At 69.8% G+C, this 228823-nt stretch carries 218 protein-coding genes and 3 pseudogenes (2 of these 221 running past the window's edge); 59 read left to right on the top strand and 162 right to left on the bottom strand.

The window, feature by feature from the left end; genetic code table 11:
• Positions 1–95: the 3' portion of a hypothetical protein gene (locus tag BLU77_RS04800; protein ID WP_089771930.1), read on the top strand. Its footprint begins 571 nt before the window's first position; 95 of the gene's 666 nt are visible here — the last part of the coding sequence; the start codon falls outside the window, past its left edge; its stop codon occupies positions 93–95.
• Positions 96–173: 78 nt separating this feature from the next.
• On the opposite strand, the gene rplT is transcribed toward BLU77_RS04800, so the two are convergent.
• From rplT to hisD, 11 genes are all read right to left on the bottom strand, one after another.
• Complete coding sequence (gene rplT / locus BLU77_RS04795) at positions 174–563, bottom strand: 50S ribosomal protein L20 (RefSeq protein WP_089771929.1); 390 nt, start codon at positions 561–563, stop codon at positions 174–176.
• A gap of 29 nt (positions 564–592) precedes the next feature.
• Entirely contained in the window at positions 593–787 is a 195-nt protein-coding gene (gene rpmI, locus BLU77_RS04790; protein ID WP_089771928.1) for a 50S ribosomal protein L35, read from the bottom strand.
• Between the two features lie 31 nt (positions 788–818).
• On the bottom strand, positions 819–1361 hold the full coding sequence (infC, locus tag BLU77_RS04785) for a translation initiation factor IF-3 (RefSeq protein WP_245708668.1): 543 nt from the start codon (positions 1359–1361) through the stop codon (positions 819–821).
• A 362-nt stretch (positions 1362–1723) separates the two neighbouring features.
• A complete protein-coding gene (locus BLU77_RS04780) occupies positions 1724–2473 on the bottom strand; it encodes an SseB family protein (protein WP_245708667.1) in 750 nt (249 codons plus the stop codon).
• Positions 2470–3201 (bottom strand): bifunctional 1-(5-phosphoribosyl)-5-((5-phosphoribosylamino)methylideneamino)imidazole-4-carboxamide isomerase/phosphoribosylanthranilate isomerase PriA, encoded by a 732-nt coding sequence (gene priA, locus BLU77_RS04775; RefSeq protein ID WP_089771926.1) that lies wholly within the window; start codon positions 3199–3201, stop codon positions 2470–2472. Before priA ends, BLU77_RS04780 begins: the two co-directional genes overlap by 4 nt.
• 59 nt (positions 3202–3260) lie before the next feature.
• Positions 3261–3884 (bottom strand): imidazole glycerol phosphate synthase subunit HisH, encoded by a 624-nt coding sequence (hisH, locus tag BLU77_RS04770; RefSeq protein WP_089771925.1) that lies wholly within the window; start codon positions 3882–3884, stop codon positions 3261–3263.
• Entirely contained in the window at positions 3881–4609 is a 729-nt protein-coding gene (locus tag BLU77_RS04765) for a hypothetical protein (protein WP_089771924.1), read from the bottom strand. The genes hisH and BLU77_RS04765 overlap by 4 nt, the downstream gene beginning before the upstream one ends.
• Positions 4606–5223, bottom strand: coding sequence for an imidazoleglycerol-phosphate dehydratase HisB (hisB, locus tag BLU77_RS04760; RefSeq protein ID WP_089771923.1), 618 nt, complete (start codon positions 5221–5223; stop codon positions 4606–4608). Before hisB ends, BLU77_RS04765 begins: the two co-directional genes overlap by 4 nt.
• A complete protein-coding gene (locus BLU77_RS04755; RefSeq protein WP_089771922.1) occupies positions 5220–6344 on the bottom strand; it encodes a histidinol-phosphate transaminase in 1125 nt (374 codons plus the stop codon). Before BLU77_RS04755 ends, hisB begins: the two co-directional genes overlap by 4 nt.
• Before the next feature lie 73 nt (positions 6345–6417).
• Complete coding sequence (locus BLU77_RS04750) at positions 6418–6678, bottom strand: PspC domain-containing protein (protein WP_089771921.1); 261 nt, start codon at positions 6676–6678, stop codon at positions 6418–6420.
• A gap of 102 nt (positions 6679–6780) precedes the next feature.
• Positions 6781–8106 carry a histidinol dehydrogenase gene (gene hisD, locus BLU77_RS04745; RefSeq protein ID WP_089771920.1) on the bottom strand — a complete coding sequence of 442 codons (1326 nt, stop codon included), beginning with the start codon at positions 8104–8106 and terminating at the stop codon, positions 6781–6783.
• A gap of 71 nt (positions 8107–8177) precedes the next feature.
• On the opposite strand from hisD, the gene BLU77_RS04740 reads away from it, so the two are divergent.
• Entirely contained in the window at positions 8178–8414 is a 237-nt protein-coding gene (locus BLU77_RS04740; protein WP_089771919.1) for an RNA-binding S4 domain-containing protein, read from the top strand.
• Positions 8415–8431: 17 nt separating this feature from the next.
• Here BLU77_RS04740 and dnaE read toward each other — a convergent pair whose 3' ends face one another.
• Complete coding sequence (gene dnaE, locus BLU77_RS04735; protein ID WP_089771918.1) at positions 8432–11983, bottom strand: DNA polymerase III subunit alpha; 3552 nt, start codon at positions 11981–11983, stop codon at positions 8432–8434.
• A gap of 64 nt (positions 11984–12047) precedes the next feature.
• Here dnaE and BLU77_RS04730 point away from each other — a divergent pair, with 64 nt between their 5' ends.
• A complete protein-coding gene (locus tag BLU77_RS04730) occupies positions 12048–13316 on the top strand; it encodes an aminotransferase class I/II-fold pyridoxal phosphate-dependent enzyme (protein ID WP_089771917.1) in 1269 nt (422 codons plus the stop codon).
• A 22-nt stretch (positions 13317–13338) separates the two neighbouring features.
• On the opposite strand, the gene BLU77_RS04725 is transcribed toward BLU77_RS04730, so the two are convergent.
• From BLU77_RS04725 to mraZ, 21 genes are all read right to left on the bottom strand, one after another.
• Entirely contained in the window at positions 13339–13812 is a 474-nt protein-coding gene (locus BLU77_RS04725; RefSeq protein WP_089771916.1) for a YqaA family protein, read from the bottom strand.
• Positions 13813–13815: 3 nt separating this feature from the next.
• Positions 13816–14322 carry a GNAT family N-acetyltransferase gene (locus tag BLU77_RS04720; RefSeq protein ID WP_089771915.1) on the bottom strand — a complete coding sequence of 169 codons (507 nt, stop codon included), beginning with the start codon at positions 14320–14322 and terminating at the stop codon, positions 13816–13818.
• Complete coding sequence (locus BLU77_RS04715; RefSeq protein ID WP_089771914.1) at positions 14315–15241, bottom strand: RluA family pseudouridine synthase; 927 nt, start codon at positions 15239–15241, stop codon at positions 14315–14317. The genes BLU77_RS04720 and BLU77_RS04715 overlap by 8 nt, the downstream gene beginning before the upstream one ends.
• Positions 15234–15884, bottom strand: coding sequence for a signal peptidase II (locus tag BLU77_RS04710; RefSeq protein WP_089771913.1), 651 nt, complete (start codon positions 15882–15884; stop codon positions 15234–15236). Before BLU77_RS04710 ends, BLU77_RS04715 begins: the two co-directional genes overlap by 8 nt.
• A 78-nt stretch (positions 15885–15962) precedes the next feature.
• Positions 15963–16712, bottom strand: coding sequence for a DivIVA domain-containing protein (locus BLU77_RS04705; RefSeq protein WP_175476936.1), 750 nt, complete (start codon positions 16710–16712; stop codon positions 15963–15965).
• A gap of 102 nt (positions 16713–16814) precedes the next feature.
• Entirely contained in the window at positions 16815–17108 is a 294-nt protein-coding gene (locus BLU77_RS04700; RefSeq protein ID WP_089771911.1) for a YggT family protein, read from the bottom strand.
• 1 nt (position 17109) lies between these two features.
• Positions 17110–17577 carry a cell division protein SepF gene (locus BLU77_RS04695; RefSeq protein WP_089771910.1) on the bottom strand — a complete coding sequence of 156 codons (468 nt, stop codon included), beginning with the start codon at positions 17575–17577 and terminating at the stop codon, positions 17110–17112.
• Positions 17578–17693: 116 nt separating this feature from the next.
• On the bottom strand, positions 17694–18413 hold the full coding sequence (locus BLU77_RS04690) for a purine nucleoside phosphorylase YfiH/LACC1 family protein (protein ID WP_217632360.1): 720 nt from the start codon (positions 18411–18413) through the stop codon (positions 17694–17696).
• A gap of 1 nt (position 18414) precedes the next feature.
• The gene (gene ftsZ, locus BLU77_RS04685) at positions 18415–19674 is read right to left on the bottom strand and encodes a cell division protein FtsZ (protein ID WP_089771909.1); all 1260 of its coding nucleotides are present in this window, start codon (positions 19672–19674) and stop codon (positions 18415–18417) included.
• A gap of 220 nt (positions 19675–19894) precedes the next feature.
• Positions 19895–20884: a cell division protein FtsQ/DivIB gene (locus BLU77_RS04680; protein ID WP_139177592.1), complete on the bottom strand. Its 990-nt coding sequence runs from the start codon at positions 20882–20884 to the stop codon at positions 19895–19897.
• Positions 20884–22242, bottom strand: a complete 1359-nt coding sequence (gene murC, locus BLU77_RS04675; RefSeq protein ID WP_089771907.1) for a UDP-N-acetylmuramate--L-alanine ligase — start codon at positions 22240–22242, stop codon at positions 20884–20886. Before murC ends, BLU77_RS04680 begins: the two co-directional genes overlap by 1 nt.
• Positions 22239–23363, bottom strand: coding sequence for an undecaprenyldiphospho-muramoylpentapeptide beta-N-acetylglucosaminyltransferase (murG, locus tag BLU77_RS04670; protein WP_089771906.1), 1125 nt, complete (start codon positions 23361–23363; stop codon positions 22239–22241). The genes murC and murG overlap by 4 nt, the downstream gene beginning before the upstream one ends.
• Entirely contained in the window at positions 23356–24525 is a 1170-nt protein-coding gene (locus tag BLU77_RS04665; protein ID WP_245708666.1) for an FtsW/RodA/SpoVE family cell cycle protein, read from the bottom strand. Before BLU77_RS04665 ends, murG begins: the two co-directional genes overlap by 8 nt.
• 182 nt (positions 24526–24707) lie before the next feature.
• A complete protein-coding gene (gene murD, locus BLU77_RS04660; RefSeq protein ID WP_089771904.1) occupies positions 24708–26180 on the bottom strand; it encodes a UDP-N-acetylmuramoyl-L-alanine--D-glutamate ligase in 1473 nt (490 codons plus the stop codon).
• Positions 26177–27259: a phospho-N-acetylmuramoyl-pentapeptide-transferase gene (gene mraY, locus BLU77_RS04655; RefSeq protein WP_089771903.1), complete on the bottom strand. Its 1083-nt coding sequence runs from the start codon at positions 27257–27259 to the stop codon at positions 26177–26179. The genes murD and mraY overlap by 4 nt, the downstream gene beginning before the upstream one ends.
• Positions 27256–28680 (bottom strand): UDP-N-acetylmuramoyl-tripeptide--D-alanyl-D-alanine ligase, encoded by a 1425-nt coding sequence (locus BLU77_RS04650; RefSeq protein ID WP_089771902.1) that lies wholly within the window; start codon positions 28678–28680, stop codon positions 27256–27258. Before BLU77_RS04650 ends, mraY begins: the two co-directional genes overlap by 4 nt.
• Positions 28677–30227, bottom strand: coding sequence for a UDP-N-acetylmuramoyl-L-alanyl-D-glutamate--2,6-diaminopimelate ligase (locus tag BLU77_RS04645; protein ID WP_089771901.1), 1551 nt, complete (start codon positions 30225–30227; stop codon positions 28677–28679). Before BLU77_RS04645 ends, BLU77_RS04650 begins: the two co-directional genes overlap by 4 nt.
• 31 nt (positions 30228–30258) lie before the next feature.
• A complete protein-coding gene (locus BLU77_RS04640) occupies positions 30259–32046 on the bottom strand; it encodes a peptidoglycan D,D-transpeptidase FtsI family protein (protein ID WP_089771900.1) in 1788 nt (595 codons plus the stop codon).
• Between the two features lie 11 nt (positions 32047–32057).
• The gene (gene ftsL, locus BLU77_RS04635; protein WP_139177590.1) at positions 32058–32465 is read right to left on the bottom strand and encodes a cell division protein FtsL; all 408 of its coding nucleotides are present in this window, start codon (positions 32463–32465) and stop codon (positions 32058–32060) included.
• On the bottom strand, positions 32462–33439 hold the full coding sequence (gene rsmH, locus BLU77_RS04630) for a 16S rRNA (cytosine(1402)-N(4))-methyltransferase RsmH (protein WP_089771898.1): 978 nt from the start codon (positions 33437–33439) through the stop codon (positions 32462–32464). The genes ftsL and rsmH overlap by 4 nt, the downstream gene beginning before the upstream one ends.
• A 231-nt stretch (positions 33440–33670) precedes the next feature.
• Positions 33671–34099: a division/cell wall cluster transcriptional repressor MraZ gene (gene mraZ / locus BLU77_RS04625; protein ID WP_089771897.1), complete on the bottom strand. Its 429-nt coding sequence runs from the start codon at positions 34097–34099 to the stop codon at positions 33671–33673.
• Positions 34100–34318: 219 nt separating this feature from the next.
• Here mraZ and BLU77_RS04620 point away from each other — a divergent pair, with 219 nt between their 5' ends.
• The 3 genes from BLU77_RS04620 to BLU77_RS04610 are packed head-to-tail and all read left to right on the top strand — an operon-like array spanning position 34319 to position 38595.
• Positions 34319–35272 (top strand): AAA family ATPase, encoded by a 954-nt coding sequence (locus tag BLU77_RS04620; protein ID WP_089771896.1) that lies wholly within the window; start codon positions 34319–34321, stop codon positions 35270–35272.
• Between the two features lie 6 nt (positions 35273–35278).
• The gene (locus tag BLU77_RS04615) at positions 35279–36427 is read left to right on the top strand and encodes a DUF58 domain-containing protein (RefSeq protein ID WP_089771895.1); all 1149 of its coding nucleotides are present in this window, start codon (positions 35279–35281) and stop codon (positions 36425–36427) included.
• Positions 36424–38595, top strand: coding sequence for a transglutaminase TgpA family protein (locus BLU77_RS04610; protein WP_175476935.1), 2172 nt, complete (start codon positions 36424–36426; stop codon positions 38593–38595). Before BLU77_RS04615 ends, BLU77_RS04610 begins: the two co-directional genes overlap by 4 nt.
• Before the next feature lie 3 nt (positions 38596–38598).
• Here BLU77_RS04610 and BLU77_RS04605 read toward each other — a convergent pair whose 3' ends face one another.
• The 4 genes from BLU77_RS04605 to BLU77_RS04595 are packed head-to-tail and all read right to left on the bottom strand — an operon-like array spanning position 38599 to position 40665.
• Positions 38599–38970 (bottom strand): DUF3040 domain-containing protein, encoded by a 372-nt coding sequence (locus tag BLU77_RS04605; protein ID WP_089771893.1) that lies wholly within the window; start codon positions 38968–38970, stop codon positions 38599–38601.
• Positions 38971–39020: 50 nt separating this feature from the next.
• Positions 39021–39548 (bottom strand): DNA polymerase Y family protein, encoded by a 528-nt coding sequence (locus tag BLU77_RS23050; RefSeq protein WP_342741449.1) that lies wholly within the window; start codon positions 39546–39548, stop codon positions 39021–39023.
• Positions 39548–40267: a Y-family DNA polymerase gene (locus tag BLU77_RS23045; protein ID WP_342741448.1), complete on the bottom strand. Its 720-nt coding sequence runs from the start codon at positions 40265–40267 to the stop codon at positions 39548–39550. The genes BLU77_RS23050 and BLU77_RS23045 overlap by 1 nt, the downstream gene beginning before the upstream one ends.
• Complete coding sequence (locus BLU77_RS04595) at positions 40264–40665, bottom strand: SAV_6107 family HEPN domain-containing protein (protein WP_139177586.1); 402 nt, start codon at positions 40663–40665, stop codon at positions 40264–40266. The genes BLU77_RS23045 and BLU77_RS04595 overlap by 4 nt, the downstream gene beginning before the upstream one ends.
• A 103-nt stretch (positions 40666–40768) precedes the next feature.
• Here BLU77_RS04595 and BLU77_RS04590 point away from each other — a divergent pair, with 103 nt between their 5' ends.
• On the top strand, positions 40769–41644 hold the full coding sequence (locus BLU77_RS04590; RefSeq protein ID WP_089771891.1) for a spermidine synthase: 876 nt from the start codon (positions 40769–40771) through the stop codon (positions 41642–41644).
• Positions 41645–41713: 69 nt separating this feature from the next.
• Here BLU77_RS04590 and BLU77_RS04585 read toward each other — a convergent pair whose 3' ends face one another.
• The gene (locus BLU77_RS04585) at positions 41714–41917 is read right to left on the bottom strand and encodes a cold-shock protein (RefSeq protein ID WP_089772977.1); all 204 of its coding nucleotides are present in this window, start codon (positions 41915–41917) and stop codon (positions 41714–41716) included.
• A gap of 278 nt (positions 41918–42195) precedes the next feature.
• A complete protein-coding gene (locus tag BLU77_RS04580) occupies positions 42196–43134 on the bottom strand; it encodes a proteasome assembly chaperone family protein (protein WP_089771890.1) in 939 nt (312 codons plus the stop codon).
• A gap of 289 nt (positions 43135–43423) precedes the next feature.
• Between BLU77_RS04580 and BLU77_RS04575 the strand changes: the two genes are divergently transcribed.
• Positions 43424–45556 (top strand): HelD family protein, encoded by a 2133-nt coding sequence (locus tag BLU77_RS04575; protein WP_342741447.1) that lies wholly within the window; start codon positions 43424–43426, stop codon positions 45554–45556.
• 42 nt (positions 45557–45598) lie between these two features.
• Positions 45599–46816 (top strand): phosphoglycerate dehydrogenase, encoded by a 1218-nt coding sequence (gene serA / locus BLU77_RS04570; protein ID WP_089771889.1) that lies wholly within the window; start codon positions 45599–45601, stop codon positions 46814–46816.
• Here the strand turns inward: serA and BLU77_RS04565 are convergent.
• A complete protein-coding gene (locus tag BLU77_RS04565; protein ID WP_089771888.1) occupies positions 46813–47016 on the bottom strand; it encodes a DUF5302 domain-containing protein in 204 nt (67 codons plus the stop codon). The two genes, serA and BLU77_RS04565, sit on opposite strands and share 4 nt — an antisense overlap.
• A gap of 152 nt (positions 47017–47168) precedes the next feature.
• On the opposite strand from BLU77_RS04565, the gene BLU77_RS04560 reads away from it, so the two are divergent.
• A complete protein-coding gene (locus BLU77_RS04560) occupies positions 47169–48221 on the top strand; it encodes an aldo/keto reductase (RefSeq protein ID WP_089771887.1) in 1053 nt (350 codons plus the stop codon).
• Between the two features lie 89 nt (positions 48222–48310).
• On the opposite strand, the gene nrdR is transcribed toward BLU77_RS04560, so the two are convergent.
• Complete coding sequence (nrdR, locus tag BLU77_RS04555) at positions 48311–48787, bottom strand: transcriptional regulator NrdR (RefSeq protein ID WP_089772975.1); 477 nt, start codon at positions 48785–48787, stop codon at positions 48311–48313.
• A gap of 186 nt (positions 48788–48973) precedes the next feature.
• Positions 48974–49429, bottom strand: coding sequence for a LysM peptidoglycan-binding domain-containing protein (locus BLU77_RS22530; RefSeq protein WP_245708665.1), 456 nt, complete (start codon positions 49427–49429; stop codon positions 48974–48976).
• Between the two features lie 297 nt (positions 49430–49726).
• Here BLU77_RS22530 and lexA point away from each other — a divergent pair, with 297 nt between their 5' ends.
• Positions 49727–50350, top strand: a complete 624-nt coding sequence (lexA, locus tag BLU77_RS04545) for a transcriptional repressor LexA (RefSeq protein WP_089772973.1) — start codon at positions 49727–49729, stop codon at positions 50348–50350.
• 25 nt (positions 50351–50375) lie between these two features.
• On the opposite strand, the gene BLU77_RS23040 is transcribed toward lexA, so the two are convergent.
• From BLU77_RS23040 to hflX, 3 genes and pseudogenes are all read right to left on the bottom strand, one after another.
• Positions 50376–50933, bottom strand: coding sequence for an ATP-dependent DNA helicase (locus BLU77_RS23040; protein WP_342741446.1), 558 nt, complete (start codon positions 50931–50933; stop codon positions 50376–50378).
• A 1226-nt stretch (positions 50934–52159) separates the two neighbouring features.
• A pseudogene (locus tag BLU77_RS23035) lies at positions 52160–52273 on the bottom strand (hypothetical protein); the annotation flags it as partial.
• A gap of 190 nt (positions 52274–52463) precedes the next feature.
• Positions 52464–53978, bottom strand: coding sequence for a GTPase HflX (gene hflX, locus BLU77_RS04535; RefSeq protein ID WP_089772972.1), 1515 nt, complete (start codon positions 53976–53978; stop codon positions 52464–52466).
• 186 nt (positions 53979–54164) lie between these two features.
• On the opposite strand from hflX, the gene BLU77_RS04530 reads away from it, so the two are divergent.
• On the top strand, positions 54165–54782 hold the full coding sequence (locus BLU77_RS04530) for a class I SAM-dependent methyltransferase (protein WP_089771886.1): 618 nt from the start codon (positions 54165–54167) through the stop codon (positions 54780–54782).
• Here BLU77_RS04530 and BLU77_RS04525 read toward each other — a convergent pair.
• The 3 genes from BLU77_RS04525 to miaB are packed head-to-tail and all read right to left on the bottom strand — an operon-like array spanning position 54764 to position 58212.
• A complete protein-coding gene (locus tag BLU77_RS04525; RefSeq protein WP_089771885.1) occupies positions 54764–55711 on the bottom strand; it encodes a diaminopimelate epimerase in 948 nt (315 codons plus the stop codon). The genes BLU77_RS04530 and BLU77_RS04525 overlap by 19 nt on opposite strands.
• Before the next feature lie 29 nt (positions 55712–55740).
• On the bottom strand, positions 55741–56676 hold the full coding sequence (gene miaA / locus BLU77_RS04520) for a tRNA (adenosine(37)-N6)-dimethylallyltransferase MiaA (RefSeq protein WP_245708664.1): 936 nt from the start codon (positions 56674–56676) through the stop codon (positions 55741–55743).
• 15 nt (positions 56677–56691) lie between these two features.
• On the bottom strand, positions 56692–58212 hold the full coding sequence (miaB, locus tag BLU77_RS04515) for a tRNA (N6-isopentenyl adenosine(37)-C2)-methylthiotransferase MiaB (protein ID WP_089772970.1): 1521 nt from the start codon (positions 58210–58212) through the stop codon (positions 56692–56694).
• Between the two features lie 194 nt (positions 58213–58406).
• Here miaB and BLU77_RS04510 point away from each other — a divergent pair, with 194 nt between their 5' ends.
• The 4 genes from BLU77_RS04510 to BLU77_RS04495 all read left to right on the top strand — a co-directional run bounded on the left by BLU77_RS04510 (position 58407) and on the right by BLU77_RS04495 (position 61850).
• Positions 58407–59201, top strand: coding sequence for an amino acid ABC transporter ATP-binding protein (locus tag BLU77_RS04510; RefSeq protein ID WP_175476934.1), 795 nt, complete (start codon positions 58407–58409; stop codon positions 59199–59201).
• Positions 59202–59265: 64 nt separating this feature from the next.
• Positions 59266–60168 carry a glutamate ABC transporter substrate-binding protein gene (locus BLU77_RS04505; protein WP_089771884.1) on the top strand — a complete coding sequence of 301 codons (903 nt, stop codon included), beginning with the start codon at positions 59266–59268 and terminating at the stop codon, positions 60166–60168.
• 105 nt (positions 60169–60273) lie between these two features.
• Positions 60274–60948: an amino acid ABC transporter permease gene (locus BLU77_RS04500; RefSeq protein ID WP_089772968.1), complete on the top strand. Its 675-nt coding sequence runs from the start codon at positions 60274–60276 to the stop codon at positions 60946–60948.
• The gene (locus BLU77_RS04495) at positions 60945–61850 is read left to right on the top strand and encodes an amino acid ABC transporter permease (protein ID WP_089771883.1); all 906 of its coding nucleotides are present in this window, start codon (positions 60945–60947) and stop codon (positions 61848–61850) included. Before BLU77_RS04500 ends, BLU77_RS04495 begins: the two co-directional genes overlap by 4 nt.
• A 35-nt stretch (positions 61851–61885) precedes the next feature.
• Here the strand turns inward: BLU77_RS04495 and BLU77_RS04490 are convergent, their stop codons facing one another.
• Both BLU77_RS04490 and recA read right to left on the bottom strand, forming a co-directional pair.
• Entirely contained in the window at positions 61886–62482 is a 597-nt protein-coding gene (locus BLU77_RS04490) for a regulatory protein RecX (protein WP_089771882.1), read from the bottom strand.
• A gap of 134 nt (positions 62483–62616) precedes the next feature.
• Entirely contained in the window at positions 62617–63669 is a 1053-nt protein-coding gene (gene recA / locus BLU77_RS04485) for a recombinase RecA (RefSeq protein ID WP_089771881.1), read from the bottom strand.
• Positions 63670–64006: 337 nt separating this feature from the next.
• Here recA and BLU77_RS04480 point away from each other — a divergent pair, with 337 nt between their 5' ends.
• Entirely contained in the window at positions 64007–64336 is a 330-nt protein-coding gene (locus tag BLU77_RS04480; protein ID WP_089771880.1) for a PadR family transcriptional regulator, read from the top strand.
• Complete coding sequence (locus tag BLU77_RS04475; RefSeq protein ID WP_089771879.1) at positions 64336–65541, top strand: hypothetical protein; 1206 nt, start codon at positions 64336–64338, stop codon at positions 65539–65541. The genes BLU77_RS04480 and BLU77_RS04475 overlap by 1 nt, the downstream gene beginning before the upstream one ends.
• A gap of 78 nt (positions 65542–65619) precedes the next feature.
• Here the strand turns inward: BLU77_RS04475 and BLU77_RS04470 are convergent, their stop codons facing one another.
• Complete coding sequence (locus BLU77_RS04470; protein WP_245708663.1) at positions 65620–66207, bottom strand: GNAT family N-acetyltransferase; 588 nt, start codon at positions 66205–66207, stop codon at positions 65620–65622.
• Between the two features lie 623 nt (positions 66208–66830).
• Between BLU77_RS04470 and BLU77_RS23165 the strand changes: the two genes are divergently transcribed.
• Positions 66831–67919, top strand: a complete 1089-nt coding sequence (locus BLU77_RS23165) for an HNH endonuclease signature motif containing protein (RefSeq protein WP_425441205.1) — start codon at positions 66831–66833, stop codon at positions 67917–67919.
• A 131-nt stretch (positions 67920–68050) separates the two neighbouring features.
• Here the strand turns inward: BLU77_RS23165 and BLU77_RS04455 are convergent, their stop codons facing one another.
• Positions 68051–68272 (bottom strand): DUF3046 domain-containing protein, encoded by a 222-nt coding sequence (locus BLU77_RS04455; protein WP_089772967.1) that lies wholly within the window; start codon positions 68270–68272, stop codon positions 68051–68053.
• 16 nt (positions 68273–68288) lie between these two features.
• Positions 68289–69017 carry a potassium channel family protein gene (locus tag BLU77_RS04450; protein ID WP_217632359.1) on the bottom strand — a complete coding sequence of 243 codons (729 nt, stop codon included), beginning with the start codon at positions 69015–69017 and terminating at the stop codon, positions 68289–68291.
• Between the two features lie 90 nt (positions 69018–69107).
• Between BLU77_RS04450 and BLU77_RS04445 the strand changes: the two genes are divergently transcribed.
• Positions 69108–73934 carry a DEAD/DEAH box helicase gene (locus BLU77_RS04445; protein WP_089771874.1) on the top strand — a complete coding sequence of 1609 codons (4827 nt, stop codon included), beginning with the start codon at positions 69108–69110 and terminating at the stop codon, positions 73932–73934.
• Positions 73935–73937: 3 nt separating this feature from the next.
• Complete coding sequence (locus BLU77_RS04440; RefSeq protein ID WP_089771873.1) at positions 73938–74717, top strand: DNA-formamidopyrimidine glycosylase family protein; 780 nt, start codon at positions 73938–73940, stop codon at positions 74715–74717.
• Between the two features lie 92 nt (positions 74718–74809).
• Here the strand turns inward: BLU77_RS04440 and BLU77_RS04435 are convergent, their stop codons facing one another.
• The 3 genes from BLU77_RS04435 to pgsA form a co-directional block, all read right to left on the bottom strand.
• Positions 74810–75118 carry a helix-turn-helix domain-containing protein gene (locus BLU77_RS04435; protein WP_089772966.1) on the bottom strand — a complete coding sequence of 103 codons (309 nt, stop codon included), beginning with the start codon at positions 75116–75118 and terminating at the stop codon, positions 74810–74812.
• Positions 75119–75282: 164 nt separating this feature from the next.
• Positions 75283–75777, bottom strand: coding sequence for a CinA family protein (locus BLU77_RS04430; RefSeq protein WP_089771872.1), 495 nt, complete (start codon positions 75775–75777; stop codon positions 75283–75285).
• A complete protein-coding gene (gene pgsA, locus BLU77_RS04425) occupies positions 75774–76379 on the bottom strand; it encodes a CDP-diacylglycerol--glycerol-3-phosphate 3-phosphatidyltransferase (protein ID WP_089771871.1) in 606 nt (201 codons plus the stop codon). Before pgsA ends, BLU77_RS04430 begins: the two co-directional genes overlap by 4 nt.
• 97 nt (positions 76380–76476) lie before the next feature.
• Here pgsA and BLU77_RS04420 point away from each other — a divergent pair, with 97 nt between their 5' ends.
• Complete coding sequence (locus tag BLU77_RS04420; RefSeq protein ID WP_245708661.1) at positions 76477–77781, top strand: CapA family protein; 1305 nt, start codon at positions 76477–76479, stop codon at positions 77779–77781.
• Between the two features lie 5 nt (positions 77782–77786).
• Positions 77787–79118, top strand: coding sequence for an NtaA/DmoA family FMN-dependent monooxygenase (locus tag BLU77_RS04415; RefSeq protein ID WP_089771870.1), 1332 nt, complete (start codon positions 77787–77789; stop codon positions 79116–79118).
• Here the strand turns inward: BLU77_RS04415 and BLU77_RS04410 are convergent.
• Both BLU77_RS04410 and BLU77_RS04405 read right to left on the bottom strand, forming a co-directional pair.
• A complete protein-coding gene (locus BLU77_RS04410; protein WP_089771869.1) occupies positions 79102–81834 on the bottom strand; it encodes an FtsK/SpoIIIE family DNA translocase in 2733 nt (910 codons plus the stop codon). The two genes, BLU77_RS04415 and BLU77_RS04410, sit on opposite strands and share 17 nt — an antisense overlap.
• A gap of 154 nt (positions 81835–81988) precedes the next feature.
• On the bottom strand, positions 81989–82396 hold the full coding sequence (locus BLU77_RS04405; RefSeq protein ID WP_089771868.1) for a hypothetical protein: 408 nt from the start codon (positions 82394–82396) through the stop codon (positions 81989–81991).
• An 88-nt stretch (positions 82397–82484) separates the two neighbouring features.
• Here BLU77_RS04405 and BLU77_RS04400 point away from each other — a divergent pair, with 88 nt between their 5' ends.
• The gene (locus tag BLU77_RS04400) at positions 82485–83072 is read left to right on the top strand and encodes a TetR/AcrR family transcriptional regulator (RefSeq protein ID WP_089771867.1); all 588 of its coding nucleotides are present in this window, start codon (positions 82485–82487) and stop codon (positions 83070–83072) included.
• Between the two features lie 8 nt (positions 83073–83080).
• On the opposite strand, the gene BLU77_RS04395 is transcribed toward BLU77_RS04400, so the two are convergent.
• Positions 83081–84766 carry a ribonuclease J gene (locus BLU77_RS04395; RefSeq protein ID WP_089771866.1) on the bottom strand — a complete coding sequence of 562 codons (1686 nt, stop codon included), beginning with the start codon at positions 84764–84766 and terminating at the stop codon, positions 83081–83083.
• Positions 84763–85680: a 4-hydroxy-tetrahydrodipicolinate synthase gene (gene dapA / locus BLU77_RS04390; protein WP_089771865.1), complete on the bottom strand. Its 918-nt coding sequence runs from the start codon at positions 85678–85680 to the stop codon at positions 84763–84765. Before dapA ends, BLU77_RS04395 begins: the two co-directional genes overlap by 4 nt.
• 38 nt (positions 85681–85718) lie before the next feature.
• Here dapA and BLU77_RS04385 point away from each other — a divergent pair, with 38 nt between their 5' ends.
• A complete protein-coding gene (locus BLU77_RS04385) occupies positions 85719–86252 on the top strand; it encodes a GNAT family N-acetyltransferase (RefSeq protein ID WP_089771864.1) in 534 nt (177 codons plus the stop codon).
• Positions 86253–86269: 17 nt separating this feature from the next.
• Here BLU77_RS04385 and BLU77_RS04380 read toward each other — a convergent pair whose 3' ends face one another.
• The 13 genes from BLU77_RS04380 to BLU77_RS04320 form a co-directional block, all read right to left on the bottom strand.
• Positions 86270–87247, bottom strand: a complete 978-nt coding sequence (locus tag BLU77_RS04380) for a sigma-70 family RNA polymerase sigma factor (protein WP_089771863.1) — start codon at positions 87245–87247, stop codon at positions 86270–86272.
• Between the two features lie 14 nt (positions 87248–87261).
• Positions 87262–88017, bottom strand: coding sequence for a 4-hydroxy-tetrahydrodipicolinate reductase (gene dapB / locus BLU77_RS04375; RefSeq protein ID WP_089771862.1), 756 nt, complete (start codon positions 88015–88017; stop codon positions 87262–87264).
• Positions 88010–89392: a M16 family metallopeptidase gene (locus BLU77_RS04370; protein ID WP_089771861.1), complete on the bottom strand. Its 1383-nt coding sequence runs from the start codon at positions 89390–89392 to the stop codon at positions 88010–88012. The genes dapB and BLU77_RS04370 overlap by 8 nt, the downstream gene beginning before the upstream one ends.
• Before the next feature lie 31 nt (positions 89393–89423).
• Positions 89424–91673, bottom strand: a complete 2250-nt coding sequence (locus tag BLU77_RS04365; RefSeq protein ID WP_089771860.1) for a polyribonucleotide nucleotidyltransferase — start codon at positions 91671–91673, stop codon at positions 89424–89426.
• A gap of 183 nt (positions 91674–91856) precedes the next feature.
• A complete protein-coding gene (gene rpsO / locus BLU77_RS04360) occupies positions 91857–92126 on the bottom strand; it encodes a 30S ribosomal protein S15 (protein WP_089771859.1) in 270 nt (89 codons plus the stop codon).
• 116 nt (positions 92127–92242) lie between these two features.
• Positions 92243–93229, bottom strand: a complete 987-nt coding sequence (locus BLU77_RS04355) for a bifunctional riboflavin kinase/FAD synthetase (protein WP_089771858.1) — start codon at positions 93227–93229, stop codon at positions 92243–92245.
• 87 nt (positions 93230–93316) lie between these two features.
• Positions 93317–94267, bottom strand: a complete 951-nt coding sequence (locus BLU77_RS04350) for an aldo/keto reductase (RefSeq protein ID WP_089771857.1) — start codon at positions 94265–94267, stop codon at positions 93317–93319.
• Positions 94268–94303: 36 nt separating this feature from the next.
• Positions 94304–95194, bottom strand: coding sequence for a tRNA pseudouridine(55) synthase TruB (gene truB, locus BLU77_RS04345; RefSeq protein ID WP_089771856.1), 891 nt, complete (start codon positions 95192–95194; stop codon positions 94304–94306).
• Complete coding sequence (gene rbfA, locus BLU77_RS04340; protein WP_089771855.1) at positions 95191–95679, bottom strand: 30S ribosome-binding factor RbfA; 489 nt, start codon at positions 95677–95679, stop codon at positions 95191–95193. The genes truB and rbfA overlap by 4 nt, the downstream gene beginning before the upstream one ends.
• Before the next feature lie 153 nt (positions 95680–95832).
• Complete coding sequence (gene infB, locus BLU77_RS04335; RefSeq protein ID WP_089771854.1) at positions 95833–98733, bottom strand: translation initiation factor IF-2; 2901 nt, start codon at positions 98731–98733, stop codon at positions 95833–95835.
• Positions 98734–98861: 128 nt separating this feature from the next.
• On the bottom strand, positions 98862–99149 hold the full coding sequence (locus BLU77_RS04330) for a YlxR family protein (RefSeq protein ID WP_089771853.1): 288 nt from the start codon (positions 99147–99149) through the stop codon (positions 98862–98864).
• A 92-nt stretch (positions 99150–99241) separates the two neighbouring features.
• Positions 99242–100378: a transcription termination factor NusA gene (gene nusA, locus BLU77_RS04325; protein WP_089771852.1), complete on the bottom strand. Its 1137-nt coding sequence runs from the start codon at positions 100376–100378 to the stop codon at positions 99242–99244.
• A gap of 12 nt (positions 100379–100390) precedes the next feature.
• Positions 100391–100885, bottom strand: a complete 495-nt coding sequence (locus BLU77_RS04320) for a ribosome maturation factor RimP (protein WP_089771851.1) — start codon at positions 100883–100885, stop codon at positions 100391–100393.
• A gap of 97 nt (positions 100886–100982) precedes the next feature.
• Between BLU77_RS04320 and BLU77_RS04315 the strand changes: the two genes are divergently transcribed.
• A complete protein-coding gene (locus BLU77_RS04315; RefSeq protein ID WP_089771850.1) occupies positions 100983–101918 on the top strand; it encodes a hypothetical protein in 936 nt (311 codons plus the stop codon).
• A 10-nt stretch (positions 101919–101928) separates the two neighbouring features.
• Here BLU77_RS04315 and BLU77_RS04310 read toward each other — a convergent pair whose 3' ends face one another.
• Positions 101929–103722 carry a proline--tRNA ligase gene (locus tag BLU77_RS04310; protein WP_089771849.1) on the bottom strand — a complete coding sequence of 598 codons (1794 nt, stop codon included), beginning with the start codon at positions 103720–103722 and terminating at the stop codon, positions 101929–101931.
• 74 nt (positions 103723–103796) lie between these two features.
• Here BLU77_RS04310 and BLU77_RS04305 point away from each other — a divergent pair, with 74 nt between their 5' ends.
• On the top strand, positions 103797–104690 hold the full coding sequence (locus tag BLU77_RS04305; protein WP_089771848.1) for a DNA-formamidopyrimidine glycosylase family protein: 894 nt from the start codon (positions 103797–103799) through the stop codon (positions 104688–104690).
• Between the two features lies 1 nt (position 104691).
• Here the strand turns inward: BLU77_RS04305 and BLU77_RS04300 are convergent, their stop codons facing one another.
• The 11 genes from BLU77_RS04300 to rpsB all read right to left on the bottom strand — a co-directional run bounded on the left by BLU77_RS04300 (position 104692) and on the right by rpsB (position 115643).
• A complete protein-coding gene (locus BLU77_RS04300) occupies positions 104692–105591 on the bottom strand; it encodes a GNAT family N-acetyltransferase (protein ID WP_089771847.1) in 900 nt (299 codons plus the stop codon).
• A 15-nt stretch (positions 105592–105606) separates the two neighbouring features.
• Complete coding sequence (gene ispG, locus BLU77_RS04295; RefSeq protein WP_089771846.1) at positions 105607–106746, bottom strand: flavodoxin-dependent (E)-4-hydroxy-3-methylbut-2-enyl-diphosphate synthase; 1140 nt, start codon at positions 106744–106746, stop codon at positions 105607–105609.
• A gap of 88 nt (positions 106747–106834) precedes the next feature.
• Positions 106835–108160 (bottom strand): M50 family metallopeptidase, encoded by a 1326-nt coding sequence (locus BLU77_RS04290; protein WP_089771845.1) that lies wholly within the window; start codon positions 108158–108160, stop codon positions 106835–106837.
• A 53-nt stretch (positions 108161–108213) separates the two neighbouring features.
• On the bottom strand, positions 108214–109401 hold the full coding sequence (gene dxr, locus BLU77_RS04285) for a 1-deoxy-D-xylulose-5-phosphate reductoisomerase (RefSeq protein ID WP_089771844.1): 1188 nt from the start codon (positions 109399–109401) through the stop codon (positions 108214–108216).
• A gap of 10 nt (positions 109402–109411) precedes the next feature.
• Positions 109412–109957, bottom strand: a complete 546-nt coding sequence (locus tag BLU77_RS04280; protein WP_089771843.1) for a DivIVA domain-containing protein — start codon at positions 109955–109957, stop codon at positions 109412–109414.
• Positions 109958–109985: 28 nt separating this feature from the next.
• A complete protein-coding gene (rlmN, locus tag BLU77_RS04275; RefSeq protein WP_089771842.1) occupies positions 109986–111137 on the bottom strand; it encodes a dual-specificity RNA methyltransferase RlmN in 1152 nt (383 codons plus the stop codon).
• Positions 111138–111168: 31 nt separating this feature from the next.
• Positions 111169–112224, bottom strand: a complete 1056-nt coding sequence (locus tag BLU77_RS04270) for a phosphatidate cytidylyltransferase (RefSeq protein ID WP_342741444.1) — start codon at positions 112222–112224, stop codon at positions 111169–111171.
• Between the two features lie 9 nt (positions 112225–112233).
• Entirely contained in the window at positions 112234–112791 is a 558-nt protein-coding gene (frr, locus tag BLU77_RS04265) for a ribosome recycling factor (protein ID WP_089771841.1), read from the bottom strand.
• Positions 112788–113561, bottom strand: a complete 774-nt coding sequence (gene pyrH / locus BLU77_RS04260) for a UMP kinase (RefSeq protein WP_089771840.1) — start codon at positions 113559–113561, stop codon at positions 112788–112790. Before pyrH ends, frr begins: the two co-directional genes overlap by 4 nt.
• A 182-nt stretch (positions 113562–113743) precedes the next feature.
• Positions 113744–114583, bottom strand: a complete 840-nt coding sequence (gene tsf, locus BLU77_RS04255) for a translation elongation factor Ts (protein WP_089771839.1) — start codon at positions 114581–114583, stop codon at positions 113744–113746.
• A 31-nt stretch (positions 114584–114614) separates the two neighbouring features.
• Positions 114615–115643 carry a 30S ribosomal protein S2 gene (gene rpsB / locus BLU77_RS04250; RefSeq protein ID WP_089771838.1) on the bottom strand — a complete coding sequence of 343 codons (1029 nt, stop codon included), beginning with the start codon at positions 115641–115643 and terminating at the stop codon, positions 114615–114617.
• A gap of 376 nt (positions 115644–116019) precedes the next feature.
• Between rpsB and BLU77_RS04245 the strand changes: the two genes are divergently transcribed.
• Positions 116020–116694, top strand: a complete 675-nt coding sequence (locus tag BLU77_RS04245; protein ID WP_089771837.1) for a M23 family metallopeptidase — start codon at positions 116020–116022, stop codon at positions 116692–116694.
• Here BLU77_RS04245 and BLU77_RS04240 read toward each other — a convergent pair.
• Positions 116669–117625 carry a tyrosine recombinase XerC gene (locus BLU77_RS04240; RefSeq protein ID WP_089771836.1) on the bottom strand — a complete coding sequence of 319 codons (957 nt, stop codon included), beginning with the start codon at positions 117623–117625 and terminating at the stop codon, positions 116669–116671. The two genes, BLU77_RS04245 and BLU77_RS04240, sit on opposite strands and share 26 nt — an antisense overlap.
• Before the next feature lie 222 nt (positions 117626–117847).
• Between BLU77_RS04240 and BLU77_RS04235 the strand changes: the two genes are divergently transcribed.
• Genes BLU77_RS04235 through BLU77_RS04225 form a run of 3 tightly spaced genes read left to right on the top strand, consistent with a single transcriptional unit; the run spans position 117848 to position 121048 of the window.
• Complete coding sequence (locus tag BLU77_RS04235) at positions 117848–119188, top strand: extracellular solute-binding protein (protein ID WP_089771835.1); 1341 nt, start codon at positions 117848–117850, stop codon at positions 119186–119188.
• A 13-nt stretch (positions 119189–119201) separates the two neighbouring features.
• Positions 119202–120149, top strand: coding sequence for a carbohydrate ABC transporter permease (locus BLU77_RS04230; protein WP_089771834.1), 948 nt, complete (start codon positions 119202–119204; stop codon positions 120147–120149).
• Complete coding sequence (locus BLU77_RS04225) at positions 120146–121048, top strand: carbohydrate ABC transporter permease (protein WP_089771833.1); 903 nt, start codon at positions 120146–120148, stop codon at positions 121046–121048. The genes BLU77_RS04230 and BLU77_RS04225 overlap by 4 nt, the downstream gene beginning before the upstream one ends.
• Before the next feature lie 39 nt (positions 121049–121087).
• On the opposite strand, the gene dprA is transcribed toward BLU77_RS04225, so the two are convergent.
• The 12 genes and pseudogenes from dprA to rpsP all read right to left on the bottom strand — a co-directional run bounded on the left by dprA (position 121088) and on the right by rpsP (position 129503).
• The gene (dprA, locus tag BLU77_RS04220) at positions 121088–122266 is read right to left on the bottom strand and encodes a DNA-processing protein DprA (RefSeq protein ID WP_089771832.1); all 1179 of its coding nucleotides are present in this window, start codon (positions 122264–122266) and stop codon (positions 121088–121090) included.
• A complete protein-coding gene (locus tag BLU77_RS04215; protein ID WP_089771831.1) occupies positions 122259–123824 on the bottom strand; it encodes a YifB family Mg chelatase-like AAA ATPase in 1566 nt (521 codons plus the stop codon). Before BLU77_RS04215 ends, dprA begins: the two co-directional genes overlap by 8 nt.
• Positions 123824–124189 carry a YraN family protein gene (locus tag BLU77_RS04210; RefSeq protein ID WP_217632358.1) on the bottom strand — a complete coding sequence of 122 codons (366 nt, stop codon included), beginning with the start codon at positions 124187–124189 and terminating at the stop codon, positions 123824–123826. Before BLU77_RS04210 ends, BLU77_RS04215 begins: the two co-directional genes overlap by 1 nt.
• 150 nt (positions 124190–124339) lie before the next feature.
• The gene (locus BLU77_RS04205) at positions 124340–124645 is read right to left on the bottom strand and encodes a DUF2469 domain-containing protein (protein ID WP_089771829.1); all 306 of its coding nucleotides are present in this window, start codon (positions 124643–124645) and stop codon (positions 124340–124342) included.
• On the bottom strand, positions 124642–125415 hold the full coding sequence (locus BLU77_RS04200) for a ribonuclease HII (RefSeq protein WP_342741443.1): 774 nt from the start codon (positions 125413–125415) through the stop codon (positions 124642–124644). The genes BLU77_RS04205 and BLU77_RS04200 overlap by 4 nt, the downstream gene beginning before the upstream one ends.
• Positions 125412–126185 (bottom strand): signal peptidase I, encoded by a 774-nt coding sequence (gene lepB, locus BLU77_RS04195; protein WP_089771827.1) that lies wholly within the window; start codon positions 126183–126185, stop codon positions 125412–125414. Before lepB ends, BLU77_RS04200 begins: the two co-directional genes overlap by 4 nt.
• Positions 126186–126261: 76 nt before the next feature.
• Entirely contained in the window at positions 126262–126618 is a 357-nt protein-coding gene (rplS, locus tag BLU77_RS04190) for a 50S ribosomal protein L19 (protein WP_089771826.1), read from the bottom strand.
• A gap of 139 nt (positions 126619–126757) precedes the next feature.
• The gene (locus tag BLU77_RS23310; protein WP_245708777.1) at positions 126758–127186 is read right to left on the bottom strand and encodes a GNAT family N-acetyltransferase; all 429 of its coding nucleotides are present in this window, start codon (positions 127184–127186) and stop codon (positions 126758–126760) included.
• Between the two features lie 147 nt (positions 127187–127333).
• A pseudogene (trmD, locus tag BLU77_RS23305) lies at positions 127334–128050 on the bottom strand (tRNA (guanosine(37)-N1)-methyltransferase TrmD); the annotation flags it as partial.
• A complete protein-coding gene (rimM, locus tag BLU77_RS04180) occupies positions 128047–128595 on the bottom strand; it encodes a ribosome maturation factor RimM (RefSeq protein ID WP_245708659.1) in 549 nt (182 codons plus the stop codon). The gene rimM and the pseudogene trmD, both read right to left, overlap by 4 nt.
• 156 nt (positions 128596–128751) lie before the next feature.
• Positions 128752–128991 (bottom strand): RNA-binding protein, encoded by a 240-nt coding sequence (locus BLU77_RS04175; RefSeq protein WP_089771823.1) that lies wholly within the window; start codon positions 128989–128991, stop codon positions 128752–128754.
• Positions 128992–128999: 8 nt separating this feature from the next.
• Positions 129000–129503, bottom strand: coding sequence for a 30S ribosomal protein S16 (gene rpsP, locus BLU77_RS04170; protein ID WP_089772963.1), 504 nt, complete (start codon positions 129501–129503; stop codon positions 129000–129002).
• A gap of 281 nt (positions 129504–129784) precedes the next feature.
• Here rpsP and BLU77_RS04165 point away from each other — a divergent pair, with 281 nt between their 5' ends.
• Positions 129785–130645: a siderophore-interacting protein gene (locus BLU77_RS04165; RefSeq protein ID WP_089771822.1), complete on the top strand. Its 861-nt coding sequence runs from the start codon at positions 129785–129787 to the stop codon at positions 130643–130645.
• A 3-nt stretch (positions 130646–130648) separates the two neighbouring features.
• Here BLU77_RS04165 and BLU77_RS04160 read toward each other — a convergent pair whose 3' ends face one another.
• The 13 genes and pseudogenes from BLU77_RS04160 to smc all read right to left on the bottom strand — a co-directional run bounded on the left by BLU77_RS04160 (position 130649) and on the right by smc (position 146176).
• Positions 130649–131440, bottom strand: a complete 792-nt coding sequence (locus BLU77_RS04160; RefSeq protein ID WP_089771821.1) for an ABC transporter permease — start codon at positions 131438–131440, stop codon at positions 130649–130651.
• The gene (locus tag BLU77_RS04155; protein WP_089771820.1) at positions 131441–132376 is read right to left on the bottom strand and encodes an ABC transporter ATP-binding protein; all 936 of its coding nucleotides are present in this window, start codon (positions 132374–132376) and stop codon (positions 131441–131443) included. It abuts the gene before it with no gap.
• Between the two features lies 1 nt (position 132377).
• Entirely contained in the window at positions 132378–133175 is a 798-nt protein-coding gene (locus BLU77_RS04150) for a hypothetical protein (protein ID WP_089771819.1), read from the bottom strand.
• A complete protein-coding gene (locus BLU77_RS04145; protein WP_089771818.1) occupies positions 133172–134092 on the bottom strand; it encodes an ATP-binding cassette domain-containing protein in 921 nt (306 codons plus the stop codon). Before BLU77_RS04145 ends, BLU77_RS04150 begins: the two co-directional genes overlap by 4 nt.
• Entirely contained in the window at positions 134089–134445 is a 357-nt protein-coding gene (locus BLU77_RS04140; RefSeq protein WP_089771817.1) for a GntR family transcriptional regulator, read from the bottom strand. Before BLU77_RS04140 ends, BLU77_RS04145 begins: the two co-directional genes overlap by 4 nt.
• Positions 134446–134568: 123 nt before the next feature.
• Positions 134569–135657 (bottom strand): amidohydrolase family protein, encoded by a 1089-nt coding sequence (locus tag BLU77_RS04135; RefSeq protein WP_089771816.1) that lies wholly within the window; start codon positions 135655–135657, stop codon positions 134569–134571.
• 5 nt (positions 135658–135662) lie between these two features.
• The gene (gene ffh, locus BLU77_RS04130) at positions 135663–137270 is read right to left on the bottom strand and encodes a signal recognition particle protein (protein ID WP_089771815.1); all 1608 of its coding nucleotides are present in this window, start codon (positions 137268–137270) and stop codon (positions 135663–135665) included.
• Positions 137271–137334: 64 nt separating this feature from the next.
• On the bottom strand, positions 137335–139089 hold the full coding sequence (locus BLU77_RS04125) for a [protein-PII] uridylyltransferase family protein (RefSeq protein WP_089771814.1): 1755 nt from the start codon (positions 139087–139089) through the stop codon (positions 137335–137337).
• A 6-nt stretch (positions 139090–139095) separates the two neighbouring features.
• Positions 139096–139434 (bottom strand): P-II family nitrogen regulator, encoded by a 339-nt coding sequence (locus BLU77_RS04120; RefSeq protein ID WP_089771813.1) that lies wholly within the window; start codon positions 139432–139434, stop codon positions 139096–139098.
• A complete protein-coding gene (locus BLU77_RS04115; RefSeq protein ID WP_089772962.1) occupies positions 139431–140684 on the bottom strand; it encodes an ammonium transporter in 1254 nt (417 codons plus the stop codon). The genes BLU77_RS04120 and BLU77_RS04115 overlap by 4 nt, the downstream gene beginning before the upstream one ends.
• Positions 140685–140871: 187 nt before the next feature.
• The gene (gene ftsY, locus BLU77_RS04110; protein ID WP_245708658.1) at positions 140872–142083 is read right to left on the bottom strand and encodes a signal recognition particle-docking protein FtsY; all 1212 of its coding nucleotides are present in this window, start codon (positions 142081–142083) and stop codon (positions 140872–140874) included.
• Between the two features lie 63 nt (positions 142084–142146).
• Positions 142147–142437, bottom strand: a complete 291-nt coding sequence (locus BLU77_RS04105) for a hypothetical protein (RefSeq protein WP_089771811.1) — start codon at positions 142435–142437, stop codon at positions 142147–142149.
• Positions 142438–142577: 140 nt separating this feature from the next.
• Positions 142578–146176 (bottom strand): annotated as a pseudogene (smc, locus tag BLU77_RS04100) (chromosome segregation protein SMC).
• Positions 146177–146358: 182 nt separating this feature from the next.
• Here smc and BLU77_RS04095 point away from each other — a divergent pair.
• From BLU77_RS04095 to BLU77_RS04080, 4 genes are read left to right on the top strand one after another with little or no spacing between them, the layout of a single operon-like run.
• Positions 146359–147771, top strand: a complete 1413-nt coding sequence (locus tag BLU77_RS04095; RefSeq protein ID WP_089771810.1) for an extracellular solute-binding protein — start codon at positions 146359–146361, stop codon at positions 147769–147771.
• On the top strand, positions 147764–148672 hold the full coding sequence (locus BLU77_RS04090; RefSeq protein ID WP_089771809.1) for a carbohydrate ABC transporter permease: 909 nt from the start codon (positions 147764–147766) through the stop codon (positions 148670–148672). Before BLU77_RS04095 ends, BLU77_RS04090 begins: the two co-directional genes overlap by 8 nt.
• On the top strand, positions 148669–149544 hold the full coding sequence (locus BLU77_RS04085) for a carbohydrate ABC transporter permease (protein ID WP_217632357.1): 876 nt from the start codon (positions 148669–148671) through the stop codon (positions 149542–149544). Before BLU77_RS04090 ends, BLU77_RS04085 begins: the two co-directional genes overlap by 4 nt.
• Positions 149544–150644 carry an ABC transporter ATP-binding protein gene (locus BLU77_RS04080; protein WP_089771808.1) on the top strand — a complete coding sequence of 367 codons (1101 nt, stop codon included), beginning with the start codon at positions 149544–149546 and terminating at the stop codon, positions 150642–150644. The genes BLU77_RS04085 and BLU77_RS04080 overlap by 1 nt, the downstream gene beginning before the upstream one ends.
• A gap of 6 nt (positions 150645–150650) precedes the next feature.
• Here BLU77_RS04080 and BLU77_RS04075 read toward each other — a convergent pair whose 3' ends face one another.
• The 13 genes from BLU77_RS04075 to BLU77_RS04015 form a co-directional block, all read right to left on the bottom strand.
• Positions 150651–150899 (bottom strand): hypothetical protein, encoded by a 249-nt coding sequence (locus BLU77_RS04075; protein ID WP_089771807.1) that lies wholly within the window; start codon positions 150897–150899, stop codon positions 150651–150653.
• A gap of 75 nt (positions 150900–150974) precedes the next feature.
• Entirely contained in the window at positions 150975–151838 is an 864-nt protein-coding gene (locus BLU77_RS04070) for a prephenate dehydratase (RefSeq protein ID WP_217632356.1), read from the bottom strand.
• 358 nt (positions 151839–152196) lie between these two features.
• Positions 152197–153330, bottom strand: a complete 1134-nt coding sequence (locus BLU77_RS04065; RefSeq protein WP_089771805.1) for a Gfo/Idh/MocA family protein — start codon at positions 153328–153330, stop codon at positions 152197–152199.
• On the bottom strand, positions 153327–154247 hold the full coding sequence (locus BLU77_RS04060) for a sugar phosphate isomerase/epimerase family protein (protein WP_175476933.1): 921 nt from the start codon (positions 154245–154247) through the stop codon (positions 153327–153329). The genes BLU77_RS04065 and BLU77_RS04060 overlap by 4 nt, the downstream gene beginning before the upstream one ends.
• Positions 154244–155755, bottom strand: a complete 1512-nt coding sequence (locus BLU77_RS04055; protein WP_089771803.1) for a CoA-acylating methylmalonate-semialdehyde dehydrogenase — start codon at positions 155753–155755, stop codon at positions 154244–154246. The genes BLU77_RS04060 and BLU77_RS04055 overlap by 4 nt, the downstream gene beginning before the upstream one ends.
• Before the next feature lie 153 nt (positions 155756–155908).
• Positions 155909–156337: a nucleoside-diphosphate kinase gene (gene ndk / locus BLU77_RS04050; protein WP_089771802.1), complete on the bottom strand. Its 429-nt coding sequence runs from the start codon at positions 156335–156337 to the stop codon at positions 155909–155911.
• 39 nt (positions 156338–156376) lie between these two features.
• On the bottom strand, positions 156377–156766 hold the full coding sequence (locus BLU77_RS04045) for a DUF4233 domain-containing protein (protein ID WP_089771801.1): 390 nt from the start codon (positions 156764–156766) through the stop codon (positions 156377–156379).
• Positions 156763–158526: an MDR family MFS transporter gene (locus BLU77_RS04040; RefSeq protein ID WP_089771800.1), complete on the bottom strand. Its 1764-nt coding sequence runs from the start codon at positions 158524–158526 to the stop codon at positions 156763–156765. Before BLU77_RS04040 ends, BLU77_RS04045 begins: the two co-directional genes overlap by 4 nt.
• A gap of 92 nt (positions 158527–158618) precedes the next feature.
• Positions 158619–159212, bottom strand: coding sequence for a TetR/AcrR family transcriptional regulator (locus BLU77_RS04035; protein WP_175476932.1), 594 nt, complete (start codon positions 159210–159212; stop codon positions 158619–158621).
• 151 nt (positions 159213–159363) lie between these two features.
• The gene (dhaM, locus tag BLU77_RS04030; protein WP_089771798.1) at positions 159364–160077 is read right to left on the bottom strand and encodes a dihydroxyacetone kinase phosphoryl donor subunit DhaM; all 714 of its coding nucleotides are present in this window, start codon (positions 160075–160077) and stop codon (positions 159364–159366) included.
• The gene (gene dhaL / locus BLU77_RS04025) at positions 160070–160705 is read right to left on the bottom strand and encodes a dihydroxyacetone kinase subunit DhaL (protein WP_089772960.1); all 636 of its coding nucleotides are present in this window, start codon (positions 160703–160705) and stop codon (positions 160070–160072) included. The genes dhaM and dhaL overlap by 8 nt, the downstream gene beginning before the upstream one ends.
• Positions 160706–160715: 10 nt before the next feature.
• Positions 160716–161723, bottom strand: a complete 1008-nt coding sequence (dhaK, locus tag BLU77_RS04020) for a dihydroxyacetone kinase subunit DhaK (RefSeq protein WP_089771797.1) — start codon at positions 161721–161723, stop codon at positions 160716–160718.
• A gap of 167 nt (positions 161724–161890) precedes the next feature.
• Entirely contained in the window at positions 161891–163309 is a 1419-nt protein-coding gene (locus BLU77_RS04015; protein ID WP_089771796.1) for a dihydrolipoyl dehydrogenase family protein, read from the bottom strand.
• 121 nt (positions 163310–163430) lie between these two features.
• On the opposite strand from BLU77_RS04015, the gene BLU77_RS04010 reads away from it, so the two are divergent.
• From BLU77_RS04010 to BLU77_RS03990, 5 genes are read left to right on the top strand one after another with little or no spacing between them, the layout of a single operon-like run.
• Positions 163431–164258, top strand: a complete 828-nt coding sequence (locus tag BLU77_RS04010) for an ABC transporter ATP-binding protein (RefSeq protein ID WP_089771795.1) — start codon at positions 163431–163433, stop codon at positions 164256–164258.
• Positions 164255–164926: an ABC transporter permease gene (locus tag BLU77_RS04005; protein WP_089771794.1), complete on the top strand. Its 672-nt coding sequence runs from the start codon at positions 164255–164257 to the stop codon at positions 164924–164926. The genes BLU77_RS04010 and BLU77_RS04005 overlap by 4 nt, the downstream gene beginning before the upstream one ends.
• On the top strand, positions 164923–165651 hold the full coding sequence (locus BLU77_RS04000; RefSeq protein WP_089771793.1) for an ABC transporter permease: 729 nt from the start codon (positions 164923–164925) through the stop codon (positions 165649–165651). The genes BLU77_RS04005 and BLU77_RS04000 overlap by 4 nt, the downstream gene beginning before the upstream one ends.
• Positions 165648–166580: an ABC transporter substrate-binding protein gene (locus tag BLU77_RS03995; protein WP_245708657.1), complete on the top strand. Its 933-nt coding sequence runs from the start codon at positions 165648–165650 to the stop codon at positions 166578–166580. The genes BLU77_RS04000 and BLU77_RS03995 overlap by 4 nt, the downstream gene beginning before the upstream one ends.
• 13 nt (positions 166581–166593) lie before the next feature.
• Positions 166594–167136, top strand: a complete 543-nt coding sequence (locus tag BLU77_RS03990) for a mycothiol transferase (RefSeq protein WP_089771792.1) — start codon at positions 166594–166596, stop codon at positions 167134–167136.
• Here BLU77_RS03990 and BLU77_RS03985 read toward each other — a convergent pair.
• The 17 genes from BLU77_RS03985 to BLU77_RS03910 all read right to left on the bottom strand — a co-directional run bounded on the left by BLU77_RS03985 (position 167130) and on the right by BLU77_RS03910 (position 186101).
• Positions 167130–167582, bottom strand: coding sequence for an SRPBCC family protein (locus BLU77_RS03985; RefSeq protein ID WP_089771791.1), 453 nt, complete (start codon positions 167580–167582; stop codon positions 167130–167132). The two genes, BLU77_RS03990 and BLU77_RS03985, sit on opposite strands and share 7 nt — an antisense overlap.
• Entirely contained in the window at positions 167579–168598 is a 1020-nt protein-coding gene (gene galE, locus BLU77_RS03980) for a UDP-glucose 4-epimerase GalE (RefSeq protein WP_089771790.1), read from the bottom strand. Before galE ends, BLU77_RS03985 begins: the two co-directional genes overlap by 4 nt.
• A 32-nt stretch (positions 168599–168630) precedes the next feature.
• Positions 168631–169035: an apolipoprotein A1/A4/E family protein gene (locus tag BLU77_RS22310; RefSeq protein WP_217632355.1), complete on the bottom strand. Its 405-nt coding sequence runs from the start codon at positions 169033–169035 to the stop codon at positions 168631–168633.
• Positions 169036–169152: 117 nt separating this feature from the next.
• The gene (locus BLU77_RS03970; RefSeq protein ID WP_245708656.1) at positions 169153–170649 is read right to left on the bottom strand and encodes a bifunctional folylpolyglutamate synthase/dihydrofolate synthase; all 1497 of its coding nucleotides are present in this window, start codon (positions 170647–170649) and stop codon (positions 169153–169155) included.
• Positions 170646–173924, bottom strand: a complete 3279-nt coding sequence (gene ileS / locus BLU77_RS03965) for an isoleucine--tRNA ligase (protein WP_089771789.1) — start codon at positions 173922–173924, stop codon at positions 170646–170648. Before ileS ends, BLU77_RS03970 begins: the two co-directional genes overlap by 4 nt.
• Before the next feature lie 269 nt (positions 173925–174193).
• A complete protein-coding gene (locus BLU77_RS03960; protein WP_089771788.1) occupies positions 174194–175150 on the bottom strand; it encodes a hypothetical protein in 957 nt (318 codons plus the stop codon).
• Positions 175144–176598 (bottom strand): class I adenylate-forming enzyme family protein, encoded by a 1455-nt coding sequence (locus BLU77_RS03955; protein ID WP_089771787.1) that lies wholly within the window; start codon positions 176596–176598, stop codon positions 175144–175146. The genes BLU77_RS03960 and BLU77_RS03955 overlap by 7 nt, the downstream gene beginning before the upstream one ends.
• Before the next feature lie 18 nt (positions 176599–176616).
• Entirely contained in the window at positions 176617–177501 is an 885-nt protein-coding gene (locus BLU77_RS03950; protein WP_089771786.1) for an SDR family NAD(P)-dependent oxidoreductase, read from the bottom strand.
• A complete protein-coding gene (locus BLU77_RS03945) occupies positions 177498–178622 on the bottom strand; it encodes a PIN domain-containing protein (protein ID WP_089771785.1) in 1125 nt (374 codons plus the stop codon). Before BLU77_RS03945 ends, BLU77_RS03950 begins: the two co-directional genes overlap by 4 nt.
• 29 nt (positions 178623–178651) lie before the next feature.
• On the bottom strand, positions 178652–179017 hold the full coding sequence (locus tag BLU77_RS03940) for a VOC family protein (RefSeq protein ID WP_217632354.1): 366 nt from the start codon (positions 179015–179017) through the stop codon (positions 178652–178654).
• Positions 179014–179847 carry an HpcH/HpaI aldolase/citrate lyase family protein gene (locus BLU77_RS03935; RefSeq protein WP_089771784.1) on the bottom strand — a complete coding sequence of 278 codons (834 nt, stop codon included), beginning with the start codon at positions 179845–179847 and terminating at the stop codon, positions 179014–179016. The genes BLU77_RS03940 and BLU77_RS03935 overlap by 4 nt, the downstream gene beginning before the upstream one ends.
• Entirely contained in the window at positions 179847–180392 is a 546-nt protein-coding gene (locus BLU77_RS03930; protein ID WP_089771783.1) for a MaoC family dehydratase, read from the bottom strand. The genes BLU77_RS03935 and BLU77_RS03930 overlap by 1 nt, the downstream gene beginning before the upstream one ends.
• 25 nt (positions 180393–180417) lie before the next feature.
• Positions 180418–181602, bottom strand: coding sequence for an acyl-CoA dehydrogenase family protein (locus tag BLU77_RS03925; protein ID WP_089771782.1), 1185 nt, complete (start codon positions 181600–181602; stop codon positions 180418–180420).
• A 16-nt stretch (positions 181603–181618) separates the two neighbouring features.
• A complete protein-coding gene (locus BLU77_RS22515; protein WP_245708655.1) occupies positions 181619–182455 on the bottom strand; it encodes a biotin/lipoyl-containing protein in 837 nt (278 codons plus the stop codon).
• On the bottom strand, positions 182428–183669 hold the full coding sequence (locus tag BLU77_RS22510) for an acetyl-CoA carboxylase biotin carboxylase subunit (protein WP_245708654.1): 1242 nt from the start codon (positions 183667–183669) through the stop codon (positions 182428–182430). Before BLU77_RS22510 ends, BLU77_RS22515 begins: the two co-directional genes overlap by 28 nt.
• A gap of 5 nt (positions 183670–183674) precedes the next feature.
• Positions 183675–185282 carry a carboxyl transferase domain-containing protein gene (locus BLU77_RS03915; RefSeq protein WP_089771781.1) on the bottom strand — a complete coding sequence of 536 codons (1608 nt, stop codon included), beginning with the start codon at positions 185280–185282 and terminating at the stop codon, positions 183675–183677.
• A 132-nt stretch (positions 185283–185414) separates the two neighbouring features.
• A complete protein-coding gene (locus BLU77_RS03910) occupies positions 185415–186101 on the bottom strand; it encodes a GNAT family N-acetyltransferase (RefSeq protein ID WP_089771780.1) in 687 nt (228 codons plus the stop codon).
• 161 nt (positions 186102–186262) lie between these two features.
• Between BLU77_RS03910 and BLU77_RS03905 the strand changes: the two genes are divergently transcribed.
• Entirely contained in the window at positions 186263–187036 is a 774-nt protein-coding gene (locus tag BLU77_RS03905; protein ID WP_175476931.1) for a glycerophosphodiester phosphodiesterase, read from the top strand.
• Between the two features lie 10 nt (positions 187037–187046).
• Here BLU77_RS03905 and BLU77_RS03900 read toward each other — a convergent pair whose 3' ends face one another.
• Complete coding sequence (locus BLU77_RS03900) at positions 187047–187802, bottom strand: SDR family oxidoreductase (RefSeq protein WP_089771778.1); 756 nt, start codon at positions 187800–187802, stop codon at positions 187047–187049.
• Positions 187803–187831: 29 nt separating this feature from the next.
• Positions 187832–188560: a hypothetical protein gene (locus BLU77_RS03895; protein ID WP_089771777.1), complete on the bottom strand. Its 729-nt coding sequence runs from the start codon at positions 188558–188560 to the stop codon at positions 187832–187834.
• A gap of 153 nt (positions 188561–188713) precedes the next feature.
• On the opposite strand from BLU77_RS03895, the gene BLU77_RS03890 reads away from it, so the two are divergent.
• The 6 genes from BLU77_RS03890 to BLU77_RS03865 all read left to right on the top strand — a co-directional run bounded on the left by BLU77_RS03890 (position 188714) and on the right by BLU77_RS03865 (position 194497).
• Positions 188714–189223: an RNA polymerase sigma factor gene (locus tag BLU77_RS03890; RefSeq protein ID WP_089771776.1), complete on the top strand. Its 510-nt coding sequence runs from the start codon at positions 188714–188716 to the stop codon at positions 189221–189223.
• Entirely contained in the window at positions 189216–190031 is an 816-nt protein-coding gene (locus BLU77_RS03885) for a hypothetical protein (protein WP_089771775.1), read from the top strand. Before BLU77_RS03890 ends, BLU77_RS03885 begins: the two co-directional genes overlap by 8 nt.
• A 129-nt stretch (positions 190032–190160) precedes the next feature.
• Positions 190161–191174 carry a putative F420-0 ABC transporter substrate-binding protein gene (locus tag BLU77_RS03880; protein ID WP_342741442.1) on the top strand — a complete coding sequence of 338 codons (1014 nt, stop codon included), beginning with the start codon at positions 190161–190163 and terminating at the stop codon, positions 191172–191174.
• On the top strand, positions 191171–192304 hold the full coding sequence (locus BLU77_RS03875) for a putative F420-0 ABC transporter permease subunit (protein WP_425441204.1): 1134 nt from the start codon (positions 191171–191173) through the stop codon (positions 192302–192304). The genes BLU77_RS03880 and BLU77_RS03875 overlap by 4 nt, the downstream gene beginning before the upstream one ends.
• Positions 192301–193098, top strand: a complete 798-nt coding sequence (locus BLU77_RS03870; RefSeq protein ID WP_089771774.1) for an ABC transporter ATP-binding protein — start codon at positions 192301–192303, stop codon at positions 193096–193098. Before BLU77_RS03875 ends, BLU77_RS03870 begins: the two co-directional genes overlap by 4 nt.
• 139 nt (positions 193099–193237) lie before the next feature.
• On the top strand, positions 193238–194497 hold the full coding sequence (locus tag BLU77_RS03865; protein ID WP_089771773.1) for a phospholipase D-like domain-containing protein: 1260 nt from the start codon (positions 193238–193240) through the stop codon (positions 194495–194497).
• 2 nt (positions 194498–194499) lie between these two features.
• Here BLU77_RS03865 and BLU77_RS03860 read toward each other — a convergent pair whose 3' ends face one another.
• Complete coding sequence (locus BLU77_RS03860) at positions 194500–195291, bottom strand: hypothetical protein (protein WP_139177582.1); 792 nt, start codon at positions 195289–195291, stop codon at positions 194500–194502.
• A 99-nt stretch (positions 195292–195390) separates the two neighbouring features.
• Here BLU77_RS03860 and BLU77_RS03855 point away from each other — a divergent pair, with 99 nt between their 5' ends.
• Together BLU77_RS03855 and BLU77_RS03850 are read left to right on the top strand one after the other, a co-directional pair.
• On the top strand, positions 195391–196032 hold the full coding sequence (locus BLU77_RS03855) for a TetR/AcrR family transcriptional regulator (RefSeq protein ID WP_089771771.1): 642 nt from the start codon (positions 195391–195393) through the stop codon (positions 196030–196032).
• A 61-nt stretch (positions 196033–196093) separates the two neighbouring features.
• Positions 196094–198418, top strand: a complete 2325-nt coding sequence (locus BLU77_RS03850) for an MMPL family transporter (protein WP_089771770.1) — start codon at positions 196094–196096, stop codon at positions 198416–198418.
• A gap of 22 nt (positions 198419–198440) precedes the next feature.
• Here the strand turns inward: BLU77_RS03850 and cofE are convergent, their stop codons facing one another.
• From cofE to BLU77_RS03830, 4 genes are read right to left on the bottom strand one after another with little or no spacing between them, the layout of a single operon-like run.
• Positions 198441–199175 (bottom strand): coenzyme F420-0:L-glutamate ligase, encoded by a 735-nt coding sequence (gene cofE, locus BLU77_RS03845; protein ID WP_089771769.1) that lies wholly within the window; start codon positions 199173–199175, stop codon positions 198441–198443.
• Positions 199175–200170 carry a TIGR03557 family F420-dependent LLM class oxidoreductase gene (locus BLU77_RS03840; RefSeq protein ID WP_089771768.1) on the bottom strand — a complete coding sequence of 332 codons (996 nt, stop codon included), beginning with the start codon at positions 200168–200170 and terminating at the stop codon, positions 199175–199177. The genes cofE and BLU77_RS03840 overlap by 1 nt, the downstream gene beginning before the upstream one ends.
• A 25-nt stretch (positions 200171–200195) precedes the next feature.
• Positions 200196–201557: a family 4 glycosyl hydrolase gene (locus tag BLU77_RS03835; RefSeq protein WP_089771767.1), complete on the bottom strand. Its 1362-nt coding sequence runs from the start codon at positions 201555–201557 to the stop codon at positions 200196–200198.
• Positions 201558–201609: 52 nt separating this feature from the next.
• Positions 201610–202104 (bottom strand): heme-binding beta-barrel domain-containing protein, encoded by a 495-nt coding sequence (locus tag BLU77_RS03830; RefSeq protein ID WP_089771766.1) that lies wholly within the window; start codon positions 202102–202104, stop codon positions 201610–201612.
• Between the two features lie 42 nt (positions 202105–202146).
• Between BLU77_RS03830 and BLU77_RS03825 the strand changes: the two genes are divergently transcribed.
• The 7 genes from BLU77_RS03825 to BLU77_RS03800 all read left to right on the top strand — a co-directional run bounded on the left by BLU77_RS03825 (position 202147) and on the right by BLU77_RS03800 (position 209978).
• The gene (locus BLU77_RS03825) at positions 202147–203283 is read left to right on the top strand and encodes a PfkB family carbohydrate kinase (RefSeq protein ID WP_089772954.1); all 1137 of its coding nucleotides are present in this window, start codon (positions 202147–202149) and stop codon (positions 203281–203283) included.
• Positions 203280–204323 (top strand): ABC transporter substrate-binding protein, encoded by a 1044-nt coding sequence (locus tag BLU77_RS03820; RefSeq protein ID WP_342741441.1) that lies wholly within the window; start codon positions 203280–203282, stop codon positions 204321–204323. Before BLU77_RS03825 ends, BLU77_RS03820 begins: the two co-directional genes overlap by 4 nt.
• On the top strand, positions 204320–204655 hold the full coding sequence (locus BLU77_RS23030) for a hypothetical protein (protein ID WP_342741440.1): 336 nt from the start codon (positions 204320–204322) through the stop codon (positions 204653–204655). Before BLU77_RS03820 ends, BLU77_RS23030 begins: the two co-directional genes overlap by 4 nt.
• 1 nt (position 204656) lies before the next feature.
• A complete protein-coding gene (locus BLU77_RS03815; protein WP_175476930.1) occupies positions 204657–205526 on the top strand; it encodes a carbohydrate ABC transporter permease in 870 nt (289 codons plus the stop codon).
• Complete coding sequence (locus BLU77_RS03810; RefSeq protein ID WP_089771764.1) at positions 205523–206326, top strand: carbohydrate ABC transporter permease; 804 nt, start codon at positions 205523–205525, stop codon at positions 206324–206326. Before BLU77_RS03815 ends, BLU77_RS03810 begins: the two co-directional genes overlap by 4 nt.
• Positions 206327–206390: 64 nt before the next feature.
• Positions 206391–209051, top strand: a complete 2661-nt coding sequence (gene valS / locus BLU77_RS03805) for a valine--tRNA ligase (protein WP_089771763.1) — start codon at positions 206391–206393, stop codon at positions 209049–209051.
• Between the two features lie 21 nt (positions 209052–209072).
• Complete coding sequence (locus BLU77_RS03800; protein ID WP_089771762.1) at positions 209073–209978, top strand: quinone oxidoreductase family protein; 906 nt, start codon at positions 209073–209075, stop codon at positions 209976–209978.
• Positions 209979–209981: 3 nt separating this feature from the next.
• Here the strand turns inward: BLU77_RS03800 and BLU77_RS03795 are convergent, their stop codons facing one another.
• The 4 genes from BLU77_RS03795 to BLU77_RS03780 all read right to left on the bottom strand — a co-directional run bounded on the left by BLU77_RS03795 (position 209982) and on the right by BLU77_RS03780 (position 212755).
• A complete protein-coding gene (locus tag BLU77_RS03795; protein WP_089771761.1) occupies positions 209982–210335 on the bottom strand; it encodes a hypothetical protein in 354 nt (117 codons plus the stop codon).
• A 35-nt stretch (positions 210336–210370) separates the two neighbouring features.
• Entirely contained in the window at positions 210371–211090 is a 720-nt protein-coding gene (locus BLU77_RS03790) for a sirohydrochlorin chelatase (protein ID WP_089771760.1), read from the bottom strand.
• A gap of 101 nt (positions 211091–211191) precedes the next feature.
• The gene (gene fgd, locus BLU77_RS03785; RefSeq protein ID WP_089771759.1) at positions 211192–212214 is read right to left on the bottom strand and encodes a glucose-6-phosphate dehydrogenase (coenzyme-F420); all 1023 of its coding nucleotides are present in this window, start codon (positions 212212–212214) and stop codon (positions 211192–211194) included.
• Between the two features lie 10 nt (positions 212215–212224).
• Positions 212225–212755, bottom strand: a complete 531-nt coding sequence (locus tag BLU77_RS03780) for a GNAT family N-acetyltransferase (protein WP_089772953.1) — start codon at positions 212753–212755, stop codon at positions 212225–212227.
• Between the two features lie 128 nt (positions 212756–212883).
• Here BLU77_RS03780 and BLU77_RS03775 point away from each other — a divergent pair, with 128 nt between their 5' ends.
• On the top strand, positions 212884–214491 hold the full coding sequence (locus tag BLU77_RS03775) for an HNH endonuclease signature motif containing protein (protein ID WP_089771758.1): 1608 nt from the start codon (positions 212884–212886) through the stop codon (positions 214489–214491).
• Between the two features lie 155 nt (positions 214492–214646).
• Positions 214647–215051: a hypothetical protein gene (locus tag BLU77_RS03770; protein WP_139177578.1), complete on the top strand. Its 405-nt coding sequence runs from the start codon at positions 214647–214649 to the stop codon at positions 215049–215051.
• Between the two features lie 137 nt (positions 215052–215188).
• On the opposite strand, the gene BLU77_RS03765 is transcribed toward BLU77_RS03770, so the two are convergent.
• From BLU77_RS03765 to clpX, 10 genes are all read right to left on the bottom strand, one after another.
• The gene (locus BLU77_RS03765) at positions 215189–216328 is read right to left on the bottom strand and encodes a uroporphyrinogen-III synthase (protein WP_245708653.1); all 1140 of its coding nucleotides are present in this window, start codon (positions 216326–216328) and stop codon (positions 215189–215191) included.
• The gene (cobA, locus tag BLU77_RS03760; RefSeq protein WP_089771756.1) at positions 216325–217545 is read right to left on the bottom strand and encodes a uroporphyrinogen-III C-methyltransferase; all 1221 of its coding nucleotides are present in this window, start codon (positions 217543–217545) and stop codon (positions 216325–216327) included. The genes BLU77_RS03765 and cobA overlap by 4 nt, the downstream gene beginning before the upstream one ends.
• On the bottom strand, positions 217542–217940 hold the full coding sequence (gene nirD, locus BLU77_RS03755; RefSeq protein WP_089771755.1) for a nitrite reductase small subunit NirD: 399 nt from the start codon (positions 217938–217940) through the stop codon (positions 217542–217544). The genes cobA and nirD overlap by 4 nt, the downstream gene beginning before the upstream one ends.
• Entirely contained in the window at positions 217937–220582 is a 2646-nt protein-coding gene (gene nirB / locus BLU77_RS03750; protein WP_089771754.1) for a nitrite reductase large subunit NirB, read from the bottom strand. Before nirB ends, nirD begins: the two co-directional genes overlap by 4 nt.
• A gap of 64 nt (positions 220583–220646) precedes the next feature.
• Positions 220647–222296, bottom strand: coding sequence for an FAD-dependent oxidoreductase (locus BLU77_RS03745; RefSeq protein WP_089771753.1), 1650 nt, complete (start codon positions 222294–222296; stop codon positions 220647–220649).
• Positions 222293–224455: a molybdopterin oxidoreductase family protein gene (locus BLU77_RS03740; RefSeq protein ID WP_089771752.1), complete on the bottom strand. Its 2163-nt coding sequence runs from the start codon at positions 224453–224455 to the stop codon at positions 222293–222295. Before BLU77_RS03740 ends, BLU77_RS03745 begins: the two co-directional genes overlap by 4 nt.
• 7 nt (positions 224456–224462) lie before the next feature.
• A complete protein-coding gene (locus BLU77_RS03735) occupies positions 224463–225842 on the bottom strand; it encodes an MFS transporter (protein ID WP_089771751.1) in 1380 nt (459 codons plus the stop codon).
• 128 nt (positions 225843–225970) lie between these two features.
• Positions 225971–226306 carry a chorismate mutase gene (locus BLU77_RS03730; protein ID WP_089771750.1) on the bottom strand — a complete coding sequence of 112 codons (336 nt, stop codon included), beginning with the start codon at positions 226304–226306 and terminating at the stop codon, positions 225971–225973.
• Between the two features lie 57 nt (positions 226307–226363).
• Positions 226364–227566, bottom strand: coding sequence for a baeRF2 domain-containing protein (locus BLU77_RS03725; protein WP_089771749.1), 1203 nt, complete (start codon positions 227564–227566; stop codon positions 226364–226366).
• 94 nt (positions 227567–227660) lie between these two features.
• A protein-coding gene (gene clpX / locus BLU77_RS03720) for an ATP-dependent Clp protease ATP-binding subunit ClpX (RefSeq protein WP_089771748.1) crosses the window boundary here: on the bottom strand, positions 227661–228823 show its 3' portion. 121 nt of this gene lie beyond the right edge of the window; 1163 of the gene's 1284 nt are visible here — the last part of the coding sequence; the start codon falls outside the window, past its right edge; the stop codon is at positions 227661–227663.

The raw sequence follows: 228823 nt of genomic DNA, 5'->3' as shown, positions 1-228823 counted from the left end.
ACGAGTCCGAGTGGGAAACCGTCGCCGCCGTCATCCGGCCCGTCATGCACGGGGTCGACGAGAACGACCCGTGGGCGGACGTAGCCACCGGCTGAGCCACCTGGGGGACACATGAGAAGGCGCCCCTCCCGAACGGATCGGGAGGGGCGCCGTCGTGGTCAGCGAGGCTAACGTCAGGCAGCCGAGTTCTTCGGAGCGTTGACGTCCTCAGGGAGCGCCTTCTTCGCGGTCTCGACGAGCGCCTTGAAGGCGGCGGCGTCGTTCACGGCGAGGTCGGCGAGCACCCGACGGTCCACCTCCACCTCAGCAGCCTTGAGGCCCTGGATCAGGCGGTTGTAGGTGAGGCCCTCGGCCCTCGCCGCAGCGTTGATCCGCTGGATCCACAGACGACGGAAGTCGCCCTTCTTCGCCTTGCGGTCGCGGTAGGAGTAGGTGAACGAGTGCGTCACCTGCTCCTTGGCCTTGCGGTACAGCCGGGAGCGCTGGCCGCGGTAACCGCTGGCGCGCTCGAGTACAGTCCTGCGCTTCTTGTGGGCGTTGACCGCCCGCTTGACGCGTGCCACGTCTTACTCCTTGCGTTCGGGGGCCGGCGTTACTTGCCGAGCAGCTTCTTGATCTTCTTCGCGTCGGCCGGGGCGACCTCCACGTCGTTCACGAGGCGGCGAGCCTGACGGCTGCTGCGCTCCTGGAACTTGTGGACGTGGCGGGCACGCTCGCGCATGACCTTCCCGGACCCGGTGAGCCGGAAGCGCTTCTTGGCACCGGAGTTCGTCTTGTTCTTCGGCATATCTGTGTCGTCCTTCTTCGTTAGGCCGTGCTCAGCCCGCGGTAGTCGCGTCCTCGGCGGAGTTCTTGCGACGGCGCTGCTCGTTGCGGGCTTCGGACTTCTTCTTGTTCGGGCCGAGCACCATGGTCATGTTGCGCCCGTCCTGGCGGGGCACACTCTCCACGTGGCCGAGCTCGGCCACATCGTCAGCGAGACGCTGAAGCAGCCGCATACCCATCTCCGGGCGGGACTGCTCCCGACCACGGAACATGATCATCACCTTGACCTTGTCGCCGCCCTTGAGGAACCGCTCGACGTGGCCCTTCTTGGTGCCATAGTCGTGCGGGTCGATCTTCAGCCGGAACCGAATCTCCTTGAGGACCGTGTTCGCCTGGTTACGCCGCGCGTCGCGTGCCTTCATGTCGGACTCGTACTTGAACTTTCCGAAGTCCATGAGCTTGCACACGGGTGGGCGGGCATCGGGTGCTACCTCGACGAGGTCGAGGTCGGCCTCCTGGGCCAGCCGGAGCGCATCCTCGACCCGCACGACACCGACTTGCTCGCCGCCTGGTCCGACCAGACGCACCTCGGCCACGCGGATCCGCTCATTGATACGGGGCTCGCTGATGTGGTGCTCCTCACCTGAGTTGAAGTCAATTTCACCGCTGCCACGGAAAAAGCCCCCGGGCGAGATGCGCGCGGAGGCTCAGGTGGTGCGCCACACAGGGTGCGACGGAGAAACACGGATGCTTCTCGACCTGGGACCCGGGCTCTGTCGTACCGGCGAACCGGTCCTGTCGAGCAAGGGTGGGAGAGTCTCCACTTGCATACCGGCCCGGCCCATCCTGTTCGGGCGAACCCGCACACAATGCTCCAGACCGATCGGTCAGTCTCCAGGTTAGCACGCCAGTGCGCTTCCATGCCGCGGGCCTCCAGGGCCGCCGGATGCGATGTGCATCACGAGGGCGGCGCCTCGACGTGTCGGACCTGGAACTCCAGCGAGTCCACCCGTTCGGCAACCAGCTCCTCCATCGCGAGCACCTGCCCGGCCCGGGTCACGATCTCCGAGACTTGCTCGCGAGCCAGTCCCGGTGCGAGCCCGAGCACGACGCGCAGTTCGGCTCGCTCCCCCGGTTCCACACGGACAGCCGCGACCTGCTCGAGCGCACCGACCGCGCGCTGCACCGCATCCCCCACGTCCGGGTCCTGCGCCGCGGGGACCCAGTCCCGCTGCTGCGCCAGCGCCCAGACAGCAGGGCGAGGCAGCAGCACGGTGACCGGTCCGCCGGGATCGAGAACCAGCAGCCCGTCCGCATCCGAGGCGGCGGCCAGCGCGGCGCGCGGCCCTTCGACGGGGATCGGCCGGGCGTCTGCCCGCCACCGGGTGAGAGTGTCCATGCCGCTGAACACCGGGATCGCCGCACGCCCGTCGGGTGCCTCCACGGTCACCATGGCTGCAGAGGCGGACTTCTCCCCCGCCACCCCGTGAACGCCCAGCTCGTCCCGCTCCTCGAGCTCGGCCACCACCGGGACCAGCACCCGGACACCGGCGAGCGCACCCACCACGGCACGCACCCGCTCGGCCGGCTCCCCCATGCTCAGTGCGAGCGCCAGCGCCTCGGGGGCTGCGCCGTCGTCACCGGCAAACGGTGAGGTGGGCGGGAGCGAGCGCCCACCCCCCTCGGAACCAGGGACGGGTCCGATCACGGCCTCCCGGCGACGTCCAGCGCCTCGGGCAGGGTGAACGCACCGGCGTAGAGCGCCTTGCCCACGATCGCTCCCTCGACCCCGACGTCGGTCAGGGTGCGCAGCGCCTCCAGGTCGGCCAGGCTGGATACCCCGCCCGAGGCCACCACTGGCGCTGCGGTGGTCTCGCACACCTGACGGAGCAGATCGAGGTTCGGGCCCTTGAGCGTGCCGTCCTTGGTGACGTCGGTGAGCACGTAGCGCGAGCACCCGTCCGCGTCCAGGCGAGCGAGCACCTCCCACAAGTCGCCGCCCTCACGGGTCCAGCCGCGTGCGGCCAGCGTGGTGCCGCGCACGTCCAGCCCGACGGCGATCCGGTCACCGTGGCGGGCGATCGCACCCGCCGTCCACTCCGGGTTCTCCAGGGCTGCGGTCCCGAGGTTCACCCGTCGGCAGCCGGTGGCCAGGGCTCGTTCGAGGGAGGCGTCGTCGCGGATCCCGCCGGAGAGCTCCACGTCGACGTCGAGCCGGCCGACGACCTCCGCCAGCAGCTCGGCGTTGGATCCGCGACCGAACGCCGCGTCCAGGTCCACCAGGTGGATCCACTCGGCCCCGTCGGTCTGCCACGCGAGCGCGGCGTCCATCGGGGCGCCGTAGATGGTCTCGGATCCGGCTTCGCCCTGGACGAGGCGGACGGCTTGGCCGTCTGCCACGTCGACGGCGGGGAGCAGCTGCAGGCGGGTGGTCACGCGGGTCCTCTCGGTGGGTGGTTCTCACACGGGCCGTCGGCCCGGACGGATGGGGGTGGTCAGCGCAGGGTGCCGAGCCAGTTGCGCAGCAGCTCGGCGCCGGCGTCGCCGGACTTCTCGGGGTGGAACTGGGTCGCCTGCAGTGGGCCGTTCTCGGCGGCGGCCACGAACCGGGTGTCCCCGTGCTGGGACCACGTCACCGCCACGAACTCCGGCGCGTTGCGGGCAGCGTAGGAGTGCACGAAGTAGAACCGCTCGTGCTCGATCCCCGCAAACAGGGCGCTACCGGCGGGCGGCTCCACGGTGGACCAGCCCATGTGCGGGACGACCGGCGCCTCCAGGCGCTCCACCACCCCCGACCACTCATCCAGTCCGGCGTTGCCGTCCTGACCATCGGCACGGTGCTCGTTGCTCGAGGTGAACAACACCTGCAACCCCACGCAGATGCCCAGTACCGGTCGTCCCCCGGCGAGCCGGCGGTCGATCATGCGTGGAGCGCCCACGCTGCGCAGTCCGTCCATCACGGAGGCGAACGCCCCCACGCCGGGGACGACGAGGCCGTCCGCCTCGGCGACCGCCGTCGGGTCCGCGGTCAGCTCGACCTGGGCGCCGACCCGCTCCAGGGCGCGCACCGCCGAGCGGACGTTGCCGGACCCGTAGTCGAGCACCACGACCGAGCTCACGGGCGCTTCCTCCGTGTCGCCTTGCCGAGCAGCCGGGCCGCCTGCCAACGTCCCAGTTCCTTGGGTGCTAATCGACCCGGAGCGTCCTGCGGCTGCGTCACGCCGAGCAGGATCTGCTCGACCACGTCGTCAGCGTGGGCCAGGATCAGCCCGGCAGCCACCTCCTCGCCCGACGCACCGGCGGTGAACTGGCGGCCACTGATCCTGCCGGTGAGCCCTTCATCCCCCTGCCCGAGGCGTGCGGTGAGCAGGACCACACCCGCCTTGGCCGTCCGGGAAAGGACAGTGGCCAGCTCGGTCGCCTCGGCCGGCTCTCCGCCGAGGAGCTCGCTCGGGTCATCCGCCGCCGTCTCGATCACGCGCACCGCCAGGGCACCGGACCGAGTGGGCACAATGTCAGCGTCCAGCTTGGCGATCGCGCACAACCCCGCCAGCGCCGGGGCGGAGGCGATCGGGGTGAGCACCACGGCCACCACCCGACGCGGGGCGGGCTCGTCCGTCGGGGACTCGGGCCCAGCACCTGCGGGGGCCGGCTCGGGTTCTGCAGCAGAGTCGCCGGTAGCGCGGAAGGTCCGCTCCGGCTCCACCGCCTCCCCGAACGCCTCGGCGAAGGCAGCGTCGAAGGCCTGCGGATCGAAGTCGTGGGACTCCGACGCGTTGTCCTCGGGCGCGGTGCCCTCCTCGGACGAGCCTGCGCCGTCGGGCTCGTCCTCGCGACCGGTCACAACAGTCCCTTCGTGGACGGGACCCCCGACACCCGGGGGTCGGGGGCCACGGCGGCCCGCAGCGCCCGAGCGAGTGCCTTGAACTGCGCCTCGACGATGTGGTGCGGGTCGCGGCCGGCCAGCACGCGCACGTGCAGGCAGATCCCGGCGTGGAAGGCGAGCGCTTCAAACACGTGCCGGGTGAGCGCACCGGTGAAGTGGCCGCCGATCAGGTGGTACTCCTGCCCGGCGGGTTCGCCGGAGTGCACCAGGTACGGACGCCCGGAGACGTCCACGACCGCCTGCGCGAGCGCCTCGTCCAGCGGCACCAGGGCGTCACCGAACCGGGAGATCCCGGCCTTGTCGCCGAGCGCCTCACGCAGCGCCTGGCCGAGGCAGATCGCGGTGTCTTCCACGGTGTGGTGGGCGTCGATGTCAGTGTCACCGGAGGCGCGGACCGTCAGATCGATCAGGGAGTGCTTGCCCAGGGCGGTGAGCATGTGGTCGTAGAACGGCACGGTGGTGGACACGTCCACGGCTCCGGTGCCGTCGAGGTCGAGCTCGACAACCACGCTGGACTCGGACGTGCTGCGCTCGATCCGGGCGCTGCGGCGTCGCTGTTCGGACTGGCTCATCGGCCGGTCACCTCCTTCAGTGCGCCGCGGAACGCGGCCATGTCCTCGGCGGTCCCGATCGAGACCCGCAGATACCCTTCCGGTCCAGTCTCCCGGATCAGCACACCCTTCTGGAGCAGACCCTGCCAGACGGCGTGGCGATCGTCGAACGTGCCGAACAGCGCAAAGTTGGCGTCCGTGTCCGCCACGGTGAATCCCTGCTCGCGCAACCAGGTCACGCAGGCGTCACGTTCCTCGCGCAGTTGCGCCACCTGGGCTTGCAGGGCGCCGGTGTGCCGCAGCGCCGCCCGCGCCACCGTCTGGGTGACGGCGGACAGGTGGTAGGGCAACCGCACGATGCGCAGGCAGTCGATCAGCTCCGGCGCGGCGGCCAGGTAGCCCACCCGGGCTCCCGCGAGCGCGAACGCCTTGGACATGGTGCGCGCCACCGCCAGATGCGGGTACTCGCCCAGCACGGTCAGCGCGGAGGGAGTGCCGTCGCGGCGGAACTCCGCGTACGCCTCATCGATCACCAGCACCGTGGCGGCACCACCGGGCCCGGTGCTCGCGCACGCCTGCGCGATCGCCCGGGTGTCCGCCAGCGGAAGGGCGGTGCCGGTGGGGTTGTTCGGGCTGGCGAGGAGCACGACGGCGGGACGCACCTTCTCGATCTGTGCGATCACCTCGCCCGTATCGAGGGTGTGGTCGGCTCGACGCGTACCGGCCACCCACTCGGTGAGACTGTCCCGGGCGTACTCGGGATACATCGAGTAGGTCGGGGCAAAGGACATCACCGTGCGCCCAGGGCCGCCGAAGGCCTGCAACAGGTGCAGCATCACCTCGTTGGACCCGTTCGCGGCCCAGATGTGGTGCGCCGTCAGCCCCTCAGCAGCGGACTCGCCGGCGAGATAGCCGGCCAGATCGGCGCGCAGATCCAGAAACTCCCGGTCCGGGTACCGGTTCAACGTGGTGGCGGCTGCGGCGACGGAGTCGGCAATGTCGCGCACCACCGCCTCCGGTGGCGCGTACGGGTTCTCGTTGACATTCAGCAGATGCGCGACGTCCAGCTGGGGTGCGCCGTAGGGCTGCTCGTCGACGAGGTCGGCGCGCAGAGGTAAGCGGAGATCGACGCGTTCAGGCACAGGGCTCAGTTTAGGCGCGTCGCTGGTGGTGCTGTGGCCGTGCCCGGTGGGCGGACGTGCTTCCCGGTGGCGCTCAGAGGGTGTCGCGGCCGCTCAGGCGATCGATGAACCGCTCCAGCGGGATGCTGCCGTTCTGCCAGGGGGTGAGGATCCACGCCACCAGGTAGGCGCCCAGGCCCACGACCGGCAGCAGGAAGGAGAGCAGCACCAGGACGCGGACGAGGGTGACGCTGATCCCGGCCTTGTCAGCAAGGCCGCCGCAGATCCCGCCAACGATGCGGCTGGGCCCACGGCGGAAGCCGACCTGACGGATGGAGTCGAAGAAGCGTGTCATGACTCTCACGGTAGGGCCTGGCCCCAGGGCGGGGCATCAGGGAGGGCCCTGAGTCGCACCCTGGTTCGGTGGGCAGAACCGGCGAGGGCGCCGACGCCCCGGTCAGCGGGTGCGGCGCAGCCGTGCCGCCACACCGTGCGCCGGTAGGTCCTCGGCGTGGGCCAGCGTGATGAGCTGGTCGGTGACCTCCTCGAGGCCAGTGCGGTCGTACTCGATCACCTGGACCGACTTCAGGTAGGCCTGCACACCCAGCCCGCTGGCGAAGCGGGCCGTGCCGCCGGTGGGAAGCACGTGGTTCGACCCGGCGATGTAATCCCCCAGCGGGACCGGGGAATACGGGCCGACGAAGATCGCCCCGGCATTCTGGATCCGGTCTGCCACGGACGCGGCCTCGGCGGTGTGGATCTCCAGGTGCTCGGCCGCGTAGGCGTCCACGACGGCGATCCCGTGCTCCAGGTCGTCGACCAGCACCACACCGGACTGCGGACCGGAGAGCGCCGTCCGGATGCGCTGGTGGTGCTTGGCGACGTCCGTCTGTTCACCGATCGCTTCGTCGACGGACGCGGCGAGCGCCGGTGAGTCGGTCACCAGCACCGAGCCGGCCGCCGGGTCGTGCTCAGCCTGGGAGATCAGGTCGGCGGCGACGAAAGCCGGCTCCGCCGTCTCGTCGGCGAGGACGGCGATCTCAGTGGTACCCGCCTCGGAGTCGATCCCGACCACCCCGAGCACCGCACGCTTGGCCGCGGCGACGTAGATGTTGCCGGGGCCGGTCACCACGTCCACCGGGGCACACGAGTTCGCCTCGTCGGACTCGCCGTCACCCACGCCGTAGGCAAACATCCCGATCGCCTGAGCACCACCGGCCGCGTACACCTCGTCCACACCCAGCAACGCGCACGCCGCCAGGATCGTCGTCTCCGGCCAGCCGTCGTTGTCCTTCTGCGGCGGACTCGCCACGGCGATCGAACCCACGCCCGCGGCCTGTGCGGGGACCACGTTCATCACCACGGAGGAGACCAGTGCGGCCAGGCCCCCCGGGACGTACAGCCCGACGCGCTGCACGGGCACCCACTTCTGGCGCACCTGTGCCCCCGGGCCAAGGGACGTCGTCGCCGGTTTCGGCACCTGCGCCTCGTGGCCGAGGCGCGCACGACGAATCGCCTCCTCCAGTGCGGACCGGACGTCCGCCGGAAGCTCCTGGAGGGCGGTCTCGAGCACGGGCGCGGGCACGCGCAACGAGTGCGGCCGGACGCCGTCGAACCGCTCGGACAGGTCAGACAGGGCCGCAGCACCTTCGGACCGCACGCGGCCCAGAATCGGTCGTACCCGCTGCGACGCAACCTCGATGTTCACCTCGGCGCGCGGGAGCACGGCACGCAGCTCGGACGGGGTCAGGCGGCGGCCACGGAGATCGATCGTGCGCATCACAGGAACGAGTGTAGAGCGCTGCCTGGCACCGATCCGAGGCGACCACGATCCGGAAGGGCGATAATGGCCCGATGAGCCAGACCTACGACGACGTCCCCATCACCGATGAGATGATCCGGCTCGGGCAGTTCCTCAAGCTCGCTGGTGCCGCCGACGACGGCGCCATGGCGCGGATGCTCCTCGAGGAGGAGTTCGTGCGCGTGAACGGCGAGCCGGAGACCCGTCGTGGACGCCAACTCAGCATCGGCGACGAGGTGGACGTGCTGCTCCCCGGCGGCGCACGTCAATTGCGCGTCAGCGCCGGCTGACCGACCGCCGCGCCGGCTCAGACGAGGCAGTTCGGCCCAAGCAACGCCTTCAGGTCGCCGAAGAGTGCGGGGGTGCGCTCCACCCGCAACGCGTCCTCCAGGCGCATCACCGTGGCACGGCCGGGCGAGTCGAGTCGCACATGCACCTCGGTGACCCCCGGATGGGTGGACAGGACGCTCTTGAGCTGCAGCAGCACCGGTTCGCTGCACCGTGACTCCGGGATCCGCACCGTCACCGGAGCGGACTCCCCCACGGTGACGTCCGGCAACGAGACCTCCATCGCCTGCAACGAGAGCGTCTCGTCCCGGCGCCGGATCCGGCCCTTGACGACGACCACCTGGTCCTGGGCAAGCACGGTCGAGTAGGCCAGGTAGGTCTCGCCGAAGAACATCACCTCGACCGAGCCCTCCATGTCCTCGATGGTCACGGCCGCCCACGGGTTGCCCTGCTTGGACATCTTGCGCTGCAAGGAGGTAATCAGTCCCGCGATGGTGACCGTGGACCCGTCCGAACGCGTCTCATCGGTGCTGAGGGTGGCGAGCGAGACGTCCGCCGCCTGGGTAAGAACGTGCTCGATCCCGGAGAGCGGGTGATCGGAGACGTACAACCCGAGCATCTCCCGCTCGAACGCCAACTTCTGCTTCTTGTCCCACTCGGGAAGGTCCGGGACCTCGACCGAGAACCCCGCGCCGGCCCCGTCCTCATCGTCCCCGCCGAGGCCGGCGAACAGGTCGAACTGTCCTTCGGCTTCCTTGCGCTTGACCCCGATGACGGCGTCGACGGCCTGCTCGTGGATCATCAGCAGCGAGCGGCGGGTGTGTCCCAGCGAGTCGAACGCACCGGCCTTGATCAGGGACTCGATGGTGCGCTTGTTGCAGACGACGGCGGGCACCTTCTCCAGGAAGTCGGTGAAGGAGGTGAAGTCCCCCTTCTCCTCCCGGGCTTGCGCGATCGCCGCCACCACGTTCTGCCCGACGTTGCGCACCGCGGCCAGACCGAACCGGATGTCGGTCCCCACCGGGGTGAACGTCGCCGCTGAGGCGTTCACATCCGGCGGCAGCACGGTGATGCGCATCCGGCGGCACTCACCGAGGTACAGCGCGGACTTGTCCTTGTCGTCCCGGGTCGAGGTGAGCAGCGCGGCCATGTACTCGGCCGGATAGTGGGCCTTGAGGTACGCGGTCCAGTACGAGACCACACCATAGGCCGCCGAGTGCGCCTTGTTGAACGCGTAGTCGGAGAACGGCAGCAGGATCTCCCAGAGGGTCTTCACCGCGTTCGCGGAGTACCCGTTCGCCTTCATCCCGGCCTCGAAGGTGGAGTACTCCGCATCGAGCACCGACTTCTTCTTCTTCCCCATCGCGCGGCGGAGCAGGTCGGCTTGTCCGAGCGAGTACCCGGCCAGCTTCTGCGCGATCTCCATCACCTGCTCCTGATACACGATCAGGCCGTAGGTGGTTCCGAGGACGGGGTCCAGCGGTTCGGCGAGCTCCGGGTGGATCGGGGTGATCGGCTGCTGGCCGTTCTTGCGCAGTGCGTAGTTGGTGTGCGAGTTCGCGCCCATCGGGCCTGGGCGGTACAGCGCACCGACGGCGGAGATGTCCTCGAAGTTGTCCGGCTTCATCATCCGCAGCAGGGACCGCATCCCCCCGCCGTCGAGCTGGAACAAGCCGAGAGTCTCCCCGCGGCCGAGCAGTTCGTAGGTGGCCCGATCGTCCAGGGTGAGGTCCTCCACCCGCACCGGGTCCTTGCCGTTGACGACGATGTTGTCGAGAGCGTCGTCGAGGATAGTGAGGTTGCGCAGTCCGAGGAAGTCCATCTTCACCAGACCGAGGTCCTCCCCCGCCGGGAAGTCCACCTGGGTGATCACGGCACCGTCCTGCTCGCGGCGCATGATCGGGATGATGTCCAGCAGCGGCTCGCTGGCGATGACGACACCCGCCGCGTGCACACCCCACTGACGCTTCAGGTTCTCCAGTCCGCGCGCGGTCTCGAGCACTCGCTTGGCGTCCGGGTCGGCGTTGACCACCGACCGGAACTCGTCCGCCTCGGCGTAGCGCTTGTCGTCCGGGTCGAACATCCCCGCGAGGGAGACGTCCTTACCCATCGCGGCCGCCGGCATCACCTTGGTGAGTTTCTCTCCCATCGCGAACGGGTAGCCGAGCACGCGGGCGGAATCCTTGAGGGCCTGCTTCGCCTTGATGGTGCCGTAGGTGACGATGTAGGTGACCTTGTCTTCGCCGTACTTGTCGCTGACGTACCGGATCACCTCGCTGCGACGGCGCTCGTCGAAGTCGATGTCGAAGTCCGGCATCGACTCGCGCTCAGGATTGAGGAACCGCTCGAAGATGAGTCCGTGCTCGAGCGGGTCGAGCTCGGTGATGCTCATCGCGTACGCCGCGATCGAGCCCGCACCCGAGCCACGGCCCGGGCCGACCCGGATGCCGTTCTCCTTAGCCCAGTTGATGAAGTCGGCGACGACGAGGTAGTACCCGGCGTACCCCTTGCCGGTGATCACCCCGATCTCGTACTCGGCCTGCTTGCGGGACGCCTCCGGTACCGCGCCGTTGTACCGCTCCTGCAGTCCGGTCTCGACTGCCTTGACGAAGGTGGAGACCTCGTCCTCTCCCTCGGGCACCGGGTAGTGCGGCATGTACTTGCCGACCTCCTCGGTGAAGGTCACCTCGCACTGCTCGGCCACCCGGAGAGTGTTGTCACACGCTTCGGGGAACTCGGCGAAAAGCTCGCGCATCTCCGCCCCGGACTTCAGGTAGTAGCCACTGCCTCCGAAGGCGAACCGCTTCCCACCCTGATCGTAAGTGGGCTCTTCGAGCGTGGACCCGGACTGCACGCACAACAGGGCCTCATGCGCGTGCGCATCCTCATGCTTGGTGTAGTGCAGGTCGTTCGTGGCCAGCAAGGGGGCGTTGATCTCCTTGGCGAGCCGCAGCAGGTCCTTGGTGACCCGGCGTTCGATGTCGAGCCCGTGGTCCATCAGCTCGATGTAGTAGTTCTCCTTGCCGAAGATGTCCTGCAGCTCCCCGGCAGCACGGACTGCTTCCTCGTACTGCCCCAGGCGCAGGCGGACCTGAACCTCACCAGAGGGGCACCCACTGGTGGCGATCAGGCCCTTGGAGTAGGTCTGCAACAGTTCGCGGTCCATCCGGGGCCACTTACCCAGCTGGCCTTCCAGGGACGCCAGTGAGCTCATCCGGAACAGGTTGTGCATCCCGGGGGTGTCCTTGGCCAGGATCGTCATGTGCGTGTACGCACCACGGGCGGAGACGTCGTCCCTGGCCTGGTCGGCCTCGCCCCATCGCACGCGTGTCTTGTCGAACCTGCTGGTGCCCGGGGTGACATAGGCCTCGACCCCGATGATCGGCTTGATCCCGTACTTGCGCGCCTTGGACCAGAAGTCGTAGGCCCCGAAGAGGTAGCCGTGGTCGGTGGTGGCCAGCGCAGTCTGCCCCAGGCGCTGGGCCTCGGCGAAGAGATCGTCCAACCTGGCCGCTCCGTCGAGCATCGAGTACTCGGTGTGCACGTGCAGGTGGACGAAATCATCAGCCATACGATGAGTCTAAGCGCCCCCACCGACACCGGGTCGTCCGCCCCGTCCGCGATCGTGAGGACCTATGAGCACATCGTCACCCGCACCGCAGCTGCCCTGGCAGGGGGTCGCCCGGGCGGCCGGGCTGCTGACCCCGAACGGCACCACCCGCCCGACGATCTTCGCGGAGATGACAGGTCTGGCCACCCGGACCGGGGCAGTGAACCTCGGGCAAGGATTCCCGGACGAGCAGGGCCCGCGCGCCGTGACGGACGCCGCTGCGCGCGCCATCACCGACGGGATCAACCAGTACCCGCCGGGGCCGGGCATCCCCGCGCTACGCGAGGAGATCGCCGCACACCAGCTGCGGCACTACGGCCTCAGGCTCGACCCCGACCATCAGGTGCTGGTGACCACTGGCGCCACCGAGGCGATCGCCGCGGCAATCCTGGCACTGGCCGGGCCCGGGGACGAGGTACTGACGCTGGAGCCGTACTACGACTCCTACGCGGCGGTGATCGCGCTCGCCGGTGCCCGGCACACCCGGACCGCACTGGTGCCCGGCACGCACGGATTCAGCCTGGATCTCGACGGCCTGCGCGCCGCCGTCACCGATCGCACCCGGGTGATCTTGCTGAACAGCCCGCACAACCCCACCGGCGCTGTCCTCACCCCTGCCGAACTGGCCGAGGTGGCCCGCCTCGCGCAGGCGCATGACGCCGTCGTGGTCACCGACGAGGTGTACGAGCACCTCACCTATGACGGTGTGGCGCACGTCCCGATCGCGACCTTGCCCGGGGCCGCCGAACGCACCCTGACGATCTCCTCGGCCGGGAAGTCCTTCTCGGTGACCGGGTGGAAGATCGGCTGGGTGAGCGGGCCGGCCGATCTTGTCGAGGCGGTCCGTACCGTCAAGCAGTTCCTCACCTATACCAGCGGGGCGCCGTTCCAACCGGCTGTTGCGGTGGCGCTCGGGCTGGAGACGTCCGACTCCCCCGAGGCCGACTGGCTCGTCCGCCTACGCGAGTCGCTGGCGCGGCGTCGCGACCAGCTCACCAGCGGCCTGCGCGAGGCGGGCTTCGCCCCGGTGGCTGCCGCCGGCACCTACTTCGTGATGGCCGACGCGCGGCCACTGCTGGAGGGGCCGCTGGCCGGCACCGGTGTGCGCACCGGCGCGCACCTGTGCCGGCGGCTGCCCGAGCTCGCCGGTGTCGTCGCTGTTCCGGCGACGGCGTTCACCACGGCCGGCTCCGCCGTCACCGACAACCTCGCCACCTGGGTGCGGTTCACGTTCGTGAAATCCGAGGCCACGATCACCGAGGCGATGCGACGCCTGTTGGCACTAGCCGGATGACGGCTGTGCGGACCTGCGCTCCTCAGATGCCGAACAACGTTCCCGGCAGCAGCTCCGGTACAGCGACCACGGCCCAGAATCGCAGGAACCGCCCGATCAGGGACAGCCCGGCGAACAGCCACCACCGCATGCGCAGCGTCCCCGCCAGCACGGCGACCAGCGCATACGGCGGTAGACCGGCGAACGCACTCACCAGCGTGACGGCGGACGGACCCCACGTGTGGGCCGCGCACCACTGCTCGACGGTACGGATCCGATCGGCCCACCGCGCGTTCGGCTTGGCACGCCAGCGCGCCACGTCCAGAACACCGCGGCCGACCAGGTAGGAGAGCATCTTTCCGGCCACCTGCCCCGTCGCACCCGCTGCCGCCAGCCACACCGGAGGGACATCGGCGACCAAGGCAGCGCCGAGCAGATAGACCTCAGCGGGCAGCACCATGACCACTGCCGAGAGCGCACAGTAGCCGAGCGCCGCGGCAAGGGCCCACAGGTCCATTCCTCAGCTGCCGTCGACGTGCAGCAGCTTCACCGCGTCGCGGTGCCAGATACCGGCTTCGGTATAGCGCTCGCTGCCCACCTCGTACCCGAGTGCCGCGTAGAAAGCGATCGCCGTCTCCTGAGCGGAGAGCTCGACCCGCACCACCCCATCGGGTGCGCGGGCGGCGTGCGCGGCAAGCGCCTCTCGTTCGAGCGCCTCCATCAGCGCTCGTCCCACACCGAGCCCGCGGGCGGCGGAGCGGACAGCGACCCGGGAGACGTGCGCCACACCACCGTCGTCCAACAGGCGAGCGGTACCCAGGTCCTCGGTCGCCTCGAAGCCCCCAGGCGAGCGGACGCCGTCGCCCGTGCTGACCGCCAGCAGGTGCACCGTGCCTGGTTCACCGTCCCGGTCGTCCAACTCGTCGCTCTCGGCCACGCCCTGCTCGGTGACGAACACCTCGAACCTGATCGCGTGCACCCGGGCCAGATCCTCCGGCCCGGCACGCACCACCTGCACCTCAGCCATCGCGCAGCCCGTCCAGAGCGTGCTGCAGGTCGGCCGGATAGGTGCTGCTCACCTCGACCCACGAGTCCGTGCCGGGATGAGTGAACCCGAGTCGCATGGCGTGCAACCACTGGCGCTGCAGCCCGAGACGACCAGCCAGGACCGGGTCCGCTCCGTAGGTGAGGTCACCGGCGCAGGGGTGCCTCAGCGCCGCCATGTGCACCCGGATCTGGTGTGTGCGGCCGGTCTCCAGGTGGATCTCCAGCAGGGTCGCGCTGCGCATCGCCTCGAGGGTCTCGTAGTGCGTCACGCTCGGACGTCCCTCGGCGACCACCGCCCACTTGTAGTCGTGCTGCGGGTGCCGGCCGATCGGGGCGTCCACGGTTCCGGTCGTCGGGTCCGGGTGGCCCTGCACGACAGCGTGGTACACCTTCTCCACGGTGCGCTCCTTGAACGCGCGCTTGAGCCGGGTGTAGGCACGCTCGCTCTTGGCCACCACCATCAGGCCCGAGGTGCCGACGTCGAGCCGGTGCACCACGCCCTGACGCTCGGCAGCGCCGGAGGTCGAGATCCGGTAACCCGCGGCGGCCAGTCCACCGATCACGGTCGGTCCGGTCCATCCCGGGCTCGGGTGCGCGGCCACCCCGACGGGCTTGTCCACCACCACCACGTCGTCGTCATCCAGGCGGATCGCCATCCCAGGCACCGGCTCCGGTGGCGCGGGAGGTGCGGCGGTGAGGTCGGGCAGGGTGACCTCGAGCCACCCGCCGGCCACGAGACGGTCGGACTTGCCCAGTTCGCGTCCGTCCAGGAGTACCTGCCCGTCGGCAGCCAGCTCAGCGGCCTTGGTCCGGCTGAGCCCCAGCATCCGGGCCAGTGCGGCGTCCACACGTTCACCGGCGAGCCCGTCCGGGACCGGCAAGGAACGCACGTCAGCCATCGGATCGGCCCTCCGTCACGTGCTCGTCGCCCGGTTCGTCGTCGCCGGACCCGGCGGGCTCACCATCGTCGGTGTCGGCGGGTGTGGCCGACGCCCCGGACCGGGCACCGCTGAGACCGATGCCGCGGAAGCTGAGTACCGCGATCGCACCCGCGGAGAGCACGATGGCGATGTCTGCCACATTGCCCACGAAGTAGCCGCCGTAGTTGATGAAGTCCACCACGTGCCCGACGGCGAAGCCCGGGTCTCGGAACAGCCGGTCACCCAGGTTGCCGAGATTGCCGCCCAGCAGCGCACCCAGTGCGATCGCCCAGGAGAGCGAGCCGAGGCGGCGCGCGACCTTCACGATGACCACAGCGACGACCACGGCGGCGATCGTGAACAGCCAGGTGGCGCCTTCCGCGAGGGAGAACGCAGCCCCGGAGTTGAACACGAGGCTCACCCCGAGCAGATCCCCGAGGAGTGGGTGGTACTCACCCTCGGCGATGGTGGCCAGGGCCCACTGTTTGGTGGCCTGGTCCAGCACCAGCACACCGAGGGTCAGCAGCAGCACCACCCGCAGCAGACGCCGATGGCGGTGCTCACGCGTGCCGTCATCGGTACCGGTCTGCGCGCCGTCCCGCTTCTCGTGTGCGCCTGCCATGGGCGGCCCTCTCAGTCATGACGACGGCGGGCCCCCGAATGCGGGGACCCGCCGAACGCCTGCGGTGGTGTGCGCGCCTTACGGGCGGCGCGAGTCGCTCTGCTCGCCGGAGGCGTACTGGGAGGCGATGCTCCCGCGGCCCTCGACGTCGCTGAGCAGACCCTCGAGGTAGCTCTTCAAGCGGGTGCGGTAGTCACGCTCGAAGACCCGCAGCTCGTCGATCTTGCGCTCCAGCAGCGAGCGCTCCCCCTCGAGCTGGCTGAGGGTGCGGGTGCGCTGCTCGTCGGCCTCGCGGGTGACCCGCTCGCCCTCGACACGCGCCTCGGAGACCAACCGGTCGGCCTCCGCCTTTCCGTTGTTGACGTACTCGTCGTGCAGCCGCTGGGCCAGCTGGAGCATTCCGGTCGCGGACTCGGGCTCGGTCCCGGAGGCTGCAGCAGCCGTGGTGGTGGTCTCCGCTGCCTGCTCGGCGGGCGCGGCCGCCTCGGCGGGTGCCTCAGTGGTCTCAGCGGGCGCCTCGGCGGCTTCCTCGGGCTCGGCCGGAGCACTCTCCTCCTGCTCACCACCGACCGCGGCGAGCTGGGTGGTCTGCTCGGCGGGTGTCTCGGCCGGTGCGGGCGCTGCCTCGGCACCACCGGACAGCTCGGCGATCCGCTGCTCCGCTGCCTCGAGCTTCGCCTTCAGCTCCTCGTTCTCGCCCCCGACGACCCGCAGGGTGTTGACGACCTCGTCGAGGAAGTCATCCACCTCGTCCTGGTCGTACCCCTCACGGAACTTGGTGGGCTGGAACTTCTTGTTGAGGACGTCGTCTGCCGTGAGCAGAGCCATTCTCGTCACCTCGGTCTGTGTCGGTCGGGCCAGCGGTTGTCGCAGGCTCGGAAGTTAAGGGTTCGGCGAAGATCACCGTAGCCGATGTTGTCACTCTACGCGTCACACGGTGGCGAGGCCTCCGAAGATGAACAGCAGGATCCAGCACCCCACGAGGACGATGATGAACCCGACATCGAGTGCGATGCCCCCGACGCGTAGCGGCGGGATGAGGCGGCGGAGCGCCTTCAGCGGCGGGTCAGTGGGGGTGTAGACCATCTCCGCCACGATGAGCGCGAGCCCCCGAGGCTTCCAGTCCCTCGCGAAATAACTCACCCAGTCGAAGCCCATCCGGACGAGCAGCGCCACCAGGTAGAGCAGGACGACGAGGTAGAGAAGCCCGAAGAGCCAGCCCACGTCAGCTCTGGTTGAAGAATCGGGTGGTCGTCTCGGGCTCCTGGCGCTCGCTGGCCACCTCGACAGTCGCAGGCGAGAGCAGGAAGACCTTGTTCGTCACACGCTCGATGCTCCCGTGCAGACCGAAGATCAGACCGGCTGAGAAATCCACGAGCCGCTTGGCCTCGGCGTCGGACATGTCGGTGAGGTTCATGATCACCGGCGTGCCACCACGGAAGGCCTCACCGATCGCCTTGGCATCGGTGTAGGTGCGCGGATGCACCGTGGTGATGCGACGCAGGTTGTGGCCGGCGTGCGATGCGGCTTGGCTGATCGGGGTCACTTGAGCCTCCTGGGCGGGCTCGTCGTAGTCGTCGTGGGCGATCTCGGCGTAGCCGTCCTCGTACTCGCCACCGAGGTACTGGTCCTCACGCTCCTGGTCGGCCTCGGAGAGGCCGAGATACAGCATCGTCTTGCGCAGTGCTCCCATGCCTGCTCCTTGTCTTGTTCCGGCGAACCGGGGCTGGTCGATCCTTGTCTACGACGCTAGACCAGGCATCCCGCCGTCAGCGGGAGCCCCTTGCGGCGTGTCGCAGCCGTCCGGAGTCAGCGCAGCCGCACGACACCTGCACAACGACCCGTCACGCCGTCCCGGCGGTAGGAGAAGAACCGTCGGTCCTCCCGCGTGCACGCCGCGTGCTGGTCCACCTCGTGCACGTCGGCTGCGGCCAGCTCGCCGAGCACCCCGGCGCGCAGATCCAGCGAAGGCGTCCCCCACGACGTCGTCGCGGCAAGCGCCGGCATGCGCTCGGACGCTTCCGCTCGCAGGTCGGCCGGTACCTCGTAGCACTGACCGCAGATCGACGGACCGATCGCGGCGTACCTCGCCGGGTGCCCGACGGCGGCCATCGCCCCGATCGCCGCCGTCACGATGCCGGCGAGCAGTCCGCGGCGGCCCGCGTGCACCGCCGCCACCGCCCCCGACTCCGCCGCCAGCAACACCGGCACACAGTCGGCCACCAGCACCGCGGCCGCCAGGTCGGCAGACGTGAGCACCACACCGTCCGCCGTCGGTTCTTCCCCGAGTGCGATGGCTGCAGCGGCACGCTCGGACCGCACGATCACGTCGGCCAAGTGCACCTGCCGCAGGTACACCACAGGAGCGCCGACCTCGGCGGCCACCTCGTCACGATTGCGTGCGACATCGTCGAGACGGTCACCGACACCGGCTCCCAGGTTCAGCCCGCGGTACGGCGCCTCGCTCCGTCCACCGGCGCGAGTGGTGAACAGCCCGCGAGCACCCGGCCCCAGCTCAGCCTGGAGCACCTCACTTGAGGAAGTCGGGCACGTCCAGGTCGTCCTCGCGTCGATTGCGCGGCTCCTCGTCGAACACCCGGGGCACCTCGAGCGGGTTCGCCGCAGGTGGCTGCCCACTCTGACCGGCCACCGGCGCAGGTTCGGGAGCCGGCGCCGGAGCCGGGTCGCCATTCTCGGACCCACTGGTCCGCGGTGCCGGTTCGGGCGCTGCGGGCGGCTGCTCGGCCTGGGCGGGGGGCTGCGCCGTGCGCACCGCTGCTGACGGGGGCTGCTGGGACGTGGCGGCCTGCCGTGTCCCCTGCGTGCTGGACGGCGTCACGTTCGTTCCCGAGTCGAACCCGGCTGCGATCACGGTGACCCGGACCTCGTCACCGAGGGCGTCGTCGATGACCGCACCGAAGATGATGTTGGCCTCCGGGTGGGCGGCCTCCTGCACCAGACGGGCTGCTTCGTGGATCTCGAACAGACCCAGATCGCTGCCGCCCTGGATGGACAGCAGCACACCGTGCGCACCATCGATGCTCGCTTCCAGCAACGGCGAGGAGATCGCCAGCTCGGAGGCCTGCACCGCGCGGTCCTCGCCTCGGGCCGAGCCGATCCCCATCAAGGCACTCCCGGCGCCCTGCATCACCGACTTGACGTCGGCGAAGTCGAGGTTGATCAGGCCCGGGGTGGTGATCAGGTCGGTGATGCCCTGGACACCGGAGAGGAGCACCTGGTCGGCGGACTTGAACGCGTCCAGCACCGAGACGTTCCGGTCACTGATGGAGAGCAGGCGGTCGTTCGGGATCGTGATGAGGGTGTCCACCTCTTCGCGCAACGACTCGATGCCGGCGTCTGCCTGCACACCGCGCCGGCGCCCCTCGAAGGTGAACGGACGGGTCACCACACCGATCGTCAGGGCACCCAGGGACCGCGCGATCTTGGCGACGACAGGTGCACCTCCGGTCCCGGTGCCACCCCCCTCGCCGGCCGTCACGAAGACCATGTCGGCTCCGCGCAGGACCTCCTCGATTTCTTCGGCGTGATCCTCCGCCGCCTTCTTGCCGACCTCAGGGTCGGCGCCGGCGCCAAGCCCCCGAGTCAACTCTCGGCCGACGTCGAGTTTGACGTCGGCGTCGCTCATCAACAGGGCCTGAGCATCGGTATTGACGGCGATGAACTCCACGCCCTTCAATCCGACCTCGATCATGCGGTTGACGGCGTTGACGCCACCACCGCCGATCCCGACCACCTTGATGACCGCCAGGTAGTTCTGCGGTGCCGCCACGTCGATCCCTCTCGTCCGGTGCTCGTGCTCGGGTGACCCTCAAGTCGGACCCTCAACCCTCACCCTCAACCTGAGGGTAAGAGTTATGTCATTTTTCTCTCACCACTGACGCTAGGTGCCCCACCCCTATTGAGCAACGACATCGAGGGGTGTGTCGTCGGCGCGTCGTCTCAGCTGTGCGTTCCGCCGGATCGGCCACCTGATGATGCGCCGATGCGGTTCACTCCGTGGTGATGGGAGAGCGCGGCGCGGAGACGTCGTACCCGGACGCCTCCACCTGTCGGAGTGTCTGTAGCACCTCGACCTTGAGCGCGTTCTCCTCGGCACTCCCCCACACCACCTCAGCGCCACCGGCGAGCTCCAGACGTACCTGGTAGGGCGTCTCGGCGCCCGCGCTGGCCACGTCGGCACGGAGATCCTCCGGCAGTGCCGCCAGCACGGTGAGCACCGCCGTCAGCGATTCTGCCGTGGCCGGATCCTGCAACGGCACGGTGACCTCGGGAACCCCCTCCACCGGATCGTCTCGCCTGGCCATCACCACGGCCTCGGCGTCCAGCAGTGCGTACCGGTCGCCGTCGGACACGGTGGCCACCGGGACCCGAGGTTCCAGGACCACCGCCAGCCCGTTCGGCCATGCTCGCCGAACCTGGACGTCCCGGACGGCGGCCAGGGCGCGGATCTCCTCGGCGAGCGCGGCCGTGTCCACGCGAGCGAGCGGGACGTCGTGCGCCATGGCGGCGATCTCCTGGACGCGTTCCTCCCGCACGTAGTCCGAGGTGCCGGACACGTCCACGTCGTCGGCATGCACGGTGAGGACCGGCGAGGCGAACGCCACCCACCCCAGGCCGGCGAGCACGCCGATCGCCGCGATCGTGGCGCCGATCGCGCGCCACCGCAGCCGACGTACGGCCGCGCGTCGCTCCGCGATCCGCTCGCTGAGCTGGGCACCACGGCCCCGTTGCGCGTCCTTCTCCGCTGCCGCCACCTCGCGCCGCTGTTGCCGCTCCGCCCGCCGCTGCTCGCGGTCGGCCCGGCGGGCTGCTCGTCCCTGCTCCTTCTGCGTGGCACGCGCTTCCTTGGCGGGCGGGCGGGCGGAGGCCGGTCGCCCGGCCACGGCCGTCGTGCTGCGTGGAGCCGCCGTCGCTTGCCCGGACGCTGCGGAGTCCGAGGGGCGCGCCCCGCGCCCACGCGGCTGAGCAGGTGCCCGCATCAGCTCTCACGCTCCCGGAGACGGTCCAGGATCACCTCGCCGAGGACGGTCACGTCCCCGGCACCGATCGTCATCACCAGGTCGCCCTCGGTGGCGAGCGCTGCTGCTGCGTGGGCCGCTTCCCGGTGATCCTCCAGGTAGCGCGACCCGGGCAGCAGGTCGCAGATCAGCGCCGAGGTCACCCCGGGGCGGGGCTCCTCCCGCGCCGGGTAGATCGCGGTGAGGATCACCTCGTCCGCTCCGGCCAGCGCGTCGGCGAACTCGGCAGCAAACGTCTCGGTGCGGGAGAACAGATGCGGTTGGAACAGCACGATCAAGCGGCCGGCACCCACCGCGCCGCGACCGGTCCGCACGGCAGCGGCCACCTTGGTCGGGTTGTGGGCGTAGTCGTCGACCACCCGCACACCCCCCGCCGCGCCGCGCAGCTCGAACCGCCGTGCCGTCCCGGTGAACGCGGCAAGGGACTGACTCATCACCGCCGGATCCACACCGAGCTCGACGCCGGCGCACCATGCCGCCGTGGCATTGAGCAGGTTGTGCTCCCCCGGTACAGCGAGCTCCAGAGCGAGCTCCCCCTCGGCGGCGAGCAGGCGTGCCGTGGCCGCACCAGGGGTGAGGTGCACGTCGGTGAGGCGCACATCCGCAGCGCTGCTGGTGCCATAGGTACGTACTCGCACGCCCCGTGCCCGGGCCCGGTCGGCGAAGCGTCGTGCGCCGGGATCGTCGGCGCAGGTGATCACCACCCCGCCCGGGACCACCCGGTCGGCGAACTCCTCGAAGGCTGCCTCGAAGGCGTCAGCCGTGCCGTAGTGATCCAGGTGGTCCGGTTCGATGTTCGTCACCACGGCCACCCGGGGCGAGTAGTTCAGGAAGGACCCGTCCGACTCGTCCGCCTCGGCCACGAACACCTCACCGGTGCCTGCATGGGCACCGCTGCCGAGCGCGAGCACGGCACCACCGATCGCGAACGCGGGGTCCTGCCCGGCCTCGCGCAGCGCGACGGCGAGCATTGCCGAGGTGGTGGTCTTCCCGTGTGCTCCGGCCACCGCCACGAAGTCCTTGCCCTCGGCGGCGCGGGTCAGCGCCACCGACCGGTGCACCACATCGATACCGGCAGCGCGGGCCGCGGTGACCTCGGGGTTGTCTCCGCTGATCGCTGAGGAGACCACCACCAGGTCCGCACCGGCCACGTGGGCGGCGTCGTGCCCCACGTGCACCGTGGCTCCACGCCGCTGCAGGCGTTGCAGCACGGCGGAGTCCTGCCGGTCGGAACCGGAGACAGTGACGCCGTCGGCCAGCATCAGCTCGGCGATCACCGACATCCCGGCGCCACCGATGGCCACGAAGTGCACTCTCATCGGTGGTGCCCGTCGGCGGCCGCCAGCACCAGGTCGGCCAGGCGTGCGGCCGCGTCGCGCACGCCCACCTCGGCGGCCGCGGTGCCCATCGCCTGGAGGCGTTCACGGTCGACGAGCAACGCCACCACGTGCTCACGCAGCCAGGGCGTGGTGAGGGCGTCGTCGGCCACCAGCAGCCCCCCGCCGGCGTGGACCACTCCGGCGGCGTTGCGGCGCTGCTCCCCGTTGCCGACGGGCAACGGCACGTAGACGGCAGGGATGCCCAGGGCGGCCAGCTCGCTCACTGTGCCGGCACCGGACCGGCCGATCATGAGGTCGGCACAGGCGAGCGCCTCGTGCATCTCGGTCAGATACTCCCGCACGTGATAGTGCGCCCGAACGTGGTCCGGCATCGCTGATCGGGCCTGCCGGACCTGGCCGACCTTGCCGTTGCCGCTCACGTGCAGCACCTGGGCACCGGCCGCGACCAGATCCTCGGCCACGGTGGGTACCTGCGTGTTCAGCCGCAGCGCGCCGAGCGAGCCACCCGTGACCAGCACGGTGAGTCGGTCCGGGTCCAGCCCACATGCGAGAGCCCCAGTCCGGGCACGCGCCGTGGCATCCTGCCCCCGCTCGGCCAACAGTGCGGCGATCTCGGGGCGCAGCGGCAGGCCCACCCACTGCGCACCGGGCAACGGGGTGTCGGCGAAGGTGACCCCCACCGCGTGTGCCCACCGGGCACCGAGCCGGTTCGCCAGCCCTGGGAGGGCGTTCTGCTCGTGAATCACGATCGGCACGCCGAGCCGTCGCGCCGCGAGGTAGGCGGGGGTGGCCACATAGCCGCCGAAGCCCACCACGGCGTCCGCCCCGTCGACGGCGTCCCTCGCCGTGGCGATGGCGCGTCGCCAGCGCCCGGGGAACCGGATCGCGTCGGCATTCGGGCGTCGCGGCATCGGGACCTTCTCGATCACGGTGAGCTCGTGACCAGCGGCCGGCACGAGCTCGGCCTCCAACCCCTCGGCTGTGCCGAGCACGGTCAGTTCTGCGTCCGGACGGCGCGCCTGCAGCTCGGCCGCGGTGGCGAGCAGCGGGTTCACGTGGCCGGCGGAGCCACCGCCGGCGAGGACGAAGCGTTCAGCCACGGCTACGTCCCGGCGCGATCACGGCCAGCGATCGGCGCATCGAGCCTCGTCGTGCGGCGAGCGCGTCCTTGGCACCCGGCTCGTCACGTGCGAAGGCGAGCACCACGGCCAACGCGCCGATCGTCGTCACCAGGGCTGAGCCTCCCTTGGACAGCAGCGGAAGCGGGACGCCGAGCACCGGGAGCAGCCCGATCACCACACCGATGTTCACCAGGGCCTGGCCGAGGATCCAGCAGGCGATCGCCCCGGTGGTGATCTTCACGAACGGGTTCGGGTGCCGGGCGATCACCCGGCTGAAGCCGATCGCGAGCACCACGAAGAGCGCAAGGACCAGCAGGCAGCCGAGCAGCCCGAGCTCCTCACCGATGATGGCGAAGATGTAGTCGTCCTCGGCGGCAGGCAGCCAGAGCCACTTCTCCCGGGAAGCTCCCAGGCCCACCCCCGAGATGCCACCGGTCCCGAGCCCCTCGAGAGCGCGTTGCGGTTGCAAGCCGAGTCCTTCCGGATCGACCTCCTCGCCGATACCCAGGAAGGCGAGCACCCGAGCGGTGCGGTTGCCTGAGGCGATCACCAGCGCCGCCACGGCGGCAAGCACGACGCTCCCGGCAACCACGAACTTGGACAGCGGCACACCGGCCACCCAGAGCGCCCCAGCTACCAGCACGATCACGATCAGCGCCGTACCCAGGTCACCGGAGTAGACCACGGTGCCGAGGAAGAACGCCGAGACCACCAGGCCTGGGAAGATCACGTGCGACCAGTGCCGCAGCAGCCGACCCTTCGTGGCGAGCACAGCACCGAGCCAGAGGGCGAGCCCGAACTTGCCGAACTCGGAGGGTTGGAACACCACGCCGCCGGGCAGATGCACCCACGCCGTATTGCCACCTTCACCGACAGCCAGTGGCGTGAACAACAGGCCCTGCAGCGCCAGGGCGCCGAGCATCGCCGGCCACGCGAGCCATCGGATCCACGACACCGGGATGCGGGAGATGCCGAACGCCACGGGGAGCGCGATCAGGGCATAGAGCGCCTGGTTCTGGAATCCGCTGGTGATGGAGCCGCCATCGCGCAGCGACGGGATCGAGGAGGCGGAGAGCACCATGATCAGTCCGAACGCGAGCAGCAGCAGCGTGGCACCGCCGATGAGGTAGTAACTGGTCACCGGGGACTGCCAGGCGGCGCTCTGAGTCCACGGAAGTGACCGTTTCGTGGCCTTCGTGGCCTTCGTGGCCGGTCGGCGGGTACTCGGGCGCCGCGGGGCGGGCTGGGTGGGCCTGCCTTTCGTGCCCGTCGAGCTCCTCCCGCCGGTGCGGGCCCCGGATCGGCGCGGCGGCGCCGGTGCGCTCATGACTCGCGGTCCCGTACCGCCGCCGCGAACGCGTCGCCGCGCGCGGCATAGGAGCGGAACTGATCCATCGACGCGCAGGCCGGTGCGAGCAGCACCACGTCACCCGGGCGGGCCAGCGCATGTGCGGCGTCGACTGCTGTCCTCATGACTTCAGTGTCGCCAGCAGGCACCACCTCGCGCGGGAGGCCGGGCGCGTGTCGCTCAAGTGCGTCCAGCACGGGGCGCTGGTCCACACCGATCACGACGGCGGCCCGCAACTTCTCCCGGTGCATGGCCACAAGGTCGTCCAGTCGGGCACCCTTGGCCAGACCACCGGCGATCCACACGGTCCGGCCCGGCTCCATCGCGCTGAGCGCCGCCGCGGCGGCGTGCGCGTTGGTGGCCTTCGAGTCGTCGACATAGCGCACCCCGTCGATGGTGGCCACCGTCTGCATCCGGTGCTCGCCCGGGGTGTAGGCACGCAGTCCTGCTGCCACGGCCGCGGGTTCCACGCCGGCCGCTCGCGCCAGGGCACCAGCGGCGAGCGCATTCGCCACGATGTGTGGCGGGACCTCAGCGCCGGAACCGAGGTGAGCCAGGTCGGCCAGGCTGCCCAGCTCGGCCGCATGGGTCTGCCGGTTCGCCACGAACGCACGGTCGGCGAGCACGTCCTCGACCACACCGACCTCGCCCACCCCTGGGCTACCGAGGGTGAAACCGACGGCGCGGGCACCCTCGGCCACGTCTGCCTCAGCCACCATGGTCCGGGTCCGCGGATCCGCCACGTTGTACACGCACGCCAGCTGCGTGCGGTGGTGCACGCGTGCCTTGGCATCCACGTAGTCGTCCATCGAGCCGTGCCAGTCCAGGTGGTCGGCGTCGACGTTCAGACAGGCCGAGGCGATCGCCGAGACGGAGTGGGTGTGGTGCAACTGGAAGCTGGACAGTTCGACCGCGAGTGCATCGAGGCCGGGCCCGTCACCACCGCGAGCGCCCAACACGGTCGTCGCGATCGGAGTGCCGACGTTCCCGACAGCCGGGGCACGCCAACCGTGTGCGGTGAGCATCTCGGCCAGCATGGACACGGTCGTGGTCTTCCCGTTGGTGCCAGTCAGGGTGAGCCAGCGCACCGTCGCGGGGCAGATCTGCCAGGCCAGCTCCACCTCGCTCCAGACCGGCACCCCGTGCGCGGCAGCAGCGGCGAGCACCGGCGTCGTCGGGCGCCACCCGGGCGAGGCGACCACCAGGCTCGGGGCATCCTCCCAGGTCCTCTCGGCCAGCGTCGTCGGATCGGGCTCGGTGATGACCCGCACCCCCGCCGGCAGATCGGCGCCCGGGGGCAGCACGTCCTGCAGGTCACGTCCGTCCACAGCCGTGACCCGGGCCCCGAGCTCGGTGAGCACCTCGACGGCGGACCGCCCCGAAGCGCCGAGCCCGGCGACCAGGACGTTGCGTCCGCGCAGCTCGTCGATCCCCGTGCCTGCGCTCATCCAGCGATCCACTCCGCATAGAAGATCCCCAGCCCCAGGGATGCGCATAGGGCGGCGATGATCCAGAACCGGATCACGATCGTCACCTCACCCCAGCCCATCAGCTCGAAGTGGTGGTGCAGCGGGGCCATCTTGAACACGCGCCGTCCGGTGGCCTTGAAGAACCCGATCTGGATCACGTCGGAGAGGATGATGATCACGAACAGGCCGCCGATGATCGCACCGAGGATCTCGGTGCGGGTGAGGATGGTCATCCCGGCCAGGGCACCACCCAGGGCGAGGGCACCGGTGTCGCCCATGAAGATCTTCGCCGGGGACGCGTTCCACCACAGGAACCCGAAGCAGGCACCCACGATAGCCGCGGCGGCGATGGCCAGGTCATTGGGATCGCGCACCTCGTAACAGCTCGGACCCACGGTGGCGAGTACCTGACAACTCTGGTTCATCTGGAAGAACGTCATCAGCGTATAAGCACCGAAGACGAACATCGAGGCACCCGTGGCAAGTCCGTCCAGCCCGTCGGTGAGGTTGACGGCGTTGGACCAGGCAGTGATCAGGAAGTTCGCCCAGATCACGAACAGGATCAGCCCCACCGTCGCCCCAGCGAACGCAAGATCGATGCCGAGATCACGGGAGAAGGAGATCTGCGTACTTGCCGGTGTGCGGAACCGCTCGTTCGGGAACTGCAGCACTAGCACGGAGAACGCCACGCCGATGACACCCTGCCCGATGATCTTCCAGGTGGGGCTCAATCCGAGCGATCGTTGCCGGCTGATCTTGATGAAATCGTCAAGGAACCCCACGATTCCCAGCCCCACCATCAGGAACAGCAGCAGCAGACCCGAGGCGCTGGGCACGTTCCCGCTCACCACATTCGCGAACGCATACGCCACCAGTGTGGCCACGATGATGACGACGCCCCCCATGGTGGGCGTGCCACGTTTGGTGAAGTGCGCGGTCGGACCGTCCTGCCGGATGAACTGCCCGTAGTTGCGGTGCACCAGGAAGCGGATGAACAGCGGGGTGCCGAGCAGCGAGACGATCAGTGCGAGCGCCCCGGAGAGAAGGATCGCGATCACGCTGGGTCTCCCGCCGGTCCGTCGGCGTCGACCAGCCGGTCGGCCAGCACGGCGAGCCCGGCCGAGTTGGACGACTTGATCAGCACGACGTCGTCGGGCCCGAGCTCGGTCACCAGCAGTTCCTCCGCATCCATCACATCTGTCACGGTGCGTACCTGCGCACCGACGGATCGCGCCCCCCGGGCGATACCGTCCGCGCCGGCACCGATCACCACGACCAGGTCCGCGCGCTCGGACGCGTACCTCCCGATCTCCTCGTGCGCTCGCTCGGTGATCGCACCGAGCTCACGCATCTCGCCGAGCACCGCTACGGTACGCCGTCCGGCGGCGATCGCGCCGAGCGCGTCCAGCGCGGCGCGCATCGAGTCCGGGTTCGCGTTGTAGGCATCGTCGATCACGGTGCGCGCACCCCATGCACGCACGTGCATGCGGTGCGGGCTGAGCGCCCCGGCGTCGGCGAGCCGCTGCGCCACATCGTCGACCGAGAGCCCCAGGGTGAGGGCCACCGAGGCGGCGGCGAGGGCATTGCTCACATGGTGGCCACCGACGAGTGCGAGCTGCACGGGTACTCGGGCGGCACCGGTGTCCAAGGTGAACGACGCCCGCCCGGAGGCGTCGACGTGCACCGTCTCCGCGCGCACGTCCGCCCCGGAGCCGTCCCGGCCGAAGGTCTGTACCCGGGCGCCGGCGGAGAGCGCGGCCATCGGCGTCACACGGGGGTCGTCGGCGTTGAGCACGGCGACGCCGTCGGGACGCAACCCTTGCACGAGCTCGGACTTCGCCCGGGCGATGCCCTCCACGCTGCCGAAGCCACCCAGGTGGGCAGTGCCGACGGCAAGCACGACGGCGATATCCGGCGGAGCGATCGAGGTCAGGTAGGTGAGGTTGCCGGGTGCGTCGGCCCCCATCTCGAGCACCAGCACCCGGGTGTCCGGCGTGGCCCGAAGCACCGTGAGGGGCAGCCCGAGCTCGTTGTTGAACGAACCTGCCGGGGCGATCAAGTCACCGAGCGGGGTGAGCAGCTGCGCGAGCAGGTCCTTCGTGGTGGTCTTGCCCACCGATCCGGTGATCGCCACCACGACGATCTCCCCGGCGGCGCGCAGTCGCGCGAGCACCTCCCGCGCCAGGTCCGCGAGTGCGAGCTGGACGTCGGGCACAAGCACGGTGGGGACCGGGCTGCCCGGGACCGGGCGGGACACCAGGGCAGCGGCGGCGCCGCGATCGGCGGCAGCCTGCAGGTAGTCGTGGCCGTCCACCCGCTCGCCCACGACGGCGACGAACAGGCTCCCAGGCTTGCAGGCGCGGGAGTCGATGACCACCTCACCGGTGACGGCCACCCGACCCTCGGGTGCTGCGCCGTCGGGAAATCGAACCTGACCACCGGTCACGGTGGCCACATCGTTCAGTGAAAGAGGGATCACCGTGCTCCTCCGTCCAGGGCGGCACGCACCTCGTCCCGGTCGTCCAGGTGGTGCTCCACTCCGGCGATCTCCTGGATGGTCTCGTGCCCGCGCCCGGCCACCAGCACGGTGTCGGAGGGACCGGCGAACTGCACGGCCCGTCGGATCGCGGTCGCACGCGGGGCCACCTCGAAGACGTCGACGGTGCGCCCTGCCCGTTGTGCCGCCGGCACAGCGCGCAGCGCACCGACCATCACGGCCGTACGGATCTGTGCCGGGTCCTCATCGTGCGGGTCGTCGTCGGTGACCACCACCACATCGGCACGAGCGACGGCCACCTCCCCCATCAACGCACGCTTGGCGGTGTCCCGCTCGCCGGTGGCACCGAAAACCACGAAGAGGCGACCCTTGGTGGTCGGTCGCAACGCCTTCAGCGCCAGATCGAGCGCTTCGGTGTTGTGGGCGAAGTCGACGATGCACCGCGGGTGGTCCGCCACGCGCTCCATCCGGCCCGGGACGTTCCCCCGTAGACCGTGGGCGAGGGCGTGGTGGAGGTCACCGATGCTGATCCCGGACTCGATCGCCATCACGACGGCGACCGCTGCGTTCGCGGCGTTGAACCGACCCGGCATCCACACCTCGGTGGACAGGCTCCGCCCGTCCCGGTGAGTCACGGTGAAGGTGGTGTGGTCGGGACGGCTGGCGATGATCGTGAGCAACCAGTCGGTGTCCGGGTCCGGCTGCGTGGGTGGTGTCTGCGACCCGATGGTGACCACCGGGATCTCTGCCTCCGCCGCGAGACGGCGGCCCCACTCGTCGTCGGCCAGGATCACACCGCGGCGAGCGCGGGCGGCCGTGAACAAGGAAGCCTTGGCGCGGTAGTAGCCCTCCATCCCGCCGTGAAAGTCCAGGTGATCGGGCGTCAGGTGCGTGAAAGCGACCATGTCGTAGACGATTCCGTCCACCCGGTGCAGCGCCAGAGCGTGCGAGGAGACCTCCATCACGAGATCCTGCACGCCTGCTCCGACCATCCGGGCGAGCAACGCCTGGATCTGCGGGGACTCGGGGGTGGTCAGTCGTGCGGGGGTGTGCTCCTCGGCCACCTTGAGCTCCACGGTGCCGATCAGGCCCGTGGTCCGCCCGAGGTGGCTGAGCACCTGCTCGAGCAGGTACGTGGTGGTGGTCTTGCCGTTCGTCCCGGTGATGCCGAACGTCCGGAGCCGCTGGGCGGGCTGGCCCTGGACGGCAGCGCTGATGCCGCCGAGCACGCCGCGCACGTCGGGTGCCACCAGGACCGGCACATCGCGACCAGCGAGATCAGCCAGACGGCGCAGACCATCCTCGTCGGTGAGGACCGCTACGGCGCCGGCGTCGACAGCTGCCGAGGCGTGGACGGCACCGTGGGTGTGCGCACCGGGCAGCGCGGCGAACAGGTCACCCGGCCGGACGTCGCGGTTGTCCAGACTGACGCCGGTCACCGTGGCCGTCGCGGATCCGTGAGCCTGCAGCTCGAAAAGATCGGCGAGCTCTGCCGTGGTTCTGGCCACCGGCGCATCAGGGGCGTTCATGGGCACGAAATCTACCGCCCTCTGGCTCGGCTCACTCATCGTCGGGCCGCAGCGGGTACGGCTCTGCTTCCTCGTCGCTCGGCGGCACACCGAGGGACTGCAGGGTGAAGGCCGTGATCTCTTGGAAGACGGGTGCGGCGATCGTCCCGCCGTAGATGCCGGTGTCCGGGTTGTACATCACCACACCGACCGCGATCTGCGGGTCGTCGGCAGGAGCGATCCCCACGAAAGAGGCAGCGACCTGGGTGAGCTCACCGTTCGCGTCCGGCATCTGCGCGGTGCCGGTCTTGCCGGCGATGCGGTAACCCTCGATGGCTGCGTTCTCGCCAGTCCCGGCGTCGGTGACGACGCTCTCCAGCATGCGGATCATCTGGTCCGAGGACTCCTCGGAGACCACCTGCACCGGGTCACCGGGGTCGACCTGGTCGTACCCGTCCGCGCAGTCGTACCCGTCCACGATGCTCATCGGCATCCGGACCCCGCCGTTGGCGATGGTGGAGAACACCGCGGTGTTCTGCAGCAAGTTCACCGAGACTCCCTGGCCGAACATCGTGGTGTAGCGCATCGCGCCGTCCCAGTCCTCGTAGTGGTGCAAGATGCCGGCAGTCTCACCCGGCATGCCCATCCCGGTGCGCTCGCCCCAGCCGAGGCGCTGCATGTACTCGTACCGGGTCTCATCGCTCATCCGGGAGCCAATGTTCACCGTGCCGGTGTTCGCCGACTCGGCAAGCACCCCGGTGGTGGTCAGCATCTGGTCCGGGTGCTCGGTGTGGTCGCGGAACGTCTGCCCGTTCTCCGTGGTGAGGCGGTAGGGATCCTCGACCGACGTGGTCGGGGTCACCACACCCTCCTCCAGGGCCGAGAGCACGGTGAGCACCTTGCCGGTGGAGCCGGGATCGTAGACGTCCTGGACGGCGTGCGAACCGGTGTAGCGCGAGGCACCGGGGTCGTTCGGGTCCACCACGTCGGAGTCGGCGAGGGCGAGGATCCTGCCGGTGTCCACATCGATCACGACGGCGGCGCCCCACTCGGCGCCGTATCGATCGACGGCGTCGTCAACAACCGTTTGTGCCTGCCAGTTCAGGTCGGCATTGACGGTGAGCCGCACATCGCACCCGGGTACCGGTGGGGTGGAGGCGTTCTGCCCCGTCGGGATCACCTGGCCGGTGGCACCGATCTCCACGGTGAACTCGCCGTCGGTTCCGAGCAGTCGGTCGTTCAGGGTGGACTCCAGGCCAGCAGCTCCTTCTCCTTCAGCGTTCACCCAGCCGAGAATCTGCCCGGCCGTGTTGCCGTTGGGGTACACCCGCTCGAAGGTCTCCTCGGCGGAGACACCGGGGATCCCCAGGGCCGCGATCTCGCGCCAGACCTCGGGGGCCACATCGCGGGCCAGGATGGAGTACTTGTCGTCGCCGACGAGTTCGGCACCGAGGGTGTTCACGTCCCTGTCCAGGATCGGCGCGAGGTCGCGCGCAGCAGCGGCCGCCCCGTACCCGGTGACCTCCCCGTCGGCGTCCCAGGTGCGGTAGGCAGGGATCGCGTCCCGGTTGACCACGACCCGGTAGGTCTGAGCCGAGGCGGCCATCACGGTGCCGGCGGAGTCCACGATCGATCCGCGCAGTGCAGGCTCGGTATAGGTGAAACTACGGTCCCGCACCGCCGCTGCGGCCAGGCCGGGCCCGGCGAACACCTGGACGTAGACGAGCCGGGCAGTGAAGGCCAGCACCACCACCAGCAGCATCACCAGCAGCACTGCCTGGCGGCGTTCTGGCGTGCCGACGGCGGTGAACGGATTGGCTCGTTGGTTCTTCGTCGCCATCGCCTGTCCCCTCAGTCCTCGCTCACCAGTCCGTCACCCTCGCCCAGGATCGACTGATCCTCGAGCACCAGGTAACGCATGTCCTCGGCCGGTTCCATCCCAATTCTCCGGGCCGCCTGCTCCAGCTGGGTGGGCGACGCCCGCCGGTCTGCCTCGTGAGCCAGCCCCTGCTGCGTCTCGGTGAGCTGGGCCAGTTCGATCCGTTGCTCGTGGATCTGGTAGGACGTGGCGGCCATCGCGGTGTTCAGCAAGAGCACCCCGAGCAACGCGGCACCGAGGATGCCCAGGCACATGACGATGAACGGTGCACGGCTGCGGCCCGGTTCAGGAGCCCGGACCAGCCGCAACCGCGGACGCCATCCGGCGGCACTTCCCCGACCAGGAGGCGCCTGGAAGGCTCGTAACGGCAGAGCGCTCATGAGGGGCTCCCTTCACGAAGTCGTTCGGCGGCGCGCACGCGCACCGAGGCGGATCGGGGGTTGCGGGCGAGTTCGGCGTCGTCGGCGAGCTCGGCTCCTCGGGTGAGGAGGCGGAAGGACGGTTCGTGCTGCGGCAGCGTGACCGGCAGACCGACCGGCGCGCTCGAGCGTGCCTCGGCCGCCAACGCTTGTTTGACCAGACGGTCCTCGAGCGACTGGTAGGACTCGACGACGATGCGCCCCCCGACGGCGAGCGCGCCGAGAGCGGCCGGGAGCGCGCGCTGGAGCACCTCCAACTCTGCGTTCACCGCGATCCGCAGGGCCTGGAAGGTGCGCTTGGCCGGGTTGCCGCCGGTACGCCGGGCGGCGTGCGGGATGTTCTCCCGCACCAGTTCCACCAGTTCGCCGGTACGCGTGATCGGTCGCTCGGTACGGGTGCGAACGATCGCGCCCGCGATCCGGGGGGCGAACTTCTCCTCGCCGTAGTGGCGCAGGATACGACGCAGTTCGGACTCGGACGCGGACGCGATCAGCTCGGCAGCGCTCCGGCCGCTGCTCTGGTCCATCCGCATGTCGAGCGGTGCGTCGCGTGCGTAGGAGAAGCCCCGTTCAGTCTCGTCGAGCTGCATGGAGGAGACACCGAGGTCGAACAGGATGCCGTCAACAGTGCCAGGCGTGCCGTGCCCGGAGCTGTGCGCGGCCGCCACCTCGCCGATCTCGTCGTAGACGGCGTGCACGGCCTGGAACCGGTCGCCGAAGTCTGCGAGGCGAGCAGTGGCCGCGGCGATGGCCGCGGGGTCACGGTCGATCCCGATTACGCGCAGTCGTTCGAACCGACGCAATGCGGCCTCGGCGTGTCCGCCGAGGCCGAGTGTCGCGTCGATGAGGACGGCGCCGTCGCCGGTCAACGCTGGCTCGAGCAGGTCAAGGCACCGCTCGGCCAGCACGGGGATGTGCCGGTCCTGCGATGTCATCACGCTCGTGGCCTTCCTGGTTCTCGGGTGGTTCTGGTGAGTGGGACGTCGGTGCTGTGGTGGAGCGAAGTGGAGGGGCGGTCTTCGCCCGGTGTGAAGCAGATGGTCGGGTGGCCCTCCACCACCCGACCAGGACTCCCCCCGCCTGCTCTGGCGCCGGGGAAGTGCGTCAGAGTTGCGGTGAGAGACCAAGCAGGGTGGTGGGTGGGAGCTGTCAGTGGTGGGTGGGAGCTAGAGGCCGGGAAGCACCTCCTCGCTGATGTCGGCAAAGGCCTGTTCGTTCTCGTCCAAGTAGGCGTTCCAGGACGCCAGGTCCCAGATCTCGACCTTCGTGCCGGCGCCGATCACGGCGAGTTCACGGCTCAGACCGGCGTAGTTGCGCAGGTTTGAGGTGATCGTGACCCGGCCCTGCTTGTCCGGGATCTCGTCGGAGGCGCCGGAGAGGAAGACCCGCATGTAGTCCCGGTTGCGCTTCGAGGTCGTCGACGCGTCCTGCATGCGCGCCAGGATTCGCTCGAACTCGACCCGGGGGTAGGCGTACAGGCACCGGTCCTGGCCACGGGTGATCACGATCCCCCCAGCCATCGGCTCTCGGAACTTGGCGGGCAGGATCAGGCGGCCCTTGTCGTCCAGTCGCGGCTCGTACGTACCGAGAAACACGGTCCACCTCCTTCCCACACCCTCCGGATGCCCCCACATTACTCCACTTCACTCCACTTTCAATGGCCAACACCGGCGTGTATCCGTTGTCCAGCCGTAGAAGTGCAGGTCAGAGCAGGTGGAGCGAAGTGGAGGAAGCGTGCGGCATCAGACCGGAACCGTGGCTCGGCTCGGTGAACCAGGCAGGACGAGACCGGTGAGGCACGTAGGCTCGCCTCCATGACCGAGCAGGGATACATCACCGGGGCCGCCCGCTCGATCGCGCGTCTCGAGGAGAACCTCCAGCAGGTGGTTCGTGGCCGCCCCGATGCGGTCCGGACGACGATCGCCACCTTTCTCGCCGAGGGGCACCTCCTCCTGGAGGATGTGCCCGGCGTCGGCAAGACCACGCTCGCCAAGGCACTCGCAGCATCGGTGGAGGGATCGGTCGGTCGCGTCCAGTTCACCCCGGACCTACTGCCCGGTGACCTGACGGGCGTGACCGTCTACCGCCAGGAGACGGGAGCTTTCGACTTCCACCCCGGTCCGGTCTTCGCGACCGTGGTGATCGGCGACGAGATCAACCGAGCCTCTCCGAAGACTCAGTCCGCACTGCTGGAGTGCATGGCTGAGCGCCAGGTCACCGTGGACGGCACCACGCACGCACTGCCCCGTCCGTTCATGGTGATCGCCACGCAGAACCCGGTGGAGATGGAGGGGACCTACCACCTGCCCGAGGCCCAGCGGGACCGGTTCATGGCTCAGATCACCGTGGGTTATCCGCCGCAGCAGCACGAGCTCGAGCTGCTCGCCACGGGCGGCAGCCACAACCCGCTCGAGCAGATTCGCCCCGTACTCGCCGTGGCGGACGTGCACGAGGTGATGGCCGCGGTCCAGCAGGTACACGTCGCCGAACCTGTGCTCGGCTACGTGCTCGATCTGGTGCGTGCCACCCGAGCGCACCCGGCACTGGCACTCGGCGCCTCCCCGCGCGCCGGGCTGCACCTGGTCGCCCTGGCCCGCGCGGTCGCCCTGATGGCAGGTCGCGATCATGCCCTGCCCGACGACGTCCAGTCACTCATCCACCCGGTGCTGGGTCATCGGATCGCACTCACCCGCGCGGCCAAGCTGGCCCATACCTCGGCCGCGGACGTCCTCACCGAGATCGCGCGCACGATCCCGACCCACCGCTGACCGGTGATGCGCCCCACTGCCCGCGGTGCCGGCCTGCTGCTCAGTGGCCTGGCGCTGGCCTTCCTGGCGACGGCGATGCGATCGCCGGTGATCGCCACCCTGGCTGCCCTCGCGCTGATGACACCGTTGGTGAGCGTTTCCTGGCTCATCGTTCGACGCGCACACGGCCAGCAGGTATCCCTGCGGCGCCAGGTCACACCTGTGCGCCCCACCGCTGGGGACACCGTGCGGGTAGCACCGCAGATCACCTCGGGGACCCTGGACGCGTGGACGAGTCTGCGCGAACGGATCCCGGGCGCCCTGCACCGCGGCAGCACCGACGCGTCCGGTTATACGCTCCGACCGCCGATGCGTGGCACCTATGAGCTCGGGCCCGCCACGTTGGTGCACACCGATCCGCTGATCCTGGCACGCGGTCGCAGCACCGCACGAGGCACCGACGAACTGCTGGTCTGGCCGGTCGTGGCCGACGTCTCCGCCCTGGTCCGCCTGTGGGCCGACCATCAGTCCGTGCACACCGAGAACGGCCGCCCGGAGCGCGCCCCGGATGACCTCACCCTGCGCGAGTACCAGCCGGGGGACGACATGCACCGGGTGCACTGGCGCGCGTCAGCACGACACGGCGAGCTGCTCACCCGCCAGGACGAACCCGCTCAGGACCGCACCGCCTCGATCGTGCTCGATCTCGGACCGGCGGAGGACCCCCGCTCGGACTCACCCACGGAGTGGCTCGTCAGCACCACCGCCTCGCTCTCCGTGGCTCTGATCGAGGCGGGGTACCGACTGCACCTCACGTTGGCCTGGACAGTGCCCGGCACGCACACCGATGGAGCCAACCCAGGCGACCCGGAGCGCTCCGGCACGGTGAGCCTCGGGGACACCGGCGAGCTGCTCGACCTGTTCGCCCGAGCACGGTTCGGCGCGCCTCACCCGGAGCCCATGCATCGAGGACTCGCGATCGCAGCCCTGCGCTCCCCGACGCAAGAAACCGTCCGCACCCTCACGACCTGGACGGGGAACCGCCTCGCACTGGTCGTCGACGGATCGCCCGAGGTGGTCGAACGCCTCGCCGACGCGGGATGGGTGGTGCATACGGTCGAGGCCGGGACTCCCGCCGACGAGACCTGGTCCACATTGCTCGGGGCAATGCCATGATCGGGGCGGCGCGCACCCTCGCTGTGGCCGGACTGGTGATCGCGAGCACCTGGTCTCTCGCTACGCTCGTCCTGCCCGATCTCTGGATCCTTCCCACGGCGTGCACGCTGCTGGTGACGAGCGCGGTGCTGGTGGCGCTGCGCCGAGTGGTGCGCTCGGTCCTCGGCCCCACCCTGGTGGCCACGGTGGTCGCGGCACTGTTCCTGCACGGGTGGTACACACTCGACGTCGCCGCGGTCCCAGGGGTCCCGGACGGCACCACGATCGCCTATCTCCGCATGGTCATCGAGTCGGCGATCGCCCACACCCAGGTGGTCCTGCCACCCATCGCTGATCATCCCGGCGTCGGCCTGCTGGTCAGCGCGGGGGCGACCCTCGCGTTCCTGCTGACCGAGCTCGTCGGTGTCGGCTCTCGTGCACCCGCCTGGTCGATGGTGCCGGTTCTGCCCCTGTGGTCGATACCCGTGCTGCTCGACGCCCGCGTCAGTACGGGTGTGCTGGTCGTCACCGGCGCGACGTTCCTCGCCGTGCTCGCCACCGCGGCCGCTCCGGAACGCGTGCGGACCGCCGGCCGAGGGAACCGCGGCCCGGCCGGTACGAACCGTCGCCGATCGCCCGCATGGTGGCCAGGCGTCGTCGTCACCACTGTGGCGTGCCTGGTGCTGGCGCTGGTGGCGGCACCGGCTCTGCTGCGGATCCCCAACCCCGTCCGGATCCACAGCCCGGCCGAGCTCGGAGCAGCCAGCGCGACCCGACTGGAGCTCGGGCTCGACCTGCGCGATGACCTGGTGCGATCCCAGGAGGAGACGGTCATCACCTATACGGGAGCCGCACCGGCAGACCTCGGGCCCCTGCATGCCTACACGCTGTCCGACTTCGACGGCTCCACCTGGGATCGCACCGCGGAGCGCACGACGAGCCCTGTGGACGCCGACGATGAGATCCTCTGGCCGACCCCCACCTCGAGCGCCCTGAGCCGGACGGTCGAGATCACGGTGCTCGACCTCCGTCAGGATCGACTCCTCCTTCCTGACGAACCGCGATCGGTCCAGACCGCCGACGACACGGAGAACCTCACCTACTACCCGGACACGGACGAGCTCGTCGTTGACCGCACCCGCCCCGGGGAACCGCTCCGCTACGAGGTGACGATCCATCCACGCAATCTCGACCCGAACCGGTTGCGCGACCTCGACCCACGCGAGCAAGACAGTGATCCCTCTTGGCTCGCCGTCCCGGACACCGGCTATGCCGACGAGATCGCCGCCCTCGCACGAGACATCGTGGCGGACGCCGACGCCGAGACGGGCTATGACGAGGCGTTGGCCCTGCAGAACTACTTGCGAGACCCGGACGAGTTCACCTACACCGAGTCAGTCACCGCCGTCCGGACCACCGACGCGGTGTGGGACTTTCTCGACGACCGGCGCGGGTACTGCGTCCAGTTCGCGACCACCATGGTGATGCTGGCGCGCAGCCTGGACCTTCCCGCCCGTCTCGCGATCGGCTACCTCCCCGGCGAGAGCGTCGACGGCGGTGGGGAGATCGGCAGTCACTCGGCACACGCGTGGCCGCAGATCCTCTTTCCTGAGGTGGGTTGGGTCCGGTTCGAACCGACGCCGCAGCAACAGACCGGCACGAGCCCGGACTGGGCGCCCGAGACTCCCCCCACAACCGAGCCCACCGACTCCGAAACCGCGTCGGAAGACCCGAGCGAGTCCCCGTCGACGACCGACGCACCGGAGGAGACGGACGAGCCCACGGACGACGAAGGCACCGCCTCGGCCGACAGCACAGCGAACGACCGGCGCGAGCTGGCAGCGGCTGGTCTGGTGCTGCTGATCGGGCTCGCCACCGCTCTCACGCTCATCCTCCGGCGCCGTGAACGCATGGGTGCCCGCGGTGTGGAGATTGCGTGGACGCACGTGCTGCATCGTCTGAGCCGAGCCGGCGTCCCGACCCGACCCGACGGCACCCCACGGTCCTACGCGCGGGCAGGCACCGATCTCATGAGCACCTCGGGCAGCGCAGCGCTGCACGCGTTGGCACGCGCCGTCGAGGCACGCAGGTACCGGGCCGCCCCCACGGAGCCGACCCGGTCGCAGGTGACGACGTGGGTACGCGAGATCGAACGGGGCCTACGCCGTGGACCGGATGGAGAGGACTAGCACCTAGCTCTCGTCCCGGCGCTTGTCCCAGCGCTCCTCGAGCCTCGTCATGAACGAGCCGTCCGACTTGCGTCGCATCGGCCGTACATTGTCTGGCGTCGCCTCGTCGCTGGGTTGCGTGCGCGGGCGTGAGATGGCGAGCATCACACCACCGAACATCGCAAGAAAGCCGACGATGCTCAGCACTAGGATGTTCGCGGCCACGCCGCCCACCAGCATGCCGACGCCGGCAAGGCCGAGGAGCGTGCCGAGCACAACATTCCGGGGCCGCCGCACCGCCGCGCCAGAGATCGCGTTGGCCAGTTTGGGGTCGTCGGAGCGCAGTTGCTGCTCCATCTGCTCCAGCACGCGCTGCTCGTACTCGGAGAGAGGCATGTCACCTCCCGATCGGTTCCAGGTCACCCCACCTGCAGGGTGTGTCCCTCTCAGGATAAGTCGCCGCGGGCGATCGCGGTAGTTGGGACCGACACCAAAGACCCAGCCGTGAGCGAACTCGATCCATATCGCTGTCGAATCCGGTCCATCGCGACCTCGGCGTCACGTCGTTCTGGACCGGAATCATCGAGACGAACCTGAACAGCAGTGCTGGCGGCGTCGCTGAGTGACTCGCACCGCACGCCGAGCAAGCGGACGCCCCCGGACGGGACCTTCACCCCGGCCAGCAGATCACGGGCGGCCAGATAGATCTCGTGCGCGACGTCGGTCGGGGTGTCCAGCACGTGAGATCGGGTCAACGTGGTGAAGTCCGCGTACCGCACCTTGATCGCCACTCCGGCGGCGAAGACCTCCCCGGCACGCAGTCGTGCGGCACACCGGTGCGCCTGATCCAACAGCACTGCCGCCAGGTCAGCGGGATCAGTCAGGTTCTCGGCGAACGTCTGCTCGTGGCCGATGGACTTCTCCCGCCGTACCGGCTCGACCGCACGCGGATCTCGCCCCCACGCCAGATCCATCAGGCGGCGACCGGCCGACCGCCCGATCGCCGCCTGCAACGTGTCCGGCGGCGTATTCGCGAGTTCCTCGACCGTCCGGATGGCGAGGCGCCCCAGCTGTTCGGCCGTGCGTTCGCCCACCCCCAGAGCGCGCCGACGGGGAGGGAGTGCAGGAACGCCAGGGTCGCCCCGGACGGGATGAGCAAGAGCCCGTCAGGTTTGGCATGGCTCGAGGCGAGCTTCGCGACAAACTTGGTCGAGGCGATCCCCACGGAGGCCGGAACGCGTAGCTCAGCGGCGATCCGTTCTCGCAGCCGTTGCCCGATCATGCTGGGTGGCCCGAGACGCCGACGAGCACCGGAGACGTCCAGGAACGCCTCGTCGATGCCCAGCGGCTCGATCACCGGCGTGATGTCACCAAGGATCCTCATCACGGCCCGGGACACCTCCCGGTACCGGGTGTGATCCGGGGGTATCACGATGGCCTGAGGACACAGCACGCGCGCACGGGTCATCGGCATCGCCGAGTGCACTCCACTGGCGCGCGCCTCGTAGGTGGCCGCCAAGACCACCCCACGTTGTCGGCCCCCCACGATCACCGGCTTGCCTCGCAGCTCCGGCCGATCGATCAGTTCTACGGAGGCGAAGAAGGCATCCATGTCCACGTGCAGGATCGGCGACTCGGAGTCGTCCGCACCCCAGTCGCGCCGCGCCGACGCGCTGCGTGGGGCTCGACTCATGACGCGAGCGCCCCTGCCATGGGCGAGGAGTCCCGCACGGCTCGCGTGACGGACTCGACGAAGTCCGTGGCAGCTGCGACCGTCTCGGTCACTCGGTCCGGGGTGAGATCGACGTCACGATCTGTCTCGATCGCCGCACGAATCGCCGCACCCTGGGCGAAGTACGCCGCCCACGGTTCCCACTGCGCCCCGCACTCAGCGAGCTGCTCCCAGACGCTGCGCACGGACCGCCGCCGGCGGTGCGGGAGCGGTGCCGGGTGCAGCGCGAGCACAGCGGCCCCCGCGCGTAGCGCAGCCATGTGCGCATGCAGGAACGCGGTGCGCGGATCGCCATGAGTCTCGACCTGCCCGAGCTCGATCTCGGCGCGACGCAACTGTTGCTGTGCTGTCGTCCTCATCATGGCGACCTCCTGTCCGTTCCCGGTCGAACCGGTTCCTCATTATCGAACGTGCGTTCGACCTTGTCAAGGGCGACCGTCGGGTCGCGATACCGTCTCGGCTATGCCCCGCCGCTCGTCATCTCGCCGCGCCGGCCGCCGACCTCGCGAGGGACGATCGCTGCCGATCGGTCCGCTCCCGACCTCATTCGCCACCGTAGAGCTGACCACCGACACTGCCGACCCGGACGGCGTGATGCTCCTGCTGGACGGGGCCGAGAGCTCCCATCTGGACCTGGCCGATCCACGGCGATTGTTGTTCGAGTACATGCAACAGATGCTCGCGGTCCTGGAGGAGGTCTTCTCCGATGACGCGGCGCCACGTGCCGTGCACCTGGGTGCGGCCGGGTGCGCACTCCCCCGCGCTGTCCACGCGACGTGGCCCGGAGCACGGCAGATCGCCGTCGAGATCGACGCGCGGCTCGCCGAGTACGTGCGCGCATGGTTCGATCTTCCGCGCTCGCCCTCTCTCCGGATCCGAGTGGCCGACGCACGTGCGGCGATCGAGAGCATCCACCCGGCCAGCAAGGACGTGGTCGTCCGGGACGTGTTCTCCGGCCGAGTCCCACCGCCCCACGTGCGTACGGTGGAGTTCACCAGAGCGGTGGCCACCACGCTGGCCCCCGAGGGCCTCTACCTCCTCAACACCGCAGATCGCCCGCCGCTGGAGGACGCCCGCCGCGAGGTTGCCACCGTGGCGGAGGTGTTCACCCACGTGGCCGTGATCGCCGAACCCGGGGTACTGAAAGGGCGCCGCTACGGCAATGTCGTCGTGCTCGGTGCTCAGGTACCGCTTCCGGGGCGAGCGCTGGACCGGCGCATGCGCACGCTGCCAATGCCGACCTCGTTCCTCTCCGGGCGCCAGGTGGAGGAGTTCGTCGGAACCTTCGCCCCCTTCGAGGACCCGCCGGCGCCACCCGAGCCTTCCGATCCGTCATAGGCGGTGCCCGAGAAACGTCACGGCCCGCACCCCGACGAGCGGGACACGGGCCGTGATGTCAGTGAGGGTTCAGACAGCGCGAACGCTCTCCGCCTGCGGACCCTTCGGGCCCTGCGTGATCTCGAACTCGACCCGCTGCGCCTCGTCGAGGGTGCGGTAGCCGTCGGACTGAATGGCGGAGTAGTGAACGAAGACGTCGTCGCCGCCACCGTCCTGGGCGATGAAGCCGTAGCCCTTCTCCGCGTTGAACCACTTGACGGTTCCTTGTGCCATGTCGTGCATGTCCTTCCGGGGACTTGGATGAGCGGACCCTGTGCCCGCTCGGGTGGTGCCGCAATGCTTCGCCCCACGCCAATGCGTCCGACCGGCGGAGGTCTCCGTCAGCCGTCCGTGAGACCTGCACCGGTTTGTGCGTGCCCCGGGTCGTACGTAAGTGAAACGCCTGCAACGCAGATAAGTCTGGCACGGCACCTCGCCTGGACGCCACCACCAACGCTGATGCGTCTCGCTCACCGGATACCTCGTACGCGCCGCAGGGCAGGCGCCGACGCTCACGGTGCCGGTGGTTCATCCTCTCGACCAGCCAGGAACGCTTCGAACTGCGCGGCCAATTCGTCCGCGCTCGGGAGCTCGTCCAGGCCCGACTGCACCTGCTCGATCGCTCCCGCCCCTGCAGCACCGTTCGCCTCGACGAATGAGTCGTACTGCCGCTCGAGTGCCTGCACCACGGCGGAGACTTCCTCGGACTCGGCCACCTGTCGATCCACCTCGGCCCGCACCTGCGTGCCGGAGGCCTCCAGATCTCCGATCGGGAGGCTCATCCCGGAGACATTGGTGATCTGCCGGACCAGCTCGGCGGCGGCCTGCGGGTACTCGGTCTGGGCTAGATAGTGCGGAACATTGACGGCGAACCCCAGGGCGTCGCGCCCCTCCTGCCCCAGCCGCAGCTCCAGCAGCGCCGCGGCACTGCCAGGGACCTGCACCCGGGAGAAGTAGTTCGGATAGGCCTCGATGAGCTCGTCCCGGGTGGCGTGGGCGGTCACCGTGAGGGGGCGGGTGTGCGGCACCCCCATCGGAATCCCGTGCACGCCGATCGTCAGCTCGACACCGTACTCCTCGATCACGGACCGGACCGCGCTCACGAAGCGTTCCCACTGCAGGTCCGGCTCGAGCCCGTGCATCAGCAGCATCGCGACGCCGTCATCGTCACGCACCAGGTCGATGACGAGCTCAGGCTGCTCATACTCGACCCAGGTACCTTCCGCGAAGGTCATCACCGGGCGGCGGGAGCGGTAGTCCAGGAGCAGGTCGATATCGAACTCGAGCAATCGGCGCGTCGGCAACTTCTCGCTCAGGTGGCGAGCGAGCAGACTGCCGGCGTGCCCGGCGTCGATCGAACCGCTCAGAGCGTGCACGAGCACGGGCGCCTCGCCGTCGCGCAGCTCGGGCGCCTCGTCGGCGATGCGGTACAGATCCCGCGGGTCGTTCATTCTCTTCCTCATCTCGCCAGACATCGTCTCAGGGCTCACCAGTGGACAACACTCGCCGCCACCGCACAGATTCCCACTTCTCCCGGGAGCGAAACCACGCCCGCGAGCGACGCACCGTCCATGTCCGGCGTGGATAATAGATCTTCGCTTCTGACGCCGAACAGGTAGGGAGAGCCAATCCGTGGCCTCGAGCGATGGGGTGCCCGACTCCCGAGCGATACCTGATTCGGCGGCGACCCACGAATTCGAACAAGCATATCTGGACGGGGTCTACGGTCGCCTGGATGAGTTGCGTGACCATACCCGCGACCGGCTGGCGGCCATCCGCCGCGCCGGCGCCACGGGCAGTCATCAGAACCGTTCTGAACGGGACGCCTTCGCCACCCTGTACGAGGACCGCCTGGCTCAGCTGAACGCCGTCGAGGAACGGCTCGTGTTCGGACGGCTCGACCTGAACAGCGGCGAGCGGCGGTATGTGGGGCGCCTCGGCCTGTCCGACCCCGAGCACGTCCCGATGCTCACGGACTGGCGAGCACCGGCGGCCCGGGCGTTCTACCAAGCCACGGCGGCCACCCCAGGTGACGTCGTCCTCCGGCGACACCTGCAGACCAAGGACAGGACCGTCGTCGGGATCGAGGACGACGTGCTCGACCTGGACGCGGTGGGCGACACCGACGTGGTGCTCTCCGGCGAGGGTGCGCTGCTCGCCGCGCTGAACGCCCAGCGCACCGGGCGGATGGGCGACATCGTGGCGACCATCCAGGCGGAGCAGGACGCCGTCATCCGGTCTGGCCTGGACGGTGTGCTCATCGTTGAAGGCGGGCCGGGCACCGGAAAGACGGCGGTAGCGCTGCACCGCGCTGCCTTCCTGCTGTACGCCCACCGGGAACGGATCGAACGTTCCGGTGTGCTCCTGGTGGGTCCGAGCCGGGTGTTCCTGCGGTACATCGAGAAGGTGCTGCCCTCACTCGGTGAGACCGGCGTGGTCGCGACCACGATCGCCGATCTCATTCCCGGTATCGAGGCGACCGGCACGGAGGAACCGCACATCGCCGAGCTCAAGGGGCGCGCCGTGTGGAGCCGGATCCTCACCAGCGCGATCAAGGCGCGCCAACGCGTGCTGCCGGAGCAGGACCTGATGGTGGGCTCCGTGCGGTTGCGCTTGCTGCCCGACGACATCCGGGAGGCGCAGGAGCGTGCGCGCCGCAGCCGCGCACCGCACAACGTGGCCCGCGTGACGTTCGTGCGCCACATGCTCAGTGCGCTGGTGCGCCAGTACGCCGAGAAGGTCCCGGGGGTCGGCGACGATGACCGGGCCGACATCATCGAGGACCTGCGCAGCTCACGGGACGTCCGCGTGGCGCTGAACTTGTGCTGGATGCCGCTGACCGCGACCGGCCTGCTCGAGGACCTCTACGCCAAGCCGCATCGTCTGGCCGAGGTGGCCGGACGCCTCACCGCCGCCGAGCGTTCCGCCCTCCGCCGCGACCGTGGCACGCCGTGGACGCCGTCCGACGTCCCCCTGTTGGACGAGCTGGCGGACCGGATCGGCGAGGACGACGAGGCCGAGCGCGCCCGCGCGCGCACCGAGGCCTCGCACCGCGAGTCCGAGGTGGCCTACGCCCGCGAGATGCTCGCTCAGTCGGGGCACGGCGACGGGATGGTGGACGCGGAGATGGTGGCGGACCGGTTCGCCGGTTCCGGACCACGGCTCTCCACGGCCGAACGCGCCATGGCCGACCGGGCGTGGACGTACGGGCACATCGTGGTGGACGAAGCCCAGGAACTCTCCGCGATGGCGTGGCGTGCCCTGCTGCGACGCAACCCCACCCGCTCGATGACCGTCGTCGGCGACGTCTCCCAGACGTCCAGCCTCGCGGGTGCGAGCAGCTGGGAGGCCATGCTGGACCGGCCGTTGCGCGGACGGCACCGGACAGCGACCCTGACGGTGAACTATCGGACGCCGGCGGACGTGATGAGCACTGCCCGCCGGATGATGCAGGCCGTGGATCCCGCCCATCCCCCGACCCCGGTGACGTCGGCACGTGAGGTGCCGGACGCCGTCGTGGTGACATCGACCGACTCCCTGGTGGAGGGCCTGGTGGCCGTGGTACGCCAGGAGCGGGAGAGAGCCGACGGCGGCCGGCTCGCCGTGATCGTGCCGACGGGGCTCCGCGAGGAGGTCGCCCAGGCCGTGGGTGTCGGCGGTGCAGTGAACCTCACCGATCAGGTCGTCGTGCTCGACCCGGGCGCGAGCAAGGGGCTCGAGTTCGACGTGGTGGTCCTGGCCGAGCCAAGCCAGATCCTCGCCGATGCCGGACGCCCGGGCGACCTGTACGTGGCCATGACCCGCCCCACCCAGCGCCTGCACGTCGTGCATGCCGAACCGCTGCCGCCGGGCATCGAAGCGTCCAGCACCTGAGAGCGATTGTGAATCTCGCGCTGTCGGGAGCACGATAGGGCCGTGGTCAAGGCACTCCTCCTGGAAAACATCCACTCGCTCGGCAGCGATCTGCTTCGCAACTCCGGATTCGAGGTCGCCACTCGCCCTGGCGCCCTCGACGAGGACGAGCTGATCGAAGCCCTCGATGGCGTCCAGGTGCTCGGCCTGCGCTCGAAGACGCAACTGACCTCTCGGGTGATCGAGAACGCGCCGGATCTTCTGGCCGTGGGCGCCTTCTGCATCGGCACCAACCAGATCGACCTCACCGCTGCCGCGAACGCCGGTGTGGCTGCCTTCAACGCCCCGTTCTCGAACACTCGATCCGTGGTGGAGCTCGCACTCGCCGAGATCATCGCCCTCACCCGTCGTCTCACCGAGAAGGACAAGTCCCTGCACGGGGGCGTCTGGGACAAGTCCGCGAGCGGTGCGCACGAGGTACGCGGCCGCACCCTCGGCATCGTCGGTTACGGCAACATCGGGACCCAGCTCTCCGTGGTGGCCGAGGCACTCGGGATGCGCGTGATCTTCTTCGACAGCGCCGAGAAGCTGGCTCTCGGCAACGCCAAGCGGATGCCGAGCCTGGACACACTGCTCGAAGAGGCCGACGTGGTCACTCTGCACGTGGACGGTCGCGGCGGGAACGCCGGGATGTTCGGGGCCGCAAAGTTCGCCCGGATGAAGCCGGGAGCGATCTTCCTCAACCTCTCCCGTGGCTTCCTGGTGGACTACGCGGCTCTACGCCAGCAGATCCTGGACGGCCGGGTGGCCGGAGCCGCCGTGGACGTGTTCCCCCAGGAGCCGAAAAGCCAGGGCGACCCGTTCGACTCCGAGCTACGTGACCTGCCCAACGTGATCCTCACCCCACACGTCGGGGGATCCACCGAGGAAGCCCAGCAGGACATCGGCGTGTTCGTGGCCTCGAAGCTGCGCGACTACCTGGACAACGGGGCGACCGCGCTGAGCGTGAATCTTCCGTCACTGATCCTGGACCGCCCCAGCGACGGAGCGCATCGGATCGCGCACCTGCACCACAACGTGCCCGGGGTGCTCGCCCACGTGAACAACGCCCTCTCAGACGAGGGTGTGAACATTGAGAGTCAGGTCCTGAGCACGTCCGGGTCCGTCGGGTACGTGGTCACCGACATCGGAGGTGACCTCCCGATCGGCACGCTGCGGGAGATCGAGCAGATGGACGCCACGATCCGGGTGCGTGCGCTGAGCCCGCACGCGGACGACTAGACGGACTTGCGCCGGAACACCCGGCGCCCGCCGGGGCCGTCCACCTCGGACCCGTGCACTGCCCCGGTGTTGCGGTGGCCCTGGGCGGTGGGGTGCTCACGCTCGGCCTTGCGTTCGAGGGCCTCCCGCATCTTCGCCTTGGCGTCGGAGATCTGCTCGTCCTGCTCCGACGTACGGTCTGCGCCTGATTGCTGCGTCATCATCGACTCCTCACCTCGCCACTCTCGGTGACGTCATGGCCCTCACGAGGCTGCCGTGAGGATGGGTCCTGCCCGGACAGGTGCGCCTGCCGGACGTGAGACCACTGTGCCCGGATGCTCCGGGCACGCGCCAGGCATTTAGCATCGCAGGTATGACCTCGCTCTACCAGGCAGCCGACTCTCGCTACGACACGATGCCGATGCGCCGCTCGGGACGTTCCGGTCTGGATCTCCCGCTCATCTCGCTCGGCCTGTGGCAGAACTTCGGAGATTCCACACCCGCGCAGACCCAGCGCGAGATCGTGCTGGGAGCCTTCGACCGAGGGATCACCCAGTTCGACCTCGCCAATAATTACGGGCCACCTCGCGGCAGGGCCGAAGAGGTGTTCGGCCGCCTGCTCGCTACCGACCTGGCGCCCTACCGGGACGAGCTGGTGGTCACCACGAAGGCCGGCTACCGGATGTGGCCGGGCCCTTACGGCGAGGGCGGATCCCGCAAGTACCTGCTCAGCTCCCTGGACGCGTCCCTACGACGGATGGGGGTGGACGCCGTGGACATCTTCTACTCCCACCGGTTCGACCCCACCACACCGTTGCACGAGACCATGGGCGCACTGAAGACGGCCGTGGACTCCGGACGCGCGCACTACGCGGGGATCTCCTCCTACTCCGCCACGCGCACCCGGGAGGCGGTCGCCGCGGCCGCCGAGGTCGGCCTCGACCTTGTGGTGCACCAGCCCTCGTACTCGCTGATCAACCGGTGGATCGAGGACCCGGATGACTCCGGCGAATCCCTGCTCGACGTGCTCGGCGAGGTCGGGATGGGAGCGGTGGTCTTCTCGCCGCTCGCCCAGGGCATGCTCACCGATCGCTACCTCTCCGGTGTCCCCGAGGAGTCCCGGGCGGCCAAGGACGGACCGTTGCGCACCTCGTTCCTCACCGAGGAGAACCTGCGGCGCATCCGCGCCTTGACGGACCTGGCTGATGACCGGGGCCAGACCTTGGCCCAGATGGCAGTCGCGTGGGTGCTGCGGGACCCACGCATCACCACGGCCCTGGTCGGAGCCTCGAGCGTGGCCCAACTCGACGACACACTCGGTGCACTGGCACACCTCGAGTTCGGCGCGGACGAGCTCGCTGCGATCGACCGGCACGCCCAGGAGGGCGGTGTGAACATCTGGGCGGATCGCTCCAGCGACCTGTAAGGCGACCGGGCCGCTGCCGTCCACGGGAGCGCCGTGCGGCGATCGCCGTCGGTGGTCCGGGCTTCCCCTCCCGGACCACCGACGGCCGTCTAGGTGAGGGACTCGGCTTCGTCCCGTTCGGCGCGATCCTCGCGCAACGCCGTGATGGCGGCCTCGAAGTCCTCCAGAGAGCAGAAGCCCTGGTACACGCTCGCGAACCGCAGGTAGGCGACCTCGTCGAGGGCACGTAATGGGCCGAGTATCGTCAACCCGATCTCGTGCGCGTCCACCTCGGCCACACCGGTGGCACGGACGGCTTCCTCGACCTGCTGTGCGAGCAACGCGAGATCATCCTCGGAGACAGGGCGCCCCTGGCACGCCTTGCGCACACCCGAGATGATCTTGTCCCTGCTGAACGGCTCGACCGCACCCGAACGCTTCATCACGCTCAGGCTCGTCGTCTCCACCGTGGTGAATCGCCGCGAGCACTCGGGACACTGGCGGCGGCGGCGAATCGAGGCACCGTCCTCCGCGGTCCGTGAGTCCACCACGCGCGAGTCACCGTGACGGCAGAACGGACAATGCACGTCGGCGCCGATCCTTTCCTCGCGTGATGCCACCACATCTGCGGCAATCACATCAGTGTAACTACTAGATGTAGCAAAACCGTAGACACTGAGCCGCCTTCAGCGCAAGTATGTCCGACGACGGCTACTGACGGGGCCGCCGAACGCCGCTCGTCCGATGGTCAGTCACCAGAGGCGCGGGGCCGATCACCCTTCAGCCGGCACGGTGAGCTGCTGCCCGGTGTGCACGGTCGCGCCCGAAAGTCCGTTCAGCGTCATGATCTGATCGACGACCACGCGCACGTCCTGCCCGGGCTCCGCGACCTCGCTGGCAATCACCCACAGACTCTCCCCGGCCCCCACGGTGACAACCCCGACCTCCGCCGGCGGCGCCTCGTTCGCAGGGAAGGCGAGGCCGACCAACGAGCCCACCAGCACCGCACCCAGGAGTGCCAGCACCGAGAGGACGGCCCGGCCACGCATCGTGAGGCGCAACGGGGCCGCCTCGGACAGGTCACTGGTGGGACGGACAGGAGCGAGAGGAGCCTCCGGCGCACGGGGGACGGACAGCGGCTGAGGAGTGACGTCCGGGACCGCCACGAGGTGGCGGCGACGCACCGGGCTCGGACGGAACTCTGGAACAGGAAGGGCCAAGGCGCTCATCTGAGCTCTCCTCTCGGTCGGTCATGCGGGTCTAGAACACTCGTTCGTCGAACACCTGTTTCGAAGGTAGCACGCATGTGCGACAATGTCGACACGCTGGTCGAACAGATGTTTTGACGTGGCGGCCCTCCCCTCTAGGCTGGGAGAACCACTACGCCAGAGCACATCACCGACCACTGACATTGGCGTCATATCAACGCCCGAGGCCCCTTGGAGGACACCGTGAGCCGCGCGAAGTCGACCGATCCGAAGGACCGTCCCGGCCCGGACGGGCTCAGCCCGCGCCAGCGCCTGATCATGAAGTCGATCAAGCAGAGCCTCGACAAGAAGGGGTACCCACCGACGATGCGCGAGATCGGGGCCGCCGTGGGTCTCGCGAGCCCGTCCTCGGTGAAGTACCAGCTGAACATCCTCGAGCAGAAGGGGTACCTGCGCCGCGACCCGGTCTCGACCCGAGCGATCGAGATCATCAACCCGGACGACTCTCAGGAGGCGACCGCCAAACCTGGGACCTTCACCATGCACGACGGTGAGCAGAGCGACGTCTCAGCCACCTACGTGCCGGTGGTGGGCCGCATTGCCGCCGGTGGACCGATCCTGGCCGAGCAGGCGGTCGAGGATGTCTTCCCGCTCCCCCGGCAGCTCGTCGGCGAGGGTGAGCTCTTCCTGCTCAAGGTCGTCGGTGACTCGATGATCGATGCGGCAATCTGTGACGGCGACTGGGTGGTGGTCCGGCAGCAGGCGGTGGCCGAGAACGGCGAGATCGTGGCGGCGATGATCGACGGTGAGGCCACGGTGAAGACCTTCAAGCGCACGACCGACGCCCTCTGGTTGCTCCCCGCCAATGACGCCTACTCACCGATCGACGGGACCGACGCGGAGATTCTCGGCCGGGTCGTGAGCGTGCTTCGCTCGCTCTGAGTCTTCGGTCCACTCCCGGCCCGATTCAGCTTTCGGCGAGACGGGTGAGGGCGGCGCGCACCACGTGTGTGTCGGTGGTCGGCCACAGGGGCGGCAGGCTCGCGGCCAGGAAGGTTCCGTAGCGGGCCGTGCGCAGCCGTGGGTCCAGCACGGCCACCACCCCTCGGTCGGTGGTGGACCGGATGAGGCGTCCGGCGCCCTGGGCGAGGAGCAGGGCGGCGTGGGTGGCCGAGATCGCCATGAAGCCGTTCCCGCCCGACTTGCCGACCACCTCGGTGCGGGCCGCCTTGATCGGGTCGTCGGGGCGCGGGAACGGGATCCGGTCGATCAGCACCAGCCGGCACGACTGACCCGGTACATCCACGCCCTGCCACAGGGAGAGGGTGCCGAACAGGGACGCTGCCGGGTCGGCCGCGAACTCACGCACCAGCGTCGGCAGCACGTCCTCCCCCTGCAGCAGGATCGGGGTGTCCAGCCGCTCCCGCATGGCTTCCGCTGCCGCCTGCGCACCGCGGCGTGAGGAGAACAGCCCCAGCGCGCCGCCGCCGGAGGCGGTGACCAGTTCGGCGATCTCGTCCAGCACGCGCTCGTCGGTCCCGTCCCGCCCGGGGGCGGGAGGTGCTTGGCCACGTAGAGGATCCCCTGCCGTCCGTAGTCGAACGGGGAGGAGACGATCTCCGAGCGGTAGGTGCCTGCAGCCAGGCCCAGTGCGCCCGCCGTGGCATCGAACGTCCCGCCGAGCGCCAGGGTGGCCGAAGTGAGCACGGCCGACCGTCCGGCGAGCAGTTCGCCGGTGATGGGCCCGGCCACGTTCAGGGGCGCCACCATCAACCGAGATCCCTCACCCGGTCGCCGGCCGCGTTCGCACCAGAGCACGTCGACGTTCTCCCGCACCCGGTCCGAGAGCAGCCGGTCGGCCACTTCGAAGAGCACCAGGAGCGCGCTCTTGGCCATGTTGACCCCGCCGGCGTCTCCCCCGGGCTTGGTCTCGCCCTTCATCGCGCTCATCCCCTCGCGCGTGGCATCGGCGATGGTGCGCACGGCGGCAGTCAGCTCCTCGGGCAGTCCCATCCGCAGCCGTCCCTCGGGGACCTGCATGAGCAACGTGCGCAGCTCGGCAGCCGCGTCGTCCAAGGGCGCGAGCTGCACGCCACCGTGGCGTCGCGCGATCCGGGCGGTGCGTTCCACCACGGCCGCGGACAGCTCCACCGTGGCCTGCGCCGTGACTCGGTCGGAGAGCTCGTGCGCCTCGTCCACCAGGAGGATCTCGTGCTCGGGCAGCACCTTCGGCGAGCCGGAGGCGGCGATACCGAGCATGGCGTGATTGGTCACCACGAGGTCCGCCTCGCGGGCGGTGGCACGTGCGTGCTCGGGGAAGCACTCGGCGAGCAGCGGGCACTTCTGGCCGAGGCATTCCATCGAGGTGATCGAGACCTGCCGCCACGCGCGGTCGCTCACGCCGGGCACGAGGTCGTCCCTGTCCCCGGTGTCGGTCTCTTCGGCCCATTCCCGCAGCCGCACCACCTGGGCGCCGAGGGAGGCGTCCTCGGCCTGCTCGCCCGGGTGCTCCTCAGCCGCCGACGGCGCAGCCTCGCTCGCCGAGAACAGCGCACCTTCGTCGTCGGGCGGGTACCCACCGGCGAGCTTGTGCTTGCACACGTAGTTGTGCCATCCCTTGAGGAGGGCTACTTCCGGTGGTCGGGGCAGGCGCTCGGCGAGGATGTCGGCCACCAGTGGGAGGTCATGCCCGATCACCTGACGCTGCAGCGCCAGCGTGGCGGTGGAGACGATCGCTCGTTGCCCCCGGTTGACGGCGTGCATGAGGGTGGGTACCAGGTACGCGAGCGACTTTCCGGTACCGGTCCCGGCCTGCACCAGCAGGTGCGCACCGTCGTCGAGCGTGTCGGCCACGGTCCTGGCCATCTGGTGCTGCCCCTCACGCCGCGACCCACCCATCGAGGCCACGACCGCGTCAAGGACGTCGTCGATCGGATGGTCGTCCGCCTCGGCGGCGGTGGGAGCGTCGGCAGGCACCCGACGACGTTAGCGCGTCCGCACCCCTGGTGCGGGCAACGCGCCCCGGGATGTGGACGCCCGTGCGCGAGGAGCTCTGTTAGCCGGACCTGCGGTGCTCGGCGGAACCGAGATCGTTGGCGAGTGCCTCGTCCACCCGGGCCACCAGGCGCGTGCCCTCGGCGAGGTGGTCGATGCTGATCACCTCGCCGGAGGTGTGCGCCCGGTGCAGCAGGTCACCGCGGGAGTAGGGCACCACGAGGTCCACATCCACGGCGGGCCGGGGCAGCAGTTCGGCGATGCGCTCCTGCAGCTCGGCCAGACCCGCGCCGGTACGCGCGGAGACGGCGATCGCGCCTGGTTCACGGGTGCGCAGCCGTGCGATCGTCTCGGGCTCGGCGAGGTCGGCCTTGTTCAGGGCGATGATCTCCGGGATGTCCTTGACACCGTCGATGTCGCGCAGCACGTCCCGCACGGCGGTGAGCTGCCCCTCGGGGTCCGGGTGGGAGGCGTCGACCACGTGCAGGATCACATCGGACTCGCCCACCTCCTCGAGCGTGGAGCGGAACGCCTCGACGAGCTGGGTGGGCAGGTTGCGGACAAATCCCACGGTGTCGGCCAACGTGTAGAGCCGGCCGTCCTGCGTCTCCGCCCGCCGGACCGTGGGGTCCAGGGTGGCGAAGAGCGCGTTCTGCACAAGCACGCCGGCACCGGTGAGGCGGTTCAGCAGCGAGGACTTCCCCGCGTTGGTGTACCCGGCGATCGCCACCGACGGGACGGCCCCGGTCCTGCGCGAGCTGCGCCGGGCAGCGCGGCCGGGTGCCATTTGGGTGATCTGACGGCGCAACTTCGCCATCCGGGTACGAATCCGGCGCCGGTCCAGCTCGATCTTCGTCTCACCAGGACCACGGGAGCCGATTCCCTCACCGCCGGCGGCACGACCACCAGCCTGCCGGGACATCGACTCACCCCACCCACGCAGACGCGGGAGCAGGTACTCAAGCTGGGCAAGCTCCACCTGAGCCTTGCCCTCCCGGGACTTGGCGTGCTGAGCGAAGATGTCGAGGATCAGCGCGGTCCGGTCGATGACCTTGACCTTGATGACATCCTCCAACGCGCGCCGCTGCGACGGGGCGAGTTCGGAGTCGACGATCACAGTGTCAGCGCCGGTGCTCTTCACGACCGCTGCGAGCTCTTCCGCCTTGCCCGAGCCGATGTAGGTGCCGGGGTCGGGTGCGGAGCGGCGCTGCAGCATGCCATCGAGCACCTCCGAGCCGGCCGTCTCGGCCAGAGCGGCGAGCTCCCGGAGCGAGACCTCCGCGTTCTCGGCGGTCCCTCGGGTCCACAGGCCGACCAGCACCACACGCTCCAGCCGCAGCTGGCGGTATTCGACCTCGGTGACGTCTTCGAGCTCGGTGGACAGTCCGGCGACCCTGCGCAGCGCGGCACGTTCGTCCAGGTCGAGCTGGTCGCCGTCGTGGGAAGTGTGCTCGTCCTCGCCGGTCTGGATGGCCGTTCCCGCCCTCGCCAGGATTCGGGCGACGACGTCCTGGGCTCGGTCCTCGGTGGAGGCTTCGGGCTCTTCGGGCGTCGTACGGGCGGAAGGTGCGGTCATGGTGTCCTCTCGAGCGGGAATGATGATCCACGATCCCACGCACCGCACATCGGTTCCAAGGGATTTCACCCAGAGCACAGGCCGCACTCGTGCCACGTCGAGTGCGCGCGATCTCGGCCATATCTCAGCACGTGAGCGAGATGCACCGCACTCGCGCAGGTGGGGGCGGCGCTAGGGTGGGCGGTCGTGAGTCACTACTTCACCTCCCCGGAGGGTCCTGCCCGACGGCGGACGCTCACCGTGACCCTGCGTGGCACCCGGGTGGACGTCCAGGTGGACCGGGGCGTCTTCTCCGGGGACCGGCTGGACCCTGGCACCAGGGTGCTGCTGGATACCGTGGGCGAGCCTCCGCCGTCGGGAAATCTGCTCGACCTGGGATGCGGCTGGGGCCCGATCTCCCTGGCGCTGGCGCAGGCCAGCCCGGCCGCTCGGGTGCTGGCTGTGGACGTGAACGAGCGTGCCCTGGAACTCACCCGGGAGAACGCCGCTGCGGCCGGTCTTGCCCTGGAGGCGTGGGAGCCGGCTGCGCTGCTGGAAACGGAATCTCAGCTGCGGCTGGATGCGCTCTGGTCGAACCCGCCGATCCGGATCGGGAAGGCGGCGCTGCACGAGATCCTGCGCACATGGCTACCGCGGCTGCGTCCCGGCGCGCAGGCTCACCTGGTGGTGCAGAAGAACCTGGGCTCGGACTCGCTGCAGCGGTGGATTGCAGAGACGCTCGAGATGGACGTGGTCCGGCTGACGAGCGTGAAGGGCTATCGGGTGCTTGTGGTCACCGGCGCCCATCAGAGCAGCGAGATCTGACCAACCAGCTCGGCCGGTCCGGCGAGCTCCACGTGCTGCTCCGCCAGCATCCGCACCCGGAGCGCCCCGCCGGGCACCAGCACCTGCCACTCGTCGGGCGCGCCGGCGCCGAACCAGGTGCGTACCGCGAGCGCAGCCGCGCAGGCGCCGGTGCCGCAGGAGAGCGTCTCCCCCACGCCACGTTCGTGCACCCGCATCCGGACCACACCGATGCGTCGCGTGGTGGGCGGCCCGTCCGGAGCAGCGGCGTGATACTCCTCGATCTCCCGCTCGCCGAGCGGCATCACGAACTCCACGTTGGTGCCGTGCTCCGGCGCCGGGTCCACCCCGGGGGCGTGGGTCAGGTCCAGCTCGTCGAGCTCCTCGGGTGCTTCCACCGCCACCACCGTGTGCGGGTTCGGCAGTTCCAGGCGCAGGCCCGGGCGCTGCTCGGACAGCCCGTGCACCACCACGGAGACGTCGAATCCCTCGCTGAGTGCCTCCGGCCCACCGGGTGCGGACCAGACCCCCATGTCGACGGCGTAGTCCTCACCCTCGCGGCGCACCTGCAGGACCCCGGCGCGGGTCGCGACCGGGATGGTGCCACCGTCGGGCAGGTCGATCAGTTCTTCACGGCGCAGGAAGGCGGTGAAGACGCGGATGCCGTTGCCGCACATCTCGGCGAGCGAGCCGTCCGCGTTGCGGTAGTCCATGAACCACTGGGCCCCGGCCGCCGACCCGGCGGCCATGTGCTGCTCGGGTGCCTGGGCGATGGGAACGGCCCGGATCACGCCGTCGGCGCCGAGCCCGGTGTGCCGGTCGGTGAGGGAGGCGACCTGGGCGTCGGTCAGGTCGTGCGCACTGTCCGGGTCCGCCCAGAGCAGGAAGTCGTTCCCGGTGCCGTGACCCTTGATCAGGGTGCGCGGCAGGGCGGGTGGGTCGGCCGCCATGGCGGGCTCAGTTGCGGTCGTCGTCTCACTCACCCCACGAGCGTACGTGCCCGCGCGAGCAGCTCCTGCCGGTCCCGGGTGTGGGAGGGGTCGAGCCAGGTGAGGCGCGGGTCGCGACGGAACCACTTGCGCTGCCGCCTGGCAAGCTGCCGGGTGGCCAGCGCCGTACTCTCGATCGCGTCGGCCTCGGTGATCTCACCGCGGAGCCAGGCGATGGCCTGGGCATAGCCGACGGCGCGGGAGGCGGTACGCCCCTCCTCCAGGCCCTCGTCGAGGAGAAGCTCGGTCTCGGCGGCCAGGCCGTCAGCGAACATCTGCTGCGCCCGCCACTCGATCCGGGCATCGAGCTCATCGGCGGGCAGGTCGAGGCCGATCTGGGTGGCGGGAATCTCGTAGGTGTGGTCGGGCAGGTTGGCCGAGAACGGACGTCCGGTGATCTCGATGACCTCCAGGGCGCGCACGATCCGGCGAGTGTTGGCCCGGTCGATCCGCGCCGCGGCCTCCGGGTCGCGCCGGGCGAGCTCCTCGTGCAGCAGGCCAGGGCCCTCTGCGGCGGCGCGTTCCTCCCAGGCGGCGCGCACGTCGGGGTCGGTACCGGGGAAATCGATTCGGTCCAGCAGGGCTCGCACGTACAGGCCGGAACCGCCGACCACCACGACGGCGCAGCCTCGCTCCCGGCACGCCCGCAGGTCCGCGCGGGCGTGGGATTGATAGGTGGCGACGCTGGCCTCCTCGGTCACCTCCAGCACGTCGAGCTGGTGGTGCGCGATCCCGCGGCGCTGGTGCACAGACAGTTTCGCGGTGCCGATGTCCATGCCGCGGTAGAGCTGCATGGCGTCGGCGTTGATGATCTCTGCGTCCAGCGCCGCGGCGAGGTCGAGCGCGAGGTCGGACTTCCCGGTGGCGGTGGGGCCGACCACGGCCACCACGGGCGGCTCTTCGGCATCGCGGACAGGGGACGGCACGAACTCTGGCACCGCTCAGCGCCGGAGCGAGGGCATACCGAGGGTGACCGGTCCACCTGCAGCAGCTGCGCCGTCGGGCCCTCCAGCAGGGGCGTGGCTGTGGCCGCCCTCCTTCCGCGCCTGCCACGCGTCCCCGGCACGAGTGCGGCGCACCGCGAAGGTGCCGCCGTCCAGACCGGAATCAGCGATCAGGTGGTACGGCGCGGAGCGAGTCACGGTGGCGGTGACCATGTCACCGGGGCGGGGGCGCTCGGCCTCCGGGAGGTGGGCCACGTGCTCGGGGAGCCCGACGTGCACGAGGCGGTTGTCCTCGGCACGGCCGGACAGGCGCTGCGTCGCGGTGTCCTTGCGCCCTTCACTCTCGGAGATCAGCACGTCCACGGTGCGGCCCACCTGCGCGGCGTTCTCCTCCTCGCAGATCCGTTCCTGCAGGGCGTCCAGCCGGCGATACCGTTCGGCCACAACATCGGCAGGCACCTGATCGGGCAGGTCGGCGGCGGGCGTGCCCGGGCGCGGGGAGTACTGGAAGGTGAACGCGCTGGAGAAGCGGGAGGCCTCGACGACGTCCAGGGTGGCCTGGAAGTCCTCCTCGGTCTCCCCGGGGAAGCCGACGATGATGTCGGTGGTGATGGCGGCGTGCGGAATCGCCTCGCGGACCCGGTCCAGGATGCCGAGGAACTTCGCGCTGCGGTAGGAGCGGCGCATCGCGCGCAGCACCCGGTCGGAGCCGGACTGCAGCGGCATGTGCAGCTGCGGCATCACGTTCGGGGTGTCGGCCATGGCGTCGATCACGTCGTCGGTGAAGGCGGCCGGGTGCGGGGAGGTGAACCGGATGCGTTCCAGGCCCTCGATCCGGCCGGTGGCGCGCAGCAGCTTGGCGAAGGCGCCACGGTCGCCGAAGCCCACGCCGTAGGAGTTGACGTTCTGGCCGAGCAGGGTCACCTCGATGGCCCCCTGCGCGACGACGGCCTCTACCTCGGCGAGGACGTCGCCAGGACGGCGGTCGCGTTCTTTCCCGCGCAGGTGCGGCACGATGCAGAACGTGCAGGTGTTGTTGCACCCCACCGAGATGGACACCCATGCCGCGTAGGCGCTCTCCCGCCGGGTGGGCAGCGTGGAGGGGAAGGTCTTCAGCGACTCCTCCAGCTCCACCTGCGCCGTCTCGTTGTGCCGGGCACGTTCCAGCATCGCGGGCAGCACGTCGATGTTGTGGGTGCCGAAGACGACGTCCACCCAGGGGGCACGGTCGACGATGCCGCCCTTGTCCTGCTGGGCCAGGCAGCCGCCGACGGCGATCTGCAGGTGGGGGTTCGTCTTCTTCAGGCTGGCGAGCTGGCCGAGGTTGCCGTACAGGCGGTCCGAGGCGTTCTCCCGGACGGCGCAGGTGTTGATCACGACGACGTCGGCTCCTGCAGCCTCGGCCATCAGGGAGCCGGCACCACGGGTCTGAGCCGCCACATAACCAGCGTCCTCGAGGAGGCCGGCCATCCGCTCGGAGTCGTGCACGTTCATCTGGCAGCCGAGCGTGCGCACCATGTAGGTGCGTGGCCCATCCAGTTCGGTACTCACGCGGGGAGATTCTACGGTGTTCACCGTGACATCTCGCGGCCCACGAATCTTTGGGGCACAGTGGGAGGTGTCCGCGCGGTCGCGGATCAAGTGGACGGATCGTTTCCGTTCTGTGACTCGCGTGCCTCGCTCGCGTCACATAATGAGGTTAGGTTGCGTCTATGACCGACAGTTCCGTGAACCCGATCACACCCGACGGCGAGATCCCTGCGCACTCCGGTGAGCCGCTCGTGGTGCTGGAGAACGTGAACAAGCACTTCGGCGCGCTGCACGTCCTGAAGGACATCGATGTCACCGTGCACCGGGGCGAGGTGATGGTCGTGATCGGGCCGTCAGGCTCCGGCAAGTCGACCCTGTGCCGGGCGATCAACCGCCTCGAACCAATTGACTCCGGCTCGATCACTCTCGACGGCGTGGCTCTTCCCGATGAGGGCAAGGCCCTGGCACGGCTGCGAGCCGACGTGGGCATGGTGTTCCAGTCTTTCAACCTGTTCGCGCACAAGACGATCCTCGAGAACGTCACGCTCGGGCCGATCAAGGTCAAACGGATGAAGCCGGCGACAGCGAAGAAGCGCGCCATGGAGTTGCTGGACCGGGTCGGGGTGGCCAACCAGGCCGAGAAGCTTCCCGCACAGCTCTCCGGTGGCCAGCAGCAGCGTGTCGCGATCGCACGTGCGCTGGCGATGGAGCCGAAGGTGCTCTTGTTCGACGAACCGACGTCCGCCCTGGACCCCGAGATGGTGAACGAGGTGCTGGACACGATGGTGGGGCTCGCGAAGGAGGGGATGACCATGGTGGTGGTCACCCACGAGATGGGCTTCGCCCGCAAGGCCGCCGATCGGGTGATCTTCATGGCGGACGGACAGATCGTCGAAGAGGCCGATCCGGAGACGTTCTTCACCAACCCGCAGAGCCATCGCGCTCAGGACTTCCTCGGCAAGATCCTGGCGCACTGACCACGCCGGACCTCGAGAAACCCTCAGGTTCGCCGACCACTCCCGCACAACCCTAAGGAGAATCATGAAGAGCACACGCGTAGCGCTGGCGGCGTTCGCCGCTGTGGGGGCGCTTACTCTTGCTGCCTGCGGAACGTCTGAACCCGGCGCACCGGAGGACACCGGAGACACCGGCGGCGAGGAGATGACCGACGACGGTGGAGAAGACGGCGGAGAGGACGGCGGCGACGGCGAGACCCTTCGCATCGGCATCAAGTTCGACCAGCCAGGGCTCGGCTACCAGGACGGTGGCGAGTACACCGGATTCGACGTCGACGTCGCGCACTACGTGACCGAGCAGCTCGGGTACTCCGCCGACCAGATCGAGTTCGTCGAGGCGCCGTCCGCCCAGCGCGAGACCATGCTGCAGAACGGCCAGGTGGACATGATCTTCGCCACCTACTCGATCACCGACGAGCGCGACGAGGCCGTGGACTTCGCCGGCCCGTACTTCGTGGCCGGTCAGGACCTGCTCATCCGGTCCGAGGACGAGGGCGCCATCACCGGTCCGGAGTCACTCGATGACCTCAACCTGTGCTCGGTCTCGGGGTCCACGTCCGCCCAGCGCGTGGTGGACGAGTACGCGGCGGGCGCAAACCTCATCGAGCAGCCCGGGTACTCGGAGTGCATCCAGTTCCTCACCGGCGGCCAGGTGGACGCCGTCACCACCGATGACATCATCCTGGCCGGTCTCGCCGCGGCCGAGGGCAGCGGCAGCCTCCAGGTCGCAGGCAGCCCCTTCTCCGAGGAGAACTACGGCGTCGGCCTTCCCAACGGCTCAGACCTGTGTGAGGACATCAACGCCGCTATCCAGGCGATGATCGACGACGGCTCCTGGGAGGCAGCGGTAACCGCGAACACCGAAGGCACCGGGTACACCCCGAATGCTGATCTGAACCCGCCGGAGATGCGCGGCTGCGCGTCCTGACCCGATGATGCTCGGGGGCGGGCCTTGCCGGCCCGCCCCCGGGCATCCGATCTGCCAAAGCGCCCCGTGCACGCGGGGCGCAAGAGAGGTGAAGGTGGTGTGCCGGTGAGCGACTTCCTCGAGGTGCTCTCCAACTACGACATCGCGGGCGCCTACTGGGTCAATCTCAAGCTGACGTTCTTCGCGGCCATCTTCGCGTTCGTGCTCGGCACCGTCCTGGCGATGATGCGTATCTCTCCGGTTCCGTCGTTGCAGCTGGCGGGTGCGGGATACGTCAACCTCGTGCGGAACACCCCGCTGACCATCGTGATGGCATCCGGGATCCTGGTGCTGTGGCCGCAGCTGGGGGTCCAGTTCGCGGACGACTTCACCACGAACTTCTTCTGGCTCGCCGTGCTCGCGCTGACGATTTACCACGCCTCGTTCGTGACCGAGTCGATCCGATCCGGCGTGAACACGGTGCCAGTCGGGCAGGCCGAGGCTGCTCGCGCGATCGGTCTATCGTTCCTGCCTGCAGCGCGCCTGGTGATCCTGCCGCAGGCATTCCGTGGGGCCATCGCACCGCTCGGCAACACCCTCATCGCACTGATCAAGAACAGCACCGTCGCCGCAGCAGCCTCCAACAATGAAGTCGCAGTGCTGATGGCCGAGATGATCGAGAACGACGCGAACTACGTCGTCCCCATCTTCCTCACGATCGCGGCCGGGTTCGTGATCATCGTGGTCCCCGTCGGCCTCCTGACCACCTACCTCTCCCGGCGTCTGGCGGTGTCACGATGAGCGCGCAATCAGTCCTGTTCGACGCCCCCGGTCCCAAGGCGCGGCGCAATATCGTCTACGGCAACATCGCAGGGACGATCCTTGTCCTCGGAATCCTGGCCTGGGCAATCGTCCAGATGGCGGAGAAGGGCCAGTTCGACGCAGCCAAATGGGCCGTGATGATCGAGCCCGACACGTGGCAGTTCTACTTCCTGCCCGGACTGCAGAACACGTTGACCGCGGCGGCGTATTCGATCGTACTCGCCATGGTCTTCGGCCTGCTGTTCGGTGTCGGACGGCTGGCCTCGAACCCACTGATCCGCGGCTTCTGCAGCCTCATCGTGGAGTTCTTCCGGGCCGTTCCCGTGCTCATCATGATGATCGCCGGCTGGTTCACCGCGGCGCTCGTGCTGAACATCACGCCCGAGGATGCGCCGCTCTTCGGCGTGGTGATCGGGCTGACTCTCTACAACGGCTCGATCATCGCCGAGCTGGTGCGTTCCGGTGTGCACGGACTGGCCAAGGGCCAGGGTGAGGCAGCCCTGGCGATCGGCATGACACGCGGTCAGTCACTGCGCTCCGTCGAGCTGCCCCAGGCGCTGATCGCGATGCTGCCGTCCCTGATCAGCCAGTTCGTGGTGATCCTCAAGGACACGGCACTGGGCTACATCATCACCTATCCCGAACTGCTCCGCTCGGCTCGACTCATCGGGTCCGACGCTCCATTCCCCATCCTGCAGGCCTTTGCCGTCGCGGCCGTGATGTTCATCGTGATCAACATCGTGTTGTCATGGCTCGCTGGGCGATTGGCCCGCCGGATCGGTGGGCGAACGGGCACCGCCGGCAAGCAGGCCCCCGGGGTCGGCATCACCACCGGCCTGGCCGGTACGGCGGACACTCGCGGGGAGGCCACAGGCGGTTAGGGCTAAGCCCGCACGCGTCCGGGTCTCGGCGGCTGTCAGGGCGCATCCAAGAAGTCCTCAGGCCCGAAGAGATCGGGATCGTCGGCGCCCGTGCCTCCGCTCGCCAGTACGTCATCGACCGCTCCGAGCGCCACCGACGGCCCGTACCCCTTCCGGGCAAGCATGCTCACCAACCGTCGCCGTCGCTTCTGATGGTCCAGGCCGGTAGTGCTACGTGCCTTGCGCCGGACCAGCTCACGCGCCCGCTCGTGCTCGTCCTCGGGCTGCACCGTCTCCAGGGCCGCGTCGGCAACATCGCCCTCGATCCCCTTGCGGCGCAGTTCCTGGGCGAGCGCTCGGCGCGCCAGGCCCCGTTCGTTGTGCTTGCTCCGCACCAGCATCTCTGCGTAGGCAGCATCGTCGACGAGCCCGACCTCGGAGAACCGGTCGAGCACCTTCTCGATGATCGGGCCAGGGACGTCTCGCTTCGCCATGGCCTCGGCGAGCTGCGCACGCGACTGTGGCGCTGCGTTCAGCTTGCGCAGTGCGATCGTGCGCGCTACCTCCTCCGGGGCAGGCTCGGCATCCACAGCAGCCGCACCCGTCTCGGGCGGCTCCTGCACCCGGGAGGACCGCCGTCGGGCGTTGTTCATCACTGATCCACCTCACTCACCTCGACCACTCTCGAGCGGTCGGCACGGCCTTCGAGAACACCCGCACCGCCGTCAGGAATCGACGGCGGTGCGGACAAGTCGCGACCTGCCGCCAGAGCGGCTCGACCAGAGTCCTAGAAGTCGATCGCTTCCGCGGCCTCTCCGACCTCCGGAACGGCCTCCAACTTCACACCGATGCCGAGCTTGGTCTTGATCTTCTCTTCGATCTCCACGGCCAGCTCAGGATTGTCCTTAAGGAAGCGGCGCGAGTTCTCCTTGCCCTGCCCGAGCTGATCGCCCTCGTAGGTGTACCAGGCGCCGGACTTACGGACGATGCCGTGCTCGACGCCGAGATCGATGAGGCTGCCCTCGCGGGAGATTCCCACGCCGTAGATGATGTCGAACTCGGCCTGCTTGAACGGCGGGGCCATCTTGTTCTTGACCACCTTCACCCGGGTTCGGTTACCGACCGAGTCGGTCCCCTCCTTGAGCGTCTCGATACGGCGGATGTCCATACGAACCGAGGCATAGAACTTCAGCGCCTTACCGCCGGTGGTGGTCTCCGGCGAACCGAAGAACACCCCGATCTTCTCGCGAAGCTGGTTGATGAAGATCGCCGTCGTGCCCGAGGAACTCAGTGCACCGCTGATCTTGCGCAGCGCCTGCGACATCAGCCGTGCCTGCAGGCCGACGTGGCTGTCGCCCATCTCACCCTCGATCTCCGCCTTCGGCACGAGCGCCGCCACGGAGTCGATCACGATGATGTCCAGCGCGCCGGAGCGGATCAGCATGTCCATGATCTCGAGCGCCTGCTCACCGGTGTCCGGCTGGGAGACCAGGAGCGCGTCGGTGTCCACGCCGAGCTTCTTCGCGTACTCGGGGTCGAGCGCGTGCTCGGCATCGATGAAGGCGGCGATCCCGCCGTTCTTCTGGGCGTTCGCCACCGCGTGCAGGGCAACCGTGGTCTTACCGGAGGACTCCGGACCATAGACCTCGATGACTCGTCCGCGGGGCAGGCCACCGACGCCGAGTGCGACATCCAGTGCGATGGATCCGGTGGGAATCACCGCGACCGGGGGGCGGGTGTCGTCCCCGAGGCGCATCACCGAGCCCTTGCCGAAGTTCCGATCGATCTGCGCGAGCGCGGCGTCGAGAGCCTTGCTGCGATCTGCTGCTGGAGCAGCCATGGTTCACCTTCTTCGTCTGATGGGCGGCGATCCGCCTCGTTCTCGGATGGGACTGGTCTTTTCAGGGACCCGCCCTCTCCGGGCGGCAACCTCGAACGCAGGCTATGTCCGACCACCGACATCCGGTTCGCCTCGCCCACTGGCTGTGGACGACGCGGCACCGTCCTTGCGTCTGTGCACAGACTAAACGAACGGTTGTTCGATTCGTGCACGGCACGCCCGACACGCCGGAACATCTATCCCTGTTCTCTGCGCACTACTGCGCTACGCGTTGTAGTGTGCGGAGGACAGAAGGGGAATCGGCGCGGGACCGCTCCCCACGAACGAAGGGGCTCGGATGGACACCACACAACTGTTGAGAGGAGTGCTCGACGTCGCGGTGCTCGCCGTCGTCTCCCGCGAGGACGGGTACGGCTACGACGTGCTGCGCCGCCTGCGCGCCAGCGGCCTCACCGACGTCGGAGACGCCTCCGTCTACGGGACGCTGCGCCGGCTGTACGCCTCTGGAGCGCTCACCAGCTACGTCGTCCCCTCTGAGGAGGGGCCGCACCGCAAGTACTACGGAATCACGGCTCAAGGACGAGCGTCGTTGGAGCTCCAGTCCAAGCAGTGGCGCGAGTTCGAACGCACGATGACCGATCTTCTCGACCTGGCGGAGGCATCCTGATGTCCACGACCACCGACACCACCGAGACCGGGGCGACGAACGCCGTCGGGGCCTACGCCCGTGCGGTGCGCGAGCACCTGAACGATCTGCAGCCCGAGACCCTCGACGAGCTCACCGGCGGCCTGGAGGCCGACCTGACCGACTCCCTCGCCGACCGGTTGTCGCCGGAGGAGCTGGCGCGGATGAGTCCGGCCGACATGGCACGACGGTTCGGCGACCCGGGTGCGTACGCCGCCGAGATGCGCGACGCGGCCGGCATCGCGCCACCGGAACCAGGCCGCTCAGGGCGTCGCACGCTCGCCCAGGCGATCGCCGACGGCGGCCGCTCGCTGCAGGGGAGGTGGTCCGCCTTCGTCGCACGTCACAAGATCCTGACGGCGATCGGACCCATGGTCCGTGATCTGCGGCCTGTGTGGTGGGTTCTGCGGGGGTGGCTGCTCTTCCAGGTAGCAAGCCTGCTGCTCGGCCAGGCATGGGAGGTCTTTCCTGACGGCAACCTGTTCTGGCTGCTGCTCATCGGCTTCGTGGTGCTGAGCGTGCAGTGGGGACGCGGCGCGATCGGGCGTGGACCCGGCCTGCGCTGGACAGGGTACGCGGCGAGCGTCTTCGCGCTCCTGGTCGCGTTGCCGGTACTGACCGGGATCCAGCGAGCCGCCAGCATCCACGACTCCGCACTACGGTCTGCCACCTACGAGATGGGCTATGACGACGGGACCGCTGCGGCCGAGCAGCTGGCCTCATCAGGCGTGGTCGTCGACGGCGAGCGTGTCGACAACCTGTTCGTGTACGGCACGGACGGCCAGCCCATCGAAGCAGCTCAGATCGTCGACCAGGATGGGAATCCGATCATTCTCCAGCCCGAAGGTGGCGACTGGGAGAGCTGGGCGGAAGACGGGGCCGGCACTCCGATCTCGGGGGTGCCGCTCGCGGCGCTGGACGACGGTTCTGCGCTGAACGTGTTTCCGTACCGAACGATCGCACCCGCCCGGCTGATCCCGGAACCGGATGGCTCGTGGAGCTGGGACGAGACTGACGTACGGCAACCCCAGTGGCCGTTGCCATCGCTCACTCCCCTGCCGGATGGTGACGCACCCTCCGCCGGCTCCGACGCGGCGCCGGAGACCACCGAGGATTCCACGGGCGAACCGGAGCGATCCGAGGCCACCGACGACCAGTCCGCACCGGAGGAGACAGGCACCGGCTGAGTCCGGTCCACAAAACCCCGGCGGCGGTGACGGGAGGGGTCACCGCCGCCGGTCTGTGCACACCACTACCGCCGCAACTCAGCGCAACCCGACAGCGTCGTGGCGCCAGAACACGTCCGGGTATACCAGGGCGCCGCTCATCCAGCCCTCATATCCGGGCAGGCGCGCCACCTGGAATGCCACGTCCGGGATTCGCACCGACGGCGCTGTGAATCCGAGTGCGCTGGCGCGCTCGAACCCGAGGCGTGGGTAGAACCCGGGATGCCCCTCGAGGAACACCAGCCCACGCCCCGCCTCCGCCCCAGCGGCGAGCGCGGCGCGCACCAGTTCCGAACCGATCCCACGCCCCTGCGCCGTCGGGAGTACAGCGAGCGGGCTGAGCACCCACACCTCGACGAGCCGGCTCGGGGCGTCCACCCACGCACCAGTGAGCCGGACCTGGCCGACCACGGCCCCGCCGGTCTCAGCTACGAGGCTGATCGCGTCGAGGCTGCCGGCTCCCGTGCAGGCCATCGCGAGCGCACGATCCAGCTCGGCGACTCGATCTCCCTCCCCCGCTTGCGCATGCTCGAACGCCTGCCGGACGACGTCGAGGACGGCGGCACGCTCATCGGCCCGCTCGGGGCGGACGGCGACGGCGGTGCGGCGATCGTCGACAGGAGTCACCTGCGAGACGATGCCATGCCCGCACCGGGTCGGACCAATGATTTCCCGGGATTGCAACGTTCTGCGGCAATGTCGGTGGTCGCCCATAGTGTGTTGGACATGAACGAGGAGCGCGAGGAGTTCGAGCCGGCAGGGGGTGACCGGTCGGCCCTTCGCGCGCGCCACTCTCAGGTGGAGGTCCGGTTCAACGACGTGCTGGACGAGTTCGCTCGGCTCCCGCTCGACGCACGCCTCGCCGGCTCGGTGGTCGACACCCACCTGCTGACGCAGCTGCAGCGCCTCCCGTTGTTCGAGCTGGACCCCACGACCCTCGTGGAAGTGGTCGCCGCGGCCGAACGAGTGATCTCTCACGTGCAAGGTCTCCAGCTGCAGGCGACGGCGGCACTCGCCGAGCAGCTGGAGATGACGCCGCCCGATCTCGCCGATCACACCCGCGGACCCGCCGATGTGGCCGGCGACGAGTTGTCCCTGCGTCTGCGACGTCCCCGCGGCCAGGCACAGACCATGGTGCGCCGTTCTCGTGCCCTGACCACTGTGCTGACCGGCACCGGTGATGCCCTCACCGCTGGTCTCATCGACCTACCGCGCGCCGCAGCGATCGTCGACGGGCTGGACGGCGTGGCGTGGCAGGTGGCCGAACTGGTGGAGGAGCAGGTGCTCCCCGCGCGCCGGAGCGCACGGCGCGCCAGGTGCGCGACGATGTCGCCGCCGCACTGGTGGATGTCGATCCAGCCGAGGCGGAGAGGCGTGCGAGCCGTAGAAGGCAGGACCGTCACGTCTCACGGCCCCGCGCGCATTCCGACGGCGTCGCCTCGCTCCGGATCGAGGGTCCGGCCGCCGATGTGCTCACGCTTGACCTGGCGCTGGATGCCGCGGCGCGCGGCGCGAAAGCACGTGGTGACAACCGAACTCTGGACCAGCTCCGCTTCGACTGCCTGGCCACCGTGGGTGGGCACGCTTTGGCGACGGGACGCCTCGGTCCGGCCGAGGTCGGGCTGCCCCTCGCGACAGAGAATGGTCGGCGGCCGGAGATCCAGGTGCAGGTGAGCCTGGCCGACCTGATCCCACCGGATCCTGGGGGCGACACCGAGGCCTCCGATGGTCCCGCCCGGTCTGCCGCGTCCGCACCGATCCTCGCCGGATACGGCCCGATCACCCCGACGGCGGCCCGTGCGTTGGCCGCCGGTGGTACCTGGCGGCGCGTGGTCACCGATCCTGTGACCGGGACCGTGCTGAACGTGGGCCGTACCCGGTACCGACCCACCACAGCGATCGCCGAGCATGTGCGCACCCGCGACCGAACCTGCGTCCGGCCGGGGTGCGAGCATCGAGCAAGTTCCTGTCAGCTCGATCACACCGACGAGTGGCGCGACCCGGAGCGATATCGCCGGGGTGGATCCACCAGCGTCACCAATCTGGCGCCGTTGTGCACCCGCGACCATCTGATCAAGACCCACGGTGACTTCGGCGTGACCCAGGTGGAGCCTGGTGTGTTCGAGTGGCGCACCCCGAGCGGCCATCGCTATCGGCGCGAGCGCGACGGATCGACCCGACTGCTCAGTCACTGCACTCCCATGCGACCGATCGTGATGGTCGGTCCGGCTGACCGTGGCCGATATGAGGATGCGGGAGGTGGTCGTGGCGACGCGATCGTGATGCACGAGGGATGGTCCTCGGCCAGCGGCGATCAGGAACTCGAGCCACCCTTCTGAGGGCCAGTTCCTGAGATGCTCCGGTCCGTCGAGGGCCCACAACCCGGGGCACGGACCCGCAACCCGGGGGTGTTGACCGGCAACTCGTCAGTGGGACCAGCAACTCGGCGCCAGCGCTGAACGCTCGTCGCTCAGCGCTTGTGCTGGGCCTGCCGGTGATGCCAGCGCACCGACTCGGGCAGCTCGTTGACCTCACAGATCGCGGCCCACACCCGCCCGGGGGACTCGCCGTCCGCGAGCGCCTGGTTCGCAGTCCGGCTCCCCAGCGGAGCCAGCACCAGATCCTCGGCAAGCGATGCGGCATACGCGCCAAAGATGTCCTGCATCGCGGCGCGGAACTCGGAGTGCTTCACGCCCACCAGCCTACGGTCACCCCGGCGGCGGTTCGGACCGTGTTGCCAGCTCGGCTCGCAGCGCACGCACCTCGTCGGCGAGCGCCTCCACCTGGGCACGGGTCGCCGTCTCGACCCGCTCGTTCTCGGTACTCACCCGCTCCACCAGCCAGGACGCCAGCGTCGCCGTCACCACACCGAGCAGCGCGATCCCCCCGACCATCAGCACAGCAGCGATCACCCGGCCGGCCGCCGTCACCGGAAAGATGTCGCCGTAGCCCACCGTGGTGACCGTGACAGCCGCCCACCACAGACCGTCCCCGAAGCTGCCGATCATGGACCCTGGCGCACCCCGCTCCGCATCGGTAATCGCCAGCCCGGCAACGAGGATCATCACGAGCGAACCGAACCCCGTGTACGTCGCCACTCGCCCACGCATGGTGTGCAGACCGACTCGGTTGAGCACCGTGATGAGGTTGAGCAGGACGAGCAGCCTCAAGGGCCGGAACATCGGGACGGCGAGTGCCACGAGATCGATGACGTTGCGGCGCACGAACCGGGAGCGGTCCTCCGCCAGGCCCAGACGCACGGCATAGTCGATCCAGAAGATCACCCAGGTGATCAGCACGACCACGTGGCACGTGCGGGTCACGTCCGCGGGGATCTGGGGCCAGATGATCGGGGTCGCATAGGCACCCAGAAACACCAGTGCTGCCGCGACCAGCCACCATTCGGTCCGTTCCTCCCACACCTCCAGCCGCGACATGACCCACATGATCGCAGAGGCCCTCGACGGCGCGTGGCCGTTCCGATCCGAGGTATCTCCCGGCCGACGATGTCAGTACCACGCGGCACAATGAGGAACGTGACCACACCGGCGGTACTCACCAGGTTCAGCGAACCGACCCGTGCCTGGTTCGCCAGTGCCTTCGCCGCCCCCACCGACGCCCAGGTGGGCGCGTGGGAGGCGATCTCCTCCGGAGAACACGCCCTCGTCGTGGCGCCGACCGGGTCGGGGAAGACGCTCGCCGCGTTCCTCTCCGCCCTGGACCGGCTGCTCACCGCCGAACAGCCGAGTGAGCGGGCGCGCCGGTGCCGGGTGCTGTATGTCTCTCCGTTGAAAGCACTGGCGGCGGATGTCGAACGCAACCTGCGCTCCCCGCTGGTCGGCGTCACCCAGGCCGCGACGGCCACCGGCACCCCGGTCAACGATGTCCAGGTCGGTGTGCGCACCGGCGACACCCCCGCTGCCGAGCGCCGCTCCTTCGCGACCAGGCCGCCGGACATCCTGATCACCACACCCGAGTCGCTCTTCCTCATACTCACCTCCTCCGCACGGGAGGGGCTGCGCGGCGTGGAAGCAGTGATCATCGACGAGGTGCACGCCCTCGCGGGGAACAAGCGTGGAGCGCACCTGGCGCTCTCGTTGGAACGCCTCGATGCACTCCTGGACCGCCCGGCACAGCGGATCGGACTCTCGGCGACGGTCCGGCCCGCCCAGACCGTCGCCGCCTACCTGTGCGGTACCCGCGCGCTCGAGGACGGCGGCCGGCAGGTGCGGGTGGTCCAGCCGCACGTGTCCAAGGAGCTGCGGATCGACGTGGTGGTCCCGGTCCCGGACCTCGCCGACCTGCCCGGGTCCGCCGGGGCGGCATCCACCACCGGACCCAACCTCAGCGGTGATGCCGCCGGGATGGTTCCCGAGGGGCGCCCCCGCACGGGTACGGGCAACGGCGGGTCGATCTGGCCGCACGTGACCGAACGCGTGGTCGACCTGATCACGAGCCACACCTCCACCATCGTGTTCACGAACTCACGGCGCGGCGCCGAACGACTCGCGGCACGCATCAACGAGTGCCATGCCGAACGGCTCGGCCTCGGCGGTGATCTTGATCCTGGGTCGGCCTGGGCCGCAGAAGTTCCCGCCCAGTCGGGCACGTCCCTCCCTGAGCCGCCCGACCTGCCCCCCGAGGCCATCATCGCCCGCCCGCACCACGGGTCGATGAGCCGGGACGAACGCACCGCGACCGAGACGGCCCTGAAGAACGGGACGCTGCCCGCGGTCGTCGCCACCAGCTCGCTGGAGCTCGGGATCGACATGGGCGCAGTGGACCTGGTGGTTCAGGTCGGCGCCCCGCCGTCGGTCGCCAGCGCGTTGCAACGGATCGGTCGCGCCGGGCATCAGGTCGGTGCGCTCTCCCATGGGGTGGTGCTCCCCACCCATCGCGGTGATCTCCTCGCCGCGGCAACCACCGCCGTCCGGGCGCGCGACGGAGCGATCGAAGAGGTGCAGCTGCCGGCCAACCCGCTGGACGTGCTCGCCCAGCAGATCGTCGCCATGTGTGCGCAGCAGACGTGGGAGGTTGATGCGCTGGCCACCGTCGTGCGCCGCGCTGCCCCGTTCGAGGGTCTCTCCGATCGAGTCCTGACGGCGGTGCTCGACATGCTCTCCGGACGGTACCCCAGCGAGGAGTTCGCCGAGCTGCGCCCTCGGCTGACCTGGGACCGGGTCGCCGGCACAGTGACCGGGCGCCCCGGTGCGCTCCGCCTCGCCGCCACCAGCGGGGGCACCATCCCTGATCGGGGCCTCTACGGGGTGTACGTGGTCGGCGAGCAGACGTCGGCACGTGGCGGGAAACGCGTCGGGGAACTCGATGAGGAGATGGTGTACGAGTCGCGGGTCGGCGACACCTTCACGCTGGGCTCGAGCACGTGGCGGATCGAGGACATCACCCCGGACCGGGTGCTCGTCTCCCCCGCCCCTGGGCTACCCGGGCGCCTGCCGTTCTGGAAGGGAGACCGCCCCGGCCGCCCAGCCGAGCTCGGCCGAGCGATCGGCGCCATGATGCGCGAGGTGTCCGAGAGCGGGATGAGCACCTCGTCGGTGGCCGAATGGGGCCTGGACGACTGGGCCGCCGAGAACCTGCTCGCCTACCTGCGCGACCAGGAGGAAGCCACCGGGCGCCTCAGCACCGATCGCACCCTCGTGGTGGAACGCTTCCGGGACGAGCTCGGCGACTGGCGGGTGGTCATCCACTCCCCCTACGGTGCCGAGGTGCACGCCCCGTGGGCGCTGATCCTCACCGCACGGCTGCGGGAGCGGTTCGGGATGGACGTCGCTGCCATGCACGCCGACGACGGCATCGTGCTGCGCCTGCCGGACACCGATGCGGGATGGGCGTTGGAGGCGGATACCTACGGTCCGGTCGGTGGCGCCGGCGCCGAGGACCTCCTCACGCGCGCCCGGGACGAAGGCGGTAGCGGCGACCTCACTCTCGACGACCTACTCCTCGACCCTGACCGTCTCGAGTCCGACGCCCTCGCTGCCTTGTCAGGTTCAGCACACTTCGCCGCTCGGTTCCGGGAGGCTGCTGCCCGCTCCTTGCTGCTGCCGCCGCGCCGCCCGGACCGCCGGCAGCCGTTGTGGCAGCAGCGCCAGCGCAGCGCGCAGCTGCTGGCGGTGGCTGCTGACTACGGTGACTTCCCCGTGGTGCTCGAAGCCGTGCGCGAGTGCCTGCAGGACGACTATGACGTAGCCGCGCTGGTGGAACTGATGCGCGCTGTGCGCGGTCGTGAGGTGCACGTGGTGGAGGTGAGCACGCCAACTCCCTCGCCGTTCGCCCAGTCGTTGCTGTTCGGTTACGTGGCGCAGTTCCTCTACGGAGAAGACACCCCGTTGGCGGAGCGCCGGGCTGCTGCCCTGACCCTGGACGCCGATCTGCTCGCCGACCTGCTCGGCGACGGCGCCGAGATCGCCGACCTGCTCGACCCGGACGCGCTGGATTCCGTCGAGGCCGAGGTGGGATGGCGCACCGACGCCGCCCGGGTCCGCGATCCGGAGGGGCTGCTCGACCTGATTCGGCGGCTGGGCCCGATCGGCGCAGAGTCGCTCGCCCTGCGTGCCACCGACGCCGGTGCCGTGCCGGATTGGCTGACCTCGCTGCACCAGACCCGTCGGGTGCTGCCTGTGCGGGTGGCCGGCGAGGCACGTTGGGCCGTGCTCGAGGACGCAGGCCGTCTCCGTGACGCTCTGGGTGTCGCCCTCCCGACCGGGCTGCCGGAGGCGCTCACCGACCCCGTACCCCGGGCGTTGGAGGACCTCGTGCGACGGTACGCCCGCACGCATGGGCCGTTCCGTGCCGGAGAACTGGCGGAGTGGTACGGCATCGGCATCGCTGCGGTACACCCGGTCCTGACCGAGCTGGTCCGTCGCGGCGCGCTCACCGCCGGAACGCTCCGCCCCCAGGAATCCCACTCGCCGGTCAGTCGCGCGATGGCCGGTCCGGACTACTGCGACGCCGACGTGCTGCGCCGGATCCGCCGCCGTTCCCTGGCGGCGCTGCGTGCCGAGGTGGAGGCCGTCCCGCCGGAACGGCTCGGGGTCGCCCTGCCTCGCTGGCACCAGGTGCGTTCGCTGCGAGGGGCCGACGGCGTGCTGACAGTGATCGACCAGCTCGCCGGTACGCCGGTCGCCGCATCCGCGTGGGAGTCCCTGGTCCTCCCCGCCCGGGTGAGCGACTACGCCCCGGAGATGCTCGACGAGCTCACCACCTCTGGTGAGGTGGTGTGGGTGGGTGCCGGCTCCGGCCCGGGTGCCGACGGTCTGGTGGCCCTGTTACCTGCGGACGCGGTCGCCGATCTCGCGCCGTCGATCAAGGAACCGGTGACCACCCCGGTGCATCGGAGGGTGCTGGAGGTGCTCTCCCGCGGGGGCGGGCTGTTCTTCCGTGACGTGGTCACCGCAGTGCGCGACGATTGGCACGAGCTCGCCACCCCGGACGTCGAAGGGGCCCACGCACCGGACGGGCCGCCGTCGGCCGAGGAGATCCTGACGGCCCTGTGGGACTGCGTGTGGGACGCCGGCGCGACGAACGACAGCCTCGCCCCGCTGCGTGCTCGGCTGGGCGCCAAGCCACGGCCTGGGACGCGCAGCACCAGACGTGCGCGGCCGCGTGGACGATCACTGCGCGCCACCCGGCCGGCACCACCGGTACCCGACACGGCGGTGGGCCGGTGGTCCGCCGTGCCGGCACGTGCTCAGACCTCCCGGCGCGCCACGATCGCCGCCCTGGCACTGCTCGACCGGGACGGGCTGGTCACCCGAGGGAGTGCGAGCCTGGCCGTTCCGGGCGGGTTCAGTACCGCCTACCGCGCGCTGGCGTCCCTGGAGGAAAGCGGCCAGGTGCGCCGCGGCTACTTCGTGGAGGGCCTCGGAGCCGCCCAGTTCGCACTGCCTGACGCCGTCGAGCGGCTGCGTTCCACAGCCGGCACGGCATCAGGGACCGCGACACCCGGCACCACGCTCCTGCTCGCCGCGACCGACCCGGCCAACCCCTACGGTGCTGCACTGTCCTGGCCCGACCCGGTCGGACTGGCCGAGGCGTCCTCCGCGCACCGGCCGGGGCGCAAGGTCGGGGCGAGTGTGGTCCTCGTCAACGGTGCACCCGTGCTGTACCTGGAACGGGGTGCGCGTTCGGTGCTGAGCTTCACCGAGGAGATCGATCTGCTCGACGCCGCCGCAGCGGAACTGGTGCGGATGGCCACCGCGGGCGCGCTCGGCAGGTTCACCGTGACGAAGGTCGACGGCGCTGCCGCGCTCGGTTCGAGCTCACCGGCAGCGCAGGCTCTGCTGGACGCGGGCTTCCTGGCCACCCCGAGCGGCCTGCGGATTCGGCGGCGTTGACCGATGCCAGAGGGTGATGTGCTGCTGCGGGTCGCACGCCGACTCACTGCGGCATTGGCAGGCGGCCCGTTGATCCGTGCAGACGTGCGGTGGCCCGATGTCTCCGGCGCCGACCTGGTGGGACGCCGCAGCCTCGGGACGATCTGCTACGGCAAACATCTGCTCACCCGAATCGACGACGGTCGCACCCTGCGCACGCATCTGCGGATGGACGGACGATGGCTGGTGCGGCGCACACTCACACCCCCGGAACCACTGCGACGCCCGATGATCCGTGCGGTCATCGCCACCCGCGCCTGGACCTGCGTCGGTGACCACCTCGGCATGGTGGACCTGATCGCGACCCGCGACGAACCCACGTTGCTACGTCGTCTCGGCCCGAACCTGATGGCAGATGAGGTCGATATCGACCAAGCAGTGCGGAACTGCCGGACTCAGGGAGAACGTCCGATCGGCGCAGTCCTGCTCGATCAGAGCGTGGCCGCCGGGATCGGCACGATCTATCTCGCGGAGACCCTGTGGCGGCACCGGATCAGCCCGTGGCGGCCGGCCTGCGACGTGGGTGACGTGCACGCCGTCTTCACCACCGCTGCGACCTTGATGCGCCGCTCCGCGGACGCACCCACGCTCACCGCGACCGGGATCCGTGACCAGCCCACGCACGTGCACGGACGCACCGGCCTGGCGTGCCCCCGCTGTGGCGGAACGATCGCCGTCGCACCGGTCGGAGCGGCGCCCTACGAACGACCCGCTTTCCACTGCCCCGCCTGTCAGCCGGAGTAATCGGCGAACGCAGCCGGAATGGCCGGCGAACGTGCGAGAGGCACCGCCGATGGGCGGTGCCTCTCGTCGCCTGCTGTCCGGCTGATGCCGGGTCAGACTGTCGCCAGATCCTCCTGGCCGAACTGGCTGACGAAGTCTGCCGGGATCGTGTCCGGGATCGCGATGCCTTCAGCGAGTGCGACGCGGTCGGAGACCTCACGCAACACCACCGAGAGCGGAATGTTCAGTGCCTCGCAGATGGAGGAGAGCAACTCCGAGGAGGCTTCCTTCTGACCGCGTTCCACCTCGGAGAGGTATCCGAGCGAGACGCGCGCGGCCGAGGAGACCTCACGCAGGGTTCGTCCCTGCCCCTGGCGAGCGCCACGAAGGACATCACCGATCTCTCGTCGTAGAACCACCATGGTGCGTCCCTCCTCTCGCTCTGCCGTCATCATTGGTGTCTTACCGTACCCCGGTGTGCTGACACCGTCGTGCTTCATATCCATCATCACCGTGTACAACGCGCGTACCGGTCGATCTGTTCCGTCCCCACCAGCCTAGGGGGTGGATCGCCGTGTGGAACGCCTCACACATCACGATCAGATTCCAAGACGGCAACAAGCGCGGCAAGAGCCAGCCCGCAGGTCGCGGTGCGCACCAGCGGGCGTGTGCCGGCAAGTCGGTACCCACGCACCTGTCCTCGCACCGGGACGCCGTTCTGACCGCCGGCCACGGCAGCCACGTACACCGTCCCGGCCGGGTGCCCGTCGGCCGGTCCAGGCCCGGCAACCCCCGTGGTGGCCACCCCGACGTCTGAGCCGAGAAGGCGACGGACGCCGTCGGCCATCTGCCAAGCGACCTCGGGGTGCACCGGGCCGTGGGTGGCGAGGAGCTCGCCGTCCACCCCGAGAAGCTCACGCTTCACCCTCGTCGCGTACGCCACGACTGCCCCGAGGAGCGCATCCGAGGCACCTGGCGGTTCCGCCAGACGTGCCGCGACGGCGCCGGCCGTGAGGGACTCTGCCACTGCCACCGTCCGCCCGAGGGCGCGGGCCCGGGCGATCACTCGGGCAGCGGTCATGGCTGGTGGTCGTGCACGATCCGCCAGGCGCGCCAGCAGTAGTCCAGGCCGGTCACCACGGTCACCGCGGCGGCGGCGTACACCACCACGAGCCCGGTCACCAGGACGACATCGCCGAGCGGGGGGCCGAACAGCTCGGTGGCAGACAGCAGGAGCAGGCAGATGGCCACCACCTGGAGCACTGTCTTCAACTTGCCACCGTTCGAGGCTGCCATCACCGAACGTCGCACCATCACGAACCGCAGGATGGTGATGCCTATCTCCCGCACCAGGATGACGATCGTCACCCACCACGGAATCACCCCGAGCAGGGAGAGCATCACGAACGCCGACCCGGTGAGCAGCTTGTCTGCGAACGGATCCGCGATCTTGCCGAAGTTGGTGACGATCCCGCGGCTACGTGCGATCGATCCGTCCAGCTTGTCCGTGATCGCCGCGGCGATGAACACACCGAGGGCGCCCAACCGGGCCGCGGTCGAGTCCTGCCAGAGCAGCACGACGAACACAGGGACCAGCACCACCCGCAGCATCGTGAGCACATTCGGGAGGTTCCAGAGCTGCGCGGCCGGCTGGGCCGACGGCGTCTCAGCGTTGCTCGTCACCCACCCAGGGTAGGGGAACCTGCGGCGATCGGCTCATCACTCCCTCGACCCGTGGACAGCCGGAAGACTGCCCAGCAGGGTCAACTACCCTCCAGCCATGCGACCACGCCGCCGGCACAGCTGGGTGCTGCCCGCCGTCCTCACCGCGACGGTGCTGCTGGCCTACGTCGGCGCGGCGACGCACGTGTACCGGACCGGCCCCGGTGCCGAGCCGAGCGCACCGCCGAGCAGTACGGTATCCAGCACATCACCAGCCACGCCGACCACTTCGCCCGAAGCGGATCCGTCGGACCCGGCAGACGATGAGGCAATCTTCACCATCGGCGCCGCCGGCGACGTGCTTCCGCACGACGCACCGATCGAGACCGCCCGCACCGACGACGGCTATGACTTCACCCCGATGCTCGAGGCTACGCGGGCCTGGAGCTCCGGAGCAGACCTCGCCCTGTGCAACATGGAGGTACCCCTCGCGCTTCCTGGCGAGGAGCCCAGCGGGTATCCGCTGTTCGGAGCACCGGGCGAGCTGCCCGGCACCCTCGCGGAGCTCGGCTGGGACGGCTGCTCCACCGGCACCAACCACTCCCTGGACCGCGGACTGGACAACCTCACCCACACGCTGGACGTCTTCGACGAGGCCGGCCTCGGCCACGCGGGGACCGCGCGCAGCCGCGGCGAGGCCGACACGCCGCAGCTGTACCGGCTGGAACGAGCCGGGCAGCAGATCACCGTCGCGCAGGTCGGCGGCACCTATGGCACGAACGGCCTGCCGATCCCGGCCGACGCGCCATGGGCCGTCACTCTCCTGGACGCCGAGGCTCTGATCGCCCAGGCTCGGACCGCACGCGAGGCGGGCGCCGACCTGGTGGTCGCCACCCTGCACTGGGGTGAGGAGTACCAGCACAGCCCCAATGCGGACCAGCGCTCGCTCGCCGCTGCGCTGGCCGAGTCCGGGCAGGTGGACCTGGTGATCGGCACGCACCCGCACGTACCGCAACCGTTCGCCCTACTCGACGGCGGTCCTGACGGTTCCGGGATGTGGGTCGCCTACTCGTTGGGGAACTTCATCTCCAACCAGGACGACGATTGTTGCGTCCCGCAGACGGCCACCGGCCTGTTCCTCACCGCGACCGTCGTCAAGCGTGCCGATGGCCCCGCCCGCGTGACCGGGATGGAGTGGTCACCGATGACCGTCGACCGCGAGGGCGGACAACATGTCTACCCACTGCGCTCCCTCACCAGCGGTGCAGAGCCGGACGGGCTCACTCTCTCCCCCAGCGAGCTCAGCTCCCGGCTCGACGGGGTGCAGGAGGTGATGGCCGAGTCCACGGGCGCGACGTTCCCGGAGCGTCACGATCCCCCCGCGGCGACCGGCCCCGAACCCGAGGTGGTACCGCGATCGTGAGACCCATGCACCTGGTGGCCATGGTGAATCCGCCCACCAGCCAGTACGCCGAGAACTGGCGCCACCCGTTGAGCCGGACCGACTGGCTACAGGCACGCTTCTACGCCGATCTCGCCCGCACCTTGGAACGAGGGTGCTTCGACATGATGTTCATGCCGGACATCCTGGCGATCCCGGAGGACCACCACGGCGCCTACGACACCACCGTGCGCACCGGTGGCAAGGGCACCATCGCCCTGGACCCGACCACGATCGCTGCGGTCGCAGCCACAGCGACCACCCGGCTCGGTCTCGGAGCGACCATCTCCACCACCTTCGTTCCGCCCTATCTGCTCGCGCGCACGCTGCTCAGCCTGGACCACCTCTCCGGCGGTCGGATGGCGTGGAACATCGTCACCTCCACGACCGACGCGGAAGCGCGCAACCTCGGTCGGGAGTCGATCCCCGGCAAGGAAGACAGGTACAACCACGCCGACCTCGTCGTGCGCACCGCGCTGCAGCTCTGGGAGGGCTGGGACGCTGACGCGCTCGTCCTGGACCCCAGCACGCGCACGTTCGCCGACCCGACCCGCATCCATCGGATCGCCGACGACCTGCCCAGTCGAGGTCCGCTCACCCTGCCGCGCAGCCCGCAGGGTCGGCCGGTCCTCATGCAGGCCGGAGCCTCGCCACGGGGCCGTGAGTTCGCTGCCACCTGGGCGGAGCTGGTGTTCGTCGTCGCTGACACCGCTGAGGCGATGCGCGCGACGCGCCTCGAGCTGCGTGAACGAGCCGCGCACCTGGGCCGCGACCCGGACGGGATCCGCATCCTGCCTGCGGTGCAGCCGATCCTGGGGGCCAGCGACGCGAGTGCGGCAGGGCGCCTGGTCGAGCTCGAGTCGCTGCTCGACGGCGACGAGATCCTCACCATGCTGGCCCGCCTCATGCATGCCGATCCGTCCGCACTGGACCCGGACGCCGACGCGGCGCAGTTCCTCACCGCCCACCGCGGCGCGACCGGCAGTACCGGCTTCGAGGACATGATGCTCCGGGCGTGCCGTGCGGAGGGGCTGTCCGTGCGCGGACTCGCCGCTCGGCAAGCGATGAGCCAACTCAAGCCACAACCCACCGGGAGCCCGGCCACGGTGGCCGACTATCTCTGCGAGCTCGTCGAGACCGGGGCGGCAGACGGGTTTGTCATCTCCTCGGCGCTGTTCCCGACCTCGTTGGAGGAGTTCGTCTCAGGCGTCGTGCCGGAGCTGCAACGGCGGGGCGCGCTAGACACCGGCGATGGTCCGGACACGTTGCGCGGCCGGCTCGGGCTCCCCGAGCCGGCCCGTCTCACCGGCGGTCGGTGAGCGCCCAGGCGTCCTCGGACTCGGACTCCTCGGCGTCATCGTCGGCATAGGCGCTGCCGTAGTCGTCACTGTCGCCGAACGCACCACGGGACCCGCTGTAGTGGGCGTCGTCGTAGACGACACCACCGCCCGCGGCAGCGGCAGGCTCACTCTCGGCGGACCCGGCGGCGTCGGCGGACCCGGCGGCGTCGGCCGGCGGAGTCTCGCCTCGCAAGGTGGCCAATGTCGCGGGCAGATCGTCCGGTTGCACCATCACGTCGCGCGCCTTGGATCCCTCCGAGGGGCCGACGATCTCCCGCGACTCCAGCAGGTCCATCAGGCGACCCGCCTTGGCGAACCCGACACGCAGCTTGCGCTGCAGCATCGAGGTGGATCCGAACTGTGTGGTCACCACGAGCTCGGCCGCCTGCAGGAGCAGGTCGAGGTCGTCGCCGATGTCCTCGTCCACCTGCTTCTTCACCTGCGGAACCACCACGTCCTCGCGATAGTTCGGCTTGAGCTGAGCCTTGACGTGGTCGACCACGGCGTGCACCTCGGACTCGGTGACCCAGGCACCCTGCACACGCATGGGCTTGGCCGCACCCATCGGGAGGAACAGCGCGTCACCCTGTCCGATGAGCTTCTCGGCGCCGGGCTGATCGAGCACCACGCGCGAGTCCGCAAGCGAGGAGGTCGCGAACGCCAGCCGTGAGGGAACGTTCGCCTTGATCAGACCGGTCACCACATCGACGCTGGGGCGCTGGGTGGCGAGCACCAGGTGGATCCCCGCAGCGCGCGCGAGCTGAGTGATCCGCTGGATGGAGGCCTCCACGTCACGCGGTGCCACCATCATCAGGTCGGCGAGCTCGTCCACGATCACCAGCAGGTACGGGTAGGGGGTGATCGTGCGTTCGCTACCCGGCAGCGGCTTCACCTTGCCGCTACGCACCCCCTGGTTGAAGTCATCGATGTGCTTGTACCCGTAGGTCGCCAGATCGTCGTACCGGGTGTCCATCTCCCGAACGACCCATTCGAGGGCCTCGGCTGCCTTCTTCGGGTTGGTGATGATTGGTGTGATCAGGTGCGGAATGCCCTCGTAGATCGTGAGTTCGACCCGCTTCGGGTCCACCAGCACCATCCGGACCTCCTCCGGAGTGGCACGCATCATGATCGAGGTGATCATCGAGTTCACGAACGAGGACTTACCGGCACCAGTGGCACCAGCCACGAGCATGTGCGGCATCTTCGCCAAGTTCGCCACCACGTAGCCGCCCTCGACATCCTTACCCACACCCATCACCATCGGGTGCTCGGTGCGCCGCGCCGGTCCGGAACGCAGCACATCGCCCAGGGCCACCGTCTCGCGGTCCGCGTTCGGGATCTCGATACCGATGGCCTTCTTGCCCGGGATCGGAGAGAGGATCCGCACGTCCGCCGACGCCACCGCATAGGCGATGTTCTTGCTCAGCGCGGTGACCCGTTCCACCTTCACGCCGGCGCCGAGCTCCACCTCGTAGCGCGTGACCGTGGGACCGCGGGTGAACCCGGTCACTTCGGCGTTCACGCCGAAGTCGGTGAGCACCGCGGTGAGTGCCTCGACCACGCGGTCGTTCGCTGCGGACCGGGTCTTGTGCGGTGGTCCCTGGAGCAGCGTCTCGTCGCCCGGAAGCGTATAGGTCATGCCAGGGTCGAGCACGAGCTGTTCCGCCCGGGCCGGCAGTGCCTCCGTCGGCGGGGCAGCCAGTTCCTCGGGTGCCGGCTCCGCCGAAGCCTCCGGCGGTGCCGCTGGTGCCGCACCGCGACCAGGCCTCGGGGCCGGTGCTGCGTCGTCAGGGGCAAGCTCAGCAGCCTGCTCGAACGCCTCGTCGCCGTGGAACGCACCCGGCTCCACGGCAGGTTCGGCGCCAGCCTTGCGGGCTCGTTTGCGGCGCTTGCTCACCGCCGTGGCGGCCAGATCATCACCGTCAGCGGGCGCGACCTCACTGTCGTGGCTCGCATCATCGTTCACCTCGGCATCGACGTCCTGCCCGGTGATCCAGTCCAGACCTTGCCGGAAGCGTCGCGGGATCGCTGCCACCGGAGTGGCCGTGACCACCAGCAGTCCGAAGAACCCGAGCAGCACCAGCAGCGGGATCGTGACCCAGATCGTCAGGGCTGCCGAGATCGGATTGGCCGCGACCCACCCGATGAGGCCACCGGCGGCGAACACGTCGAACCAGTCCGGTGGCGCGGGCAGTCCCGACGCCACGTGCACCAGGCCACACACCGAGACCACGATCGCGCTCAACCCGATGGTGATGCGGCCGTTCACCTCTCCGCGGTCCGGATGCCGCATCAGCCGGATGGCGAGGAAGACCAGGATCAGTGGGATCACCACGGACAGCAGGCCCACCCCGCCGGCAGCAGCGGCGTGCACCCAGTCACCGGCGTCCCCGGAGAGACCGAACCACTCCCGGACGGCGACGATCACGGCAAGCGCGAGGAGCAGGAAGGCGAGCCCGTCCCGCCGGTGGGCAGGGTCGAGTCCCTTGGCACCGGATCCGATCGAGCGGGCGGTCCCGCCGACCACATGCGCCGTGCCCATCCACAGGCCCCGCACGATCCGGATCGGCAGCGGTGGCTTGGGTGGTGCCGTGCTCTTTCCGCGAGAACGCGACGCGTTCGCCTTGGTGGCGCTCGCGCTCTTCTTGCGTCCTGGTGCGGCGGACCGTGCGGGGGAAGTCGTACGGGTCGCCATGATGTGAGTCGTCCCTCCTCAATCAGGCATGCCGAGACAGGCCTGTCGCAAGCCACTCAACCAGGTCGACGGCGGAACCTGCGGGACTGACACGCGCACAACCGGTGAAAGGTGCCGCGGGTGGGCGAAGGCGAGCCTGCTCACCGATCGTGACTCAGGCGAGCAGGCCGATTGCGAGCGTGACCAGTCCGGCGACCAGCACAGCGCCGCCGGCCACGATCAGGAACACCCAGCGGTTCGGCGAGGTTCGCCCTGATCCCATCGCAGAGAAGAAGAAGCCGGCCGGCATCACGATCGCGGCGACCAGCACCCCGGACCGGGCGAGCCAGAGCCAGAACCCGGTGAGCGCCGTCGACTCGGCCAGCAGCAGGCACACCAGACCGAAGACGATCAGGATGCCCGCGTGGCCATGCCCGGCGCGGTAGAAGGACCGTTGGAACTCCGTCGCCGGGACCCCGCCGCTAGCGACGCGGGCGAGGAAGGCGCCGCCGGAGGTCACCGTCACCGCGGCGAGCAGCACGATTCCCGCGGTGGTCTGGGCATCGGTGGAAAGGGTCAGCACGGCACATCCTTCGTTCGCGGTCCGCTGTTTCCTAACACTGTTAGCAAACAGCGTGTGAGAACCCTTGTCAAGGGGTACCCTCGTCGGTGTGGCCAGACCTCGCCAGTACGACGACGCCGTTCGACGACGCCTGCTCGACCATGCCTCGCGGCTGATCTCCACCCATGGCGCCGACAGGTTCTCGCTGCGGCAGCTCGCCGGCGCCGCGGAGACCACCACAGCCGCCGTGTACACGCTCTTCGGCGGGCGGGACGAGCTCGTGCACGCTGTGGTGGACGAGGGCTTCACGCGGTTCGCGGAACACCTGCAGTCCGTGGCACCGAGCGACGATCCGTCGGCCGACCTCTTCGAGTTGGGGCTGGCATATCGGCGCAGTGCCCTCGCCGACCCGCACTTCTACCGGGTGCTGTTCGGTCCCGGCACCCTACGCTCCGGGACCGATAGCACCGCGCACCCCACGTTCAGGGTGCTCGTGACCGCGGTCGCCCGGGTGCACCCGGACACCGACGACGCGCACGTCGAGACCGAAGCGCTGCGGCTCTGGGCGCTCGTGCACGGCCTGGTCGGGCTCGAGCTGGCCGGCCTGCTGCCGGGCGACGCCGACGAGCAGGACCAGCGCTACCGGGCCGCGCTGCTCGGCACCGCCGCGCACGACCTCAGGACGGGCACCAGCTGATCAACAGATCAGGACTCCACGACCACCGGGATGATCATCGGCCGCCGCCGCAGCCGGCTCGAGGCATAGCGACCGACCACCCGGCGCACCACCTGCTGCATCTGATGCGTATCGGCGTTGCCACCCTCGGCGGCTTCCTTCAACGCCTTGGTGATCTCCGGCACGATCTCGGCCAGCTTGTCCTCCCCCTCGGCCACGCCACGCACATGCAGCTCGGGTCCGGCCACCACGGCGCCGGTGGAGGAGTCGACCACGGCGAAGATCGAGATGAACCCTTCTTCACCGAGGATGCGACGGTCCTTGAGCTCGGCCTCGGTCACCCCGCCGACGGAGGATCCATCCACATAGACGTACCCGCACGGGACCGCGCCGGCGATCCTGGCCTTCCCGTCCACGAGATCGACCACCACGCCGTCCTCGGCAAGCACCACCCGCTCCGGCGGGACGCCCGTCTTCACCGCGAGCGCCCCGTTCGCTACCAAGTGCCGGACCTCACCGTGCACCGGCATCACGTTCTTCGGACGCACGATGTTGTAGCAGTAGAGCAGCTCACCGGCCGACGCATGCCCAGAGACGTGCACGCGCGCATTGGCCTGGTGCACCACCTTGGCCCCGAGGCGGATCAGCCCGTTGATGATCCGGAACACCGCGTTCTCGTTGCCGGGGATCAGGGAGGACGCGAGGATCACCGTGTCGCCCGGACCCACCGAGACCCGATGGTCGCGGTTCGCGATCCGGGAGAGCGCCGCCATCGGCTCCCCCTGGGAGCCCGTGCACATCAGGACCATCCGGTCCTCGGGCAGGTCGTCGATCTTCTTGACGTCGATCAGCACCCCGTCCGGCACCTTGAGGTAGCCCAGTTCGGAGGCGATCGTCATGTTCCGCACCATGGACCGGCCCACCAGCGCCACTCGGCGACCGTGGGCATGGGCGGCATCGAGCACCTGCTGCACGCGGTGCACGTGCGAGGAGAACGAGGCCACCACGATCCGGCCCTCGGCCTGGGCGAAGACGCCGTCCAGCACCGGACCGATGTCCCGCTCGGAGGTGGTGAACCCCGGCACCTCGGCGTTCGTGGAGTCGGTCATGAACAGGTCCACGCCCTCTTCGCCGAGGCGGGCAAAAGCGCGGAGATCGGTGATGCGCGAGTCCAGCGGAAGCTGATCCATCTTGAAGTCGCCGGTGTGCAGCACCATCCCTGCCGGCGTACGTACCGCGACGGCCAGAGCGTCCGGGATCGAGTGGTTCACCGCCACGAACTCCAGGTCGAACGGCCCGACCTTCTGCCTCTGCCCCTCGGCCACCTCACGCAGCACCGGCTTGATCCGGTGCTCCTTGAGCTTGGCGGCGATGAAGGCGAGCGACAGCTTGGAGCCCACGATCGGGATGTCCTTGCGCAATCGCAGGAGGTACGGGACAGCACCGATGTGATCCTCGTGACCGTGCGTGAGCACGATGGCCTCGACCTGGTCCATCCGGTCCTCGATGTAGCTGAAGTCCGGCAGGATCAGGTCGACCCCGGGCTGGTGGTCCTCGGGGAAGAGCACGCCGCAGTCGATCACCAGCAGACGGCCGGCGAACTCCAGCACCGCCATGTTCCGCCCGACCTCACCGAGCCCTCCGAGGGGAACGATGCGCAGCGCTCCCTGCGCCAGGGGCCCGGGAGGCTTGAGGTCGGGGTGGGGGTGGCTCATCGATCGGCATCCTCAAGTAGGTCGTGCAGGATCAGGGCGGTGCGCAGGTCGGCCATCTCGGCCGCATTGGCCTCCACCAGCGGGGAGCGCACCGAGCGGTGCGTGAGGTGGCCCTGCAACTGCAGGGCGGCCTTGGCCATCACCGCACCCTGGCCGCCGCCCATGAGGGACTCGACGACGGGGGCAAGGTAGGCGGACAAGTCCCGGGCGGTGTACAGGTCACCGCTGTCGACAGCGCGCACCATCTCGGCGTAGCGCCCCGCTTCCAGGTGGCCGACCACCGAGACGAGGCCAGAGGCGCCGTGCACCAGCCAGGCGAGGTTCAGGTTGTCGTCCCCGGAGTAGTACTCCAACCCGGTGCGGCGCATCCGGTCGAAGCCCTGGGCGACGTTGCCGGTGGCGTCCTTGACGGCATAGATCTGTGGGTGCTCGGCCAGCCGGTCGAGGATCTCGTCACCGATCGCCACTCCGGTGCGGCCAGGGATGTCGTAGAGCATCGCGGGCAGGCTGGTGGACTCCACGATCGTACGCAGGTGCCGGTACACCCCCTCCTGGGAGGGGCGGTTGTAGTACGGAGACACCACGAGGATGCCGTGCACACCGGTGCGCTCGGCGGCCTCAGCGATCCGGACAGCGTGCGCGGTGTCGTTCGAACCGGCGCCGCCGATGATCATCGCCTCCGCACCGACCTCGTCCACCACGGCGGCGACGAACTCGTCCTTCTCCGGCTGGTGGGTCGTCGGCGACTCACCAGTGGTGCCGTTGAGCACCAGGCCGTCCGCGCCCGAGTTCACCAGGTGTCGGGCGAGTCGGCGCGCGGCGGGAATATCGATCGTGCCGTCTGGCTTCATCGGCGTCACCATGGCGACGCTGACGGAACCGAAGGTACGCGGGGGACGCGACGTGCTGGACATGGGGATGACGTTACCGCCTCAGTGCCTACCCTGGAGGCATGGCACACCAGCACGGCCTGCAGGCCGACGTCTCTGTCCGGCCCTCCGTCACGGGAGACGCACCCACGCTCGGGGTGGTGCACGTGCAGGCGTGGCGAGCGGCACTGGGCGGGCTCGTTCCGCCGTCAGCACTCGACGCGCTCGATCCGGAGCAGTTCGCCGCCGCGTGGCGCAGCGCCATCAACGAGCCACCGTCGGCCAAGCACCGGATGCTCACCGCCTGCGACGGACCGAAGGTCGTCGGATTCGCCGCGCTCGCGCCGGCCCCACAGACCCGAGAGACCGGCGAGATCGTCGCCCTCGAGGTGGACCCGGAGCATGCGCGCGCCGGGCACGGCTCGAGATTGCTCGCCGCCTGTACCGACATCCTGCGTGTGACCGGTGCCACGCACCTACGCGCCTGGGCGATCGAGGGAGACAGCGCACGGGAGGACTTCCTCTCCTCTGCCGGCCTCGAACCGATCGGGGTGCGGCGTGTGCTCGAGGTGGCCGAGTCCCGCGTGCACGAAGCGGCGTGGTCGGCCCTGCTCTGATCGGCTCGGACCGGCCGTCAGCGCCGGTCCAGCTCAGCGGGCAGCCCGAAGGTGTCGAACAAGGTGGTGTCGAAGAACGCCACCACGTGCGCGATCCGATCACCGTCGACGTCGACCACCTGCAGGTGGAACCGGCGGTGCACACCGTCCTCACCACGCATGTAGACGCCGAACGCTGGTTGTCCGTTGGCGCGGGTGGGCACGAGCACCATCTCCCCCGGTCCGGTGGCCGGGCAGTTCCTGGCGATCAGAGCGCCGATGGTCTGAGCGCCCTGGTACCAGCCCTGGAACGGTGGCATCTCCCAGACGGTGCTGTCGGTGAAGAGCTCGACGAGACCATCCACGTCATAGTTCTCGAAGCCGGCCACGAACCGGTCGAGCACCGCCCGCTCGTCCGGGGAAGCCGGTTCCACGAGCGCCTCACGGGTGGGTGCGAGGTCGGCGATCGTCCGACGGGCGCGCTGCAGCAGACTGTTCACGGTCGCCACGGTGACGCCGGTGGCCTCGGCAACCTCCGCCGCGCGCCAGGAGAGCACGTCCCGTAGCACGAGGACAGCCCGCTGCCTGGGCGGGAGGTGCTGCAGGGCCGCGATGAACGCGAGGCGGACGGACTCGCGCCACTCCGCCAGCGTGCCGGGATCGCTGCGGCTGTCCAACACGGCGTCAGGCGCAGGTTCCAGCCACATCATGTCGGCCTCGACCAGGTCGTCAGGTCCCGAGGCCGGTGCGCCCAGCCCGGTCGGCAACGGGCGCTTCTGCCGGGACTCCAACGCCGTCAGACAGGTGTTCGTGGCGATCCGGTGGATCCAGGTGCGCACCGAGGAAGCACCAGTGAATCCGGCGTACCCCTTCCAGGCACGCAGGAGGGTCTCCTGAACCAGGTCCTCCGCCTCGTGCACGGACCCCATCATGCGGTAGCAGTGCGAGAAGATCTCCCGACGGTAGGGAGCGATGATCGCGGCGAAGTCCTGCTCCACCGCGGACTCGATGGTCATGGCGTGATGGTAGTTCAGACGCTGAGGTCGAGGTAGCCGTCCAGGCCCACGGTCAGTCCAGGTCGGGAGCGCACCGTCCTGACGGCGAGCAGCACGCCGGGCATGAAGGAGGACCGGTCGAAGCTGTCGGTGCGGATCGTGAGCTGCTCTCCGGGATTGCCGAGCAGGATCTCCTCGTGCGCCACCAGCCCTCGAAGGCGCACTGCATGCACCGGGACGCCGTCCACCAGGGCGCCACGAGCGCCCTCCAGGCTCGTCTCGGTCGCATCGGGAGCGGCCGGCATGCCCTGCCTGGCCCGGGCGACGGCCTGAGCGGTGTGCACGGCAGTGCCCGACGGCGCATCCACCTTCGCCGGATGGTGCAGCTCGATGATCTCCACCGACTCGAAGTAGGCAGCGGCCTGAGCAGCGAAACGCATCGCCAGCACGGCCGAGAGGGCGAAGTTCGGCGCGATCAACCCGCCCAGACCGTCCACCTCACCGAGATGGTCCCGAACCCGTTGCCGTGCGGACTCGTCCCACCCGGTGGTGCCGACCACGGGGTGCACGCCGGCATCGATGAGCGCATGCACGTTGGCCTCAGTGGCCGACGGAACCGTGAAGTCCACCGCGACGTCGGCACGTCCTGCCAAGGCGGCGACATCGTCCCCGACGTCGAGCCGTGCGACCAGGTCCAGATCATCGGCACCGGTGACGGCGTCACACACGCACGAGCCCATCCGGCCGGCAGCGCCGAGCACGGCCACACGAGTCCGTGGGCTCTCAGACATGGACGATTCCTTTCTCGAACTGGGCGGCGCCGTGTACCTCGTGGTCGGCGAACGGTCCCACCACCGTGAGGTGGCGCGGCTGGGCACGCAACTCGGCGGCGAGGTCCCGGACCTGTCCGGCGGTGACAGCGCGGACCCGGTCCAGCGTCTCGGTGACGGTAAGCAGCTCACCGGTACTGATCTCGATCCGGCCGAGCCGCGACATCCGGGACCCGGTGTCCTCCAGCCCGAGCACCAGCTGCCCGCACACCTGCCCGATGCCTCGCTCCAGTTCGTCAGGTTCGATCGGCTCGGCGGCGAGCACTCGCCACTGGTCCTCGAGGAGGTCCACGACCTGTTCGACCTTCCCCGGGGCGCAGCCGGCATACAAGCCGAACATCCCCGCATCGGCGAAGCCGCCCGAGAAGGAGAAGACGGCGTAGGCGAGCCCCCGCTTCTCTCGGATCTCCTGGAAGAGCCGGGAGCTCATCGACCCCCCGAGCACGGCGTTCAGCACGGCCAGCACGAACCGGCGATCGTCGCCGGCCGGCAGCCCGAGACCACCGAGAAGCACGTTCGCCTGCTCGGTGACCCGATGCACGATCTGCGTCGACCCTTCGGTCGGGAATCCCTCCAGCGCGGCAAGCGCGCTGGCTTCGCGGCGCGGCGCCGGGCTGGCGTCCGCATCGAGCTCCCACCCGCCTGCCCGGACTGCCTCGAGAACCTGGGCGCAGAGTGCGTCGTGATCGACGCTTCCGGCGGCCGTCACCACCAGCTCACCGGGAACGTACGTGCGCTGGTAGTGCTCGTTGACGGCGTCGCGCGGAACGGCCCGGATCGTCTCCGGTGTACCGCCGATCGGACGGCCCAGCGCATGGGCGCCGAACACCTGCGTGGCGAACCGCTCCTGGGCGACATCGCCCGGGTCGTCCTCGTTCATCGCGAGCTCTTCGAGGATGACCTCGCGCTCGGCAGCGAACTCCTCGACATCCAGAGTGGCCGAGGTGACCATGTCGAGGATCACCTCTCCTGCCATCGGCAGGTCAACATCCAGCACCCGGGCGAAGTAGCAGGTGTGTTCCTTGCCCGTGGCAGCGTTCGCTTCCCCGCCGACGCCGTCGAAGGCTGACGCGATCGCCATCGCGTCCCGGCTGGGGGTTCCCTTGAACAGCAGATGCTCAAGGAAGTGCGTCGAGCCGTGGTGGCCGTCGGTCTCGTCACGAGAACCGACGGCCACCCAGGCTCCGATGGCGACGGAGCGCTGACCGGGCATCGCCTCGGTCAGCACCCGGATACCACCGGGGAGCACCGACCGGCGCACCAGGGCGCCCGCATCGGTCTCCACGGTGAGCTCCGTGCCCGGCGTTCCCGCCGGGCCCAGGATCAACTCAGGCATCCGTGCACCGTCCCGTCTGGAGTACCTCAGCTCAGTTCGCTGCGTCGGCAGGCTGACCCTCGGCGTCGGCGGAGTCCTGCTGGTCCTCCTCGATCACCGCGTGCAGGGAGAGCTTCCCGCGATCATCGATCTCGGCGAGCTCCACCTCGATCTTCTGGCCGACCGAGAGCACGTCCTCCACGCTCTCCACACGCTTGCCGCCGACGAGGCGACGCACCTGGGTGATGTGCAGCAGACCGTCCTTGCCCGGGGAGAGCGAGACGAATGCGCCGAAGGACATGATCTTGACGACCGTGCCGATGAAGTGCTCCCCGACCTCGGGCATCTGCGGGTTCGCGATCGCGTTGATCGCCTGCCGCGCCGCCTCGGCCGACGGGCCGTCGGTGGCTCCGATGAACACGGTGCCGTCGTCCTCGATGGAGATGTCGGCGCCGGTGTCCTCCTGGATCTGGTTGATCATCTTGCCCTTCGGGCCGATGACCTCACCGATCTTTGCCACCGGGACCTGGACGGTGATCACCCGAGGAGCCGTGACCGCCATCTCGTCCGGGGTGTCGATGGCCTCGGCCATCACATCCAGGATGTGGAGGCGGGCTTCGCGGGCCTGCGTGAGCGCACTGGTCAGCACGTGCGCCGGGATCCCGTCGAGCTTGGTGTCGAGCTGGATCGCGGTGATGAACTCCCGGGTGCCGGCCACCTTGAAGTCCATGTCTCCGAAGGCGTCCTCAGCACCGAGGATGTCGGTGAGCGCCGCATAGCGGGTCTCACCGTCGATGGTGTCCGAGACGAGTCCCATGGCGATTCCGGCGACCGGAGCGCGCAGCGGCACACCGGCGTTCAGGAGTGCCAGCGTGGAGGCGCAGACCGAGCCCATCGAGGTGGAACCGTTCGAGCCGAGAGCCTCGGAGACCTGACGGATCGCGTACGGGAACTCCTCACGCGAGGGCAGCACGGGCATGATGGCCCGCTCGGCGAGCGCACCGTGGCCGATCTCGCGACGCTTGGGGCTGCCCACCCGGCCGGTCTCACCGGTGGAGTAGGGCGGGAAGTTGTAGTTGTGCATGTACCGCTTGCGCGTCTGCGGCGACAGCGTGTCCAGCTGCTGCTCCATCTTCAGCATGTTCAGCGTGGTGACGCCCATGATCTGCGTCTCACCACGCTCGAAGATGGCCGAGCCATGCACCCGGGGCAGCACCTCCACCTCGGCCGACAGGGGCCGGATGTCGCGCAGACCACGGCCGTCGATACGGAAGCCGTCGGTGATGATGCGCTTGCGGATGAGGGTCTTGGTGACCTGGCGGAAGGCTGCGGACAGCTCCTTCTCGCGACCGTCGAAACCGTCCTGCAGGGCGCCGAGCATGGCGTCCTTGATCTCGTCGATGCGCGCCTCGCGCTCGGCCTTGCCCGCGATCGCGAGCGCGTCGGCGAGCTTGGTGGCCGTCTCGGCCTCGACGGCGTCGAAGGCGTCGGCCGCGTAGTCCGGGAACAGTGGGAACTCCTGGACCTCCTTGGCCGCCTGGCCGGCGAGGGCGATCTGCGCCTTCGCGAGCGCGCGGATGGAGGCCTTGGAGGCCTCGAGGCCCTCGGCCACGACGTCCTCGGTGGGGGCGCCCACGCCCTGCTCGGTGATGAGCGTCCAGGCGTTGTCGGTGGCCTCGGCCTCGATCATCGCGATGGCGACGTCCTCGGAGCCGTCGTCAGCGGTCACGATGCGACCGGCGACGACCATGGAGAACACGGCGCGCTCCAGCTCGCTGTAGCGCGGGAAGGCGACCCACTGACCGTCCACGAGGGCGATCCGGGTGGCGCCGACCGGACCGGAGAACGGCAGGCCGGAGAGCTGGGTGGACATCGAGGCCGCGTTGATGGCCAGCACGTCGTAGGCCTCGTCCGGGTGGATCGCCAGGACGGTCTCGACGACCTGGACCTCGTTGCGCAGGCCCTTGACGAAGAGCGGACGCAGCGGACGGTCGATCAGGCGGCAGGCCAGGATCGCCTCGGTGGACGGGCGACCCTCGCGGCGGAAGAACGAGCCGGGGATCTTCCCAGCGGCGTACTGACGTTCTTCGACGTCCACCGTGAGCGGGAAGAAGTCGAAGTGGTCCTTGGGGTGCTTGCCGGCCGTGGTGGTCGACAGCAGCATCGTGTCCTCGTCGAGGTAGGCGACGGCGGAGCCGGACGCCTGCTTGGCGATGCGTCCGGTCTCGAACCGGACCGTGCGGGTGCCGAAGGAGCCATTGTCGATGACGGCTTCGGCGAACTGGATCTCGGGACCCTCCATGGGTGCCCTCCTTCATGTGCGTTCGTGAAGGCCCGGCGGTCATCGATCGAGGCCCACGGACCCATTGTCCGGAAGCCACTACCGAGGACCAACGAACCCGGAAATGGTTGTTCGATATGCAGTTGTGGCATGTCCCCTGGACGAACGACCGGCCCGGGCCGAGAGGCCCGAGCCGGTCGTTGTTCAGCGGCGAATGCCGAGGCGCTCGATCAGCGCACGGTAGCGCGCGATGTCGACGCTGCGCAGGTAGCCCAGCAGTCGACGACGCTGGCCGACCAGCAGGAGCAGGCCACGACGCGAGTGGTGGTCGTGCTTGTGCTCCTTGAAGTGCTCGGTCAGGTCCCGGATCCGCCGCGAGAGCAGCGCAATCTGGACCTCAGGGGAGCCGGTGTCGCCCTCGTGCGTGGCGTACTCGGCAATGATCTGCTTCTTGACTTCCGGCTCCAGGGCCAACGGTTCTCCTTCGTGTGTTCGTTGCGCGGAGCACCGGGGCATGTCCACCCGGGCATGACGCATCCGCGGCCGATCTGACGGCTTAAGCAGGATATCACCGCCGCACGCTCCCGCGGTCACTGCACGGCGGGGAGCTGCTCCGGTCGCGGTACCTCCAGCACGTCAGCAGCCTCGAGCACATCGGCACGCATCTGCTCCACCAGCGCCTCGATCCCGTCGAAGCGCACGGTGGGGCGCAGCCGGCGAACGAACTCCACGACGACCTGCTCGTCGTAGAGATCCAGATCACGCCGCCCCAGCACATGCGCCTCGACCTGACGCACGGTGCCGTCGAAGGTCGGGTTGGTCCCGATCGAGATCGCTGCCGGCCGGCGCACCGCCTCCCCCGGCCCTACCCGGGCGGGATCGCGCAGCAGCCAGCCGGCATACACGCCGTCGGCCGGAACGGTTCCGCTGGCATCGGTGGCGAGGTTCGCCGTCGGAAATCCCAGTTCACGGCCGCGGGCCTGCCCGTGCACCACCAGTCCACGCATCCGGTGCGGGCGGCCCAGCACAGCAGCGGCGCCGGCACAGTCACCGGCGGCGAGCAGTTCACGCACCCAGGTCGAGGACCAGCGGCGCTCGTCGGCGGCAGTGACGTCCCGCACCAGGCGCACATCGAAGCCCAGCCGCTCCCCCAGCTCAGCCATCGTGCTCCGGTCCCCGCTGTTGCCCTGCCCGAACCGGACGTCCTCACCGACCACGACGCATCGCACCCGGAGCACGTCCACCAGGCAGTGCCGCACGAACTCCTTCGGCGACTGCGCAGCGAACGACTCCGAGTAGGAGATCACCAGGCACGCATCGATACCGGTCTCGGCGATCAGGTCGAGCCGGTCGGTGAGGCCGGTGAGCAGTTCGGGAGCCGAGTCCGGCCGGTGCACAGCCGCCGGGTGCGGGTCGAAGGTGACGGCGACCGATCGCGCCCCGTACGTGTGAGCCGTGTCGACCACATCAGCGAGCACCGCCCGGTGTCCGAGATGGACGCCGTCGAAGTTCCCGATCGTGACCACGCTGCCGGTCAGGTCGGCGGGGACCGTGTCGATCCCGTACCACCGCTCCACTCGTGTCCTCCCCTTCTGCCCGCCCCGACTGGGGAACTGTGCCGTCCCAGGGTGCCACTGAGCACGACGATCGGTGAAACCCGTCGCTCAGTCGGCGACAGCCGCCGGTGGCGGACCCAGAGCGTCGATGTCCGCCCACAGTTCGTCGGGGACGGCGTGCTGACGGCGCGCCTCCAGGTCTGCGATGCGCTCTGGCCGGGAGATGCCCACCACGGTGGAGTCGACCAGCGGGGAACGCAACGAGAAGTGCAGGGCCGCCGTCGCGAGCTCGACGCCGTGGCGTGCACAGATCTCCTCGAGCAGACGCACCCGCTCGAGGACCTCGGCGGGCGTCTCCCGGTAGGCGTAGGTCGCACCGCTTGCGGAACCACGCGCGAGCAGTGCACCGCCGAATGGCGCGGCGTTGAACACGCCCATCCCTCGTTCCTTGGCGGCCTCGAGGAGCACGGTCGCCCGTCGTTCCAGCAAGGTGTAGCGGTTGTGCGTGAGCAGCACGTCGAAGCAGTCGCTGGCCACGTACCGGCTCACCACCGATACCTTGCCGGCGGCGATCCCGATCGCGTCCACCGCCCCGCTCTCGCGCAGCTCCAGCAGACCCTCGACGGCACCCCCGGGGCCCATGGCGTCCTCGAAGGGCACGCCGTAGGGGTCGTGCAGGTGCAGCAGGCCCACCCGGTCGATCCCGAGCCGGGTCAGGCTCTCCTCGAAGGAACGCAGCACCCGGTCCCGGTCGAACACGCCAGTCTCGGGATCGGCGTCCACCTTGGTGACGATCTGGCGTCCCGGAGCGATGCCGGTGTCGGCCAGTGCCAGCCCCAGCACCCGTTCGCTGTGCCCGCCCGCGTAGACGTTCGAGGTGTCCACCACGGCGTACGGGCCGTGCAGCATCGCGGCGGCCAGGCTCACCGCCTCCGGCTCGGCCGCCGCGCCCGGGGAGACGTCCCGGCCCAGGCTCGAGGTGCCGAGAGTGATCGGGCTGACCGAGAGGCCACTACGGCCCAGGTCTCGAAGGTCGACGGGAGCGGCAGGAGTAGACATGCGAACCAGCCTAGTCTCGCCTGCGGGTACTCCTCGTCAGGCGGGATCAAGCACCAGAACCGGTCGCGCCCGGTCCTCGGCATCCTGCAGCAGGGCGACACCGTGACCGTCCGGGGCCAACGCGGCCACCACGGCATCGGTTCCGGTGGCACCGATACGACGCCCGAATCTGATCTCTCGGGTCTCCTCCTCGGACAGGGTGCGCACCCGGAAGGCCGCGCGGAGCACATCGGTCACATCGGTCATATCCAGTGCGGCGGTGTGCGCCTCGAGCGGCTCGGCGCGCGAGACGTCGAACGGTCCGACGCGGGTGCGACGCAGCGCCGTCAGGTGGCCACCGGTGCCGAGTGCGGTGCCCAGGTCACGGGCCAGTGCCCGGATGTAGGTGCCTGAGGAGCAGGTGACGGCGGCATCCACGTCGAGCACGGCCGTCCCGTCAGCGGCCCTCGCCTCGCGGACGTCGTGCACGTCGAAGGCGTGCACGGTCACCGGTCGGGCGGAGAGCTCGACCTGCTCACCGCCGCGCACCCGTGCGTAGGACCGCTTGCCGTCCACCTTGATCGCACTGACCGAGCTGGGCACCTGCTGAATCGGACCGGTCAGCTCCGCGACAGCGTCCTCGAGCCGGGCCTGGATGCTCTCGGCGTCATCGACGCCTGATGCCGCTGTCACCTCGCCCTCGGCGTCGTCGGTCACCGTCGCCTGGCCGAGCCGCATGGTGGTCGTGTACTGCTTGTCGGCGCCCACGAGATAGGTGAGCAACCGGGTGGCCCGGCCCACACCGAGGACCAGGAGTCCGGTCGCCATCGGATCGAGAGTGCCGGCATGCCCGATCTTGCGGGTGTGCAAGAGGCGCCGGGACCGGGCGACCACGTCGTGGCTGGTCCAGCCCTGGGCTTTGTCGATCAGGAGGAACCCGTCGCTCATCCGCGTTCGGTGTCCTCCTCGGCCGCTTCCTGGGCGGGTTCTGCCACGTCGTCGCCGGTGTCCTGCTCACCCGGTTTGCGGTACGGATCCGCCTCACCGGCATAGTGGGCATTCTCCCGCATCCTGGCGAGCTCGGCGTCCCGCTCGGCAGCGCTGCGCAGGGCTTCTTCCAGGTGCGCCGCCGTCTCCGGGATCGCGTCCGGGACGAACTCCAGTGTGGGGGTGAGGCGCACTCCGGTGCGCTTGCCGACCTCGGAACGGATCATCCCCTTCGCCGAAGCGAGCGCGGCTGCGGTACCGGTGCGCTCCTCGTCGTCGCCGAGCACCGTGTAGAAGATCGTCGCGTGCTGCAGGTCACCGGTCACCCGCACATCGGTGACGGTCACGAACCCCAGGCGGGGATCCTTGATCCGGGTGTCCAGCATGATCGCCACGATCTCCTGGATCGCATCGGCCAGCTTCCGGGCTCGCGCTGTGTCGGCCATGTTCGTGTCCTCGTCTGTAGTTCCTGGTACCCAGCATCTCACCTCGAGCTCACGGGCATGCCTCGAGCGCCGGGTGATCCGGCGTGGATGAGCGCACGACGCGGGCCGGGCGACAGCTCATGCTGCCACCCGACCCGCGTTCGATGAGCCGCGTCAGGCGCGCGGCTTCTCGCGCATCTCGAAGGTCTCGATCACGTCGCCCTCGCTGATGTCCTTGGCGCCGAGTCCGATACCGCACTCGAAGCCCTCGCGAACCTCCGTGACGTCGTCCTTCTCTCGCCGCAGCGAGTCGACGTTGAGGTTGTCGGAGATGACAACCCCGTCGCGGAGCAGGCGTGCCTTGGAGTTCCGGCGGATGGTGCCCGAACGCACGATCGAACCGGCGATGTTGCCGACCTTGGAGGACCGGAACACCTGACGGATCTCCGCGGTGCCCAGCTGGACCTCCTCGTACTCCGGCTTGAGCATGCCCTTGAGCGCTGCCTCGACCTCGTCGATCGCCTGGTAGATGACCGAGTAGTACTTGATCTCGACACCTTCGCGATCGGCCAGTTCGGTGACCCGCTCCGCCGGTCGCACGTTGAAGCCGATGATGACGGCGTTGTCCACCGTCGCCAGGTTCACGTCGTTCTGCGTGATGGCACCCACGCCGCGGTGGATGATCCGCAGTGCGACCTCCTCGCCCACGTCCACCTTGAGCAGTGCGTCCTCGAGCGCCTCCACGGCACCGGACACGTCACCCTTGATGACGAGATTGAGGTGGTCCACCTTGCCCTGCTCGAGAGCCTGGGTGAACTCCTCCAGCGACATGCGCTTGCGCCGCTTGGCCAGGGTTGCCGCACGCTCGGCGGCTTCCCGCTTGTCCGCGATCTGGCGAGCCGTGCGGTCATCCGGAGCCACCAGGAAGGTGTCCCCAGCGCGCGGCACCGATGCCAGACCCAAGACCTGAACCGGGTATGCCGGTCCCGCCTCGGGCACGGAGTTGCCGTGCTCGTCGAACATGGCCCGCACCCGCCCGTGGGCCGTTCCGGCCACGATCGCGTCGCCCACATGGAGCGTCCCGGACTGCACGAGTACGGTCGCGACGGCGCCGCGCCCCTTGTCCAGGTTCGCCTCGATGGCCACACCGCGTGCGTCCTTGTCCGGGTTGGCACGCAGCTCGAGTGCAGCGTCCGCGGTGAGCAGGACCGCTTCGAGGAGCTGGTCGATGCCCTTGCTCTGAATGGCGGAAACATCCACGAACATGGTCTCGCCGCCGTACTCCTCGGCCACCAGGTCGTACTCGGTGAGCTGCTGGCGGATCTTGGCCGGGTTCGAGTCCGGCTTGTCCACCTTGTTCACCGCGACCACGACCGGAACGTTCGCGGCCTGTGCGTGGTTCAGCGCCTCGATCGTCTGCGGCATCACTCCGTCGTCGGCGGCCACCACGAGGATCGCGATGTCCGTGACGTCGGCACCACGAGCACGCATGGCCGTGAAGGCCTCGTGACCGGGGGTGTCGATGAAGGTGATGGCCCGCTCGACGTCCTCGTGCTGGGCGTGCACCTGGTAAGCACCGATGTGCTGGGTGATCCCGCCTGCTTCGCCACCCACGACGTCCGTGCTGCGGATGGCGTCCAGCAGCCGGGTCTTTCCGTGGTCGACGTGACCCATCACGGTCACGACCGGCGGACGAGCCGTGCGGTCCTCGTCGGTCTCGGCTTCCTCTTCGGCCGCCAGATCGATGTCGAAGGACTCGAGCAGCTCGCGGTCCTCCTCCTCCGGGGAGACGATCTCGATCACGTAGCCGAGCTCGACACCCAGCGCCTGGAACGTGTCCTCGTCCAGCGACTGCGTGGCCGTGGCCATCTCACCGAGGTGGAACAGCACGGTCACCAGGCTCGCTGCGTCGGCGTCGATGCGGTCCGCGAAGTCAGCCAGGGAGGCACCCGCGCGGATCCGGATGACGGTCTTGCCGTCACCACGGGGAACCTGGACGCCACCGATGGACGGTGCGGACTGCTGCTCGAACTCTTGGCGCTTGGCCCGCTTCGACTTCCGGCCTCGGACCGGGCGTCCCCCGGCGCGACCGAACGCACCCTGGGTACCACCACGGCCACCGCGGCCACCGCCGCCGGGACGACCACCAGGACGACCACCGAAACCGCCGCCGCCACCACCAGGGCCGCCACCGCCGGGGCCGCCACCGCGACCGCCACGGCCACCACCGCCACCACCGCCACCACGGGCAGGGGCGCCCGGGCGACCGACAGAGCTGCGGCCGGGCATCATGCCCGGCGTGGGACGCACCCCGCCGGGACGGGGCCCGGCGTCAGAACGCTCCCCGCGCGGAGCGCCGGAACGCTCACCGGTGCGACCACCGGCTGCTCCCGGGCGCGGACCGGCAGAACCGCCGGAGCCGCCCGGGCGCGGCATCCCCTGGGACGACGCGAACGGGTTGTTGCCCGGTCGTGGCGCCCCCGGGCCTGCGGAGCGCTCACCACGGCCACCTGAGCGGCCGCCTCCCGGGCGCGGCATCCCCTGGGACGACGCGAACGGGTTGTTGCCGGGGCGTGCGCCCGGCTTCGGGCCCGGACGGGCCCCGGGCTTGGGTGCTGGCTTGTCCGACGACGGCGCCGCGGACGCGGCGTCTGCCGGTGTCGGTGTGGCCGACGGCTTCGGCGCACGAGAGGTCTGGGCCGGCGTCGGTGCTGCCGGCTCCTCAGCCTGCGGGGGCTCCGCGGGCTTCTCGGCCTGCGCCGGTTCGGCAGGCTTCTCGGCCTGCGCCGGTTCGGCAGGCTTCTCGGCCGGCTCCTCGCGCTGCGGCTCGGCAGGAGCCGGAGCAGCAGGCTTGGCTGAGGGGGCTGGCTTCTTGGGAGCAGGCTTGGCCGGGGCGGAGTCTCCGCCGTCGGCGGGGGCGTCCGGGAACGCCTCCCGGAGCCGTCGCTGCACGGGCGGCTCGATAGTGGACGAAGCGGACTTCACGAACTCACCGAGTTCGTTCAGCTTCGCCAGGACGGTCTTACTGTCGACGCCGAGCTCTTTCGCGAGCTCGTGGACGCGGACTTTTGCCACAACTCTCCTGTCTCGGTCCGTCCCGAGGCAGGGGTCGGACCGTCGTTAGCGGTGCGTGTTCATCGCAGGGTGCTCATCGGGTGCCCATCGGCTTGAAGACCCGCTCTCTTGTTTCGATGATCAACGGTTCATGCGGTGTTCTGGTCGAACCACTCCACCACACGGGAGTACTCGGCACTGACCGGTACTCGAAGTGCCCGAGCGATCGCTCGGCGGGTGATGGCACGATCCAGGCAGTCCGGGTGCGGATGCACCCAAGCTCCCCGGCCCAGTGCGCTCGTCGATGGATCAACGACCACTGAGACCATGCCGGCCTCGGTACTCGCCGGATCCGTCACCAGACGCACCAAGCTGGACCGTGAGGTACGTACCCGGCATCCGACACACGTGCGAACAGGACCACCGGAGAGGCTCATGACGTACTGGCCCTCCGGGGTTCTTCGACCGCACCTCACCGAGGTGGTGAGAGGAAAGATGGTCCGGGTTCGTGACCCAACAGAAAACTATACTACGGCGCTTCCGGCGTCGCCGTCGTCCCGGCCCCTGCGGACTCCGGTGCGGTGTCCGGCCGGATGTCGATCCGCCAGCCGGTCAGGCGTGCCGCGAGCCTCGCATTCTGCCCCTCTTTCCCGATCGCGAGGGAGAGCTGGTAGTCCGGCACGATCACGCGTGCGGCCCGGGCCGCGGCGTCCACCACTTCCACGCTGCTCACCCGCGCCGGGGACAGGGCGTTGGCCACGAAGGTGGCCGGGTCCTCGCTGTAGTCGACGATGTCGATCTTCTCGCCGCGGAGCTCGGCCATCACGGCCCGGACGCGCTGGCCCATCGGCCCGATGCAGGCGCCCTTCGCGCCGAGCCCGGCCACGGTGGAGCGCACGGCCATCTTCGTGCGGTGCCCGGATTCACGTGCCAGCGCCATGACTTCGACGCTGCCGTCCGCGACTTCTGGCACCTCGTGAGCGAACAGCCGCTTGACGAGGTTCGGGTGGGTACGCGAGACCGTGATGGAGGGCCCCTTGAAACCGCGGGTGACTTCGAGCACGTAGGCACGGATGCGCTCACCGTGGACATAGGTCTCGGTGGGAACTTGCTCGTGCGCCGGGAGCACCGCCTCCACACCGCCGATCTCGATCAGCACCGTGCGCGGGTCGCGACCCTGCTGGATCACGCCGGCAACGACGTCGCCCTCCTTGCCGCGGAACTGACCGAGGACCTGGTCATCTTCGGCGTCCCTCAGCCGCTGCATGATCACCTGCCGTGCTGTGGAGGTGGCGATCCTGCCGAAGTTGGCCGGCGTGTCGTCGTACTCCGGGCCCAGCCGCGGGCCGGGTGAGACCGCGACACCGTGGCTGAGATCACTCGGGGCCTCCCCCGCCGTGGGCGCTTCCGTCTCGATGTCCGGGGTCGGCTCTACCTCGTCGGCGTCCGCGGCTGGTTCGTCCACGGGGGGCGCGGGCAGTACCTCGCGGGCGAAGACGGTCACGTGCCCGGTGGCACGGTCCAGCTCCACCCGCGCATGAGCCATGGCACCCTCGGTGCGGTGGTACGCGGACAGCAGCGCCTGCTCGATCGCACCGACCAGGGTGTCGAGCGAGATGTCTCGCTCCCGCTCGATCAACCGCAGTGTTGCCATGTCGATGTCCATTGGGCGTTCCTCTCAGTCCTGCGCGTCGCCGGCGCGATTCAACTCCACGTCGATGCGACCACGCTCGACGTCCGACAGGGGCAGGCTGACGGTACCGGATCCAGTGGCCAGCGTGAGCTCGCCGTCGGTCACGCCGAGCACGCGGCCACTGACCTGATCACCGGTGGTGGCGACGGTGACCAAGCGTCCCTCGGCACGGCGGAAATGGCGCGGTTCGGTCAGCGGACGGCTCACGCCGGGGGTGGTGACCTCAAGCAGGTAGGACCCGGCGAGCAGGTCCTCGGCCTCGTCCAACTGGGCGGACACGGCCTGGGACACCTGCGCGAGTGAGTCCGAGGTCACACCGCCGGGGCCGTCCGGCAGGTCCACCGTCACGCGGACGACGCGCCGTCTCGCGGCACCAGAGATCTGGACTCCCTCGAGGAACAGGCCGGCATCGGCGACGACCGGTTCGAGGACCTCGTGTACCTGGGCGCTGAGGGCGTCCGATCCGGGTGAGGGGCTCATCACGACACTCCTTGTGCAGTTGTAGTTCACGGTGAACACCACAGCGTAGTGGTCTGCGCGGCAGACCACAGAGGTTCTGACATGGCACGATCGACGCGTGACCGTCCGCACCCGCCCCACGCGCCTGCTCGTCGGAGTTCTGACCACCGCTCTCGTTCTGCTGACCGGGGCATGCTCCGTGCGTCTGGACACACCGCCCGCGCCGATACCGAGCCCCGAGCAGTCCGAACGGATCCGGCAGGCGTCCGCACTCGCGACGGCGGAGCTGGCGGAACTGGCCCGATCGATCACCGCCGAGGATGCGGACCTCACCGCACTGCTGGAGGACGTCGCCGGTGATGCGCAGGTGCAGCTCGAGGCCCTGGGAGGCGTCTGGGAGCCGCCGCCGCGGCCGGCGGAGACCGACGCCGCTGAGACGCCCGGCTCGAACGCGGACGGGCCCGGGACGGCCGAGGATGTCCTCACCGCACTCACGGCCAGCTCGGAGGCCGCCAGGGAGGCCATCGCCAGCCCGGACGTGGGATCAGACCTGGCCGCGCTCCTGGCAGCGATCGTGCTGAACCGGGACGGCTCCGCGTCCCGGCTCGCCGACCAGCTCGGCGTCGCCGACCCGGTCCCGGCTGCCGAGCCCCGCACACCCGCCACCTTGGGAGCGAGCGCCACCGGCCTGTGCCGCACCCTGGACGCGCTCGGGTACGCCGGTGAACTCCTCGCAGCGCGCAGCAGCGGCAACGCGCAGGACCGGGCTGCCCGCACCGCTGCACAGATGCGCGACCTCGCCGAACAGGTCGCGATTGCTGCCGGTATCGACGACTCCGGCACCGACCCGCGGGAGGCGAGCTACGCCGTCGGGGCCGGGACGGATCTGGAGGAGACGGTGGAGGCGTGGCGCGGCGACCTGGTGACCGGGTGGCTGGCTCAGCTCGCTCCGGCCGATGCGGCCGACCGTGCCGGGATTCTGGAGCACGCCCGGGCGGCCGCACGCCACGCACCCGAGGCCGTGACAGCCCCGCTGCCCGGCTGGGACGGCTGACCGCTGGAGGTCAGCCGAGCCCGGCCTCGCTGAGCAGCTCCCGGAGCCGGGGCGCGGCGTCGGCCGGGGCGAGCTCTTCCCGCTCTCCTGTGGCCCGGTGACGCACCTCGACCACACCCTCGGCCAGGCCACGACCGACCACGAGGGCATACGGCACGCCGAGCAGCTCGGAGTCGGCGAACTTCACCCCGGCGGAGACCTTGACGCGGTCGTCGTAGAGCACCTCGACGCCGGTGGAGGTGAGCTCGGTGGCGATCTGCTCGGCGGTGCTGAACACGGCCTCGTCCTTACCGGTGGCAAGCACGTGCACGTGCGCCGGCGCCACCGTGACGGGCCAGGCCAGGCCCTTCTCGTCGCTGGTCGACTCCGCGATCGCGGCGAGCACCCGCGTGACACCGAGCCCGTAGGAGCCCATGGTCACCGTGACGGCCTTGCCGTTGGAGTCGAGCACGGAGAGCTCGAGCGCCTTCGCGTACTTCTGTCCGAGCGCGAAGATGTGCCCGATTTCGATGCCGCGGGCCAGCTCCAGCGGTCCCGACCCGTCGGGTGCCTCGTCGCCCTCGCGCACCTCGGCCACGTCGATCACGCCGTCGGCGGTGAAGTCCCGGCCGGCCACGAGGTCGAAGACGTGCTTGCCTGCCTCGTTCGCGCCGGTGACCCAGGCTGTGCCGGGGACCACGCGCGGGTCGAGCAGGTATCGCACCGCACCGCCGGCGTTCTCACCGCGGGGGGCGCCGTTCGGGCCGAGCACCTGCGGACCGATGTAGCCGGGCACCAGCTCCGGGTGCGCGGCGAAGTCGGCCTCGGTGGTCTGGTCCACCTCGGCCGGGAAGACGGCGGCCTCGAGCCGCTTGGCATCCACCTGCCGGTCACCGGGCAGACCCACCACGAGCAGCTCCCGCTCACCGGTCGGTGAGACCAGGGCGACCACCACGTTCTTCAGCGTGTCGGCCGCCGTCCACGGCTGGTCCTGCCGCGGCGCGATCTGATTGGCGGCGGCCACCAGTGTCTCGATGGTGGGCGTGTCGGGCGTGTCCTCCACGTGCGCCGGGCCGATGCCGGAGGCGTCCTGCTCCGGTGGCACGGGGGTGGCGACGGCTTCCACGTTCGCGGCGTACCCGCCCGCGGAGCGCACGAAGGTGTCCTCCCCGATCTCGCACGGGTGCAGGAACTCCTCCGAGCGGGATCCGCCCATCGCGCCGGCCTCGGCGGCCACGATCACGTAGTCGAGCCCGAGCCGGTCGAAGATGCGCCGGTAGGCCTCCCGGTGCTTGAGGTAGGAGGCGTCGAGGCCGGCCTCGTCGATGTCGAAGGAGTAGGAGTCCTTCATGATGAACTCCCGGCCGCGGATCAGTCCGGCCCGCGGACGGGCCTCGTCGCGATACTTCGTCTGCACTTGGTACAACATCGCCGGCAGATCCTTGTACGAGGAGTACAGGTCCCGCACCAGCAGGGTGAACATCTCCTCGTGCGTGGGCGCGAGCAGGTAGTCGGCCTCCTTGCGGTCCTTGAGCCGGAACACGTTCGGCCCGTAGTCGGTCCATCGACCGGTCGCCTCATAGGGCTCACGCGGCAGCAGGGCCGGAAAATGCACCTCCTGCGCCCCGATCGCATCCATCTCGTCCCGGACCACAGCCTCGATCTTGGCGAGCACCTTCAGGCCCAGCGGCAGCCAGGAGTAGATCCCCGGGGCGGCTCGCCGGATGTACCCGGCGCGCACGAGCAACTTGTGGCTCGCCACCTCGGCCTCGGCCGGGTCCTCTCGCAGGGTCCGCAGGAACAATGTCGACATCCGCATCAGCACGCGGCGAGTCTAACGGCCTCCCCGGCCCTCCCGGGCCCTGGCCGCGAGCCCTCCGGTGCGCCAGACTGGGAGCCATGCCCGAGATGCCCGAGGTGGCCGGACTGGCCTCGTTCCTCTCCGGCCGGATGGCCGGTACGTCGATCACCGGTGTGCACGTGGCCGGGATCGGAGCGCTCAAGACCTACGATCCGCCACCGCAGGCGCTCATCGGCCGCACCGTGACCGAGGTGGATCGGCACGGAAAGTGGCTGGACGTCGTCACCTCGCCCGGGAGCGCAGGTGACGAGGCGTCTGAACCTGAGCTCCATCTGGTTGTCCACCTCTCCCGTGCTGGCTGGGTGCGCTGGTACGACCAGGCGCCCACCAGCGTCCCGAGACCTGGGAAGTCACCGATCGCCGTGCGGGTGCTGCTCTCCGACGGCTCCGCGTTCGACCTGACCGAGGCGGGCACCAGAAAACGGCTCGCCGTGCACGTCGTCCGGGACGCCGAGGAGGTGCCACAAGTTGCCTCGCTCGGTCCTGATCCGCTGAGCGAGGAGTTCACGACGGCGTCCCTCACCTCGATCCTCGCCGATGGCCGTCATCAGGTGAAGGGAGTGCTCCGGGACCAGTCCGTGATCGCCGGGATCGGCAACGCCTATAGCGACGAGATCCTGCACGTCGCGCGGATCAGCCCGTTCGCGATCAGCGCGCGCCTGGATGCCGACGAGGTGGCCCGGCTGCAGGAGGCGATCCGCAGCGTGCTCACCGGGGCGATCGAGGTGGCCTCCGGGAAACCGGCCGCCCAGCTCAAGGATGCCAAACGCGCGGGGATGCGAGTGCACGGTCGCACCGGCCAGGACTGTCCGGCGTGCGGGGACACGGTGCACGAGGTGTCCTTCGCGGATTCCTCGCTGCAGTACTGCGCCACCTGTCAGACCGACGGCAAGGTGCTCGCGGACCGGCGGATGTCGAAGCTGCTGCGCTGAGTCAGAACAGCACGGTCGCGAACGTCCCCACCTGCCGGAAGCCCACCGTGCGATAGGCCGCGAGCGCCGACGTGTTGTAGGAGTTCACGTACAGGGAGACCACCGGGGCGATGCGTGCGCGCGCGTGTCGCACCACAGCCGCCATCCCGGCGGCCGCATGGCCCCGACCGCGGTGCTCCGGGTGCACCCACACCCCCTGCACCTGGGCGACCCCGAGGGCCACCGTGCCGATCTCGGCCTTGAAGATCACCTGAGGTCCAGCGTCAGTCTCGGCGATCCACGCCAGCGAGCGGCCGCCGTCGACCAGGGATGCGATCCGGCGCTCGTACCCACCACCTGACTGCAGCGGCGAGTAGCCCACCTCCTCGGTGAACATGTCCACGCAGGCCGGGAGCAGCACCGGCATGTCCTCGGCGGTGCAGACCCGCACCCGGGCCTCGGCGGGCACCAGCGGATCGTGGTCGATCATCATCGAGGGCTGCTCATGCCGGATCTCACGCGGGCTTGCGGCCATCGGGGCCAGCTCGGACCAGAGCCCGAGCACGTCGTCGGCGGGGCCGACGATCGAGGAGTAGCGGCGGCGGCCGCGGCTGATCGCCTCGGCCAGCGGGGCGAACGCATGGGCAGCCACCCGGTAGGGCACCACGTTGCCACCGGTCCAGCACAACCCGTCCAGGCCGGCGGAGGTGCGGACGCAGAGCACTTGGTCCCGGTAGAAGGCGTACCGCTCGAGCGCTTCCACGTGCTCGCCGAGCAACGCGGCGTCCACCGGCGCTTCCCGGCAGAACGCGACGAGCTGGCCGGGATCGGCGGACCTGGCATCAGCGACCAGCACACCGGAGTCAGCCTCGTGCCGGCGCCCCCGGTCCGTGCGGACGTGGTGCCAGGGCCAGGTGGGCATCGGGTGGGCGCGGGATCAGGAGACGGTGACGACGGGCTCTCCGGAGCCGTCCGTCACGCCCATGCTCTCGGCGATCCGGGTGGCCTCGGCGATGAGCGTCTCCACGATCTGATCCTCCGGGACCGTCTTGATCACTTCACCCTTGACGAAGATCTGGCCCTTGCCGTTGCCCGACGCCACTCCGAGATCGGCCTCGCGGGCCTCCCCGGGGCCGTTCACCACACAGCCCATGACGGCGACCCGCAGCGGGACGGTCATCCCCTCCAGACCTGCGGTCACCTCGTCGGCGAGGGTGTAGACATCCACCTGGGCACGCCCACAGGACGGGCACGAGACGATCTCGAGCTTGCGCTCACGCAGGTTCAGCGACTGCAGGATCTGCAGGCCGACCTTGACCTCCTCCACCGGTGGGGCGGACAGGGAGACGCGGATCGTGTCACCGATGCCCTGGCTGAGCAGAGCGCCGAACGCGGTGGCCGACTTGATGGTGCCCTGGAACGCCGGGCCGGCCTCGGTGACCCCGAGGTGCAGTGGCCAGTCGCCGCGCTCGGAGAGCAGCTCGTAGGCGCGCACCATGACGACCGGGTCGTTGTGCTTGACCGAGATCTTGAAGTCGTGGAAGTCGTGCTCCTCGAACAGGGATGCTTCCCAGACGGCGGACTCCACCAGTGCTTCGGGGGTCGGTTTGCCGTACTTGGCCAGCAGGCGCTTGTCCAGCGACCCGGCATTGACCCCGATCCGCAGGGAGACTCCCGCATCTGCGGCGGCCTTGGCGATCTCGCCGACCTGGTCGTCGAACTTGCGGATGTTGCCCGGGTTCACCCGCACGGCGGCGCAGCCGGCGTCGATCGCGGCGAAGACGTACTTGGGCTGGAAATGGATGTCCGCGATGACCGGGATCTGCGACTTCTTCGCGATGATCGGCAGGGCCGCCGCGTCGTCGGCCGTGGGAACGGCGACGCGCACGATGTCGCATCCGGACGCCGTCAGCTCGGCGATCTGCTGCAGGGTGGCGTTGATGTCCGTGGTCGGCGTGGTCGTCATGGACTGCACCGAGACCGGTGCGTCCCCTCCCACGTCCACCGACCCCACCCGGATCTTGCGGGTCGTGCGTCGCTGCGCCAGCACCGGAGGGGCTTCCTTCACGGCGGGCATGCCCAGATTGATCGGAACAGTCACCGTTCCAGTATCACACCCGAGGCCACCGAACGCTGCCCACCACGGCGCCGACCACCTCCGTTGCTCAGAACAACGTGACCGGATTCACGATGTCGGCGATGGCCAGCATGATGCTCATCCCGGCCAGCAGGACCACCACGACGTAGGTGACCGGCATCAGCTTGGCCGTATCGGCCGGACCAGGATCCTTGCGCCCGGTCAGTGCTGCGAGCCGACGGCGGATGCCCTCGAACAGCGCCCCGGCGATGTGGCCGCCGTCCAGCGGCAGCAGCGGCACCATGTTGAACACGAACAGCGCCATGTTCAGCGAGGCGAGGATGTTGAGCATCACCGCAGACTGCTCGGCCGTGGTCAGCGCCTCGGAGCTGGTCACCTCACCGCCCATCCGCCCGACGCCGATCAGCCCGACCACATTCGGATCACGTTCGGTGCCGCCGAAGGTGGACTGGGCGATCGAGACGAGGCGCTGGGGCAGGGTGAGGACGATCTCGACCGTTCCGGTGAACACCTGCCACACATGCCCGGGCACGGCCGTGATCGGCTCCGGCTGCAGCTCTCGAGACGCGTTGATGCCGACGAACGGCTGCTCGGTGAGCACCGTCTGGCCCTGGGCGTCGGTGACCGGACGCTCGACCAGGGTGGGGGTGACGCTCAGGGCGACCTCGTCGCCGTCCCGGAGGACCACCACCTCGACCTCGGTGGCACCACCGGCATCGATCGCCGCGGTGAGATCCTCCCAGTCCTCGACGGGGTGGCCGGCCCAGGAGACCACCTCGTCACCGTCGAGCAGACCTGCCTCGGCCGCCGGTGCGACCGGATCGTCGGCCGTGCACTCGCGGGACTCCCCCGCGGGCAGCACACACTCGGAGACTGCCGCGACCCGATTCGTCCAGGTCGGGATCCCGAGCCCGGTGAAGATCACGGCGAACAGCACCGTGGAGATGATCAGGTTCATCACCGGGCCACCGAACATCACCGCGAGCTTGCGCGGCATGGTCAGCTGGTAGAACGCCTTGCGTCCATCGCCGGGGCGGATCTCGTCGGCGACCTCGGCACCGCTCGCCTCGCGGGTGTCGTCCACGATCGCCTCGATCGTGCCGCGCAGGCCGCGCCGGCGCTGGTGCGCCTCGTAGCGGGCGTCGTCGCTGAGCTGCTCGCGGGCCGGCGGGAACATTCCGATCATCCGCACGTACCCGCCCAGCGGGAGCATCTTGATGCCGTACTCGGTATCGCCCCGGCGGGTGGACCACAGGGTCCGTCCGAAGCCCACGAAGTACTGGGTGACCTTGACCTTGAACAGTTTCGCCGGGACCAGGTGCCCGATCTCGTGCAGCGCGATCGAGACGATCAGCCCGAACGCGATGACGAGCACACCCCACCAGAAGTCCATGAAGCCAGGGTACGTCGCGGGACTGGGAGGGTCCGCCCCGGGCCTGCCCGGCGTCAGGGCCGGTCGAGCACCTCGCGTGCCCGCTCCCGGGCCCAGGAGTCCGCCGCGAGCACGTCCGCCACCGTGAGTCCCTCGGTCGCGACGCTCTCGTGCTCCTCGACCACCCGGGTGACCAGGTCCACGATTCCCGGGAAGGGCAACCCGCCGGCGTGGAAGGCCTCGACGGCTTCCTCGTTCGCCGCGTTGTAGACCGCGGGGGCCGTGCCACCGGCACGTCCGACGTGCTGGGCCAGGCGCACCGCAGGAAACGCGTCGTGGTCGAGCGGTTCGAACTGCCAGGTGCTGGCGGCGGACCAGTCGCACGGACTGTCCACGTCGATCAGCCGGTCCGGCCAGGACAGCCCCAGCGCGATCGGCACCAGCATCCGCGGGGGCCCCATCTGGGCGATCGTGGAGCCGTCATGGAACTCCACCATCGAGTGGATCTGCTGCTGCGGGTGCACCACCACGTCGATGTTGTCGAAGGGGACCCCGAACAGCAGGTGCGCTTCGATCACCTCCAACCCCTTGTTCACCAGGGTGGCGGAGTTGGTGGTGATCACCTTGCCCATCGCGAAGTTCGGGTGGCGCAGCGCCTGCGCCGGTGTGACCTCGGCGAGCTCGGCGCTGCTCCGTCCGCGGAAGGGCCCCCCGCTGGCAGTGAGCACCAACCGGCGCACCTCCTCGGCCCGACCGCCACGCAGGCACTGGGCGATGGCGCTGTGCTCGGAGTCCACCGGCACGATCTGCCCCGGTGCGGCGGCAGCCTGCACCAGCGGGCCGCCGACGATCAGCGACTCCTTGTTCGCCAGGGCCACGGTGGCTCCGGCCGCGAGGGCGGCCAGGGTGGGACGCAGCCCGATGCTGCCCGTGATGCCGTTGAGCACCACATCGGCGCCGCGGCCGGCCAGGTCGACGACGGCGTCCGGGCCGGCGGTCAGCTCGGGTGCCCAGCCCGGGCGTCCTGCCTCGTCTGCGGCGGCTCGGAGCGCCGCCCGGACCTCGTGGAGAGTCTCAGCATCCGCACGGGCCACGGCCACGTGCTCCACGGCGAGCTCAGCCGCCTGCCGGGCGAGCAGACCAGGGTCGGAGCCCCCGGCGGCGATCGCCGTGACGCGGAACAGGTCGGGGTTGGCCCGGACGACCTCGATGGCCTGGGTACCGATCGAGCCGGTCGAACCTAGGAGGGAGACGGTCCTCATGGCGTGCTGCTCATTCAACAGCCAGGAGCACGTCGACGGCGCGGTCCAGGAAAGCGTCGACCGGACCTTCGGCGTATGCGCGCGAGCGGGACGCCCGGGGGAAGGCGACGTGTCGCAGCTCGGTAGCGCTGAGAGCGCGCCCCTCGTCGAAGTAGTCGACCAGGCGGTCCATCACCTCGTCCACGGAGTCGGCGGCATAGCCGCGGCCGCGTTCGGGCGGGGCGAACCGCTCGCCCGCCGGGCGCACCAGGCGCGGATACAACGTCGTCGCGCGATCAGCCACCTGCTCCATCCAGGCTTCCTGACCATTGGCGGCGATGAAGTCCGCGCGCTCGCGTTGGACGAAAGCGCCTTCCAGCCGGTCCAGTGCAGCGTCCACGGCGGACGGCACGTAGCCACCGCGCAACAGGTCGAACGCCACCCCACGCACGTCCGCGGCCCCCATCGCCTCACCGTCGCCCTCGTAGGCCGCGCGGGCACGCGTGAAGAACTCGTCCACCTCGTCGCGGTCGTATCCGTTGGCCCACCCGCTGACGGTCGGGAACAGCCCCTCCATCGCGAATCCTCTCTGCCGAACGTGCCGGTCAGTCCTGGGCGGCGAGCTGACCGCACGCACCGTCGATATCACTGCCGCGGGTGTCCCGCACCGTGGTGGGGATACCTGCCGAGCGCAAGCGTGCCACGAACTCGTCCTCCACGGCCTTATCGCTCGCCGTCCAGATCGAACCCGGGGTGGGGTTCAGCGGGATCGGGTTGACGTGCACCCATCCCGATCCACGGCGCAGCAACTCGGCGGCCAGCAGGTCCGCACGCCAGGCGTGGTCGTTCATGTCCTTGATCAGGGCGTACTCGATGCTCACCCGGCGGCCGGTGGTGTCGAAGAAGTCCTTCGCCGCATCCAGCGCCTCACCCACGGACCAGCGGGTGTTGATCGGGACCAGCTGGGAACGGAGCTCGTCATCCGGTGCGTGCAGGGAGAGGGCGAGCGTGACGGGGATGGCCTCCTCGGTCATCTTCCGAATCGCCGGGACCAGCCCCACCGTCGAGACGGTGATGTGCCGGGCCGACATCCCTAGGCCTTCGGGCGCGGGGGCGACCATCCGCTTCACGGCATTGATCACGGTCCGATAGTTGGCGAGAGGTTCGCCCATCCCCATGAAGACCACGTTGGTCAACCGCCTCGGCCCGTCGCCGAGCTCGCCCTGCTGACAGCTGATCGCCGCGCGGCGAACCTGCTCGATGATCTCCCCGGTGGACAGATTCCGGGTGAGGCCCTGCTGACCGGTGGCGCAGAAGGGGCACGCCATCCCACACCCGGCCTGACTGGACACGCACAAGGTCGCCCGCTCGGAGTAGCCCATCAGCACCGACTCGACCTTGACCCCGTCGAACAGGTTCCACAGCATCTTCAGGGTCGAACCGCCGTCGGCCTCCAGCCGGCGGTGCTCGGTGAGCAGATCCGGCAGCAACAGATCGGCCATCTCGGCACGCTGCGCCGCCGGGATGTCGGTCATCTGCTCCGGGTCGCGTGTCAGGCGAGCGAAGTAATGGGTGGAGAGCTGCTTCGCGCGGTACGCCGGCTGTCCGATCTCCTGGAGCACCTCACCACGTTCTGCCAGGGTGAGGTCGGCCAGGTGGCGCGGCGGCTTGCCGCGCCGGGGGACGGCGAAGGAGAGTTGCGGTCGGTCGCCGGCGCCACGGTCGTGGCCCGGCAGAACCTGCGGTTGGGACGTCATGATGCTCCATCCTCCCAGACGGGTCGGCACCTCACGCCGGGTGCACCACCAACAGCACGGCGAACACCACGGGAGCGGCAAGCAGGACCGAGTCCACCCGATCCAGGATTCCCCCGTGCCCGGGCAGGGTGGTGCCCATGTCCTTGACACCGAGGTCCCGCTTCAGCAGCGACTCGGCCAGGTCGCCGGCCGTCGCCCCGAGCACTGCACCCACACCGATGAGCGCCCCGGTCCACCACGGCAGGTCGAACAGGAGCACGGCGAACCCCACCCCGACGGCGACTGCGAGCAGCAGGGAACCGGCAGCCCCTTCCCAGGACTTCTTCGGGCTGACCGTCGGAGCCATCGGGTGTCGCCCGAACAGCACCCCGGCGGTGAACCCGCCGACATCGTTGGCCACCACCAGGGCGATCACCAGGAGCACCCGCCAGGGACCGTCGTCGGCGGAGAGCATGATGGTGAGGAACCCGGCCAGGAACGGGATGTAGGCGGCCGCGAAGATGCCCGTGGTCGCCTCCCGGAGTGCCACCACTCCCCCGCCGTCGAGCACCCGCCAGACGAACACACCGCCAGCGGTGAGGAGGAACGCCACCAGAAGCGCCTCGATCCCCGCCGAATAGGCCGAGACGAGCATGCCGACCGTCCCCACCAGCAACGGAAGCAACGGGAGCCGGACCTCGCGCGTGCGCAGCGCACGATCCAGCTCCCACAGAGCGACGCCACAGGCGAGGACAGCGAGGCCGAGGAAGACCTCCTTGCGCAGGAACAGCGACAGGACCAGCACCGCACCAAGACCCAGGCCCACCGCAATCGCGACCGGCAGGTTCCTCCCCGTACGAGAGGGTCGATCAGCGGATGCCCCTGCCAGCAGTTGTCGCGGTTCCGGCGTCGTGGCAGGTGCAGCCGGGAGCGCGACGGTGCCGATCGGTACCTGTCCGGTCACCGCCATGGTCCGAGCGCGCCGGGCCGAGGTGTGCGCCGCAAGCTCCGCCTCCAACTGAGCAGACCGTTCGGCCCGCCGCTGGGCGCGCCGCGTCGACGCCGCTGGCGGATCGTTCGGCGCGTCAGGAGTCTCGGGCTCAGTCACAGTCAGCGCTCAGACCTCGAGCAGTTCCTTCTCCTTGCCGGCGAGCAACGAGTCGACGAGGTCGGTGTGCTTCTTGGTGAGCGCGTCGAGCTCGCCCTGGGCACGGTTCACCTCGTCCTCGCCCGTCTCGCCGTCCTTGGCGATCCGGTCCAGCTCCTCCTTGGCCCGGCGGCGGATGTTGCGCACTGACACGCGCGCGTCCTCCCCCTTGGACTTGGCCAGCTTGACGTAGTCACGCCGCCGCTCCTCGGTGAGCTGCGGCAGGACGACGCGGATCACGTTGCCGTCGTTGCTCGGGTTGGCGCCGATGTCGGACTCCCGCAGCGCCTTCTCCACGGCGGCCATCGCGCTCTTGTCGTACGGGCCGATGAGCACCGTGCGCGCCTCGGGGATGGTGATCGAGGCGAGCTGTTGCAGCGGGGTGGGCGCGCCGTAGTAGTCCACCTCGATCTTGGTGAACATCCCGGCGTTCGCACGCCCGGTGCGGATCCCGGCGAGATCCTCCCGAGCGACCTCTACGGCCTTCTCCATCTTCTCCTCGGCTTCGAGGAGGGTGTCGTCGATCACGCTTGCTCCTTGTTCTGCAGGGACGGGTTCGGCTCGCTCGGCCGGGGCTGAGACGTCACGATGGTTCCGATCTTCTCACCCTTGAGCGCTCCGGCCACGTTCCCTGGGTCGTTCATCCCGAACACCCGCATGGTCAGGTCGTTGTCACGGCACAGCGCCAGGGCGGTGGAGTCGACCACTCGCAGGTCCTTCTGGATGGCCTCGTCGAAGGTGAGGTAGTCGATCCGGGTGGCCGCGGGATCGACGCGGGGATCAGCCGTGTACACACCGTCCACACCGTTCTTGCCGACCAGGACCTCGCCGCAATGGGTCTCCAAGGCGCGCTGGATGGCGACGGTGTCGGTGGAGAAGTAGGGCATCCCCGCGCCGGCCCCGAAGATCACTGCACGGCCCTTCTCCATGTGCCGGATGGCCCGCAGCGGGATGTAGGGCTCGGCGACCTGCCCCATGGTGATCGCGGTCTGCACCCGCGTGTTCACCCCGGCCTTCTCCAGGAAGTCCTGCAGTGCCAGACAGTTCATCACGGTGCCGAGCATGCCCATGTAGTCCGCCCGGGCCCGGTCCATCCCGCTCTGAGAGAGCTCGGCCCCACGGAAGAAGTTCCCCCCGCCGACCACGACGGACACCTGCACCCCATCGTGTACCGCCTCGGCGATCTCTCGTGCCACGGAGGCGACGACCCCGGGATCAAGGCCGACGGCGCCGCCGCCAAAGACCTCACCGGAGAGCTTGAGCAGGACGCGACGTGGGTGGACGGGGGTGGTACTCATCGAGAACTTCCTCCAGCAAGGTCAAGGACCGACGGCGGTGTGCAGCAGGACGGATCGCCTCGCCGTGGTTGTCACGGGCGAGTGGTCCCCAGGTGTGATGGTACGTGGAGAACCATGTTCCCGGGCCCGGGTATGCGTGTGGCCCCGGCCCGCACGGGGCCGGGGCCACACTGCTGCTCGGGTCAGGCCCCGACGCGGAACCGAGCGAAACCGGTGAGGGTTCCGCCGGCCTCGGAGACGATCTGACCGACCGTCTTCTTCGGGTCCTTCGCGAACGGCTGGTCCAGGAGTGCGACCTCCTTGAAGAAGCCGTTCAGACGGCCCTCGATGATCTTCGGGATCGCCTGCTCCGGCTTGCCCTCGTTCCGGGCGGTCTCCTCGGCGATGCGACGCTCGTCGGCGACCTTGTCGGCCGGGACGTCGTCGCGGCTGAGGAACGTGGGCGAGAAAGCCGCGATGTGCATCGCCACATCCCGCGCCACTGCCGCTCCGGCCTCGTCGCTGGCCACCAGCACGCCGACCTGCGGCGGCAGGTCCTTGTTCGTGCGGTGCAGGTACTCGGTGACCTTGGTCCCGTTCACGCGAGCGAGCCGACGCACCACGACCTTCTCACCGAGGGTCGCGGCCGTGTCGTCGACCACGGACGAGAGCGCGCGGCCGTCCACCTCAGCGGCGAGCACCTGCTCGACATCGGTGCCGCCCGACTCAAGAGCCGTGCTGACCACCTGGTCGGCAAGAGTGACGAAGACGTCGTTCTTGGCGACGAAGTCGGTCTCGGAGTTCACCTCGACCAGCACGCCGACCTGCCCCTGGGCATCGTCGACGATCTTGACGGCGACAAGGCCGTCCGAGGCAGAGCGGCTCTCGCGCTTGCTGACACCCTTGAGGCCCTTGACGCGGATGACTTCCTGCGCCTTGGTCAGGTCGCCGTCCGCCTCGTCCAGGGCCTTCTTGACGTCGAGCATGCCGGCACCGGTGCGCTCACGGAGCGTCTTGATGTCAGCGGCGGTGTAGTTCGCCATGAATGATCCTCTCGAAAGATCCGTCGGTGAGTCAGTCCTGGGCGTTGTCGCCGGCAGGCTCGTCGGTCGGGGTGACCTCGGCGGCCGGGGTCTCGTCAGCCGGGGCTTCAGCGGCGGGCGCCTCAGCAACCGGAGCCTCAGCAGCCGGAGCCTCAGCAACCGGAGCCTCAGCAGCCGGAGCCTCAGCAGCCGGAGCCTCAGCAGCCGGGGCCTCAGCAGCGGGCGCGTCGGTCGCGGGTGCGTCGGTCGCGGCAGCGCCCTCCGCGCCGGCGGACTTCTCGGCCCCCTCGGACTCGTGTGCGGCGAGCAACTCTCGCTCCCACTCGGCGAGCGGCTCGGCGTCGGCCGGTGCGTTCGCGCTGCCGCCGCCGTGGCGGGCCACCAGGCCCTCGGCCGCACCGTCGGCGATCACCCGGGTCAGCAGGGTGACGGCGCGGATCGCGTCGTCGTTGCCCGGGATCGGGTAGTCGACCTCGTCCGGGTCACAGTTGGTGTCCAGGATGGCCACCACCGGGATGTTCAGCTTGCGCGCCTCGGCGACCGCGAGGTGCTCCTTCTTCGTGTCCACGATCCACACGGCCGACGGCAACTTGGCCATGTCGCGGATACCGCCCAGGGTGCGGGCCAGCTTGTCGCGCTCGCGGCGCTGCATCAGCAGCTCCTTCTTCGTGAAAGCGCTCGCTGCGACGTCGTCGAAGTCGACCTCCTCGAGCTCCTTCAGGCGCGAGAGCCGCTTGCTGACCGTGCCGAAGTTGGTGAGCATGCCACCCAGCCAACGCTGGTTGACGTAGGGCATCCCCACGCGAGTGGCCTGCTCGGCCACGGCCTCCTGGGCCTGCTTCTTCGTACCGACGAACAGGATCGTGCCGCCGTGCGCGACCGTCTCCTTGACGAAGTCGTAGGCACGGTCGATGTCCTGCAGGGACTGCTGCAGGTCGATGATGTAGATCCCGTTGCGCTCGGTGAAGATGAAGCGCTTCATCTTGGGGTTCCACCGACGGGTCTGGTGCCCGAAGTGGACGCCGCTCTCGAGGAGCTGGCGCATGGTGACGACGGCCATGGCTCGTCCTTCCTGACGCGGGCGACTGCCCGCGCATTCGGTGCCCAGCGAACCGGGCACGATTTCGGTTGTCATTCGGGTGTGCGGTGCACACCTCTCTCCTGGTGCTCACGGTCGCGGGCACCGGATCTCTCCGGACCTCGCACCACGACCCCGACGTTCAGCCGGTCAGTGAGCGCGCGATGTCAGGCGGCTTGCCCGAGGGCGCACCACCTGCGGGACATATCGTACCCGATAGGCACCTCGGCATTGACCGTCAGAACGCGACGGACGCGCCCGGAACGAGGCTGTCCACACGTGGGGCTGGATGCGCGCCGGTCCACAAGACCCACTGCCCGGCGCACCACAGCACGGCGACGTGTCATGTGCTGGGCCCATGCCCACCTCGTTGCGTTCTGATTCCCCTTCCCGGCGCCCTGAATCCCGCAGTCCACGGCGCAGGCATGCACGCCTCCGTCGTGGACAGCTGCCGGGGCTCCTGGCGCTGACGACCGCCGTCATCCTCGGTGCACCACCAGCAACGACGGGTGCGCTCGACTCCGGCACCGGCGGAACCACACCGACCGAGGCAGGCCCTCCGGTCACACACCGATGGCCGTTGGCACCAGTTCCGGAAGACCCCGCAGAAGCTGTCCGTCGCGGTTTCGACCGCCCACCGGCACCATGGGCAGCCGGCCACCGCGGCGTCGATATCCCGGCCGAGACGGGCCAGCCGGTGTTCGCCAGCGGTACCGCCGTGGTGGCGTTCGCCGGTGCAGTTGTCGACCGCCCGGTCGTCTCGCTCGAGCACCCGGGTGGCCTACGGACAACCTACGAACCAGTCGCACCCACGGTCGAGGTGGGGGACGCCGTCGTGGCCGGGGACCTGATCGGAACGGTCAGCACAGGTGGGCACTGCACCGGCTGCTTGCACTGGGGCGCACGGGCGGGCGCCGGATACTACCTAGATCCCCTGACACTGCTCTCGGGGCCCGTGCAGATCCGGCTCTATCCGATCACCACCGATGATCCGCGGCGCGGTCGGACTAGGCGCGCGGGTGCGCCTGGCTGAAGGCCGACCGGAGCCGGTCCGCTGAGATGTGCGTATAGCGCTGCGTGGTCGACAGGGAGGCGTGCCCGAGCACTTCCTGGACCGACCGCAGATCCGAGCCCCCCGCCAGCAGGTGGGTGGCGGTGGAGTGACGTAATCCGTGCGGAGCCAGGTCGCGGACACCGGCCACCGCCGTCATCCGGTGCACCATGTCCCGGACCTGCCGCGCCCCCAGGCGACCGCCGCGTTGCCCGAGGAACAGGGCATCTGCGTCGGCATCCCGGGTCGGCCACGTGGCCCGCGCCTCGAGCCAGCACTCCAGGGCACGACCGGCCGGCACTCCGAAGGGGACCATCCGCTCCTTCCCGCCCTTGCCGAGCACACGGATCAGCCGGTCCGCGCGATTGACATCGTGCACATCGAGCCCGACCAGCTCAGCCACTCGCACACCGCTGGCGTAGAGCAGTTCGAGCACACACCAGTCCCGGATCGCTGCCGGCCCGGCATCGCCGTCAGCGGTCATGGCACGTGCGGTCTCCAGCACCGCGGCGGCCTCGTCGACCTCCAGCACGACCGGGATCACGGAGTCCGGCTTGGGTGCAAGCAGGCGCAGCCCTGGGTCTGAGGCCAGGCGTCCGGTGCGGTGCGCCCAGGCCGTGAAGGTGCGTGCCGATGCCGCCCGGCGCGCCAAGGTCGCACGGGCCAACCCCCGCCCCGACTGCTCCGCAAGCCAGCTGCGCAGTGCGGTGAGATCGAGGTGCTGCAGATCCGTGGCCGGCACCTGCCGACCGTCGGCCGGCAGGCTGGCCAGCAGGGTGAGCACGTCTGCTCGATACGCGCGCACCGTGTGTGCGGACAGGCCTCGCTGGGCGTCGAGGAAGGACTCGAACGCCTCCAGCAATCCTGCGTCCCCGGCCCGTTCTCCGGGGGCGCCCGCCGCACGGCTCACCATTGCTCAAGCCTGGCACGGGCACGACACCATCGGACGGCGACTCGCGGGACTGGCCGGCGAGACGCCGTCAATAGGCCCCTTCTCGCGCGATTCAGCGGATGTTGACGTTAACAACACACCGCGCTACGGTAGCCCACACATTGTGACGGGGGTCACAACCGAACGTACTGATCACGCCGATCGACGAAAGACGTCGATCGCTGACCACGAGGACGTGGGTTCATGCAACGTAGCTCTCTTGCCCGCACCCCACGGGGTGGACCACTCCTGAGTCGCCGGTCGTTGCTGACCGGCGCAGCAGGCCTGACCGCCGCTGGGGCTCTCGGATCCTGCGCCGCCTCAGGAACAGCCTCCGGGACGCTGCCCATCGCCTACTGGCACCTGCTCTCCGGCCCAGACGGAGTCACCATGGGCGGCCTGGTGGACGACTTCAACGCCGCGCACGAGAATGTCGACGTCACCCAGACCGTACTGGCATGGGGCTCGCCGTACTACACCAAGCTCGCGATGGCCTCAGCCGGTGGACGTGCCCCCGACCTGGCGATCATGCACGCCGCGCGGGTGCCGGGATACGCCCCGGGTGGCCTGCTCGACCCGTGGGACGGCGACCTGTTGGCCGAGTTCGGCGTGACGCAGGAGGACTTCCCCGAGCTGATCTGGGACAAGAACGTCTTCGACGGTACCCTCACCGCGATCGCCCTGGACTCTCACCCGTTCGTGCTCTACTACAACACCGAGATCGCCGAGCGCGCCGGAGCGCTCGGCTCGGACGGGCTGCTCGTGGACGTCAGTGAGCCCGAGGAGTTCCGTGACCTCGCTCGCGAGCTCGGCGCCGCCACCGACGGTGGGCACGGCCTGGCATTCGGCTACCTGGGTGATGGCTCGAACATGTGGCGGATGTTCTACACCTACTACACCCAGACCGGAGCGACGATCGAGCTCCCCGTGGGCGGCACGATGCAGTACGACGAGGAGACGGCGATCGCCACGCTGGAGTGGATCCTCTCCCTGATCGACGGCGAGCTCGGCAACGACAGCCACGACGGCGGTACCGCCATCTCCGAGTTCATCACCGGCAGTGCCGGGATGTTCTTCGGCGGCGTGTGGGAGACCGGCAACTACCGCGCGGCCGGGGTGCCGTTCGACATGACGGTGATTCCCGCCGTCTTCGGCCAGCCCAGCGCCTACGCGGACTCGCACGCATTCATCCTTCCGCACCAGAGCAATCCGGACGAGGAGAAGCGACGGTGGGTGCACCAGTTCGTGGCCGAGACGCTCAAGGGCTCCCTCGCCTGGGCCGATGCCGGGCACATCCCCGCCTACTCCCCGGTGGTGCAGAGTCCCGCCTACGACGACCTGGTTCCCCAGTCGCATTATGCGGACGCCACTGAGTTCCTGGTGTACGACCCGCCGGCGTGGTTCTCCGGGTCCGGTGGCGACTTCCACAAGTACTTCGGCGAGTACATCCAGAACGTCTTCGCGCGCAGCGTGTCGCCGCTGGACGGCTGGAATGGGTTCGTCGACCGCATCAACGCCCTGCTCGCCAAGCCGAGCCCGGTCTGAGGAGGACTCACCAATGAGCGCAACTCCGGTCCGAGCTCCCCGCTCGGCAACCCCAACAGAATCCGTCACTCGCGAAGGCCTGCGCCTGCGGCATCGCGCGGAGAACCTGCGCGGGTGGCTCTACTGCAGCCCATTCCTGTTCTTCTTCATCCTGTTCCTGGTCTGGCCGACGATCTACGGCCTGTACATGAGTTTCACCGGGCTGACCCTCACCGGCGCGAACACCGGCTGGGTCGGGGTGGACAACTACGTCGAGGCGTTCGCCGACCCCGAGGTGTGGTCCTCGCTGGGGAACACCCTCTGGTTCACGGTGCTCTCCTCGATCCCGCTCGTGGTGATCGCACTGGCTCTCGCCGTCCTGGTGAACGTGGGCCTGCCGGGCCAGTGGTTCTGGCGGCTCAGCTTCTTCCTGCCGTACCTGCTGGCCTCCACGGTGATCTCGCTGTTCTGGAAGTGGATCTTCAATCCGCAGCTCGGTCTGCTCAACACCATGATCGGGTGGGTCGGGCTCGAGCCGGTCCAGTGGCTCAACGACGAGAACTGGGCCATGCACGGCGTGGTCATCGCCACCGTGTGGTGGACGATCGGATTCAACTTCCTGCTCTACCTGGCCGCTCTGCAGGCCATCCCGGACCAGCTCTACGAAGCGGCCTCGCTCGACGGCGCCGGCACATGGCGCAAGTTCACCCACATCACGCTGCCGCAACTCGCGCCCACCACGGTGCTGGTGGTGGTGCTGCAGATCTTGGCGTCACTGAAGATCTTCGATCAGATCTACCAGATGACCGGTGGTGGACCCGCAGGCGCCACTCGCCCGATCCTGCAATACGTCTACGAGGCTGGCTTCACCGGCTACCGGCTCGGCTACGCCTCTGCTATCAGCTACATCTTCTTCTTCATCATCATCGCCATCTCCGTGGCTTACACGGTGGCCATCTCGCGTCGGAGTGTGAAGTCATGACCAGCGCAACGATCCCCGCCCCCGCAACCACGCGGGCCCGTCCCCGGGCCGCGGCACGTACGCGACGACGGCGGCCGATGACCACCGGACGCATCGTCGCACTCGTCATCCTGGCGATCCTGGCGGTGATGTGGCTCATCCCGGTGGTGTGGGCGGCCATCACCTCGTTCAAGACCGAAGGGGAGGCTGCGGCCTTCCCGATCACGTTGCTGCCCGAGAGCGGGTGGGTGCTGGATGCCTACGCCACCACTCTCAGCGCCGGTCTGGTGCCGCGCTGGGCGTGGAACTCGCTGCTCACCGCATCGGCGGTCACGCTCATCACGGTGGTGATCTCGGCACTGGCCGGGTACGCGCTGTCTCGGTTCGACTTCGCCGGCAGCAAGGCGCTGCTCGCCGTGATCATCGCCTCGATCATGATCCCCGGACAGATCCTGATCGTTCCGCTGTTCCAGCAGATGCTGGTCTTCAACATGGTGGACACCTACTGGGGTGTGATCCTCCCGCAGGTGATCGCCGCCCCGATGGTGTTCATCCTGAAGAAGTTCTTCGACCAGATCCCCCGTGCGCTGGAGGAGGCCGCTCTTGTCGACGGTGCCAGCAGGATGCGCATCCTCGTGCAGATCGTGCTCCCGCTCTCCCGACCGATCCTGGGCGCCGTCTCGATCTTCGTGTTCATCGGGGCGTGGAACAACTTCCTCTGGCCGTTCATCGTGATCAACAAGTCCGAGCTGATGACGCTCCCGGTGGGGCTGCAGACGGTGATCAGTGCCTACGGCATTCAGTACGCCGCGAACATGGCCCAGGCTGTACTGGCCGCACTGCCGTTGATCGTGCTGTTCATGTTTTTCCAGCGCCAGATCATCAAGTCGATCTCCACGACGGGCATCGCCGGCACCTGATCCGAAGGCGCCGGGCGGTGGTCCGGGCGACGACGTCGCTCAGCCCGCTGCCCGGCGCCATCGGGGTCCGTCCCGGCAGACTCGCCCAGCGAGCTCGAGATATCCGAGGGCGCTGCGCACCCGAGCCTCGGCCACACCACTGGAGCGGACCAGCGCGTCGAGGTCGGCAGCGGCCCGGGCCGGCAACGCATCCAGCACCTGTGCCTGTTCCTCGTCCAGATCGTCGAGCAGCCCCGGCGGAACGCTCGGTGCCACCTCATCCGTCGTGCCGATCGGCGCCGCCAGCTGCACGGCCTCGCGAGCGTCGGTGATGCACTCGGCCCCCTCCCGCAGCAGCCGGTGGCACCCGGCCGACGCCACCGATGTGACCGGACCCGGGACGGCACCCACCGCCCGCCCCATGGTGAGCGCGTGATGTGCCGTGCTCAGCGCCCCGGAGCGCCAGGAGGCCTCGACCACGACCGTGGCCTCGGCCAGCGCCGCGATCAACCGGTTCCGGGACAGGAAGCGTTGCCGCATCGGCGAGGTTCCGGGCGGCGCCTCGCTCACCACCGCCCCGCGGCGCGCTACCTCAGCGAGGAGTCGCGCGTTCCCGGCCGGATAGAACCGGTCCAGGCCGCCGGCCATCACCGCTACCGGGACCCCACGTACTGCCATCGTGGCGCGGTGCGCCACGGCATCGATCCCGAACGCTCCACCGGAGACGACGCCGCGGCCGTGGTCGACCAGTCCTGCAGCAAGGTCGGCAGCGACCTGCTCCCCGTAGCCCGTGCTCGCCCTGGCTCCCACGAGCGCAGTCGCGGGGCGATGGAGTGCCCTGTGGTCTCCGAGCACCCACAAGCAGTGCGGCCGATCCACCCCGAGATCGTCCAGCGTCGGCGGCCACTCCGGTGCACCGGGGATCAGGACGCGTCCGCCCAACCGCGTGATCACCTGCAGCTCACGTCGCGGATCGAGACCCACGAGCCGGGAGGACCAGCGAGCGAGAGCAGCGGACCAGTGCGCCGGGGTGAGCACCGGGTCGAGCCCGGCGACCGCACCGAGTGCTGCCCCCGTGCCACGGCCCCGTGCTGCCCCGGCCAGCCACCGTAGTGCCTGAGCAGCGCCGAGACCGGCCACCACCACCCCGGCGGCACGGTCCCGCGGCTCGGCGATCCGGCTCCATGCTGCCCGGGCCTGGACCTCGTCGTCGACGTCGAATGCCCACCGCTCAGCCATGCTGCCCCCTCGTGCGCAGCGCCAGTGCGGCGCCGATCTCGTCCTGCCCGGGCTTCTCCTGCTCGGCCAGGTCGGCCAACGTCCAAGCCACGCGCACGATCCGGTCCAACCCGCGCAAGGTGAGCACTCCGCGCTCCAGTGCCCGCTCGAGCGTGGCCAACGCGCGAGGATCGGCAGCACGGGCGGCTTCGCGCAACAGGCGCCCCGGTGCCTCGGCGTTGGTCCGCCACCCGTGGTGACGCCACCGGTGGGCTTGTCGCTCCCGCGCACGCAGCACCCGCTGCGCAACCACTGCGGTCCGCTCCCCCGGTTCTCCGGCCGCCAGCTGGGCGCGCGTCACCGGGCCCACCTCCATCTGGATATCGATCCGGTCCAGCAGCGGCCCCGACAACCGCGCCGCATAGCGGCGCATCGCCAGCGCACTGCAGGTGCACTCGATCCCCCGTCCCACCGCTCGTCCGCACGGGCAGGGGTTGGCTGCCAGCACGAGCTGGAAGCGCGCCGGGAACCTCGCAGTGCCCCGGGAGCGAGCGATCACCAGCTGTCCCTGTTCCAGAGGCTGGCGCAGGCTCTCCAGCACCCGTTGCCCAAATTCTGGAGCCTCGTCGAGCAAGAGGACCCCGCGATGTGCGCGAGAGATCGCTCCCGGGCGCGGTACCCCACTCCCACCGCCGACGAGCGCCACCTGCGTGGTGGTGTGGTGCGGATCCTCGAACGGGGGCCGCCGGATCAGGCCGGCAGCCGGGTCGAACGTGCCGGCCACCGAATGCACCGAGGTGACCTCCACCGCCTCGTTCTCGGAGAGATCGGGCAACAGTCCCGGAAGGCGCGCAGCGAGCATCGTCTTCCCTGCTCCCGGCGGGCCGACCATGAGCAGGTGATGGCCACCGGCCGCGGCAACCTCGAGCGCGTGCCGTGCCTCCGGTTGCCCGAGCACATCGACCAGGTCCGGTGGCGCCGGCTCGACGCGTAGGGCAGGTCTCTCAGCGGACGCGGGCAATCGGGGCACCACCGCATCAGTCACGCCGTAGTGCGCTGCGAGCTCGGCCAGGTGGCGCACCGGGGTGACCACGGCGCCCGGCACCAGCCTCGCCTCGTCGGCATTGGCGGCCGGAACCACCACCTCGGGGCGCCCCTGCGCGACGGCGGCCGCCACCGCGGGCAGGATCCCCTGGACGGGGTGCACGCGCCCGTCCAGGCCGAGCTCGCCCAGGTGCACTGCTGCGGCCGGCCGACCTGGATGGCACGCCCCGGCCGACGCCAAGACCGCCACCGCGATCGCAAGATCGTGCACCGATCCCGCCTTCGGGAGCGAGGCCGGTCGTAGGCTGATCACCAACCGGCTCATCGGCCAGGTCATCCCGCTGGCCACGACGGCGGCCCGCACCCGTTCACGTGCCTCACCCAGCGATGTGTCCGGCAGACCGATCACCTGCACGTGCGGCAGACCGGAGGTCAGCATCGACTCCACCTCCACGAGGTGCCCCGCCAGGCCCACCAGTGCGACAGAGGTCGTCCTGCCCAGGCCCCTGGAACCGGTGCCGCCGGCCGTGCCCATCAACCCACCCCTCGCAGGTGCTGCACCCGGGTGGGGGCGCCGTCCGGCCGCCAGATCGCCACGACGTCCAGACGCAGACCTGCTGGGTGGACCTCGTGAGCGGCCAGCCACCGGGCAGCCAGCGTGCGGAGCCGGCGCAGCTTCGCCGCGGTCACAGCCTCGGCCGGGTGCCCGAAGGTCAGGGTCCTCCTGGTCTTCACCTCGACCACGACCAGGTCATCGCCGTCCCGGGCTACCAGGTCGATCTCGCCCTCGCGGCACCGCCAGTTCCGGTCCAGCACCTCCATGCCGGATCGCGTCAACCAGTCCGCGGCCACGTCCTCTCCGACGCGTCCCAGCTCATCCTTCGCCGCCATTGCGACCACCTCCGAGCCACCATCCTGTGGCGGCGGAGGCAGGGACGACCGGGCCCGGCCGGGGTGCTGTGGATACCGCACCATCGCGGCGTCCCTGTGGACGGGCGACGTATCAGGCTACGACCCGCACCTGCCACGGCCGGTCTGCGGCCCGACCGATCAGCCGGGAAGCTCCAGGTCAGGTTTGGCCAGCTCCTCGACGTTGACGTCCTTGAAGGTCACCACCCGCACCGACTTCACGAACCGGGCCGAGCGGTACACGTCCCAGACCCACGCATCACCGAGGGTCAGTTCGAAGAAGACCTCGCCACCGGCCGACCGCACCTGCAGGTCCACATGGTTGGCCAGATAGAAGCGCCGTTCGGTCTCCACCACGTAGGAGAAGAGGCTGACAACGTCGCGGTACTCGCGGTAGAGCGCGAGCTCCATGTCGGTCTCGTAGTTCTCCAGATCCTCGCTGCTCACCGTTCCATCATGCCCTCTTCGGCGTGCCGGACGGGACCCGACGTGCCCTCCACGCCCGGATCGACCGGAGCCTCAGGCTCGAGCTCGTCGAAGGGCAGCTCCGCAGCGACCGGCCGGGGGCCGGTCGGCAGGGACCAGCTGCGCCGGTGCATCGGACAGGCACCATGCTCGGCCAGAGCATCCAGGTGGTCGGGGGCTGAGTAGCCCTTGTTCCCCGCCCACCCGTACACCGGGAACGATTCGTGAGCGTCCACGAGCATCGCGTCCCGTTCACACTTGGCGAGCACGCTCGCTGCTGCCACGACGGCGCATCGCAGGTCCGCTTTGACCTGGGTACGCACCGGCGGGGTGCCTCGCTCCGGCTGCGGTAGATGCGGCGGCGTGGTCAGCCAGTCGTGGGAGCCGTCCAGCAGGACCACACCCGGTGCGCAGCCGGCCTCGGCGAGCGCGGCCAATGCTCGAGTCCCGGCCAACCGCAGCGCGGCAATGATCCCGACCCGGTCGATCTCGGCGGGGCTGGCGTGGCCCACAGCGCTGGCCACCGCCCATCGCCGGATCGGCGCCTGCAGTCGTTCCCGGGCCGCCGGCCGCAGCAGCTTCGAGTCCCGCAGACCCGCCGGGATCCGCCCCGTGCCCGCATCCACCACGGCGACGCCGACAGAAACCGGCCCGGCAAGCGCACCGCGACCGACCTCGTCCATCCCCGCCACCAGCGGGTAGTGCTCGAGCAGCTCACGCTCAGCCTGCCGTCCCGGCGGCCGTGCGGTCACGACGGATCGGGGACGTCGGCGAACGTCTCGTCGGGGTCGGTCAACCATGTGATGCGTTCCAGGGGCCAAGTGATCACGAATGCGGTACCCACCACGTTACGGACCGGGACGAACCCTCCGCCGACCGAACCGCCGTTGTAGCGCGAATCCTTCGACCGCGGCCGGTTGTCGCCCAGCACGTACAGATGGCCCGCAGGCACCGTCACGTCGAACTCCTGCTCGCTGGGCGCGGCACCGTCGGCGACGTACGGTTCGGTGATCGGAACGTCGTTGACGGTGACGAGGCCGTCATCGCTGCAGCAGACCACGTGATCGCCCGGCAGCCCGATGACACGTTTGATCACATGCTCGTCAGCGTGCTCGGGCAGCACACCGATCCAGGTGAGCACCTGTTCGAACTGGGACAACTCCTGCGGTGGGACGTCCAACCACCCACCGGGGTCGAGAAAGACGACGACGTCACCGCGCTCGAGGTCCATCACGTCCGGGGCCAGCTTGTTCACGACCAGTCGGTCGCCCACCTCGAGGGTGTGCTCCATGGACTCGCTCGGAATGTAGAAGGCCTGGGCGAGGAAGGACTTGACCACCAAGGAGAGCACGAGCGCTGAAACCAGCACCACCACACTCTCGCGCACGAAGGTCACCACGGGGTGGCGTCGGCGCGTCGGTGCCGACCGGTCCTCACCGGACTGCTCCGCGGCGTCCCCGGCACCGTCGTCGGGGACGCTCTCATCAGCGGAGGTGTCCCCCGCATCGCCTTCAGTACCCATATGGCCCCGTTCTCCTCGAGCGGGCCGGGCCCGCGATCACGCTCGCCGGGACCCTGACGGGCCCCGGCGATGCGGCTCAGGCGGAGGGGGTCTCGCGACGCTCGCGGATCTTCGCGGCCTTGCCGTGACGGTCGCGCAGGTAGTACAGCTTCGCGCGGCGCACGATGCCTCGGCTGGCGACCTCGATGTGGTCGATCACCGGGGAGTGCAGCGGGAAGGTGCGCTCCACACCGACGCCGAAGGAGACCTTGCGAATGATGAAGGTCTCACGAACGCCGGCACCGGAACGCGCGATCACGACGCCCTGGAAGACCTGAATACGGGAGCGGTTCCCTTCCACGACCTTGACGTGCACCTTCAAGGTGTCGCCGGCACGGAAGGAGGGGATGTCAGTGCGCAACGAAGCGGCGTCGACAGCGTCCAGGGTGTTCATGCTTTGCCTTCCCGCGGCTGCCACAGGTCACCCGCGCTGATCCGGGCGGCTCAGGCCGCCGAGTCTCGATGGGGCGTGCCTGGGCTGATGATCGACGCTCCCCTGTGGCAGAGGCATCGCAGAGCCCGCACGCGAGGGCCTAGTCTGCCACAGCGCGGCGCCCGGGAGAAATCTGCGGCGCGAGTGTGCGTTCCATCACGTAGTCCGCCTCTACGCGCGTGCCCACGGTGAAACGTCGCGCGCCCACCCGTGCGAATCCGTGCTTGCGGTAGAAGCGTTGAGCGCGTTCGTTGGCCTGGTTCACTCCGAGCCAGACCGACTGGACGCCGCGTCGTTGCGCCTCAGCCAGTGTGGCCGTCATCAGTTCCGCCGCGACAGGGCTGCGGTGGTGCTCAGGTAGGACGTAGCACTTGCTCAGCTCGGCTCCTGCGTCCTCGGAGACGACGGCGCGCACGTCGGCGGCCTCCGGGTGCCCCAGCGCGAGCATCGAGTACCCGACCACGGCCCCGGCCACCTCGGCCACGAGCAGCACCCGGTCACGTGCCCGCAGTGCCCGACGCAGCGCCACGGCATCCAGGTGCTCGGCCACGAACGCTTCCGCGTCCGCAGCGGGCAGGTCCGGTGGGCAGGCCAGCGCGAAGGTCCGTGCGGCCACGTCGGCGACTGCTTCGGCGTCCACGCCCTTGGCGAGGCGCACCTGGGGCGGCGCGTGCCGCACCAGCAGGTCGGGACGCCGTCGGGCGGTGCGTTCGACGGCGCGGGAGCGGCGCCACGTACCAATCCGGCCGTGGTCTCCCGAGCGCAACACCTCAGGCACCTCCAGGCCGCGCCAGGACGGTGGTTTCGTGTAGACGGGGTACTCGAGGAGACCCGCCGACCCGTGCGACTCCTCCACCAGGGACTGCGGGTTGCCGATCACCCCGGGCAGCAGCCGCGCGACCGCCTCGGTGATCACCAAGGCTGCCACCTCGCCGCCATTGAGCACATAGTCGCCGATGGAGACCTCTCGGACGGTGACGTGCTCCTGCTCGGCGTAGTGCTCCGCGACGCGCGCGTCGATCCCCTCGTAGCGACCGCACGCGATCGCGAGCTGCCCGCCCGCGCACACCTGCAGCGCGAGCTCCTCCGCCATCGCCTGGGTGAACCGCTCCCCGGCCGGGGTGGGGATCAGCAGAGACTGCCCCGCTGGCGTGTCCTGCTCGCCGAGCACCTCGTCCAAAGCGTGGCCCCAGACGTCCGGTCGCATCACCATTCCGGCGCCACCGCCGAACGGAGTGTCGTCCACGGTCCGATGCCTATCGCTGGTCCAGTCCCGCAGGTCATGCACGGTGACGTCGAGCAGCCCGTCCTGGCGCGCTTTACCCACCAAGGAGAGCTCCAGCGGTGCCAGGTAGCCGGGGAAGATCGAGACGATGTCGATGCGCCCGGTCACCGCGTGCCCTCCTGCTCGGCGGCGAGCAGCCCGAACGGTGGGTCGATCACCACGCGCCCGCCCGGGACGTCGACCGTCGGCACGATCTCGCTGACGAACGGGACGAGGGTGCGCTCACCGGTCGCTTCTCGGAGCACCAGAACGTCGTGCGCCGGCAGGTGCTGAATCCCCTCGACGGCGCCGAGCAGCCGCCCGTCGGGCCGCTCCGCACGCAGTCCGGCGAGCTGATGCGGGTACCACGCGCCTGGCTCATCCTCACTCGGCGGGGCGTACAGCTCCAGACCTCGCAGTTCCTCAGCGGCAGTCCGGTCGGCGACCCCCTCGAAGCGGACGTAGACGTGCTGCTGCTGATGGCGTAGCGCGGCCACGACGAACTCACGCGTCCTGGTGTCCCCTGTCGTCAGCCGTGCACCGACAGCGAGCCGCCCGTGCGGGTCGTCGGTATGCACGCTCACCCGGACGTCCCCACGCAAACCGTGCGGGGCACCGACGGTGGCGATCCGCACGAGGCGAGGTGGGTCGAAGGAGTTCACAGGCTCGGTCACCTTTCCATCTTGGCCCACGACGGCGACCCCTGACGGTCGTAGCCGTCGCGTCTCACGCTGTGGCGTGGGTGGCTGTGAGGATGCCGGCCCCGGGACTTCTGGGCACAGACATACCTCAGGCCCGCCCCGACGTGCGGGGCGGGCCTGAAGGCGATGTCACCGGCGGTCGACGTCCACGACGTCCACCCGGACCGGCCCGTCGGTGGAGAGCGCACCGATCACGGTGCGCAACGACTTCGCGGTCCGACCCGACCGGCCGATCACGCGGCCGAGGTCGCTGGGATTCACCCGCACCTCAAGCAGCTCACCGCGCCGGAGAGTCTTCGCGGAGACTCGGACGTCGTCGGGGTTGTCCACGATGCCGCGGACCAGGTGCTCGAGCGAGTCGGCCAGCATGGTGGTGATCAGGCCTCGCTCGTGTCGGCGTCGGCCTTGGCCTCCGCAGCAGGATCTTCAGCGGCTGGCTCCTCGGCGGCCGGCTCCTCAGCAGCAGGCTCCTCGGCGGGGGCCTCAGCCTCCTTGGCAGCCGCTTCCTTGGCCTCGGCAGCCTTGGCCTTGCGGAGCTCGGCGTCGGCCTCGGCGGCCTTCACGGCCTCCGCGGCGGCGTCGGCTCCATCGCCCTTGGTCTGCAGAGTGCCCTCGGCGCCCGGAAGGCCCTTGAAGGTCTGCCAGTCACCGGTCACCTTCAGCAGCGCGAGCACCTGCTCGGACGGCTGCGCGCCGACACCGAGCCAGTAACGAGCGCGCTCGCCGTCGATGTCGATCAGCGAGGGCTCCTCGGTGGGGTGGTACTTACCGATCTCCTCGATCACGCGTCCGTCGCGCTTCTTACGGGAATCGGCGACGACGACACGGTAGAACGGCGCACGGATCTTGCCGAGGCGCTTCAGACGGATCTTGACGGCCACAGTGGTGGTCACTCCTGGTTCGTGTGGGGTGAGCATGCCGACCGACCCGTGGGGCGGGGTGATCAGCCTGACTCGGGACACGCGAGCTGTTCGGTGAGAGGGCCGGACACACGCGGGTACAGCGGGTCATTCTGCCAGATGCCAGGGTGCAGTCTCTACTTCGACCGGTGCCGCGGTCGGTGCTGGCACGTGATGTCGCTCACCGACGGTACGCCACGACACTCGCCCATCCACGGTGCCACCGGGTTGCCGGCCGCCCGTCGCGGTAGCCTCTCGCCACGATGGCCAGCCCGTTCCAGCACTCCCCGAACGTCCTCTTCGAGACCCGTGTGGACGCCGTCGAGCGCCTCTCCCCTGCCTTCCTGCGGATCCGGCTCGCCGGGTCCGGCCTGCACCACGTGACCCCGCGCGGACTCGACCAGCGCCTGAAGATCCTGCTCCCGGTGGCCGGGCACGGCTGGCCGGAGGAGCTGCTGGCGGGCCAGCCCGAACACAGCTGGCGGCGCCGTTGGCGCGCTGTCGCCGCCGACCGGCGGCCCGTGCTCCGCAGCTATACCGTCTCCGCCTCCCGCCCGGAGCGAGCCGAGCTGGACCTGGACATGTACTGCCATGCCAGCCCTGGGCCGGCCAGTCGGTGGGCCCAGAGCACCCGTGCGGGTGAGACGCTGTTCCTCTCCGCACCGGACCACCGGCTTGACCGGGGCCAGGGCCACGGGGTGCAGTGGCGCCCGGGCAGCGCCACCCGTGTGCTGCTCGCCGGCGACGAGACCGCCTTCCCCGCGATCGCGGGCATCGCGTCGGCATTGCCGTCCAGCGTCCGGGCCGAGATCGTGCTTGAGACGGGCGACCTCGGCGACATCGACTGGGTGCGGGAGGTGTGCACGGGGCCGGGGCGTTCCGTCGAGATCGTGCACCGGGAGCCCCGCCAGGCCGGCGGCGCCGCTCTGGTGGCCGCGGTGCACGCGTGGGTCGGGGCGCACGGTGCGGCGGCACGCGAGCTCGGTGACAGGTTCTACGCGTGGTCGGCCACCGAGAGCCAGCACGTGGCGCGACTGCGGGAGGAGCTCACCGCCGCCGGGATCGCGCGCAGGCGAGTGCACGCACAGGGGTACTGGAACGACCGGCCCCGCCCGCTGGGGTGATGATCAGCGCCAGCGGAACAGCCGCACCGCCACCACGACGGTGACCACGGCATAGCCGCACAGCACGCCGAGCGGGAGCCATGGCACCTGGCCGGTGAACCAGGCCTCCTCGATGGCCTGGCTCGCCGCACCCAGTGGCGTCCACGTGGCCACTGCAGCGACGGCGTCGGGCATGATCGGGCGCGGGGTCCACAGGCCCGCGAAGAACAGCATCGGGAAGTACAGCAGCATCCCGAACGCCTGGGCGGTGCTGCCCTTCGTGGCGCGTGCGGCGATGATCAGGCCCAGGCCGAAGACGGCCACGGCGGCGAGGACGATGCCGCCCACCGTGGCCGGCAGGTGTCCCATCCTCGGGAGCCCGAAGACCGCCGCACCGACGGTGAGAGCAAGGGCGATGGCCACCAGGAACGTGGTCACCCCGATCGTCAGGTGCGCCGCGAGCACACCCTGCGGGCGCATCGGAGTGGTGGACAGCCGTGTCAGGATGCCCTGTTCCCGGTAGGTCGCGAGCGTCACCGGCACAGTCGTCAGGGCCGGTGTGGCGATCGCCGTGGCGAGCACGGCGGGAAGCATCACCACGATCGTGGGCTGGCCCTGCAGCGGTCCGGGATCGGTGATCACCTCGTCCATCCCGGGAATGACGAGGCCGACCCCGAGCAGGACGAGCGCCGGGAACACGAGGGCGAAGAAGACCGAGCCCGGATCGCGCAGGAACAGCTTCGTCTCAGTGCGCAGCAGCTGCCTGGAGCCGCGGGGGACGATGCGCGCCGGGCGGGTCGGATCGAGAACGGACACCTAGACCTCCTGAGGGTGGATGGCGGTCAGCTCGACGAAGACGTCCTCGAGCGACCGGGTGAGCGTGCGGACCTCCTCCGGGACGACGTCGCGATCGGCCAGGGCGAGCACCACAGCCGGGAGCGCCCGGCGGCTCCCGACGACCTCGATCTCGTCGCCCGTGCGCTCGACGGAGCGCACCTCGGGCAGCTGGTTGAGCTGGACGACCGTCGGATCGAGGTCACCCACGCTGGGGAGGCGCATCCGGAACCGACGGCGGTCCTCCGGTAGGGCGGTGAGGTCTGCGGGGCTGCCCTCGGCGACCACACGGCCGGCGTCGATGATCGCCAGCCGATCGGCGAGGCGTTCCGCCTCGTCCATGAAATGGGTGACGAGCACGATGGTGACACCGCGATCACGGACCTGTTCGATCAGCGACCAGGTCTCCCGGCGGGCCTGCGGATCCAGGCCGGTGGTGAGCTCGTCGAGGATCGCGATCTCGGGATTGCCGATGAGAGCCAGGGCGATCGACAGGCGCTGTTGCTGACCACCCGAGAGCGACGCGAAACCCGAGTCGGCCTTCTCGGTGAGCCCTAGCTGGTCCATCAGGTCCTGAGGGTCGGCTGGGTCGGCGTAGAACGAGGCGTAGAGCTCGAGAGCTTCTCGCACGCGGATCTTCGCCGGCAACCGGGATGCCTGCAGCTGAATACCGAGCCGTTCGCGGAGTACGGCCGGGTCACGCTGCGGGTCGGTCCCCAGCACGGTGATGGTGCCGGCATCGGCATCACGTAGCCCCGCGAGCAGCTCGACCGTGGTGGTCTTGCCGGCACCGTTGGGTCCGAGAATGCCGAAGATCTCGCCACGCCGGATCATCAGGTCGATCCCGTCCACAGCGCGAGTGCTGCCATAGGACTTGTGCAGGCCGGCGATCTCGATCACAGGTTCTGCGAGGGTCATCTCAGGTTCCTCCCATCGTTCGGATCGGCACCGAACGGGTCAGTCGGCGGTACGCCAGAGCACCGAGCAGGGGCAGCACGAGACCGAGCAGCGCGAGGGTGAGCGGATGCCAGCCGACGGCCCCGCCGAGCAGGTCGACGATCGCGTCCTGGCCCAGCAGCGCCGGCAGCGCGGTCAGCGGGAGGAGGGCGGTCCCGCGCCAGGGGCCGTACCGGTAGTAGCCGATCCCGACGAGAAGACCGGCCACGGCTCCGGAGAAAGTGCGGACGGCGTACATCACGGCCGAGGTGGCGAAACCGTGGGTCCACGGTTCGAGGAACCCGTTCCCGGACGTCTCCATGTTCGCCACGTGCACGTGCGGCCAGTCCATGGCCTGGTAGAGCGCCCCCTCGGCGACCATGCCTCCCGCGAGCACGATCCCGTACCCGAGAGCCATGACGGCCGCAGTGCCGACCGCCGCCACGGCGAAGGACCTCCGGGTCATCCCGGCAGCGACGTGCACGGTCAGCTGCGCCGCAGTGATGGTGATCATCATCGCGAAGGGGAACCACAGCGTCCCGTGCACGGCAAACTGGAGATAGGACATCGTGACCGCGTCCAGGCGGCCGAAGATCAGCAGCGCCGCGGCCTCGAGCACCAGGATGACACCCCAGAACCACACGGCGAGATAGGCCTGCATGCCGAGCATCCAGCGCATCGTGCGCCACCATTGCGGCAGGGCCGGGTTCGGCCGCCCGGCGAGGCGCATCGCGCCGCCGGTGAGACCGGTGATGTCGGAGGAAGTGGACGAGCGGTTCATGAGACGGTCTCCGATGAGGCGGTCAGGTGGACGAACAGGTCCTGCAGGCCCACCGGCCCGATCTCGACACCGCTGCCGCGCAGTCGCGCGAGAGTGTCCGGGTCCGGCCCGGCGGGCGCCCGGTCGATGACGGTCACCTCCGTGGTGGGGCCGAGGCTGCGCTCGGAGAGCACCTCCAGCGATGGTTCATCGCGGACCAGCGCGGTGACCTCCGCCGTCCGGCCGGTGAGGCTCACACCCCGCGCCCGGAGACGTTCCACGTCGGTGGCCACCAATGTGCGACCTTGGTGCAGGATGATGACGTGCTCGAGCATCCGGTCCAGCTCATCGATCAGGTGGCTGGAGACAACGATGGTGCGCGGATGGGCGAGATAGTCCTCGAGCAGCGCGTCGTAGAACGCGTACCGGGACGGCGCATCCATGCCCAGGTGCACCTCGTCGAGCATGGTCAGGGGCGCCCGGGAGGCAAGACCGACGACGACGCCGAGGGCGGAGCGTTTCCCGCGGGAGAGCTGGTTCACCGTGTCCCGCGCGCGCAGCTCGAAGACGTCGAGGAGCCGGCCGGCCAGGTCCTCGTCCCAGTTCGGGCGCGCCGAGGCGGCATACCGAAGGTTCACCGCGATGCGCTCCTCGGGCAGCACGTCACCGGACTCCCGGACGAGGCAGACCTGCTCCATCAGCGCCTCGTCCTCGAACGGATCCCGCCCGTCGACCAGGACACGCCCGAAACTGGGGCGCCGTAGTGACGCCAGCAACGAGAGCAGGGTGGTCTTGCCGGAGCCGTTCCGGCCGAGCAGCCCGGTGATCGACCCCTTCGGGATCGTGGCACTGACTCCGTCCAGCGCCTCGGTGCGTCCGTAGCTCGCACCCACGTGGTCGAGGTCGACGGCAAGCCCGGCCTCGGTCGCGTCCCTCATGGAAACACCTTCCGGATCTGTGCGATGAGGTCGTCGGTCTGCATGCCCAGCTCGTGCGCCTCACGCAGCACCGGGACGAGCCGCTCGTCGACGAAGGTGGCGCGCCGGGAGGCACGCAGCCGCTCGCTCGCCCCCTCAGCCACGAACATGCCGACGCCACGCTGCTTGTAGAGCACCCCGTCGTCGACCAGCTCGGTGAACGCCTTCGCCGCGGTGGCGGGGTTGATGCGGTACGTCTGGGCGTACTGGGTGGTAGACATCACCTGGTCCCCCTCGTGGAGTCGCCCTGCGACGACATCGCTACGGATCTGGTCGGCGATCTGCAGGTAGATCGGGTCGCGTCCGTCGAACACGACGACCTCCGTTCTTTGGTTCGTTACTCGACTAATGAACCAGAGAACTAGACATGCGTCAAGTGGGCCGCTGCGTCGAATCCTTGCCGCCGTCGAACCATCCCGGTGCCGGCGGGCGCGAGGTCAGCTGAGGCGGCGGCCGGCGCGGACGACCGCGCGAGGGTGCGCGAGCACGCCGATCTCCTGGCGCGGATCCGCGGGGTAGATCACCACATCGGCGGGCGCCCCCTCGAAGATTCCTGGCCGGCCCAGGAACTCCCGTGCCGACCAGGTGGCGGCTGCCACCACGTCGGCTGTCGGTATCCCTGCGTCGACCAACGCACGGGCCTCGTCGGCGAGTCGGCCGTGCCCGATGGTGCCGCCCGCGTCGGTACCCAGCAGCAAACGCACCCCCGCCTCGTGCAGGTCGCGCACGTGCTGCTCACGCCGGGCGAACATGGTCCGCATCCGGCCCGCGAAACGCGGAAACTTCACCTCGCCCTGTGCCGCGATCGACGCGAAGTTGGCCACCTGCAGCATCGTCGGAACCACCGCGATGCCGGCCTCGGCGGCGCGGTCGATGTGCGCCGGAGTCATCCCGGTGCCGTGCTCGATGCAGTCCACTCCGGCCTCGAACAGGTCCTCGAGCGTCTCCGTGGCGAAGGTGTGCACGGTGACCCGGGCACCCTCAGCGTGTGCGGCAGCCACCCCGGCCACCAGCTGGTCCCGGGGCCAGAGCGGTTCGAGGTCGGCGTCTGCTCCCCTGGCCCGGTCGATCCAGTCGCCGACGAGCTTGACCCACCCGTCGCCGCGGCGCGCCTCCTCGGCCATCGCCTCCGGTAGCTCGGCCACGTCGTCGAGCTCGCGGGCATAGTGGCGCAGGTAGCGCTTGGGCCGGGCGAGGTGGTGTCCCGCCCGGATGATCTCCGGCGCGTCCGGTACCTGGTCGAGCCACCGCGTGTCCGCCGGAGAACCGGCGTCCCGGACCAGCAGCGTGCCCGCGCGCAGGTCTTGCCTCGCCTGATCCAGCGCCACGCCCCGGTCCACCGGTCCGTCCGGTCCCAGGCCGATGTGGCAGTGCACGTCCACCAGGCCCGGCAGCACCCACCCGCGGATCTCCTCAGCGGCTCCAGGATCGGCGAAGGTCAGCCGCCCCTCGTGCACCCACACACCACCGCACTCCTGACCGGGACCGGTGAGCACCGGTCCGGTGAGACGGTAGGTCTCCGGCACGCTCGTCAGCGACCCAGGAACTTCTCGAAGCCCGGGGGGAGGTCCAGCGAGGCGGGGTCGACCGGCTCGTCCTTCGCGGCCCCCACACCAAAGGCAGAGCCGCTCGCGCTCTGGCCGGCGTTCTCTTTCTGGGCAGCTCGCTGGGCGAGCTCGCGCTCCTGCTGTGCCCGTTTCGCGGGGTTGCCGGACTTGCCCTTCTTCCGCTTCGGCGGTGGGGCCATCTTCCCGCGGGACTTCTTCCCGCCGCCGGGCAGGCCACCCATCCCCGGCATGCCGCCGGCCCCTGGCATGCCCGGCATCCCGCGTCCGCCGCTGGCCGCCATCGAACGCATCATGGTCTTCGCCTGTTCGAACCGCTCCAGGAGACCATTGATCTCGGTGACCGTGGTTCCCGAACCACGCGCGATCCGGGAGCGGCGCGAGCCGTTGATGATCTTGGGGTTCGACCGCTCGGCCGGTGTCATCGACTGCACCATGGCCTCGATGCGGGTGACCTCGGACTCGTCGAAGTTCTCCAACTGCTCGCGCATCTGCCCCATCCCGGGGAGCATCTCGAGCATCTTCTTCATCGGGCCGAGCTTCTTCAGTTGCTGCATCTGCTGCAGGAAGTCCTGCAGCGTGAAGTCGCCGTCACCGGCCATCTTGTTCGCGAGGTCGGCGGCCTGGTCCTCGTCGAACGCCTTCTCGGCCTGCTCGATGAGGGTGAGCACGTCACCCATGTCGAGGATGCGCGAGGCCATCCGGTCCGGGTGGAAGCGCTCGAAGTCGCGCAGCTTCTCACCGGTGGAGGCGAACAGGACGGGCGCTCCGGTGACGGTGCGCACCGAGAGGGCGGCACCGCCGCGGGCGTCACCGTCGAGCTTGGAGAGCACCACTCCGGTGAAGCCCACGCCGTCGGCGAACGCCTGCGCCGTGGTGACGGCATCCTGACCGATCATCGCGTCCAGCACGAACAGGATCTCGTCCGGGCTGACGGCGTCCCGGATATCGGCGGCCTGCTGCATCATCTCGGCGTCCACACCGAGCCGACCGGCGGTGTCGACCACCACCACGTCGTAGAGCTTCTCCCGTGCGTGCTCCACACCGGATCGGGCCACCTGCACCGGGTCACCGACGCCATTTCCTCGCTCAGGTGCCCAGACCGAGACACCCGCCTGCCTACCAACGACCTCGAGCTGGTTGACGGCGTTCGGTCGTTGCAGGTCCGAGGCGACCAGGAGCGGGGCGTGACCCTGCTCCTTCAGCCACGAGCCCAGCTTTCCGGCAAGGGTCGTCTTTCCCGCACCCTGCAGACCGGCCAGCATGATGACCGTCGGTGGCCGCTTGGCCAGATTCAGCTCGCGGGAGGCGCCGCCGAGGATCTCGATGAGCTGCTCGTGCACGATCTTGACGATCTGCTGCGCCGGGTTGAGAGAGGACGACACCTCCGCCGAGGCCGCCCGCTCGCGCACAGCCGCCGTGAACGCGCGCACCGCTGGGACCGCCACGTCGGCATCGAGCAGGGCACGGCGGATCTCGGCGACAGTCGCGGAGATGTCCGCCTCGGAGAGCCGCCCCTTGCCGCGGAGCGAGGAGAAGGTGGCGGAGAGCCGATCGGAGAGACTTGCGAACACGCGGTATTCCTTAGGCAGAGCGGATGAGCGTTCTCCTTCGAGGATATCCGCTCACCGGCACCGGTCACGTTCGGGAGCACTCAGCCAGCACGTTTGCCGTCAACGCGTTCACCAGTTGTGCCCGCCACGCGGTCCACGCCTTGGGCCCGGCCGCCCGTGCATCCGCCTCGCTCAGCTCACGCAGCAGCCGCACCAGATCGGCGCGGCCGTCCAGCGCGCGAGCGACCCGGCGCACCACCTCGACGTCCTCGACGTCCTCGCTGGTGGCGGTCTCGGCGAGCAATAGATGGTGCCGGATCAGGGTGAGCACGTCCGCGCGTTCCCGATCGGCCAGCCCCACCCGGGCGAGCAGCCTCTCGGCGATCTGGGCCCCGGTCACGCTGTGGTCCACCGTGCCCGCGACCTTGCCGATGTCGTGGAAGAGCGCAGCCCACAACAACAGATCACGGCCCGGCAGCCCCTTGGGAACGGTCTGCACGTTCGCCACTGTCTGCACCAGGTGCCGGTCCACCGTGTACACGTGCACCGGGCTGCGCTGCGGACGGTTGCGTACGGCCGCCCACTCGGGGAACCAGCGCGTCACTACCCCGGCGAGGTCGAGTGCTTCCCAGAGCGACACCTGCGCGTCCCCGGTGCGGAGCAGGGTGAGCAGGTGCTCACGGGCCGAGGCCGGCCACGGTATGGGCAGGTCCGGGGTGGCCTGCAACGAGGCCACGGTCACCGGTGAGAGCGGGAGCTTGCTGCGCGCCGCGGTGGCGGCCGCCCGCAGGGCGAGCTCAGGATCGACCTGCGGCCGGGCGTCCACGCCCAGCACCAGCTCGCCGTCGTGCTCGACCAGGTTCTCCGCGACCTGCCGCAGGCGTGGCGGCCGGCGGCGACCACGAACCAGTGTCGGGCGCAACGTGAGAGAGGGCTTGCGCAGGGCCTGGCGGGCGTGCCGGATCGTGGTGTCCAGGGCGTGCGAGATGACTCGCCCGGACTGGGCCAGGGCGGCGAGCAGGTCGTCCGGGTGGGCGTGACCGAGGTGGTCGGCCACCTCGTCGCCGTGCACCCGCAGCAATCGGTTGGTGTGCCGTCCGGTCACCAGAGCGAGGACGTCACGGACGCCGAGGAGGTGCTCGTAGGCCGCGTCGACGTTCCCGTGCGGGCGGTCGGTGAGCCAGGTGGCGGCGAGCGCACGGAGCACGACGGCGTCCCTGATCCCTCCGCGAGCCTCCTTCAGGTCGGGCTCGATCAGGTAGGCGAGCTCACCGTGCCGCTCGGCACGCTCCCTGGTGGAAGAGATCAGCTCGGGCAGCCGCCGGCGGGCGGTGGCGCGCCAGTCCGCGAGCACGGCCGAGCGGGCCAGGTGCAGCACACCGCCGTCACCGGCCACGCAGCGTACGTCGAGCAGCCCGACGGCGGCCGGCAGGTCCGCGGACGCCACATGCCGGCACTCGGCCAGGGTGCGCACGGAGTGGTCCAGATCGAGACCGGAGTCCCAGATCGGATACCACAGGCCCTCGGCCAACGCACTGATCTGGGCAGCGCTGTGCGAGTGTCCGTCATGCACGAGCATCAGATCGAGGTCGCTCGCCGGACCGGCGTCCCGCCGGCCGTGAGACCCGACGGCGGTCAGCGCCACTGCCGTGGTGGGGTGCACCCCGGCGGCCTCGGTGGCCTGCAGCCACAGGTGTGACAAGGCGGTGTCGGTGAGATCGGCGAGGCGTTCCCGGTACGGGCGACCTCCGCCGTCGGGCGGGATCTGGAGGCGGGCGGAGCGGAGGCCCCGCAGCGCGGGCTGCGGGGCCTCCTGCTGCCCGGTCGGTGCACTGACCATCTGGGGTTACAGGGCGTCCGGTCCGTTGGCTCCGGTGCGCACCCGGATCACGTCCTCGACCGGGGAGACCCACACCTTGCCGTCGCCGATCTTGCCGGACTGGGCCGCCTCCACGACCACCCCGGCCAGGGTGGTGGCGTCGCCGTCCTCGACGAGCACCTCCACGCGCACCTTGGGAACCAGGTCCACGGTGTACTCGGCACCTCGGTAGACCTCGGTGTGGCCCTTCTGGCGGCCGTATCCGGTTGCTTCGCTGACGGTCAGACCTCGCACTCCGGCGGCGGACAGCGCCGACTTGACATCGTCCAGCTTGTGCGGCTGGATCACTGCAGTGATGAGCTTCATGAGTTGATCTCCTCGTAGGCACTCTCGGCGTGCTCGGACAGGTCGATGCCGCGCACCTCATCCTCCTCCGGCACCCGCCATCCCATGGTCGACTTCAGGGCGAGCCCCAGTACGAGGGTGATGACACCGGAGAAGATCACCGCCACGAGCGCGATGATGATCTGGACGACCAGCAGGTTGAGCCCGCCGCCGAAGAACAGGCCACCGTCGCTGGCGAGGAATCCGATCAGCACAGTGCCGACCAGCCCACCGACGAGGTGGACGCCGACGACGTCGAGCGAGTCGTCGTAGCCGAGCTTGTGCTTCAGGCCCACGGCCAAGGCGCACAGCACTCCGGCCACGGCGCCCAGCACGATGGAGGTGACCGGGGTCAGTGCGCCGGCGGCGGGGGTGATGGCGACCAGGCCTGCCACGATGCCCGAAGCGGCACCCAGGGAGGTGGCCTTGCCGTACTTGATCTTCTCGGTGAGCAGCCAGCCGAGGACTGCTGCGGCCGCGGCCGTGGTGGTGTTCACCCAGGCCAGTCCGGCCACCTCATCGGCGCCGTACGCGGACCCGGCGTTGAAGCCGAACCAGCCGAACCACAGCAGCGCCGCACCGAGCATCACCAGGGGCAGGTTGTGCGGACGCATCGGGTCCTTGCCGAAGCCCTTGCGCTTGCCGACGATGAGCGCGAGCACCAGGCCCGCCACACCGGCATTGATGTGCACCACGGTGCCCCCGGCGAAGTCGACGGGCGCCGCGATCCCAGCGAACGGGCCGTCGTCGGAGAGCAGGCCACCGCTCCAGACCATGTGCGCCATCGGGAAGAACGCGAGCGTGGTCCACGCCCCGGCGAAGACCATCCACGTGGAGAACTTCACGCGATCGGCGATCGCGCCGGCGATGAGCGCGACCGTGATGATGGCGAAGGTCGCCTGGAATCCGACGTCGACCATGGTGGGCATCGAGGCGCCCGTCTCCTCATCGAGCACCGCGATCGGGTCGAACGAGCCCCCGAGGCCGAACTGGTCGAAAGGGTTGCCGACGATGCCACCGATCGATGCGCCGTAGGACATGGACCAGCCCCACAACGGGTAGATGACGCCGATCAGGGCGAGCGCCCCGAAACACATCATCATCATGTTCAGGACGGACTTGGATCGGGTCATCCCACCGTAGAACAGCGCGAGACCGGGGGTCATCAGCAGCACGAGGGATGCCGATACGAGCATCCATGCGGTGATACCCGTGTCGATAAAGGGTTCCATGCAGATCTCTCCCAGCACCGGCTCGGGCGGCCGGTCTGGGAAAGACTCTGCTGTGCCCGCGTTTCCGAACGGACCCCCGGGCGTTACGGCAGCGTGACGGATCCGCTGTGGGTGTGAACGTCATGTTTCGTGGGCCGCACCGTCTCGCATGTCGAGCAGTGAATCTCCACAGGTGGCCGGCTCACGATCAGGCGACCAAGGCGTCGACGAAGCCCTCCGGGTCGAACGGCGCGAGATCGTCCGGGCCCTCCCCCAGGCCCACGAACTTCACCGGGACCCCGAGCTCGCGCTGCACGGCGACGACGATCCCACCCTTGGCGGTCCCGTCGAGCTTGGTGAGCACGATGCCGGTCACGTCGACCGCCTCGGCAAAGACCTGCGCCTGGCGCATCCCGTTCTGACCGGTGGTGGCGTCCAGCACCAGCAGCACCTCAGCCACCGGGGCGTTCTTCGCGACCACCCGGCGGATCTTGCCGAGCTCGTCCATCAGTCCCGCCTTGTTCTGCAGACGCCCCGCCGTGTCCACGAGCACCGTGTCCACCCCGGCATCGCGACCACTCTTGACCGCTTCGAAGGCCACCGACGCCGGGTCGGCACCCTCGCGGTCGGCCCGCACCACGGGCACCCCGACCCGTTCGCCCCACGTGCTCAGCTGCTCGGCGGCGGCGGCCCGGAAGGTGTCGGCCGCGCCGAGCAGCACGTCGCGGTCCTCGGCCACGAGCAGCCGGGCCAGCTTGCCGACGGTGGTGGTCTTCCCGGTCCCGTTCACGCCGACCATCAAGATGGTGGCGGGGTGTGGCTCACCGTCATCACCGGTGACCGGACTGACGGCCAGGCGGCGGTCCATCGTCGGATCGACCAGCGTGAGCAGCTCCTCCCGGAGGAGTCCGCGAACCTGGTCCGGGTCGCTCGTGCCGAGCACCTTCACGCGGGTGCGCAACGCGGTGATCAACTCATCCGTCGGCCCCGATCCGATGTCGGCCAGCAGCAGCGTCTCTTCGATCTCCTCCCAGTCCTCCTCGGAGAGGTCACCACGGGAGAGCAGCCCGAGCAGGGTCTGACCCAGGCCACCGGAGCGGGCCAATCGCTCGCGCAGTCGGACCATCCGGCCGGCGGCCGGCTCAGGACGGTCCAGCACTGGTGCGGGTTCGGCGGCGCTGTGGTCGGCCTCGACCGTGTCAGCAGCAGCAACGCCTGCGTCGGTGCCGGGCGCCGTCTCCGCGTCATCGACCGCGGTCGAGGTTGCTCCGGCTGCACCGAACGAGTCGGGCACCGACTCGTCAGTATCGAGTTCGTCGGTCCGGCGACCGGATCGCAGTCGCAGCAGCCCGACGAGGCCGCCAGCGAGGCCGACCGCAGCAAGGACGAGATAGAGCCAGATGTCAGCAAGAAGTTCCACGGGCCCAGTCTGGCCCACCGCGCACGCGTGCGGCGAATCATCTCAGCCGCGCGGCAGGCTCCCTCAGCGGGGACGTCCCCGGACCACGGTCCTCAGATCGACCGGCCGGTGATAGGCAGGTCCGTCCTCACCCAGGCCCATCAGGTCGCCGACGTGGATCGGACCAGAGCTGGTCTCGTTCCGGGAATCGGACACGCCCGACTCGCTCTCCGCATCGTCGGCGCGGCTGCCCGCGAAGGACTCCCGGAGCCAACGCCCCAGCCCTTCCTCAGGCACCCGACGACTCACCAGGGCGAGCAGGACGGCACCCGCGGCGACGATGGCCGCGAAGAAAGCGATGAGGGCTCCGATCACTCTCCGAGTATGCGCATACGGGGCCTCTTCGTGTGGCAACTCGCCGACGTCGAGATCCGATCGTGATCGTGACCTCCGCCACTGCCCTCGGGTGGGTCATCACTGTGCCACGGAACAGCCACTGCCGCGCCAAACCGGTCTCAGGCCGATTCCTCGGCACGGTCCTGGATACGTTGGCTGATCAGGGCGGTGACGCCGTCACCGCGCATCGTCACGCCGTACAGCGCGTCGGCGATCTCCATAGTGCGCTTCTGGTGCGTGACGACGATCAGCTGCGAATCACTGCGCAGCTCGGTGAAGATCTCCAGCAGACGCCCGAGGTTGACGTCGTCGAGCGCGGCCTCGACCTCGTCCATCACGTAGAAGGGGCTCGGGCGTGCCTTGAAGATGGCCACCAGGAGCGCCACCGCGGTGAGCGAGCGCTCGCCACCGGAGAGGAGGGAGAGCCGCTTGACCTTCTTTCCGGGCGGGCGTGCCTCGACCTCGATCCCGGTGGTGAGCATGTCACTGGGGTCGGTGAGCACCAGCCGCCCCTCGCCGCCGGGGAACAACCGGGAGAAGACTCGCTCGAACTGGGTGGCGGTGTCCTGGAACGCCGACGTGAAGACATGCTCCACCCGTTCATCGATCTCGGCGATGATGTCCAGCAGGTCGGCGCGGGACTTCTTCAGATCGGCGAGCTGCTCGGTGAGGAAGCGATGGCGCTCCTCCAACGCGGCATGTTCCTCCAGCGCCAAGGGGTTCACGCGGCCGAGCAGCTTCAGGGCGCGCTCAGCGGCACGAAGGCGCTTCTCTTGCTCGGCCCGTACATAGGGTCGGGCCTCTGGGAGGTCCTGTGAGTCCTCGTCGTCGGAGCCAGGGGCCGGCACTGGCGGCACGAGCTGGTCCGGCCCGTACTCGGTCACGAGGATCTCAGGATCGAGTCCGAGCTCCTCCACCGACCGCTGCTCGAACTGCTCGATCCGCAGTTTCTGCTGCGCCCGGGCCACCTCGTCGCGGTGCACCACATCAGTGAGCTCGGAGTGCCGGGTGGCGAGCGCGTCGAGTTCGGCACGGACCTCGGTGAGCGCCTCGTCGCGTCGAGCGCGCTCGTCCTCGGCCGCCTGTCGGCGCGTCGCCGCCAGCGAGAGGGAGTGCTCGATCACCGCCAGCGCGCGCTCGGCACCGGCCCGCACAGCGGCCGCCACCTCAGCCTGCTCCGCCCGGCGGTGCGCCCGGCGGGCGGCTGCCTCCCGGGCCTCCCGCTCGGCCTTCGCGGCACGCTCGAGGGACTCCGCGCGCCCGGAGATGGCGCGTACCCGCTCCTCCACGGTGCGCAGCACCAGGCGAGCATCAGTCTCCCGAGCACGCGCGGCCGTGGCCGCGGCCGTGGCCTCGTCGCGTTCACTGGTGGCGCCGGTCAGATCGGTCGCCGCCTCGTCCGGCTCCCGCTGCGCGATCTCCAGGCGTTCGGCGATCTCAGCGAGCGCCTCGGCCTGGTCCGCGCGTGTCTGCTCGGCCCTCTCGATCGCCGGAGCGATCCGCTCGGTCTCGGCAGACGCGGCACGCATCGCGGCGCCGTGCTGACCGAGCTTCTCCGACACGGCGGCGAGCTGGGCGTCGGAGTCGTGCAACGCATCGAGGGTGCGATCCGCCTCGGCCTGCGCCCCCTCGACAGCCTCGCGGGCCGGTCCCAGAGCGAATCGGGTCTGTTCGGCTCGCTGGACGGCCGCCGTCAGCTCGCTCTCCGCCTCGTCCCGGGCGGCGTGCAGTTCCAGCACGCTCGGCCCCCGGTGCTCCCGCCCCTGGCGTGTGCCGGGCCGATCACATCACCGTCCAGGGTGACCGTCACCAACTCCGTCGTTCCTGGCCGTTCGGCCCACTGGGCCCGCACCTTCCGGGCGGCGCCCAGGTCGTCCACCACGAGCACGCCGTCGAGCAGGAGCGCGACGGCGCCCCGCACCGACTCGGCCGGTCGCACCAGGTCCACCGCCCACCGGGCACCCTCGGGTGGCGGCTCGAGATTCTCCTGCCCCGGTGCGTCGTGAGCGAGCAGGAGACGGGCCTGCCCGGCGTCCTCGGTGCGCACGTGTCGCAGCGCGTCCACGGCGACGTCCACCGACTCCATGGCAGCGGCATCGGCGAGCGGTCCCAGTGCTGCGGCCAGCGCTGTCTCGTACCCAGGCTCGACCGTGAGCAGGTCGGCGACCGGTCCGAGCACGCCGGCCAGGTCGGACTCCAGAACCGTGCCGGTGCCGTCCTTCCGGGTCAGGGAGAGCTCGAGCGCATCCCGACGCGCGGTCCAGGTGGCCTTGGCGCCGTCGGCCTCTCGTTCAGCCTCCGTGAGCTCGCTCACCCGTGCCTGAGCGTGCTCGAGGGCGGCGAGTGCCTTCTCGTGGGCGGCGTCGAGGTCTTCCTCACCTTCGGTGGCACCCACCGCTTGCTGTTCCAGCGCCGTGAACTCGCGGCGGGCTTTGTCGGCACGCTCCTGAGCCGACGCCAGGTCGCGCCGCAGTCGCTCCAGCTCGGCCTCGGCGGCCTCCACCTTCCCGCGCGTCGCGGCCACCTGGCCGGTCAGCCGAGCCAGACCCTCGCGGCGATCGGCCACGCCGCGGTGCACGGAGGCGAGCGCCTTCTCCGCGTCGGCAGCCTTCTGCTCGGCGTAGCTGCGTTCGGTGACGGCGGCCTCGAGGTCGTCGCGGGCCTTCTGCGCCTCGGTGGCCAACTCGGCCTCGGCATCCCGGGCACGCTGGGCCTGAGCGTCCAGGTCCGCGGGGTCGCGGTCGTTGCGCTGCTCGTCCGGTGCCTCGGGGGCGCCGAGCAGCCGGCACCGCTCCCCGGCCAGCGTGTGCGTCCCGCGAAGACGTTCCCGCAGGGAGGAGAGCCGATACCACATCTCGGTGGCCTCGGACAGGAACGGTGCCGCAGCCGCCGCCTCGGCCTCGAGCCGGGTGAGGCGCGTGCGCGCCTCCTGTTGAGCCGCCTCCACGGTGTCGCGCTCTTCGCGCAGCGCTGTCTCGTCGGCGATCTCCTGGGCGAGGGAGGAGGTGAGCTGGACCAGGTCGTCGGCGAGCAGGCGAGCCTTGGCGTCGCGCAGGTCCACCTGCACCACCTGCGCCCGGCGCGCCACGTCGGCCTGCTTGGCGAGCGGGCCGAGCTGTCGGCGGATCTCCGACGTCAGATCGCTCACCCGGGCCAGGTTGCCGGCCATCGCCTCGAGCTTGCGCAGGGCCTTGTCCTTACGCTTGCGGTGCTTGAGCACGCCGGCGGCCTCTTCGATGAAGCCGCGCCGTTCCTCCGCAGTGGCCTGCAGGACTGCGTCGAGTCGGCCCTGGCCGACGATCACGTGCATCTCCCGGCCAAGCCCGGAGTCGGAGAGCAGGTCCTGGATGTCCAGCAACCGGCAGGAGGCGCCGTTGATCGCGTACTCCGATCCCCCGTTGCGGAACAGGGTGCGCGAGATGGTGACCTCGCTGTACTCGATCGGTAGGGCGCCGTCAGCGTTGTCGATGGTCAGCGACACCTCAGCGCGGCCCAGGGGCGGGCGGGAGGAGGTGCCAGCGAAGATCACATCCGCCATCGCGCCACCGCGCAGCGACTTCGCGCCCTGCTCCCCCATCACCCACGAGAGCGCGTCCACCACATTGGACTTGCCGGACCCGTTCGGACCCACCACGCAGGTGATGCCCGGTTCGAGCCGGAGCGTGGTCGCTGACGCGAAGGACTTGAATCCTCGCAGCGTCAGCGTCTTCAGGTGCACAGCGTCAGCCTAGAGGGTCCCCATCCGGTCCGCGGAAGACCCGCGCCGCGGGGCGCCGAACCCTGGTGCGGCGCGTACCCACGTGGATAGCATCACTGCCAGGGGGCACCGTGTGCGGACGACAGCCTGTTTCCACCCACGAGGGTCTCGGCCACGATCATCGACGATGAAGGGCAGACACCATGAGGAAGCGACAAGCGGCGGCGATCGCCGGGGTGGCGGCCACAGCCCTGCTGCTCAGCGCGTGCAACAGCGGTGACGGCGGCACCGATGGGGACAACGGGTCGACGGACGGTGGTGCGGTCACCCTGACCCTCACCACCAACGCCATCTCGGGCGGCAAGAACGCGAACGAGGCGGACTGGATCGAGACCTGGGTGATCCCCGAGTTCGAGGCGATGATGGCCGAGCAGGGGCAGGACGTCACGGTCGAGTTCGACCCGCAAGGCGTCGACGACGAGGACTACAAGACGAAGATCTCGCTGGACCTGCAGTCCGGGGGCGGCGCCGACATCATCGGCATGGACGGCATCTGGGTGGGCGAGTTCGCCGAAGCCGGCTACATCCAGCCACTCAGCGCGGTCGGTGGCACCGCCGTGGACGAGTGGGACGGATGGGAGCAGATTCCCGAGGCGGTGCAGGGGGCGCTCGCGTTCAACGGTGAGCGGTACGGGGTGCCCCAGGGCGCCGACGGTCGGGTGCTCTACTACAACCGTGATCTGTTCGCCGAGGCGGGCCTTCCTGAGGACTGGCAACCCACCAGCTGGGCCGAGATCCTCGACGCCGCCCGTGCCCTCGACGAGCTGGACGGGGTGATCCCGCTCCAGCTGAATGCCGGGGTGGCGATGGGTGAGGCCACCACGATGCAGGGTGTGCTGCCGATGCTGGTCGGCACCGGCGCCCAGGTCTACGAGAACGACCAGTGGATCGGCGCCACCGACGAGCTGCGCCAGGTCCTGGACCTGTACCGCACGATCTACGTCGATTCCGAGCTCGGGGACCCGGTGCTGCAGGTGGAAGCCGCCGGCCGGGACAACTCCTTCGCCGCCTTCGCCGCCGGGGAGATCGGCATCCTGCTCGAGGGCGACTACTTCTGGCGCTCGGTGATCAACCCTGCCGAGGGGGTAGGCACCGCGCCGATGGAGAACCGGGACGAGGTGGTCGGGTACGCACTGATCCCGGCGATGACGCCCGGGGCGGGAGTGAACGGGCAGGACTTCGTCTCCATGTCCGGCGGGACCGGTCGCGTGCTGAACCCGAACAGTGAGAACCCGGAGCTGGCGTGGGAGCTGCTCGCCTTCATGAATTCCGCGGAGGCCTACCAGACGGCGAACGAGGGCAGTGTGCGGATCTCCCCGAGGGAGGACGTCAACGCCGAGGCGCTCGCCGACGATCCGATGCTCACCTTCGTCTCCGAGCAGGTCCTGCCGATCACCGCCTACCGTCCAGGGCTGGCGGCCTACCCCCAGGTCTCCGTCGCACTGCAGGAGGCGAGCGACGCCGTCGTGGCCGGGGAGCCGGTGGACGAGGCGTTGGCCACCTACGCGGATGATCTGGCCGGCATCGTGGGTGAGGACGCCGTACGGAATGAGTGAGGCGCGCACTCGGCGCGCCGACGATGTGGCCGGACTGGGCCGTTGGCGCGCCGGTGCGTTCGTGGCCCCAGCCCTGGCAGTGATCGGGCTGTTCCTGGTGTTCCCGGCAGTGTGGACGCTCTACCTCGGGCTCACGAACTACCGGCTCACCGGGCTGGCGGCCGCTGAACCGGAGTTCGTCGGCCTGGAGAACTACGCCACCGCGCTGAGCGACCCGGACTTCTGGCGCTCCCTCTGGCTCACCCTGATCTTCGTGCTGCTCAGCGGCGTCGTCGGCCAGACCCTGCTCGGGTTCTCGATCGCCTGGGCGTTGCGCCGCGCCCCCCGCGCGGTGCGCACCGTGGTGGAGACGCTCGTGCTCGCCGCCTGGGTGATCCCCGCCTCGGTGGCGTCCTTCCTGTGGTTGGCGCTGCTGGACCGACGCGGAGGCAGCCTGAACGCGATGCTCGGCACCGAGGGGGCCGCATGGCTGATCGACCACCCGATGGCGAGCATCATCGTGTTCAACGTGTGGGTGGGGACGGCATTCTCGATGCTGCTGTTCTCCTCCGCCCTGGCGGCCGTCCCGCCCTCGCAGCTGGAGAGCGCCCGGATGGTGGGGGCCGGCGGGTGGGCCCAGCTGCGGGACGTGGTGCTGCCGAACATCCGCGGTCATCTGCTCACGAACACGCTGCTGATCACGCTGTGGACGTTCAACACGTTCACCCCGTACCTGCTCACCGCCGGCGGGCCTCGTGGGGAGAGCGAGATCCTCGCCGCCTACATCTACACCACCGCGATCCCCGGAGGTCAGCTCGGCATGGGTGCGGCGATCTCGCTGATCATGCTGACCATCAACCTGGTGATCGCGCTCGGCTACCTCCGAGTGGCGCGTGCGGCTGAGGGAGGGAGCAAGCGATGAGGAGTCCCGACGGAGCCGGTCCGGCACCCCAACGCGTGCACCGCATGCCCGCCCCTGTGCGGCACTACCTCTCCCGGGTGCTGCTCGTCGTCGGTCTTGGTCTGGTGGTGGTGTTCTTCGCCGTCCCGATGCTGTGGCTGGTGACCGCCCCGTTCGACGCCGACCCGAGCCTGCGCGTCGCCTGGCCCGACTGGACGCTCGCGAACTTCGCCACCATCGCCGAGAACCGGTACGCACTCGGAGCGCTGGGCAACTCCATCCTGCTCGGCGTCGGCACGATGGCGCTGGTGCTCACCCTCGGCTCGCTGGCCGCGTACGCCCTCTCCCGGGTGCGGATCCCGGGCCGGGATGGTCTGCTCTACGCCCTGCTGCTGCTCAGCTCGATCGTCACCGGGACGGCTGCCATGGTGCCGACCTTCCAGCTGATCACCCAGATCGGCCTGATCGACACCCACCTGGGCGTCATCCTGGTGATCGGCGGTGGGGTGCTGCCGACGGTGATCTTCATCCTCAAGGACTTCATGGACTCCATCCCGAAGTCGTACGAGGAGTCGGCCCGCCTGTACGGGGCGAGCCCTCTGCAGATCCTCTGGCACGTGGTGGTCCCGACGGCGCGCCCCGGCCTGGCCTTCGTGGCCGTCTGGGCAGTGGTGCAGGTGTGGGGGAACTTCCTGGTGCCCTTCCTGCTGCTGCGCAGCCCGGACCTGCAGCCCGCCGCGGTGCTGATGTACACCTTTTACACCGAGGGCGGGCAGCCGAACCTGCGGCTCCTCTCCGCCTTCGCGCTGGTGTTCTCCGTGCCCGTGATCGGCATGTACTTCCTCGTCAACCGCCGCTTCGGCTTCCGCTTCCACGGAGGGATCAAGTCCTGATGGCAGCCATCACATCGACCGCGCTCGTGAAGGAGTATCCCGGCGGCGTACGCGGGGTGGACGGGGTGGACCTGGAGGTGCGCGACGGCGAGTTCTTCGCGCTCCTGGGTCCCTCCGGTTGTGGGAAGACCACGCTGCTGCGCTCCGTGGCAGGCCTGGAGTCGATCACCGAGGGCCGGCTGCACATCGGCGATCGGGACGTCACCGACACCGAACCCGGGGAGCGGGGTGTGGCGATGGTGTTCCAGGACTACGCCCTGTTCCCACACATGGACGTCGCGGACAACATCGCCTACCCGCTGAAGATCCGCCGGGTGCGCCGTACCGCCCGGCGCGGCACTGCCGAGGAGGTGGGCACCGGGCTCTCCCTCGACGGTCTGATGGGCCGGCGGCCTGGGCAGCTCTCCGGAGGTCAGCAGCAGCGGGTGGCGCTCGCCCGTGCGGTGGCGACCCGGCCGGACGTGCTGCTCCTGGACGAACCGTTGTCCAACCTGGACGCTCGGCTCCGGCTGGAGGCGCGCACCTTCCTCAAGGAGCTGCAGCGCGAGCTCGGCGTGACGACTGTCTTCGTGACCCATGACCAGGCCGAGGCACTCGCACTGGCGGACCGGATCGCCGTCATGCGGGACGGCCAGCTGCAGCAGGTGGGTGACCCACGGGAGGTGTTCCGCCGGCCGGCCACCACCTTCGTGGCCTCGTTCATCGGTTCCACGCCGATGAACCTGCTGCCGGGCACGATCTCCGACGGCGGTGTGCGCCTGGACCGGGCTGAGACTTCGCCGGTGCCCCTCCCGCCGGGTGTGGCACCGGCGGAGGGGACCGAGGTGGTGTGGGGTGCCAGGCCGGAGTACCTGGGCTGGTCGGCCGAGCCCCCTGCCGACGGCGGAGGGATCGCCGCGGAGGTGACCGTCACCGAGAGTCTGGGTGCCACCACCCTGGTGACCGCGCACGCCGGGGCGGAACGCCTGCAGGTGGTCGTCGACGAGGACGACGAGCCCGAGCCTGGCGCACGCGGGTGGGTGGTGGCACCGCCGCGTCGCACACTGCTCTTCGACGCCGCCTCCACGGCCTTGATCGAGACCGAGCCCAGCCGGGTGTGACGCCGGTCAGAACTCCTCGTCCGGGTCGTCGTCGCCCGGGACGACGACGGCCTGATCGGCCACGTCGCCCTCGGCCGCTGTTCCGGTCAGGTCGGGGCGGGCGGTGTGCGGGTGGTAGTCCTCACCGATGCCGGCCGGTTCACGCTCCTCCGACTCTCCCACCAGGTCGGTCGGCTCGTCGGCCTCGACCTCACTCCCATCGGGGGCGATCAGTCCGGCGTCACGCCACGAGTCCGTACCGGGTCGAGTGCTCATCGCTCCTCCTCGCAGTTCGGTGTGAGTGCCGCACTGCCATGGTGGACCCGTCGAGCGCCCGGCGCGACCTGACGCTCAGGCGGGGCCACCGACCTCCAAGCGGTACGGGTCCGCCGGGTACACCCCGAGGATGGTCACCTCGCGGGTGAAGAAGGCGAGTTCCTCCAGCGCACGCCGCACCGGGAGGTCGTCCGGGTGGCCGTCCACCTCGGCGAGGAACTGGGTGGCGACGAACTCGCCGCCGACCATGTAGCTCTCCAGTTTCGTCATGTTCACCCCGTTCGTGGCGAACCCGCCCAGCGCCTTGTACAGCGCGGCGGGGAGGTTGCGCACCCGGAACACGAACGTCGTCACGGTCGGTCCGTTGCCTGCCTCGACGTGGGCGGGCTCCGGGGAGAGCACCACGAACCGGGTGGTGTTGTGCTCCTCGTCCTCCACGTCGGAGGCGAGTACCTGCAGGCCGTAGATCTCGGCGGCCAGTGGCGGGGCGATCGCTGCCTGAGTCGGATCCCCGGCCTCGGCGACCTCCCGGGCTGCACCGGCAGTGTCACCGGAGATGATCGGCTCGAGCCCGTGGGAGCGGATGATCCGGCGGCACTGCCCGAGGGCGTGCACGTGCGAGTGCACAGTGGCGATGGAGTCCATGGTGCTGCCGGGCAGGCCCATCAGCATGAACCGGATTCGCAGGAAGTGCTCGGCCACGATGTGCAGCCCGGAGGTGGGCAGGAAGTGGTGGATGTCCGCCACCCGCCCGGCCAGCGAATTGTCGATCGGGATCATCGCCAGCTCGGCGTCGCCGTTCTCGACGGCCGCGAAGACGTCCTCGAACGAGGCGCACGGCACCGGGCGGGCGTCCGGATAGTGCTGCCGGCACACGATGTCGGAGTTGGCGCCGGGTTCTCCCTGGTAGGCGATGCGTCGCTCAGTCACGCCGGACATCCTCCCACGGGTGCGGCCGCCGCCTGCGTGTCACAGCGGTGCCGCCAGAGCCAACCGCACCACCCCACGCGAGTGCGGCCGATTTCGCTCATGTCGTGAGATATTCGCGAGATTCGCCGCACTCGCTGATCGTCGAGTGCGCTCTCTGGCGGCGCTGTCGAGCCCCGCGTCCAGTCCGCTGGTTCCGAACCCGCACACACGGCCGGCCGGGAGCCGGACACGAGCGTGCACGTCCGGAGCTCACCACCACGCGACGACACGCATCAGGGCGACGACAGGGACGCCGTCGGGAATCTCGCACGACGCCTGCCCTGACCGCACTGGACGCACGACGAGTGCGGCAGGGGCAGGGGCGGGGTCAGCGGGCGGCGGTCTCCCCGCCCGGGGTGAAACCGTGCCGCTGGCCGAGACGGGCCAGGATCTGCTGAGCCACCACGAGATCGGCCCGGCCCTGCGGGGCAGCCGAGGCAGGTGCCGCCCCCTCGGTGACGAACAGGTGGAACGCCGTCAGCTCGTTCTCGAACGCTTCCTGCTGCGGGGCACGATGCTCACTGCGGACCTCCCCGCCGTCCTCACCACGACTGGTGACCGTGAGAACGGTGGGTGCGTTCAGCAGATAGGGAACAGTGAAGACCAGACTGACGCTGCCGCCGTCGTGGTGGAACGTGACGGTCTCCCGGTAGTCCGGGTGCTCGGGCAGGTAGTGCCAGCCCAGGTGCAACCGGGCGCCACCGGAAAGCGTGCCGATGACCTCCACCGAGCCAGGGTCCGGCGCCTGGGCGCCCCACGTGGTCGCGGACTCCACGGCCTCGATCGGGTGGCCGAGGTGACGCAGCAGAGAGATGTCGTGCACGATCGAGCCGATCAGCACACCTTCGTAGAGCGTGCGCCAGCGGGCGTCCAGGTCCGCGCCGACCGCCGCATCCAGGGCTGCCCCGGTGGGGGCGATCGCCTCGGCGAGAGCGGCGGGATCGACGTCGGTGGCCGGTGGAAGCAGACGAGCGAACTCGAGCTGGGCACCGCTGGAGGGGTGCAGGATCTCCACGGTGACCGCTCGCACCGTGCGACCGGCCAGCGCACGTGCTGCGCCTGCGGTGGCCGGGTCGTACTCCTTCATGTACCCGAGCTGGACCCGTGCTCCGCTCGCCTCGATCGCATCCACCTCGCTCTCGGCGAGCGCGAGCGGCTTCTCGCAGAACACCGCGATCCCTGCCTCCGCGAGGGCCACCACGTCCGCCCCGTGGGTGCCGGTGGTGGCCACCAGTACCGCGTCCAGCGGGCAGGATCCGTCGGCGTGCGCGGTGAGCAGCTCGGCGCGGGAGGTGAATCGCCCGGGCACGCCGTATCGACCCGCCACGGAGGCGGTCCGCTCGGCCGAGAGGTCCGCGACGGCAGCGATCTCGTACAGGTCCCAGCGCCGGGCCAGCAACGGCAGATGCACACTCTGGGTGACGGCACCGAGGCCGAGCACACCGATCCGGATCCGACTCATGCTGCGCTCTCCGTGCCGAACCACGGGGTGAGGGCGTCCCGGTTGAGGACCTGGTGCGCTTGTGGCTGGCCTGGCTCGTCGCCGACCTGGGGGATCACGTCCTGCTCCACCACGAGCCAGCCCTCGAAACCACTGCTGAGGATCTGCTCCATCACGGCGGCCACGTCCAGGTCACCGGTGCCGAGCGGGACGAAGGCACCCTCGGTCCACACCTGGCGCATGCCGGCCTTGCGGGCCACCACGTCGGCCAGCACCGCGGTGCGCACGTCCTTGATGTGCAGGTGGTCGATCCGCCCCGACCACCGACGCAGGCCCTCGAGCGGGTCACCACCGCCGATGATGAGGTGCCCGGTGTCGAAGGTGAGGCCGATCTCGGTACGGGCGAGCAGCTCGTCGATCTCGTCGGGCGTCTCCACATGCGTGCACGCGTGGTGATGGAAGGTGGGCCGCAGGCCGTACTCGGCAGCGATCTCGACGGCGGAGGACACGTTGCGTGCCAGCGTGTCCCACCCGTGGGCGTCCAGGCTCAGGCCCGCTCCCCCACCGGGGTTGGCCCGCCGTGCGTCTGAACCGGCGTCGGCAAGGGTGGGCCGCGGTGGGGTGTCCGGGTGCAGCTCGGCGCCCTCGGCGAAGAACGCCATCGCGTCGCGGTACTCGGGCAACGTGGCGGCGAACGCGTCGGCGTCGGACAGCGGCAGGTTCACGAAGCCGCCGGCCAGGGCGAGTCCGTGCCGGCGCAGCCGATCCCGCAGCTCCTCGCCGCGGCCGAGCATGCCGATCGGTCCGGAGTCGATCCCGCGGTATCCGGCGGCGGCGATCATCGAGGCGAGCTCGTCGGCACCGGGCAGCTCCACGCCTTCCTCGGCGTCCATCTCGAACACGCCGTAGGAGACGGGGGCGTTCGCGAGAGTGATCATGAGTCGTTCTCCGAGGGGAAGGCGAGGCTGGCGGCCGGGCGCGCTGCGCTGCTGGGCCATCTGCTGGTGACAGCCTTGGCGCGGGTGTAGAAGTTCAGGCCCTCGCGACCGTAGATGTGAGTGTCCCCGAACAGGGAGTCCTTGCGACCCCCGAAGGAGAACGAGCCGGCCGGCACCGGGATCGGGACGTTGACGCCGACCATCCCGGCCTGCACGCCGCGCTGGAACCGCCGCGCGGCACCGCCGGAACTGGTGAAGATGGCCGCGCCATTGCCGTACGGGTTGGCATTGACGATCTCGAGGGCTTCGTCGAGATCGGCCGCGTGGATCACGACCAGCACCGGGCCGAAGATCTCTTCGGTGTAGGCGGTCGAGGTGACGGGCACGTTGTCCACCAGGGTGGGGCCGACGAAGTTGCCTCCCTCGTACCCGGGGACGGTGAGGTCGCGCCCGTCCAGCACGATCTGTGCCCCCTCGCTCTCAGCGGTGGCGACGATGGAGCGGATCCGCTCGGCGGCCTGGGGGGTGATCACCGGGCCCATCTCCGAGCGTGGGTCGGTGGATGGGCCGACCACGACCTCCCTACCGCGCTCGGCGATCGCCTTGACCAGCGGGGACGTCTCCTCGGGGGTGCCCACGGCGACCACTGCCGAGATCGCCATGCACCGCTGGCCGGCGGAACCGAACCCGGCCGCCACGAGATGATCGGCGGCCTCGGTGATATCGGCGTCGGGCATGATCACGGCGTGGTTCTTCGCCCCACCGAGAGCCTGGACCCGCTTCCCGTTGGCGCTGGCGCGCTGGTAGACGTGCTTGGCGATCGGGGTGGACCCCACGAACGAGACGGCGGCGATGTCGGGGTGGTCCAGGATGGCGTTCACCAGGTCCGCGCCGCCGTGCAGCACGCTGAACACGCCCGCCGGCAGGCCGGCCTCGGCCCACAGGTCGGCCAGCAGCAGCGAGGCGGACGGGTCGCGCTCGGAAGGCTTGAGGATGAAGGAGTTCCCGGCCGCGATCGCGATCGGGGCCATCCACAGTGGCACCATGACCGGGAAGTTGAAGGGCGTGATACCGGCGACCACGCCGAGCGCCTCGCGGTAGGAGTAGACATCCACCCCGGTGGAGACCTGGTCGGCGTAGGAGCCCTGCAGGTGGTGTCCGATCCCGCACGCGTAGTCGATGTTCTCCAGGCCACGGGTGATCTCACCCTGAGCGTCGTCGAACGTCTTGCCGTGCTCGGCCGAGATGAGCCGGGCGAGCTCGTCCCGACGCGTGGCCACCAGGTGCCGGAAGGAGAACAGCACGGCCGACCGCTTCGACAGCGACATCTGCGACCAGGATTCATACGCCCGGGTGGCCGCCGCCACCGTCTCCTCGAGTACGGCCGCATCGGCCGTGCTCGCGACGGCGATCACCTCACCGGTGGCCGGATCGGTGATCTCGATAGCGGGGCCGTCGGTGCTGCGACGCTCCCCCTTGATGACGTGCTCGACGCTACGCGCGCTCATACTTCCTCCCGGCCTCGACGACGGCGGGTGCGGTCCGGGGTCGAACCGCCCTCACGCCGCGCCTATCGTCCCACCGTATGACCGGTTCTTGTCAAACTTTGTTAGAACAAACGGTGAGCCGAGGAAGAGTTTGACTGCACAGGTCGTGTGCGATCAGGCCTGCGGGAACCAGAGCCCGATCTCACGCTCGGCGCTCTCCGGCGAATCGGACCCGTGCACCAGGTTCTGCTGCACCTGCAGCCCCCAGTCCCGGCCCAGGTCACCGCGGATGGTCCCCGGCAGCGCCGCCGTCGGGTCGGTGGTCCCCGCCAGCGTGCGGAACCCCTCGATCACCCGGTGACCCTCCACGACGGCCGCGAGCACCGGGCCGGACTTCATGAAGTCCACCAGCGGCGCATAGAACGGCTTGCCCTCGTGCTCGGCGTAATGGGCGGCCAACAGGGCATCGTCGGCTGCCCTCAACTGCAGGTTCACCAGGGTGTAGCCCTTGGCCTCGATGCGGCGCAGGATCTCTCCGCTCAGTCCGCGACGGACGCCGTCCGGCTTGACCAGGACCAGGGTGCGCTCGATGTTCTCACTCATGGCTCCGAGCGTAACGGGCCCGCGAGCCACCCGGGACTACTACGCAGCTGCCTCGCGACGACGTTCCGCGCGCTCCCGGTCGATCCTGGAGCCCAGCCAGACCGCGATGATCCACACCACCGCGAAGATCCCGCCGATGAACCACATCGCGGGGATCACCAGACCACCGAGCAGGAACAACACCTGCGCGATCGAGCCGAGCACCAGTCCGGTGCGCGTGCGCTGCATCCGCGCTGCGACGGAGCACAGCACCGTCATCACCGCACCGACGCCGAGGATCAACGCGGGCTCCGCCACCCGGAGGCCGTACCCGACCAGCACGATGAACAGCACGAGCAGCACCTCGAGCCAGAGCACACTGGTGCAGAAGAGCGGCCGGGCCGGGCGCGGCGGCTTCGGGGCTGCCGCGCCCGAGGATGAAGAAGTCACCGGTCCAGGGTAGTGCCCGGCCCGTCCGAGTCCGGCCCGCTCAAGTCCGGCCCGTCCGCGCCAGGCCCGCCCGAGTCCAGCTCGCCGCCGCCGGCGGCCGCGTCTTCCTCGGAGAGGCGAGCCCCGACCGGGGCGAGGGCACCCTCCTGCTGCGAGGGGCCGCCGTCGGAGGCTGCCGGGTCCGCCACGGCCTCACCACGAGCCACCATTCCCGCTGTGTCGGACAGCGTGACCTCCTTGAGCAGGAGCGTGAGCAGGAAACCGGCCGCAAGCAGCGGCACCAGGTACCAGAAGCTCGGGGCCAGCGCATCGGCGTAGGAGTCCACCACGATCTGCTTGATCGGCCCCGGCATCTCGTTCACGGCCTGCGGGGTGAGTGAGTCCACCCCGAGGTCGCCGCCCGCGCCCGGCGGCACACCGGCGTCGGCGAACCCGTCGGTGAGATTGTCCACCAACCGCGAGGTGAAGATCGTGCTGAACAGCGCGGTTCCCACGGCCGCGCCGATCTCCCGGATGAAGTTGTTCGCACTCGTGGCGGTACCGATCTCCCGGGGGTCCACGGAGTTCTGCACAGCGAGCACGATCGTCTGCATCACCAGGCCGAGTCCGGCGCCGAGCACGAAGATCATCGCCGAGTACAGCCACAGGGAGATGTCTCCGGTGAGCCGGGTCAGCCAGATCAGTCCCGCAGTCGCGATCGCCATCCCGACGATCGGGAAGATGCGATACCGCCCCATGCGCACGATCGCGAAACCGGAGGCGATCGAGGTGAGCATCAGCCCGGCCATCATCGGCAGCATCAACAGTCCGGACTGGGTCACACCGGTGCCGGTGGACATCTGCAGGAAGGTGGGCAGGAAGCCCAGTGCGGCGAACATGCTCATCCCGATCACCAGACCGACCGCGGAGGCGATGGAGAAGGTGCGGATCTTGAACAGGTGCAGCGGCAGGAGCGGGTCCTGTGCACGGCGCTCCACCAGGATGAAGGCCCCGATGGTCGCGAGGGTTCCGATCACCAGGGCGAGCAGCCCGGGGTCGGACCAGTCATAGCCGGCACTGCCGGACCAGGACTCCCAGCTCGTGGCCAGCACGATGCCGGAGGTGCCGAGACTGAGCAGGATGATGCCGAGAACGTCCACCCGCTTCGTGGGGCGGTGGCTGGGCAGGCGCAGCGTGCGCCAGGCGATGACCATGGCGATCAATCCGATCGGCACGTTCAGCCAGAAGCACCACCGCCAGTCGGCATGATCGGTGAACAGGCCGCCGAGCAGCGGGCCGAGCACGGCGGAGATGCCGAACAGTGCACCCATCGGGCCCATGTACTTGCCGCGCTCCCGGGCAGGGACGATGTCGGCGATGATCGCCTGCGAGAGGATCATCAGGCCACCACCGCCCAGACCCTGCACGCCACGCCAGAACACCAGGGCGCCGAAGCTGCCGGAGAACCCGGCACCGACCGAGGCGATGGTGAACAAGCCGATGGCGATCAGGAACGGCCACCGCCGTCCCCAGATGTCGCCGAACTTGCCGTACAGGGGCATGGCGATGGCCACGGCGAGGATGTACGCGGTGATGAGCCAGCCCTGGTGCTCCACTCCGCTGAGCTCGCCCACGATGGTGGGCATCGCGGTGCCCAAGATGGACTGGTCCAGTGATGCCATGAACATCCCGGCCATCAGGGCAGCGAAGATCAGCCAGACGGTGCGCTTGGTCAGCACGATCGTCGGCTGGTCCGCCGGTGGGGCGGTGGTGGTTGCCATGCGTGAGTTCCTTGCGTTCGGGGCGGGAGCGCCGGGTGCGGCGCCGCAGAGCGGAGGGCCCGACGGCGGTCGGTCGCCGTGGGTGGAGATCGTCAGGTGATCAGGGCGCGCAGGTCGCTGTAGGCGCCGCCGATGTGATCGCGCGGATGCCCGACTCCCCCGGCGTCGTGCCAGAGAGAGGTCGCCCAGCGGGCCAGGTGGAAGACGGTCATCGCGTACATCTCCGGGCGGAAGTCGCCGTCCGGTGCATCGAGGCGCTGCCGGATCAGCGCCTCGATCTCCTTCACGGCCGACTCGAAGATCGCCATGTGCCGGGTCACCAGCGTGGGTTCGGCCTTGATGATCTCGATCACGGCCATGATGCGCTCCTTGGAGGGCATCGGCCGTTCCAGGACCTGGTCGAGCAGGTCGCGAGTATCGGCCGCGAAGTCACCGGAGGGTCCGCCCGCGGTGTACGTGGCGCAGAACTCCGCGTCCAGGCTGAACGGCGTGGCCCCGAGGGCGGCGTGCAGCTTGGACTCGAAGTAGTTGAAGAACGTGCGCACGGAGACGCCCACGCGCTCACAGATAGCCTCGACGGTCACGTTGTCGAGCCCGTGCTCGCGGATCAGCTCGTGGGTGGCGTCGATGAGCGCGTCGCGTCGCGCGATCTTCTTCCGTTCCCGGAGCCCGAACTCATTCTGCATGACATGCATTTTTGCACGGCGTGCAATCTTTGATCCAGCGCATCGCGTCCCACCAGCGGTGATCTGCGTCACGCACCGACGCGGGTGGCCTCAGTGTCGCGATCTCGCGTGATCGCGACACTGAGGCCACCCGCGTGCAGGAGTGGTCGGGTTACTCCTCGCCGAAGCCCGCCTCGACGTCCGCCTCGATGGCATCCAGCGCCTCGGCCGCCTGTGGGCCGGTCGCCTCCACCTGAAGCTCGGCCCCAGCAGTGAGTCCGAGCCCCATGATGGCCAGGATGCTGGCAGCATCGATGCCGTTGAGCTGGACATCCGCGTCGAACTCCCCCACCTTGCGAGCGAGCATCGCTGCTGGGCGAGCGTGGAGGCCGAGCCGGTTGCGCAGCACGAGCGTGCGGGTGAGGGCCTCGGCCGCCGGCTGCGATGGGGCAGCAGTCTCCAGAGGCGGCGGCTCATCCTCACGATCGACCGGGCCGAACGAGGTCGCGGCCTCTTCCGCGGCCGCACGAACGGCCAGCCCTGTCGCACCACCCTGCGCAGCCACGGCGGCGGCGACCGCTCCCTCGACGAACGGGGCGTCGGCGAGCAGGAGGCGGTCGTCGTCGGCCATCTCCAGCACGGACTCGGCGGTCAGTGCAGCCGATCCGAGGTCGGTGAGCAGCACCACGGCACCGCCACCCTCGTCGAGCAGCCCGGTCACTGCCTGCTCCACCAGGTCGTAGCTGGTACCGATCCGGCCGTCGTCGGTGCCACCGGCCGCCCGGATCGCGACGTCCGGGGCCATCTGCGCAGCAACCTCGGCCGTTCCCGCCGCGAGCGCAGCGGAGTGGGAGACGAGCAGCAGCGCCGTGGTGGGTTCAGCCATGGGACGCCTCCGCCGCCTCGACAGCTGCCTGGAGCAGCAACGCGCTGGACTCCGCCCCCGGATCTCGGTGACCTTGCGATCGTGCGCCCAGGTAGCTGGCCCGACCCTTGCGAGCGATCAGCGGCTCCGTGGCCGCGGCGCCGGTCCGCGCCGCGGTGGCCGCTGCTGCGAGCGCCGCTCGTGCGCTTCCGCCGGAAGTTGCCACCTCGCGTGCGGCCTCGGCGGCCGGCGACCAGGCATCCACCATGGTCGCGTCCTCGAGCTCGGCCTTGCCCCGCGCGACGATGCCACCGACGGCGGCCTCCAGGATGTCGGCCACTCCGGCCGCATCCACCGTCTCGGCCGGTGCCGCCTTCGCTGCGCGCAGGTAGGCGGTGCCGTACAGCGGCCCGGCGGCGCCACCCACCGTGGACATCAACGTCTTCGCCACCAGCGCGAAGACGTCGCCGATGGTGGCGGTCTCGGCGGCTTCGAGCTTGGCGAGCACGGCCGTGAACCCGCGGTCCAGGTTCTCCCCGTGGTCGCCGTCGCCGATCGCCCGATCCAGGTCGATCAGCGCCATCCGGTTCTTACCCACGACGGCGGCACTCGCCTGCACCCAGGCGCGCGCCCATGCCACATTAAGCAGGTCCGACACGTCACGCCCCCCAGGTGAGCGCCGGGGTGTGCACCGGGGCGTCGTACAGGGCGAGCAGCTCCTCGTCCAGGCGCAGCACCGTGATCGAGGCCCCCTGCATCTCCAGCGAGGTCACGTAGTTGCCCACCAGGGAGCGAGTCACCTCAGCACCACGCTCCTCGAGCAGCGCACGCGCCTTCCGGTAGACGATGTACAGCTCGGAAGCCGGCGTGCCGCCCATACCGTTCACCAGCAGGACCACACGGTCACCGGACGCCACCTGCAGGTCGCCGGCGACCGCCGTCAGGAGCTGTTCGGTGATCTCGTCGGCGGACGCGGACGGGATGCGCTCGCGCCCGGGTTCGCCGTGGATCCCGATGCCGATCTCGATCTCGTCGTCGTCCAGGTCGAAAGACGGCTTCCCGGCGTGCGGCACGGTGCACGCGGTGAGGGCCACTCCCATCGAGCGGACGTTCTCGTTGACCCTGGTCGCGATCGCCGCCACGGAGTCCAGATCGTCCCCGCGCTCGGCGGCGGCGCCGGCGATCTTCTCCACCAGGACCGTGCCCGCGACCCCGCGACGGCCGGCGGTGAACAGGGAGTCCTGCACGGCCACGTCATCGTTGACGACGACCGTCTTGACGGTGATGTCCTCGAGCTCGGCGAGTTCGGCGGCCGTCTCGAAGTTGAGCACGTCCCCGGTGTAGTTCTTCACGATGTGCAGCACACCCGCACCGCCGTCGGCGGCCTTCGTGGCAGCCATGATGGGGTCCGGCGTGGGCGAGGTGAACACCGCTCCGGGCACGGCGGCATCCAGCATGCCGCGGCCGACGAAACCGGCGTGCAGCGGCTCGTGCCCGCTCCCGCCGCCGCTGACCAGGCCTACCTTCCCGGCGACGGCACCGCCGGCACGGGAGACGAACAGTGTCTCCGGATCGCCGCTGGAGACCACCAGATCGGCGTGGGCGGCGGCGAAGCCGTCGACCGTCTCGGCGACGACTGCCTGCGGATCGTTGATCAGCTTCTTCATTCCGGTGCTCCTTCGCTTGTGCGCCGTGAGCGGCGACCCGTCGTGGACGGACATGAGTGGGGTCTGCAGGACAACTCTGGACCTTGACCACCACCGTTGCCTAGCCCACCTCCCATCTTGGCCCGTGCGGCGACCTCATGCTGGCCGGACGCGGGAGCAGCCTCCGGTCAGGGCCGCCCGTAGGTCTCCAGCAGCCGCAGCCACACCTCGCTGATCGTCGGATAGGACGGCACCGCGTGCCAGAGCCGATCGATCGGCACCTGCCCCACCACGGCGATCGTGGCTGCGTGCAGCAGTTCGGCCACGTCCGGGCCGGCGAACGTCACCCCGAGGATCACCTGCCGCTCCGTGTCCACCACCATCCGCGCCGTGCCGGTGTACCCGTCCGCATGCAGTGCCGCACCGGCGACCGAGCCGAGCTCGTAGTCCACCACCCGCACGGGGTATCCGGCGTCCTCAGCCGCGGCAGCGGTCAGGCCCACGCTCGCCACCTCCGGGTCGCTGAACGCGACCTGCGGAACAGCTTCATGGTCGGCGGTGGCGGCGTGGGCGCCCCAGGCGTGATCGGCCACCCCCTGCCCGTGCGCCCGGGCGACGATCGCGTCCCCAGCGGCGCGCGCCTGGTATTTGCCCTGGTGGGTGAGCAAGGCCCGGTGGTTCACGTCACCGACGGCGTACAGCCAGCCGGACCCGGACACCCGCATCGTGTCGTCGACGTCCAGCCACTCGCCATCGCTGCGACCGACGACGGACAGACCTATGTCGTCGGTGCGGGGGCGGCGCCCCGTGGCGGCCAGCACCTCGTCCGCGACCACCACCTGACCGTCGTCACAGCTCAGGCGTACCGTCCCGGTGACGGCGTCCCGCACCGCTTCTGTGACACTCACCCCGGTGCGCACGTCCACGCCCGTCTCGCGCAACGTCCCGGCCACGAGGTCACCGGCGAACGGCTCGGCACCGGGGAGCACCCGGCCCCGTACCAGGAGGGTGACGGCGGCACCCAGGTCCCGGTACGCCGTCGCCATCTCTACGCCGACCACTCCTCCGCCGACAATGGCAAGGCGTTCGGGGATCTCCTCGGCGCTGGTGGCCTCGCGGGAGGTCCATGGAGCGGCCGGGGCGAGCGCGGCCGGCACCGCAGCATCGCTGCCGGTGCAGATCACGACGGCGTGCCGCGCCTCCAGCTGGACGGTGCCGTCGGTGGTGGTCACCTCGACCGTACGCTCGCCGGTGAGCCGGCCACGTCCGCGCACGAGGTCGATGCCGGTGTTCTCCAGCCATGTCACCTGACCGGCATCGTCCCAGCCGCTGGTGAACGTGTTCCGCCGCGCGAGCACCTCAGACCGATCCACCACTGGCGGTGCCTCCGCCTGGTGTACCCCGGAACCTCGTACGTGGGCGGCAGCTCGGCGCACGGCGCCGGAGCGGAGTAGTGCCTTGGACGGCATGCACGCCCAGTAGGAGCACTCCCCACCGACGAGCTCGGACTCGACGATCACCGCACTCAGGCCACCGGCCACGACCTGTCCGGCGACGTTCTCACCGACAGCTCCGGCACCAATCACCAGCACGTCCCAAGTGCTCATCGCGAAACTCCCCACGGTTGGAAAAGGTGGTCAACTTCGAGCCGATGTCACCGGCCCAGACTACGCTCGAGTCCATGCCTGTGAGCCAGAACACCAGCCCACCGACGAACAGGACGACCTCGTGATCGAGTTCGAGCAGGTCACCAAGCAGTTCGAGGACGGCACACTCGCCGTCAGTGGTGTGGATCTGGTGATCCCCTCCCACCAGGTCACCGTGCTGGTGGGTTCCTCCGGCTCCGGGAAGACGACCCTGCTCCGGATGATCAACCGGATGGTGGAGCCCACCTCCGGAACGGTCAGCATCGATGCCGAGAATGTCGCTGACCTGAACCCGGTGGCGCTGCGGCGGCGCATCGGGTACGTGATGCAGAGCGCCGGACTGCTGCCACACCGACGGGTGCTGGAGAACATCGTGACGGTGCCGCGGCTGAACGGGATGTCACGGTCGGAGGCGGCAGAGCTGGGCCTGTCCTTGATGGACACGGTGGGCCTGGACCGGGACCTCGCCGAGCGCTACCCGAGCCAGCTCTCCGGCGGCCAGCAACAGCGGGTGGGAGTGGCCCGGGGACTGGCCGTGGACCCGAACATCTTGCTGATGGACGAGCCGTTCGGCGCGGTGGACCCGATCGTGCGGGCAGACCTGCAGAACGAGCTGTTCCGACTGCAGGGCGCTCTCGGCAAGACCGTGGTCTTCGTGACGCACGACATCGAGGAGGCGTTCCTGCTCGGCGACCAGGTGGTCATCCTGGAGCGTGGCGGGGTGATCGCCCAGCAGGGCAGCCCCACCGACATCCTCGCGGCCCCGGCGAGCGAGTTCGTGGCGGACTTCATCGGAGCCGATCGCGGCCGGCGCGCGCTCCGCCTGGAGCAGCGCGAGGGCGCTTGCGTGGTGGTCGACGGCAACGGCCGGCCGGCGGGTGTGCTCTCCGAGGACGCGACGCCCTCATGACGTGGCTCTCCGGCAGCCTCGATCTCATCCTCGAACTCACGCTCGAGCACCTCTGGCTCAGCCTGCTCCCGATCGTCGCAGGCTTCGTGATCGCGATCCCGTTGGGGCAGATCGCCTGGCGGCAGAAGTGGCTGCGCGGCCCGATGCTCTCCTTGGTGGGACTGCTCTACACGATCCCGTCGCTGGCGCTGTTCGTGTTGCTCCCGCCGCTGCTGGGCATCGGGTTCCTGAGCCGGGCGAACCTGATCGTTGCGCTGACGATCTATGCCGTCGCGCTGATGACCCGGTTCGCCTCGGACGCCTTCGCCTCGGTGGACATCCAGGTGCGCCAGGCCGCTGTCGCGATGGGCTACGACGGGTGGCGCCGGTTCTGGGCGGTTGATCTTCCGCTCGCCGGCCCGGTACTGCTGGCCGGGCTGCGTGTGGTCGCGGTGAGCACCGTGAGCCTGGTCACGGTCGGCGTGCTGGTGGGCATCCGGTCACTCGGGTTCCTGTTCACTGACGGGCTGCAGCGCAACATTCCTGTGGAGATCCTCACCGGGATCGTCATGACGGTGGTGACGGCGCTCGTGCTGGACGGGCTGCTCGTCCTCCTCGGCCGCCGGCTGATGCCCTGGTCCCGCAAACCCCGCAGCCAGGGCCGCACCGGGGCGGAGGTGGCCCGATGACCCTCTTCCTCGAGGCCATCGCCTGGTTGCTGGCTCCCGAGCAGCACGAGGGCGCGAACGCGATCGCTTCCCGGTTGGGCGAACACATCCTGTACTCCGCGATCGCCGTGGCCATCGCGGCCGCGATCGCCATCCCCATCGGCTACGCCATCGGGCACACCGGGCGCGGCAAGCAGGTGGCAGTGGCGTTCTCGGGTGCGGCGCGAGCGCTCCCCTCGCTCGGTCTGCTCACCCTGCTCACCCTCATCGTCGGGATCGGGCAGGCTCCGGTGGCCGCGACCGTCGTTTTCGTGGTGCTCGGCGTGCCCTCCGTCCTGGCCGGCGCCTACGCCGGGATCGAGTCGGTCGATGATGACGTCGTGGACGCCGCCCGTGCCATGGGGATGACCGAGTGGCAGATCCTGCTGCGTGTGGAGGCCCCGATCGGGCTGGCGCTGCTGATCGGCGGTCTGCGCAGCGCCACTCTGCAGATCGTGTCCACCGCCGTATTGGCTGCGTATGTGGGTCTCGGCGGGCTCGGCACCTACATCCTGCGCGGCATCAATCTGAACAGCTACGAGGAGATGCTCGGTGGAGCCCTGGTGATCGTGGCCCTCGCGCTCGTTCTCGATGCGCTCTTCTCGCTGGCCGAGTGGCTGGCGGGACGCAGCGCGCGTCGACGCCCCCGGAATGTGACCAGCACACCCGTTGTTGCCAGAACGCACCCTCAGGAAGGAACGTCATGACAACGCCCACCCTCCAGTTCCCGCGCCGAATGCTCGGCGGCCTCGCCGCCGCATCCGCGCTGACCCTGATCGCGGCGTGTGGTGGGTCCTCCGACCCGCTCGACACCGGCGATGAAGCCCCGGTCGACCCGTCCACGGTGGTGGTCGGTTCCCAGGCGTACTACTCCAACGAGATCATCGCCGAGATCTATGCCCAGGTGCTGGAGAGTGAGGGCTTCGAGGTGGATCGGCAGTTCCAGATCGGCCAGCGGGACAGTTATCTCGCCGCGATGGAGGGCGACGAGGTGGACGTGCTCCCCGAGTACTCGGGGAACCTGCTGCAGTTCTACGACGCCGAGACCGAGGCGCGCAGCCCCGAGGACGTGGCTGCCGCGCTGCCCGATGCGCTCCCGGACGGACTCACGGTTCTCGAGTACGCCGAGGCTCAGGATGCCGACTCCTACAACGTGACCGCGGAGTTCTCCGAGTCGAACCAGATCACCTCCCTGGCCGATCTCGCCGACTACGACGGGGACATCACGATCGGCGGCAACATCGAGCTCGAGTCCCGCCCGTACGGGCCGGACGGGCTCGCAGAGTTCTACGGGGTGGAGGTCTCCTTCGTCACGATCGGTGACAGCGGCGGCCCGCTCACCAAGGACGCCATCCGCGATGGCACCATCACCATGGGTGACATCTACACCGCCGACCCGGACCTGGCCTCCGGGGAGTTCGTCACGCTCGAGGACCCGGAGAACATGATCCTCGCGCAGAACGTCATCCCGCTCGTGGACGCAGAGCTCGCCGAGGACCTGGCCGCGGCACTGGACCCGGTGAGTGCGGCTCTGACGACCGAGGAACTGATCGCGTTGAACGTCCGGAGCCAGGAAGAAGAGCTGGACCCGGCAACCATCGCGACCGACTGGCTCGCCGAGACCGGTCTGGCCTGACCCGGGGCCACGGATGAGCAGCGTCAGTTCGATCCTGATCGACGGTTTCGGCCGGGTCGCCGAGGAGCTGCATGGTGTCCTCGGCGGTTCGCCCGGCCTCGCCCCGGAGCACCTGATCGGCCGGCTGGATCCCGACGCGAACACGATCGCCTGGCTCGCCTGGCACCTCACCCGGGTGCAGGACGACCACGTGGCCGCGGTGGCGGGGGTACAGCAGCAATGGCTCGCCGGCGGCTGGGCCGAGCGCTTCGGGCTGCCGTTCGACCCGGCCGAGCACGGGTACGGGCACACCAGCGAGCAGGTGGCGCAGGTGCGTGATGTGCCGGCGGCCGACCTGCTCGGCTATCACGATGCCGTGCATGCGGCCACCCAGGGCTACCTGAGCCAGCTCGACGAGGCCGACCTCGACCAGGTGGTCGACGACACGTGGGACCCGCCGGTCACGCTCGGGGTGCGCCTGGTGAGCGTGCTCGCCGAGGACCTGCAGCACGTCGGGCAGATCGCCTTCGTCGCCGGTGTGCTACGCCGATCTGGACCGTCCACGCCTGTTCACTGATCCAGGTACCGCCGCAACCACTCGTTGCGCGACTCGATCAGCCTGCGCACGTACCGCCCGAGGACGGCTCGCTCGGCCACCCGACCCAGTGCCCCGAACGGGGCGATGAAGGTGACGTCGTCAGTCATCGTCGTTCCGCCGTCGGGCCGTGGTTCGAACCGGTGCACGTGCCGGAACTGGGCGAACGGGCCACGGACCTGTTCATCGGTGAAGGAGACCGGACGATCCAGCTGGGTGATCGTGCTGGTCATCGTCCACCACAGGCCGAAGTGCCGCGCGCGCCAGGTGACCGTCTCGCCCAGGCCGATGTTGCCCGACGTCACCCCGGCCACAGCAGTCTCCTCGCTCGCAGCCATCGAGGCCAGGTGGGCACCGATGTCGAGCGACGCGTCGAAGGCGGCGGCCGGAGCCGCGTCGAGGGCGGTCTCCGTACGGAACCGGATCATCCGTCGTCGCGGGGACGGGCACGAAGCAGGTCGGTCCGGCGCTCGGCCCACGCCAGGGACGACGCGATCGCCTCGTCGAGGGTGAGCTCGGCCTGCCAGCCGAGCAGCTCATGGGCACGGTCGACGCGTGCATAGGCGCCGACGGCGTCCCCCGGCCGTGCCGGTGCCTCCCGCAGTGGGACGACCGCCCCGGCCACCCGCTCGACGGCGGCGTGCAGCTCCCGCACGGTCACGCCGGTGCCGGTGCCGATGTTGAGGACCACGGTGTTCTCCCCGACGGCGGTGAGCACCTGATCGAATCGCTCCACCGCCCGTACATGAGCGCGGGCGAGATCCCAGGCGTGTACGTAGTCCCGCAGACCGGTGCCGTCCCGGGTGGGCAGGTCGGTACCGGTGAGGGTGAAGTGGTCCTGTTCCCCCCGTGCCGTGCGGATCAGCTGACCGAGCACGTGCGTGGGCTCGGCCGCATGGATACCGCTGCGCAGATCCGGGTCCGAGCCCACCGGGTTGAAGTAGCGCAGGATCACCCCACGCAGGTCGGTGGCAGCCGCGAGATCCTGCAGGATCTGCTCGACCATCAGCTTGGTCCGCGCATAGGGCGAACCGGGAGCAACCGGTGAGGTCTCACTGACCTCGAACGTCGGTGCCGCCGCGTACACGGCAGCCGACGAGGAGAACAGCACCCGGGGGTGGCCGGCCGCGGTGAGACAGTCGAACAGTTCCACGGACTTGGCCACGTTGTCGCGGTAGTAGGCCACCGGGTCGGCCACCGAGTCGGGCACACTCGCCCGGGCCGCCATGTGCACGGTGACGCCGATGTCGGGATGCTCAGCCAGGATGCGCCGCAGCAACGCGCGGTCGGCCACATCCCCCTCGTAGAAGACCCGGCCGCGGGTGAAGCTACGTGGCCCAGTCAGCAACGAGTCGAGGATCACCGGAAGGTGCCCGGCCTGCTCCAAGGCGGTCGCCGTCACGGACCCGAGGTACCCGGCTCCGCCGGTGACGAGGACCTTCACACGTTCACCCTATGCCCACCGGCACCCGGGTCTCAGCCGGACCGGTGTTCCCGCTCCGGTCCTCCTTCAGGGACAAGTTGCGGCCGCAGGCCCGCCGCCAACGCGTAGACACGCTCATCAAGTCGGGAAAGATCGCCCTTGAGCTCTGTGCGCAGCTCCGCAATGTCGCCCTTGAGCTCTGTGCGCAACTCCGCAATGTCGCCCTTGAGCTCTGTGCGCAACTCCGCAATGTCGCCCTTGAGCTCTGTGCGCAACTCCGCAATGTCGCCCTTCAACTCTGACCGTGTGACGGTCAGGTTCTGATCCAACCGAGCGATGTCGCCCTTCACCTCTGACCGCAGCCGCTTGTTACTGGAGTTGAGCGCGGCGAACAGACCCACCGCTACAGCCAGCAGGCTACCGATCGACACCCATGTGCCCAGGTCCACCCCGATCACCCTTCCAGTGTGCTCCCTCTCTGCCCGCTACTCCAGTGCACGAGGCGGAACGCCGGCAACACCAGCAGGAAGGGGTGTGGATGGGCGGACATCGGGTGTGTCGCTGGGGACAACGAATCAGGACGTCGAGGAACGCCCAGGCCTCCGCGGTGGCTTGTCCTTGCCGAACACGGCTCGTGCCTCGGCCGCGAGGATCACCGACCCTGTCACGAGCACCCCTGTGCCGGAGGCGATCTGGTCCCGCTCCCCCTGCTCTGCCAGGTCGGCAGCGACCGAGATCGCGTTCGGCAGGCTCGCCTGCACGTGCACCTGGTCGGGGTCGAAGACGTCCCGAGCGATCTCGGCAAGGTCATCGGCATCCATCGATCGCATGGAGGTGGACTGGGTGATCACCACCTCGTCCAGCACCGGCTCGAGCACCGAGAGGATCCCCTCGGCGTCCTTCTCCTCCATCACGCCCACCACACCCACCAGACGGGTGAACGCGAACGCCTCGTCCAGCGCCTGCACGAGCACACCGGCTCCGGCCGGGTTGTGTGCGGCGTCCACCAGGACGGCAGGGCTGGACCGCACCAGTTCCATCCGTCCGGGCGAGGTGGCATCGCCGAATGCGGCCTCGACGACCTCCGCCCCGAGGGCCCCGCCCCCGAGGAACTGCTCCACTGCCGTCAGGGCGATCAGCGCGTTCTGCGCCTGGTGCGGACCGTGCAGCGGCAGGAAGATGTCGGTGTACAACCCACCGGTGCCCCGCAGGTTCACGAGTTGCCCGCCGACGGCCATGGTGCGTTCTGCTACTTCGATGTCGTACCCCTGGGCGACCAGCCGGGCCCCGCGTTCCACGGCCCGCCGTGCGATCACGGCAGCCACCTCGTCGTCCTGCTCGGCGGTCACCACCACGGCCGGCGGGTCGAGCTGTTTGATGATGCCCGACTTGACCGTCGCGATCTCCTCGAGCGAGTGACCAAGCCACTTCTCGTGGTCGCGGGCGATGGGTGTCAGCACGGCGACGTCGCCGTCGATCACGTTCGTGGAGTCCCACTCCCCGCCGAGTCCGACCTCCACCACGGCCACATCGACCGGGGCATCGGCGAAAGCGGCGAAGGCGAACGCAGCCAGCACCTCGAAGAAGTTCAGCCGCGGGTGCCCCTTCTCCTCCAGCTGCGCGTCCACGATCTGCACGTAGGGCTCGATGTCGTGCCAGACCTCCACGAATGCGGTCGCAGAGATCGGCTCACCGTCGATCGCGATCCGCTCCCGCACGTTGTGCAGGTGCGGCGAGGTGAACCGGCCGGTACGCAGCCCCATCTCACGGAGCAGCCGCTCCACCATCCTCGCCGTGGACGTCTTCCCGTTGGTGCCGGTCAGGTGGATCGCCCGGTAGGAGTGCTGCGGGTTGCCGAGCAGGTCCACCAACGCCGCCACCCGGTCGATCGTCGGCGAAATCTTGTGCTCCGGCGCCCGGGAGAGGATCTCGGCGTAGATGGCCTTGGCCTGCTCCTCCGCCTCGGTCCCGCCTGCCGGAGCGGTCGCGCTCTGGTCCGGCTCGCCGTCGGCCGCCCCGCCGGTGCGGATCCCCGAGGTGTCCGGTAAGGACCTGCCCTGCTCGTCGCTCACGGTGAGTCCTCCTTGCTCAGATCGATCCCGACCACCCGGTCGTCCTCACCCATCACCGGTGCCGCGTCCACGTGCACGTCCACCGCCAGCGTCTCAGCAGCGATGAACTCCTTCCGGTCCACGACCGCCTGCGCCCACTGCCCGGGTACCCCGAGGGCGAGGGTGATCCGGTCGGAGACGTGCAGACCGGCGTTCTTACGCGCATCCTGCACCTGCCGCACCACGTCCCGGGCGTACCCGTCGCCGATGAGCTCGTCGTCCAGCTCCAGGTCGAGCACCACGAACCCGCCGCCGGGCAGCACACCCGCGGCGATGGTGTCCCCGAACCGGTCCTCGATCTCGGTGGTGAGCGTGAACTCACCCTCCTCGAGGGCGATGCCGTCCACGCTCACCTGGTCGCCGTCCTGCTCCCAGGCACCGCTTCGGGCACCGGCGATCGCACGCTGCACGTCCTTGCCGAGCCGTGGCCCGGCGGCACGGGCGTTCACGGTGAGTTTGGTGTACACCCCGTACTCAGCGGCGGCGCCGTCGGCGAGGTCGAGCACGGCCACGTCCTTGACGTTGACCTCCTCGGCCACCAGCTCGGTGAACGGGGCGAGCCGGTCCGGGTCGGCCACGGCCACCCGGACGCTGCGCAGCGGCTGGCGGACCCGCAGCTGGTTCGCCTTGCGCAACCCGTGCGTCACGGAGACGACGTCCCGGACGGCGTCCATCGCCGTCACCAGCTCGTCATCGGCCAGCAGGGCAGCCGCCGTCGGGTCATCCTCGGCCGGGGCCCCCGGCACCGGCCAGTCGGTCAGGTGCACGCTGCGGCCACCGGTGAGGCCTCGCCACACCTCCTCGGTGATCATCGGCGCCAGTGGTGCCATCACCCGCAGCAGCACCTCGAGGACGGTGTACAGGGTCTGGTACGCACCCTCGTCCTCGTCCCAGAAGCGCTGCCGTGAGGTACGGACGTACCAGTTGGTGAGCATGTCCAGGTGTTCCCGGAGCCGGCCGACCGCACCCGCGATCTCGTAGGTCTCCAGATCAGCCCGGACCGCCTCGACCAACGACCGGGTGCGCGCCAGCACGTACCGGTCCATGTCGTCCAGATCCGGAACCTCCTCAGGCCGGGGCGCACGCACGTCGATCCCTGCGCCGTCATTGCAGGTGTTGGCGTACAACCCGAAGAAGTACCAGGTGTTCCACACCGGCAGCAGCAGCTGGCGGACCTGGTCGCGGATCGATTCCTCGGCCACCACCAGGTTGCCGCCGCGCAGCACCGGCGAGCCCATCAGGGACAGGCGCACTGCGTCCGATCCGTGCTGGTGAAACATCTCCATCGGGTCCGGGAAGTTGCGCAGCGACTTGCTCGCCTTGCGTCCGTCGTCGCCGAGGATGATGCCGTGCGAGACGCAGGTGCGGAACGCCGGTCGGTCGAACAGCGCGGTGGCGAGCACGTGCAGCGTGTAGAACCAGCCGCGGGTCTGCCCGATGTACTCCACGATGAAGTCACCCGGGTAGTGGTTCTCGAACCAGTCGGCGTTCTGGAACGGGTAGTGCACCTGTGCGAACGGCATCGACCCGGAGTCGAACCACACGTCGAAAACGTCCGGGATGCGGCGCATGGTCGACTTCCCGGTGGGATCATCCGGGTTGGCGCGGGTGAGCTCGTCGATGAACGGGCGGTGCAGGTCCGTCACCTGCACCCCGAAGTCGGCCTCGAGGTCGGCCAGCGAGCCGTACACGTCGATCCGCGGGTAATCCGGATCGTCGCTCACCCACACCGGGATGGGGGTGCCCCAGTACCGGTTCCTGGAGATGGACCAGTCCCGCGCGCCTGCGAGCCACTTGCCGAACTGGCCATCCTTGATGTGCTCGGGCACCCAGGTGATCTCATCGTTCAGCTCGACCATCCGGTCCCGGAACTCGGTCACCTTCACGAACCAGGAGGAGACCGCCCGGTAGATGAGCGGGTTCTTGCACCGCCAGCAGTGCGGGTAGGAGTGGTCGTAGGTCTCGTGGCGCAGCAGCACCGCACCCTGTCCTTGCGCCCCGCCGCTGCCGGCCTTCAGGTCCTTGATGATCTGCGGGTTGGCGTCGAAGACGTTGACTCCGGCGTAGTCGGGCACTTCTGTATCGAACTTGCCGGCGGAGTCCACCGGGGTGGCCGGCTCGATCCCGGCGGCGTCGGTGACGACCTTGTCCTCCTCACCGTAGGCGGGAGCGATGTGCACGATGCCGGTGCCGTCGTCGGTGGTGACGTAGTCGGCCAGCAGCACCTGGTGGGCGTTCTCCCGGCCGGCGAAGTATGCGAAGGGCGGGGCATACCGGCTCCCGGCGAGCTGGGCGCCGGGGAGGGTGGCCAGCACCTGCGGCTCCTCGCCCAGCTCCCGCGCATAGGCGCCCAGCCGTGCCTCGGCGAGCACGAACCGGTGCCCATCGCCGTCGGCCACGACGGCGTAGCTCACCTCGGGGTGGACGGCGGTCGCCAGGTTGGCCGGCACCGTCCAGGGCGTGGTGGTCCAGATGAGCAGGTGCGCGCCGGTGAGTGCCTCGACCGTCTCGCCCGGAACCGCAGGGCCCGTCACCTCGAGCCGGAACCCGACCGTGATGGCCGGGTCCTGGCGCATCCGGTAGGTGTCGTCGTCCATCCGCAGCTCGTGGTTGGACAGCGGGGTCTCGTCCCGCCAGCAGTACGGCAGCACCCGGTAGCCCTCGTAGGCCAGGCCCTTGTCGTAGAGCTCCTTGAACGCCCAGATCACCGACTCCATGTAGGAAAGGTCGAGCGTCTTGTAGTCGTTCTCGAAGTCCACCCACCGGGCCTGCCGGGTGACGTACTCCTCCCACTCCTTCGTGTAGCGCAGCACCGACTCCCGGCACTCTTTGTTGAACGCCTCGAGCCCCATCTCCTCGATCTGGGTCTTGTCGGTGATGCCGAGGATCCGCTCGGCCTCCAGCTCGGCGGGCAGTCCATGGGTGTCCCACCCGAACCGGCGCTCCACCCGCTTGCCGAGCATGGTCTGGAACCGGGGGACGACGTCCTTGACGTACCCGGTGAGCAAGTGCCCGTAGTGCGGCAGGCCGTTCGCGAACGGGGGCCCGTCGTAGAAGACGAACTCGTTCTCCCCGTCCTGCCCGGCCGGCCGGTTCTCGATGGACGCGGCGAAGGTGCCGTCGTCCTTCCAGTACGCCAGTACCTGCTCTTCGACGGCAGGCAGGCTGGGGGAAGGCTGCACACCGGCGGCCTGGGTGTGGCGCGGGAAGTGCAACTCGTTGCGCTCGGTGGTCATCTGCGCGGTCCTTCGGCTCGATCCTGCCGAGGACGATCCGCACCCGAACGGGTGCGACCCGCGGTACCACCTCGTTTGCCACGGACGCCGAGTCGGCGCACGCGACCACTTCGTTCCGGGCTGTGACGGGCCTACCCGTCCGGTTCTACTGAGCCCCACCGGGGAGCGGGGCTGTTCTTCCGGAGGCTCACCGGTGATGGCCGGGTCGGTGCCTGTGCCGCCAGTCTAGCCTGAGGTGTCCGGTACCGAGCCAGTCGATTCCCGCCCGGCTACGTCAGCAGCTCGGCCAGCCGCGTACGCGCCTCGTCGATGTTTGCGACGCGCAGTATCTCGTGGTCACCGTTCGCGCGCTCCCGGCGGTGGGAAATGACGTACTCGCCGGCGTCCCGGGCGAGCACGTAGTCCACGCTCCGATCGGTGAACCTGACGCCGTCGGGACCACCGGTGGGAAGAAGGATCCAACCCGGGCCGCTCCCTAGAGCCCGGAGTCTCTCGTCCAGCAGGTGCACGGCGGCAGGCTGTCCGATCTCCTCCAGCACCTCGTGCGGACGCTCGCCCATGCAAGCATTGATCACCCGTTCCACCGGGTGGTCGGCCAAGCGCTGGACCCGCTCGGTATCGGAAAGCCTCAGCGGCAAACCCCACCGCGATTCCCCGGGCGCCCACGGCCGCAGGCGTGCGGTGAGCTCGACCACCAGCAACCGGCACACGTCCTCCAGCTCGGCGCTTCGCAGGCGAGCACGGCCGGCTGCGGGTGGTCGCACCGATGGATAGTCCAGACCGTATCCGGTATCGGTGACCACGATGCGGTGGGCCATGTCCCCGTCGACTGCCACATGCACGTCCCCGAGACGGGTATCGCGTGGGGTGGCACCGAGCTGGGCGATGAACGCCCGTACCGGTTCCGGCAGAGCGCCCGGCCCGATGGCCGTCACGGGCGTCTCCCCCGCCGCGACCACTCGCTCATACATGGCCTGGCAGGCTTCCGCCTCGGTGGCGTGGTGCTCGCGCTGGCGTGCGGGCGCGCTCCCGTAGGCCACCAGCCAGGATCCGCCGACGGCGTTCAGGTGCCATGCGTCGTTGCAGCTCGCCTCGGGACCAACGCGCGGGAAGGCGGCCTTGAGTTGCTGTCGGTACGGGTCGTGCCGGCCGTCATAGACGAGCCAGCTGGGGCGCTGCTCGCGCACCAGCCGCTCCACCAGGGCCGGGAAGTGCATGGTCACCACGCCCGTATCTCCCGCGGGGCCGCCGCGTCTCCGAGCTCGGTGCGGGCGCGGGTGTGCAGCTCATGCAGGTCGACGTCGCCGGCGATCCGGGCGTGCACCACCTCACCGAGGCGCGGGTGCGGCACTGCGGTCACCTCGGCACGGTCGACAGCCATCTGGCGTTCCAGCCAGTCGGCCACAGCGGCGAGGGTGACCCGGTGCCCGCCGACAATGACGGTGCCGTCCTCTCGACCCGCGAGCGTCAGCCTCCCGGCCGCGTCGAGCCGTCCCAGGTCGCCGGTCCGGATCCAGGGCCGCTCCCCCGCTGCGCGCCAGGGTGAGCGCACCAGGACCGCACCGGTCTCGCCGCGCGGGAGCACCCACCCGGCCGGGTCCTGGATCCGGATAGTCACCCCGGTGGCCGGGCGTCCCACGGTCGCCGGGTCGGCGGCGAGATCGGCGGGCCGGGCGATGGTGACCGTCCCGGACTCGGTGGTGCCGTAGTAGTTCACCAGCACCTCCCCCACCGTGGACCGGACCTGCTCCACCACCATGGCCGAGAGCGGTGCCGACCCCACCACGATCCGTCGCAAGGGCAGGTGGGCGCCGCCGGCCTGCGTCATCAGGTCGGCCAGCTGGGTGGGCAGGCCCACCCAGGTACCGACCCGGTGAGCTGCGATCGAGGCCAGGCCGTGGTCGGCATGCCGGGAGGCGCCGAGGAGCACAGGTGCCCCCACCAGCAGCCCGGCCGCGAGCGCGGAGAGCCCGTGACCGTGGCTCAACGGTGCCGCCACCAGCATCGGCTCGCCCCGCCGTGCGCCGAGGGCGGCTGCGAGGGAGACGACGGTGGGAAGTTGCGCCCAGCCCACGCGGCGCTCGGTGCGGGGGTGGGGCGCACCGCTGCTGCCGGAGCTGTGCAGCACGAGCGCCGGGATCCTGGTGCGGCGGGCAGCCGGCACGGGGCCCGCGGGCCGCTGCAGCACCGCGCGCACGTCGATCTGGCGCTGTGTGATGTCCGGGCGTGCCGGACCGTCGTGGAGGACGAGCCCGACATCGCCACTCAGCACCCGCCGTCGGGCCTGCTCTCCGGCCCGCGGGCTCAGCAGGGTCAGGTCGATCCCGAGGGCGCCGGCGGCGATGATCGTGGCCACCAGGCCACGGTGGTCACCCAGGCACGCCACCGCGCGCCCGGGCGAATCCCCGATCGCCGCCATCAGCCGGTGCACCGCCACGTTCAGGTCCGCACCGGTGAGCACCCCGTCATCGTCGATCAGGACCGGTCGCCCGGCCGCCCTCCGGACTGCCCACAGGCCCACGTCGGCCAGAGTGGCACCGCCCCGGAGCAGCGCACCGAGAGCGGACACATCCCGCGGTCTCGGACGGACCGCTCGCAGCAGCCCGACCGCCTCGGGAAGCAGGTACCGTCGCGATCGCGAGACCTGCGCCTCGGTGGCGTCCTGCTGCGGCATGCTCCGGACCCTAGCCGGTCACCACCGGTCGCGGAGCACTGCCGAGCCGAGCAGGCGGTCCGATGCCGCCGGCACCAGGCCGCTGAGCAGCCCGCCGAGCCGGGACCACCACGGTGAGATCAGTCGCGGCCGGTCGACGATCGCCCGGCACACCAGGGCGGCGGCGCCGTCGGCGGTCAGGCCGGGTGCGTGCGCATGGGCAGCGGTCGGTGCGCTCATCGCCGTGTGTACCAGCGGGAGGTGGATGGAGGTGGTCGCGACGCCGTCGGCGCCCAGCTCCGGAGCGAGCGCCCGCAGCCACGCCTCGAAGGCGGACTTGCTGCCCGCGTAGGCCGAGTACCCAGGGCTGGGGACGTCCACACTGGCCGAGGCGACCGAGACAAGGTGCCCGGAACCGGCCGCCGTCATCTCCCGGAGGAGCGGGAGGAGCAACGCGATCGGGCCGAGCGCGTTCACCCCCATCAGGCGGTGCACGTCGTGGAATCTGTCGGAGTACTCCGCGAACCGGCGCCGGATGCTGTGCCCGGCGTTGGAGATCACGACGGCGGGGGTGCCCTGGTCGGCAAGGATCCGGTCGGCTGTACTGCTGGCGGCGGCGGTGTCGCGCAGGTCGAGCCGATAGGCGGTGGCCGTTCCGCCATGTGCACGCACCCGCTCGGCCACGGTGTCCACGTCCTCACCCCGGGCAAGCAGCACGACGTGGGCACCCACGGCACCGAGCCGGATCGCGACCCGCTCGCCCACGCCCCGCGAGGCACCGGTGATGACCACGACGCGCCCGTCGACAACTGCCCGAACCTCCGCAGGGCCCGGACCGAACCCCGCCATGCCGAGCAGTGCGCGCAGGCCCACCGGCCACTCGGGCGGTACCACCGCACGGTCGTCACGCACGGGGCCGCTCATGCGCTCAGCAGGTAGTCCTCAGCGTCCTCGTCCCAGCGCAGGTCCACGGCACCGGCGGAGGCATCCTTGCAGAACTGCAGGAAGTTGCGGTACCCGAGCGCCTTCTCGCTGAAGTCGGGGCGCCGTTTCCGGAGCCGGTTCTTCAAGCTGGACAGGGCCACCGGGCCGTCGGCCTCCGTGACGACGGCACGCAGCAGCGCGAACGCGTCCTCCCGTTCACCGTGCGCGGGCACGGACACCTCAGGATCCCCGGCCGCCGGGCCGCTGGCCAGCTCCACCGACCCTCGCTCGGCGAGGTGACGCAGCACATCGCCGAAGGTGCGGAACCCGTGGTCGGACTCGCTGAATGTCGGGTCCTTGCGGAGCAGAGTGCGCTTGAGCACCGAGGCCGTGACGCTGCCGCCGGTGGAGGACTGCAGCCCGGCCAGGGTCTGAGCCACGAGCACCTCGAGCGAACCGGCGTCGTCGGCCGGGACTGGCTCGTCCTCGCCTGCTGCCTCGGGTGGGCTCGGTGGCGGTTCCGCCGCGACGGCCGGCGGTGGGACGGGAGCCTGCCGGCTCGGCTCGCCGGAACTCTTCGTGCCACCCTGAGCTCCGCGACGGCCGCGACCACGCCGCTCGGTGGGTTCGCCGTCCTCCGGCACCTCGACACCCTCGAGGCGGTCATAGAACAGGAACTCGTCGCAGGCGGCCGGGAGCAGCCGGGAGGTGGACTTCTCCACACCCACACCGATCACCCGCTTGTTGAGCTCGCGCAACTTGTGCACCAGCGGGGAGAAGTCGCTGTCCCCGGTGCACATCACGAAGGTGGAGATGTAGTCACGTTCGAAGGCCATCTCGATCGCGTCGACGACCATCTTGATGTCCGCGGCGTTCTTGCGCGAAGCCCCCATCCGCTGCGGCATCTCGATCAGTTCCACCTGATGGCGGGTCAGCGAGCGCCGGTCCTCGTCGAAGTAGGACCAGTCCGCGTAGGCACGACGCACCACGACGCGGCCGCGGATCGCGAGCGCATCGGCGATCGGCCCGAAGTCGAACGCCATCCCACCCAGGTGCTCGCGCGCACCGAGAGCGAGGTTCTCGTAGTCGAGGAAGACGGCCAGTCGTTCTTCGGATTCCATGCCCTCACCTTAGGTGCGCGACGATGCTGTCAGGTCCACAGACAGAACGGGTGACCGTGCGGATCGAGGCAGACCCGCACGTCGTCCTGCGGTTGCCAGTCGGCGAGCCTCGCACCGCTGGCCAGGGCGTGCTCGAGGCCACCGGTGAGGTCGTCCACCTGGATCTCCAGGTGGATCATCATCTCCTGCTCACCCGGCGTCGAGGGCCAGACCGGAGGCGTGTAGACGTGCTCGAGTTGGATGGACAGGTGCACTCCGCCGTCGGGGTTGCGCAGATACACATCGGTCTCCTCGGCGCGGGCAATCTCCCACCCCAACAACCGGGCGTAGAACTCGCCCAACTCGCGGGGGTGGGGCGAGGACAGATTCACTGTGGTCAATCGCAACCGGGTCACATGGGCTCCTTTCCGGCGCGGCGCAGCACGGCGCGCGCCTGGGCGAGCAGGGGTTCGTCGATCATCTGGCGCCCGAGCCGGTGCACACCCCCGCCGTCGGGGGCGGCCGCGAGCACCTCCTCGGCCCACCGCACCCGGGCCGCGTCCGGCCGGTAGGCCTCCCGCACCACCGGCACCTGGTCCGGGTGCAGGCAGGCGGTGGCGGCGAACCCGGAGGCCGCCGCGTCCTCCGCCTCGGCGCGCAGGCCCACGTGGTCGTCGAGGTCGAGGTGTACGGCGTCGATCGCGGCCTTGCCGTAGGCACCGGCGGCCAGCAGGATCCGCGAGCGAGCATGCCGGGTGACGGGGCGGTAGGGCGCCGCGACGCCGGAGGTGGAGACGGAGAAGCGGCTGGAGGTGCCGCCGAGGGAGGCCATCAGGTCTTCGGCGCCCCACATCAGGGCCACCACCGCATCCATGGCAGCCAGCTCGGGTGCGGCGAGTACCCCGCGTGCCGTCTCACAGAGCACCACCACCTCCAGATCGTGCAGAGCGTCAAGGTCGCCGGGGCCGGACGCCTTGGCGAGCATCACCCGGGTGTAGCCGGCCCGACGTACGGCGGCCACGTCTTGCTCATGATCGGCGGTGCCGGCCGGGTTCACCCGCACCAGGGTGCGATCCGGGTCCAGCGGGTGGGCGGCGATGGACTCCCGGGCTGCGTCCCGCTCAGCGGCGGCGACGGCGTCCTCGAGGTCGAGGATCACTCCGTCGGCCCGTCCCGCTGCCTTGTGGTACCGATCGGCACGGTTGGCCGGGCAGAACAGCAGGGCGGGCCCTGGGATCGCGGTCATCAGGTGTCCTCTCGCGAGTCGTCGTGGGCGTGCCGCTCGTGACCAGCCCGGGTCCACATCAGGGCCGAGCGCACGGCCACGGCCACGACGGTGCCGTCCTGGTTCCGGCCGGTGTGCTCCAGCCGGGCGATCCCCTGCCCGGGCCGGCTCGCCGACGGCCGGGTGCTCAGCACCACGGTCTCGGCATAGAGGGTGTCGCCGTGGAACATGGGGGCGGGGAAGTGCACCTCCTCGAACCCCAGGTTCGCCACCGTGGTGCCCTGGGTAAGGTGCCCGACGGACAGACCCACCAGCGTCGCGAGGGTGAACATGGAGTTCACCAGCGGTCGGCCGAACGGTTGGGTGGCGCACCAGGCGGCATCCAGGTGCAGCGCCTGCGGGTTCATCGTGGCGGTGGTGAACAGGACGTCGTCGGCCTCGGTGATGGTGCGGCCAGGTGCGTGCCGGTATCGCACGTCCAGCTCGAGCTCGTCCAGGTAACGGCCCCGTTGCACCTCCTCGCGCAACGGCGGCGACCCCTTCTGCTCGGGCTGAGACGGCCCCATCGTGGCTCCTCGTTCCTCTCGGCGGTCAGGTCCGGCGCATCCCGGTCTCGGTGAGGCCTAGCTCCCGCGCGATCACCCCGAGCTGAACCTCTGTGGTGCCTTCACCGACCTCGAGCACCTTCGCGTCCCGGTAGTGCCGGGCCACGAGGTTCTCGTTGAGGAAACCGTAGCCGCCGAAGATCTGGGACGCGTCGTGAGCGTTCGCCACCGCGGACTCCGCGCCGACCAGCTTGGCCAGCGAGGCCGCCATCTTGAACCTCTCCCCCACCTCCATCAGGCGTGCCGCCTCCACCCAGGCCAGACGCGCCGTGTGCACCCGCGCCTGCATCCGCGCCACCATGAACGCCACGTGCTGGTTCGAGCCCAGGGTGCGCCCGAAGACCTCGCGTTCCTGGCTGTGCCGCAACGCTTCCTCCAGGCAGCCCTGGGCGGCTCCGGTGCACAGCGCCGCGAAGGCGATCCGGCCCTCGTCCAGGCAGGTGACGGCGTTGGCGTAGCCACGGCCCCGCTCGCCGAGCAGGTTCGCCTCGGGGATGAGTACGTCGGTGAAGGTGAGCGGGTGGGTGTCCGAGGTGTGCCAGCCGACCTTGTCGTAGGCGGGGCCGACCTCCAGGCCCGGAGTGGGCACGGGGACCAGGAATGCCGAGAGCTCCGGGGCACGGGTGCCGTCCTCCCGGGTGCGTTCCCCGGTCACCGCGGTGACCGTGATCAGGGTGGTGATCGCCGTCCCGGAGTTGGTGATGAACTGCTTGGTGCCATTGATCACCCAGTGCCCGTCGATCAGGTCGGCGGTGGTGCGGGTGCCACTGGCATCGGACCCAGCGTCGGCCTCGGTGAGCCCGAAGGCGGCAAGCGCCTCGCCGCGGGCCAGGCTGGGCAGCCAGGTGCGCTTCTGCTCCTCAGTGCCGAACCGGAGCACCGGCACCGCCCCGAGCCCGATCCCGGCCTCGAGGGTCACCGCGAGGCTCTGGTCCACCCGGGCGATCTGCTCCACGGCGAGGCAGAAGGCAGTGTAGTCCGGGCCGCTGCCGCCGTACTCGGGCGGAAGCGCGAGACCGAACAGGCCCATCGCGCCCATCTCGGCGATGATCGCCTGCGGCAGCTCACGCCGCGTGTCGTACTCGTAGGCCGCGGGCCGCACGACCGTGTCGGCGAAGGTGCGGACCTTCTCGGCCAGAGCGAGGTGCTCGGGCGTGAATCCGTAGGGCATGAGCGTGACTCCTTCGTCAGATCTTGTGGATCACTGCGCTCGGCTCGGCGGTGTCTTGTGGACTCTCCGGGCCGCTGACCACGCCGAGCACCTGGTCGGTCCGGACCAGGTCACCGACGGCGACGTCAAGGCTGATAGTACCGGCGCTGGCTGCGCGGATCTGGTGCTCCATCTTCATCGCCTCGACGGTGACCACCAGGTCCCCGGGCTCCACCGGTGCGCCTGGATGGACGTGCACGGCGACGACGGTGCCGGGCATCGGTGTGCGCAGCTCGGGCCCGCTCACTGCCCCAGGTCCCGAGGCAGCAGGTGCGTCCCGGGGCCGGGTGAGGACCGTCGTCCGGCCATTCAGACGCACCCAGGTCCCGTCGGTGCCCTCCCACACCCACACCCGCCGCACCACGCCGTCGAGCCGGAGCTGGTGGCTGCAACTATCGACGGCGCTCTGGCTGATGGTGCCGAATCTGGCATCACTGTGCTCAGGACCGTCGATAGTCGCGGCTCCCTCCACCCGAGCCGCGGTGGGAGGTCCGGTGACCAGCACTCGGTGCACCTGGTCACCCGAGGAGTAGGTGTACTCCACGGGCTCCGCCCGGCCCAACCGCCACCCGGACGGCTGGTGCCACAAGTCGTCGGTCCAGGCCTGTGCATGCCGGGTGAGTGCGGCCGCGATCAGCGCCCCGGGGAGCCTCTGCTCACTGTCCCCCTGCTCACCGCTCGCACCGCCGATTCGGTCCAGCAGCGTCGTGTCGGCCGTCCCCGCGAGCACCTCGGGCGCGGCCAGCACCGCCCGCAGGTAGTCGACATTGGTGTGCAGCCCCAGGATCACGGTCTCCGCCAGAGCCCGGTCCAACTGCGCCAGGGCCTCCCCCGCGTGGCACCGTGGGCAATCACCTTGGCCAGCATCGGGTCGTAGTCCGTGCCGACGGCGGTCCCCGGCTCCAGTGCGTGGTCCACCCGGGCCCCGTCCGGCCACTGCACCACCTGGGCGGTCCCGGCCGCCGGCAGGAAACCCGCCTCGGGGCGCTCGGCGTAGACCCGCGCCTCCATCGCCCACCCGCTCGCCGGTGCCTGCCCCAGCGCAGGGTCCAGCCGCTCCCCGGCGGCGACCCGGAGCTGCCACTCCACCAGGTCCACCCCGGTGACGGCCTCGGTGACGGGGTGTTCCACCTGCAGCCGGGTGTTCATCTCCATGAAGGCGAAGTGACCGGGTCGCTGGGCCGGCACCAGGAACTCCACAGTGCCGGCACCCCGGTAGTCCACGCTCCGGGCCACCTCCTCGGCGGCCGCGCAGATCCGCTCGCGCGTCGCCTCGTCGAGCAGCGGCGAGGGTGCCTCCTCGATCACCTTCTGGTGGCGTCGCTGCAGCGAGCACTCCCGCTCCCCCAGCGTGATCACGCTGCCGTGGTGGTCGGCGAGCACCTGCACCTCGATGTGCCGCGGCGCGTCCACGAACCGTTCCAGCAGCAGCCGGTCGTCGCCGAAGGCGGCCTGTGCGACGCGCCGGGCGGCCGCGAGCGCCTCGGGGAGCTCGGCCAGGTCGCGCACCACCTGCATCCCCTTCCCACCGCCCCCGGCGGAGGGTTTCACCAGCAGCGGCGCACCGATCTCGGCCGCAGCGTCGAGCAGCTCCCGGTCCGAGCCGGCTCCCGTCCCGTTCTCGGTAGCTCCCTCGATCACCGGCACCCCGGCCCCGGCCACCCGTTCCTTGGCGCGGATCTTGCTGCCCATCACGTCCAGGGCTTCCACTCCGGGGCCGATGAACATCAGCCCGGCGTCGGCGCAGGCGCGTGCCAGCTCGGTGCTCTCGCTGAGGAAGCCGTACCCGGGGTGCACCGCCTCCGCTCCGGTGCGCCGGGCCGCATCGATGATCGCGGGCACGTTCAGGTAGGACTCGCTCGCCCGGGCCGGGCCGATATGTACGGCGACGTCAGCAGCCCACACGTGCGGGGCGCCGTCGTCGGCATCGGAGTACACCGCGATCGAGGTGACCCCGAGGCGGCGCAGAGTGTGGGCGATCCGGACGGCGATCTCGCCCCGGTTGGCGATCAGCACGCGGGTGAACATGGCGCTCACATCCGGAACAGGCCGAAGCCCGGCTCGCCGAGTCGGGTGCGGGAGCATACGCCCAGGGCAAGGCCGAGCACGGTGCGGGTCTGCGCGGGGTCTATCACGCCGTCGTCCCAGAGCCGTGCGGTGGCGTAGTACGGGTTGCCCTGTCGCTCGTACTGCTCCCGGATCGGCGCCGCGAACGCCTCCCGATCCTCAGCGGCCCACTCCTCACCCCGTGCGGCCGCCTGATCTGCCCGGACGGTGGTGAGCACCGCCGCCGCCTGGGAGCCGCCCATCACCGAGATCCGCGCGCCGGGCCACATCCACAGGAACCGGGGCCCGTACGCCCGACCGCACATGGAGTAGTTCCCGGCGCCGAAGGATCCGCCGGTCACCACGGTGAGCTTGGGCACCCGGGTGGTGGCCACTGCGGTGACCATCTTCGCCCCGTGCTTGGCGATCCCACCTGCCTCGGCGTCCCGGCCGACCATGAAGCCGGAGATGTTCTGCAGGAACAGCAGCGGGATGCCGCGCTGGTCGCACAGCTCGATGAAGTGGGCGCCCTTCAGGGCGGACTCGCTGAGCAGCACGCCGTCGTTGGCGAGGATGCCGACCGGGTGCCCGTGGATCCGGGCGATCCCGGTGACCAGGGTGGTGCCGTAGCCGGCCTTGAACTCGTGCAGCTCGGAGGCGTCGATGATCCGGGCGATGACCTCCCGCGGGTCGGCCGGGGCGGCCACGTCGGCCGGGACCGCGCCGTACAGCGTGGTCTCGTCGACCGCCGGCGCGCGTGCCTCGGTCACCTCCCACACCGGTGGGGGCGCCGGCGGAAGGGTGCCCACGATGTCCCGCAGGATGCCCAATGCGTGCTCGTCGCTGTCCGCGAGATGGTCCACCACCCCGGAGGTGCGTGCGTGCAGGTCGCCGCCGCCGAGCTCCTCCGCGCTGACCTCCTCCCCGATCGCGGCCTTCACCAGCGGCGGGCCGCCGAGGAAGATGGTGCCCTGGCCACGCACGATGACCGTCTCGTCGCTCATCGCCGGCACGTAGGCGCCACCGGCGGTGCAGGAGCCGAGCACCGCGGCCAGCTGGGGGATCCCGGCCGCGGACATCCGGGCCTGGTTGGCGAAGATGCGCCCGAAGTGCTGCTCGTCCGGGAACACCTCGTCCTGCATCGGCAGGTAGGCGCCGCCGGAGTCCACCAGGTACAGGCACGGGAGGTGGTTCTCGAGCGCGATCTGCTGCGCGCGCAGGTGCTTCTTCACCGTCAGCGGGTAGTAGGTGCCGCCCTTGACAGTGGCGTCGTTGGCGATCACCAGCACGTGCCGGCCGCGCACCATCCCGATCCCGGCGATCACTCCCGCACCGGGGCACTCGCCGTCGTAGAGGTCCCAGGCGGCGAGCGGGGCGATCTCCAGGAACGGGCTGCCCGGATCGAGCAGCGCAGTGATCCGGTCCCGGGGCAACAGCTTGCCCCGGTCGATGTGCCGCTGCCGGGATTGCTCCGGGCCCCCACGTGCCACCGTGGCGAGGCGGTCGGTCAGCTCGGCCGCGAGAGCACGCTGCGCCGACTCGTTGGTGGTGAACTCGTCGCTCGCCGGGTCCGCGGCGGTGGTCAGAATCGTCATCGACTCTCCTTGGGTGGTGCGGGGATCGCCCGCACGCTCAGGATGCCACGACCGCCCCCGCTCCACCGCGTGCGAGCGCAACCTGGTGCGGCATTTCCGGCGGGAAACGCCGCACCAGGTTGCGCTCGGCGGTCAGGGGAGGTGCAGGAACTCCCTGACGGCGTCCAGTCCCTGGTAGGTCACCTCGCCCGGGTGCACCTTGGGGTGGGCGACCCGGTGCGCCTCCCAGTCGGCTCGCTCGAGCCGGTAGGCACGGTGCTCGACGGCGGTCCCTTCCCGGGCCTCACGGATGAGGCCGTTCTCGCGGTACCCGAGCTTGCGGGAGACGGCGTTGGAGGCTGGGTTGTCCACCCACGCCTCGGTCCGGGCGACCTGCGCGCCAAACCCGTCGAAGGCCAGGTGCAGCACCAGCGCCCGCATCCGGGTACCGATGCCCTGCCCTTGGTGCTCCCGGCCGACCCAGGATCCGGTGCCGACCACCCGAGTGGTGGGCACATCCTTCCCGCCGACCGCCTGGATCCCCACCGGGCGTCCCTGATGCAGCACAGCCAGTTCCAGACCCCAGGCGTCCGGGCTCATCGATGCCCGCGTCTGCCACTGGTAGCGCAGTACGCTGCGAGCGATCTCCTCGGGAGTCCCTCGGGTCCAGGGCACCACGAACGGCATCGCCTCCGGGGCATGCACACCGCGGGAGGCCAGCTCGGCCAGGTCAACCAGCAACTCGTCGTCGAGGTAGCGCAGCTCCAGGTCCCCGGCCCGCACGGTCAGACCGGCGGGCGGCCAGAGCGCCGTCAGAGCAGGTGTGCAGGCGGGGTCCATCCGCCGACAGTAGCGACATCACAGCGTTCGGTCACCGGGATTTCAGCTCCGCCCCGCGCCGGCCATGATTGTTCGTGCCACGTTCACCTGACCGGCACCCGGTCGACCTAGCGTGGTGGCACGGACCACTTTCGCCGCCACCGACCTGGAGGGGACCCAGCGTGCAGATCTACGCCCATCGCGGAGCCAGTGCCGAACAACCGGAGAACACCCTGGCGGCCTTCGACCGCGCCATCGAGCTCGGGGTGGACGGCATCGAGCTGGACGTGCACCTGAGCGCCGACGGTGTCCCCGTGGTGATCCACGACGACACCCTGGACCGGACCACCTCCGGCACGGGCGCGGTCAACGCTCACACCGAGGCGGAGTTGGCTCGCACTGATGCCGGCTCGGGCGAACACGTCCCTACCCTCGCCGAGGTGCTTGACCTGGTGGGTGCGGACGCTCAGGTGAACGTCGAGATCAAGGACCCAGCCGCCGTCGATGCGGTAGCCCGGGTGACGGCGCAGCATCCGCAGGTGCGCTGGTTCGCCTCGGGAGGTCATTGGGAAGCGCTCGCCCATCTGACCGAGCTGGTGCCAGGGCTGGTGGCCTACCCGCTCAGCCTGGGCCACGCCGGCAACGAGGCGGTACTGCTGGAACAGGTGCGGTCCGCCCGCCCCGAAGCCGAGACGGCGGTGCGCGCGATGCTGGACCGGATCGGGCCCCTCGAGGAGGCGATCGCCTTCGCGACGCAGCACGGAGCCGGTGGCGTCTCCGTGTGGGAACGTCACCTCACCGCCGACGACATCGACGCCATCCAGGCCAGCGGTCTGGCGGCCTGGGTATGGACCGTCAACTCCCGCGAGCGCACCCGCGAGCTGAGGGACCGCGGCATCGATGCCCTCTGCACGGACGACCCGGCGATGGCGCTGGACGTGGTGGCCGGCCGCTGACCGCAGGCCGCTACAGTCCGACGTGCCGCGCCACCTGCGTGTTGGACGACTGCGCCACCGGCCGAATCAGCATCGAGTCGATGTTCACGTGCCGGGGGCGGGTGAGCGTCCACGTGATCGCGTCGGCGATGTCGTCGGCGGTGAGCGGGTTCTGCACCCCGTCGTAGACCGCGTCCGCCGCACCGGCATCGCCGAGCCGATTCAGCGAGAACTCCTCGGTGCGCACCATCCCGGGGGCGATCTCGATCACCCGGATCGGTTCGCCGCCCAGCTCGAGGCGCAACGTGTTCGCGATGACCCGCTCGGCGTGCTTGGCCGCGACATAGCCGCCACCGCCAGGGTAGGTGTCGTGCGCGGCGGTCGAGGTGAGCACCAGCACGTCCCCGCCTCCGCCGGCCCGCAGCGCAGGCAGCAGCGCCTGCGTCACCCGCAGGGTGGAGAGCACGTTGATCCGGTACATCTCCTCCCAGTCATCGATGTCCCCACGTTCGACCGGGTCCGCCCCGCGAGCGCCGCCAGCGTTGTTCACCAGCGCGGTCAGGCCGCCCCCAGCTCGCACATGCTCGGCGAGGCGAGCGACGTCGTCGGGCTCAGTGAGATCGGCGGCCACCGTGTCGCACCCGGTTTCCTCGGCAAGCGCCCGCAGGCGCTCTTCCCGGCGCGCCGTGGCCACGACGGCGTACCCTCGCCCCCGCAGTGCCCGCACCGTGGCGGCACCGATTCCGGTGGATGCGCCGGTCACCACGGCGCGCGGCTGCATGCTCATGCACTCATCGTGTCACGAGTGCGGGAGTGTCAGAGAGTGTCGCAGACCGTGCCCCAGTTGGTGTGCCCCCAGCTGAGCTTGCGCCAGAACGAGGCGGAGTAGTTCCCGTACCCGGCATAGGCGGAGACACTGTGTGTCTCACCGTAGGAGTAGGTGTAGTGCGACCCGGTGGCGAGGGTGCTACCGGTCCCGCAGCCGGAGGAGCTGGACCGCTTGTAGATCCGGATGAACCCGTTCGGGCTCGAGGACCCGTAGTAGGTGAACGAGGACGTGACGTAACTGCCGGAGCGGCTCAGGCAGATCCTGCCGGGACCGGACGTGCTCGCACAGGCGGAGGCAGCGGTGGACAAGCTGGAGTCGGTACGACTCTGCGGGGCGTCCTGCTGAGACAACGTGGCGGGCGCGGTGCAGTCCTCGGTCCGTTCCACGATCGGCACGGTAAGCCCGTCCGGTGCCCCTTCGCTCTCTGGCACAGTGGTGTGCCTGATGTCGATCGAGACGAGCTCACACCCCCGGGCAGCCGAGTCTGCTGCCCAGTCCGTGGTGTTCGCCTCGATCTCGAGCGCCTCGGCCCAGGCTTCCCACTCCGCAACCGTGGAGGAGTCTGTCGGCGCCTCGTCCCCGGGCGCATCACCCGACACGGGCACATCGGCTCGAGCAGGTGAGGTGCTCCCGACATGGAACGCCACCGCAGCAAGCGCCACGCTGAGCGAGGCGGCGAGGATGGCCCGGGATCTGATTTGTGCGAAGCGATACATGAACTGGCCTTGCGTCGAGGGCTGGGGGAACGCACGAAGCCACGCCGGACTGAGGGTCGCCTCACTGCGTGATCTGATCGTGACACAAAAGTCGTGTGTAATCACCCCCTGGGTGCCGGACATGTCTAGGTGTAAGGGACGGGGAGGAGGTGGATGAAGGCCGGCCCGGAGGGGCGGTTCGAGACTCTCTACTGGGAGAATCACCGTGAGTTGCTGGCCTTCATCCGCCGCCGCACAGAGGCGGAGGCCGAGGACATTGTGGCCGAGACGTTCGTGGTGGCATGGCGTCGGATTGACGATGTGCCCGTGGACGCGCGCCCGTGGCTGTTCGGGGTGGCGCGCAACGTGCTGCGCAACCACCTGCGAGCCCAGAACCGCCAGCTCTTGCTCAAGGTCCGGATCGACCAGCAACCCGAGGAACCACAGACCGACCTGGCCACGTCGATCGCGAACCGTCAGGACTTGGCCGATGCGTGGAACCGACTCACCCCCGCCGAGCAGGAGGTCATCTCGCTCGTGGCGTGGGAGGAACTCAGCAACGACCAGGCAGCCACCGTGCTGGGCACCACGAAGTCGGCCTTCGCTGTCCGGTTGTTCCGGGCTCGGCGGCGGCTGCTGCACCTACTGAACCGCACCACACAGAAGGGGGGACACCATGGCTGACGACTCCACGCTGCTGCGTGCCGTGCGTTCGCTGAAGCCGGACGTTCCCCCTGTCGACGAAGCAGAGTCCCGGGCGCTCCTGAACCAGGTGAATGCCCGGATCGCCGCGAGCGCCGCCACGGCGGACGAGGTCGCCGAGCTCACCCCGAGGCAGCCCCCGGTCGCCGCGCGCCGAATGCTGGCCGGTGCGGCCGCCGCGGCTCTGCTGGCCGTCGGCGTCGTCACCTTGACCGACGACGGCGGAGCGCCCGCGTACGCGGACTGGTCGCCGGTGCCGACCGAACTGCGGCCCGCCGAGATGGACGAGATCACCAGTATCTGTCCGGACCAGTTCTTCGGTGCGCCGGAGGACCAGGACGCGCCAGAGGTCACGCCCGTGCTCGCCGAGCGACGCGGCGAGCACCAGATACTCCTCTCAGCCTCCGAGGCTGGTGCCTATCAGTACTGCGTGCTGCTTCCGGACCCGGGGTCCGACCTGGGATATCGCCCGCACATCGAGAGTTTCGACCCTGGCACGAGCGCCCCGCCCCAACCCTCGGACAGCACCGGTGTCTACTCGGCGTTCACGGGTGAGCCGTGGGCTCCCTCGCCCGACCACGGTGCGATGACGGTCTTCCTCGGCACGGTGGGTGAGGACGTCGACGCGGTCGAACTCCACACCGAGAACGGCAGCTTTGCCGAAGCCAGTGTGATGGAGGGCTGGTTCCTCGTGTGGTTCCCGGACGCCGTGCAACTCAGCGACACGGCCACCGTGACCACGGACGACGGTGATGAGGTCGAGGTGACGATCGAAGGACCGGGCAGCTGACCGCCGTCGGGCGTTCGATACACTGCACACACGGACACCCCGGGGCCGATCTGCCCCGCGGTCGACCGGCCGGATCTGGCCGGAGGGTCCCGCGCGCCACCTCCACCTCAGTTGAACCTGGAGTTCCTCGTGCCGCTGCCCCGCCGCGCCGCCCTGGCGTGCGCCATCCCGCTCGCCCTTGCCCTCACGGCCTGTGCCGGCGAGGCGTCGCCCGCGCCTGAGGAAGATGGCTCTGCCGAAGCCTCTCCCGATTCCGCCGGCTATCCCGTCACCGTGGACAACTGCGGCACCGAGGTCACCGTCACCGAGGCGCCCGAGCGGATCGTCACCATCAAGTCCACCTCCACCGAGATGGTCCTCGCCCTCGGCCTCGGGGACCGTCTGGTGGGGACCGCGTTCTCCGACGGCCCGGTGCCGGAGGATCTCGCCGATGCCGCCACGGACCTGCCGGTGCTCGCCGAACGGGCACCGTCGGAGGAGGTGGTGCTGGAGACCGAGCCGGACTTCGTGTTCGCGGGGTGGGAGTCGAACTTCTCCGCCGACGACGCCGGGGAGCGAGGCGATCTGCAGGAGCTGGGCATCGCCACCTACGTCTCCCCCGCCGCCTGCCAGGGCGAGGGGTACCAGCCGAACCCGCTCACCTTCGACCACGTCTTCGACTCGATCACCGAAGCGGGTGCGCTGCTCGGCGCACCGGACGAGGCAGCCGAGCTGGTACAGAGCCAGCAGGCCGAGCTCGCCGAGGTCGATGCATCCGAGGCGGGCCTGAGCGCCCTGTGGTACTCCTCCGGGTCCGACACCCCGTTCGTGGGCGCCGGGATCGGCGCCCCGCAGCTGCTGATGGAGACCGTCGGGCTGACCAACATCATGGGCGAGACCGCCGAGACGTGGGCGTCGGTCTCCTGGGAGGCCGTCGCCGAGCAGAACCCGGACGTGATCGTGCTGGTGGACTCCGCCTGGAACACCGCCGAGCACAAGATCGAGGTGCTCGAATCCACCCCGACCACCGCCGTGCTGCCCGCCGTGCAGGAGAGCCGCTACCTGATCGTGCCGTTCCCCGCCAGCGAAGCGGGCGTACGCAGCGTGCCGGCCGTCGCCGACCTCGCCACCCAGCTGGCCGAGCTGGAGGCATCGGTGTCGTGACCACCTCCGCCGTGCGGCGCAGTCAGCCCGCCCCCAGCCGTTCGTCGACTCCCGACGGCGGCCCCTCGCCCGCGCCAGGTGACCCGCCTCGGCGCGGGGTGCTCGGGACGTGGCTGGCAACGGGCGCGCTGGTGCTGGTCGGCTCGATGCTGGTGGCCTTGACGATCGGCCCGGCTGCCATCACTCCGGCGGAGGTGCTCGGCAGCGCCTGGCATCACGTCCTCACCTGGCTCGCCGACCGTGGCGTGCCGGTCGCCGTGCCGGAGAACCCGCTCACGGTGATCCGGGACGCGATCGTCTGGCAGGGCCGCGCACCCCGGCTGCTCACCGCCGCGTCCGTGGGGGCAGGCCTGGCACTGTGCGGGGCCGTGATGCAGGCGATCACCCGGAACCCGCTCGCCGACCCCTACCTGCTGGGCGTCTCCTCCGGGGCCGCCCTCGGCGCCGTCGCGGTGCTGCTGCTCGGGGTGGCCGTCGCACTGCCGCTGGCCGCCTTCGCCGGCGCCCTCCTCGCCCTGGGTGCCACGCTCTCCCTGGCGGGGATCGGGGGCCGGCTCACCCCGGGGCGGACCATCCTCGCCGGGATCGCCGTGGCGCAGGCATGCGCAGCGGGAGTCTCCTTCGTGATCTTCTCCACCGCCCAGGGTGACTCCTACCGGGAGATCATCACCTGGCTGATGGGATCCCTGGCCTCGGCCACCTGGACGTCGGTGGCCATCGCAGGGTCCGCCGTCGTGGCTATCGGCGTGGTGCTGCTGGCGTACGGGCGCAGCCTGGACGCCTTCGCGTTCGGGGACACGGCTGCCGCCTCCCTCGGCGTGCACGTGCCACGCACCCGCTGGCTGCTGCTGACCCTGACGGCGTTGCTCACCGGCGCGCTGGTGAGCGTGAGCGGGTCGATCGGGTTCGTGGGTCTGGTGCTGCCGCACGTGGTGCGCCTGCTCGTGGGCGCCCGCCACGTGCGGTTGCTGCCTCTGGCAGCACTGGGCGGTGCTGTCTTCCTGGTGTGGGCCGATACCGGTGCGCGGTCGTTCTTCGACCCCTCCGAGGTACCGGTGGGAATCCTCACCGCGGCGATCGGGGCGCCCGTGTTCGCCTGGTTGCTGCTGCGGAACCGGAGCACCTCATGAGTACGCGGACGGCGGACGTGACGGTCGCGGACCTGTGGGCCGAAGGCCTCGGCTACCAGGTGGACTCGGCGCAGCTGCTCCGCGATGTCGGGCTGAGCCTGCGGGCGGGTGAGGTGACCGGGGTGCTCGGCCCGAACGGCTCGGGCAAGTCCACCCTGCTGCGGCTCGTCATCGGTGCCCTGCCGCCCAGTGCCGGGCAGCTGCGGCTGGACGGGCGGGACGCGCGCGCGATGAGCCGCCGGCGGCGCGCCCGCACCCTGGCGTTGGTGGAGCAAGAGGCGCACACCGAGGTCGCACTCACCGCTCGCGAGGTGGTGCTGCTCGGGCGCATCCCGCATCGGTCGGCGTTCGGGGGCGACTCCCCTGACGATCTGGAGCTGGCGCAGACGTGCCTGGACCGGGCCGGTGCCACGCACCTGGCCGATCGGGACTTCGGCACACTCTCCGGCGGGGAGCGGCAGCGGGTCCAGCTGGCCCGCGCGCTGGCGCAGCAGCCGCGTCTGCTGCTGCTGGACGAACCGACGAACCACCTCGACGTCGCCGCCCAGCTCGCCATGCTCGCCTTGGTCCGGGAGGTGGCCGGGCACGGGACGGGCGTCCTGATGGCCCTGCACGATCTCGCCCACGCGGAGCAGGTGTGCGACCAGGTCCTGGTGCTCGCACACGGGGAGGTGGCCGCGGCCGGACCGCCGCGGGAGGTGCTCACGCCCGAGCTGATCGCCGCCGTGTACGGAGTGCGGGCGGAGTGGGTCGAGGCCAGCACCGGCCGAGCCCTCATCCTCACCCCCCTCTGACGCGAGTGCGGAACTTCTCGCTCAATTCGCGAGATATACCCGCAATTGCGGACACTCGGTGTCCATCGAGTACCCGCACGGCCGGTGGCGCGGCGCCGGACCCTGACCTCACGTGGCAGGAGGCAGGTACGGTGACGTCATGTCAAGGGTGGGTGAGCTGATCCGCCGCGGCCGCCGTGCGCTGGCATGGTGGCTCGCGATCGCGGCGGCGGTGCACGGAGCGGCGATCGCGATCGTGGTGACGGTCGACCGGGTTCGCAAGCGGCGCGACCCTCCCGGTGGGGAGTTTCCCCGCACTGCGCCGCGCACGTTGGCAGTCGCCGGATCGGAGGTGACGGTCTACACCTTCGGCCAGCACGTCTACGACGCGATGCTCGCCTCTATCCGGGCGGCCGAGCGGGTGATCTACTTCGAGACCTTCATCTGGAAGTCGGATGAGATCGGCCAGGCATTCAAGGACGAACTGATCGCCGCGGCTGAGCGCGGGGTCGAGGTCTATCTCGTGGTCGACTCGTGGGGAAACCTGGTGGTGGACCCGCGGTTCAAGCAGATGCCCGAGCTGCCCACGCTGCACGTGCTGTGGTTCCCCTTCTTCCGACCGGGTCTGCTCACCATGAACGTGCGCAAGACCGGCCGTGACCACCGCAAGCTACTCATCGTGGACAGCGCCGTCGGGTATGTGGGCGGATACAACATCGGTTCCCTGTACGCCACGCAATGGCGGGACACCCACGCACGCCTCGCCGGTCCGTCGGTGTGGGAGCTCGAGGACTCGTTCGTGGACTTCTGGAACGAGAACCGAAAGAAGAAGCGCCACCCCCGGCTCCAGGATCGCGGAGCGGGCGAATGGGAGGCGCGCATCCGCGGTGCGGAGAACGCACCGAGCCGGATGCTGTTCCCGATCCGGGCGCTCTACCTGCAGGCGATGGACCGTGCCCAGCACCACATCTACATCACGCAGGCGTACTTCATCCCGGACCGGGAGATCCTCGGCGCCCTGATCAACGCAGCCGAGCGCGGGGTCACGGTGCGGGTGCTCGTGCCCAAGGTCTCCAACCATGTGATCGCCGACTGGGCGGCCCGCACCTACTACACCCAGCTCCTCGAAGCCGGGGTGGAGCTGTGGCTGTTCCGCGGCGCCATGGTGCACGCCAAGACGATGACGGTGGACGGGCGGTGGTCCACGATCGGAACGGCGAACATCGACCGGATGTCGATGACCGGGAACTTCGAGGTGAACCTGGAGATCTTCGACGATGAGCTCGCCGAGCACATGGAGCAGGTGTTCGCCACCGATCTCACCAACGCCAGCCGGCTCACGTTGGCCCAATGGAACAAGCGCCGGCCGATCACTCGCGCCTTGGAACAGCTGATCAAACCGTTCGGCCCGCTGCTGTAGGTTCAGCGCCGCTGCTCGGGGTCCTTGGCCTTCTTGCGCACCCGGTTCGTCCACGCCGCCGCGAACCGGCCGGATGCGCCCTGCTTGCCCCGGCCGAGATAGGTGAACTCGTTCTTGTCGGGTCCGCCGGGAACCCGCTTCGGCAAGGAGGCAGAAGCGACGACCCAGCGCGGCAGGCTGAGCCGGCGCAGCACGGCCTTCAGCCGCTCGGACTCGCTGGTGCTCTCCCCCAGCTCTTCGGCCAGGATGTCGGCGAGGGTCTCGTCGGCCGACTCGGTGACCGGGCTGGTGATCGCCTCCGGGTCGTCCACCTCGTCGGTGGTCTCGCACAGGTCCAGCAGTGTCTCGGCCATGTCGTCGTGGTCCGGTTCCTCGAACCCGGTCATCATTGGCTCACCGAACTCGTCCAGGACGATCTCGGTCTCCTGCGAGCCGTCCTCTTCGGGCGGGTCGGAGTCGTAGCGCACCAGTTCCTCGGCGCCACGGCGGGCGAGCAGTCGTAGCCGTTGCTCGCGGTCCACCTCCACGGCCAGCACCACGGCGTCCAGTGCCGCAGCGCTCTCCTCGGTCACGGCGTCGATGGTGCGACGGTTCGAGGCCACGGAACCGCGGGGGTTGGCCGCCACAGCCACCACCCAGCGGTCCTCCTGGGGGCCGACCCAGCCGGTGAATCCGAGCCCGGCAAGGGCTTCGAGCACGCGCTCACGGGGCGCGGCGAGATACAGCCCGCTGTAGCTCTGCCGAACGGGCTCGCCGGCGTCCGAGGGACCTGCCACGGGAGGAATGATGCTCATCGCCCTATCTTCTCGCGAAGATCACGTGGCTCGCACCTGTGACTCATTGCACAAAGTGCAGAATTGCACTGAGTGCAAATCGCGTGTGAGAGTGGACCCATGATGCCGCCCGACACCGAAGGCCTCCGGGAGCGCAAGCGGGCCGAGACCCGAGCCCGGTTCGCCCGAACCGCCTTCGAACTCGCCAGCGAGCGAGGGCTCGACGGCTTCACCGTGGATGAGCTCGCCGAAGCCACCGATGTGGCGCGACGCACCTTCTTCAACCACTTCACCTCCAAGGAGGAGGCGGTCAGCCACGTGGTGGCGATGAAGGTGCACGAAACCCTCGCCAGCCTGGTCCGTCCGGGGGCCACGCCCGGGGCGCGTGAGCCCGTCGGACGCTCCGGCCTGCTCTCCACGATCGCGCAGATCACCCGCGCGCTGCTCGCCCCCGACGTGATCAGCCTGTTCCGCCGGTTCGGCGACCTCGCGGTCGCCCACCCGGCTCTGGTACCGCTGGCTCGCCAGGTCGAAGAGGACGCCCGCCAGCACGCCGCCGCGATGCTCGCCCGCCCGGAGTTCGGCGCGCTCGACCCGCTCTTGGCTCGCCTGGTCCCGGGCGTGGTGGTCTCCGCCGTCGCCGCCGTGATCCAGCGTGAGATCGCGGTGACCGAGATCGACGGACCGATCGAGGGTGCCCTGAGCACCGACGCGCTGGTCGAGCAGATCCTGACCTTCCTCACCCACGGGATCGCCGCCTGATGGTGCCGGTCCCCCACCCCTGACCACCCCACTGAGCCTCACCCGCTGAAAGGGATCACCTGTGTCCACCCTGCTCTACCGTCTGGGCCGCTTCGCCTACCGCGCGAAGTGGCGTGTGCTCGTCGCCTGGGTCGCCGTGCTCGCGGCTGTCGGGATCGCGCTCGCGCTCAACCCGCCGCAGACATCCACGGAGTTCCGGATCGACGGCACCCCCGCCCAGGGAGTGCTCGACCAACTCGCTGAGGAGATGCCGGACGCCTCCGGCGCCTCGGCGAGCATCGTGTTCACCGCCGAGGACGGCGCCCGCGTCGATGACCCCGAGGCCGCGGCCGCGATCGCCGATGCGGTCGCCCAGATCAACGACAACGAGATCGTCATCACCGACGACGTCGAGCAGGCCGACCCCAGCGAGATGTCGCAGGAGGAGGCTGCCGCCATGCAGGCGATGGCCGAGGCGTTCAGCCCGGCCGGTGACCTCGAACTGATCCCCCTCCTGGACGGCGAGACCCCCGTGCCGGGTGTGATCACCTCGGCCGACGGCAGCCTCGCGATGCTCACCGTCCAGCTCACCGATCAGGTGCTCGAGCTCCCCGAGGGCGCGACCGACGAGATCGTCGACGCTGCCGAGTCCGCCGAGAGCGCCGGGTTGACCGTGCTCCCCTCGGAGAGCCTGACGCAGTCGTTCGAGTCCCCGATCGGCAGCAACGAGATCGTCGGCCTGGTCGTGGCCGCGATCGTGCTCCTCATCACGCTTGGCTCGCTCGTGGTGGCCGGGTTGCCGCTGATCACGGCGCTCGTTGGCGTCGGTGTGGGCGTGGGCACCGCGTACGCCCTCTCCAGCATGATCGCGATGACGTCGGTCACGCCGGTCCTGGCACTGATGATCGGCCTAGCCGTCGGGATCGACTATGCGTTGTTCATCCTGAACCGCGCCCGCCGCCTGGTGCTGGACCAAGGGCTGAGCGCCTACGAGGCCACCGGTCGGGCCGTCGGTACAGCCGGGAGCGCGGTCTTCTTCGCCGGTCTCACCGTGATCGTCGCACTCACCGGCCTGTCCGTGGTGGGCGTGGAGTTCCTCACCATCATGGCCCTGATCGCCGCGGCCACCGTGGCGATCGCCGTCACCGTCGCACTCACCCTGCTGCCGGCGATCCTCGGCTTCGTCGGGGAGCGGCTGGTGCCCGCCAAGCAGCGCACTCGCGCCGGCGAGGCGGACACCGAGGAGCTGGAGCGTCCGAGCCTGGCCACCCGCTGGGCCGGCGCACTGGTGCGACGCAAGGCACTGGTGACGGCCGCCGTCGTGCTCGTGCTGGGCGTGATCGCGGTGCCCTTCGCGAGCATGCAGCTGAACCTCCCCTCGGCGGGTACCGCGAACGTGGACACCCCCGAGCGGCAGAGCTACGACGCGATCAGCGACGGGTTCGGGGAAGGCTTCAACGCCCCGCTGCTGGTGGTGGCCGAGTCCGATGGTCTCGATCCCGAGGCGATCGGCACACTCAAGGACGACCTGCTCGCCCTGGACAACGTGAGCGCCGTGATCCCGTCGGGGCAGTCCGAGAACGGCGAGCTGCTCACCCTCACGGTGGTTCCGGTCGACGGGCCGAACGCCGCGTCCACCTCCGCCCTGGTGGAGGATCTGCGCGAGCTGGACCTCACGGGAATCGACCTCGGCGTCACCGGCGTGACGGCGATCAACATCGACATGTCCGAGGTGCTCTCCGACGCCCTGATCCCCTACCTCGTGGTGATCGTGGTGCTCTCCCTGATCATCCTGCTACTGGTCTTCCGGTCAGTCTTCGTGCCACTGACGGCGACCCTCGGCTTCGTGCTGAGCATCGCCGCCACGCTCGGGGCCACCACGGCCGTGTTCCAGTGGGGCTGGGCGAAGGAGCTGTTCGGGTTCGACACCCCGGGCCCACTGCTCAGCTTCCTGCCGATCATCATCACCGGGATCCTGTACGGGCTCGCGATGGACTACCAGGTGTTCCTGGTCTCCTCGATGCGTGAGTCGCACGTGCACGGCCACCCGGGCGTCAAGGGCGTGGTGCACGGCTACCAGCTCGCCGCCCGCGTGGTGGTGGCCGCCGCGATCATCATGGTCTCGGTGTTCGCCGGGTTCATCTTCGCCCACGACGCGATGATCAAGCAGATCGGGTTCGCCCTGGCGATCGGGATCCTGTTCGACGCCTTCGTGGTGCGGATGACCCTCATCCCCGCGGTGATGGCGATCGCCGGGGAGAAGGCGTGGTGGCTGCCGCGCTGGCTGGAGCGGATCCTGCCGAACCTGGACGTGGAGGGCGACAAGCTAGTCCGCTCCCTCGCCGAGGCAGACGCCGCCGGGGAGTCGGCCGCGCCACGCAAGGGGCGGCACTCGATCGACGCCTGAGCGTGCGTTCCGCACCGGCAGCTCACCTGCCGGTGCGGAAGAGGTCCTCCTCGGGCGGGCGGATGGCCACGTGGGCGCCCTCGCCGTCCTCGACGGTGACCAGGTGGCCCAGGCCACGCACGACGGCGACCGGTCGCCCGCCCGTCTTGCCGCGCACCAGGTCCGCGGCCGCCGCGATCTCGTCGGCCACGGCGATCACCGTGGCGCGCAGCTCGCGCCCGTTGCCGTCGCGCTGGTTGCGCAGGTCCTGCAGGACGTCCAGTCCGGCGGCACCGATGGTGATGTCGGCGATCCCACGTCGCCAGGGCCGGCCCACCGAGTCGGTCACCAGCACCCCGGGCCGCACCCCGAGCCGGGCGTTCAGCCCACGACGCAGCACGCGTGCGGACTCGTCGGAGTCTTCGGGCAGCAGCAGCACGGTGCCGGGCAGCACGTTCGAGGCGTCCACCCCGGCGGCGGCCATCACCAGGCCCTGACGGTTCTCGACGATCTTCAGCGTGGACCCGTCCGGGTACTCCCGGGTGGCCACCACCCGCACGGTCTCGTCGTCGATCGCGGCATCCCGGTCGGCGGCCTTGCGCAACCGGCCCTCGGCCTTGGCCACCACCTTCGAGGCCACCACCACGATGTCACCCTCGGCCAGGCCCGTGGATCCGTCCGGCCAGACCAGACCGCCGAGCACCGGGGTGAGCGCTGCGGCGAGATCGGTCGAGGAGGTGACCTCGGGCAGGCCGTCGGGGGCTTGGGCGAGCAACATCAATGAACCACCTTGGGAAGAACGTCGGAGCCGAACACGCGCAGGAACTCGTCCTGGTTGCGACCCACATTGTGCAGGTAGATCCGGCTGGCACCCAGATCGACGTAGCGCTGGATCTCACGCAGGTGCTCGTCGGGGTCGGCCGAGACCACCATCGCACCGGCGAAATCGCCCGGGCGCACCAGCTTCGCGATCTGAGCCACCTCGAAGGGTGAGCGCAGGTCCGCCTTGGAGAACTTCATCGCCCCGTTCGGCCACTCGGTCACTGCGTTGCGCGCGGCCTCGGCGTCGGTGCGCGCCCAGCTCAGGTGCAGCCGGATCACCCTCGGCATGGCATCAGGATCCTTGCCGGCGTCCTTGGCACCGGCGGCGAACCGGCCGAACAGCTGGCCTACCTTCTCGTTCGTGCCGCCCATCGTGATCAGCCCGTCGGCGTTGCGTCCGGCGCGGCGCGCGGTGACTGGACCGGCGGTGGCGACCAGGATCTCCGGTGGCGTCTCGGGCATGGTCCACAGCCGCGTGGACTCCAGGCTGAAGTACTCCCCGGAGTGCTTGTGGTCCTTGCCCGCCAGGGAGCTGGTGAACAGCTTGGTGATGATCTCGATCGCCTCGAACATGCGGTTGATCCGCTCCGGCGCCTCCGGCCAGTAGCGGCCCACCACGTGCTCGTTGATCGCCTCCCCGGAGCCGATGCCGAGCCAGTGCCGGCCCGGGTACATCGCCGCCAGGGTGGCGCTCGCCTGCGCGAGCACCGCCGGGTGCCACCGGAACGTCGGCACGCTCACCCCGGGCCCGATGTCGCCCTGGGTGCGTTCGGCGACGGCGGTCAGCACGTTCCACACGAAGGCCGCCTGCCCCTGGGCAGGCACCCACGGTTGCATCACGTCCGTGGCCATCACGCCGGTGAAACCGTGGCGTTCCGCGGTCTGCGCGAGTTCGACGGCGTCCCGCGGGTGCAGCTGCTCGAGTGCAGCCGCGTAGCCGATCGTCACCATGGCGCCACCCTAGACGGCCGGGCGGTCACGCCTCGGAAAGGACGGCCGCGATGGTCGGGTGGGCGTCGATGTAGGCATCCACCAGGTCACGCGCCACGGCGGCCGAGTCCACCAGCGGGTGCACGGCGAACGCGCGCCACGCCTGCTGCCGGGAGCCGGACCGGGCGGCGGCGATGATGCCCCGGTCCGCGGCCTTGACAGCGGTGACCAGGGCCAGTTCGTCGAGGGCGAGCGGGGTGGCCGGCACCTCGGGGTGAATACCGGTGCCGTCCACCGTGCACGGCACCTCGATCACCGCGTCGTCGGGCAGCGTGGGGATGATCCCGGCGTTGGCGACGTCAAGGATCATCCGGTGCCGCTCACCGGCGAGCAGGGCCGCCATCAGGTCCACGGCGACCTCGTGATACCCGCCCGTCGCGTCGTCCTCCTCGCGTTCGCCCTCCCTGGCCTCGGCCATGTACGTCGCTTCCCGCTCGGCCAGGGTGGCCGACCACACGGCGCGCGGGTCCTCGGCCTCGGCTGCTTCGGCATAGAACCGCTGCTGCTGGTCGTCCAGGAATTCGCCCCGGGTGTGCTGCGCACCGGCGATCCGGGCGGTCGCCTCCCGGGGATAGTCGTAGTAGTAGAGGTACTCGTTCGGCAGCGCTCCCCGGGCACGTACCCAGTCCAGGCCGAGGGTGCGGGCCTCCTCGATCTGCCCGAGCAGGCCGTCGTCGGCGAGCAGCGCGGGCAGCCGGTCCACCCCGTCGACGTGCAGCCCGTGCAGCCAGCCGAGGTGGTTCAGGCCGAGGTAGTCCACCTGTGCCGAGTCCGCGAGCGGGTCCACCCCGAGCACCCGGCCCACCCGGCGCACCAGCCCGATCGGGGTGTCGCAGATGCCGACCACCCGGTCCCCCAGGTGGGTGCGCATCGCCTCGGTGATCAGACCGGCCGGGTTGGTGAAGTTGATCGTCCACGCCTGCGGTGCGAGTGCGGCGATCCGCGCCGCCACATGCTCCATCATCGGCAGGGTCCGCAGGGCGTACGCCAGACCGCCGGGCCCGATGGTCTCCTGGCCGAGCAGGCCCCGCTCCAGTGCCACCCGCTCGTCGAGGATGCGGCCACGGGTGCCGCCCACTCGGATGGCGGCGAAGACCACGTCGGCGCCGGCCACGGCGTCGTCCAGGTCGGTGGTGGCACGCACCCGGACGGTATGCCCGCCCGGGTGAGCTCCGCCGTCGGCGGCCTCGGCCTGACCGGTCACCACCCGGTGCATCACGGCGAGTCGGGAGGCGTCGGCGTCGAAGAGCACCACCTCGGTGATCGGCACCCGATGACGGGCTGCGAGCACCGCGGAGTAGACGAGCGGCACGCGGAACCCGCCACCACCGAGGATCACCAGCTTCATGGCCCTCAACGTATCCCACCGGATCCGCTCACCAGTCCGCTGGCCTGCACCGTCAGACGCGCTGCAGCATCGCCCGCAGATGCGGCTGCAACGGCTGCCCCATCGCGGCCATGTCGTAGCTGTGGACCAGGTCGCCCTCGAGGTTGCGGTAGGTCCGCCTGCCGCCGGTGTAGTCCTTCGCCGACTCCGTGCGGGCGACGGTATCGGTCGCCACCTCCAGCGTGCCGTCCTCGGCCTCGCCGTGCCAGGTCTCGGCGAATCCGGTCAGGTGCGCCATCACCCACTCGACCCTGCCGCCGGGCCGGGCGCGGAGGAAGCCGGTCTCCTGGGCGGCATCGCGGACCTTCGCCCCGGTGTCGTCGACGATCCACGACCGGGCCAGGTAGTGGAAGAACGGGCGACCGTCCTGCTGGAAGGTCAGTTCCTGGCCGAATCGGAAGTGCTCGATCGTCGGGTAGTGACCGTCACCGTGACCGCGCCAGGTGCCCAGCAACCAGGCGATCGGAGCGCAGTCCACGTGCAGGTTCTCGGGGATCTGGAAGGTCATGATCGAGCAAGTCTAGGCGGGGTGGCAGACTCGGGAACCATCATGATGCACGCTTCCGCCCCGGACTCCCGTCCCTTCGACGTCCTCCTCGCCGGCACGGTGTTCTTCGACGTGGTCTTCACCGGGTTCGATCAACCGCCCACACCGGGCACCGAGGTGTGGACGCACGGGATGGGCTCCTCCCCCGGCGGGATCGCGAACCTCGCCGTCGCCACCTCCCGTCTCGGCCTGTGCACGGGCCTGGCCGCCGGGTTCGGGGACGACCTGTACGGGGACTGGATGTGGCAGGTGCTGCGGGACCAGGAACGGGTGGACCTGAGCCGGTCGCGCCGGTTCCACGCCTGGCACACCCCGGTCACGGTCTCCCTGGCGATGGACGATGACCGCAGCATGGTCACCCACGGCCACCCGTTGCCCGACCCGGTCGCGTCACTGCTCGATCCGCCGCCGGCCACCCACGCGGTGCTCGCCGACCTCGGCGACCCGGACGTGCGCGAGGCGAGCTGGTGGCGCACCGCCGCCGCCGATGGCGCGCTCGTGTTCGCCGATGCCGGATGGGACCCGGCCCAGGAGTGGGACCGCCGCATCCTCACCGACCTGGACGGCTGCCACGCGTTCACCCCGAACGCACAGGAGGCGATGGGCTACACCCGCACCGACACCCCGCAGGCCGCCCTGCACGCGCTCGCCGAGTACGTCCCTCTCGCGGTGGTCACCTGCGGTCAGGACGGCGTGCTGGCGATCGATGCGAGCACCGGCGAGGAGGCCCACATCCCCTCGCTCCGGGTGGCGGCGATCGACCCGACCGGCGCCGGGGACGTCTTCGCCGCGTCGTTGGTGCTCGGAACCTTGCGGGCGTGGCCGCTGGACCAGCGGCTGCGCTTCGGTGCCCTGTGCTCCTCGCTCGCCGTGCAGCAGTTCGGCGGATCCCTGGCCGCACCGGGGTGGGGGGACATCGCGGACTGGTGGCGGGACGTGAGTACCCGCGCCGCTGCCGGCGAGCCCGATGCCACCGAGACGGCGCAGGCGTACGGTTTCCTCGAGGGATGCCTGGCGGGGGCGTCGACGCGGCGGGTCCGGCGCGCCGAGGCCACCATCGCCCGGTTCTCCGACGCCGACCGGGTCGCCCCCGACCTCACCCCGCCCACGACCTACCGTCAGGAAGAAGGACAGTCATGACGTCACGACGTCGCCGTCTGCTCACCGCCACGACCGTCACGCTGGCGACGGCGCTCGCGCTCGCCGCCTGCGCCCCAGGCACAGGAACCGGGGAGGAGGAGCCCACCGGCTCCGGCGACACCGCCGAGGTCAGCACTGACCTGGCCTCCCTCGGCGAGGTGACCCTGACCGTATGGGACCAGGAGACCCGCGGCGGCCAGGACGAGCAGATGAGCCAGCTCAACGCCGCCTTCGAGGAGGCGTACCCGAACATCACCATCAACCGGAACTCGCAGTCCTTCGACGACCTGGAGACCACCCTGCGTGGTGCCCTCACCGGCAACGACGCTCCCGACGTGGTGCAGGCGAACAACTCTCGCGGCACGATGGGCGCGTTCGTCTCGGCCGGGCTGCTGCGCGACCTGGGGCCGTACGCCGAGGCGTACGGCTGGGCGGACCGGTTCAGTGAGGATGTGCTGGCCGTCTCGAGCTACTCCCCCGACGGCGTCACGTTCGGTTCGGGGTCGCTGTACGGTCTCCCGCAGGTCGGCGAGGTGGTCGGGGTGTTCTACTCCCGTTCCGCCCTCGAGCAGGTAGCCGGCGAGGACGAGCTCCTGGGCGCCGACTGGGAGGCGTTCACCGGCATGCTCGCCGATGCCGCAGACGCCGGGCTCACCCCGGTCCAGCTCGGCAACATCGAGGGCTGGCCGGCCGGCCACGTCTTCGGCCCGATCCAGGCGCAGCACGTCCCGGCCGAGGAGATCCGTGCGCTCGGGATGGGCAATGCGGGTGCCTCCTGGACCAGTGAGGGCAACGTCGCCGCGGCCGCCGAGCTGATCGAGTGGTCCGAGTCGGGCTACTTCAACGAGGGCCCGAACGGCACCGACTACGACGCTGCCTGGTCGGCCTTCGCCGACGGGGACGGCGTGTTCCTGATCGGCGGCTCCTGGCTGGCGGCCGACCTGGAGGCAGCGATGGGTGACGACGTCGGCTTCGTGGTGCCGACCACTGCGGAGGGGACCCCGCGACCACCGGAGGCACCGGGCTACCGTTCGCGGTGACCGAGCAGAGCCCGAACGCCGACGCCGCCGCCGGGTACATCGACTTCATCACCAGCGACGAGGCGATGGAGGTGCTCGCCGAGACCGGCAACATGCCGGTGAACCGGACCGCCGAGCTCGCCCCGGAGTCCGGGGTGAATGCCGACATCTACGCCGCCTTCGGTGAGGTCACCGAGAATGGTGACCTGTTGCCGTACTTGGACTGGGCCACGCCCACGATGGGCGACACCCTGGGTGCCACTTTGCAGGATCTGATCGGGGGGCAGGCCGACCCCGAGCAGGCCATGGCCACCCTGGAGGAGGATTACGCCGCCTTCACCTCGGGCGGCTGAGGTGAAGCGGCGGCACCCCTGGTACCGCCCGTGGCTGTACCTGGCCCCGGCCCTGCTGGTCTACGGCGCGTTCCTGCTGTTCCCGTTGCTGCGCTCGGCGCAGTTCTCCCTGTTCGCCTGGGACGGGTTGGGGGCGTCGGAGTTCGTGGGTCTGGCGAACTACGCCGATCTGCTCGCCGACCCGGACCTGCGGGCAGCGTTCGGGCACGCCCTGGTGCTGATCGCGTTCTTCGCGCTGCTGCCCCTGGTGCTCGGGCTGGTCACGGCCGCGGTGCTGCGCAGGGGGCGGGTGCGTGGGCTGAGCCTGTTCCGCACCGTGGTGTTCGTGCCCCAGGTGATCGCCATGGTGGTGGTGGCCGTGGCCTGGCGGCAGATCTACGCACCCGACGGCCCGCTGAACAGGGTGCTGGACGCCGTCGGGCTGGACGCGCTCACGCGCGCCTGGCTGGGTGACTACACGTGGACCCTGCCCGCTGTGGGCCTGGTGGGCACCTGGGTGCAGACCGGTCTGGTGACCGTACTGCTGCTGGCCGGGATGAGCCGGGTACCGAACGAGCTGTACGAGGCGGCCCGGTTGGATGGGGCGAGTGCCGTGCGGGAGTTCGTCGCGATCACGCTGCCCAGCGTGCGCGGAGAGATCGCCGTGGCCCTGACCTTGACGATCGTGGCGGCGCTGAAGACCTTCGATCTGGTTTACGTGACCACCAGCGGCGGCCCGGGCAACTCCACCACGGTGCCCGCCTACGAGGTCTTCCAACGGGCGTTCCGCACCGGTGAGGTCGGTTCGGCGGCGGCGATCGCCGTCACCCTCACCGCCCTGGTGTTCGCCATCAACCTCGTGGTGAACCGCATCGGGAGGGAGCCGCAGTGATCGTCTCCCGGGCCGAACGGGCCATGAACTACGCGGTGCTCATCGTGGCGGCGCTGGCGGCACTGGCGCCGATCGTGCTCATCCTGGTCACGTCGCTGCAACCGGGCAGCAGCCAGAGCGGTCTGCAGCCGTCGAACTACGCTCAGGCGTGGGTGGAGGGTGAGTTCTCGCAGTACCTGGGCACATCGGTGCTCGTCTCGTCCACGGTACTGGCGATCGCACTGCCGTGCGCGGTGCTCGCCGGGTATGCGCTCGGGGCGATCGTCTTCCGCGGGTCCACGCTGGTGTTCGGGCTGTTCCTGCTCGGGATCATGGTGCCGGCGGAGGCCATCGTGGTGCCGCTGTTCTACGACCTGCGCACCCTGGGGCTGACGAACACGCTCTGGGCGGTGGCCCTCCCCCAGGCGGCGCAGTCGATCGCGTTCGGCGCCTACTGGATGCGCACCTACTTCCGCACCGCACCGAGGTCGCTGATCGAGGCGGCCACGCTGGATGGTGCCAGCGAGCGCCGGGTGCTGTGGTCGATCCTGGTGCCGATCGGGCGGCCGGCGATCGTGACGATGACGGTGCTGGTGTTCCTGTGGACCTGGAACGAGTTCCTCATCCCGCTGGTGATGAGCCCGAACGGTGACTTCCGCACGGCCCCGTTGGCGCTGGCACTCTTCCAAGGTCAGCACGTGCAGGCCACCTCCCTGCTGGCGGCGGCCGCGGTGCTGGTGGCATTGCCGGTGGTGATCGTCTACCTGGTGCTACAGCGGCACGTGATCGCGGGGATGCTCGAGGGTTCTGTGCGCGAGTGAGGCGGTGCCGCGGGGCGGGATTGGATTAGCACCCGGGTCCGCCGATCTGGGATGATCGGGCACCATGAGCGAGCAGACCACAAACCGAGCCAGCGCCCCGATCGAGCCCGTCCGCCCGGTCGCGCAGGTACCGGAGAAGCCCTCGCTCGACGGACTCGAAGACCGCTGGTCGCAGCTCTGGGGCGAGCACGGCACGTATGCCTTCGACGGGGACGCTCCTCGCGAGCAGGTGTTCTCCATCGACACCCCACCCCCGACGGCGTCCGGCTCGCTGCACATCGGCCACGTCTTCTCGTACACGCACACCGACTGCCTCGCCCGCTACCAGCGGATGCGGGGCCGTGAGGTGTTCTACCCGATGGGGTGGGACGACAACGGCCTGCCGACCGAACGCCGCGTGCAGAACTACTACGGCGTCCAGGTGGACACCACGCTGGCCTACGAGCCCGGTTTCACCCCGCCGTTCGCCGGAGACGTGCCGAAGAAGCACCGGCCGACGCCGATCTCCCGGCAGAACTTCGTGGAGCTGTGCCTGACCCTGGCTGCCGAGGACGAGAAGAGCTTCGAGCAGGTCTTCCGCTACCTGGGCCTGAGCGTGGACTGGGCGCAGACCTACCAGACCATCTCACCGACCTCGCAGCAGACCTCGCAGCGCGCGTTCCTGCGCCAGCTCGCGCGCGGAGAGGCCTATCAGATCGAGGCTCCCACCCTGTGGGACGTCACCTTCCAGACCGCCGTGGCCCAGGCCGAGCTGGAGGACCGGGAGCGGGAGGGCGCCTATCACCGGATCTCTTTCCACGGGCCAGACGGGCCGGTGTTCATCGAGACCACCCGCCCGGAGCTGGTGGCCGCGTGCGTCGCCCTGGTCGCCCATCCCGACGACGAGCGGTACCAGCCACTGTTCGGCACCTCGGTCACGTCCCCGGTTTTCGGGGTGGAGGTGCCGGTGCTGGCGCACGGGCTCGCCGACCCGGAGAAGGGCGCGGGCATCGCGATGATCTGCACCTTCGGGGACACCACGGACGTGACCTGGTGGCGTGAGCTGAACCTGCCGACGCGCACGATCGTCGGGCGGGACGGCCGGATCCTCGCGGACCCGCCGGAGGCCATCGTCTCCGAGAGCGGTCGGGCCGCCTATGCCGAGCTGGTCGGGCTCACCGTCTTCTCCGCGCAGAAGACGATGGTGGAGTTGCTCACCGCCTCGGGCGACCTGCACGGTGAGCCCCGTAAGATCTCGCACCCGGTGAAGTTCTACGAGCGGGGCGACAAGCCACTGGAGATCGTCTCCTCACGTCAGTGGTACGCCCGCAACGGTGGCCGCGACAGCGACCTGCGGGAGGCGCTGATCAAGCGCGGCAAGGAGCTCGAGTGGCACCCGGGGTACATGGAATCCCGGTACGAGAACTGGGTGGACGGCCTGGCCGGTGACTGGCTGCTCTCCCGGCAGCGGTTCTTCGGGGTGCCGTTCCCGGTCTGGTACCGCCTCGACGAATCCGGTGAGGTGCGCTACGACGATCCCCTGGTGCCGGCCGAGGATCGGCTCCCGATCGACCCGTCCACCGACGTGCCCGAGGGCTACACGGTCGAGCAGCGCGGCGTGCCGGGGGGCTTCGTGGGCGACCCGGACGTGCTCGACACCTGGGCCACCTCGTCCCTGACCCCCCAGCTCGCGGGCCGGTGGGAGCGGGATCCGGAATTCTTCGCCAAGGTCTTCCCCTACGACATTCGCCCGCAGGGGCACGACATCATCCGCACCTGGCTGTTCTCCACCGTGGTGCGCGCGAACGCCGAGCACGACTCGTTGCCGTGGCGCCATGCGGCGATCTCCGGCTGGATCCTGGACCCGGACCGGAAGAAGATGTCGAAGTCCAAGGGCAACGTCGTGACGCCGCTGGGCCTGTTGGAGCAGCACGGTTCGGACGCGGTGCGCTACTGGTCCGCCTCGGCGCGGCTCGGCGCTGACACTGCCTTCGACGAGGGCCAGATGAAGATCGGCCGCCGGTTGGCGATCAAGCTGCTGAACGCGAGCAAGTTCGCGCTCTCCTTCGCCGGTGACGATCCGGTGACGTTGGACCCGGCGGCCGTGACGGAACCGATCGACCGCGCGCTGCTCGCGACGCTGGCAGACGTGGTGGAGACCGCTACTGCTGGTTTCGAGGCGTTCGATCACGCTCGCGCGCTGGAGAACACCGAGTCGTTCTTCTGGACGTTCACCGACGACTACCTCGAGCTGGTCAAGGACCGCGCCTACGGTGGGGAGGCCGCCGGGGTGACGCCCGAGGCGATCGCGAGCGCCCGCGCGGCACTCTGGCTCTCCCTGGACACCCTGCTCCGGTTGTTTGCCCCGTTCCTCCCGTTCGCCACCGAAGAGGTCTGGTCCTGGTGGCGGGAGGGGTCGGTGCACCGCGCGGCCTGGCCGACCTCGGATCTGCTTCGCGAGGCCGCCGCCGATGGCGACCCTGCCCTGCTTCCGGCGGCCGGGACCGCACTGGCAGCGCTGCGGAAGGTGAAGTCCGAGGCGAAGGTCTCCCAGCGTGCGCCCTTCGCGAGCGCCGAGCTGGTGCTCCCGGCCGGTCAGCGTGAGTTGCTCGCAGCGGTGGTAGCGGACCTGCGGGCCGCCGGCCGGGTGAACGGTGACCTGACGCTCGCTGAGGCCACCGACGGCGCTGCGGGCGTACAAGTCCGCGGTGACCTGCTGCCCCCGGAGCCAAAGCAGCCCCGCTAGATCACGACCAATCGGAGCACCATGCGCGCCCTGCAGTACAGCGAGTTCGGCGGACCGGAGGTCCTCACCCTGGGTGAGGCCGAGGAGCCGCATGCGGGACCGGGCGAGGTACGGATCGCCACCGGCGCGGTGGCGGTGAACCCGATCGATGCGACGCTGCGCTCCGGTGCGTTCGCCCCGGAGGGGCGGCGGCTGCGGGCGCCACGGATCCCCGGGTTCGACGCCGCCGGTGTGGTGGACGAGGTGGGCGCGGGGGTGCAGGGCTACGCCGTCGGCGACCGCGTGTTCGGCGCCGGCACATCAGTGACGGCGGAGCGCAGCACCCTGACGGCGTTCGCGCACCTTCCCGACGGCGTGACGTGGGAGCAGGGGGCCGCCGTGGTGACAGTGGCCGAGACCGCGATGCGGATCCTGGACCGGCTCGACGCCCGGGACGGGCAGGTGCTCGTGGTCGACGGGGCCTCCGGTGGGGTCGGGACGGCGCTGGTGCAGTTGGCCGTGCTGCGCGGGCTGACCGTGGTCGGAACGGCGTCGGAAGGCAAGCACGAGCTGGTGCGCCGGCTCGGCGCCCAGCCGACCACCTACGGACCGGGCCTAAGCGATCGGGTGCGTGACCTGGTGGACAATGCGGACGTCGTGGCAGCGGACCTCGCCGGGAAGGGCTCAGCGGCAGAGTTGATCGAGCTCACCGGCGATCCGGCGCGGGTGGTGACGATCGCCGACTTCTCCGGCGACACCGAGGCAGTCGTCTCCGACGGGTCCGAGGGCCGTTCCTGGCACGTGCTGGAGCAGGTGGCCGCGCTCATCGCCGAGGAACGGTTCGAGGTAGTAATCGATCAGGTGCTCCCCTGGACCGACGCGGTCGCGGCGCACACTGCGATCGAGTCGGGGCGCACCACGGGGAAGATCGTGCTGACGGTGGGGTGACGCTCAGCGCTCAGGCCCGGAAGCTGGTTGTCGCCTGGCGAGTTCTGAACGTGAATGAGAGAACATCCATCCCCCGCTCAGAGCTAGTCCCGGACCGAACGCGAGCAGAGTCTCCGCGAGAGTGCCTGGCCATGCGAGCAGCAGGATTCCGCCGACGGCCAGCATTCCCACGCCACCCAGCATTATCACAGCCCCACTGCGCTTCTGCCGCTCGTAGGAGAACTCCCTTGTGAACTGGTCGTCGAACAGGCCGAGGGCATAGAGCAGCGCCAGTACCAGCCACGCGAGGCCGCACACCGCGGCTGCAAGCAATGGGTGGCCGAGCACGAGCAGGATCACGAAACCGACGAGGGCCACCCCTCCCACGGCCTAGGCGACCTTCGCTGAGGCAGTCATCCCTCACCATAGCGATCCAGCACCACGTCCACGAGCTCACGTGCGGGCGGCTCGGTCTCGACCAGCAGCGGCGGGGTGACCACGTCGGCCCCGCACGCGGCGGCCAGGTCGGCGAAGTACCCGGGGGCGAGCAGGTACGTGGCCACCACCACCCGGCCCCGACCCGAGGTGAGGCGACGACGGGCCTGGGCGACGCCGTCGGGAAGTCGCGGCCGTGCCGCGGAGAGGAACGCGGTGGTGACCCGACGGCCCAGGGCCGCCCCGAGCTCGTCCCCCACCTGGAGGCAGTCGGCCACAGCATCGGCATTCGAGGACCCGGCGGCCGCGAGGACCACCTCATCATCCTCAGCCAGACCGGCATCCCGCAGCCGGCGCACCAGGAGCCGTACGAGGCGGGAGTCCGGCCCGAGCGCCCCGGTGACCTGCGCGTGCTCCCGGCCCTCGACAGCCTCGGCAAGGTCGACGTGCACGTGGTACCCGGCCGAGAGCAGCAACGGCACGACCCGCACAGGGCTCATGCCGAGGGCATCCAGGCTGCTCGGCACGTCCGGGGCCTGCACGTCGACGAAGGCAGCCGCCACCTGCACGTCCGGTCGCCGCTGAGCCACCACGTCCACGAGTGCGGCGATCGACTGTTGCCCGGCCACCGAGGACGTCCCGTGCGAGCAGGCCAGCAGCACCGGCGGGTGCGCGGGAGCGGGAAGCTGGTCTGTCATCGTGATCCTCGGGGTGGGGTGATGGTTCACCGTAAGTGCCCGAGGTTTCCACACGGGATCGGCCATGTGACGGGAGTGTCACAGGCGTCTCGCCGACTGAGTCAGCCGGCCGCCCGCAACCGCGGCGCGAGGTCTCGCTCGAACAGTTCCAGGAACCGGCGCTGGTCATGTCCGGGGGCGTGGAAGACGAGGTGATTGAACCCGGCGCGGCGGTAGGCGAGCACCTGCTCGACGGCGTCGTCCGGGTCGGAGGCGACGATCCATCGCTTCGCGATCTGCTCGATCGGCAACGCATCGGCAGCGCGCTCCATCTCGATGGGGTCGTTGATGGAGTGCTTCTGCTCGGCGCTCAGGGACAGCGGGGACCAGAACCGGGTGTTCTCCAGCGCCAGATCGGGGTCGGTGTCGTAGGAGATCTTGATCTCGATCATCCGGTCGATCTGCTCAGGGTCGCGCTCGGCCTTGCCGGCTCCCTCGGCCACGGACGGGAGGAGCTTCTCGGTGTAGAGGTCCATCCCCTTGCCGGAGGTGCAGATGAAGCCGTCGCCGGCGCGGCCGGCGTACCGGGCCACCATCGGACCGCCGGCGGCGATGTAGACGGGGATCCCGCCGTCGGGCTTGTCGTAGATGCTCGCCCCGTGCGTGGAGTAGTACTCCCCCTCGAAGTCCACCCGGTCCCCCGCCCACAGGGCACGCATCAGCCGGACCGCCTCGCGCAGCCGGGCGAAGCGTTCCTTGAACTCGGGCCACTGCTGCTCACCGGCACCGGCGAAACCGGTCGCGATCTCGTTCAGTGCCTCACCGGAACCGACGCCGAGCATGATGCGGCCCGGGTAGAGCACCCCCATCGTCGCGAAGGCCTGGGCGAGCACGGCGGGGTTGTACCGGAAGGTCGGGGTCATCACCGAGGTGCCGATCCTGATCCGCTCGGTGCGTTCCCCGACGGCGGCCATCCAGGCGAGCGAGAACGGGGCGTGCCCACCGTCGTGCCGCCAGGGCTGGAAGTGGTCGCTCACCGCCACCGATTCCATCCCGTGCGCCTCAGCGGCGACGGCCAGCTCCACCAGCTCTCTGGGGGCGAACTGCTCAGCAGAGGCCTTATAGCCCAGGGTCAGCGGCAGCATCTCACGTCCTTCACGATCGGCGGGTGATGTGCGGTGCAACGCTCGGTGCGCCGGGGTTCTTCCGCACCGGGCGGACCCGCCACACCACGGCGAGCGCTGGGATTGCGGATGGGTCCTCGTCGACGTGATCGACCACGAAGCCCTCCCGGTCGTAGAACGCGGCAGCGCGGGTGTTCGCGGCGAAGTGCTCGATCCAGAGTCTCCCGGTGCCGTCCGGTAGTCGTGCCTCGAGGGCCGCGACGAGGTCCGGGCCGATCCCGCGGCCGCGCAGGTCGGGGTGCACGTAGAGCTTGTAGATGACGGTATCGGCCCCGTAGCGGCCGCACTGCGCCACCCCGACGACGGCACCGGCCTCCTCGGCCACCACAATGGTCCGGCGGGCCACGGCGTCTCGCACGTGCTCCGGGCTCCACCAGGTACGGACCTGCGTGTGTGCGGCCTCCGCCCCGATCAGGGGCGTGTAGTGCGGTGGGATGTGCGCCTCACCGAAGGCGCAGATGGCCGGCACGTCCTCGCCGACGGCGTCCCGCACCTGCACCATGCGTCCCAGCATAGGAGGTGGTGCTCTGGCGCTGCCTGGCGATGCGGGGCAGCTCGCTACCGGGCACCGCGACGGCGCATCGTCGCAGGTCAGAGCCAATGTCACACCCTGGTGGAAGACTGGCGAACATGACGACGACAGCTCCCTGGATCCCGGTGGCGGAGGGCCCGCGCGGGCCCCGCGCCCCGCGTGAGGGTGTGCTGACGTCGCTGCGCCGGGCGCGGGAGGCAGCCACGGCGTGGGAGGTGGAGTCGGCACGGTTGGTGGTCAACTGGGTCACCGGGCACCGCGTGGACGATGCCCGCACCGAGGCGTACGTCGGCCACGTGATCGACGTGGACGAGCCGGTGGTGCGGCCCGCACTGGCCGGCATGCAGGCTCCGATGCGGCTGGCCGGGCCAGGGGCGCCGCTGGTGTGGGACCTGGCGTTCTGCGAGCTGGCCGCGACGCTGGCCATGTCGCCGGACGCAGCGCGAGGCTACGTGGGTGAGGTGACCGAGCTGGCGTTCCGGCTGCCGAGGCTGTGGGAGCGGGTGCTCGCCGGGCAGGTGCGGTTGTGGCGGGCGCGAGACGTCGCCCGCAGCACGAGGATCGTGCCTGCCGACGGCGCAGCCTGGCTGGACTCCCAGCTCGCCTCTGTCATCGGGTCCTGTTCCGGGGCCCAGGTGCAGCGGGCGGTTGATGCCGCTCTGGACCGGTTCGACCCGGAGGCCGCCGAGGCCCGTCGACGCGATGCTGCTGAGCACCTGCGTTTCGATATCCATCTGGGTGACGGCGGCGATCTGCCCGGGTCACGCAGCACGACCACGGTCGAAGGAGAGCTCGACACCGCCGATGCGATCGACCTGGACGCGGCGGTGTCCGCGAGCGCCGCGCAGCTGCGGGCGTGCGGATCGGCGGAGAGTCTCGATGCGCGGAGGGCACGGGCCGTCGGTGAGATCGCGCGTCGGGAGTTGACGCTGCCGATCCCTGCCGGGGCGGACGAGACTGACGGCCACACCTCGGAGCATCCGTCGAGCTACCCCTCCGCCGCAGGGCGACGAGTTCAGCTCATCGTGCACCTGAGCGCGGAGGCGCTGGGCGCGACCTTCGCCGGGAGGGGTGACGCGGCCGTGGGCCGGTGCGAGAACACACGCTCCCCTGTCACGGCCGAGCAAATCCGCTCCTGGTGCGGCACACCGGGCACGCGAGTCCTGGTCCGGCCGGTGGTCGACATCGCCGGCCACTCCCCGACCGAGAGCTACGAGATCCCCACCTCGCTGCGCGAGCAGGTCATCACGCGCGACCCACAATGTGTGTTCCCCTCGTGCACCCGACAGGCGCGTCGCTGCGATCTCGACCACATCGTCCCGTTCGAGGACGGCGGAGCGACCTGTGGGTGCAACCTGGCCCCGCTGTGCCGCCGCCATCATCGGGCGAAGACGCATGACAGCTGGGCGTACGTGATGGTCACCCCGGGCACATACCTGTGGACCTCACCGTCGGGAGATCAGCTGCTGGTGGACGGTCGGGGCACGTTCGGTGTCCCGGTCCGCGGGCAACCATGCAGCCATACCGTCCATCGAGACCGACCGGACCCACCGTCCTGGCCACGAGCGCGCTCCGGGGCAGACTCGCGCGAGCGCGCACACCCGTCGCTGAACACGCTGCTCGCCCAGGCGACCGATGCGTCGGTCGAGGCAGCGCGCGGGCGCGCCGAGGCCATCCCGACCGCCGCCGACCCTCCGCCCTTCTGACTACCCCGCCCCACACCCCGCCGAGGTCGATCTCGGCGGGGACGTCGGCGTGTCTAGGGCCGCCGGTAGTCACGGGGACATGGGCGGTAAACCACATACGGTGGGATCACAACGAGTCCAGCACCCAGAGAGATTGCCACCCGGGGGGCCGGCACATGCAGCGAGTTCTTCGCATCGTGGGGGCGTGCATGATCGCGCTCGGCGGTGTCATCAGCCTCATGTCCTACGGCTCCGCACTCAAGGTCGGCCCCGACCTGTTGTGTCAGGAGCGTGCTGACACCGTGCCATCGGATCTCGAGGGGTCGCCCTACACCCACTTGCGTGAGGCGCAGCTGCGCGCCCTGCCTGTCGAACTCACCTGCCGCTGGGACATAGCCGGTCAGGCTGTCACTACGCGAGCGATGATCGACCCGGTCGAGGACGTCGTGTCCGGGATTGCACTGGGTACCGGGATTGCCGCTCTACTCGCGAGCGCTGCGACGGCCAGTCGCCCAGCACGTTCCGATCGATCGAACCTGCAGGCTCGCGATACGGTGCCAGAAGAGTCCGGACGACAATGAGAGGGAGCGACGGATGCGCCGAGGGCACACACGAACGCTGGTAGCGGCGATCGTCGTCATCGCCATGGTCGTCGGTTCCATCGCTTTCGCGTTGATGAACCTGCTCTGACCGACGCGTGCGAACACGGGCCGCCTCGTCAGTTCGTCGATACCTCGAGCCGGTAACCGCGCTTGACCACGGTCTTGATCAGGCCCTTGCCGGCAGCCTCACGCAGCCGGGCGATCGCGACCTCAGCCGCGTGCGGGTCATTCGACTCTCCCGGCAGCACTGCCAGCACCGCTTCCCGGGAGACGACGCCACCGGCCGAGGCGGCCAACAGTCGCAGCACGGCGATCCCGCTCGGTGAGAGCGGCAGCACCTGTCCGTCCAGCACCGCCACCCGGGAGCGGATCTGCAGGATGCCCACCGGTGTACTCAGCGCCACCGTCTCCGCGTGCTCGTAGTGGGCCACGAGCGTGCGCACCAGGGCGCCGAGCCTGCCCCGCTCCGGCTGCAGCGGTGAGACACTGCGATGCTCCAACGGCTTCGCCGTCACCGGCCCTACCGCAGCCGGCACCATCGACCAGTCCCGGAACCTGGCCACCACGGCATCGCCGACGCCTTCGTTCTCGGCAGCGGCGAGCCACGCCTCGGCGCCGGGAGCGGACGTAAACACGACCGCATCGATCTCCCCCGCGGCTGCCGCATACACCGAGGCCCGCAAGGCCTCCGGGTCCGGCGGCGGACCCCACCGGTACACCACCAGGCTGCGCACCTGCGCCCCGGCCTCGGCGAACACCACGTCCAGACCATCCGCACCGGCACCGTGATGCTGCACCGCCACCCGAAGCCCCGCCACCCCCTCACCGAGCAGCACATCGGCGATCTCCGCCGACGTCTCCGATTCAGCCACCCAGTCCGCCGTCAATCCGGCTGCCTGGATCGCCCCGCGCGCTTTCGGTCCCCGGGCCACGATCCGCGAGCGCGCCAGTACCTCCAGCAACGGGTCGGCCAGCCCCTGCGCATCGGCGGCCTCGATCCAGCCACGGAACCCGATCCCGGTGGTCACCACCACCACGTCCGGCCGGTGCTCGATGAGCGCCTGGGTGTCGACGATCAGCTGATCGTCGTCCACGTGCGAGGTGATGCTCAGGGCGGGAGCGTGCCGGATCTCGGCACCCCGCCGGGAAAGGGCCGCCGCCAGCTCGCCTTTGCGCCGGTCGGCGGTGAGTAGCACCGTACACCCTGCCATCACCTGCTGGAGCTGAGCGCGTCCGTCCGTGCCCGCACCGCTCATGTGGGCCCGAGCCGATCGTCGGCGGCCACATCACCGATCACGATGATGGCCGGCGCCGCGATCCCGAGGCGGTGCGCGTCCTCGGTCAGATCGCCCAGCGTGCTGCGAGTGATCCGCTCGGTCGGTGTCGATCCCCGTTCGATCACCGCAGCCGGCGTCTCCGGGGCGGCCCCTGCCGCGAGCGCCTGGTCAGTGATCGACGCCAGCTTGGACACGCCCATCAGGATCACCAAGGTGGCGCTGCGCTCGGCCACGGCCACCAGCGCCGAGGAATCGAGTCCGTCATGCCCGCTGGTCACGTGGAACGAGACGGACGTGCCGCGGTGCGTGAGCGGGATCCCGGCCAGTGCGGGCACCGAGAGTGCGCTGGAGATCCCAGGCACCACGTGCACCGGCACCCCGGCCTCGCGGCACGCGATCATCTCTTCGCCGCCACGGCCGAACACAAACGGGTCGCCGCCCTTGAGTCGCACCACCTGCCGGCCCCGCTGCGCCTGCTCCACGAGGATGTGGTTGATCTCGTGCTGCGGCACCGGGTGGTGCCCCGGCGTCTTGCCCACGTTGATGACCTCCACCCCGGGGGCGAGGTCACTGAGCACATCCACCGGTCCGAGCCGGTCGGCCACCACCACGTCCGCCTCCGCGATCGCGCGCCGTCCGCGCACGGTGAGCAGGTCGACGGCGCCCGGTCCCCCGCCCACGAGCGTCACCTGACCATGGGCCGGGCGGTGCCGGCGTTGATCGCTCCCGGCTCGCAGCAGGTCACCGATCTGGTCCCGCACGGCGGCGACCCGGCGCGGGTCGGCGCCGGCGGTGCTGCGCGAGACGTCGGTGACCACACCCACGAGCAGGTCGCCGGACCGGGTCGTCGCTGGTGTCCGGGCCGTGCCCTGATCCGCGGCGCCGGCGTTGATGCAGAAGATCCGGCGGGCCTCGGCCCAGCCGGCCACCTCGCTGTTCGCCCGCGCGGAGTCGGTCGCGGCGAGCACCAACCACGCGCCGTCCAGATCCGTCTCGGCCACCTCGCGTTCGTGCCAGTCGGTGCGGTCGGGGGCGATCAGCAGCAGGTCGGCGAGGTCCTCGCACACATAGGGTGCCACCACACACAGCCGGGCGCCGTCGTCGAACAACGTCTGGGCACGCCGCGCCGCGACGGGGCCGCCACCGGCGATCAGCACGGTGCGCCCCGCCAGATCGAGGCCGAACAGGGAAGTCATGACTTCACATCCTGCGCCTGTCGGGTGTGAGAAGTCTGCACCCGCACTTCAGCGTCCACCACCTGGACAGGCCAGGTGGGCAGATCGCCGTCCCCGTCGACCGGCTCGTACCCGGCGCGCTCCAGGCAGGCGCCGGTGCGCAGGGAGAAGACCTGCTTGTACAGCGGCCCGGCCACCGTGGGCTCCCCCTGCCGGGTGCCGACGATCCCGCGGGACATCACGTTCGACCCACTGAACGGGTCCCGCTGTGCCACGGCGTACACCGCGTCGTCGGGCATGCGGAATAGCGCCATCTGCACGCCGTCCACCAGGGCGGCGGCGCCGCGTTCGACCGTCAGCTCCTCAAGGCTGCACACGGCGTTCCAGGTCCCTGATGCAGTCGTGGTCTCGCTCATGAACGTACCTCCAAGGTGGCGCCGGCAATCACGACCGGGCGGATCAGGTCCGCAGCCTCCTCGTCCCGTTCGGCGGGGGTCGCCGGGCGGATCTGGCCGCGTTCATTGACGTAGGCCAGGTCAGGGTCGGGCGTCTCGGGAGCGTTCACGAAGGAGCCGAACCGACGCAACTTCTCCGGGTCCTCGAGCACGGCCGCCCACTCGTCCCGGTAGGCGCCCACGTGCTCGGCCATCGCCGCGTCCAGGTCCGCCGCGATACCGAGACTGTCGGACATGATCACGTCGCGCACCCCGTCGAGGCCGCCCTCGACGTCCTCGATCCACGGCGCTGTGCGTTGCAGCCGGTCCGCGGTGCGGATGTAGTACATGAGGAACCGGTCGATCGTGCGAATCAGCTCCTCGGAGCTGAGGTCCTCGGCGAGCAGCTTCGCGTGCCGCGGGGTAAACCCGCCGTTGCCGCCCACATAGACGTTCCAGCCCTTGTCGGTGGCGATCACGCCGACATCCTTGCCCCGCGCCTCCGCGCACTCGCGGGCGCACCCGGAGACGCCGAGCTTGAGCTTGTGCGGTGACCGCAGCCCTCGGTACCGCAGCTCCAGCTCCACGGCCATCGCGACCGAGTCCTGTACCCCGTACCGGCACCAGGTGGAACCCACACAGGATTTCACGGTGCGTAACGACTTGCCGTAGGCGTGCCCGGACTCGAACCCGCGCTCGACCAACCGCTTCCAGATCTGGGGCAGCTGCTCGATCCGCGCACCGAACATGTCGATCCGCTGCCCGCCGGTGATCTTCGTGTAGAGGCCGAAGTCCTTCGCCACCTGGCCGATCACGAGAAGTCCGTCCGGGGTGATCTCGCCACCCGGGATACGCGGCACCACGGAGTAGGTGCCGTCCTTCTGCATGTTCGCCATCACGTGGTCGTTGGTGTCCTGCAGGGTGGCCTGCTCACCCTCGAGGATGTGCCCGTTGCCGAGCGAGGCGAGGATCGAGCCGATCACCGGTTTGCAGATGTCGCACCCGCGCCCCGGGCCGGCGGTCGGGTCGGTGATGTGGCCGAACCGGTCGATGATCTCGCTGAAGGTGTGCAGGTCCGCCACCCGGACGGCGTCGAAGAGCTGCGCACGCGAGAGCTCGAAGTGCTCGCAGAGCGCGTCGGAGACCTCCACGCCGGCCTTCTCGAGCTCGGTAGTGGTGATCTTCTTGACCAGGGGCAGGCAGGAGCCGCAACTGGTGCCGGCCTTCGTGCATCCCTTCACCCCAGCCAGGTCCGTGCACCCGTGCTCTGTCACCGCACCCCGGATGGTGCCGGCCAAGACGTTGTTGCACGAGCACACGGCCGCGTCGTCGGGCAGCTCCAGGCCGGCGAGACCACCGCCCCCGCCACCGTCGGGCACCAGATATGCGGACGGGTCCCCCGGCAGCTCGGAGCCGAGCAGCGGACGCAAGCTGGCATACGGCGATGCATCGCCGACGAACACTCCGCCAAGCAACGTGCGGCCGTCGTCGGATAGCACCAGCTTCTTGTAGATCCCGGCCACCGGGTCTGCGAAGACCACCTCCATCGCACCCTCGGTGCGTCCGAAAGCATCCCCGAAGCTGGCCACGTCCACCCCTTGCAGCTTCAGCTTGGTGGCGGTGTCCGCGCCGGGGAAGGTGGCGTCGCCACCGAGCAGCCGGTCGGCGACCACTTCGGCCATCGCGTACCCGGGGGCGACCAGCCCGATGCATCGCCCCTCGATGCATGCGACCTCGCCGACCGCCCAGACGTGCGGGTCCTCGGTGTGGCACGCCAGATCGACCACGACGCCGCCACGCTCGCCGATCGGCAGCCCGGCCGCGCGGGCAAGCTCGTCGCGTGGCCGCACCCCGGTGGCCACCACCACGACGTCCACATCGAGTCGGCCACCGTCGGCAAAGTCGAGCCGGCCGACGTGACCGGTGCGCTTCGAAGGACGCATCTGCTGGGTCGCGGTGTCGGTGCGCACCGCGATGCCCAGATCGTTGATGAGTCGGGTCAGCGCCTGACCGCCGCCGAGGTCGATCTGGGCGTCCATCAGGTGGGTGCCGAACTGGATCACCGTGGCCTGGGCGTCGAGGGCCTTGAGTGCCCCGGCGGCCTCCAGTCCGAGCAGACCACCGCCGATGACGGCGCCCCGCACTGGACGATCGAAGCGGGCACCCGCACCATCGGCTCGCTTGGCCTCCACCCAGCCGCGCAGTGCGGCGACGTCATCGATGGTCCGGTAGACGAATACGCCCGGCAGGTCGTTGCCCAGGATCGGTGGCATCGCGGCGCTGGAGCCGGTGGCGAGGACCAGCTCGTCGTAGTCCCACACCTGACCGAGCCGGTCGGTCACCTGCTTGGCCTCGCGGTCGATCTCGATGATCCCGCGGTCGCGGTGCAGGCTCACTCTCGGGTCGTCCCACAGTGCTGGGTCACCGAGGGTGAGCTCGTCGGCGTCACGCGCGGAGAAGTAGGACGTCAGTGCAACGCGGTCGTACGGCTTCAGCGGTTCCTCGGCGAACACCGAGACGCGCCAGGTCTCTGCGGTGTCCCGCGCGACGAGCGCCTCCACGAGGCGCTGGGCCACCATGCCGCCTCCGACGACGACGAGGTGCCTCTGCGTGGCTCCGGTCATGAGGTGCGCTCCTGGGGGTCGATCACGTCGGTCCTCTCGGATCCATCGGCTATGTCTGTGCACGCTATTCGGCGGCGATTTCGCACGTGTGCGCGGTGCGTTGCGCCGCCGTCACGGCTTTCTCACCGTCGGCTCGTTCGCCGTGAGAGACGGCCGGACTGGCCGCAGGCTCGCACTCCGCGAGCCACTGGGCGAGACCGCAGACGGCGTCCGTGCAGCCACCGCAGCCGGTGGTGGCCCGCGTCGTGCGTGCGATGTCCTCGATGGTCCGAGCGCCGCCGCCCCAGGCCGACACGATGTCGCCCTTGCTGACGCCGTTGCACGTGCACACGGTGGTGCTCTCGGGCATCCGGGACGGGTCGGCCGCCGGCGCGGGCGCGTGAGTGAGCGGGCGCAGCAGCAGATGAGCAGGATCAGCGGGCACCGGCAGCCGGCGGGTGTAGCTCGCGACCAGATCGGCGCCCACATCCGCAGCGCCGACGCAGGTGGCAGCCACGAGCACGCCCTCGCACACGGTCGCGGCCAGGTGCCGTCCGTCGTCAGGGTCGGAGAGGGTGACGGTGCGCGCCCCCGGTGTGCTGCCGTCGTCGGACCGGCCCATGGTGACCACGTCCAGCCCTGCTGCCTTGAGCCGCACCACGTCCGTGCCGGCCGCAGGTACCGGGGTCTGGTGGGGCTCTGGGGCCGGGGCCGGGCGGGACACCACGGCGAGGCTGAGCCGGAGTGCCATGCTGGGGCGTTCTCCGCCGTCGGGCCAGGCCGCGGGAGGCAGATGCTCCTGTCCGGTGAGGATCTCCGCGAGCCGGCGGGCCTGGTCCCATCCCTGAGCGATCAGCCCGGTCCCACCCTCGGGCGGCTGGGCGCAGTCCCCGATCGCATGCACGCGAGGATCGGCAGGGCTGGTCAGGTCCGGCCCGACCAGCACTCCGCGATCCACCGGCAGACCGGCCTGCCGGGCGAGCCTCGTCTCCGGCTCTGTCCCACAGGCAAGCACCAGCAGGTCGGTGGGCACGTGCTCCTCCCCCTCGCCCAGGCGAGCGACCACTCCGGTGAGGTGCCCACCCTGGGTGCGGACCGCCGTCGTGCGTGCTCCGGTGATCACCCGGGCGCCAAGCCGGCGTAGCTCACCGGTGACCACGGCAGCGGCGGACGGGTCGAGCTGGCGGTCCATCGGCCCGGTCCCGGTGTGCAGCACGGTCACCTCGAGCCCGCGGCGGATCAGCCCGCAGGCCGCCTCGAGTCCGAGCACTCCTGCTCCGATGACTGTCGCCCGCCGCGCGTTGGCGGTGGCCGCCACGATCTCGCGGGCGTCGTCGAGCGTGCGCAGGGCATGCACCCCGGCCGGCAGGTCCGGATGCAGGCCGTCGATGACGGGGACCCGGGCGGCCGAACCGGTCGCCAGGACGAGGTGGTCGTAGGGGTATCGGCCGCCGTCGATTCGCACCTGCCGAGCACCGAGGTCGATCGAACGCACCGTGGTTCCACGGCGCACCTGCAGCGCCTCGGACGCCGTGGTGGGCAAGGTGAGCGAGCTCAGGTCAGCGCGGCCGGCCACCACCTCGCTGAGCAGCACCCGGTTGTAGGGCTCGTACTCCTCGGCACCCAGCACCTGCACGGTGACGCTGCCTGGGTCGGCGCGGGCGATCAGGTCGTCGGCGAACCGGGAGCCGACCATCCCGTGGCCGACGACGACGATCCGGCGTGGGGCGTTCATCGCACTGCTCCTGCCGGTCGGAGATCGGTGGCGCACACCTTGAACTCGGGCATCCCGGAGATCGGGTCGGTGGCGTCGCTGGTGAGGAGATTGACGCTCCCGGTGCCGCTGAAATGGAACGGCATGAAGACCGTGTCGGTGCGGATGGACTCCGACCAGCGCGCGCGGGCGAGCGCCTCCCCACGGGAGGTGCGCAGTCGGATCAGGGAACCGTCGTCGATGCCCAACCGGGTGGCCAGCAGCGGGTGTAGCTCCACGTGCGCTTCGGCCGCGATCCGGTTCAGTTCCGCCACCCGGCGGGTCTGGGCTCCCGACTGGTAGTGCTGCAGCACCCGGCCGGTGACCAGGTACACCGGTGCGTCGGGCCGCACATCGTCCGCAGGCCCGTAGTGGTCCACCGGGACCATCCGGGCGCGCCCGTCCACGCTCGGGAACCGGTCCTGGAACGGCCGCGGGGTACCGGGATGATCTCCAGCAGGTACCGGCCAGAAATAGCCCGGGCCCTTCGCGGCCTCGTCGGCATCCAACCGGGCGTGACTGAGTCCGGAGTAGTCCGCCACTCCCCCGGCCGAGGCGCGGGCGAGCTCGTCGAACACCTCGGCCGGGTCCGTATCGAAACGGACCACTGAGCCGAACCGCCGCGCCAGCTCGGCGAGGATCCACAGCTCCGAGCGGGCCCGGCCCGATGGGTCCACCGCCCGACGGCGCCGAATCACCCGGCCTTCCAGGGAGGTCATCGTGCCCTCCTCCTCGGCCCACTGGGTCACCGGGAGCACCACGTCCGCCAGCAACGCCGTCTCCGAGGGCACGAAGTCGCACACCACCAGCAGGTCCAACCGCCGCAGCGCCTCGGCCACCCGGTGCACGTTCGGGGCACTCACCACCACGTTCGCCCCGTGCACGAACAGGGCTCGCGGCCCACCGGGCACCTCGTCCGTGGCGGGTCGGCCGAGCGAGGTGAGCAGCTCGACGGCGGGCCGCCCGGGCCCCGGGATGGTCGCCTCGTCAACGCCCCAGACGGCGGCGACGTGCGCACGGGCGGCGGGGTCGGTGATCGAGCGATAGCCGGGGAGCTGGTCGGCCTTCTGGCCGTGCTCCCGGCCGCCCTGGCCGTTGCCCTGGCCGGTGATCGCCCCATATCCGCTGCCCGTCCGGCCCGGGAGTCCCAGCACTAAGGAGAGGTTGATCGTGGCGGTGACCGTGGCGGTGCCCTGGGTGGACTGCTCGACTCCCCGCCCGGTGAGCAGGTAGGCGCCCCGACCGCCTCGGGCGGGTGATGCGGCGGCGAGCATCCGGGCCAGGCGGCGTAGGGTGCCCGCCGGCACTCCGCAGACCGTCTCGGCCCGTTCGGGCCACCAGGGGGCGACCGATCTGCGGACCTCCTCGAACCCGGTGGTGCGCTCGGCCAGGTAGTCCTGGTCCAGGAGGTTCTCGGCGATCACCACGTGCGTCACAGCGAGCAGTACCACCAGGTCGGTGCCCGGGACCGGTTGGACGTGGACGCCCTGGCTCCCCTCTCCCTGGGTGCCACCGGGCTCACCGGTGAGGGCCGCCGTCCTGCTCCTGCGTGGATCGACCACCACGAGCCCACCACGGTCACGGACCGGTGCGAGGTGCTGCACGGCCGGGGGCATCGTCTCGGCGAGGTTCGACCCGAGCAGCACCACCACATCGGCACCGGACAGGTCGGTCAGCGGGAACGGCAGACCACGATCCATGCCGAGCGCACGGTTGGTCGCCGCCGCGGCACTGGACATGCAGAAGCGGCCGTTGTAGTCGATGTTCGGGGTGCGCAGCACGGTCCGGGCGAACTTGCCGAGGGTGTAGGCCTTCTCGTTGGTGAGACCACCGCCACCGAACACGGCCACCGCGTCGTGGCCGTGCTCGGCCTGGATCCGCTGCACCCGGTCGGTGATCGTGGCCAGGGCTTCGTCCCAGCCGACCGGATGCAGCTCGCCGTCGCGGCCGCGCAGCAGCGGCGTGGTGATCCGGTCCGGGGTACGCAGCAGTTCGGCGCTGGTCCAGCCCTTCTGGCACAGGCCCCCGGCGTTGGTGGGGAACTGCCGAGGGGTCACCGAGACACCGGTCGTGCCCTCAGCAGGATCCAGGTTCATCCCGCACTGCAGCGCGCAGTACGGGCAGTGCGTCGCAGTGCTCATCGGGCCCTCAGATGCCGGCGGCGGAGATCGCCGAACCGCGGCGCAGGTACACGGCCCACGTGACGATCGCCATCGCCCCATAGCAACCGATGAACAGCCACAAGGCGGGCACCAGCGAGCCGGCCAGGTCGGTCGAGACGGCGAACCCGCGGGGAATGAGGAACCCGCCGAACGCACCGACGGCTCCGGCGATACCGATGCATCCCGCCGCGGCACGGCGGGCGCGTGAGGCGTCTTCGGAGGTGCTGGCCTCGGCCCGGAACACCGCCGGGATCATCCGATAGATCGAGCCGTTCCCCACCCCGGAGGCGATGAACAGCACCATGAAGGAGGCGAAGAAGAGGCCGAACTGGTGACCTTCCAGGGCATGGATCACCCCGATCGCGCCGAGGGCCATCACCGCATAGGAGACGATCGACACCCACGCCCCACCGACCTTGTCGGCGATGATCCCGCCGAGCGGGCGAGCCACGGAGCCGACCAGGGCCCCGACGAACGCGATCGAGAGGGTCATCTCCGGGAACTCGCCCTGCATCAACATGGGGAAGGCACCCGAGTAGCCGATGAACGAGCCGAAGGTGCCGATGTAGAGGAAGGAGATGATCCAGGTGTGCTTCTTCCGGGCGGCCACGGCGAAGGAGCGCACGTCGGCCTTGGCAGTGCCCAGGTTGTCCATGAACCGCCAGGCGAGGAACGCGGCCAGGATTGCCAGCGGGATGAACATCAGCCCGGCTCGCTCTAGGGCCACTCCTGCTCCGGCCACGATCACCAGCGGAACAGCGAGTTGCACAGCCGCCGTGCCCACATTGCCCCCGGCGGCGTTCATCCCCAGTGCGCGCCCCTTCTCCTTCTCCGGGTAGAAGAAGGAGATGTTGGCCATGGACGAGGCAAAGTTCCCCCCGCCCACGCCGGCGAGCGCGGCGATGAGCAGGAGCGTCTCGAACGGCAGATCGGGACGCTGCACCGCGAAGGCGAGGGCCGCCGTCGGCAGGAGCAGCAGGAGCGCGGAGACGATCGTCCAGTTCCGGCCGCCGAAGATCGGGACGGCGAAGGTGTACGGGATGCGCAGGGTGGCGCCGACCAGACTGGGCACCGCGATCAGCCAGAACTGCTGGTCCACGGTGAGGGTGAAACCGGCCGAGGCGAGCTGCGGCACCACGATCGACCACAACGCCCAGACCCCGAACCCGAGAAACTCGGCGAGGATGGAGATCCACAGGTTCCGGCGAGCAACCCGTCGGCCGCCGCCCTCCCAGGACGCATGGTCCTCGGGGTCCCAGTGCTCGATCCACCGGCGGGTCCGGCGCTGCGCGGTGGTGGCCGAACCGGCCGGTGCGGCGGTGGCGGTGGGTTCGTCGGTGACGGACGACGGCGCGGGTACAGACATGTGGCCTCTCCTGGTGACGTACCGATCAGTGGGTACGACGCTAGGGAGGGCGTGTTCGGCGGACGGGTCCGGGCAGTTACGCAGCCGTAAGGTTTATCGCACAGGGGCCGCGCCGCCTGTGTGAGAGGTCAGGCGTGTTCGGCCCGCTCCGGTCGTTCGGACGCGATGTCCTCGTGGTGCCGGATGACCTCGGCGATGATGAACGCCAGGAACTTCTCGGCGAAGACGGGGTCGAGCCCGGCATCCTCAGCCAGCGAGCGCAGTCGTGCGATCTGCTGCTCCTCGCGTGAGAGGTCCGACGGCGGAAGGCCCTGATGCGCTTTGAGGCGCCCCACCGCTTGAGTGCACTTGAATCGCTCCGCCAGCAGGTGGATGAGCGCGGCATCGATGTTGTCGATGCTCCCCCGCAGGCTGAGCAACTGCTCCGGTAGCTCTGTGGATCCGGTACCGGTCGCCTCGCTCATGGTCGCCCATCCTAAGGCCTCACGTGCCCGAGGTGTCCGCGGCGTCCACTGCTGTGCTCAGACGGCACCTCGGGCACGTGCGGTGTCGCCGCTCTGGCTGAAGGCTGTCTCGGCCGGGGTCGCGGCATCGCTCCACCGCAGCACGGCTCCGAGCCCGTCCGGCACGTCCTGCAGGTCGGTGATGGTGATGCCGGCGGCCTGGTCGAGCACCGCTCGACCGATGGCGAGATCGGCACGCACTTCGCTGGCGTCCGACACACCTAGGTCGGCGAGCTCGTCCGGCGTTGTGCCCAGGGTCAGCGCATCCGCGCCGATCCAGAGGGTGCGCTCCGACAATCGGCTCGGCGGGCCCACTGTCCCGGCGTCCAGGACCAGCTCCGCGACCTGGCCTCGGCGGAGCACATCGAGCGCATCGGCGATGCCCAACACGGCCTCACCGTCACGGCCCACCTCCTGGCGGAACCGAGCGACCACCACCTCGCGACGCCTGGCGCGGAAGTCGGCCACGGCATCGTCGACGGCTGCGGCGAACGCCCGCGCGTTCACGCCCTCGGAACGCGAACCCCCGGGGACCTCCACGAGCACCTCTCGAGCGTGCGCGTCGAGCGCCGCAGTCACCAACGGGCACGAGCGAACGTCACCGGTGAGCAATACGAGATCAGGTCGCCGATCGGCGACGATCCGGTCGACCTCGGCGGCCACGGCCTCTGCGTTGCGCTCCCAGGAGTCCTCGGCGCGATTGTCCACGCGGTCCCGGGCCAGCATTCCGCCGGGGCGTACCTTCGTCAGGTCCTCGTGCCCGCCGTCCACCTCCTGCACCTCGATCATGTGGTCCGCCGCGGCGGCTGACGCCTCGCGCAGCGACAGGCGTGCACCGGCGCGATCGGACTCGATCAGCAGGTACTGGACGGCGGCGTCGGCGACGCGCGCGAGAGCGAAGGCGTGCGGCCGATCGGCGACCACGGCACGGCCCACGGCAGGCGGCTCGGGCAGGACCCGGTCGAGCAGGATGCGTCCGGACGCCGCCACGAGTACCCGCCCGTGCGGGCCGGCGGCCCAGGTGGGCCGCTCCAATGCGTCGGTGACCGCCTCGGCATCCGTGCTCGGTACCTCATCCACTCCCTGCAGGTCGCACGAACGGCGCAGATCCGCCCAGCGGTCCAGGATCACGTCGTTGTGCGCGCCCTCGGAACGTGTGGCGTCGAGAATCACGGTCAGGACCGGTGCCCCAGTCGGCCACGTCAGGGCTGGCAGTTGCATGCGGAACCACCACTTCCTTCTCGGGTGCTGGTCCTCTCCCACTGTGCCTGCTCACCCGGAGGCTCGCGACCGCAGCGGCCACGCTACGGCGAGGTCAGGCGCTCTTCTCCCGCGGAGATCGCTTCGGCCGGGACGCATCCCGTGGCACCAGGGTCGGGTTCACGTTCTCGAGCACGACCTCGCGGGTGATGACCACGCGGGCGATGTCCTCGCGGCTGGGCACGTCGAACATCACCGGCTGGAGCACCTCCTCCATGATGGCGCGCAGGCCACGAGCGCCGGTGCCGCGCAAGATCGCCTGCTCGGCGACGGCCTCGATGGCGTCCTCGGTGAACTCCAGCTCCACGCCGTCGATCTCGAACATGCGCTCGTACTGCTTGATCAGCGCGTTCTTCGGCTCGGTGAGGATGCGAGTGAGCGCGGGGGCGTCCAACGGCGTCACCGTGGTCAGCACGGGAAGCCGGCCGATGAACTCCGGGATGAGTCCGAACTTGAGCAGATCCTCGGGCATCACGTCGCCGATCACATCGGCCTGCTCGGCGTCGCGCAAGGGAGCGCCGAATCCGATTCCGCGCCGACCGGAGCGACTGGTGATGATCTCGTCCAGACCTGCGAACGCACCGGCCACGATGAACAGCACGTTCGAGGTGTCGATCGTGATGAACTCCTGGTGCGGGTGCTTGCGGCCCCCCTGGGGCGGCACAGACGCCTGCGTACCTTCGAGGATCTTCAGCAGCGCCTGCTGCACTCCCTCGCCGGAGACGTCGCGGGTGATCGACGGGTTCTCGCTCTTGCGGGCGATCTTGTCGATCTCGTCGATGTAGATGATCCCGGTCTCGGCCTTCTTCACGTCGAAGTCGGCGGCCTGGATGAGCTTGAGCAGGATGTTCTCGACGTCCTCACCCACGTAGCCGGCCTCGGTGAGCGCGGTGGCATCGGCGAGCGCGAACGGGACGTTCAGCATCTTCGCCAGGGTCTGGGCGAGGTAGGTCTTCCCGCAGCCGGTGGGGCCGATGAGCAGGATGTTCGACTTCGACAGTTCGACGTCAGCGTCGTCGCCGGTGGTCGAGGCCGCAGAGGGGCCGGCTTGCACTCGCTTGTAGTGGTTGTACACCGCGACGGCGAGGGACTTCTTGGCGTCCTCCTGGCCGATGATGTACTCCTCGAGGAAGTCGAAGATCTCGCGCGGCTTCGGCAGGTCGACCAGACCCAGCTCGTTCGCCTCGGCGAGCTCTTCCTCGATGATCTCGTTGCACA

Source organism: Ruania alba (genome assembly GCF_900105765.1).
Lineage (GTDB): Bacteria > Actinomycetota > Actinomycetes > Actinomycetales > Beutenbergiaceae > Ruania > Ruania alba.
Note: the sequence above shows the minus strand (reverse complement) of the source record. Positions and strands in the feature narration are given on the sequence as shown.

Coding starts and splice junctions, on each gene's coding strand:
- BLU77_RS23050 (WP_342741449.1), bottom strand. CDS start 39,548: ATGGATCTGGCGTGGGGGCGAGATCCGCGTGCGGTCGAGCCGGTACGG.
- lexA (WP_089772973.1), top strand. CDS start 49,727: ATGAAGTCGATCAAGCAGAGCCTCGACAAGAAGGGGTACCCACCGACG.
- murD (WP_089771904.1), bottom strand. CDS start 26,180: ATGAGCGCAGGCACGGGGATCGACGAGCTGCGCGGACGCAACGTCCTG.
- BLU77_RS04565 (WP_089771888.1), bottom strand. CDS start 47,016: ATGACGCAGCAATCAGGCGCAGACCGTACGTCGGAGCAGGACGAGCAG.
- BLU77_RS04585 (WP_089772977.1), bottom strand. CDS start 41,917: ATGGCACAAGGAACCGTCAAGTGGTTCAACGCGGAGAAGGGCTACGGC.
- BLU77_RS03910 (WP_089771780.1), bottom strand. CDS start 186,101: ATGGACCCCGCCTGCACACCTGCTCTGACGGCGCTCTGGCCGCCCGCC.
- hflX (WP_089772972.1), bottom strand. CDS start 53,978: ATGACCGCACCTTCCGCCCGTACGACGCCCGAAGAGCCCGAAGCCTCC.
- BLU77_RS03820 (WP_342741441.1), top strand. CDS start 203,280: ATGACGTCACGACGTCGCCGTCTGCTCACCGCCACGACCGTCACGCTG.
- hisB (WP_089771923.1), bottom strand. CDS start 5,223: ATGAGCCAGTCCGAACAGCGACGCCGCAGCGCCCGGATCGAGCGCAGC.
- BLU77_RS04750 (WP_089771921.1), bottom strand. CDS start 6,678: ATGACACGCTTCTTCGACTCCATCCGTCAGGTCGGCTTCCGCCGTGGG.
- nusA (WP_089771852.1), bottom strand. CDS start 100,378: ATGGACATCGACATGGCAACACTGCGGTTGATCGAGCGGGAGCGAGAC.
- rpmI (WP_089771928.1), bottom strand. CDS start 787: ATGCCGAAGAACAAGACGAACTCCGGTGCCAAGAAGCGCTTCCGGCTC.
- BLU77_RS04280 (WP_089771843.1), bottom strand. CDS start 109,957: ATGGAGGGGCTGTTCCCGACCGTCAGCGGGTGGGCCAACGGATACGAC.
- BLU77_RS03955 (WP_089771787.1), bottom strand. CDS start 176,598: ATGCCGCAGCAGGACGCCACCGAGGCGCAGGTCTCGCGATCGCGACGG.
- BLU77_RS04525 (WP_089771885.1), bottom strand. CDS start 55,711: ATGGCGGCCGACCCACCCGCCCTGCCGCGCACCCTGATCAAGGGTCAC.
- BLU77_RS04320 (WP_089771851.1), bottom strand. CDS start 100,885: ATGAGCCCCTCACCCGGATCGGACGCCCTCAGCGCCCAGGTACACGAG.
- BLU77_RS04380 (WP_089771863.1), bottom strand. CDS start 87,247: ATGACCATCGAGTCCGCGGTGGAGCAGGACTTCGCCGCGATCATCGCT.
- rplS (WP_089771826.1), bottom strand. CDS start 126,618: ATGAACACCCTGGACGCTGTCGACGCCGCTTCGTTGCGCACTGACATC.
- BLU77_RS04035 (WP_175476932.1), bottom strand. CDS start 159,212: ATGCAGAATGAGTTCGGGCTCCGGGAACGGAAGAAGATCGCGCGACGC.
- BLU77_RS03930 (WP_089771783.1), bottom strand. CDS start 180,392: ATGGGGCCGTCTCAGCCCGAGCAGAAGGGGTCGCCGCCGTTGCGCGAG.
- BLU77_RS04495 (WP_089771883.1), top strand. CDS start 60,945: ATGAGCGCGCAATCAGTCCTGTTCGACGCCCCCGGTCCCAAGGCGCGG.
- nirD (WP_089771755.1), bottom strand. CDS start 217,940: ATGAGCGAGACCACGACTGCATCAGGGACCTGGAACGCCGTGTGCAGC.
- BLU77_RS03735 (WP_089771751.1), bottom strand. CDS start 225,842: ATGTCTGTACCCGCGCCGTCGTCCGTCACCGACGAACCCACCGCCACC.
- BLU77_RS03800 (WP_089771762.1), top strand. CDS start 209,073: ATGCGCGCCCTGCAGTACAGCGAGTTCGGCGGACCGGAGGTCCTCACC.
- BLU77_RS03995 (WP_245708657.1), top strand. CDS start 165,648: ATGACAACGCCCACCCTCCAGTTCCCGCGCCGAATGCTCGGCGGCCTC.
- dapB (WP_089771862.1), bottom strand. CDS start 88,017: ATGTCTGAGAGCCCACGGACTCGTGTGGCCGTGCTCGGCGCTGCCGGC.
- BLU77_RS04480 (WP_089771880.1), top strand. CDS start 64,007: ATGGACACCACACAACTGTTGAGAGGAGTGCTCGACGTCGCGGTGCTC.
- BLU77_RS03790 (WP_089771760.1), bottom strand. CDS start 211,090: ATGACAGACCAGCTTCCCGCTCCCGCGCACCCGCCGGTGCTGCTGGCC.
- BLU77_RS03890 (WP_089771776.1), top strand. CDS start 188,714: ATGAAGGCCGGCCCGGAGGGGCGGTTCGAGACTCTCTACTGGGAGAAT.
- BLU77_RS04560 (WP_089771887.1), top strand. CDS start 47,169: ATGACCTCGCTCTACCAGGCAGCCGACTCTCGCTACGACACGATGCCG.
- BLU77_RS04410 (WP_089771869.1), bottom strand. CDS start 81,834: ATGGCGACCCGTACGACTTCCCCCGCACGGTCCGCCGCACCAGGACGC.
- BLU77_RS04475 (WP_089771879.1), top strand. CDS start 64,336: ATGTCCACGACCACCGACACCACCGAGACCGGGGCGACGAACGCCGTC.
- rbfA (WP_089771855.1), bottom strand. CDS start 95,679: ATGGCCGACACAGCGCGAGCCCGGAAGCTGGCCGATGCGATCCAGGAG.
- BLU77_RS03835 (WP_089771767.1), bottom strand. CDS start 201,557: ATGAAGCTGGTGATCCTCGGTGGTGGCGGGTTCCGCGTGCCGCTCGTC.
- dapA (WP_089771865.1), bottom strand. CDS start 85,680: ATGTCCAGCACGTCGCGTCCCCCGCGTACCTTCGGTTCCGTCAGCGTC.
- BLU77_RS04720 (WP_089771915.1), bottom strand. CDS start 14,322: ATGGCTGAGGTGCAGGTGGTGCGTGCCGGGCCGGAGGATCTGGCCCGG.
- BLU77_RS04245 (WP_089771837.1), top strand. CDS start 116,020: ATGCCCACCTCGTTGCGTTCTGATTCCCCTTCCCGGCGCCCTGAATCC.
- BLU77_RS23045 (WP_342741448.1), bottom strand. CDS start 40,267: ATGAGTCGAGCCCCACGCAGCGCGTCGGCGCGGCGCGACTGGGGTGCG.
- dxr (WP_089771844.1), bottom strand. CDS start 109,401: ATGAGGACCGTCTCCCTCCTAGGTTCGACCGGCTCGATCGGTACCCAG.
- BLU77_RS04070 (WP_217632356.1), bottom strand. CDS start 151,838: ATGTCCGGCGTGACTGAGCGACGCATCGCCTACCAGGGAGAACCCGGC.
- BLU77_RS04215 (WP_089771831.1), bottom strand. CDS start 123,824: ATGGGCACGGCCGGCGGCACCGGTTCCAGGGGCCTGGGCAGGACGACC.
- BLU77_RS04395 (WP_089771866.1), bottom strand. CDS start 84,766: ATGAGCCACCCCCACCCCGACCTCAAGCCTCCCGGGCCCCTGGCGCAG.
- valS (WP_089771763.1), top strand. CDS start 206,391: ATGAGCGAGCAGACCACAAACCGAGCCAGCGCCCCGATCGAGCCCGTC.
- BLU77_RS04165 (WP_089771822.1), top strand. CDS start 129,785: ATGGCCAGCCCGTTCCAGCACTCCCCGAACGTCCTCTTCGAGACCCGT.
- BLU77_RS03895 (WP_089771777.1), bottom strand. CDS start 188,560: ATGTATCGCTTCGCACAAATCAGATCCCGGGCCATCCTCGCCGCCTCG.
- BLU77_RS04125 (WP_089771814.1), bottom strand. CDS start 139,089: ATGGTCAGTGCACCGACCGGGCAGCAGGAGGCCCCGCAGCCCGCGCTG.
- ndk (WP_089771802.1), bottom strand. CDS start 156,337: ATGAGTGAGAACATCGAGCGCACCCTGGTCCTGGTCAAGCCGGACGGC.
- BLU77_RS04095 (WP_089771810.1), top strand. CDS start 146,359: ATGAGGAAGCGACAAGCGGCGGCGATCGCCGGGGTGGCGGCCACAGCC.
- BLU77_RS03900 (WP_089771778.1), bottom strand. CDS start 187,802: ATGAGCATGCAGCCGCGCGCCGTGGTGACCGGCGCATCCACCGGAATC.
- BLU77_RS04445 (WP_089771874.1), top strand. CDS start 69,108: ATGAGGAACGTGACCACACCGGCGGTACTCACCAGGTTCAGCGAACCG.
- BLU77_RS04595 (WP_139177586.1), bottom strand. CDS start 40,665: ATGAGGACGACAGCACAGCAACAGTTGCGTCGCGCCGAGATCGAGCTC.
- BLU77_RS04005 (WP_089771794.1), top strand. CDS start 164,255: ATGACGTGGCTCTCCGGCAGCCTCGATCTCATCCTCGAACTCACGCTC.
- BLU77_RS04420 (WP_245708661.1), top strand. CDS start 76,477: ATGCGACCACGCCGCCGGCACAGCTGGGTGCTGCCCGCCGTCCTCACC.
- BLU77_RS04725 (WP_089771916.1), bottom strand. CDS start 13,812: ATGGACCTGTGGGCCCTTGCCGCGGCGCTCGGCTACTGTGCGCTCTCG.
- miaB (WP_089772970.1), bottom strand. CDS start 58,212: ATGGTGCGCACGCTCGGCTGCCAGATGAACGTGCACGACTCCGAGCGG.
- BLU77_RS03825 (WP_089772954.1), top strand. CDS start 202,147: ATGATGCACGCTTCCGCCCCGGACTCCCGTCCCTTCGACGTCCTCCTC.
- BLU77_RS03745 (WP_089771753.1), bottom strand. CDS start 222,296: ATGAACGCCCCACGCCGGATCGTCGTCGTCGGCCACGGGATGGTCGGC.
- BLU77_RS04075 (WP_089771807.1), bottom strand. CDS start 150,899: ATGAGCACTCGACCCGGTACGGACTCGTGGCGTGACGCCGGACTGATC.
- fgd (WP_089771759.1), bottom strand. CDS start 212,214: ATGCTGCCGCTGACCCTGGGCTATAAGGCCTCTGCTGAGCAGTTCGCC.
- BLU77_RS04440 (WP_089771873.1), top strand. CDS start 73,938: ATGCCAGAGGGTGATGTGCTGCTGCGGGTCGCACGCCGACTCACTGCG.
- BLU77_RS04615 (WP_089771895.1), top strand. CDS start 35,279: ATGCGCCCCACTGCCCGCGGTGCCGGCCTGCTGCTCAGTGGCCTGGCG.
- tsf (WP_089771839.1), bottom strand. CDS start 114,583: ATGGCGAACTACACCGCCGCTGACATCAAGACGCTCCGTGAGCGCACC.
- pyrH (WP_089771840.1), bottom strand. CDS start 113,561: ATGAGTACCACCCCCGTCCACCCACGTCGCGTCCTGCTCAAGCTCTCC.
- BLU77_RS04330 (WP_089771853.1), bottom strand. CDS start 99,149: ATGAGCCTCTCCGGTGGTCCTGTTCGCACGTGTGTCGGATGCCGGGTA.
- BLU77_RS04015 (WP_089771796.1), bottom strand. CDS start 163,309: ATGAGCACTTGGGACGTGCTGGTGATTGGTGCCGGAGCTGTCGGTGAG.
- BLU77_RS04230 (WP_089771834.1), top strand. CDS start 119,202: ATGAGCGCAACTCCGGTCCGAGCTCCCCGCTCGGCAACCCCAACAGAA.
- BLU77_RS04090 (WP_089771809.1), top strand. CDS start 147,764: ATGAGTGAGGCGCGCACTCGGCGCGCCGACGATGTGGCCGGACTGGGC.
- BLU77_RS04155 (WP_089771820.1), bottom strand. CDS start 132,376: ATGACCCTCGCAGAACCTGTGATCGAGATCGCCGGCCTGCACAAGTCC.
- BLU77_RS04225 (WP_089771833.1), top strand. CDS start 120,146: ATGACCAGCGCAACGATCCCCGCCCCCGCAACCACGCGGGCCCGTCCC.
- BLU77_RS04435 (WP_089772966.1), bottom strand. CDS start 75,118: ATGGTGGTTCTACGACGAGAGATCGGTGATGTCCTTCGTGGCGCTCGC.
- BLU77_RS04370 (WP_089771861.1), bottom strand. CDS start 89,392: ATGCCTGAGTTGATCCTGGGCCCGGCGGGAACGCCGGGCACGGAGCTC.
- recA (WP_089771881.1), bottom strand. CDS start 63,669: ATGGCTGCTCCAGCAGCAGATCGCAGCAAGGCTCTCGACGCCGCGCTC.
- BLU77_RS03885 (WP_089771775.1), top strand. CDS start 189,216: ATGGCTGACGACTCCACGCTGCTGCGTGCCGTGCGTTCGCTGAAGCCG.
- BLU77_RS04580 (WP_089771890.1), bottom strand. CDS start 43,134: ATGAACGACCCGCGGGATCTGTACCGCATCGCCGACGAGGCGCCCGAG.
- rpsB (WP_089771838.1), bottom strand. CDS start 115,643: ATGGCCGTCGTCACCATGCGCCAGCTCCTCGAGAGCGGCGTCCACTTC.
- nirB (WP_089771754.1), bottom strand. CDS start 220,582: ATGACCGGAGCCACGCAGAGGCACCTCGTCGTCGTCGGAGGCGGCATG.
- ftsL (WP_139177590.1), bottom strand. CDS start 32,465: ATGAGCGCTCTGCCGTTACGAGCCTTCCAGGCGCCTCCTGGTCGGGGA.
- BLU77_RS03725 (WP_089771749.1), bottom strand. CDS start 227,566: ATGCAACTGCCAGCCCTGACGTGGCCGACTGGGGCACCGGTCCTGACC.
- BLU77_RS04235 (WP_089771835.1), top strand. CDS start 117,848: ATGCAACGTAGCTCTCTTGCCCGCACCCCACGGGGTGGACCACTCCTG.
- dhaM (WP_089771798.1), bottom strand. CDS start 160,077: ATGGCTGAACCCACCACGGCGCTGCTGCTCGTCTCCCACTCCGCTGCG.
- BLU77_RS03740 (WP_089771752.1), bottom strand. CDS start 224,455: ATGAGCACTGCGACGCACTGCCCGTACTGCGCGCTGCAGTGCGGGATG.
- BLU77_RS04710 (WP_089771913.1), bottom strand. CDS start 15,884: ATGGCAGGCGCACACGAGAAGCGGGACGGCGCGCAGACCGGTACCGAT.
- BLU77_RS04430 (WP_089771872.1), bottom strand. CDS start 75,777: ATGACCGCTGCCCGAGTGATCGCCCGGGCCCGCGCCCTCGGGCGGACG.
- BLU77_RS03925 (WP_089771782.1), bottom strand. CDS start 181,602: ATGCCCTACGGATTCACGCCCGAGCACCTCGCTCTGGCCGAGAAGGTC.
- BLU77_RS04640 (WP_089771900.1), bottom strand. CDS start 32,046: ATGGCGACGAAGAACCAACGAGCCAATCCGTTCACCGCCGTCGGCACG.
- BLU77_RS04645 (WP_089771901.1), bottom strand. CDS start 30,227: ATGAACGCCCCTGATGCGCCGGTGGCCAGAACCACGGCAGAGCTCGCC.
- BLU77_RS04590 (WP_089771891.1), top strand. CDS start 40,769: ATGCCCCGCCGCTCGTCATCTCGCCGCGCCGGCCGCCGACCTCGCGAG.
- BLU77_RS04055 (WP_089771803.1), bottom strand. CDS start 155,755: ATGAGCGCGCGTAGCGTCGAGCACGTCATCAAGGGGGAGCGTCGCAGC.
- BLU77_RS04620 (WP_089771896.1), top strand. CDS start 34,319: ATGACCGAGCAGGGATACATCACCGGGGCCGCCCGCTCGATCGCGCGT.
- BLU77_RS03915 (WP_089771781.1), bottom strand. CDS start 185,282: ATGACGATTCTGACCACCGCCGCGGACCCGGCGAGCGACGAGTTCACC.
- BLU77_RS04510 (WP_175476934.1), top strand. CDS start 58,407: ATGACCGACAGTTCCGTGAACCCGATCACACCCGACGGCGAGATCCCT.
- BLU77_RS04610 (WP_175476935.1), top strand. CDS start 36,424: ATGATCGGGGCGGCGCGCACCCTCGCTGTGGCCGGACTGGTGATCGCG.
- BLU77_RS04175 (WP_089771823.1), bottom strand. CDS start 128,991: ATGCTGGCCGACTCGCTCGAGCACCTGGTCCGCGGCATCGTGGACAAC.
- BLU77_RS03855 (WP_089771771.1), top strand. CDS start 195,391: ATGATGCCGCCCGACACCGAAGGCCTCCGGGAGCGCAAGCGGGCCGAG.
- cobA (WP_089771756.1), bottom strand. CDS start 217,545: ATGACTTCCCTGTTCGGCCTCGATCTGGCGGGGCGCACCGTGCTGATC.
- BLU77_RS04705 (WP_175476936.1), bottom strand. CDS start 16,712: ATGGCTCTGCTCACGGCAGACGACGTCCTCAACAAGAAGTTCCAGCCC.
- BLU77_RS22530 (WP_245708665.1), bottom strand. CDS start 49,429: ATGAGCGCCTTGGCCCTTCCTGTTCCAGAGTTCCGTCCGAGCCCGGTG.
- dprA (WP_089771832.1), bottom strand. CDS start 122,266: ATGGCTGAGCGGTGGGCATTCGACGTCGACGACGAGGTCCAGGCCCGG.
- truB (WP_089771856.1), bottom strand. CDS start 95,194: ATGAGCGACGGGTTCCTCCTGATCGACAAAGCCCAGGGCTGGACCAGC.
- BLU77_RS04150 (WP_089771819.1), bottom strand. CDS start 133,175: ATGAACCGCTCGTCCACTTCCTCCGACATCACCGGTCTCACCGGCGGC.
- BLU77_RS04300 (WP_089771847.1), bottom strand. CDS start 105,591: ATGCCCACCTGGCCCTGGCACCACGTCCGCACGGACCGGGGGCGCCGG.
- BLU77_RS03950 (WP_089771786.1), bottom strand. CDS start 177,501: ATGAGCGGCCCCGTGCGTGACGACCGTGCGGTGGTACCGCCCGAGTGG.
- BLU77_RS04115 (WP_089772962.1), bottom strand. CDS start 140,684: ATGGAACCCTTTATCGACACGGGTATCACCGCATGGATGCTCGTATCG.
- dnaE (WP_089771918.1), bottom strand. CDS start 11,983: ATGGCTGATGATTTCGTCCACCTGCACGTGCACACCGAGTACTCGATG.
- BLU77_RS04715 (WP_089771914.1), bottom strand. CDS start 15,241: ATGGCTGACGTGCGTTCCTTGCCGGTCCCGGACGGGCTCGCCGGTGAA.
- BLU77_RS04365 (WP_089771860.1), bottom strand. CDS start 91,673: ATGGAGGGTCCCGAGATCCAGTTCGCCGAAGCCGTCATCGACAATGGC.
- BLU77_RS03730 (WP_089771750.1), bottom strand. CDS start 226,306: ATGAGCGAGGCGACCGGTACCGGATCCACAGAGCTACCGGAGCAGTTG.
- BLU77_RS03775 (WP_089771758.1), top strand. CDS start 212,884: ATGACGACGACAGCTCCCTGGATCCCGGTGGCGGAGGGCCCGCGCGGG.
- BLU77_RS04305 (WP_089771848.1), top strand. CDS start 103,797: ATGCCCGAGATGCCCGAGGTGGCCGGACTGGCCTCGTTCCTCTCCGGC.
- BLU77_RS04240 (WP_089771836.1), bottom strand. CDS start 117,625: ATGGTGAGCCGTGCGGCGGGCGCCCCCGGAGAACGGGCCGGGGACGCA.
- cofE (WP_089771769.1), bottom strand. CDS start 199,175: ATGTTGCTCGCCCAAGCCCCCGACGGCCTGCCCGAGGTCACCTCCTCG.
- ileS (WP_089771789.1), bottom strand. CDS start 173,924: ATGACCACCGAGCGCAACGAGTTGCACTTCCCGCGCCACACCCAGGCC.
- BLU77_RS04080 (WP_089771808.1), top strand. CDS start 149,544: ATGGCAGCCATCACATCGACCGCGCTCGTGAAGGAGTATCCCGGCGGC.
- BLU77_RS04505 (WP_089771884.1), top strand. CDS start 59,266: ATGAAGAGCACACGCGTAGCGCTGGCGGCGTTCGCCGCTGTGGGGGCG.
- BLU77_RS03840 (WP_089771768.1), bottom strand. CDS start 200,170: ATGGTGACGATCGGCTACGCGGCTGCACTCGAGCAGCTGCACCCGCGG.
- BLU77_RS04060 (WP_175476933.1), bottom strand. CDS start 154,247: ATGATCACTCTCGCGAACGCCCCCGTCTCCTACGGCGTGTTCGAGATG.
- BLU77_RS04290 (WP_089771845.1), bottom strand. CDS start 108,160: ATGGACTTCTGGTGGGGTGTGCTCGTCATCGCGTTCGGGCTGATCGTC.
- BLU77_RS03765 (WP_245708653.1), bottom strand. CDS start 216,328: ATGAGCGGTGCGGGCACGGACGGACGCGCTCAGCTCCAGCAGGTGATG.
- murC (WP_089771907.1), bottom strand. CDS start 22,242: ATGAGAGTGCACTTCGTGGCCATCGGTGGCGCCGGGATGTCGGTGATC.
- BLU77_RS04000 (WP_089771793.1), top strand. CDS start 164,923: ATGACCCTCTTCCTCGAGGCCATCGCCTGGTTGCTGGCTCCCGAGCAG.
- BLU77_RS03830 (WP_089771766.1), bottom strand. CDS start 202,104: ATGACCTTCCAGATCCCCGAGAACCTGCACGTGGACTGCGCTCCGATC.
- BLU77_RS03990 (WP_089771792.1), top strand. CDS start 166,594: ATGAGCAGCGTCAGTTCGATCCTGATCGACGGTTTCGGCCGGGTCGCC.
- BLU77_RS04040 (WP_089771800.1), bottom strand. CDS start 158,526: ATGGCAACCACCACCGCCCCACCGGCGGACCAGCCGACGATCGTGCTG.
- BLU77_RS04350 (WP_089771857.1), bottom strand. CDS start 94,267: ATGTCTACTCCTGCCGCTCCCGTCGACCTTCGAGACCTGGGCCGTAGT.
- BLU77_RS03945 (WP_089771785.1), bottom strand. CDS start 178,622: ATGGAATCCGAAGAACGACTGGCCGTCTTCCTCGACTACGAGAACCTC.
- BLU77_RS04490 (WP_089771882.1), bottom strand. CDS start 62,482: ATGAACAACGCCCGACGGCGGTCCTCCCGGGTGCAGGAGCCGCCCGAG.
- BLU77_RS03780 (WP_089772953.1), bottom strand. CDS start 212,755: ATGGTGCAGGTGCGGGACGCCGTCGGCGAGGACGTGCCGGCCATCTGC.
- BLU77_RS04085 (WP_217632357.1), top strand. CDS start 148,669: ATGAGGAGTCCCGACGGAGCCGGTCCGGCACCCCAACGCGTGCACCGC.
- BLU77_RS03870 (WP_089771774.1), top strand. CDS start 192,301: ATGAGTACGCGGACGGCGGACGTGACGGTCGCGGACCTGTGGGCCGAA.
- BLU77_RS04385 (WP_089771864.1), top strand. CDS start 85,719: ATGGCACACCAGCACGGCCTGCAGGCCGACGTCTCTGTCCGGCCCTCC.
- dhaK (WP_089771797.1), bottom strand. CDS start 161,723: ATGAAGAAGCTGATCAACGATCCGCAGGCAGTCGTCGCCGAGACGGTC.
- rlmN (WP_089771842.1), bottom strand. CDS start 111,137: ATGACGTCCCAACCGCAGGTTCTGCCGGGCCACGACCGTGGCGCCGGC.
- BLU77_RS04695 (WP_089771910.1), bottom strand. CDS start 17,577: ATGGGAGCACTGCGCAAGACGATGCTGTATCTCGGCCTCTCCGAGGCC.
- BLU77_RS04730 (WP_089771917.1), top strand. CDS start 12,048: ATGAGCACATCGTCACCCGCACCGCAGCTGCCCTGGCAGGGGGTCGCC.
- rsmH (WP_089771898.1), bottom strand. CDS start 33,439: ATGACATCGCAGGACCGGCACATCCCCGTGCTGGCCGAGCGGTGCCTT.
- lepB (WP_089771827.1), bottom strand. CDS start 126,185: ATGGGTACTGAAGGCGATGCGGGGGACACCTCCGCTGATGAGAGCGTC.
- BLU77_RS03865 (WP_089771773.1), top strand. CDS start 193,238: ATGTCAAGGGTGGGTGAGCTGATCCGCCGCGGCCGCCGTGCGCTGGCA.
- BLU77_RS04680 (WP_139177592.1), bottom strand. CDS start 20,884: ATGCGGGCACCTGCTCAGCCGCGTGGGCGCGGGGCGCGCCCCTCGGAC.
- BLU77_RS04450 (WP_217632359.1), bottom strand. CDS start 69,017: ATGTCGCGGCTGGAGGTGTGGGAGGAACGGACCGAATGGTGGCTGGTC.
- BLU77_RS04415 (WP_089771870.1), top strand. CDS start 77,787: ATGCACCTGGTGGCCATGGTGAATCCGCCCACCAGCCAGTACGCCGAG.
- BLU77_RS03860 (WP_139177582.1), bottom strand. CDS start 195,291: ATGAGCATCATTCCTCCCGTGGCAGGTCCCTCGGACGCCGGCGAGCCC.
- BLU77_RS04605 (WP_089771893.1), bottom strand. CDS start 38,970: ATGCCTCTCTCCGAGTACGAGCAGCGCGTGCTGGAGCAGATGGAGCAG.
- ispG (WP_089771846.1), bottom strand. CDS start 106,746: ATGCCCGCCGTGAAGGAAGCCCCTCCGGTGCTGGCGCAGCGACGCACG.
- BLU77_RS04145 (WP_089771818.1), bottom strand. CDS start 134,092: ATGAGGGACGCGACCGAGGCCGGGCTTGCCGTCGACCTCGACCACGTG.
- BLU77_RS04120 (WP_089771813.1), bottom strand. CDS start 139,434: ATGAAGCTCATCACTGCAGTGATCCAGCCGCACAAGCTGGACGATGTC.
- BLU77_RS03985 (WP_089771791.1), bottom strand. CDS start 167,582: ATGATCCGGTTCCGTACGGAGACCGCCCTCGACGCGGCTCCGGCCGCC.
- BLU77_RS03770 (WP_139177578.1), top strand. CDS start 214,647: ATGCAGCGAGTTCTTCGCATCGTGGGGGCGTGCATGATCGCGCTCGGC.
- BLU77_RS04065 (WP_089771805.1), bottom strand. CDS start 153,330: ATGAGTCGGATCCGGATCGGTGTGCTCGGCCTCGGTGCCGTCACCCAG.
- BLU77_RS03935 (WP_089771784.1), bottom strand. CDS start 179,847: ATGACCGCGATCCCAGGGCCCGCCCTGCTGTTCTGCCCGGCCAACCGT.
- BLU77_RS22510 (WP_245708654.1), bottom strand. CDS start 183,669: ATGTTCACCCGCGTGCTGATCGCCAACCGGGGCGAGATCGCCGTCCGG.
- BLU77_RS04740 (WP_089771919.1), top strand. CDS start 8,178: ATGAGCCAGACCTACGACGACGTCCCCATCACCGATGAGATGATCCGG.